Source organism: Parafrigoribacterium mesophilum (genome assembly GCF_039652555.1).
Classification (GTDB): Bacteria; Actinomycetota; Actinomycetes; order Actinomycetales; family Microbacteriaceae; genus Parafrigoribacterium; species Parafrigoribacterium mesophilum.
The window spans coordinates 609844-834572 of the sequence record NZ_JBDJAF010000001.1; the positions used below are offsets into that span (position 1 = coordinate 609844).

The 224729-nt window shown below is 66.8% G+C and carries 222 protein-coding genes, 4 tRNA genes and 1 pseudogene (1 of these 227 running past the window's edge); 77 read left to right on the top strand and 150 right to left on the bottom strand.

The window, feature by feature from the left end; all coding sequences use genetic code 11:
* Positions 1-211: 211 nt before the first annotated feature.
* The gene (locus tag ABFX56_RS02835) at positions 212-943 is read right to left on the bottom strand and encodes a hypothetical protein (RefSeq protein ID WP_346231766.1); all 732 of its coding nucleotides are present in this window, start codon (positions 941-943) and stop codon (positions 212-214) included.
* A 4-nt stretch (positions 944-947) separates the two neighbouring features.
* Positions 948-2225 carry an ATP-dependent Clp protease ATP-binding subunit ClpX gene (gene clpX / locus ABFX56_RS02840; RefSeq protein WP_346231767.1) on the bottom strand — a complete coding sequence of 426 codons (1278 nt, stop codon included), beginning with the start codon at positions 2223-2225 and terminating at the stop codon, positions 948-950.
* 170 nt (positions 2226-2395) lie between these two features.
* Here clpX and ABFX56_RS02845 point away from each other — a divergent pair, with 170 nt between their 5' ends.
* The 3 genes from ABFX56_RS02845 to ABFX56_RS02855 all read left to right on the top strand — a co-directional run bounded on the left by ABFX56_RS02845 (position 2396) and on the right by ABFX56_RS02855 (position 4398).
* A complete protein-coding gene (locus ABFX56_RS02845) occupies positions 2396-3010 on the top strand; it encodes a hypothetical protein (protein ID WP_346231768.1) in 615 nt (204 codons plus the stop codon).
* 84 nt (positions 3011-3094) lie between these two features.
* Entirely contained in the window at positions 3095-3796 is a 702-nt protein-coding gene (locus ABFX56_RS02850) for a YcnI family copper-binding membrane protein (protein WP_346231769.1), read from the top strand.
* Complete coding sequence (locus tag ABFX56_RS02855) at positions 3793-4398, top strand: copper resistance CopC family protein (RefSeq protein ID WP_346231770.1); 606 nt, start codon at positions 3793-3795, stop codon at positions 4396-4398. Before ABFX56_RS02850 ends, ABFX56_RS02855 begins: the two co-directional genes overlap by 4 nt.
* A 189-nt stretch (positions 4399-4587) precedes the next feature.
* Here ABFX56_RS02855 and ABFX56_RS02860 read toward each other — a convergent pair whose 3' ends face one another.
* The 5 genes from ABFX56_RS02860 to ABFX56_RS02880 form a co-directional block, all read right to left on the bottom strand.
* Entirely contained in the window at positions 4588-5247 is a 660-nt protein-coding gene (locus tag ABFX56_RS02860) for an ATP-dependent Clp protease proteolytic subunit (RefSeq protein ID WP_346233127.1), read from the bottom strand.
* A gap of 42 nt (positions 5248-5289) precedes the next feature.
* The gene (locus ABFX56_RS02865) at positions 5290-5889 is read right to left on the bottom strand and encodes an ATP-dependent Clp protease proteolytic subunit (RefSeq protein ID WP_346231771.1); all 600 of its coding nucleotides are present in this window, start codon (positions 5887-5889) and stop codon (positions 5290-5292) included.
* A 106-nt stretch (positions 5890-5995) separates the two neighbouring features.
* Complete coding sequence (locus ABFX56_RS02870) at positions 5996-7198, bottom strand: trans-sulfuration enzyme family protein (protein ID WP_346231772.1); 1203 nt, start codon at positions 7196-7198, stop codon at positions 5996-5998.
* An 86-nt stretch (positions 7199-7284) separates the two neighbouring features.
* On the bottom strand, positions 7285-8685 hold the full coding sequence (gene tig, locus ABFX56_RS02875; RefSeq protein WP_346231773.1) for a trigger factor: 1401 nt from the start codon (positions 8683-8685) through the stop codon (positions 7285-7287).
* A 52-nt stretch (positions 8686-8737) separates the two neighbouring features.
* A tRNA-Pro gene (locus tag ABFX56_RS02880) sits at positions 8738-8811 on the bottom strand.
* A 212-nt stretch (positions 8812-9023) separates the two neighbouring features.
* Between ABFX56_RS02880 and ABFX56_RS02885 the strand changes: the two genes are divergently transcribed.
* Positions 9024-11069: an Ig-like domain-containing protein gene (locus ABFX56_RS02885; protein WP_346231774.1), complete on the top strand. Its 2046-nt coding sequence runs from the start codon at positions 9024-9026 to the stop codon at positions 11067-11069.
* The gene (locus ABFX56_RS02890; RefSeq protein WP_346231775.1) at positions 11066-12481 is read left to right on the top strand and encodes an FAD-binding oxidoreductase; all 1416 of its coding nucleotides are present in this window, start codon (positions 11066-11068) and stop codon (positions 12479-12481) included. The genes ABFX56_RS02885 and ABFX56_RS02890 overlap by 4 nt, the downstream gene beginning before the upstream one ends.
* Positions 12482-12500: 19 nt before the next feature.
* On the opposite strand, the gene ABFX56_RS02895 is transcribed toward ABFX56_RS02890, so the two are convergent.
* A complete protein-coding gene (locus ABFX56_RS02895) occupies positions 12501-13571 on the bottom strand; it encodes a response regulator transcription factor (RefSeq protein ID WP_346231776.1) in 1071 nt (356 codons plus the stop codon).
* A 172-nt stretch (positions 13572-13743) separates the two neighbouring features.
* Here ABFX56_RS02895 and ABFX56_RS02900 point away from each other — a divergent pair.
* The 6 genes from ABFX56_RS02900 to ABFX56_RS02925 all read left to right on the top strand — a co-directional run bounded on the left by ABFX56_RS02900 (position 13744) and on the right by ABFX56_RS02925 (position 21496).
* Positions 13744-13817: transfer RNA gene (locus tag ABFX56_RS02900), tRNA-Gly, on the top strand.
* Between the two features lie 99 nt (positions 13818-13916).
* Complete coding sequence (locus tag ABFX56_RS02905) at positions 13917-14666, top strand: DUF2510 domain-containing protein (RefSeq protein WP_346231777.1); 750 nt, start codon at positions 13917-13919, stop codon at positions 14664-14666.
* 91 nt (positions 14667-14757) lie between these two features.
* The gene (locus ABFX56_RS02910; RefSeq protein WP_346231778.1) at positions 14758-15441 is read left to right on the top strand and encodes a hypothetical protein; all 684 of its coding nucleotides are present in this window, start codon (positions 14758-14760) and stop codon (positions 15439-15441) included.
* 73 nt (positions 15442-15514) lie between these two features.
* A complete protein-coding gene (locus tag ABFX56_RS02915; RefSeq protein ID WP_346231779.1) occupies positions 15515-17152 on the top strand; it encodes an acyl-CoA dehydrogenase family protein in 1638 nt (545 codons plus the stop codon).
* Between the two features lie 96 nt (positions 17153-17248).
* Complete coding sequence (locus ABFX56_RS02920; protein ID WP_346231780.1) at positions 17249-21181, top strand: SCO7613 C-terminal domain-containing membrane protein; 3933 nt, start codon at positions 17249-17251, stop codon at positions 21179-21181.
* Positions 21182-21319: 138 nt separating this feature from the next.
* Positions 21320-21496 (top strand): DUF2510 domain-containing protein, encoded by a 177-nt coding sequence (locus ABFX56_RS02925; RefSeq protein WP_346231781.1) that lies wholly within the window; start codon positions 21320-21322, stop codon positions 21494-21496.
* 156 nt (positions 21497-21652) lie between these two features.
* On the opposite strand, the gene ABFX56_RS02930 is transcribed toward ABFX56_RS02925, so the two are convergent.
* Positions 21653-22309: a response regulator transcription factor gene (locus tag ABFX56_RS02930; RefSeq protein WP_428834388.1), complete on the bottom strand. Its 657-nt coding sequence runs from the start codon at positions 22307-22309 to the stop codon at positions 21653-21655.
* A 164-nt stretch (positions 22310-22473) separates the two neighbouring features.
* Here ABFX56_RS02930 and ABFX56_RS02935 point away from each other — a divergent pair, with 164 nt between their 5' ends.
* Positions 22474-22845, top strand: a complete 372-nt coding sequence (locus tag ABFX56_RS02935) for an RNA-binding S4 domain-containing protein (protein ID WP_346231782.1) — start codon at positions 22474-22476, stop codon at positions 22843-22845.
* 170 nt (positions 22846-23015) lie between these two features.
* Here ABFX56_RS02935 and ABFX56_RS02940 read toward each other — a convergent pair whose 3' ends face one another.
* From ABFX56_RS02940 to ABFX56_RS02955, 4 genes are all read right to left on the bottom strand, one after another.
* Positions 23016-24425: a sensor histidine kinase gene (locus ABFX56_RS02940; protein WP_346231783.1), complete on the bottom strand. Its 1410-nt coding sequence runs from the start codon at positions 24423-24425 to the stop codon at positions 23016-23018.
* On the bottom strand, positions 24412-26007 hold the full coding sequence (locus ABFX56_RS02945; RefSeq protein WP_346231784.1) for a multicopper oxidase family protein: 1596 nt from the start codon (positions 26005-26007) through the stop codon (positions 24412-24414). Before ABFX56_RS02945 ends, ABFX56_RS02940 begins: the two co-directional genes overlap by 14 nt.
* Positions 26008-26395: 388 nt before the next feature.
* On the bottom strand, positions 26396-27286 hold the full coding sequence (locus tag ABFX56_RS02950) for an oxygenase MpaB family protein (RefSeq protein ID WP_346231785.1): 891 nt from the start codon (positions 27284-27286) through the stop codon (positions 26396-26398).
* Positions 27287-27512: 226 nt separating this feature from the next.
* Complete coding sequence (locus tag ABFX56_RS02955) at positions 27513-28112, bottom strand: amidohydrolase family protein (RefSeq protein WP_346231786.1); 600 nt, start codon at positions 28110-28112, stop codon at positions 27513-27515.
* 261 nt (positions 28113-28373) lie between these two features.
* On the opposite strand from ABFX56_RS02955, the gene ABFX56_RS02960 reads away from it, so the two are divergent.
* Positions 28374-29480, top strand: coding sequence for an IS110 family RNA-guided transposase (locus tag ABFX56_RS02960; protein WP_346231787.1), 1107 nt, complete (start codon positions 28374-28376; stop codon positions 29478-29480).
* Here the strand turns inward: ABFX56_RS02960 and ABFX56_RS02965 are convergent.
* The 7 genes from ABFX56_RS02965 to ABFX56_RS02995 all read right to left on the bottom strand — a co-directional run bounded on the left by ABFX56_RS02965 (position 29421) and on the right by ABFX56_RS02995 (position 36904).
* Complete coding sequence (locus tag ABFX56_RS02965) at positions 29421-30089, bottom strand: amidohydrolase family protein (protein ID WP_346233129.1); 669 nt, start codon at positions 30087-30089, stop codon at positions 29421-29423. The two genes, ABFX56_RS02960 and ABFX56_RS02965, sit on opposite strands and share 60 nt — an antisense overlap.
* Positions 29975-30388: an amidohydrolase family protein gene (locus ABFX56_RS02970; protein ID WP_346231788.1), complete on the bottom strand. Its 414-nt coding sequence runs from the start codon at positions 30386-30388 to the stop codon at positions 29975-29977. Before ABFX56_RS02970 ends, ABFX56_RS02965 begins: the two co-directional genes overlap by 115 nt.
* 252 nt (positions 30389-30640) lie before the next feature.
* The gene (locus tag ABFX56_RS02975) at positions 30641-34132 is read right to left on the bottom strand and encodes a proline dehydrogenase family protein (RefSeq protein WP_346231789.1); all 3492 of its coding nucleotides are present in this window, start codon (positions 34130-34132) and stop codon (positions 30641-30643) included.
* A gap of 47 nt (positions 34133-34179) precedes the next feature.
* Positions 34180-34824, bottom strand: coding sequence for a TetR/AcrR family transcriptional regulator (locus tag ABFX56_RS02980; protein ID WP_346233130.1), 645 nt, complete (start codon positions 34822-34824; stop codon positions 34180-34182).
* Positions 34812-35726: an Fpg/Nei family DNA glycosylase gene (locus ABFX56_RS02985; RefSeq protein WP_346231790.1), complete on the bottom strand. Its 915-nt coding sequence runs from the start codon at positions 35724-35726 to the stop codon at positions 34812-34814. Before ABFX56_RS02985 ends, ABFX56_RS02980 begins: the two co-directional genes overlap by 13 nt.
* Before the next feature lie 2 nt (positions 35727-35728).
* Positions 35729-36214, bottom strand: a complete 486-nt coding sequence (locus tag ABFX56_RS02990) for a ribose-5-phosphate isomerase (RefSeq protein WP_346231791.1) — start codon at positions 36212-36214, stop codon at positions 35729-35731.
* 36 nt (positions 36215-36250) lie between these two features.
* Positions 36251-36904 carry a mycothiol-dependent nitroreductase Rv2466c family protein gene (locus ABFX56_RS02995; RefSeq protein WP_428834389.1) on the bottom strand — a complete coding sequence of 218 codons (654 nt, stop codon included), beginning with the start codon at positions 36902-36904 and terminating at the stop codon, positions 36251-36253.
* Between the two features lie 140 nt (positions 36905-37044).
* On the opposite strand from ABFX56_RS02995, the gene ABFX56_RS03000 reads away from it, so the two are divergent.
* Positions 37045-37737, top strand: coding sequence for a hypothetical protein (locus tag ABFX56_RS03000; protein WP_346231792.1), 693 nt, complete (start codon positions 37045-37047; stop codon positions 37735-37737).
* 136 nt (positions 37738-37873) lie between these two features.
* The gene (gene pepN, locus ABFX56_RS03005; protein ID WP_346231793.1) at positions 37874-40417 is read left to right on the top strand and encodes an aminopeptidase N; all 2544 of its coding nucleotides are present in this window, start codon (positions 37874-37876) and stop codon (positions 40415-40417) included.
* A 98-nt stretch (positions 40418-40515) separates the two neighbouring features.
* Here the strand turns inward: pepN and ABFX56_RS03010 are convergent, their stop codons facing one another.
* The gene (locus tag ABFX56_RS03010; RefSeq protein WP_346231794.1) at positions 40516-41043 is read right to left on the bottom strand and encodes an adenine phosphoribosyltransferase; all 528 of its coding nucleotides are present in this window, start codon (positions 41041-41043) and stop codon (positions 40516-40518) included.
* Positions 41044-41188: 145 nt separating this feature from the next.
* Here ABFX56_RS03010 and ABFX56_RS03015 point away from each other — a divergent pair, with 145 nt between their 5' ends.
* Both ABFX56_RS03015 and ABFX56_RS03020 read left to right on the top strand, forming a co-directional pair.
* The gene (locus tag ABFX56_RS03015; RefSeq protein ID WP_346231795.1) at positions 41189-42175 is read left to right on the top strand and encodes a mechanosensitive ion channel family protein; all 987 of its coding nucleotides are present in this window, start codon (positions 41189-41191) and stop codon (positions 42173-42175) included.
* Complete coding sequence (locus ABFX56_RS03020) at positions 42175-42618, top strand: globin (RefSeq protein ID WP_428834421.1); 444 nt, start codon at positions 42175-42177, stop codon at positions 42616-42618. Before ABFX56_RS03015 ends, ABFX56_RS03020 begins: the two co-directional genes overlap by 1 nt.
* A 17-nt stretch (positions 42619-42635) precedes the next feature.
* Here ABFX56_RS03020 and ABFX56_RS03025 read toward each other — a convergent pair whose 3' ends face one another.
* Complete coding sequence (locus ABFX56_RS03025; protein ID WP_346231797.1) at positions 42636-43811, bottom strand: MarP family serine protease; 1176 nt, start codon at positions 43809-43811, stop codon at positions 42636-42638.
* A 91-nt stretch (positions 43812-43902) separates the two neighbouring features.
* On the opposite strand from ABFX56_RS03025, the gene ABFX56_RS03030 reads away from it, so the two are divergent.
* Positions 43903-45048: a threonine synthase gene (locus ABFX56_RS03030; protein WP_346231798.1), complete on the top strand. Its 1146-nt coding sequence runs from the start codon at positions 43903-43905 to the stop codon at positions 45046-45048.
* Between the two features lie 6 nt (positions 45049-45054).
* On the opposite strand, the gene ABFX56_RS03035 is transcribed toward ABFX56_RS03030, so the two are convergent.
* The 6 genes from ABFX56_RS03035 to hutH form a co-directional block, all read right to left on the bottom strand.
* Positions 45055-45924 (bottom strand): SDR family oxidoreductase, encoded by an 870-nt coding sequence (locus tag ABFX56_RS03035; protein ID WP_346231799.1) that lies wholly within the window; start codon positions 45922-45924, stop codon positions 45055-45057.
* 106 nt (positions 45925-46030) lie between these two features.
* A complete protein-coding gene (gene hutI / locus ABFX56_RS03040; RefSeq protein ID WP_346231800.1) occupies positions 46031-47176 on the bottom strand; it encodes an imidazolonepropionase in 1146 nt (381 codons plus the stop codon).
* A complete protein-coding gene (locus tag ABFX56_RS03045; RefSeq protein WP_346231801.1) occupies positions 47173-48555 on the bottom strand; it encodes a formimidoylglutamate deiminase in 1383 nt (460 codons plus the stop codon). The genes hutI and ABFX56_RS03045 overlap by 4 nt, the downstream gene beginning before the upstream one ends.
* A complete protein-coding gene (locus ABFX56_RS03050; protein ID WP_346231802.1) occupies positions 48552-49772 on the bottom strand; it encodes an allantoate amidohydrolase in 1221 nt (406 codons plus the stop codon). The genes ABFX56_RS03045 and ABFX56_RS03050 overlap by 4 nt, the downstream gene beginning before the upstream one ends.
* Positions 49769-51448: a urocanate hydratase gene (gene hutU, locus ABFX56_RS03055; protein ID WP_346231803.1), complete on the bottom strand. Its 1680-nt coding sequence runs from the start codon at positions 51446-51448 to the stop codon at positions 49769-49771. The genes ABFX56_RS03050 and hutU overlap by 4 nt, the downstream gene beginning before the upstream one ends.
* The gene (gene hutH, locus ABFX56_RS03060) at positions 51445-53007 is read right to left on the bottom strand and encodes a histidine ammonia-lyase (protein WP_346231804.1); all 1563 of its coding nucleotides are present in this window, start codon (positions 53005-53007) and stop codon (positions 51445-51447) included. Before hutH ends, hutU begins: the two co-directional genes overlap by 4 nt.
* A gap of 93 nt (positions 53008-53100) precedes the next feature.
* Between hutH and ABFX56_RS03065 the strand changes: the two genes are divergently transcribed.
* From ABFX56_RS03065 to ABFX56_RS03075, 3 genes are all read left to right on the top strand, one after another.
* Entirely contained in the window at positions 53101-53859 is a 759-nt protein-coding gene (locus ABFX56_RS03065; RefSeq protein ID WP_346233132.1) for an IclR family transcriptional regulator, read from the top strand.
* A 217-nt stretch (positions 53860-54076) separates the two neighbouring features.
* A complete protein-coding gene (locus ABFX56_RS03070) occupies positions 54077-54574 on the top strand; it encodes a CarD family transcriptional regulator (RefSeq protein WP_346231805.1) in 498 nt (165 codons plus the stop codon).
* Between the two features lie 627 nt (positions 54575-55201).
* A complete protein-coding gene (locus ABFX56_RS03075; protein WP_346231806.1) occupies positions 55202-55495 on the top strand; it encodes a GIY-YIG nuclease family protein in 294 nt (97 codons plus the stop codon).
* Positions 55496-55658: 163 nt separating this feature from the next.
* Here the strand turns inward: ABFX56_RS03075 and ABFX56_RS03080 are convergent, their stop codons facing one another.
* From ABFX56_RS03080 to ABFX56_RS03105, 6 genes are read right to left on the bottom strand one after another with little or no spacing between them, the layout of a single operon-like run.
* Complete coding sequence (locus ABFX56_RS03080) at positions 55659-56486, bottom strand: HpcH/HpaI aldolase/citrate lyase family protein (RefSeq protein WP_346231807.1); 828 nt, start codon at positions 56484-56486, stop codon at positions 55659-55661.
* Positions 56483-56992 (bottom strand): MaoC family dehydratase, encoded by a 510-nt coding sequence (locus tag ABFX56_RS03085; protein WP_346231808.1) that lies wholly within the window; start codon positions 56990-56992, stop codon positions 56483-56485. The genes ABFX56_RS03080 and ABFX56_RS03085 overlap by 4 nt, the downstream gene beginning before the upstream one ends.
* Positions 56989-57639 carry a CoA transferase subunit B gene (locus ABFX56_RS03090; protein ID WP_346231809.1) on the bottom strand — a complete coding sequence of 217 codons (651 nt, stop codon included), beginning with the start codon at positions 57637-57639 and terminating at the stop codon, positions 56989-56991. Before ABFX56_RS03090 ends, ABFX56_RS03085 begins: the two co-directional genes overlap by 4 nt.
* Positions 57636-58400, bottom strand: a complete 765-nt coding sequence (locus tag ABFX56_RS03095) for a CoA transferase subunit A (RefSeq protein ID WP_346231810.1) — start codon at positions 58398-58400, stop codon at positions 57636-57638. Before ABFX56_RS03095 ends, ABFX56_RS03090 begins: the two co-directional genes overlap by 4 nt.
* Positions 58401-58451: 51 nt before the next feature.
* Positions 58452-60509: an acetyl/propionyl/methylcrotonyl-CoA carboxylase subunit alpha gene (locus tag ABFX56_RS03100; RefSeq protein WP_346231811.1), complete on the bottom strand. Its 2058-nt coding sequence runs from the start codon at positions 60507-60509 to the stop codon at positions 58452-58454.
* A gap of 5 nt (positions 60510-60514) precedes the next feature.
* Complete coding sequence (locus ABFX56_RS03105) at positions 60515-62122, bottom strand: carboxyl transferase domain-containing protein (protein WP_346231812.1); 1608 nt, start codon at positions 62120-62122, stop codon at positions 60515-60517.
* A 191-nt stretch (positions 62123-62313) separates the two neighbouring features.
* Between ABFX56_RS03105 and ABFX56_RS03110 the strand changes: the two genes are divergently transcribed.
* Positions 62314-62913, top strand: a complete 600-nt coding sequence (locus tag ABFX56_RS03110; RefSeq protein WP_346231813.1) for an SACE_7040 family transcriptional regulator — start codon at positions 62314-62316, stop codon at positions 62911-62913.
* Positions 62914-62961: 48 nt separating this feature from the next.
* Here the strand turns inward: ABFX56_RS03110 and ABFX56_RS03115 are convergent, their stop codons facing one another.
* The 5 genes from ABFX56_RS03115 to pdhA all read right to left on the bottom strand — a co-directional run bounded on the left by ABFX56_RS03115 (position 62962) and on the right by pdhA (position 67972).
* Positions 62962-63795 carry an MBL fold metallo-hydrolase gene (locus ABFX56_RS03115; protein ID WP_346231814.1) on the bottom strand — a complete coding sequence of 278 codons (834 nt, stop codon included), beginning with the start codon at positions 63793-63795 and terminating at the stop codon, positions 62962-62964.
* Positions 63796-63805: 10 nt separating this feature from the next.
* Positions 63806-64462, bottom strand: a complete 657-nt coding sequence (locus tag ABFX56_RS03120; protein ID WP_346231815.1) for a VOC family protein — start codon at positions 64460-64462, stop codon at positions 63806-63808.
* 65 nt (positions 64463-64527) lie between these two features.
* Positions 64528-65841, bottom strand: coding sequence for a dihydrolipoamide acetyltransferase family protein (locus ABFX56_RS03125; protein WP_346233133.1), 1314 nt, complete (start codon positions 65839-65841; stop codon positions 64528-64530).
* Positions 65838-66845 (bottom strand): alpha-ketoacid dehydrogenase subunit beta, encoded by a 1008-nt coding sequence (locus ABFX56_RS03130; RefSeq protein ID WP_346231816.1) that lies wholly within the window; start codon positions 66843-66845, stop codon positions 65838-65840. The genes ABFX56_RS03125 and ABFX56_RS03130 overlap by 4 nt, the downstream gene beginning before the upstream one ends.
* On the bottom strand, positions 66845-67972 hold the full coding sequence (gene pdhA, locus ABFX56_RS03135; RefSeq protein ID WP_346231817.1) for a pyruvate dehydrogenase (acetyl-transferring) E1 component subunit alpha: 1128 nt from the start codon (positions 67970-67972) through the stop codon (positions 66845-66847). The genes ABFX56_RS03130 and pdhA overlap by 1 nt, the downstream gene beginning before the upstream one ends.
* A gap of 206 nt (positions 67973-68178) precedes the next feature.
* On the opposite strand from pdhA, the gene ABFX56_RS03140 reads away from it, so the two are divergent.
* Both ABFX56_RS03140 and ABFX56_RS03145 read left to right on the top strand, forming a co-directional pair.
* The gene (locus ABFX56_RS03140) at positions 68179-68655 is read left to right on the top strand and encodes an Lrp/AsnC family transcriptional regulator (protein ID WP_346231818.1); all 477 of its coding nucleotides are present in this window, start codon (positions 68179-68181) and stop codon (positions 68653-68655) included.
* A gap of 78 nt (positions 68656-68733) precedes the next feature.
* Positions 68734-70386, top strand: coding sequence for an FAD-binding dehydrogenase (locus ABFX56_RS03145; RefSeq protein ID WP_346231819.1), 1653 nt, complete (start codon positions 68734-68736; stop codon positions 70384-70386).
* On the opposite strand, the gene ABFX56_RS03150 is transcribed toward ABFX56_RS03145, so the two are convergent.
* Entirely contained in the window at positions 70376-71053 is a 678-nt protein-coding gene (locus ABFX56_RS03150) for a DUF8185 domain-containing protein (protein WP_346231820.1), read from the bottom strand. The genes ABFX56_RS03145 and ABFX56_RS03150 overlap by 11 nt on opposite strands.
* Before the next feature lie 56 nt (positions 71054-71109).
* Here ABFX56_RS03150 and ABFX56_RS03155 point away from each other — a divergent pair, with 56 nt between their 5' ends.
* Complete coding sequence (locus ABFX56_RS03155) at positions 71110-71991, top strand: acyl-CoA thioesterase (RefSeq protein WP_346231821.1); 882 nt, start codon at positions 71110-71112, stop codon at positions 71989-71991.
* On the opposite strand, the gene ABFX56_RS03160 is transcribed toward ABFX56_RS03155, so the two are convergent.
* From ABFX56_RS03160 to ABFX56_RS03195, 8 genes are all read right to left on the bottom strand, one after another.
* Entirely contained in the window at positions 71966-72835 is an 870-nt protein-coding gene (locus ABFX56_RS03160; protein ID WP_346231822.1) for a DUF3097 domain-containing protein, read from the bottom strand. The two genes, ABFX56_RS03155 and ABFX56_RS03160, sit on opposite strands and share 26 nt — an antisense overlap.
* Before the next feature lie 65 nt (positions 72836-72900).
* Positions 72901-73599: an anti-sigma factor family protein gene (locus ABFX56_RS03165; protein WP_346231823.1), complete on the bottom strand. Its 699-nt coding sequence runs from the start codon at positions 73597-73599 to the stop codon at positions 72901-72903.
* Positions 73596-74102, bottom strand: a complete 507-nt coding sequence (locus tag ABFX56_RS03170) for a sigma-70 family RNA polymerase sigma factor (RefSeq protein ID WP_346231824.1) — start codon at positions 74100-74102, stop codon at positions 73596-73598. Before ABFX56_RS03170 ends, ABFX56_RS03165 begins: the two co-directional genes overlap by 4 nt.
* Before the next feature lie 84 nt (positions 74103-74186).
* The gene (locus ABFX56_RS03175; protein WP_346231825.1) at positions 74187-74654 is read right to left on the bottom strand and encodes an acyl-CoA thioesterase; all 468 of its coding nucleotides are present in this window, start codon (positions 74652-74654) and stop codon (positions 74187-74189) included.
* Between the two features lie 4 nt (positions 74655-74658).
* On the bottom strand, positions 74659-76341 hold the full coding sequence (ettA, locus tag ABFX56_RS03180; RefSeq protein WP_346231826.1) for an energy-dependent translational throttle protein EttA: 1683 nt from the start codon (positions 76339-76341) through the stop codon (positions 74659-74661).
* A 15-nt stretch (positions 76342-76356) separates the two neighbouring features.
* Positions 76357-76839, bottom strand: a complete 483-nt coding sequence (locus ABFX56_RS03185; protein WP_346231827.1) for a DUF6993 domain-containing protein — start codon at positions 76837-76839, stop codon at positions 76357-76359.
* A 132-nt stretch (positions 76840-76971) separates the two neighbouring features.
* Complete coding sequence (locus tag ABFX56_RS03190) at positions 76972-77472, bottom strand: single-stranded DNA-binding protein (RefSeq protein ID WP_346231828.1); 501 nt, start codon at positions 77470-77472, stop codon at positions 76972-76974.
* Between the two features lie 126 nt (positions 77473-77598).
* The gene (locus ABFX56_RS03195; protein ID WP_346231829.1) at positions 77599-77823 is read right to left on the bottom strand and encodes a methyltransferase; all 225 of its coding nucleotides are present in this window, start codon (positions 77821-77823) and stop codon (positions 77599-77601) included.
* A gap of 103 nt (positions 77824-77926) precedes the next feature.
* Between ABFX56_RS03195 and ABFX56_RS03200 the strand changes: the two genes are divergently transcribed.
* The 3 genes from ABFX56_RS03200 to ABFX56_RS03210 all read left to right on the top strand — a co-directional run bounded on the left by ABFX56_RS03200 (position 77927) and on the right by ABFX56_RS03210 (position 80288).
* Complete coding sequence (locus tag ABFX56_RS03200; RefSeq protein ID WP_346231830.1) at positions 77927-78934, top strand: aldo/keto reductase; 1008 nt, start codon at positions 77927-77929, stop codon at positions 78932-78934.
* Positions 78935-79035: 101 nt separating this feature from the next.
* The gene (locus tag ABFX56_RS03205) at positions 79036-79293 is read left to right on the top strand and encodes a hypothetical protein (RefSeq protein WP_346231831.1); all 258 of its coding nucleotides are present in this window, start codon (positions 79036-79038) and stop codon (positions 79291-79293) included.
* Between the two features lie 98 nt (positions 79294-79391).
* Positions 79392-80288: a hypothetical protein gene (locus tag ABFX56_RS03210; RefSeq protein ID WP_346231832.1), complete on the top strand. Its 897-nt coding sequence runs from the start codon at positions 79392-79394 to the stop codon at positions 80286-80288.
* Positions 80289-80362: 74 nt separating this feature from the next.
* Here ABFX56_RS03210 and ABFX56_RS03215 read toward each other — a convergent pair whose 3' ends face one another.
* From ABFX56_RS03215 to ABFX56_RS03245, 7 genes are all read right to left on the bottom strand, one after another.
* Positions 80363-81907: a glyceraldehyde-3-phosphate dehydrogenase gene (locus ABFX56_RS03215; RefSeq protein ID WP_346231833.1), complete on the bottom strand. Its 1545-nt coding sequence runs from the start codon at positions 81905-81907 to the stop codon at positions 80363-80365.
* A 75-nt stretch (positions 81908-81982) separates the two neighbouring features.
* On the bottom strand, positions 81983-82594 hold the full coding sequence (locus ABFX56_RS03220; RefSeq protein WP_346231834.1) for a DNA-3-methyladenine glycosylase I: 612 nt from the start codon (positions 82592-82594) through the stop codon (positions 81983-81985).
* A gap of 28 nt (positions 82595-82622) precedes the next feature.
* Complete coding sequence (locus ABFX56_RS03225; protein WP_346231835.1) at positions 82623-83546, bottom strand: J domain-containing protein; 924 nt, start codon at positions 83544-83546, stop codon at positions 82623-82625.
* A gap of 88 nt (positions 83547-83634) precedes the next feature.
* Positions 83635-84024 carry a VOC family protein gene (locus ABFX56_RS03230; protein WP_346231836.1) on the bottom strand — a complete coding sequence of 130 codons (390 nt, stop codon included), beginning with the start codon at positions 84022-84024 and terminating at the stop codon, positions 83635-83637.
* A gap of 129 nt (positions 84025-84153) precedes the next feature.
* A tRNA-Arg gene (locus tag ABFX56_RS03235) sits at positions 84154-84226 on the bottom strand.
* A gap of 30 nt (positions 84227-84256) precedes the next feature.
* Positions 84257-84517, bottom strand: coding sequence for a thioredoxin family protein (locus ABFX56_RS03240; RefSeq protein WP_346231837.1), 261 nt, complete (start codon positions 84515-84517; stop codon positions 84257-84259).
* Positions 84517-84795, bottom strand: coding sequence for an oligoribonuclease (locus ABFX56_RS03245; protein ID WP_346231838.1), 279 nt, complete (start codon positions 84793-84795; stop codon positions 84517-84519). Before ABFX56_RS03245 ends, ABFX56_RS03240 begins: the two co-directional genes overlap by 1 nt.
* A 99-nt stretch (positions 84796-84894) precedes the next feature.
* Between ABFX56_RS03245 and ABFX56_RS03250 the strand changes: the two genes are divergently transcribed.
* The 7 genes from ABFX56_RS03250 (at position 84895) to ABFX56_RS03280 (ending at position 88548) form a co-directional block, all read left to right on the top strand.
* A complete protein-coding gene (locus tag ABFX56_RS03250; protein ID WP_346231839.1) occupies positions 84895-85332 on the top strand; it encodes a MarR family winged helix-turn-helix transcriptional regulator in 438 nt (145 codons plus the stop codon).
* Positions 85332-86564, top strand: coding sequence for an MFS transporter (locus ABFX56_RS03255; protein ID WP_346231840.1), 1233 nt, complete (start codon positions 85332-85334; stop codon positions 86562-86564). The genes ABFX56_RS03250 and ABFX56_RS03255 overlap by 1 nt, the downstream gene beginning before the upstream one ends.
* 36 nt (positions 86565-86600) lie before the next feature.
* On the top strand, positions 86601-87221 hold the full coding sequence (orn, locus tag ABFX56_RS03260; RefSeq protein ID WP_346231841.1) for an oligoribonuclease: 621 nt from the start codon (positions 86601-86603) through the stop codon (positions 87219-87221).
* Between the two features lie 67 nt (positions 87222-87288).
* Positions 87289-87364 (top strand) — tRNA-His (locus ABFX56_RS03265).
* A 39-nt stretch (positions 87365-87403) separates the two neighbouring features.
* Positions 87404-87688: an ATP-dependent Clp protease adapter ClpS gene (gene clpS / locus ABFX56_RS03270; RefSeq protein WP_346231842.1), complete on the top strand. Its 285-nt coding sequence runs from the start codon at positions 87404-87406 to the stop codon at positions 87686-87688.
* Positions 87685-88176: a DUF2017 domain-containing protein gene (locus ABFX56_RS03275; RefSeq protein WP_346231843.1), complete on the top strand. Its 492-nt coding sequence runs from the start codon at positions 87685-87687 to the stop codon at positions 88174-88176. The genes clpS and ABFX56_RS03275 overlap by 4 nt, the downstream gene beginning before the upstream one ends.
* A gap of 21 nt (positions 88177-88197) precedes the next feature.
* Positions 88198-88548, top strand: a complete 351-nt coding sequence (locus ABFX56_RS03280) for a metallopeptidase family protein (RefSeq protein ID WP_346231844.1) — start codon at positions 88198-88200, stop codon at positions 88546-88548.
* 157 nt (positions 88549-88705) lie between these two features.
* Here the strand turns inward: ABFX56_RS03280 and ABFX56_RS03285 are convergent, their stop codons facing one another.
* The 6 genes from ABFX56_RS03285 to ABFX56_RS03310 all read right to left on the bottom strand — a co-directional run bounded on the left by ABFX56_RS03285 (position 88706) and on the right by ABFX56_RS03310 (position 95067).
* Positions 88706-89260, bottom strand: a complete 555-nt coding sequence (locus tag ABFX56_RS03285) for a zeta toxin family protein (RefSeq protein ID WP_346231845.1) — start codon at positions 89258-89260, stop codon at positions 88706-88708.
* Positions 89260-90036 (bottom strand): energy-coupling factor transporter transmembrane component T family protein, encoded by a 777-nt coding sequence (locus ABFX56_RS03290; RefSeq protein WP_346233134.1) that lies wholly within the window; start codon positions 90034-90036, stop codon positions 89260-89262. The genes ABFX56_RS03285 and ABFX56_RS03290 overlap by 1 nt, the downstream gene beginning before the upstream one ends.
* 5 nt (positions 90037-90041) lie before the next feature.
* On the bottom strand, positions 90042-91523 hold the full coding sequence (locus ABFX56_RS03295; RefSeq protein WP_346231846.1) for an ABC transporter ATP-binding protein: 1482 nt from the start codon (positions 91521-91523) through the stop codon (positions 90042-90044).
* A 4-nt stretch (positions 91524-91527) separates the two neighbouring features.
* Positions 91528-92139: an ECF transporter S component gene (locus ABFX56_RS03300; RefSeq protein WP_346231847.1), complete on the bottom strand. Its 612-nt coding sequence runs from the start codon at positions 92137-92139 to the stop codon at positions 91528-91530.
* A gap of 212 nt (positions 92140-92351) precedes the next feature.
* Complete coding sequence (locus ABFX56_RS03305) at positions 92352-92672, bottom strand: hypothetical protein (protein ID WP_346231848.1); 321 nt, start codon at positions 92670-92672, stop codon at positions 92352-92354.
* A gap of 10 nt (positions 92673-92682) precedes the next feature.
* Entirely contained in the window at positions 92683-95067 is a 2385-nt protein-coding gene (locus tag ABFX56_RS03310; RefSeq protein ID WP_346231849.1) for a phosphoketolase family protein, read from the bottom strand.
* A gap of 87 nt (positions 95068-95154) precedes the next feature.
* Here ABFX56_RS03310 and ABFX56_RS03315 point away from each other — a divergent pair, with 87 nt between their 5' ends.
* Complete coding sequence (locus ABFX56_RS03315; protein WP_346231850.1) at positions 95155-97086, top strand: heavy metal translocating P-type ATPase; 1932 nt, start codon at positions 95155-95157, stop codon at positions 97084-97086.
* Between the two features lie 15 nt (positions 97087-97101).
* Here the strand turns inward: ABFX56_RS03315 and ABFX56_RS03320 are convergent, their stop codons facing one another.
* The 3 genes from ABFX56_RS03320 to ABFX56_RS03330 form a co-directional block, all read right to left on the bottom strand.
* Complete coding sequence (locus ABFX56_RS03320) at positions 97102-97557, bottom strand: nitroreductase family deazaflavin-dependent oxidoreductase (protein ID WP_346231851.1); 456 nt, start codon at positions 97555-97557, stop codon at positions 97102-97104.
* 10 nt (positions 97558-97567) lie between these two features.
* Positions 97568-98851, bottom strand: coding sequence for a DNA polymerase IV (gene dinB / locus ABFX56_RS03325; protein WP_346231852.1), 1284 nt, complete (start codon positions 98849-98851; stop codon positions 97568-97570).
* A 157-nt stretch (positions 98852-99008) separates the two neighbouring features.
* On the bottom strand, positions 99009-99686 hold the full coding sequence (locus tag ABFX56_RS03330) for a M23 family metallopeptidase (RefSeq protein WP_346231853.1): 678 nt from the start codon (positions 99684-99686) through the stop codon (positions 99009-99011).
* Positions 99687-99996: 310 nt separating this feature from the next.
* On the opposite strand from ABFX56_RS03330, the gene ABFX56_RS03335 reads away from it, so the two are divergent.
* Positions 99997-101001 (top strand): aldo/keto reductase family protein, encoded by a 1005-nt coding sequence (locus tag ABFX56_RS03335; protein WP_346231854.1) that lies wholly within the window; start codon positions 99997-99999, stop codon positions 100999-101001.
* 12 nt (positions 101002-101013) lie between these two features.
* On the opposite strand, the gene ABFX56_RS03340 is transcribed toward ABFX56_RS03335, so the two are convergent.
* Positions 101014-101535: a PaaI family thioesterase gene (locus tag ABFX56_RS03340; RefSeq protein WP_346231855.1), complete on the bottom strand. Its 522-nt coding sequence runs from the start codon at positions 101533-101535 to the stop codon at positions 101014-101016.
* Positions 101536-101547: 12 nt separating this feature from the next.
* Entirely contained in the window at positions 101548-101937 is a 390-nt protein-coding gene (locus ABFX56_RS03345; RefSeq protein WP_346231856.1) for a DUF3054 domain-containing protein, read from the bottom strand.
* A 71-nt stretch (positions 101938-102008) separates the two neighbouring features.
* On the opposite strand from ABFX56_RS03345, the gene ABFX56_RS03350 reads away from it, so the two are divergent.
* Positions 102009-102659, top strand: a complete 651-nt coding sequence (locus ABFX56_RS03350; RefSeq protein ID WP_346233135.1) for a DUF1345 domain-containing protein — start codon at positions 102009-102011, stop codon at positions 102657-102659.
* A 12-nt stretch (positions 102660-102671) separates the two neighbouring features.
* Here ABFX56_RS03350 and ABFX56_RS03355 read toward each other — a convergent pair whose 3' ends face one another.
* Positions 102672-102965 carry a hypothetical protein gene (locus ABFX56_RS03355; RefSeq protein WP_346231857.1) on the bottom strand — a complete coding sequence of 98 codons (294 nt, stop codon included), beginning with the start codon at positions 102963-102965 and terminating at the stop codon, positions 102672-102674.
* Positions 102966-103012: 47 nt separating this feature from the next.
* Here ABFX56_RS03355 and ABFX56_RS03360 point away from each other — a divergent pair, with 47 nt between their 5' ends.
* The gene (locus ABFX56_RS03360) at positions 103013-103990 is read left to right on the top strand and encodes an aldo/keto reductase (protein ID WP_346231858.1); all 978 of its coding nucleotides are present in this window, start codon (positions 103013-103015) and stop codon (positions 103988-103990) included.
* On the opposite strand, the gene ABFX56_RS03365 is transcribed toward ABFX56_RS03360, so the two are convergent.
* Together ABFX56_RS03365 and acs are read right to left on the bottom strand one after the other, a co-directional pair.
* On the bottom strand, positions 103987-104121 hold the full coding sequence (locus tag ABFX56_RS03365) for a hypothetical protein (RefSeq protein WP_346231859.1): 135 nt from the start codon (positions 104119-104121) through the stop codon (positions 103987-103989). The genes ABFX56_RS03360 and ABFX56_RS03365 overlap by 4 nt on opposite strands.
* Positions 104122-104416: 295 nt before the next feature.
* The gene (gene acs, locus ABFX56_RS03370) at positions 104417-106417 is read right to left on the bottom strand and encodes an acetate--CoA ligase (protein ID WP_428834390.1); all 2001 of its coding nucleotides are present in this window, start codon (positions 106415-106417) and stop codon (positions 104417-104419) included.
* Positions 106418-106611: 194 nt separating this feature from the next.
* On the opposite strand from acs, the gene ABFX56_RS03375 reads away from it, so the two are divergent.
* From ABFX56_RS03375 to ABFX56_RS03385, 3 genes are all read left to right on the top strand, one after another.
* Complete coding sequence (locus tag ABFX56_RS03375; RefSeq protein ID WP_346231861.1) at positions 106612-106905, top strand: GNAT family N-acetyltransferase; 294 nt, start codon at positions 106612-106614, stop codon at positions 106903-106905.
* Between the two features lie 75 nt (positions 106906-106980).
* Complete coding sequence (locus ABFX56_RS03380) at positions 106981-107625, top strand: TetR/AcrR family transcriptional regulator (RefSeq protein WP_346231862.1); 645 nt, start codon at positions 106981-106983, stop codon at positions 107623-107625.
* Between the two features lie 62 nt (positions 107626-107687).
* Positions 107688-107951 carry a hypothetical protein gene (locus tag ABFX56_RS03385; RefSeq protein WP_346231863.1) on the top strand — a complete coding sequence of 88 codons (264 nt, stop codon included), beginning with the start codon at positions 107688-107690 and terminating at the stop codon, positions 107949-107951.
* Between the two features lie 65 nt (positions 107952-108016).
* Here the strand turns inward: ABFX56_RS03385 and ABFX56_RS03390 are convergent, their stop codons facing one another.
* Together ABFX56_RS03390 and ABFX56_RS03395 are read right to left on the bottom strand one after the other, a co-directional pair.
* Positions 108017-108199, bottom strand: a complete 183-nt coding sequence (locus tag ABFX56_RS03390) for a PspC domain-containing protein (RefSeq protein WP_346231864.1) — start codon at positions 108197-108199, stop codon at positions 108017-108019.
* Positions 108200-108255: 56 nt separating this feature from the next.
* Positions 108256-108924: an HAD family hydrolase gene (locus ABFX56_RS03395; RefSeq protein WP_346231865.1), complete on the bottom strand. Its 669-nt coding sequence runs from the start codon at positions 108922-108924 to the stop codon at positions 108256-108258.
* Between the two features lie 243 nt (positions 108925-109167).
* Between ABFX56_RS03395 and ABFX56_RS03400 the strand changes: the two genes are divergently transcribed.
* The 3 genes from ABFX56_RS03400 to ABFX56_RS03410 all read left to right on the top strand — a co-directional run bounded on the left by ABFX56_RS03400 (position 109168) and on the right by ABFX56_RS03410 (position 111716).
* Complete coding sequence (locus ABFX56_RS03400) at positions 109168-110652, top strand: MDR family MFS transporter (protein ID WP_346231866.1); 1485 nt, start codon at positions 109168-109170, stop codon at positions 110650-110652.
* A gap of 63 nt (positions 110653-110715) precedes the next feature.
* On the top strand, positions 110716-111198 hold the full coding sequence (locus ABFX56_RS03405) for a pyridoxamine 5'-phosphate oxidase family protein (protein WP_346231867.1): 483 nt from the start codon (positions 110716-110718) through the stop codon (positions 111196-111198).
* 38 nt (positions 111199-111236) lie between these two features.
* Positions 111237-111716, top strand: a complete 480-nt coding sequence (locus ABFX56_RS03410; RefSeq protein ID WP_346231868.1) for an NUDIX hydrolase — start codon at positions 111237-111239, stop codon at positions 111714-111716.
* Between the two features lie 28 nt (positions 111717-111744).
* On the opposite strand, the gene ABFX56_RS03415 is transcribed toward ABFX56_RS03410, so the two are convergent.
* Positions 111745-113136, bottom strand: coding sequence for an LLM class flavin-dependent oxidoreductase (locus ABFX56_RS03415; protein WP_346231869.1), 1392 nt, complete (start codon positions 113134-113136; stop codon positions 111745-111747).
* Between the two features lie 121 nt (positions 113137-113257).
* Here ABFX56_RS03415 and msuE point away from each other — a divergent pair, with 121 nt between their 5' ends.
* Positions 113258-113839, top strand: a complete 582-nt coding sequence (msuE, locus tag ABFX56_RS03420) for an FMN reductase (RefSeq protein WP_346231870.1) — start codon at positions 113258-113260, stop codon at positions 113837-113839.
* Here msuE and ABFX56_RS03425 read toward each other — a convergent pair whose 3' ends face one another.
* From ABFX56_RS03425 to ABFX56_RS03445, 5 genes are all read right to left on the bottom strand, one after another.
* The gene (locus ABFX56_RS03425; protein ID WP_346231871.1) at positions 113840-115768 is read right to left on the bottom strand and encodes a dipeptidyl-peptidase 5; all 1929 of its coding nucleotides are present in this window, start codon (positions 115766-115768) and stop codon (positions 113840-113842) included.
* A 68-nt stretch (positions 115769-115836) separates the two neighbouring features.
* On the bottom strand, positions 115837-116355 hold the full coding sequence (locus tag ABFX56_RS03430; RefSeq protein ID WP_346231872.1) for a S24/S26 family peptidase: 519 nt from the start codon (positions 116353-116355) through the stop codon (positions 115837-115839).
* Positions 116356-116446: 91 nt separating this feature from the next.
* A complete protein-coding gene (locus ABFX56_RS03435; protein WP_346231873.1) occupies positions 116447-117148 on the bottom strand; it encodes a hypothetical protein in 702 nt (233 codons plus the stop codon).
* Positions 117149-117468: 320 nt separating this feature from the next.
* Entirely contained in the window at positions 117469-118500 is a 1032-nt protein-coding gene (locus ABFX56_RS03440; RefSeq protein WP_346231874.1) for an NADPH:quinone reductase, read from the bottom strand.
* A gap of 207 nt (positions 118501-118707) precedes the next feature.
* Complete coding sequence (locus ABFX56_RS03445; protein ID WP_346231875.1) at positions 118708-119778, bottom strand: LLM class flavin-dependent oxidoreductase; 1071 nt, start codon at positions 119776-119778, stop codon at positions 118708-118710.
* Positions 119779-119961: 183 nt separating this feature from the next.
* On the opposite strand from ABFX56_RS03445, the gene ABFX56_RS03450 reads away from it, so the two are divergent.
* Complete coding sequence (locus tag ABFX56_RS03450; protein WP_346231876.1) at positions 119962-120237, top strand: hypothetical protein; 276 nt, start codon at positions 119962-119964, stop codon at positions 120235-120237.
* On the opposite strand, the gene ABFX56_RS03455 is transcribed toward ABFX56_RS03450, so the two are convergent.
* The 4 genes from ABFX56_RS03455 to ABFX56_RS03470 all read right to left on the bottom strand — a co-directional run bounded on the left by ABFX56_RS03455 (position 120234) and on the right by ABFX56_RS03470 (position 123278).
* Positions 120234-120767 carry a GNAT family N-acetyltransferase gene (locus ABFX56_RS03455; protein WP_346231877.1) on the bottom strand — a complete coding sequence of 178 codons (534 nt, stop codon included), beginning with the start codon at positions 120765-120767 and terminating at the stop codon, positions 120234-120236. The two genes, ABFX56_RS03450 and ABFX56_RS03455, sit on opposite strands and share 4 nt — an antisense overlap.
* A gap of 46 nt (positions 120768-120813) precedes the next feature.
* Positions 120814-122010, bottom strand: coding sequence for an MFS transporter (locus ABFX56_RS03460; RefSeq protein WP_346231878.1), 1197 nt, complete (start codon positions 122008-122010; stop codon positions 120814-120816).
* 76 nt (positions 122011-122086) lie between these two features.
* On the bottom strand, positions 122087-122437 hold the full coding sequence (locus ABFX56_RS03465) for a hypothetical protein (protein ID WP_346231879.1): 351 nt from the start codon (positions 122435-122437) through the stop codon (positions 122087-122089).
* Positions 122438-122492: 55 nt separating this feature from the next.
* A complete protein-coding gene (locus ABFX56_RS03470; protein WP_346231880.1) occupies positions 122493-123278 on the bottom strand; it encodes an alpha/beta fold hydrolase in 786 nt (261 codons plus the stop codon).
* Positions 123279-123366: 88 nt separating this feature from the next.
* Here ABFX56_RS03470 and ABFX56_RS03475 point away from each other — a divergent pair, with 88 nt between their 5' ends.
* The gene (locus tag ABFX56_RS03475) at positions 123367-124416 is read left to right on the top strand and encodes a zinc-binding dehydrogenase (protein ID WP_346231881.1); all 1050 of its coding nucleotides are present in this window, start codon (positions 123367-123369) and stop codon (positions 124414-124416) included.
* A 239-nt stretch (positions 124417-124655) separates the two neighbouring features.
* Here ABFX56_RS03475 and ABFX56_RS03480 read toward each other — a convergent pair whose 3' ends face one another.
* Complete coding sequence (locus tag ABFX56_RS03480) at positions 124656-124940, bottom strand: Fe-S cluster assembly protein HesB (RefSeq protein ID WP_346231882.1); 285 nt, start codon at positions 124938-124940, stop codon at positions 124656-124658.
* Between the two features lie 163 nt (positions 124941-125103).
* On the opposite strand from ABFX56_RS03480, the gene ABFX56_RS03485 reads away from it, so the two are divergent.
* Entirely contained in the window at positions 125104-125916 is an 813-nt protein-coding gene (locus ABFX56_RS03485; protein ID WP_346231883.1) for a DUF1206 domain-containing protein, read from the top strand.
* Between the two features lie 56 nt (positions 125917-125972).
* On the top strand, positions 125973-126704 hold the full coding sequence (locus tag ABFX56_RS03490; protein ID WP_346231884.1) for an alpha/beta fold hydrolase: 732 nt from the start codon (positions 125973-125975) through the stop codon (positions 126702-126704).
* A gap of 26 nt (positions 126705-126730) precedes the next feature.
* On the opposite strand, the gene ABFX56_RS03495 is transcribed toward ABFX56_RS03490, so the two are convergent.
* From ABFX56_RS03495 to ABFX56_RS03505, 3 genes are all read right to left on the bottom strand, one after another.
* Complete coding sequence (locus ABFX56_RS03495) at positions 126731-127153, bottom strand: pyridoxamine 5'-phosphate oxidase family protein (RefSeq protein WP_346231885.1); 423 nt, start codon at positions 127151-127153, stop codon at positions 126731-126733.
* 36 nt (positions 127154-127189) lie between these two features.
* Positions 127190-128230 (bottom strand): SDR family oxidoreductase, encoded by a 1041-nt coding sequence (locus ABFX56_RS03500; RefSeq protein WP_346231886.1) that lies wholly within the window; start codon positions 128228-128230, stop codon positions 127190-127192.
* A 117-nt stretch (positions 128231-128347) separates the two neighbouring features.
* Positions 128348-129112 (bottom strand): SDR family oxidoreductase, encoded by a 765-nt coding sequence (locus tag ABFX56_RS03505; protein ID WP_346231887.1) that lies wholly within the window; start codon positions 129110-129112, stop codon positions 128348-128350.
* Between the two features lie 189 nt (positions 129113-129301).
* Here ABFX56_RS03505 and ABFX56_RS03510 point away from each other — a divergent pair, with 189 nt between their 5' ends.
* From ABFX56_RS03510 to ABFX56_RS03535, 7 genes and pseudogenes are all read left to right on the top strand, one after another.
* A complete protein-coding gene (locus ABFX56_RS03510) occupies positions 129302-130198 on the top strand; it encodes a transposase (RefSeq protein ID WP_346231888.1) in 897 nt (298 codons plus the stop codon).
* Between the two features lie 36 nt (positions 130199-130234).
* Complete coding sequence (locus ABFX56_RS03515) at positions 130235-131008, top strand: NAD(P)H-hydrate epimerase (protein WP_346231889.1); 774 nt, start codon at positions 130235-130237, stop codon at positions 131006-131008.
* The gene (locus ABFX56_RS03520; protein WP_346231890.1) at positions 131001-131996 is read left to right on the top strand and encodes an NYN domain-containing protein; all 996 of its coding nucleotides are present in this window, start codon (positions 131001-131003) and stop codon (positions 131994-131996) included. Before ABFX56_RS03515 ends, ABFX56_RS03520 begins: the two co-directional genes overlap by 8 nt.
* Positions 131997-132113: 117 nt before the next feature.
* Entirely contained in the window at positions 132114-133619 is a 1506-nt protein-coding gene (locus tag ABFX56_RS03525) for an HNH endonuclease signature motif containing protein (RefSeq protein WP_346231891.1), read from the top strand.
* A gap of 286 nt (positions 133620-133905) precedes the next feature.
* Positions 133906-134460: pseudogene (locus ABFX56_RS16275) on the top strand (MFS transporter); the annotation flags it as partial.
* Positions 134461-134608: 148 nt separating this feature from the next.
* Entirely contained in the window at positions 134609-135196 is a 588-nt protein-coding gene (locus ABFX56_RS16280; RefSeq protein WP_428834391.1) for an MFS transporter, read from the top strand.
* A 99-nt stretch (positions 135197-135295) separates the two neighbouring features.
* Positions 135296-135517, top strand: a complete 222-nt coding sequence (locus ABFX56_RS03535) for a hypothetical protein (RefSeq protein WP_346231892.1) — start codon at positions 135296-135298, stop codon at positions 135515-135517.
* A gap of 18 nt (positions 135518-135535) precedes the next feature.
* Here the strand turns inward: ABFX56_RS03535 and gatB are convergent, their stop codons facing one another.
* The 7 genes from gatB to ABFX56_RS03570 form a co-directional block, all read right to left on the bottom strand.
* Entirely contained in the window at positions 135536-137035 is a 1500-nt protein-coding gene (gene gatB, locus ABFX56_RS03540; RefSeq protein WP_346231893.1) for an Asp-tRNA(Asn)/Glu-tRNA(Gln) amidotransferase subunit GatB, read from the bottom strand.
* On the bottom strand, positions 137035-138552 hold the full coding sequence (gatA, locus tag ABFX56_RS03545) for an Asp-tRNA(Asn)/Glu-tRNA(Gln) amidotransferase subunit GatA (protein WP_346231894.1): 1518 nt from the start codon (positions 138550-138552) through the stop codon (positions 137035-137037). Before gatA ends, gatB begins: the two co-directional genes overlap by 1 nt.
* Positions 138552-138875 carry an Asp-tRNA(Asn)/Glu-tRNA(Gln) amidotransferase subunit GatC gene (gene gatC / locus ABFX56_RS03550; protein ID WP_346231895.1) on the bottom strand — a complete coding sequence of 108 codons (324 nt, stop codon included), beginning with the start codon at positions 138873-138875 and terminating at the stop codon, positions 138552-138554. The genes gatA and gatC overlap by 1 nt, the downstream gene beginning before the upstream one ends.
* Positions 138876-138964: 89 nt before the next feature.
* A complete protein-coding gene (locus ABFX56_RS03555; protein ID WP_346231896.1) occupies positions 138965-140293 on the bottom strand; it encodes an alpha/beta hydrolase in 1329 nt (442 codons plus the stop codon).
* Between the two features lie 130 nt (positions 140294-140423).
* Positions 140424-142724: an NAD-dependent DNA ligase LigA gene (gene ligA / locus ABFX56_RS03560; RefSeq protein WP_428834392.1), complete on the bottom strand. Its 2301-nt coding sequence runs from the start codon at positions 142722-142724 to the stop codon at positions 140424-140426.
* 8 nt (positions 142725-142732) lie between these two features.
* Positions 142733-143836: a tRNA 2-thiouridine(34) synthase MnmA gene (gene mnmA / locus ABFX56_RS03565; RefSeq protein WP_346231898.1), complete on the bottom strand. Its 1104-nt coding sequence runs from the start codon at positions 143834-143836 to the stop codon at positions 142733-142735.
* A gap of 206 nt (positions 143837-144042) precedes the next feature.
* Positions 144043-145233, bottom strand: coding sequence for a cysteine desulfurase family protein (locus ABFX56_RS03570; RefSeq protein WP_346231899.1), 1191 nt, complete (start codon positions 145231-145233; stop codon positions 144043-144045).
* Between the two features lie 55 nt (positions 145234-145288).
* Between ABFX56_RS03570 and glgX the strand changes: the two genes are divergently transcribed.
* Genes glgX through ABFX56_RS03585 form a run of 3 tightly spaced genes read left to right on the top strand, consistent with a single transcriptional unit; the run spans position 145289 to position 148247 of the window.
* Entirely contained in the window at positions 145289-147328 is a 2040-nt protein-coding gene (gene glgX / locus ABFX56_RS03575) for a glycogen debranching protein GlgX (RefSeq protein ID WP_346231900.1), read from the top strand.
* Complete coding sequence (ybaK, locus tag ABFX56_RS03580; protein WP_346231901.1) at positions 147329-147805, top strand: Cys-tRNA(Pro) deacylase; 477 nt, start codon at positions 147329-147331, stop codon at positions 147803-147805.
* Positions 147806-147815: 10 nt separating this feature from the next.
* On the top strand, positions 147816-148247 hold the full coding sequence (locus ABFX56_RS03585) for a bleomycin resistance protein (protein ID WP_346231902.1): 432 nt from the start codon (positions 147816-147818) through the stop codon (positions 148245-148247).
* A gap of 90 nt (positions 148248-148337) precedes the next feature.
* Here ABFX56_RS03585 and ABFX56_RS03590 read toward each other — a convergent pair whose 3' ends face one another.
* From ABFX56_RS03590 to ABFX56_RS03615, 6 genes are all read right to left on the bottom strand, one after another.
* Positions 148338-148784, bottom strand: a complete 447-nt coding sequence (locus ABFX56_RS03590; RefSeq protein ID WP_346231903.1) for a VOC family protein — start codon at positions 148782-148784, stop codon at positions 148338-148340.
* 39 nt (positions 148785-148823) lie between these two features.
* Entirely contained in the window at positions 148824-151385 is a 2562-nt protein-coding gene (glgP, locus tag ABFX56_RS03595; RefSeq protein ID WP_346231904.1) for an alpha-glucan family phosphorylase, read from the bottom strand.
* Positions 151386-151428: 43 nt separating this feature from the next.
* Positions 151429-152043, bottom strand: coding sequence for a signal peptidase I (locus ABFX56_RS03600; protein WP_346231905.1), 615 nt, complete (start codon positions 152041-152043; stop codon positions 151429-151431).
* Positions 152040-153281: a hypothetical protein gene (locus tag ABFX56_RS03605; RefSeq protein WP_346231906.1), complete on the bottom strand. Its 1242-nt coding sequence runs from the start codon at positions 153279-153281 to the stop codon at positions 152040-152042. The genes ABFX56_RS03600 and ABFX56_RS03605 overlap by 4 nt, the downstream gene beginning before the upstream one ends.
* The gene (locus ABFX56_RS03610; protein WP_346231907.1) at positions 153278-153988 is read right to left on the bottom strand and encodes a hypothetical protein; all 711 of its coding nucleotides are present in this window, start codon (positions 153986-153988) and stop codon (positions 153278-153280) included. The genes ABFX56_RS03605 and ABFX56_RS03610 overlap by 4 nt, the downstream gene beginning before the upstream one ends.
* Before the next feature lie 105 nt (positions 153989-154093).
* Positions 154094-154630, bottom strand: coding sequence for an alternate-type signal peptide domain-containing protein (locus ABFX56_RS03615; RefSeq protein ID WP_346231908.1), 537 nt, complete (start codon positions 154628-154630; stop codon positions 154094-154096).
* A gap of 278 nt (positions 154631-154908) precedes the next feature.
* On the opposite strand from ABFX56_RS03615, the gene ABFX56_RS03620 reads away from it, so the two are divergent.
* Together ABFX56_RS03620 and glgB are read left to right on the top strand one after the other, a co-directional pair.
* A complete protein-coding gene (locus tag ABFX56_RS03620; RefSeq protein ID WP_428834393.1) occupies positions 154909-156954 on the top strand; it encodes an alpha-1,4-glucan--maltose-1-phosphate maltosyltransferase in 2046 nt (681 codons plus the stop codon).
* On the top strand, positions 156951-159131 hold the full coding sequence (gene glgB, locus ABFX56_RS03625) for a 1,4-alpha-glucan branching protein GlgB (RefSeq protein ID WP_346231909.1): 2181 nt from the start codon (positions 156951-156953) through the stop codon (positions 159129-159131). The genes ABFX56_RS03620 and glgB overlap by 4 nt, the downstream gene beginning before the upstream one ends.
* A 55-nt stretch (positions 159132-159186) precedes the next feature.
* On the opposite strand, the gene ABFX56_RS03630 is transcribed toward glgB, so the two are convergent.
* Positions 159187-160110: a co-chaperone YbbN gene (locus ABFX56_RS03630; protein WP_346231910.1), complete on the bottom strand. Its 924-nt coding sequence runs from the start codon at positions 160108-160110 to the stop codon at positions 159187-159189.
* Positions 160107-161870 carry a DUF8094 domain-containing protein gene (locus ABFX56_RS03635; protein WP_346231911.1) on the bottom strand — a complete coding sequence of 588 codons (1764 nt, stop codon included), beginning with the start codon at positions 161868-161870 and terminating at the stop codon, positions 160107-160109. The genes ABFX56_RS03630 and ABFX56_RS03635 overlap by 4 nt, the downstream gene beginning before the upstream one ends.
* 290 nt (positions 161871-162160) lie before the next feature.
* Between ABFX56_RS03635 and ABFX56_RS03640 the strand changes: the two genes are divergently transcribed.
* Positions 162161-163747, top strand: coding sequence for a hypothetical protein (locus ABFX56_RS03640; RefSeq protein ID WP_346231912.1), 1587 nt, complete (start codon positions 162161-162163; stop codon positions 163745-163747).
* A gap of 27 nt (positions 163748-163774) precedes the next feature.
* Entirely contained in the window at positions 163775-164818 is a 1044-nt protein-coding gene (locus tag ABFX56_RS03645) for an AI-2E family transporter (RefSeq protein WP_346231913.1), read from the top strand.
* A gap of 15 nt (positions 164819-164833) precedes the next feature.
* Here ABFX56_RS03645 and ABFX56_RS03650 read toward each other — a convergent pair whose 3' ends face one another.
* From ABFX56_RS03650 to rpsB, 9 genes are all read right to left on the bottom strand, one after another.
* On the bottom strand, positions 164834-165553 hold the full coding sequence (locus ABFX56_RS03650) for an alpha/beta hydrolase (protein ID WP_346231914.1): 720 nt from the start codon (positions 165551-165553) through the stop codon (positions 164834-164836).
* 6 nt (positions 165554-165559) lie between these two features.
* On the bottom strand, positions 165560-165859 hold the full coding sequence (locus tag ABFX56_RS03655; RefSeq protein ID WP_346231915.1) for a hypothetical protein: 300 nt from the start codon (positions 165857-165859) through the stop codon (positions 165560-165562).
* 205 nt (positions 165860-166064) lie between these two features.
* Entirely contained in the window at positions 166065-166712 is a 648-nt protein-coding gene (locus ABFX56_RS03660; protein WP_346231916.1) for an aggregation-promoting factor C-terminal-like domain-containing protein, read from the bottom strand.
* Between the two features lie 47 nt (positions 166713-166759).
* The gene (locus ABFX56_RS03665) at positions 166760-167311 is read right to left on the bottom strand and encodes a DivIVA domain-containing protein (RefSeq protein WP_346231917.1); all 552 of its coding nucleotides are present in this window, start codon (positions 167309-167311) and stop codon (positions 166760-166762) included.
* 44 nt (positions 167312-167355) lie between these two features.
* Complete coding sequence (locus ABFX56_RS03670) at positions 167356-168342, bottom strand: phosphatidate cytidylyltransferase (RefSeq protein WP_346231918.1); 987 nt, start codon at positions 168340-168342, stop codon at positions 167356-167358.
* Positions 168343-168897, bottom strand: coding sequence for a ribosome recycling factor (gene frr, locus ABFX56_RS03675; protein WP_346231919.1), 555 nt, complete (start codon positions 168895-168897; stop codon positions 168343-168345). It lies immediately after the preceding gene.
* Positions 168898-168937: 40 nt separating this feature from the next.
* Positions 168938-169651 carry a UMP kinase gene (gene pyrH / locus ABFX56_RS03680; RefSeq protein ID WP_346231920.1) on the bottom strand — a complete coding sequence of 238 codons (714 nt, stop codon included), beginning with the start codon at positions 169649-169651 and terminating at the stop codon, positions 168938-168940.
* A 30-nt stretch (positions 169652-169681) separates the two neighbouring features.
* Positions 169682-170512: a translation elongation factor Ts gene (gene tsf / locus ABFX56_RS03685; protein WP_346231921.1), complete on the bottom strand. Its 831-nt coding sequence runs from the start codon at positions 170510-170512 to the stop codon at positions 169682-169684.
* Positions 170512-171528, bottom strand: a complete 1017-nt coding sequence (rpsB, locus tag ABFX56_RS03690; RefSeq protein WP_346231922.1) for a 30S ribosomal protein S2 — start codon at positions 171526-171528, stop codon at positions 170512-170514. The genes tsf and rpsB overlap by 1 nt, the downstream gene beginning before the upstream one ends.
* A 382-nt stretch (positions 171529-171910) precedes the next feature.
* Between rpsB and ABFX56_RS03695 the strand changes: the two genes are divergently transcribed.
* Positions 171911-172447 carry a M23 family metallopeptidase gene (locus ABFX56_RS03695; protein WP_346231923.1) on the top strand — a complete coding sequence of 179 codons (537 nt, stop codon included), beginning with the start codon at positions 171911-171913 and terminating at the stop codon, positions 172445-172447.
* Between the two features lie 430 nt (positions 172448-172877).
* Here the strand turns inward: ABFX56_RS03695 and ABFX56_RS03700 are convergent, their stop codons facing one another.
* From ABFX56_RS03700 to ABFX56_RS03740, 9 genes are all read right to left on the bottom strand, one after another.
* Positions 172878-173849 (bottom strand): tyrosine recombinase XerC, encoded by a 972-nt coding sequence (locus tag ABFX56_RS03700; RefSeq protein WP_428834394.1) that lies wholly within the window; start codon positions 173847-173849, stop codon positions 172878-172880.
* Positions 173850-173871: 22 nt separating this feature from the next.
* A complete protein-coding gene (gene dprA / locus ABFX56_RS03705) occupies positions 173872-175110 on the bottom strand; it encodes a DNA-processing protein DprA (protein ID WP_346231924.1) in 1239 nt (412 codons plus the stop codon).
* Positions 175107-176642 (bottom strand): YifB family Mg chelatase-like AAA ATPase, encoded by a 1536-nt coding sequence (locus ABFX56_RS03710; protein WP_346231925.1) that lies wholly within the window; start codon positions 176640-176642, stop codon positions 175107-175109. The genes dprA and ABFX56_RS03710 overlap by 4 nt, the downstream gene beginning before the upstream one ends.
* The gene (locus tag ABFX56_RS03715) at positions 176642-176998 is read right to left on the bottom strand and encodes a YraN family protein (protein WP_346233138.1); all 357 of its coding nucleotides are present in this window, start codon (positions 176996-176998) and stop codon (positions 176642-176644) included. Before ABFX56_RS03715 ends, ABFX56_RS03710 begins: the two co-directional genes overlap by 1 nt.
* A 114-nt stretch (positions 176999-177112) precedes the next feature.
* Positions 177113-177436 carry a DUF2469 family protein gene (locus ABFX56_RS03720; RefSeq protein ID WP_346231926.1) on the bottom strand — a complete coding sequence of 108 codons (324 nt, stop codon included), beginning with the start codon at positions 177434-177436 and terminating at the stop codon, positions 177113-177115.
* A gap of 67 nt (positions 177437-177503) precedes the next feature.
* Positions 177504-178169 carry a ribonuclease HII gene (locus ABFX56_RS03725; RefSeq protein WP_346231927.1) on the bottom strand — a complete coding sequence of 222 codons (666 nt, stop codon included), beginning with the start codon at positions 178167-178169 and terminating at the stop codon, positions 177504-177506.
* The gene (gene lepB / locus ABFX56_RS03730; RefSeq protein WP_346231928.1) at positions 178170-178904 is read right to left on the bottom strand and encodes a signal peptidase I; all 735 of its coding nucleotides are present in this window, start codon (positions 178902-178904) and stop codon (positions 178170-178172) included.
* A 139-nt stretch (positions 178905-179043) separates the two neighbouring features.
* Positions 179044-179394, bottom strand: a complete 351-nt coding sequence (rplS, locus tag ABFX56_RS03735) for a 50S ribosomal protein L19 (protein WP_346231929.1) — start codon at positions 179392-179394, stop codon at positions 179044-179046.
* Between the two features lie 179 nt (positions 179395-179573).
* A complete protein-coding gene (locus tag ABFX56_RS03740; protein WP_346231930.1) occupies positions 179574-180071 on the bottom strand; it encodes an MFS transporter in 498 nt (165 codons plus the stop codon).
* Positions 180072-180123: 52 nt separating this feature from the next.
* Between ABFX56_RS03740 and map the strand changes: the two genes are divergently transcribed.
* Entirely contained in the window at positions 180124-180891 is a 768-nt protein-coding gene (gene map, locus ABFX56_RS03745) for a type I methionyl aminopeptidase (protein WP_346231931.1), read from the top strand.
* Between the two features lie 144 nt (positions 180892-181035).
* Here map and trmD read toward each other — a convergent pair whose 3' ends face one another.
* The 8 genes from trmD to ffh all read right to left on the bottom strand — a co-directional run bounded on the left by trmD (position 181036) and on the right by ffh (position 187516).
* Entirely contained in the window at positions 181036-181734 is a 699-nt protein-coding gene (gene trmD / locus ABFX56_RS03750; protein WP_346231932.1) for a tRNA (guanosine(37)-N1)-methyltransferase TrmD, read from the bottom strand.
* 6 nt (positions 181735-181740) lie between these two features.
* Positions 181741-182331 (bottom strand): ribosome maturation factor RimM, encoded by a 591-nt coding sequence (gene rimM, locus ABFX56_RS03755; RefSeq protein ID WP_428834395.1) that lies wholly within the window; start codon positions 182329-182331, stop codon positions 181741-181743.
* A gap of 22 nt (positions 182332-182353) precedes the next feature.
* Complete coding sequence (locus ABFX56_RS03760) at positions 182354-182590, bottom strand: RNA-binding protein (protein ID WP_346231934.1); 237 nt, start codon at positions 182588-182590, stop codon at positions 182354-182356.
* Positions 182591-182594: 4 nt separating this feature from the next.
* Positions 182595-183068 (bottom strand): 30S ribosomal protein S16, encoded by a 474-nt coding sequence (gene rpsP, locus ABFX56_RS03765; RefSeq protein ID WP_346231935.1) that lies wholly within the window; start codon positions 183066-183068, stop codon positions 182595-182597.
* Positions 183069-183194: 126 nt separating this feature from the next.
* Entirely contained in the window at positions 183195-184130 is a 936-nt protein-coding gene (locus ABFX56_RS03770) for a DMT family transporter (protein ID WP_346231936.1), read from the bottom strand.
* 31 nt (positions 184131-184161) lie between these two features.
* Positions 184162-184962, bottom strand: a complete 801-nt coding sequence (locus ABFX56_RS03775; protein WP_346231937.1) for an LLM class F420-dependent oxidoreductase — start codon at positions 184960-184962, stop codon at positions 184162-184164.
* 9 nt (positions 184963-184971) lie between these two features.
* Positions 184972-185880 carry an META domain-containing protein gene (locus ABFX56_RS03780; RefSeq protein WP_346231938.1) on the bottom strand — a complete coding sequence of 303 codons (909 nt, stop codon included), beginning with the start codon at positions 185878-185880 and terminating at the stop codon, positions 184972-184974.
* Positions 185881-185941: 61 nt separating this feature from the next.
* Positions 185942-187516, bottom strand: coding sequence for a signal recognition particle protein (gene ffh / locus ABFX56_RS03785; protein WP_346231939.1), 1575 nt, complete (start codon positions 187514-187516; stop codon positions 185942-185944).
* Between the two features lie 84 nt (positions 187517-187600).
* On the opposite strand from ffh, the gene ABFX56_RS03790 reads away from it, so the two are divergent.
* A complete protein-coding gene (locus tag ABFX56_RS03790; protein WP_346231940.1) occupies positions 187601-188482 on the top strand; it encodes an LLM class flavin-dependent oxidoreductase in 882 nt (293 codons plus the stop codon).
* A 9-nt stretch (positions 188483-188491) separates the two neighbouring features.
* Positions 188492-189025, top strand: coding sequence for a gamma carbonic anhydrase family protein (locus ABFX56_RS03795; protein ID WP_346231941.1), 534 nt, complete (start codon positions 188492-188494; stop codon positions 189023-189025).
* A gap of 94 nt (positions 189026-189119) precedes the next feature.
* Here ABFX56_RS03795 and ABFX56_RS03800 read toward each other — a convergent pair whose 3' ends face one another.
* The 3 genes from ABFX56_RS03800 to ftsY are packed head-to-tail and all read right to left on the bottom strand — an operon-like array spanning position 189120 to position 191798.
* Positions 189120-190214 carry a Gfo/Idh/MocA family protein gene (locus ABFX56_RS03800; protein WP_346231942.1) on the bottom strand — a complete coding sequence of 365 codons (1095 nt, stop codon included), beginning with the start codon at positions 190212-190214 and terminating at the stop codon, positions 189120-189122.
* Positions 190211-190912, bottom strand: coding sequence for a histidine phosphatase family protein (locus ABFX56_RS03805; protein ID WP_346231943.1), 702 nt, complete (start codon positions 190910-190912; stop codon positions 190211-190213). Before ABFX56_RS03805 ends, ABFX56_RS03800 begins: the two co-directional genes overlap by 4 nt.
* A 10-nt stretch (positions 190913-190922) precedes the next feature.
* Positions 190923-191798, bottom strand: a complete 876-nt coding sequence (gene ftsY / locus ABFX56_RS03810; protein ID WP_346231944.1) for a signal recognition particle-docking protein FtsY — start codon at positions 191796-191798, stop codon at positions 190923-190925.
* A gap of 99 nt (positions 191799-191897) precedes the next feature.
* Between ftsY and ABFX56_RS03815 the strand changes: the two genes are divergently transcribed.
* Together ABFX56_RS03815 and ABFX56_RS03820 are read left to right on the top strand one after the other, a co-directional pair.
* Complete coding sequence (locus ABFX56_RS03815) at positions 191898-192875, top strand: TIGR03885 family FMN-dependent LLM class oxidoreductase (RefSeq protein ID WP_346231945.1); 978 nt, start codon at positions 191898-191900, stop codon at positions 192873-192875.
* The gene (locus tag ABFX56_RS03820) at positions 192872-194536 is read left to right on the top strand and encodes an alpha-amylase family protein (protein ID WP_346231946.1); all 1665 of its coding nucleotides are present in this window, start codon (positions 192872-192874) and stop codon (positions 194534-194536) included. Before ABFX56_RS03815 ends, ABFX56_RS03820 begins: the two co-directional genes overlap by 4 nt.
* Here ABFX56_RS03820 and ABFX56_RS03825 read toward each other — a convergent pair.
* The gene (locus ABFX56_RS03825) at positions 194488-195750 is read right to left on the bottom strand and encodes an MFS transporter (protein ID WP_346231947.1); all 1263 of its coding nucleotides are present in this window, start codon (positions 195748-195750) and stop codon (positions 194488-194490) included. The genes ABFX56_RS03820 and ABFX56_RS03825 overlap by 49 nt on opposite strands.
* Positions 195751-195784: 34 nt before the next feature.
* Positions 195785-199381, bottom strand: a complete 3597-nt coding sequence (gene smc / locus ABFX56_RS03830; protein WP_346231948.1) for a chromosome segregation protein SMC — start codon at positions 199379-199381, stop codon at positions 195785-195787.
* Positions 199382-199571: 190 nt separating this feature from the next.
* On the opposite strand from smc, the gene ABFX56_RS03835 reads away from it, so the two are divergent.
* Positions 199572-200690 (top strand): GNAT family N-acetyltransferase, encoded by a 1119-nt coding sequence (locus ABFX56_RS03835; RefSeq protein ID WP_346231949.1) that lies wholly within the window; start codon positions 199572-199574, stop codon positions 200688-200690.
* Here the strand turns inward: ABFX56_RS03835 and mutM are convergent.
* The 4 genes from mutM to ABFX56_RS03855 form a co-directional block, all read right to left on the bottom strand.
* Positions 200654-201526, bottom strand: coding sequence for a bifunctional DNA-formamidopyrimidine glycosylase/DNA-(apurinic or apyrimidinic site) lyase (mutM, locus tag ABFX56_RS03840; RefSeq protein WP_346231950.1), 873 nt, complete (start codon positions 201524-201526; stop codon positions 200654-200656). The genes ABFX56_RS03835 and mutM overlap by 37 nt on opposite strands.
* A gap of 2 nt (positions 201527-201528) precedes the next feature.
* Positions 201529-202218 carry a ribonuclease III gene (gene rnc, locus ABFX56_RS03845; RefSeq protein ID WP_346233139.1) on the bottom strand — a complete coding sequence of 230 codons (690 nt, stop codon included), beginning with the start codon at positions 202216-202218 and terminating at the stop codon, positions 201529-201531.
* A 92-nt stretch (positions 202219-202310) separates the two neighbouring features.
* On the bottom strand, positions 202311-202514 hold the full coding sequence (gene rpmF / locus ABFX56_RS03850; protein WP_346231951.1) for a 50S ribosomal protein L32: 204 nt from the start codon (positions 202512-202514) through the stop codon (positions 202311-202313).
* Positions 202514-203080 carry a YceD family protein gene (locus ABFX56_RS03855; protein WP_346231952.1) on the bottom strand — a complete coding sequence of 189 codons (567 nt, stop codon included), beginning with the start codon at positions 203078-203080 and terminating at the stop codon, positions 202514-202516. The genes rpmF and ABFX56_RS03855 overlap by 1 nt, the downstream gene beginning before the upstream one ends.
* A gap of 248 nt (positions 203081-203328) precedes the next feature.
* Here ABFX56_RS03855 and ABFX56_RS03860 point away from each other — a divergent pair, with 248 nt between their 5' ends.
* Genes ABFX56_RS03860 through ABFX56_RS03870 form a run of 3 tightly spaced genes read left to right on the top strand, consistent with a single transcriptional unit; the run spans position 203329 to position 206241 of the window.
* Complete coding sequence (locus ABFX56_RS03860; protein ID WP_346231953.1) at positions 203329-204354, top strand: putative F420-0 ABC transporter substrate-binding protein; 1026 nt, start codon at positions 203329-203331, stop codon at positions 204352-204354.
* Positions 204351-205451 carry a putative F420-0 ABC transporter permease subunit gene (locus tag ABFX56_RS03865; protein WP_346231954.1) on the top strand — a complete coding sequence of 367 codons (1101 nt, stop codon included), beginning with the start codon at positions 204351-204353 and terminating at the stop codon, positions 205449-205451. The genes ABFX56_RS03860 and ABFX56_RS03865 overlap by 4 nt, the downstream gene beginning before the upstream one ends.
* A 10-nt stretch (positions 205452-205461) precedes the next feature.
* A complete protein-coding gene (locus tag ABFX56_RS03870; protein ID WP_346231955.1) occupies positions 205462-206241 on the top strand; it encodes an ATP-binding cassette domain-containing protein in 780 nt (259 codons plus the stop codon).
* Here the strand turns inward: ABFX56_RS03870 and ABFX56_RS03875 are convergent.
* The 9 genes from ABFX56_RS03875 to ABFX56_RS03915 all read right to left on the bottom strand — a co-directional run bounded on the left by ABFX56_RS03875 (position 206225) and on the right by ABFX56_RS03915 (position 217060).
* Entirely contained in the window at positions 206225-208507 is a 2283-nt protein-coding gene (locus tag ABFX56_RS03875; protein WP_346231956.1) for a transglutaminase TgpA family protein, read from the bottom strand. The genes ABFX56_RS03870 and ABFX56_RS03875 overlap by 17 nt on opposite strands.
* Complete coding sequence (locus tag ABFX56_RS03880) at positions 208467-209699, bottom strand: DUF58 domain-containing protein (RefSeq protein ID WP_346231957.1); 1233 nt, start codon at positions 209697-209699, stop codon at positions 208467-208469. The genes ABFX56_RS03875 and ABFX56_RS03880 overlap by 41 nt, the downstream gene beginning before the upstream one ends.
* A 46-nt stretch (positions 209700-209745) precedes the next feature.
* Positions 209746-210759, bottom strand: coding sequence for an AAA family ATPase (locus ABFX56_RS03885; protein WP_428834396.1), 1014 nt, complete (start codon positions 210757-210759; stop codon positions 209746-209748).
* Between the two features lie 64 nt (positions 210760-210823).
* On the bottom strand, positions 210824-211615 hold the full coding sequence (gene cofE / locus ABFX56_RS03890; protein WP_346233141.1) for a coenzyme F420-0:L-glutamate ligase: 792 nt from the start codon (positions 211613-211615) through the stop codon (positions 210824-210826).
* 2 nt (positions 211616-211617) lie between these two features.
* Positions 211618-212613, bottom strand: a complete 996-nt coding sequence (locus ABFX56_RS03895; RefSeq protein WP_346231958.1) for a TIGR03557 family F420-dependent LLM class oxidoreductase — start codon at positions 212611-212613, stop codon at positions 211618-211620.
* A 9-nt stretch (positions 212614-212622) separates the two neighbouring features.
* Entirely contained in the window at positions 212623-213207 is a 585-nt protein-coding gene (locus tag ABFX56_RS03900) for a mismatch-specific DNA-glycosylase (RefSeq protein ID WP_346231959.1), read from the bottom strand.
* A 61-nt stretch (positions 213208-213268) separates the two neighbouring features.
* Entirely contained in the window at positions 213269-214297 is a 1029-nt protein-coding gene (fgd, locus tag ABFX56_RS03905; protein WP_346231960.1) for a glucose-6-phosphate dehydrogenase (coenzyme-F420), read from the bottom strand.
* A gap of 54 nt (positions 214298-214351) precedes the next feature.
* Positions 214352-214834 (bottom strand): pantetheine-phosphate adenylyltransferase, encoded by a 483-nt coding sequence (gene coaD, locus ABFX56_RS03910; RefSeq protein WP_346231961.1) that lies wholly within the window; start codon positions 214832-214834, stop codon positions 214352-214354.
* Positions 214835-214888: 54 nt separating this feature from the next.
* On the bottom strand, positions 214889-217060 hold the full coding sequence (locus tag ABFX56_RS03915) for an ATP-dependent DNA helicase RecG (protein WP_346231962.1): 2172 nt from the start codon (positions 217058-217060) through the stop codon (positions 214889-214891).
* Positions 217061-217356: 296 nt separating this feature from the next.
* Between ABFX56_RS03915 and rsmD the strand changes: the two genes are divergently transcribed.
* Positions 217357-218004 (top strand): 16S rRNA (guanine(966)-N(2))-methyltransferase RsmD, encoded by a 648-nt coding sequence (rsmD, locus tag ABFX56_RS03920; RefSeq protein WP_346231963.1) that lies wholly within the window; start codon positions 217357-217359, stop codon positions 218002-218004.
* Positions 218005-218073: 69 nt separating this feature from the next.
* Here the strand turns inward: rsmD and thiL are convergent, their stop codons facing one another.
* Complete coding sequence (thiL, locus tag ABFX56_RS03925) at positions 218074-219072, bottom strand: thiamine-phosphate kinase (protein ID WP_346231964.1); 999 nt, start codon at positions 219070-219072, stop codon at positions 218074-218076.
* A gap of 23 nt (positions 219073-219095) precedes the next feature.
* Here thiL and ABFX56_RS03930 point away from each other — a divergent pair, with 23 nt between their 5' ends.
* Both ABFX56_RS03930 and ABFX56_RS03935 read left to right on the top strand, forming a co-directional pair.
* Positions 219096-219593, top strand: coding sequence for a DUF3515 family protein (locus ABFX56_RS03930; RefSeq protein ID WP_346231965.1), 498 nt, complete (start codon positions 219096-219098; stop codon positions 219591-219593).
* Between the two features lie 52 nt (positions 219594-219645).
* Positions 219646-220269 (top strand): GNAT family N-acetyltransferase, encoded by a 624-nt coding sequence (locus ABFX56_RS03935; protein ID WP_346231966.1) that lies wholly within the window; start codon positions 219646-219648, stop codon positions 220267-220269.
* 12 nt (positions 220270-220281) lie between these two features.
* Here the strand turns inward: ABFX56_RS03935 and ABFX56_RS03940 are convergent, their stop codons facing one another.
* The 5 genes in view from ABFX56_RS03940 to leuC are tightly spaced (at most 59 nt apart) and all read right to left on the bottom strand, a layout consistent with a single transcriptional unit that may run on beyond the window.
* A complete protein-coding gene (locus ABFX56_RS03940) occupies positions 220282-221313 on the bottom strand; it encodes an NAD(P)H-dependent glycerol-3-phosphate dehydrogenase (RefSeq protein WP_346231967.1) in 1032 nt (343 codons plus the stop codon).
* A 4-nt stretch (positions 221314-221317) separates the two neighbouring features.
* Entirely contained in the window at positions 221318-222091 is a 774-nt protein-coding gene (locus ABFX56_RS03945) for a lysophospholipid acyltransferase family protein (protein WP_346231968.1), read from the bottom strand.
* A gap of 2 nt (positions 222092-222093) precedes the next feature.
* Positions 222094-223416: a UDP-N-acetylglucosamine 1-carboxyvinyltransferase gene (murA, locus tag ABFX56_RS03950; RefSeq protein WP_346233142.1), complete on the bottom strand. Its 1323-nt coding sequence runs from the start codon at positions 223414-223416 to the stop codon at positions 222094-222096.
* A 59-nt stretch (positions 223417-223475) separates the two neighbouring features.
* Complete coding sequence (gene leuD / locus ABFX56_RS03955; protein ID WP_346231969.1) at positions 223476-224090, bottom strand: 3-isopropylmalate dehydratase small subunit; 615 nt, start codon at positions 224088-224090, stop codon at positions 223476-223478.
* Positions 224090-224729, bottom strand: the end of a protein-coding gene (gene leuC, locus ABFX56_RS03960; protein WP_346231970.1) for a 3-isopropylmalate dehydratase large subunit. The gene runs 866 nt beyond the window's last position; only the last 640 of its 1506 coding nucleotides appear in the window; the start codon falls outside the window, past its right edge — the gene reads right to left on this strand; the stop codon is at positions 224090-224092. The genes leuD and leuC overlap by 1 nt, the downstream gene beginning before the upstream one ends.

The following is a 224729-nucleotide window of genomic DNA, read 5'->3' on the forward strand; positions in this document are numbered from 1 at the left end:
ATCGAAACCGCGGGCAAACCAAGGCTTCGATACGCGGCCTCGTCCCTCGCACCCCCGCGGGTTGAGTAGGCGAGCGTTAGCGCGAGCCGTATCGAAACCGCGGGCAAACCAAGGCTTCGATACGCGGCCTCGTCCCTCGCACCCCCGCGGGTTGAGTAGGCGAGCGTTAGCGCGAGCCGTATCGAAACCCCTGCCCAACGGCCTCGTAAGCCTACCGGTGGGTACCGGCGAGGTCTTCCAAGATCTTGATCACGAAAGCATCCGTGGGCATTGCACGTTCGGCGGCGAGGGTTCCCAACCGTCCGCTCAAGTCGGCCGGCAACGCGACCACCAATCCAGCGTGGGAGCTCGGGCTGCTCTCGTCGCGCAGGAATCTGCTGATCACCGGCACAACGATGGTGCCCAGTACATCGAGGATCGCAACCGTGCCCAGCACCCGCGCGTAAATCTCGGTGCCGATGTCGCCGTCCGTCGCGATGAGGGCGATGATCATCCCGGCCAGGACGGTGATCAAGCCGACGGTGATCCACAGAGTCGTGCGAACGACCGGGCGGCGGCGCTCTCCGAGCAGCAGCAGTAGATTGGCGTGTGCCAGGCTGGCGGCCAGCACGGTGGCAACACCGAAGGACTTCCAGAACGCCTCGCTCGGTTCCGCATCCGACCAGACCAGGTACAGCCCCATCACCAGGCCGACGCTGCCCGCGAGGATGCCGACGTATCCGCACCATTCGAAGCGGCGACCGGCCACCGCGAGATCTGCCAATGCCAGCACGCCGAAGGTTCCAATGACTAGCGTCGTCAGCATTATCCGACCCTGCACGTCGCCGAAATTCCCGCCGAGCAGAGTCGCGATGCCGATCAGCGCCGTGACCGACAACGACACGATGATGCAGATGACGGCGACGCGACGAATCGCACGCAGCCGTTCGCCGGCGATGCCCAACGCGCTAGGCGGACTTCTCGTGCCGGACTTGCTTGCGCGGCACGATCGTCGGCGCTGCGTTCTCGAGCACTGCCTTCTTGGTCACGATGACTCTGGCGACATCCTTGGTAGACGGCACCTCGAACATGATCGGCCCGAGCACCTCTTCCATGATGGCCCGGAGGCCGCGGGCGCCGGTCTGGCGCAGCACCGCGAGATCGGCGATGGCTTCCAGTGCCGCGTTCTCGAACTCGAGCGCCACACCATCGATGTCGAACATCCGCTGATATTGGCGCACCAGGGCGTTCTTTGGCTTGGTGAGGATGTCCATCAACGCCGCCTGGTCCAGCGGGGTCACGGTGGCCACCACCGGCAGGCGACCGATGAACTCGGGGATGAGACCGAACTTGTGCAGGTCTTCTGGCAGCACCTCACCGAACAGGTTGATGTCGTCGCCCTTGCTGTGCAGCGGCGCCCCGAAGCCGATGCCCTTCTTGCCGGCACGCTGCGAGATGATCTCCTCAAGACCGGCGAAGGCGCCCGCGACGATGAACAACACATTCGTCGTGTCGATCTGGATGAACTCCTGATGCGGATGCTTGCGTCCGCCCTGCGGCGGCACCGACGCGACGGTGCCCTCGAGGATCTTCAGCAGCGCCTGCTGCACACCCTCCCCCGACACATCCCGGGTGATCGATGGGTTCTCGGCCTTGCGGGCGATCTTGTCGATCTCGTCGATGTAGATGATGCCGGTTTCGGCCTTCTTCACATCAAAGTCCGCGGCCTGGATGAGTTTCAACAGGATGTTCTCGACATCCTCGCCGACGTAGCCGGCCTCGGTGAGGGCCGTGGCATCCGCCACCGCGAACGGCACATTGAGACGCTTGGCGAGGGTTTGGGCGAGGTAGGTCTTGCCGCATCCGGTCGGCCCGATGAGGAGGATGTTGGACTTGGCGATCTCGACGTCGTCGATGACGGCGTCCGCCGAGGTGATGGTGTTGCGGGCGCGGATGCGCTTGTAGTGGTTGTAGACGGCCACCGACAGGGCGCGCTTGGCGGGCTCCTGCCCGATCACGTACTCCTCGAGGAAGGCGAAAATCTCCTTCGGCTTGGGCAGTTCGAACTCGCCGGAGGCCTCTTCGCCGGCCTCCGCCAGGCGCTCTTCGATGATCTCGTTGCACAGCTCGACGCACTCATCGCAAATGTAGACGCCGGGGCCGGCGATGAGCTGCTGCACCTGCTTCTGACTTTTGCCACAGAAAGAGCATTTGAGCAGATCGGCGCTCTCACCTATACGAGCCATGCCCGCCTCCTCCTGGGTTGGTCGTTCCGCACATCTTTGTAGTGTCGAGCCTAACCTGATGCGGTGACACTGCGATGCACGCGGTCCAAATGAGACGCGGCGCGCCGCAAGCGGCAACCTAGACTTGACGGGAATCACAACGACAGGGCAACTCGGACACGGGAGCGCGGATGGGTACGAGGTGGGCGAGATTCGCCCGCGGATGGCTCGCGGCCGTGGTTTCCACCGCCGTCGCCGCGGCCTCGCATACCTTCGCCGGCGGCCCGCCGAGCTGGCTCGCGATCGTGCTGTCACTGGTCTTTGCCGGAATGCTCTGTGTCGGACTCGCCGGAAAGCGGCTGTCACCGTTACGCCTGGCGGCCTCCGTTGTCGGCAGTCAACTGCTCTTCCACCAGTTGTTCGCCTCAATCGGCGGCTCCGGATGGGCTCCGGCCGCCCATGTTCACGGCGCCGAAATCACCGGTGCCCTGGGCCTGACCGTGCCGACAGGATCGTCACAGCTGGTCTCGGCAGCTGATGCGACGTGGATGCTCGCAGCGCACGCCGCGGCTGCCGCGGTGACGTTCCTGCTGCTGTGCTACGGCGAGCGTTCGTTCTGGTCGGTGACAGCCGGTGCCCGCGCACTGCTGCGTGTCCTGTTCCCGCGCGAACTGCAGCCGGTGCCGCTCGATGCCGCTCGACCGCCGAAGAACCTTTCCCGCGTTCTGGTCCTCTCGCCCAAGGCGAAGCTGTCGGTGCTGCGGTATCGCGGGCCGCCGGCCGGGTCTGCGCGCGCGTTCGCTTAGCTCCTACGAGCTGGACCGGCGGGCGCCGGCGCCTGAACACTTTCTTTTCCGCCGATGTCGGCACAACTTTTACGAAAGAACTCTATGCACACGCACCATAAGACCAAAGCCTCTCTCGCCCTCGCTGCGGGTATCCTGCTCGCCCTGGGCGCTCCGCTCGCTGCAAGCGCCCACGTGACCGTCTCGCCCGGTTCGGCAACCGCCGGCTCGTACGCCCTGCTCACGGTGAAGGTTCCGAACGAGTCCGCGACCGCGGCCACCAGCAAGATCGAACTCTCCCTCCCCGAAGACACACCCTTTGCCAGCGTCAGCTACGTTCCGGTGCCCGGCTGGTCGGCCAAACTGGTCCGCAGCACGCTGCCCGCCCCGGCGACGGTGAACGGAGCGCAGATCACCGAAGCGGTGACGAGCGTGACCTGGACAGCGGAACCCGGCCACGAGATCACCGCCGGCCAATTGCAGACGTTCCAACTCTCGGTAGGCCCGGTGCCCGACACCGACGTCATCGCCCTTCCAGTCGTGCAGACCTACACCGATGGGACCGTGGTGAACTGGAGCGACTCGGGTTCCGGGGCGGAGCATCCCGCGCCGGCGCTCACCGTGGGCAACGCGCCCGCCGCATCCGGAACCAGTTCGTCGGCCGCCCCGGTCGTGGCGGTCTCCGCCGACGACACCGGCAGCGGTTCGTCGGACGTGCTGGCCAGAGGCCTGGGCCTCGGCGGACTCGTCCTCGGCGCGATCGCACTGGTTCTCGCCATCGCACGGCGTAGAACGTCGCAATCATGAGCCGGTTGTTCAGAGCCGTGGCGCTCGGTGCCCTGGTGGTGGCGGCCGGTGTGTTCGCCGTCGCCGCCCCGGTCCAGGCACACAACTACGTCGTGTCCACGATCCCCACCTCCGGCGAGGTGCTCACGCAGCTGCCCGAGCAGTTCTCTGTCACGACGAACGATAACCTGCTCAACCTGGGTGGGAAGGGCAACGGCTTCGTACTGCAGATTCGCGACGCGGGCGGCGTCTACTACGGGGACGGCTGCGTATCGGTGCAGGGGGCAACCATGTCCGCGAATGCTGCGCTGGGCGAACCGGGCAACTACACCATCGCGTGGCAGCTGATTTCCACCGACGGTCACACGGTGTCCGACACGATTCCGTTCACCTGGCAGCCGGATGCGACTCAGGCGGCACCGAGCGCAGGCTCGGCGACTCCTCCCGACTGTCACGGCACCCACTCGGCCGCCACGAGCACGTCGAAGCAGCAGCCCAGCGCGCCGCCGCGGGACTCAGCGGTGCCGCTGGGAAACGTGCTCTGGATCGGCGGGGCGATTCTTCTGGTCGGCCTCGCTGCGGGCGTCACCCTGCTGGTGGTGACCCGCCGCAGGAAGGTCTGAGCTGGACTCCCTTCGAGCCCTTCGAGACGCTCGCAGAGCTCGCTCCTCAGGGACCAACGGTCGCCACAGCGACCTCCTCAGGGACCAACGGTCGCCAGAGCGACCTCCCCAGGGAACGTTCCCTGAGTAAGGCGCGCCAGCGCCGCATCGAAGGGAGTGCGAGGAACGAGCCCGCGTCTCGAAGGGGCCTTACTTGACGAGCGCCGGCAGGTTCTTCCGGCTGGTCAGCACCTGGTCGATCAGGCCGTACTCGAGCGCCTCGGCGGCGTCCAGAATGTTGTCCCGGTCGATGTCCTTGTTGACCTGCTCGACACTGCGGTTCGAGTGATGCGAGATCGTCTCCTCGAGCCAGGTGCGCATCCGGAGGATCTCGCGGGCCTGGATCTCGATGTCCGACGCCTGGCCGCGGCCCGAGTCGCCGGTGGCCGGCTGATGGATCAGGATGCGCGCGTTCGGCAGTGCGAGCCGCTTGCCCGGGGAGCCTGCGGCAAGCAGCACGGCGGCCGCCGACGCGGCTTGCCCGAGGCAGACCGTCTGGATCTGCGGACGGATGTACTGCATCGTGTCGTAGATCGCCGTCATCGCGGTGAACGAGCCACCGGGCGAGTTGATGTACATCACGATGTCGCGGTCCGGGTCCTGGCTTTCCAGCACGAGCAGCTGGGCCATGACGTCATCCGCTGACGCGTCGTCGATCTGCACGCCGAGGAAGACGATGCGGTCCTCGAACAGCTTCGCGTACGGGTCCTGCCGCTTGTATCCGTAGGCGGTGCGCTCTTCGAAGCTCGGCAGGATGTAACGGGACTCCGCCGATGGGGCGGCGAGACCGGACGGCTGCCCGGTGAACATCGACGCTTGGGGGGTGGTGAATTCCATGATGAGTGCCTGTCCCTACTTCTTTGCCGTGTCGTCGTCGGTTCCGCCGCCACCGATGACATCCGTGGCGAACTCCCGGAGATGGTCGACGAAACCGTACTCCAGCGCTTCCTGCGCGGTGAACCAGTTGTCCCGGTCGCCGTCCTTGATGATCTGATCGACGCTCTTGCCGGTCTGCGCCGCCGTGAGCTCCGCCATCCGCTTTTTCATGTCGAGGATGAGTTTCGCCTGGGTCTGGATGTCCGCCGACGTGCCGCCGAATCCGCCGGACGGCTGGTGCAGCAGCACGCGCGCGTTCGGGGTGATGTAGCGCTTGCCCTTCGTGCCGGAAGACAACAGGAATTGTCCCATCGAGGCGGCCATGCCGATGCCGACGGTGACGATGTCGTTCGGGACGAACTTCATGGTGTCGTAGATGGCCATGCCCGCGGTGATCGAACCGCCGGGCGAGTTGATGTACAGGTAGATGTCGCGGTCCGAGTCCTCGGCAGCCAGAAGCAGAATCTTGGCGCAAATCTCGTTGGCGTTGTCATCGCGCACCTCTGACCCCAGCCAGATGATGCGGTCCTTGAGGAGTTGGTCGAAGATACTGCTGACCAATGCCGGTTGGGCCATGTGTCGCGCTCCATTTCAGTTGTCGCTTACGCAAACGAATCTATAGGAGGTAACGCGCCCGATTGGCTCTGTTCGCCGTGGGCAGAGTGCCGAGCAGGAGCGGCGGTCAGGCGAAGGTCGCGTCCAGGGCTGCGCTCAGGTCTTCGATCAGGTCGTCGACGTCCTCCAGGCCCACCGAGAACCGCAGGTGACCCCACTTCTTGAACTCATCCGGGTACGCGGCGACCCGTGGCCCGGTGGTGCCGACGTGCACGATGAGCGACTCGTCGTGACCGAGGGAGACAGCGGAGGTGATCACGCGCAGGTTCGCGACGAACCGGTTGTGCGCATCCGAGTCGCCCTTGATCGCGAACGCCATCATCCCGCCGAAGCCGTGCGGCATGGTCCGCACCGCCAACTCGTGCTGCGGATGCGACGCCAGGCCGGGGTAGGCCACGAACGCGACCCGCGGGTCGGCCTCGAGGAACTCGGCGATCGTCTGCGCGCTCGCGCAGTGCTGACGCATTCGCAGCGGCAGGGTGATGGCACCCCGGTTGATCAGCCACGCGTTGAACGGACTGATCACCCCGCCGACGTCCACCATGGCGTCGTTCTTGATCCGCCGGATCAGCTCGGCCGAGCCGACCACCCCGCCGCCCATCGCGTCGCCGTGCCCGTTGATGTACTTGGTCAGCGAGTGCACGACGAGGTCGACGCCCAGCTCCAACGGCCGGATCAGCAGCGGCGTCGCGAAGGTCGTATCCACCGAAACGAGCGCGCCGACCTCGTGGGCCAGGGCGGCGACGGCCTCAAGGTCGGTGATCCGGGTGGTCGGATTCGCGGGGGTCTCGGTGTGCAGGATGCGCGTGGTGGGCCGCAGCGCCGCCTTCACGGCAACCAAGTCGCTGGTGTCCACGAACGTGACCTCGACGCCGTACCGCTCGGGCAGCAGTTCGGTGAACAGCCGGAACACCGCCTCATAGCTCACGTCCGAGATGACGACGTGGTCGCCGGCGCGCAGGAACGTGAAAAACACCGAGTGCAACGCGGCCACGCCGCTGGCCAAGGCGACGGCGGCCTCGCCGTGTTCGAGCACGGCGAGTTTCTCCTCGAGGGCGAGCTGGTTCACGCCGCTGTTGCGGGTGTACAGCGGGATCTCGGTGCCCGACCAGCTGATCTCGCTGGGGTCGTCCGGCAGCGCGTACGAGTTGGCGAACACCAGCGGGGTGCGCACCGCCTTGGTTCCGGGGTCGATCGAGTTGCCGGCGTGCACCGCCTGGGTCAGCAGCCGGAGATGATTCGGGTCGTGTTTGTCTGGGCGCGCGCTCATGCATCCCAAACTAGAACCGGATGCGCCGGGGGGCTCTCAGGTTACGGCTTGTGTTACGCGCCTGACGCGTGTCGAGTGACTCGGGACTACTTCTCGTCCGGCTCCGCGGCATCCGTGTCAGCGCCATCCGTGCCTTCGGTCTCGTCCTGGGCGGTAGTGGCGGTGTCCAGCGGCACGTCGATGTACTCGGTGCCACCAGTGCTCGACGGCTCGCTGGATGCGGTAAAAGCCGACAGGTCGACGGGGTTGCCCTCGGTGTCCACCACCGTCGCCTTGCCCAGCACCGTGGCCAGTGCCTTGCCGCGGGCCACTTCGCCGACCATTCCGGGGATCTGCCCGTTCTCGTCGAGTACCTTGATGAATTCGCCGGGCTCCATGTTGTACTGAGCGGCGCCCTGCACGAGGTACTGGGTGAGTTCTTCCTGGCTGACCTTGACCTGCTCCGATTCGACGATCGCATCCAGCAGAATCTGGCTGCGGAACGTCTTCTCGCTGGCGATGGCGACCTCGGCGCGGTGCTCGTCGTCGTCAAGACGCTGCTCGTTCTCAAGGTGACGGTGCACCTCGTCTTCGACCAGCTGCTGCGGAACCGGGATCTCGACCGATTCGAGCAGCTTGTCCACGATCTGGTCGCGCGCCTGCGCGCCCTGTCCGAACACCTTGGAGCGGGTGATCTGGTCGCGGATGTCCGCCTTCAGCTCCTCGATCGTGTCGAACTGGCTGGCGATCTGTGCGAAGTCGTCATTGGCCTCTGGCAGCTCGCGCTCCTTCACCGCCAGCATCTTCACCGTGATCTGGGCGGTTTCGCCCTCGTTCTCACCGCCGAGCAGCTTGGATTCGAACACGGCGCTCTCGCCGGCGCTCAGTGAGTCCAGTGCCTCGTCGATGCCCTCGATGAGCTCCCCTGAGCCGATCTCGTAGGAGATCGCGTTGGCGGTGTCGACTTCGCGGTCGTCGATGGTCGCGACAAGGTCGATTTGAGCGAAGTCGCCGGTCTTCGCCGGGCGATCCACGGTAATCAGTGTGCCGAAGCGGGACTGCAGATTCTTCAGTTCGGCCTCGACGTCTTCGTCGGTGACCTCGATGCTGTCCACGGTGAGCTGCAGACCGTCCAGCGGCGGCATGGTGAACTCGGGGCGCACGTCGACCTCCACGGTGACCGTGAGGTCGCCGCTGAAGTCTTTGATGCTCGGCAACTCCGTGATGTCCGCCTCGGGGCGACCGAGCGGGCGGATGCTGTTCTCATCGACCGCCTGGCGGTAGAACTTGTCGAGTCCGTCGCTCACCGCGTGGTTGAGCACCTCGGCCCGGCCGACGCGCTGGTCGACAATGGGCGGCGGTACCTTGCCTTTGCGGAAACCGGGGACGTTGATCGACTCGGCGATATGCCCGTAGGCGTGGTCGATGCTGGGCTTCAGCTCTTCCGGCGTCACGGCGATGGTCAGTTTGACGCGGGTCGGGCTGAGCTTGTCGACGGTGGTCTTCACGATCTCGTTCTCCTGTTTTTCAGCGTTTGCAACTTACAATTTCGGGGTCTTGTCGGGGCGACAGGATTTGAACCTGCGGCCTCCCGCTCCCAAAGCGGGCGCTCTACCAAGCTGAGCTACGCCCCGGATTTCCTGCGGACAGCCTCCCAACGGACGGCGTCCGGAGCCTGTAGAAATTGGCCCCGGCAAGTCTAGCCGAGTTGATCCGGTCTCATCGCGCGCCGTCCCACCGCCCTACCCCCTCAATCGGGGGTATCCGGCGCGGTAAATCCCCCTGTGCGAGGGATGGAGTCTGCTGCGGCTGACCTGGACACTTTGGTGAGACAGAAGGAGCGCCAATGCGCATCCGGGCACCCGAAGCCATGATCGCCACTGCGATGGTTCTTCTGTTGTCCCTGTTTGCGGCGCCTCAGGCAGTCGCAACCGAGTCGGCAGCAACGACCGCGGACATCGCCCCAGCAGTCATTTCACCGGCGCCCGCCGCGTATACGAACGATTCCACACCCGCATTCGTCGGCGTCGGCACCGGCGTGTTGGCCCGGGTGAGTGCCGCGGAAGTGAGTCGGCCGCTGTGCGTCACACGGGTATCCAAGTCCCGATTCAGTTGCGTGAGCATCGCCTTGAAGGATGGGTCGTACTCGGTTGCGGTGACCGTCGAACCAGGCCCGCCACACCACTCGGTGGTCCAAACGCTCACCATCGACACGGTCGCCCCCGCTGCCCCACGGATCACCTCGCCAGGTTCACCGGGCGGGAACGGGATCAACGAGGCCACCTCGAGCGACCCGCGGCCGAGGATTTCCGGTTCCGGAGAGCCAGACGCAGTGGTCACGCTGTTCGACGGCACGCACGCTATCACCGGCGCGCACGGGCCCACCGTGTCGCCGTCCGGCACCTGGTCCTTCACTCCGACCGGCCCGTTGTCCCCCGGCGTGCACACGATCAGCAGCATTCAGACCGACCGGGCAGGCAACGTCTCTGCCGGCGGGCCGGCCACCCCGCAGTTGCGGCTCACGATCGGGACGGTCCCGCCGGCGGTCGTCCCGCCAGCCACGGCACCGTCACAGAATCAGCCGGCCACCGCCTCGCCGCACGTGGCGCCCGCGGTCACGACAACGCGTCCCGCCGCCAACCACGATGTCTCAGGACTGATCTTCCACGCGGGTCCTCCGATCAGCGCGGCACCGTTGCCGCAGTTGCCCACCCTGGCCTTGCCTGAAGTGCAAGACCGTCAGATCAGCACCCGGAACACACCGCGATCGGCACCTCCGGCACCATCGACTCCGTCGACACCCGGCCAGAGCGCCGTGGTGAACCGGGACGATTTCGGAGCTCCGTCGGCGTTGACGAATGCGCTGCGGACGCTGCAGCAGGTGTTGAGCAGTCCGGCTGTCCTCGTGACCGCTGCGGGGTCGGGCGCGGCACTGCTGCTGTTCGTGGCGTTCCCGGCGGAGTTGCTGAACGCGACGCTGGCCACGCAATACGAGCGGCTCTTCGGACGGTTGCGCACGCTCAGACTGCGCTGGCTGCAACGATTGCGAACCAAATTGGCCAACACGCCGTTCGTCAGTGGCGCGGCGATGATCGCCTTCTCGGCGCTTGCCTTCGGATTCGTCGATCCGAATTTCGGATTCGACATCACGTCCTTGCGGTTGGTGTTGGCCCTGGGCATCGCCTTGTTCATCGTCGGTTATCTGTCCAATGCGATAACGAGCTGGATCGTCCGCGAGAAGTGGCACATCGGGGCGTCGTTGGATGCAAAGCCACTCGCGCTCATCTTGACCGTCATCGGGGTGCTGCTGTCCCGTCTGATGGGGTTCTCGCCTGGATTCCTGATCGGGCTGATCCTCGGCATCTCCCTCACCAGTGCCGCGAGCGCGGTGCAGCGCTCGCGCATGGTGATGCTGCACACCGGCATCATCCTGACACTCGGCATCACCTCGTGGGTGGGTTACAGCGTCCTCATCGCCGGCACCGACGGCCAGCCAGACAGCTTCCTTCGCGCCCTGGCAATCGACACTCTGGCCGCGGTGACCGCTGAGGGAGTCACCGCGCTGCTGGTCGGACTGTTGCCCTTCCGATTTCTGGAGGGGGAGGAACTGTTCGCGACTTCGAAGCCCCGGTGGGCAGCGACCTATCTAGTGGTCCTGGTCGTGTTCTGCCTGATCGTCCTCCCCGATGCGGCGAACTGGGAGAAGTTGGGCGCGTCGCTGTGGACGTGGCTCGCCGTCCTGGTCGGCTTCACCCTGGTGTCCCTCACGATCTACCTGTACTTCCGCTATCGCACGTCTCGGGACGCATCCGAACATCCGAGCGCAGAACGCACCCCACAAGTCCCGATTGCACAAACCACGTCAACCGAAGCAGGAGACCAATCCGCATGAGCATTTCCGAGGCACCCGCCGCCGACAGCGTCGACGACCTGGCAAAATACCTGGCCAAGCGCGTCGCGGGACGCATTGCAACGCCCGCCGACAGCGACTGGGACAAGGTACGCGCGGCGTGGAACCTGTCGGTCGACCAGCGCCCCGCAATGGTGGCACTGCCGGAGAGCAGCACCGATGTGGCCGCCGTCCTCGACTTCGCCAGCGGTGCCGGACTGCGCGTCGCACCCCAGGGCACCGGCCATAACGCGTCCCCGCTCGGTGACCTTTCGACAACAATCCTGCTGCGCACCGACCGGATGCGGGAGCTGACCGTCGACCCTGTCGCCCGCTCGGTCAGGGTGGGAGCGGGCGTGTCCTGGTCGGAGGTCACCGAAGCACTCGCCCGGCACGGACTTGTCGGCCGCGCCGGATCCTCCGGCAGTGTCGGCGTCGCCGGATACAGTCTCGGCGGCGGGTACAGCTGGCTGGCTCGTCGACACGGCCTGGCCGTGAATTCGGTCACGGCCGTGGACCTGGTTACCGGCGACGGAGTTCTCCACCGCACCGATGCGCTCACCGAGCCCGAGTTGTTTTGGGCGGTGCGCGGCGGCGGTGCCAACGTCGGCATCGTCTGTGCGCTGGAGTTCACAGCCCTCGCTGTGACTCAGGTGTACGGAGGTGCGCTGCTGTTCCCGATCGAACGCGCCGCCGAGGTGCTCGCCGCATACGCAGAGTGGACCAGGGAGCTGGACGAGTCGGCAACGACGTGCGTGCGCCTGTTACGCCTTCCCCCGATGCCCGAGCTGCCCGAGCCGTTACGCGGCAAGTCGTTCGTCGCGATCGACGGGGCGATCGAGGCGGGCGCAGAGCCTGCGGGCTTGACGGATTGGGCCGAGCGACTGCTCGCACCACTGCGCGCCCTCGGGCCGGTGATGGACACTTTCGCCGTGATGCCCGCCGCCGCCCTCGGGCAGATCCACATGGACCCGCCGGATCCCACCCCGGCACGCGGCGACGGAATGATCCTCGAGGACCTGACCCCCGACGCGATCGCGGTGCTCCTGGCGCTCGTCGGCCCTGGAGTCGACTCCCCGCTTCTGGCGGTGGACTTGCGCCACCTCGGTGGCTCCGTCGGCCGGCCCGACCCCACCGGGGGCGCGGTGAACCACTTGCCCGGTCGATTCCTCCTCTACGCCGTCGGCATCACTCCCACAGCTGACTCGATCCACGGCGTCGAGGAGCACGTCGCGGCCCTCCGCGACGCGTTAGCCCCCTGGCAGGCGGATCGCGACTATCTCAACTTCCGCGACACCGCGGCGCCCGCGCATCGGTTCTACGACCAGCGGACCATCCGGCAGCTGCTTGAGGTGCGGAACCATCACGACCCGGACGGTCTGATCCGCAGCAATCACCCGGTGGAGGCAGTCTGAGGTTCCGGCCGCCGGCTGACTACCGGTATTGCCCGGTGAAAAGCCGGGCCACAAGCTCACCGCGACTGGCTACGCCGACCTTGGTGAAGAGGGACTTGATGTGGTCGCGCACGGTGAAGACCGACAGGCTCAACTCCGCGGCGATGCCGGAGGTCGAGATGCCGCGGGCAAGCAGGCGGCTCACCTCCTGCTCCCGCCGGGACAGGCCGTAAGCCGACACAACGATCGATTCCATCTCTGCGGACGTGGCGCCCGCGATGACCACGACCGTGGTGGCCTGCGCGACGTCGGCGGCCCGGAGGGTGCTCGCATCCACCACTGCCCACTGGCCGGAACGCAACCGCACCCGCAATCGTGCGGGCCCGCGTTGGTAGCCTCGGGCGACGGCGTGAGAGTACGCCAGTACGGCACGCACCGGGCTGGGAAGCGACTCGGGACCGCCTGGCACGTTGGGCATCTCCCGCAGCCAGCTCGCGGCGGCGTCATTAGACGATTCCAAGGTGCTGTCTGCGGTAAAAACCAGTACGCCGGGAGTGGCTGGGGCCGGCGTCGCCCCGCTCGGAGCATTCATCACCCTGGCTCGCAACAAGGTGGCGAGCGGCTCCAGTAGATTGGCGACGAAGTCCACCTCGGCATCGGAGAAGGGATTCTCGTCCCTGCCGCGCACTAACTCGATCAGGCCCCATGCGGTTCCCGAGGCTCGCATCACGGCTCGGAGCTCATCGCCATAGCCAAGGCTTGCAATAGCTTCTCGGAATCGTGAACTGCGGGCCAACAGGCCGGCGGTCTCCCCGTGCAAGGTCCCCACCGGCCGCTCCCGGGTAGCCAAATCGCGGAAGAGCAGCCGGTCCTCCACCGAGAACTCGCGCTCCCAATATCCCACGCCCTGATTGAAATCGACGTTGACGAGATGGATCGGCCAGGTCGGAAGAATGATCCCGGGGTCGGTTACCGACCAGCCGCTGGCGGCACTCGGAACAAAACGCGACACCGCGGCGCTGAGGGCGATCAGCATGGTGGAGGCATCCGTCGACCGCTCGGCGGCCGCGATCACGCCAGCGTGATGCCGACGCAATGCGCTAGCAGTCATTTCTGCGAGTCGGGGCGGATGAATCACACTTGAATGATGTCACTGGAGTCGCTTCGATGGTTACGCGGGAGCAGATTCTGCTGCGGATGCTGACGCACCGACGGCCGCCAGTCAGGTACAGTATTCATCGGCAGTCAGTCACCGGTCCGCGAGGGCAGAGCTGACGACGTCCGGGGATGTAGCTCAGTGGTAGAGCCTCAGTCTTCCAAACTGATTACGCGAGTTCGATTCTCGTCATCCCCTCCACCGCACAGCCCCATCCGGTTGACCCGTGTTCTGGGGAGGGACACAGCGAATATTCAGGATCTATAGTGCGGTCGTGCACTGGGAGACTGGGGAATCCGCATGTGTGACGCACCGACAAATCTTGCACCCGCCGGTTGGTACGCCGACACGAGCGACGCCGGGCAGGAGCGATGGTGGGACGGGAGCAGATGGACCGACCGCGTGCGACCGACGCCGCTCACGCCCGAGACCGCGACTGACACCTCGGATGCCGCCCTTCCGACGGACAACGGCACCCCGGTACAGCGCTACCGGCTCACCTACACGCCGCCGGACGACTCTCCCCGGACGAACACCCCGGCCACGCTCAGCCTCATCTTCGGCATCATCTCTCTGATCGTGAACCCCCTCCTCTTGGTCGGGATCGCGGCGCTCATCCTGGGCATCGTCGGCCTGCGCCGCGCCGGGAACTTCATCCCGCCGGTCGGCCACGGCAAAGCCATGGCAGGCGTCGTACTCTCCATCATCGGCACCCTGGTCAACGTGATCCTGATCATCGTTGTCGTCAGCGCGCTCATCGGCTCGGGCGCCTTCCAGTCCGGCCACCGCAACAGCTCGAGCGCGGTCTGGCAGGACCAGGGTGAAGTCCAGCAGCTAATTTCAACCGGAATCCACGAGCAGACCGGCGCGAAAGTCGACGCAGTCCAGTGCGCCGTGCCTGCTGCTCCCACTGCCGGCACCTCCTTCGACTGCATCGCCAGGATTGCCGACGCCCCGGACCTGCGTATCCTCGTTCGAGTCCAAGACAACGAAGGCCGTTTCGTCTGGCAGGTCACGGGGAAGGAACCCGAAGCCTCAGCCGGCGCCTAGACCGACCGCCCAATTGAGGGATGCGCCGCGCATCGCGCGTCGGTTTGCGTACGCCCTATGCACCTGGCTCACCCGGGCGCACACTGGCGTCATGCCCGAGGAGGCGCGAATCCCGCCTCGCAACGTCGACGAGGTTCCGGTCGGCGTGCGTGCGCAATTGCTCGCCACGGAGCACTGGAGTCTGCTCGCCTCCCGAAGCACTACGCAAGGCGAGGTGCTCACCCGCATCAGCATGTTCCTCACCCTCACCTCGGCCGGACTGGTGAGCCTGGCCCTGGTCGGTCAGGCCACCGATTTCAGCGGCGCATTCCCGACGTTCGCCATCGCGGTGCTGGGCATTGTGCTGCTGGTCGGTTTCCTCACTCAGCTGCGAGTGGCGAACGTGTCCATGGAGGATCTCGCCTACGTTCTGGCCATGAACCGTCTTCGAGCGGCCTACGCGGAACTCGACCCGGGAATTGCGCCATACCTGATGACCTCGCGATATGACGACTTCTCCGGGTCACGGCAGACCTACTATTTTCTGGGACCCAGCGGCGTGAGCCACCTGGCGGGTAGCAGCATGGTCTTCAGCATGGCGGTCAATGCCGCTTTGTTGGGTGTTCTGTGCGCCGGAATCAGCAGCAACCTCGCGGCACCCACGTTGGTCGCCATCGGCATCGGCGGCGTCTGCGGCATCGTCTATTTTGCGATCTCGCTGTGGTACGGCGCGCGGAGGTACTTCCGGTTCTGGAAGACCTACAGTCCGCAGTTCCCGACGCCGCAAGCCTCTTAGCAGCGAATCACCCGCATCCGCCTTCGAACGACGAGGATGGAAGCGCAGGCAGTTCAAGCCGTGGAGGTTTCCCATGCTGACGCACACCGTCGTGAATCAGGCGCCCCGCCGGGTGGAGGTCAACGAATTCTCCACCAACATTCCGCTCGTGGAAGCGGTGCGCCACTACGACGCGGGCTGGGCCCTCGGCAACCTCGAACAGATCGGCGCCCAGGTCGGCACCGAGGACTTCCAGGCCTGCGCCGAAACCGCGAACACCAACGTGCCGACCCTGGCCACTCACGACCGGTACGGGAACCGCATCGACGAGGTGCACTACGACGACGCCTACCACCGGATCATCGCCCAGGCCGTGGCGCACGGCGTGCACACCAGCGCGTGGGCCGACCCGAAACCCGGCGCGAACGTGGCCAGGGCCGCCGGATTCATGCTGTTCGCCCAGATTGAGCCGGGCCACGCCTGCCCGATCTCGATGACGCACTCCGCGGTGCCGGTGTTGCGGCTGCAGCCGGAACTCACCGAAGCCTGGCTGCCGCGGCTCTACTCCCGCGACTATGACGGCGAACTGCGACCAGACAAGCCCGGCGCCCTGATCGGCATGGCGATGACCGAGAAGCAGGGCGGCTCGGATGTGCGTGCCAACACCACCCGCGCGGTGCGCCGGTCGGGCGACGACTTTCTGCTCACCGGGCACAAGTGGTTCTGCTCCGCCCCGATGTCCGACGCGTTCCTGGTGCTGGCGCAGGTCGCGACAGCCGCGGGCGAGAACGCGCTGTCCTGCTTTCTGGTGCCGCGCGTGCTGCCAGACGGCATCCGGAACGTGTTCCGCATCCAACGACTCAAGAACAAACTCGGCAACCGGTCCAACGCGTCGTGCGAGGTCGAATTCGCCGACACCGTCGGGCACCTCATCGGCGACGTGGGCGCGGGCGTGCGCACCATCATCGAGATGGTCGCCCGCACCCGGCTCGACTGCGTCTACGGCTCGGCCGCCGGGATGCGGCAGGGGGTCGCCGAGGCCCTCTGGCACGCCCGGCACCGCAGTGCCTTCGGCGCGCGACTGGTGGACCAGCCGGCGATGACCGCGGTGTTGGCCGACCTGGCCCTGGAATCGGAGGCCGCCACGGCCACGGCGATGCGCCTCGCTCGTGCGCACGACGACGACGCTCCAGGGCAGGAGAAGAGCTTCCGTCGCCTCGCCACGGCCGTGGCCAAATACTGGATCTGCAAACGCGGGCCCCAACACGCCTACGAATCGATGGAGTGCCTGGGCGGCAACGGCTTCATCGAAGACTTCCCCCTGGCCCGCCGCTACCGGGAGCAACCGGTGATGGCGATCTGGGAAGGATCGGGCAACGTCATCGCACTGGACGTGCTGCGGGCGATGCGCCGCGAACCTGACAGTGTGCAGGCGTTCTTCCACGAGGTCTCATTGGCCGCCGGCGCGCACCCGCTGCTCGACGCGCACATCGCCGCAACGTCGAAGCTCGCCAGCGACATCGGCCAGACGGATGCGGCAGCGGCGCAGTCGAACGCCCGGCGGCTCGTGGAGTCGATGGCGCTGGCGCTGGAAGCGTCGCTGCTGGCGCGTCAGGCTCCGACCGCGGTGTCGGAGGCATTTGTTGCCGCCCGGCTGGGCGACGACCGCCGCCACGAGTACGGGTCGCTGCTGGCGGGCACCGACACCGCCGCCATCCTGGCACGGCACTAAGCGCCGGGAACCGCCGCGTGGGGTGTGCACAAATCACCCACGCCGTGCCCGACCGCCGCTAACCTGAACTGACAATCGTTCAGGGAGTGCCGTTGAATGGATGATCAGGGATCCGAGCCGGACTTTGCCGCGCATGCCGGCCTGGTGGCGTTCCCGCGCGACATCGCCGAATTGACCGACACGACGCTGTGCCCGGCCTGCTTCACGCCACTGTCTGGAACCATCTGCGCGGCTTGTGGCCTCGACCTGAGTCACCCCGCCGCGTTCCAACTGCTGCGCTACTCGCAGGATGCCGCACGACTGCTGCAGGCCCGGGTGAGCACCATCGGCCGGATGCGCTTCGACCAGGCCAAGACACCCGCTCGCACTGAGGTGCCGGCCGCCGTCGAGGTGCCAGTTAGGCCGACACACTGGCAACCCGTATTCCCCACCGCGACGGGTGGTCAGAACCCCAACGCACCTTCGGCGGAGCAGCCACCAGCCCGCCCGACGAAGCGACCCACGGCCAGCGCGACGCCGCCCGGCCCGCGGCGCTCCAGCGTCCAGGTGCTGTTGCTGCTCGTCGGGGTGTCGCTGCTGTCGATCGCCGCCATCTTCTTCCTGGTGTACGCGCTCATCACGTACGGCCTGGTCACCCGCTCGATCATCATCGGCGCGATCACCGTCGCCGCCTTCGTGGTCGCAGGCCTGCTACGGCGCCGAGGACTGACCGCGACGGCCGAAGGGATCGGCACCTTCTCCGTCGTACTGATCTACCTGGATGCGTTCGCCGTGCGCGCGAACGACCTGCTGGGCCTGACCTCGGTGCCGGCGCAAACCTACTGGGGCGTTACCCTCGTTGTGTCAGGGGTGGCGTTCATCGTCTGGCACCGCCGCACCGGTCCGCGATCGGCCAGCATCGCCGGGTTCGCGACCTTCGCGCCGGGCGTTGGGCTCGTTGTCGCCGGGGCGGCCCGCGGCCTCGACGACACGACCGGCGTGTTCCTCTCGTTTGCCGCGGTCGCCGCGGCGGGCGTCATCCATCGGGCCACCCGGGCCGGCGGCTTTGCCGAGCGCATCATCATTCTGTCGACGACCTCGCTGGCGCTCCTGTTCGGATTCCTTGCGGCGCTGATGCTGGACCACGACTGGGATTGGGCGCCCGCGTTCGGACTCGCCCTCCTCGCGGTGATCGGGCTGGCCCACGCCGGGGTCCTTGCCACCGACCGGCCCGACTCCGCTGCGGACACCGTTGTCGAGGGGCGCGCCGTCCGCCTGTACGGCGCCGCGTTCGCCGGGTTCGGCGGCGCGGCATCCGCTCTCGCCATGGTCGCGGTCGCGATCCGGGTGGGTGACCCATCGTTCGGCAGCTTCGCGCCGCCCGTGATCGGCGCACTGCTGGCCCTGCTGCTCGAGTTCGGCTCGCGTACGCTCAGAAGTCTCCGGATGCGCGCCCACGCCCTCGTCGGCGCGCGCGCCGCCGGGGTGGTCGCCATTATCGCGCTTCTCCTTCCGGCGTACCTGGCCGTGCAGAACACGGTGGCCGTCCTGACGACCAGCCTGTCCAGGCCATGGACCCTGACGCCGATGGACGTTGTCGATCCGAGTGTCGCGGGTGCCGGCTGGGCGGTCGCCGCTCTCGCCGTGGTTGGCGGGCTCGCCGGTGCGATCTGGCGGGCGGCGAAGCTCTCCGGCAGGCTGCGGCTCGTTCGCTGGTTTGAGGTGGGCACCATCCTCGTCGCGGTGCCGCTGCTCGGCGTGCTCTGGCTGGTGCTGGTGGGTTATCTGCTGCTCGCGGCGCTGACCCTGACCCTCGCGTTGCGCCGGGCGTCCGCCGAGGGCTACCGGGGACTGCTCCTGGGACTGTTGTCGGGGGCGCTGGCTCTGGGCTACCTGATCGGTTGGTCCAGCCAGTCAACGTGGTTGGCCGGCAGCCTGGGTCTGATCGCCGCGCTGCTCATCAGCCGGAGGGTGTGCCGCACGTCGTTCGACGCGGCATCCGTTCTAGGCGTGGCGGTGATCGCCGCCCTCATCGCAGCGGCGGCTGCCGCGCATCAACTGGCGCCGGACGCTGTCGCGGGGGCCTCGGCGGTGAATGTGGCGCGCTTCGTTGGGATCCTTGCCACGGTGTTCCTGCTCGGATCGTTGCTGTTGCGGTCGTTACTGCCGCGGTCGGCTGTGGCCGGGTGGCCGACCGTTCGTGGTCGGGCCGGTGTCTCGGTGCCCGATCGCCGCTCGGTGTTCTGGCTTTCCGCGGCAGCGGCCGGCGCCTGCGCTGTGATCGGCCATCAGGAACTCGGCGACCTGGCGGCGAGCGAGCGGGCGACACTCCTCCTGCCCGAATTCGGCACCAGCCTGGCGGTGAACGCCGCGCTGGTCGTGGTGCTCGCGCTGTGGGTGCTGGTACCGTCGCCGGAGTTACCGGCGCCTGGACCATCGTCGCCCGGGCCATCGTCGCCGGCGACACCCGACGAACGCGGTGCGTTGCGGATCGAACGCATCGCCGCGGGGTTGCTGGTGACGCCGGCGCTCTACCTGGTCGTTGACGCGCTCGCGCTCACGCTGCAACTCGATTCCTCGGCACGATCAGCGACTCCGGTCGCCGCGGCGCTGCTGGCCAGCGGCGGAGCCCTCGCCATCACGCTGCGCCGTCCCTCGGTGTCGCCTCGGTGGGCCCGGGAGGTCGGCATCGCGTTGGTCGGTGTTCCGGCCGTCGCCGTGACGTTCGTCGAGCCCAACCCGGCGAGCTGGCTCGTGCTGGTGCTCGGCGGGCTCACCGCACTGATCCTCGCCATCGACACCGACGGGTTGTTATCGTCCGTCTCGCCGCGTAAGCACCTCGGTTGGGTCGCACTGGCCCTGGCCACAGCGGGCTTCTGGCGCCGACTGGCCGGCGACAACGTGCACAACCTCGAGGCGTACGTGCTACCACTGGCCGGGGTGCTGCTGGTCATCGCCGTACTCAGTGTGGTCTCCGCGCGGCGCCGGGGCGCGGGAGATCCGATCGCCGCACCGCTGCTGGTGCTCGGCGGGTTGCTCATCGCGGTACTGCCGCTTTCGGTGGATGCGGCCTCCGGAGCGCCGATGCCGGCGCTCGTCATCGGCGCGGCGTGTGCCGTGCTGCTTCTGGTCGGAGGCTTCCTGCCGCGACCGGCTCGCACCTACCTGGACGCAGCGACGTTGGCCGGTGCCATCGGGGTTCTCGTCGTGGCCACCGGCCGGGCGTCGTTCCTCCTGATCTCGGGCACGGCCGGGCCGCTGCCGGATGCCTGGCTCGGCGGAGGCTTCCTGCTGCTGCTCATCACCGCCTTCGGCATCGCCCGGCTGCCCGTCGACAGGTGGCGTCGGCAGCGGATGCTCGCCAGCGAGGTGCTGGGCGTCGTGGCGATGGGTGCGGTGCTGGTCGTGGTGCTTGGTCTGGTGCTCGGTCTGGCGCTGGACGGCGCGCCGGTCGGTCGGCTCGGCCCGGTGCGGATCATCGCGTTGGCGTTCGCGTTTTCGGCGGTACACGTGCTGGCACTCACGCTGCGTACGCCTCCATTCACCCCTCGGGTGGGCACCGCCGCCATCGTCTTTGCCGGCGTCGCGGTGCTGGCGGGCTCACGCATCCTGGAGCCGATCGAGTGGGGCACGGTGCCGATCGCGTTCGCGCTGCTCAGCACCGGATTCGCGCATCTGAACGACACGCCGACGGCGCGAAGCTGGCGGTGGATCGGGCCGGGGTTTGCGGTGCTGCTGATTCCGTCGCTGGTCGCCGCGATCGGCGAACGTCCGCTGTGGCGGCTGGTGGCCATCGGCGTGGTCGGTGTTGCGGTTATTGTGCTCGGCGCGGTACGGAGGCTCCAGGCGCCCCTCCTGATCGGAATCGCGGTTGTTCTGATCCACGGCATCGCCACATTCGCGCCGCAGATCCGTGCGGTCTACGAGCTCGCGAACTGGTGGGTGTGGGCCGGCATCGGCGGGGTGCTGCTGATCGTGCTGGCGGCCCAGTACGAGAAACGGATCCAAAATTTCAAGAGCGTTGCGATGCGGATCAGTGCGCTTCGATAAAACTCCGAAATTGTCCCCCCTTCACGGTGCAAATGTACCCCGTTTCGCATTGTTGAGTCCCCCTAATGGCCGACTACACTGGCACTACCGCACCCGAAGTGCCCAGGCGGTAGGGCCCCTCACCCGCAGGAGTTACCCATGTCGACCGAAGTGAATTACGAGTTGGCCCCCGCCGGTTGGTACCCGGATCCGCTTGGTATGGATCAGGTGCGCTGGTGGAACGGTTTCGGTTGGAGCAACAACATCGAGCAGCGTTGCCCGGAGCTGTCGATTTCCGACGCTTACAAGGTTCGCCTGGTCGGTTCCCCCGCCTGAGCGATTCCTGGTCTGGCGGTTCCTGGTCTGGCTAACCCGCCTGATTCGTCCGCTTACCCACCGTGCGGTCGGCTGTGTTCCCGTGCAGTCGCATCCGTCCTGCGCAGCCCCGTTACCCGAGCGGGGCTGCGCAACACTCTGGTGGATGAGTGTTGACTAGCGTTGCAGCCACGACAGCACCGCGAGCACTCGACGATGATCGGTGCCCGAGTCATCCAAGCCCAGCTTCTGGAAGATCGACGTTACATTCTTCTCGACCGCGCCGACGCCGATCACGAGTTCTGCGGCGATCGCCGAGTTCGTGCGCCCGTTGGCCATCCGGGTCAGCACCTCGCGCTCGCGCGGTGTGAGAGTCTCCAAGGGATCGTGGCGTCGGCCAATGAGCTGAGCGACGACCTCGGGATCGAGCACCGTACCTCCGGCCGCGATGCGGGCGATCGCATCCTGCAATTCATCCAGGGACGCGACGCGGTCCTTGAGCAGATAGCCGATGCCGCCGTTGCCGGAGGACAGCAGTTCCTGCGCGTAGACGACCTCGACGTACTGCGAGAGCAGCAGGATGGCCAGTGTCGGCATCAGCGTTCGCGCTCGGATGGCGGTCCTGACGCCCTCATCGCGGAAGGTCGGCGGCATCCGCACGTCGAGCACGGCGAGGTCTGGGCGGAGTGTCGGCAGATCGGCCAGCAGACTGTCGCCGTCCCCGTAGGAACCGACCACCTCGAGGCCGGCCTCGACGAGCACTCGCACCAGACCCTCCCGCAGCAACAGCGAATCGTCGGCCACGACCACGCGCAGTCCTGGGGTGTCGGTCACTCGACCAGCCTAGGCCGGGACCACCGGCAGCGCGGTCGCGGACCGGGCACCGGGACCACCGGCAGCATGATCGCGCACTGGACACCGGGACCACCGGCAGCGCGGTCGCCAGCCGGTTTTACCTGCCGGCACCGCAGTCGGGGCCGAGACTCTAGAGTCGGATCATGGCATCCGCTACCGTGCGCGTGGACAGCTGGACCTGGGCGGTCCGGGTCTTCAAGACCCGGTCGGCGGCGACCGCCGCGTGCCGCGCCGGACATGTGCGGGTGAACGGCGACCGGGCGAAGGCGGCGCAGCCGGTGCGCATCGGCGACGAAGTGCGCGTTCGCGCGGCCGGCACCGAACGCATCCTCGTGGTGGCGCGTCTGGTGGTCAAACGCGTGGGTGCTGCTGTGGCCGCCGAGTGTTTCACCGACCTCACACCGCCGCCACCGCCGCGAGCGTCGATTCCAGCGGCGCCGGCCGTTCGGGACCGCGGCGCCGGCCGACCCACCAAACGCGAGCGTCGCGATCTGGACAAGCTGCGCGGCCGCTGACCCGTCGCATCCCATCCGATCCCATCCCATCCCGTCCCACCCCATCCCATCCCGTTTCACGGAGTTTTTGACTCCGGATGCCTGTGCCATAGGGATCCAGGCGGGTCGGAGACAGAAACTCCGTGAAACGGGAGCTGTCCGGTGAGTGGGAGGTGAACCGAGGCAGGAGGTCAGTAGGTGACCGGCAGGTGCGCGGTGACCGTGGTGGGGCCGCCGGCCGGGCTGTGCACCTGAAGCATGCCGCCGAGTCCGCGCATCCGTTCGTCCAACCCGGCAAGACCGTGTCCCGGCAACGTTTGGGCGCCGCCGGTGCCGTCGTCGGTGACCGACAGATCCAACCAGGTATCGTCCGGCCCGGGAATGCGACGCAGCGCCAGACGCAGCTCGACCCCGGATGCGCCGGAGTGCTTCGTGGCGTTTGTCAGCAACTCGGTGGCCACGAAGTAGGCGTTGCGCTCGATCTCCTGCGGAAGCGAGATTTCCGAGGCGAGTTCGTTGACGAACCGCACCGGAATGGGACTGCGCACCGTGAGCGACTCCAGCGCCGCCACCAGTCCCCGGTCCAGCAGGATCGGCGGTGCGAACCCGCGGGACAACGCCCGCAACTCCTCCAACGCCTCCCGCGACTGCGCCATGGCGCCGTCGATGAGGTTCCGTGCCGCATCCGGATCCGTGTCCAGTTGGCGGCCAGCGGCCGCGAGGTCCATTTGCAAGCGCACCAGTCGCTGCTGCGGGCCATCATGGATGTCGCGCTCAAGCCGGCGCAGCGCGGTGCCTTCGGCCGAAACGGCCGCGGTGCGGGAGGCGGAGAGGTCGACCACCCGAGCCTGCAGGTCGTCCGAGCGGAAACGCGCCAGCATGACGCGGGCGACGCCGTAGTGCACAAGCGTGAGGCCGCGGGTGATGAACGGCAGGGTGGCCAGGAATAGCAGGCCGAGCGCCAGTTGAAGGATGCTGTCGAGCGTGTCGAAGTCCAGGCCGCCGGCGCCGTCGCCGTCGCCGAACGTGTCGAACAGCCACCGGGACAGGAACCATGGGTTGTCGGATACGGGCAGGTACCGCCCCCAGATCCAGTAGGTGCTGCCGCCGAGCGCGATCGCCAACCAGGTCACGGTGATGACCCAGGTGATGAGGGACACCACGTAACCCACGATCATGGTGTGCAGCGCGTAGAGCCAGTAGTGACCGTTGCCGAGCACCGAGCGCAGCCAGTTCCAGAACCCCTTTTCTGAGTGCCATCGAGGCCGCTCGATGGCCGGCATCCGCGCCCAATCGAGCCGAATCAGTTCCAGGGTGCCGAACCCGCGCGCGAGGTACAGCATTCCGATCAGCAGGAACACACCGAGGAAGAAGGTGACGAGGGTGCCCACCCCGGCCGAGAACAGCGCCGTAGATGCTGCGAAGCCGGCGACGCCGATCGGCAGGCCCAGCAGGAGGAATCCGAGTTCGCGCGGAACGCCGCGCCAGAGCGCGAGGTATCCGTGGGAATCCCGAGGCGCGTTCACGGACTCTAGCGTGGCAGAGTTCGGGGCGAACCCGGCGGTGGTGGCGCTGGCGGTCTCGCGGTCAGTGGTGGTCATGGCCTTGTCCTTCACGGTCGGTGGAGCTGTTCTGGTCGTGCTTGGTGGGTGGTGTGCCTGCCGATTGTCCCGGCTTCACGACGACGAACTGGCCCATCATGCCGCGGTCCTCGTGCCAGAGCAGGTGGCAGTGGTACATGTAGGGGAAGTCCGAGTCGGTGTAGTCGGTGAAGCGCATCAGCAACCGGTATTCGGTGTCGGGCCTGAGGTAGATGGTGTCCTTCCAGCCGGCGAGTTCGGGGCTCGGCGGCCGACCGCCCACGCTCGCAACCTGGAACTGCACGTCGTGTACGTGGAAGCCGTGCGGCATGCTCATGCCGTTGGTCACGGACCAGAGCTCGGTGTCTCCCACCGTGACAACCTCGTCAATGCGGTCCATGCGCATCGGTTCGTTGTTGATCACGAAGCCCTCCAGCCGGAACTCCCGGCGCACACTCGCATCCGACTGCGCGATGCGGTCCATCGGAACCAGCCGGGCGGGGATGGTGCCGACGGAGGCGAGCGCGGCGGATGCCCGCAGCTCGAGTACGTCGAAGCTGTCGTTCCCGGCGTTGCGGCCGGCGATCGCGTCGGGGAGGCCGAGGTCGGGCCCAGTCGAGCGCAGCGTCACCGTCTCCCCCGGCGTCATCCGCACGAGCACCTCGGCGCGTTCCCCAGGCGAGAGCTGGATCTGTTCGGTCTCATAGGGCTGCTCGGTCAGCCCGCCGTCGGTGCCGATCAGGGCGAGGTCGTGCCCGTCACTCAGTCTGAAATTGAAGATACGGCCGGCCGAGGCGTTCAGCAGGCGCAGCCGAACGACATCCGTGGTCACATCCAGGTAGGGCCCCAGGGTGCCGTTGACCAGCAGTTGGTCTCCGATCGGGCCGATGAAGCCCCGGGTGTCGGTGGTAAGAGCGCCGTCCTCACCGAAGCGCGCATCCTGCACGATCAGCGGGACGTCATCGACGCCGTAATCGCGCGGGAGGGGCAGGGCGGCCTCGATCCGGTCATCGATGATGAACATACCGGCGAGCCCCATCGTTACGTGTTTTTCGGTCGCGCCGTGCGGATGCGGGTGGTACCACAGCGTCGCGGCGGGCTGGTCGATGGTCCAGCTCGGCGACCAATCGGCGCCGGGCTCAATCATCTGGTGCGGGCCGCCGTCCATCCTGGCCGGCAGGTGCATGCCGTGCCAGTGCACGGTGGTCTCCTCTGGAAGCCGGTTGTGCACGTTGACAACGACGTCCTCGCCGCGGGCGGCCCGCAATGTCGGGCCGAGGTACGACTGGTCAGCATCTTCGGAGGCAAATCGCCACGTGGTGGTGTCCTTTCCTGGCAGGAAGTGGCTCACTGCCTGGTGCGCCGTGAGGTCGAACACGCGGCGCCCGGAGGTGTCGATGGTCGAGGCGGCGAGCGGCGGGATGGCCAGTGGGGTGTCGAACTCGACGTTGCCGATCGTGTTGATGGGGCCCGCTCCCGGCAGGAGCCGCGGAATCGCGCCGCAACCGCTGAGCGCGGTCAGCGCGGCGGCCGTCACTGCCGTGACTGCCACGGTCATTGCCGTTGCGCGCGGGCGGCGGAATCGGGAGGAGAACTGGGCCATGCATCCAGCCTCGCGATTCCGGCAGAGTGGCGGCATCCGGCGGGCATCCCAACCGCCTCGGGGGTTATCCCCCGCCGCTCCACGGCGGGCATCCGCCGTAGCGCCCGCGCCGCCCTCGCACCCGCGCCGCCCTCGCGCCCGCGCCGCCCGAGCACGCGCGCCGCCGCCGCCCGAGCACGCGCGCCGCCGCCGCCCGAGCACGCGCGCCGCCGCCGCCCGAGCACGCGCGCCGTCCTCGCGCCAGCTCTAGACCCGTTTCACGGAGTTTTTGTCCTGGACCGGCCTACTCCCCGGCCGGCAGGACGCCGAAGGTCAAAATCTCCGTGAAACGGGTCCCGCGATTGCGACTGCGGGAGGCCCGCAAGGATGCCCGGGCTGCATCTCCGTGTCAGATTCCCAGCCGGGCTATCCGCTTGCGAGCGGCAACCTCGCTGCCGGACGCGCCATGCAGCACCTGCCCAATGCCCCACAGTGTCAGTCGCGTCGCCGTGATGGCCGGCCACCACGCACGTTTCAAGCCCAGCAGTTTGCGGTACTCGGGCCGAATAGACGCGACGGCTCCGGCGAACAGGATGCGGTAGGCCGGCATCATCGACCGCTTGAGTCCAGGCGAGCGGAGGAACCGCACCGCTTCGGATACCCGGTCATCGGACTTGAGCACGCCGGACTGTCTGAACCTGTCGAGCTGAGATTGCAACTCAGCCGCCGACCGCGGTGGGGACTGCACACCGACGAGTTCGCCCGCCTTAGCCCATTCGCACACGTACTGGTCGGCTCCTCCTGGAACGGCACCGCCCCAGATCTGATGGCAGGCGAGAAAGGAGTCGGTGAAGACGTCGTGCACCCAGGTGAGCAGCTCCGTGTCCAGGGCGCTGTACGGCCGGGCCGTGCCACTGGTATCCGTGTACTTCCCCACCACGCGTTCATGGAGCCGGTCGATGCGGCTCGACTCGCGCACGGCCATCGCGGTATCGGAGAACGTGACGACGACAATCCAACGCACCGTCCGCGACAGTCGCCCCAGCGGATCGTCCTGGTATAACGACCAGTCGTGCACACCAGCCATCGCACCAGGATGCAGGGTCTGCAGGAGCAAGGCCCGAATACCCGCGACAAAGGTCGGCAAAGCACCGTGCACCGACCAGGCCGCGGAATTTGGGCCGAAGAAGCCGGCATCATCGCCGAGCTCGAGGTCACGCACCCACTCCGGGCGGCCGTCCGGCGACCCGGTCAGCGCGGACAGCACCCGCTCACGGGATCGATCAGCGAGCCTGCCCACACCGCTACGCTAACCCGTCACCCTGAGCGTCTGCACGGCCCGCAGACACCAAATCTCCGGCGTATTGGCTGACGGTTAATCCCGTTTCACGGAGTTTCTGTCCGGGACGGGCCTACATCCCAGTGCGCAAGCATCCGGAAGTCAAATTCTCCGTGAAACGGGTCAGGCCGCGGGGTCGGGCGGGCCGAGTGAGGGTGGGCGGGGTCAGGTGCGGGTCGGGGCCAGATCAGAGTGAGCGGTGGGTCCAACGACCGGCCAACAGGGTGCCCGCCACCGGCATACTGCGGAGCCGCTCGCCCGATTCGACGAGCGGGTCGCGATCCACGATGGCAAGGTCCGCCGAAGAGCCGACGGCTACCGTGTTCCCGTTCGTCGAGGCGGCCAGCGCCTCCTCGACCGCGATGCGCTGCTCCGGATGCCACGGCTCGCGCCCATCCCGGCTGCGACTGACCGCCGCTGCGATGGCAAACCACGGATCCAGGCCGGCAACCGGCGCATCCGAACCGAACAGCAGGCTGGCACCGGAATCCAGCAGCGTACGCAGCGCGAAGGCGTGCCCGGTACGGCCGGCCCAGTATCGGTCCGCGACGTCGCGGTCATCCATGGCATGTTCCGGTTGCACGCTGGCGACGATGCCCAGGCGGCCGAAGCGGGCGAAGTCGGCCTGCCGAATCAGTTGGGCGTGCTCGATCCGGCCGGCACATCCGACCGACTCGAAGGCATCCAGCGCGACCCGGTTCGCTTCATCGCCGATGGCATGCACGGCGGGGATGATGCCGGCGGCGGATGCGCGGCGCATCAGCCGGGTGAGGTTGTCGGCGCTCACCGTGAGAAGTCCGTTGGCGCCCCGTTACTTTGTTCGTGGACCCAAACAGTGTGAACTGGGAGGGTGTTGGCCTGTCAGGTCCGGCATGATTGTTGCCCCCAGTCGTTGATGATCCGGGGGGTGTTGTCACTGGACCTGATTGGCGTCGGGTGATCGCTAATAGGGGCTCGATCGAGATGCTTTCTCTGGTCGTTCGTAACGTGGATGCCGAGACTTGACGCCGTGACTCAGGCCATTTGAGATCGAGCGGACGGAGCAGTCATGATCGAAAACTACGATGGCGTCAACGTATTCGTCGGTGTCGACGTCGGCAAAGGCGAGCACCACGCGGTGGCCCTGAACCGGGCCGGCACGGTGGTATTCGACCATGTGTTACCCAACGACGAAGCGAAGATGCGGGCGGTGTTGCGCAAGCTCAAGCAGCACGGCACCGTCCTGGTTGTCGTCGATCAGCCGGCCACGATCGGCGCCTTGCCGATCGCCGTATCGATCGCGGAAGGGGTCCTGGTGGGCTACCTGCCGGGGCTAGCGATGCGGCGCATCGCGGACTTGCACGCCGGGGAGGCCAAGACCGACGCCCGGGACGCGGCCATCATCGCTCAAGCCGCACGGACCCTGCCGCACGCCTTGCGGTCGATCCAGCTGGCCGACGAATCCGTCCACCCGGCGTTGGAGCGGGTTGTCGGCCCGCACCTGGACCATCCCGCGATGCTCGACCTGCTGCAGCACTACCCGTCGCCGGCGGCGATGACGGCAGCCGGCACCACCCGGATAGCAACCCGGCTGCTCAAGCTCGCCCCACGCATGGGGCGCCGTTGGGCCGAACAGATCACCCAGGCGTTGAGCCAGCAGACCGTCGTGGTCGTCGGCACGAACGCCGCCGCGACCGTGTTGCCACGCCTGGCCGAGCAGCTCGCGGGCCTGCGCCGGCAGCGCCGCGAGATTGCTGTCGTCGTCGAAAAGCTGGTCGAAGACCACCCTCTTTCCCCGGTCCTAACCAGCATGCCCGGAGTCGGGGTCAGGACCGCGGCGCGACTCCTCACCGAGGTTGCCGGCAAGCACTTCGAGTCCTCCGGCCACCTTGCCGCCTACGCCGGACTGGCACCCGTGACCCGCAGATCAGGCTCCTCAATCAGGGGCGAGCATCCATCTCGACGGGGCAACAAGATCCTCAAACGGACCCTGTTCCTGTCCGCCTTCGCGGCGCTGCGCGACCCGGTCTCGCGAACCTACTATGACCGCAAGATCGCCCAAGGCAAACGCCACAACCAGGCCCTCATCGCCCTCGCCCGGCGCCGATGCGACGTCCTATTCGCGATGCTCCGCGACGGCACACTTTATAAAACCGAACATCGACTCGCTGCTTGACAAACCACATAGGGGCACCCCCCCCCCGCTCATTCCCTGATACTTCTCGACGCACCAGGCGGTGCGGGTGTTGAGTGAACCGTCAATGATGATCTTGAACGGACCGACGCTCAGCAGTCCGCCTGTGCCGTCAATGATGATCTTGAACGGACCGACGCTCAGCAGTCCGCCTGTGCCGTCGATGATGTCGCCGGTGCGCGCCCCGGCGGCGATCGCCTCGTCGAGGAATGCGGTGTAGATGCCCGCGGCGATCCGGAGCTTGTCGAAGCCGTTCGCGAATCGGCGCGGCCACACCACGAGGTTCTTGACCATCTCGAAGTCGACGACGCCGACGACTCCGCGGGCGGCGGCCGCTGCCGCGGCATCCGTCACCCAACGGTCGAGGACTACGTCCGGCACGTCCTGCAGGTGTGTCGTCACCGCGAAACAGTCGTCTTCGCACAGGAGCCCGGTGGGGTGGTCAGGAAAGCCGAAGCGTGCGAGTGCCGCTGAGTTCAGCCAGCAGCTGTGCAGGTCCGCGCTGAGGACGACGATGGGGACACTTCCCGACCCGGCGTCCAGCAGTGCCCGGGACGGCGCATCCGGCCAGAGTCCGTCGTGGAAGCCGATTCCAACGATCGGGCCGCATTGGCGGCGTTGGCGGCAGTGGCGGCTTCCGCCATGATGCCCGCGACCTGGGCGGCGGAGGATGCGGCGGAGACGTCCAGGCGCTGGGCGGCCAAAGCGTGCTGCGTGAAATGTACGTGGTTGTCCCAGAGTCCGGGCAGAACGAACCGGCCGTCGAGGTCGACCACTTCGGACGACTCGAACGGCAGCGAGGGACCGATGGCCGCAATTGTGCCGTCCACGACCCGAAGGTCAGTGCGGCGACCGCCCAGCATCCGGGCATTGTGGAGCAACAGGCTCATGACCCGACTCCCGACGTACGCTCACGGATACTCCGCATGGCCACAGTCTTCCACTCAGCCGGCTGACTACGGGCGCGGCGGCGCAGCATCCAGCCCCATCCGGCCCGTCAGTCCCGTCTGGCCCGTCGGTCCAGTCCGGCCCATCCGGCCCCGTCCATCCACAACCCGTCTCACGGAGTTTCTGTCTCCAGTAGCCCTACTTCCCCGGGCACGAGTACCTCGAAGTCAAAATCTCCTTGAAACGGGGTGGGACTAGATGACTGCGGCACTCCAGTCGTCGGGATTGCCGAACCGATGCGCCGTGATGCTGACCGCCTGCTCACGCAGGAACGGCAACAACTCGATCCGCCCGGAGGAGGTCACCGGATCGGCGTAGATCGCCAGGTCCGGGTCACCCTTCACTGCTGCGGACAACTCGTAGGCGTCCCCACCGATCAGCCGCACCCGGCTGGTGAGGATTCCACCTTGCACGGCACGCTCGAGCCAGCGCCGGTCCGGTTCGACGGCCACGGATGCGACGTGCCGCTGCAACACCGCGAGCAGCTTCGGTGAGGGCTGCAGCGACGTACTGACGTGCACCGGTGCCCCGGCACGCAGTCCGGCCGCCACCATCCTCACCAAATCAACCAGGTCGGCTCCGTCGGCCAACCGCACCGTCACGCCGATCGGCAGGTAACGGAACAGGTTGCGTTCCAGGCCGAGCCCGGAGACATCCTTCGCCGTGCCGAACTCGCGCTCCCACTCTGACTGATCCGAGGCCGCGGCGCGGCGCACCCGCTCCAGCTCGGCGGGCTGGAGGTCGCCCTCAGCCGCCGCGAGCAGCTCGGAGATCCGAGGCGTCAACGGCGCGGCCACCGAGACGGCCGACAGCTCCGCCGGCTCCCAAGACCCGAGGTGCACCAGATAGTTGGGTCCGCCGGCCTTCGTGCCCGCCCCCACCGAGGACCGCTTCCAACCGCCGAACGGTTGACGGCGCACGATCGCGCCAGTGATGCCGCGGTTCACGTACAGGTTTCCCGCCTCCACGCCGTTCAGCCAGGTACGCAGCTCCTCCGCGTCGAGCGAGTGCAATCCCGCGGTGAGGCCGTACGCGCTCGCGTTCTGCAACCGGATCGCCTCGTCCAGCGTCGCGGCGCGCATCACCCCGAGCACCGGCCCGAAGAACTCGGTGAGATGGAAGTAGCTGCCGTCGGCAACGCCGGTGCGGATGCCAGGGCTCCAGAGCCGCCCGCTGTCGTCCAGCTGCTTCGGCTGCAGCAGCCACCGCTCACCGCTGTCCAAGGTGGTGAGCGCATCCTTGAGCTTGCCCTTCGCCGGCTCGATGATCGGCCCCATCTGCGTCGTCGGGTCGGACGGGTAGCCGACCCGCATCGACGTCACCGCGTCGACGAGTTGCCGCTCGAAGCGCTGCGACCGCGCGGCGGAGCCGACCAGAATAACCAGGCTGGCCGCGGAGCATTTCTGTCCGGCATGCCCGAACGCCGACTTCACCACGTCCGAAACCGCGAGGTCGATGTCGGCGCTCGGGGTGACGATGATGGCGTTCTTGCCGCTGGTCTCGGCGAGCAGCGGCAGCTCCGGCCGCCAGGAGCGGAACATCTGCGCCGTTTCGTAACCGCCGGTGAGGATGACCCGCTCGACCCGCGGGTCGGAGATCAGCCTCTGGCCGAGGTCGCGGTCTCGCAGGTCGACCAGCTGCAGCACGTCGCGTGGCACCCCAGCACGCCACAGCGCGTCGATCATGACGGCGCCGGAACGCTGCGACAGTTTCGCCGGCTTGATGATGACCGGGCTACCGGCGGCCAGGGCCGCCAGGGTGGAGCCAGCGGGGATCGCCACTGGGAAGTTCCACGGCGGAGTGACCACCGTCAGCGCGGACGGGGTGTACCTGGCGCCGTCGACGGCGTCCAGCTCCGGTGCCAACGATGCGTAGTAGCCGGCGAAGTCGATCGCCTCGGTGACCTCGGGGTCGCCCTCCGCGATGGTCTTGCCGGTCTCGTTTGCCATGACCTCGATCAGCTTGGCGCGGCTGGATTCGAGTTCGACCGCGGCGCGACGCAGGATCTGCGCGCGGCCGGCGCCGCCCAGCGCCGCCCAGGACTTCCCCGCCTCACGGGCGGTCGTGATCACCGTGTCGAGCTGGTCCGGGCTGTCGATTCCGGCGGCGGCGATGATGTCCACGCCGAGTGCGGAAGCGGCGGAGGCCTCGATGGCGCTCCGACCCCAGGCGCGGTTGGCGGGCAGCGCCGGATCGGTGTCCGAGGTGTTGTGGAACCCTTCGACAGGCTCAGGGCGGCGCCCTACTTCGACGGGCTCAAGGACCGAACTGGAAAACTCGGACGCCGCTGCCGTCCGGTTCTGGGTACGGTTGGAAGCCGGCACCGTCCCGTCAAGCTGGGCCAGGGAGGCGAGGAACCGGCTCTTCTCGCGATCCATCAACCGCTGGTTGTGGGCCAACTCGAACACTGCCGACATGAAATTGTCCTGGCTGGCGTTCTCCTCCAGCCGGCGCACCAGGTAACTGATCGCGACGTCGAACTCCTGCGGTCGCACTACGGGCGTGTAGAGAAGCAGTCCACCGACGGCCTTGCGCACCGCATCCGCCTGGCCCTCGGCCATACCGAGCAGCATTTCGAACTCGACGTCGGATGCGACACCGCGCTGCTGCGAGAGCAGGTGCGCGAACGCGATATCGAACAGGTTGTGTCCGGCGATTCCGACGCGCACGGCGGCGGTGTGCTCCGGCCGCATCGCCCAGTCCAGCACCCGCAGGTAGTTGGTGTCGGTGTCTTGTTTGCTCGGGTAGGTGGCCAGCGGCCAGCCGTGCACCGCGGCGTCCACGTGTTCCATAGCGAGGTTGGCGCCCTTCACCACGCGCACCTTGATCGGTGCGCCGCCGCGAGCGACGCGCTGCGTCGACCACTGTGTGAGCGCTTGGAAGGCGCCCAGCGCATCCGGCAGGTAGGCCTGGAGCACGATGCCCGCCTCGAGGTTCAGCAGCTGCGGCTGGTCCAGGATGCCGCGGAACACCGCCATGGTGAGGTCGAGGTCGCGATATTCCTCCATGTCGAGGTTGATGAACTTGGGGCTGGCCGAGGCTGCCGCCAACTCGTAGAGCGGCGTCAGCCGGGTGACCACGCGCTGAACGGTCTCGTCGAAGGCCCACATCGACAGTTGGCTGACGATCGAGGACACCTTGATGGACACGTAATCGACATCGGGGCGGGCCAGCATGGCCCGAGTGCCCTCCAGCCGGCGGGCTGCCTCGGCCTCGCCGAGCACCGCCTCGCCGAGCAGGTTCAGGTTGAGCCGGATGCCCGGCTTCTTGAGTTTGGCGATGGCCGCACCGAGCTGGTCGGGACGGGCGTCCACGATCAGGTGACCGACCATGCCGCGCAGCACCCGCCGGGCCACCGGCACGACAGCCCATGGCACCGTCGGGGCAATCGCCCCGCCGACGCGGACGGCGATGCGCATGTACCAGGGCAGGAACGCCGGGGTGTTGCGGGCCAGCAGGGACAGGTTTCTGGCCGCCACGGTGAGGTCCTCCGGGCGCACCACGCGGTCGACGAAGCCGACGGTGAAGTCGAGCCCGTGCTGGTCTTTCAGCGCCTTGGCCAGCAGTTTCGCCGAGCGGGAACCGTGGTCGTCTGCACCCAGTTTCGCCCAGGTGGAGGCCAAGTCGATCGCCTCGTCGGCGAGGCCGGCAGGAATGACCGGTGCAGTGCTGAGATCGTTCGTCATATCTCGACAATAGGCCTTTTTCGGACCGAATACTTGCCGACTGGCAACTATTCCTTTTTCAGCTTTTCGAGCTCGTCCAAACCGACGGTGAGGAGGCCCTCGAAGACGCTGCGGATGATCTCTGCGACCTTCACCGAGTCTCGTTCGTAGAGCCACTGCAGCTGCAATCCGTCGACCAAGGCGAGCAGCACGCGGGAGGCGACTTCCGGGCTGATCCCGGGCTTCAGCATCCCGTGCCGCTCCGCGACCTCGAGGTACGTCGTCATGGACCGGACCAGCGAACGGTAGAACTGGGCGTAGTACTCGTGCCCCGGATGGTCAGTGGCGGTCGCCTCCGCCGCCGCGGCGCTGAACAACTCGATGTGACCGGGCGCGGAGGCGTTGTATTCGGCGAGCGCGATCAACTCGCCGACGGCCATCCCGGTTGGATCGTCGAAGTGCCGGCGCAACCGCTCGTCACGACGGTGCAGCACGGCGATGAGCAATTCCTGCTTGCTCGGAAAGTAGTGCATCAGCGACTGGTGGGACACGCCGCACTTTCGGGCGATTTCCCGCAGCGTCGAGCCTTGGAACCCGACCTGACTGAAGACCTCGAGCGCCGCATCCAAGATCGCCTCGCGCTTGATCACGCCCTTGGCGTAGCGGCCCTGCGGCGGCGGGGTCAGCAGTTCGTCCTCGCTCAGGCCTGACATCGTGGGCACCAGTAGAGTTTGCGGGCGGCGGCCAGCTCCATGACGATGTTGGTCCCGCACACCCGGCACGGCAGTCCCTCGCGGTGGTACACCCAGTGCCGGTCCTCGCGGGAGGCGACCGCCTGCCGTTGCGCCGCCTCGGACAAGCCCTCCATCGTGAGCATGAGCCCGGTCTGCACGCCGACGGTGAGCAAGTGCGTCCAGTCCCGCCACAACTGCCGGACGATCTCCGGAGCGAGCAGCTTACCCGGCGTGTGCGGGTTCAGCTTCGCGCGGAACAGCAACTCGGCCCGATAGACGTTGCCGATGCCGCTGACCACCGACTGATCCATCAGCAGCAGTCCGATCGGCGTCTGCCTGCGCCGAACGGCGGTGACGAAACGCTCCTCGCCGGTCTTCGGATCGTCCACCAGCGGGTCCGGCCCCAGTGCGCCCATGCTGTGCGCGACCTGCTCGGCGGTGAGAACCTCGCACGCGGTCGGGCCGCGGAGGTCGGCGACGGTGGCCTCCGTCAGCAGTCGTACCCGCACCTGCCCGATCGGCTCGGGCGGAAACTGCTCGATCTCATCCACGACGCGTTCCTGCTCGGCCATCCGCAGCCGTGCCCGGCGCGGCGCACCCATGCTGCGGCCGAGCGCCTGCTCGGCGGTCGCATCCGCGGTGATGTCGCCCGCGAAATCCCAGGCGCCGTAGATTCCGAGGTGCACCCGCAGCCACAGACCATGGTCGAACTCCAGGAAGGTCTGCTTGCCGACCGCCGTGGACTGCACCATGGAGTGGCCGGTGAGTTGCTCGGCCCCCTGCGCGAAACGGCCCTGCGGGGAGGATGCTGCCACCTCGCGCCCCACGAAGTGCAGGTCGAACTGGCGGGCGATGCGGTGGACGGAGTGGCCTTCCGGCATGGTCAGCCGACCACCTTCCCGGCGATGGCGCCGGTGGTTTCGTACTCCGCCAGCTGGGCGATGCGACGGGCATGTCGCTCGTCGCCGCTGAACGCTGTGGCGATGAACGTGTCGATGAAGAGTTCCGCCTCGGCGAGCGTGTGCTGCCTGGCGCCGATGGAGATCAGGTTCGCGTCGTTGTGCTGCCTGGCCAGCTGGGCGGTGGGAACGCTCCAAACCAGGGCGGCCCTGGCCCCGCGCACTTTGTTCGCCGCCATCTGCTCGCCGTTGCCCGACCCGCCGAAGATCACCCCGAGCGCCTCGACGCCCGCGGCCTGATCGGCGACCACCGCGATCGCCGCATTGATACAGAACGAGGGGTAGTCATCCAGGGCGTCGTAACCGTCCGGCCCGTGGTCGACGACGTCATGACCGGCGGCGCGCAGGTGCTCCTGCAGTTCCTTGCTCAGATCGAGTCCGGCGTGGTCGGTCGCAACGTGGATACGCATGCTTCCAGCTTACGGTTCACCGGTTTCGGCTCGGTTTCAGTCGAAGATCGGCTTACGGGTGCGGGAACGCTTGAGCTCGAAGAATCCGTCGTAGTTCGCCGCGGCGACCACGCCATCCCAGAGCGCCAGTGCCTGCTCTCCCTGGGGCGCCGGGGAGATCACCGGGCCGAAGAAGGCGACGCCGTTGACGGAGATCACCGGGGTGCCGACGTCCTGACCGACCCGGCCGATGCCATCGAAGTGCGACGCCCGCATCGGTTCGTCGAACTCGTCGGAGTCGGCGTACCTGGCGAAATCGGACGGCAGCCCCACCTCGGGCAGCGCCCCGGCGAGCACCGCCTCGACATCGGTGCTGCCGCCGACGTGGATGCGCGTCCCCAAGGCGTCGTACAGCGGCTTGACGATCTGCTGGCCGTACAGTTCCTTCGCCGCCGCGACCAGGCGGGTGTAGCGCAGTGCCCGCGGCAGGAAGGCGCGGTAGTCATCGCTGACGTCTTTGTCCTCGTTGAGCACGGAGAGGCTCATCACGTGCCAGGTGACCTCCAGGTTGCGATGCCGTGCCACCTCGTCCACCCATCTGCTGGTCATCCAGGCCCACGGGCACGACGGATCGAACCAGAAATCGACGATGGTCGCGGCGGATGCGGCGGGGTCGGTCGCGGCGGCATCGGCTTCAGTTGCAGTGGTCATGGTGGCGTTGGTCATATCAGGGGCAACCAGGCTTGCCGGAGGAGAATTCCCCACCTGAGCGCAGGGTGCGAGACTCTGGTCTTTCCCGTCCGGTCAGCGCAGAATAGATACATTGGTCCCCGATGGACGTGAGGCGCCTCATGAAGAACATGAAAAGCGACCTGCCGGATCTGATGCCGGTCCTGTCGCGTGGAAAACATCGCACTCCCCGTAGCGGCGGATGCTTCATGGAGTTCGCCTCGTACCTGGCGGGCGAATCCTGGAGCGATCACCCGAACTGCACGCATCCGTTGCTCGCCTCCTTGGCCAGGATGGTCAACGATTGCAGCTCCGACTACGCCCGATCACGGCTCGTGCCGTTGATCCCCGACGTGATCGGACTGACAAGCGACGACCCGCGCAAGGGCATCATGGTGGCACTGCGCGCTGCCGCGTGCGCGCTGCCCGTGGTCGCCGCCGAGCGTCAACGCGCCCTGGCGGTGGGCATCCTGGCCTGCGAGCGGGCGCTGTCCGAACTGGACGGCGAGGTTCAGCCGTTCGCCAGCGAACTCATGGCCGGTGCGTTCCGCGGGGCGCCGGACACCGAACGCTGGGCACGCGAGTTCGTCTCGTCGATCGGATCGTGGGCTCGCACCGGGTTCACCAACCGCACGGCCGACGCGATCGTGTTACTGGCGGTGCAGGGCATCGCACGGGCCTGTGTCTCGGATGCCGACGAGCGGCTGCACGACCTATTGGTCGCGGCGATCCACGACTTCTCCTCCGACCAGACGCTGCCGATCACCACGACGGCCACGACGACGGTGAGGACACCGGCTCCGGCCAACGCCTGAGGAAGTGCGGGCTTACGAAGCAAGTCCGGGCTTTTAAGTCTGGGCTTCGCGTGGGGGTGTCCCCTGGCGGGTTCGCCGGATTGCGTCCAACTAGACTTTCGAGTTGGACACAATCCGTCAGCGAAGGAGCACACCCGTGCCAGGACAGAACCTCACCAGGACCGAAGCCGTCGAGCGCAAGCGCCACATCGAGGTGCAGGGCTACGACGTCGCCCTCGATCTGACCACCGGCGAGGAGACGTTCGGCAGCACGACGACGGTGCGGTTCACCGCTGAGCCTGGTTCCTCCACCTTCATCGATGCATTCACACGCACGGTGCACTCGGTCACGCTCAACGGTGAAGCCCTCGACCCGGCCACCGTCAGCGACGGGGTGCGTATCCAGTTGCCGCACCTGGCGGCCCAGAACGTGCTCACCGTGGTGGCGGATGCCGAATACACCAACACCGGCGAGGGACTGCACCGGTTCGTCGACCCGGTCGACGGCGAGGTCTACCTCTACTCGCAGTTCGAGGTTCCGGACTCCCGCCGCGTCTTCGCCGTGTTCGAGCAGCCCGACCTCAAGGCATCCTTCAGCTTCACGATCACCGCACCATCCCGCTGGCAGATCATCAGCAACTCCCCCACCCCGAAGCCCGAGGCGGTCGAGGGGACGAGCAACGCCATCTGGAGCTTCGAGCCCACCCCGGTGCTGGCCAGCTACGTCACGGCAATCATCGCCGGGCCGTACTCGGTGACCCGCAGTTCGCTCACCAGCAGCGACGGGCGCGAGATCCAGCTGGGCATCTTTGCGAGAAAATCGCTCACCGAATTCCTCGACGCCGACTACATCTTCGACATCACCCGCCGCGGCTTCGCCTATTACGAGGAGAAGTTCGACTACCCATACCCGTTTGAGAAGTACGACCAGCTGTTCGTGCCCGAGTTCAACGCCGGGGCGATGGAGAACGCCGGCGCGATCACCTTCACCGAGACCTACGTGTTCCGCTCCAAGGTGACGGACGCGATCAAGGAACGCCGCGTGGTCACGATCCTGCACGAGCTGGCGCACATGTGGTTCGGCGATCTGGTCACGATGAAGTGGTGGAACGACCTGTGGCTGAACGAGTCGTTCGCCGAATGGGCCTCGACGATCTCCTCCGCGGAGGCGACAGAGTGGACCCAAGCCTGGACCACGTTCCAGGCGATGGAGAAGAGCTGGGCCTACCGGCAGGATCAACTGCCCTCCACGCATCCGGTGGTCGCCACCATCAACGACCTGGAGGACGTGCAGGTCAACTTCGACGGCATCACCTACGCCAAGGGCGGATCGGTGATCAAGCAACTGGTCGCCTGGGTGGGCCGCGACGCGTTCTTCAGCGGTGTCGCCGCCTACTTCAAGAAGAACGCCTACGGCAACACTGAGCTGGCCGACCTGCTCTCTGAGTTGGAGACCACGAGTGGCCGCGACCTCACCAACTGGTCCAAGCTGTGGCTCGAGACCGCAGGAGTGAACACGCTGCGGCCGCAGCTGGACACGGATGCGACGGGAGCGATCACCTCGTTCGCGGTGCTGCAGGAGGCAGCCGAGGATTACCCCACCATCCGCCCGCACCGGCTCGGGATCGGCTTCTACAAGCTCACGGACGGGAAGCTGCAGCGTGACCACCGCGTCGAGATCGACGTCGACGGTACCCGCACCGAGGTCCCGGAGCTGGTGGGCATGACCCAGCCGGACCTCGTGCTGCTCAACGACGACGACCTCGCCTACGCGAAGATCCGGTTCGACGATGCGTCGCTGAAGATCGCGCTGGCCCATCTGAAAGACATCGAAAGTCCGCTGGCGCGGGCTCTGGTCTGGGGTTCGGTGTGGGATTCCACCCGGGACGGCGAGACCCCGGCCGGCGACTACGTGTCGCTCGTGCTGGACAACATCGCCTCCGAGACCGAGAGCACCACACTGCGCACCACCCTCAACCAACTGGTGCTCACCACCAAGCAGTATGTGGCCCCCGCGCGGCGAGGCGAGACATTGACCAGGGTCGGCGACGCGCTGTGGGCGCTGGCCGAAACCGCCAAAGCCGGATCCGACGCGCAATTCCAGTTCGTGAAGTTCTTCGCTCACCTGGCGAGCACCGAGGAGCACTTCACCCGGCTGCAGGGACTGCGGGACGGTTCCCTCGCCCTGCCGCAGCTCGTGATTGACACCGACCTGCGCTGGGAGATCCTCGAGGGGCTTGCGCTGGGGAACAAGATCACCGACGCGGACATCGATGCCGCGTTGGCCGAGGACAACACCGCCAACGGCCAGCAGGCGGCAGCGCGGGCGCGGGCGACGTTCCCGACCGAGGCCGCGAAGCAGGCCGCGTTCTCCTCGGTGGTGGATTCGGATGCGCTGCCCAACGCGATCGTGCGCGCTGCGACCATCGGATACCAGCACACCAACGATCCGTCGTCGCTTCAGCCGCTCGTCGAGCGATACTTCAGCAGCCTCACCGACCTGTGGGAGAGCCGCAGCTACCACATCGCCGCGACGCTCATCGTGGGCCTGTACCCGGCGCCCCTCGCATCCGCGCAACTGCGCGACGTCACCCGGGCCTGGCTCGACGCGAATCCTGAGCCGGTCGCACTGCACCGCCTCGTGCTGGAGAACCTCGCCGGCGTGGAACGCGCCCTGATGGTGCAGGCGCGCGACGAGTAGCCCCGCGCTCGATACGCAACCGAGGGGATTCGGGCTACACGCCGTTCTCGGCGCCACGACACGCCGGCGACCGCCAGAATCGCCTCGGTTACGTGCCGCTACAGGCGCAGGATCGAGTGCACCTGGTGACCGGAAAGTTGCGCGCGACCGCCCAGTTCGGTCAGCTCCAGCACCACACCGATCCCGCTGACGGTGTAACCGGCGCGCTCGATCAGGCGCGCCGCCGCGGTGAGCGTGCCGCCTGTGGCGACCAGGTCGTCGAGGATGAGCACGCGTGATGCCGGTGAATGACGTCGGGGCGCAAGCTCCAGCGCATCCGTGCCGTACTCCAGGTCATAGTGCTCGGTGAGCACGTCACCGGGGAGTTTTCCGGACTTTCGCACCACCAGCAGCGAGGTGCCGGAGGCGTACGCGGCGGCCGCCGCCAGCAGGAAACCGCGGGCTTCAACCCCGGCGACCGCGTCGAAGGTGCCGCGGAAATGGTCCACCAGGTCGTCGACGACCGCCCGGAACGCGGGCGCATCCGCGAAGACCGGGGTGAGGTCGCGGAACAGGATGCCGGGGCGCGGGAAATCCGGGATGCTGGCCAACAGAGCACCGACCAGATCACGCGGAGACGACGGCATCCTCCCAGACTACGGGCAGGTCACCGATCGCCGCGGAGCCTCGCAGGCGCTGCGCTGCTGCCGGCTCGGCGGCGCCGCGTGGGCCACCGGATGTTCAGGGCAGCCCTAATACACTGGACTGCGGCGGGCAACGAAGGGTGTAGCGGTGACGGCGTTCTGGACGTGGATTGAACAGCACTACCTGTCGATCCCGTTGACGATCGTCGCGATCATCGTCGGCGCGATCCTGGTCCGCTGGGTGCTGCTCATTCTCATCCGCCGGGTCGTCGATCAAGTCGTCACCGGCGTCAAGAAGAAACAGAACGTTCAGGACACGCAGGCATTGACCGCCTCCCCACTCACCGCGGTGCGGGTCGTGCAGCGCACCCGCACCCTGGGTTCGGTACTGGGCAACATCGTCAACGTCACTATCGTCGTGGTGACGATCATTGTGGTGGTCAACGCCGTCTCCCCCACGGTGATCGGCTCCCTGGCCCTGCTCACCGCGGCCCTCGGCGCCGGTCTCGGCTTCGGCGCCCAGAAGATCGTCATGGACATTCTCAATGGACTGTTCATGGTGATCGAGGACCAGCTCGGCGTCGGCGACATCGTCGACCTTGGACCGGCGACAGGAATGGTCGAGTCGGTCGGCATCCGCATCACCAAGGTGCGCGACGTCAACGGCACACTGTGGTTCGTGCGCAACGGCGAGATCGTGCGCGTCGGAAACATGTCCCAGGGCTGGGCCAGGGTCATCATCGACCTGGCCGTGCCGTACGACACCGACATCGAGGCGGTGCAGGAGCGGATTCTCGCCACTGCCGAGGAACTCGCCCAGATCCCGAAGTGGCGTGCACACGTGCTGGAGAAACCGGAGCTGTGGGGTTTGGAGTCGGTGTCCGACAATGCCCTGGTCATCCGCTTGGTGATGAAGACACGCTCGTCCACCAAGGACGACGTGGCCCGCGAACTGCGGATGCGCCTGAAACGATCGCTGGACGAGGCCGGCGTCACACTGCCGTCGCTGGCCAGTGTCGTGCTCACCGGCTTCGAGAGCGCCGCCTCGGTGCGCGGCGCCCGGCCGCCGCGCACAAAGCCGCTGCCGTCCACCCCGTCCCGACCCGCCGCACCCAGGGCCCCGAAGCGAAAATGATGTCAGAACCGACCAGGCGACCGATCCCGGTCACCGTGCGCCTCGGGGCGCACGGCGAGTCGGCGACCGGCAACTTCTTCGACGAAGTCGGCGGTCAGCAGACCTTCGACCGGCTGGTGCGCAGTTTTTATGAGCGGGTCAGAGAAGACCCGGTGCTCTGGCCGATGTATCCGCAGGACGACTATGAGGGCGCCATCCACCGGCTCAGCACCTTTTTGCAGCAGTTCTGGGGCGGACCGCGTACCTACATCGAGGAGCGCGGGCATCCGCGGCTGATCAAGCGCCACGCCGCCTTCAAGGTCAACCCGGACGCACGCGACCGCTGGCTCGGCCACATGCGGGCGGCGCTGGACGAACTTGCGTTGCCGCCTCTTCAGGATGCGACGCTGTGGGGCAACCTCGACAGCGAGGCCCACGCGCTGGTCAACACGTTCTCGCAGTAGCGAGCCATCCGTCCGCGCTACTTGCGGGTGCAGTGCCCTGCCGCGACAGGCTGGCTGAGGCCGGCGGCCTTGGCCACCACGGGGGCCAGTTCCTGGTTGGTCAGCGCGAACCCTTGACCGGATCCGTTCGCCGCCTTCGCGAACACGACCCCGGCGACGCGTCCGTCCGCACTCACCAGCGGCCCGCCGGAGTTGCCCTCCTGCACGTTGGCGGCCAGCGAGTAGAGCTCAAGCGGCGACGGGTTCTGACCGTAGATGTCGGGCACGCCCACGGTGGACACGGCCTGCACCTTCGCGGGGTTTGAGCGGAACGGCCCGCCGAGCGGATATCCGTCGAACACCGCGTTGTCGCCGGCCGCCAGGTCGTCGGCCAGCCGCAACGCGGGCGTGGACAATCCGGATACCTGGATCACCGCGAGGTCGCGTACCGGGTCGAAGTACACGACTTTGCCGGACAGCGCCGCGCCGCCGCGTACTTCCACAACCGGGCTTCCCACACCGGCCACTACGTGAGCGTTGGTCACCACACGGTTGGTGGCCACCACGAAACCGGAGCCGGACTGATTCTGCCCGCACTGATAGGCGGTGCCGGTGATCTTCACGACGGATCCGGCGGCCGCCTGCTGCTGCGCGGTCGGGGCGACCGCATCCGGAGCGGTCAGCGTACTCCCGGGCGCCAGCGAGTCGATGATCCGCACGCCGCCCTGAGCCACCAGGGCGCGCAGCTGCGCCTCGGCAGCTTCCACCGGCTCGGGCGTCAGCGTGTCGATCGTGGCGAGAACCCTGGATGAGGCGATCGTCTGGGAGAGGAACGGCACGCCGAGGGAACCGACGCTGAACGCCAGCATCGACAGCAGCGCCGAGGAGACCACCAGACTGATGGCCGCTCCGAGAATCCGGTCGACGATCCGCAGCGGCGACCGTTTGAAACTGCGCCGGACGACTCTGCCCAGGGCCGTCCCCAGACTCTGGCCCAGTACGACCAGTACCAGCACCGACAGCAGGATGGCCGGTACTCGCCATCCGCTGTCCGCCACCCACGTACTCACCAGCGGGATCGCGAAGAAGGCGGCGATGGCACCGGCGACCACGCCCAGGATGCCGCCAAGGCTGACGATGAGTCCGACCCGGTAGCCGTAGATCAGATAGGACAGCAACAACAGCAGCAATGCGAGGTCGAGGAGCCAGGGCACGGCATCCTCCTCATCCGGGCGTTGCGATGTAGCCTGCCCGCTGGCCTGCCATGATCGAGATTAGCCGTTCCCGCGAAATTCAGGAGGTTCCGTGCCGTCCTATCTGTTCGACCGATCCGGTTCCCGGTATCCGATCGACGAGCCGAGGTGGCGTGGCGACGACGGCTCGCCGCTCATGGTCGGCCCGCTGCCGGGGATCTCCGCCGAGCAGATCGACACCGGTGAGCGCTCGCACTGGCGCTACCGGGCCGCCCTGCCGCTGCCGACCGAGCGGATCTCGCTGGGTGAAGGATGCACGCCGCTGGTCTCCAGCACCGTGTTCGGGGCCGAGGTGCTCGTCAAGCCGGAATGGTTCAATCCCACCGGCAGTTTCAAAGACCGCGGAACCAGCGTCATGGTGTCGCTGCTCGCCGATCAGGGCATCGGCGCGATCCTCGAGGACAGTTCGGGCAACGGCGGAGCCTCGGTGGCCGCCTACTGCGCGGCCGCGGGCATTGAGGCCAGGATCCTGGCGCCGGCCACTACGTCGCCGGCGAAGCTGCAGCAAGCGCGCGCCCACGGTGCCGAGGTGCAGCTGGTGCCCGGATCCCGCGCCGACACGTCGCGGGAAGCCATCCGTCAGTCGCAGCAGCGGTTCTACGCGAGCCACAACTGGCATCCGTTCTTCCTGCAGGGCGTCAAACTGCTCGCCTACGAGCTGTGGGAGCAGCTCGGCTTCCGCGCACCGGACAACGTCGTGATCCCGGCCGGTGCCGGCAGCCTGGTGCTCGGCTGCGACCTCGGGTTTACCGAACTGCTCGCGGCCGGTCAGATCGACGCGCTGCCGAGGCTGCTGGTCGCGCAGCCGTCGAACTGTGCGCCCCTGGTGCGGGCGTTCGAGCGCGGTGACGACGCTGTCGGAACCGGTGCTGAGGCCCCAACGTGGTCGCTGACGATCGCCGAGGGCACGGCGATCGCCAGTCCGGTGCGCGACCGCGAGGTGCTCGCGGCCATCCGCCGGTCCGGTGGGGCGATGGCGGCGATCGGTGAGGAGGCGATCGCCGGCGCCACTCGGGAGCTCGCCTCCCGCGGCTGGTATGCGGAGCCGACCAGTGCGATGGCGGCCGCTGGCCTGAGGATGTTCCGGCAGCGGCAGGTCGACGGGCGCCCGCTGATCGGGCCGGATCAGACGACGGTGCTGGTTCTCACCGGGTCCGGGCTCAAGGCCGCGGGGGCGATGGCGGCGGTTTTCGGCTGACCGGGCTCAGGCCTGCGCCGGCACCAGAGCCTCGGCGAGTCCGTCGCGCAACGGAGTGGTGGCCCGGCCGATAAGTGCGCTCAACTGACCGCTGGTTCCGGCCAACAAACCGTCCCGCGTGTTGCCGTCGAGGGCGACCACGAAGTCGGCCTGAGCCGGTGGCACGCCAGCGTCGGTGAGGATCGTGCGGTGCTCCTGGGGCGTCACACGGTGGTAGACGACCTCGCGGCCGATCAGGTCGCCGATGGTGTCGGCGAGTTCGGCGTAGTCCCAGGAGGTGTCGCCGGACAGCTCATAGACCTTGCCGGCGTGGCCGTCGCCGGTGAGTACGACCGCCGCCGCCTCGGCGTAGTCTTTGCGGCTGGCGCTGGCCACGCGTCCGTCGGCCACACTCGAGATGATGAGTCCGGTGAGCCTGGCCTGCTCCAGCACCTGGGAGTAGTTCTCGGTGTACCAGCCGTTGCGCAGGAACGCGAACGGGATGCCGCATTCGCGGATGAGTTTCTCGGTGGCTTTGTGCTCCGGTGCGAGCACCAAGTCGGAGGTGTCGGCCGCCGGAGCGCTGGTGTAGGCGATGAAGCCGATGCCGGCATCCTTCGCCGCAGTCACCACGTTGCTGTGCTGGGCGATCCGCTGGCCCACCTCGCTGCCGGAGACGAACAGCAGACGATCGACGCCGCGGAAGGCCGTGGCCAGTGTGTCCGGCTGGGTGTAGTCGGCGACGCGCACCTGTACGCCGCGCTCCTCCACGTCGGCGAGCTTCTCTGCCGACCGGCCGACGGCCACGATGTCCTCCGGTGCGATGCCACGCTCCAGCATGGCGTCGATGGCGAGGCCTCCGAAATGGCCAGTGGCTCCGGTGACGGCAAAGATCATGACAGTCCTTTCGATGGGAGTGCGAACATCAACCCCAACAGAACATGCATCCGCAGGTATTCCCGGCGCGGCGGGCGTCGCATGATTCGTGAGTTGCGTCGAGGTGCTAGAGCACCCGGTGGATGAGCGGGACTCCCGGGCGGTAGGCCAGGTGCACATAACTGGGCGCGTCCAGGATGACCAGATCGGCCCGCTGGCCGACCGCCACGATCCCGACATCCTGCCGCCAGAGTGCCTTCGCTCCCCCGGCGGTGGCCGCCCAGAGCGCCTCGGCCGGCGACATCCGCAGTTCCCGAACCGCCAGGGCGATGCAGAACGGCATCGAGGAGGTGAAACTCGATCCCGGGTTGCAGTCGGTGGCGATCGCGACGGTGACGCCCGCCTCAAGCAGTCTGCGGGCATCCGGGTACGGCTGCCGGGTGGAGAATTCCACGCCGGGAAGCAGCGTGGCGACGGTGTCTCCCGCGGCCAGAGCGTCGACGTCTGCGGCCTCCAGAAAGGTGCAGTGGTCGACGCTGGCGGCGCCGAGCTCCACGGCGAGTCGCACTGCGCCGGAGGGGGCGAGTTGCGCGGCATGCATCCGTGCCCCCAGACCGCGTGCCTGCCCTGCCGTGAGCACCACGCGTGCCACGTCCACGTCGAACGCGCCCTGGTCGCAAAACACGTCGATCCACTTCGCGTGCGGGGCGCAGGCGTCGAGCATCGGTCCGATGACCAGGTCGACATAACCGGCCGGGTCGTTCGAGTATTCGACGGGCACCACGTGCGCGCCGAGATAGGTGGTGTCCGAGGTGAGGTCGGCGGCGAGGCGCAGGCAGCGGGCTTCGTCGGCGGTGGTGAGACCGTAGCCGCTTTTGATTTCGACGCTGGTGGTTCCCTGCGCCCTCATTTCGGCGACCAGTCGCGTCGCGCCAGCGAGCAGATCCGCGTCGGTGGCCGCACGGGTTGCCGACACCGTCCCACGTATACCGCCAGCGGCATACGGATGTCCGGTCATGCGGTGTTCGAATTCGGCGGCGCGATCGCCGGCGAAGAAGAGGTGGCTGTGGCTGTCGACGAAGCCGGGGATCACGCAGCGGCCCTCCGCGTCCACCCGGTCGTCGGCATCCGGTGCGGCGCCGGCGTCACCGACCCACCGGATGCGACCATTTTCGGTCACGACGGCGGCATTCGTACGCTCGGCGGTGAGGGGCCCCACGGCCGGGTCGTTGGTGACCAGCAGGCCGATATTGTCGATCACCGTGCTGGTCATGCCACGCCCACCTTCTCCAACGCCGCCGCCAGCAGCGATCCCACCTCGCCGAGCCGATGGCGCCCGCCGGCCACCACGGTGGATCCGCCGACCACCACGGTGCTGACATCCTCGGCCCCCGCGGCGAACCACAGTTGGTCGAGAGCCGCTCCCGCCGTGCGTCGACTGGTTGTCGCCGTCGCGACGAGGTCGCAGACCTCGCCGACTTCGACCGCGCCACCGGTCCAGCCGAGTGCCGCGTAGCCGTTCGCTGTCGCCGCCCTCAGCAGCGCACCGGGACTGAACACGCCGCGCGTGCCACCGGCAAGCCGTTGGTCCAGTTCCAAGCCGCGCAGTTCCTGGTACGGGTCGATGACCGCGTTCTGGTCGGTGCCCAGACACAGCCGCACTCCAGCGCGGTGCAGTTCGAGAGCGGGTCCGATGCCGTCACCGAGGTCGCGCTCGGTGGACGGGCAGAAGCACACCGTGCTGCCGCTCGACCCCAGCAGCACAATGTCGTCGCCCGTGAGGTGCGTGCCGTGCACCGCCGTGAATCGCGGACCGAGCAATCCCGCATCGGCGAACACCCGGGTCGGTGTTCGTCCGTCGGCGGCGTGCACCTGGTCATTTTCGGAAGGTTGCTCGGACACGTGCGCGTGGAGTGGTCCGGAGGAGACGAGGTCGGCGAAGGCAGGCATCAGTGCGGCATCGACGGCCCGCAGCGAGTGGATCGCCGCGCCGATGCGGGCCGTGGCGCTGCCTGCGGTACGTGCCGCCAGAGCATCGTGGCGGCGCTGCCAACCCTCCAGCGACCCGTCGCCGAAGCGGGCCTGCCGAGGCGACAGCGGCAGCGGCCGGCCGGAGCCATCCAGCCCGCCGCGCAGGTACAGGGTGTCGAGCAGGGTGATCCGGATGCCGGCACGACCAGCCGCCGACAGCACGGCATCCGCCATCGCATTGGCGTTGTCGTATCGTGAGCCGTCCGGCCGGTGATGCACGTAGTGGAACTCGCCCACGACGGTGATGCCGGCCGAGACCATGTCAGCGAACACGGCAGTGGCGAGTTCGTAGTAGTTGTCCGGGTCGAGGAGCGCGGCGACCCGGTACATCTGCTCGCGCCAGTTCCAGAACGATCCGCCGTCGGCGTGGGTGCGGCCGCGCAGAGCCCGGTGGAAGGCGTGCGAGTGGGCGTTGGCGAACCCGGGGGTGACCAGTCCGGCGAGACGCTCGTCCCGTTCACCGGCGGGAACGTCGGTGGTGACCGCGGTGATCAGGCCGCCGCTGTGCTGGATGCGCACGCCATGTCCGATACGCACGCCGTCGATACCCGGGCCCTCGATACGCGCACCGTCGGCGGCCGGCAACACCGCGTGCTCGCACCAGAACGCGTCGCCGTTCATGTCCGGCCGGCCCGGGCGGTGATCACGGCAGCCAGCGCGGCCACGCCGGCCTCGCAATCGGCGGCTTCGGCGAACTCCTCGGGAGCGTGGGAGATGCCCGTCGGATTGCGCACCAGGATCATCGCCGAAGGCACCCCGGCCAGCGCCAGCACTCCGGCGTCGTGCCCGGCTCCGGACGGGAGCCTCGGCAGGTCCTGCCCGGTCGCGGCGCGGAGCTGGTGGGCCAGCTCGCGAACCAGAGCGGTGTCGAACCGCGTCGCTGCCGTCCAGGATTCTTCGACTGTCGCCCGTGCGGTGCGCGCCGTCACGCCCGCGACGACGCGCCGCACCGCCTGGTCCTCGGCGGCGCGCGCGTCGATCCACGCGGATGCGCGGCCGGGGATCGCGTTGACGGCGCCGGGGTGCACCGCGACCTTGCCGACGGTGGCGAGCGCCCCCGCGGTCTCGGCGGCTTCCCGCACTGCGAGGATCACCTGCGCGAGGCCGATCATCGGATCGTCGCGGCCGGGCAGCGGTGTCGTGCCGGCGTGGTTTTGCTGACCGGTGATGTCCACCCGCCAGCGGCCGTGCGGCCAGATGCCGGTGGCGAGGCCGAGCGGCGACCCGGCTCCAGCGAGTCCGTCTGCTCCCGTGTCGGTGGGCAGGTGGCCTTGCTCGATGTGTAGCTCGATGTATTCGCCGATCCGGGCGAGCCGCTCGGGGTCGCGGCCGAGGTGGGCGGCGTCGGATCCGGCAGCGGTCATGGCCTCGGACAGACTGATTCCGTCGGCGTCGATCAGCCCTCGCGCCAACTCGGCGTGCAGGGCGCCGGTCATCAGGCGCGACCCGGTGCAGGCCACACCGAAACGGGCGCCTTCCTCGTCGGCGAACGCGACGATGGCAACGGGACGGGTGAGAACGATCCCGTCCCGCTGCAGGGTATCGATCGCCGCAAAAGCGGAGGCGATTCCCAGTGGTCCGTCGAAGGCGCCGCCGCTCGGCACACTGTCCAGGTGGGAGCCGACCACCAAGGCGGTGCCGGAGACCTCGGCGTGCCACCAGGCCCAGAGGTTGCCATTACGGTCGAGTTCGACATCCAGCCCCAGTGCATCCGCCTGTTGCCGGAACCAGGCGCGGCAGTCGGCGTCCGCGCGGGTCCAGGCGAACCGGTCGTAGCCGCCCGAGGCCGGGTTGCGTCCGACGGCCGCCAGCTGATCGAGCAGTGCCACGGTCGTCACGACTCCCGCATGGGAACCCGTACGTGCATCCCGTCGGCCACATCGACGGCCTCATCGTAGCCGGCGTCCACGTGGCGGATGACGCCCATCGCCGGGTCGTTGCTGAGCACCCTGGCGAGCTTTTCGGCGGCCAGTGGGGTGCCGTCGGCTACGGTGACCTGGCCGGCGTGGATGGAGCGGCCGATGCCGACTCCGCCGCCGTGGTGGATGGACACCCAGGTGGCCCCGGAGGCGGTGTTCACCAGCGCGTTGAGCAGCGGCCAGTCTGCGATGGCATCCGAACCGTCCTTCATGGCCTCGGTCTCCCGGTACGGGGAGGCCACCGAGCCGGAGTCGAGGTGATCGCGGCCGATCACGATCGGCGCGGAAATCTCCCCAGAGGCGACCATGTCGTTGAACTTGAGTCCGGCGCGGTCGCGCTCGCCGTAACCCAGCCAGCAGATCCGCGCCGGCAGGCCTTGGAAGTGCACGCGCTCCCCCGCGAGTCGGATCCACTTCGCCAGCGACCGGTTCTCGGGGAACAGCTCCAACACCGCCCGGTCGGTGGCGGCAATGTCTTTCGGGTCTCCGCTGAGCGCCGCCCAGCGGAACGGGCCCTTGCCTTGGGAGAACAGCGGGCGGATGTAGGCGGGGACGAACCCGGGGAACGCGAACGCGTCGGAGAAGCCGGCCGTTTTGGCCTCGGTGCGGATGTTGTTGCCGTAGTCGAACACCTCGGCGCCGGTCTTCTGAAAACCGACCATGGCCTCGACATGGATCGCCATCGAGTGACGGGCAGCGTCGGCGAACCCGGTCGGGTCTTTGGTGCGGGCGGCGTCCCACTGATCGAAGGAGTACTCCAGCGGCAGGTACGCGAGCGGGTCGTGCGCGCTGGTCTGGTCGGTGACGATGTCGATCTCGGCGCCCAGGGCGAGCATCCGCGGCACAACGTCGGCGGTGTTCCCGAGCAGGCCGATCGACAGCGCCTTCTTCTGGTCCCGGGCCGCGTAAGCCAGTTCGAGGGCGTGCTCGATGGAGCGCGCCTCGACGTCCAGGTAGCCGTGCTCCAGCCGGCGGGCGATCCGGCTCGGGTCCACCTCCACACAGATCACCACGCCGTCATTCATGGTCACCGCGAGCGGTTGCGCGCCGCCCATCCCGCCCAGGCCGCCGGTGAGGGTGATCGTGCCGGCCAGGCTCCCGCCGAACCGTTTGGCTGCGATCGCCGCGAACGTCTCGTAGGTGCCCTGCAGGATGCCCTGGGTGCCTATGTAGATCCAGGATCCGGCGGTCATCTGCCCGTACATGATCAGGCCGAGCTTCTCCAGGCGCCGGAACTCGTCCCAGTTCGCCCAATCCCCGACGAGATTCGAGTTGGCCAGCAGCACACGCGGCGCCCACTCGTGGGTTTGCAGCACCCCGACCGGCTTGCCGGACTGCACGAGCATGGTCTCATCGTTCTTCAGGGTCGTGAGGGTGCGCACGATCGCGTCGAAACTCGCCCAGTCGCGCACAGCCTTGCCGCTGCCACCGTAGACGATCAGCTTGTCCGGATGCTCGGCCACCTCCGGGTCGAGGTTGTTCATGAGCATCCGCAGCGCGGCCTCCTGCGGCCAGCCCAGGGTGTGCAGCTGGTTGCCCCGGTAGGCGCGCACCGGTCGCGGCCCGGCCTGCCGGGGGTGGGTGATGACGCTCATCGAAGTTCTCCTCCTGCTTGTGAGATGACGGATGCGGCGGCTGCGACCAGCGACCCGTCCAGCACCATGTCGTGGGCAGCGGCGATTTCCGGCGCGAGATACCGGTCGGTGCCCGGCCCCGGCACGCGTTCGCGCAGCTTGGCGACGACCGCCCGGCTCACCGGGGACGCCTGCACCGGGGCTCGCATGTCGATCGCCCGCGCCGCGGTGAGCAGCTCGATCGCGAGCACGCGAGACACTCCGTCGATCGAGCGGCGCAGCTTGCGGGCGGCACTCCACCCCATCGAGACGTGGTCTTCCTGCATGGCCGAGGACGGGATCGAGTCCACGGAGGCCGGTGCCGCGAGGCGTTTGAGCTCGCTGACGATGCCCGCCTGGGTGTACTGCGCGATCATGTGGCCGGAGTCCACGCCGGGGTCGTCGGCGAGAAACGCGTTAAGGCCGTGGCTGCGGGAGGCATCCAGGAACCGGTCGGTGCGTCGTTCGCTCATGCTGGCGAGATCCGCGGCGACGATGGCGAGGAAGTCCAGCACGTACGCGACGGGGGCCCCGTGGAAGTTTCCGTTGGACTCCACTCGGCCATCCAGCGTCACGACGGGGTTGTCGATGGCGGAGGCCAGCTCTCGAGAGGCGACCGTGGTGGCGTACCCGATCGTGTCGCGCACGGCGCCGTGCACCTGTGGGGCGCAGCGCAGCGAGTAGGCATCCTGCACCCTGGTGAACCCGGTGGGCTTGCCGATCATCGGTGAATCCGCCAGTACGGCGCGCAGGTTGGCGGCGGAGTCGCGTTGCCCCGGATGGGGGCGCAGCGCCTGCAGGTCGGCGGCGAACACCGCGTCGGTGCCGGTGAGTCCCTCGACGCTCATCGCGGCGGCGAGGTCGGCGGTGGTGACCAGGGCGCGCAGGTCGGTGATGGCGAGCACGAGCATCCCGAGCATGCCGTCGGTGCCGTTGACCAGCGAAAGGCCCTCCTTCTCCCGCAGTTCGATCGGCTCGATGCCGGCGGCGGTGAGCGCCTCTGCGGCCGGCATTAGTGTGCCGACGGCGTCACGCACCTCCCCCTCGCCGAGCAGCGCGAGCGCGCAGTGCGCGAGCGGCGCCAGGTCGCCGGAGCAACCGAGGCTGCCGTATTCGCCGACGACGGGGGTGATCCCGGCGTTGAGCACGGCGGCGTAGGTCTGCGCGACGAGCGGACGCACGCCGGTGCGCCCGGTCGCGAGCGTGGACAGGCGCAACAGCATCGTGGCCCGCACCACCTCGCGTTCCACCTCGGGTCCGCTGCTGGCGGCGTGGCTGCGCACCAGCGAGCGTTGCAGTTGGGCCCGTCGTTCCAGCGGGATCTGCTTGGTGGCCAGTGCTCCGAAACCGGTGGACACTCCGTAGTGCGGCTGGGTGTCGGAGGCGAGCGCCTCGATCACCGCTCGGCTGGCGGCCATGGCGCTTAGCGCATCCGGATTCAGTTCGACGACCCCATGGCCGCGAGCCACCGCAATGAGATCGGCGAAGCTGACAGCCCCGGTACCGAGTGACACCGTCGACTCGTCGGTGAGTGTATCCATGACTCTCATTAGAGTCGCAACCGGGGCGCGGCGGGGCGGTTTGCGCGATAAGGTGTCTGGGATCCCAGACAGGAGGAGCGGCGGTTGAGTTCTGTGCCGGCGGCGCGCGACACGCTGCGCATCATCAAGTACCTGGCCGGGCACGGTGGTCCGGTTCGCGCCTCCACGGTGAGCCGGGATCTGAACCTGCCCCGCTCCACCACCTACCATCTGATGAGCGTGATGCAGCAGGAGGGCTTTCTGCTGCACTCCCCCGAGAACCAGGCGTATGCCCTCAGCCCGCTGCTGGCCGACATCGGATCGGCGGTGCTCGCCGCAGGCGCACTGGGCCGAATGGCGAAGCCGATTCTCGAACGCCTGGTCGCCGAGACGAAGCTACCGATCGTGGCGCATCTCGGCGTGCTCCACCACTCGGATGTGGTCTACGCCTCGAAGGTGTCCGCGCCGCACGCGCCGTCGGTCGTCACGAGTATTGGGGTACGGCTGCCGGCGCATCTCACCGCGACGGGCCGGGCGATGCTCGCCGAGCTCGGTCGAGACCAGGTGCGCGCCATCTATCCGTCCGCCCAGTCGCTGGTCACCCGCTCCGGACCGGGGCCGACGACGATCGGGCAACTGAATGCCCTGCTGCAGGAGACCCGCGACCGTGGGTGGGCGGTGGAAGACGGCGATATCACCCTCGAATACGCCTCCGTCGCCGCTGCCGTGCTCGACCACAGCCGCTATCCGGCTGCGGCGGTGGGGCTCACGTTCCGAAGCAGTGCGGTCGACCCGCGCCAGTGGGACGGACTGGGACGGGCCACCCGCAGTGCTGCCGAGACGTTGAGCCAGCGGATCGGGGGACACGGCTGACCCGCCTGTCGCAGGTGGCGGTCAGTGTACCGGGGTACACTCGTCTGAGGGAATACTTCGGCCTGTTTCTGGGTTTTAACTGATGCCGCGGTACCCGCGAGATGCCCTGGGACTCTCCCATGGTGCACGGATGAATGCCGCGAGTGGAAAGCGTCGGCGCAATCGAAGTACGACAGAACTGCGCACGAACGCGTCTTGATGAAAGGGAACATTCCAGATGGTTATTGAAGTCGGCGAAACAGTCGTTTACCCACACCACGGGGCGGCCACGATCACCAAAATGACCACCCGAACTATCAAGGGCGTCGACACCAAGTACGTGAAGTTGAAGATGCACGAGGGTGACCTCGTCGTAGAGCTGCCGATCAGCAATCTTGAAGAAGTGGGTGTGCGCGACGTGATCGGTCTGTCCGATGTCGAAGCCGTGTACAACGTGCTGCGTTCCGACACCGTCGAAGAGCCGGGCAACTGGTCCAGGCGCTTCAAGGCCAACACCGAGAAGATGGGCAGCGGCGATGTGCTGCGCATCAGCGAGGTCGTCCGTGACCTCTGGCGCCGTGACAAGGAACGCGGCGTCTCCGCCGGCGAGAAGGCGATGCTCGCCAAGGCCCGCCGCAATCTGATCTCCGAGCTTCTGCTCGCCCTGCACTTGACCGCGGAGGAGACCGAGGTCGTCCTCGACGAGGTTCTCGAGTCCGCTCTGGTCAGCGCCTAAAGTACAGTCTGCGTATCGAAACCGCGTCAGCGGGTTGAGTGCGAGCGCCCGCGCGAGCCGTATCGAAACCGCGTCAGCGGGTTGAGTAGGCGAGCGTCAGCGCGAGCCGTATCGAAACCGCGTCAGCGGGTTGAGTGCGAGCGTCCGCGCGAGCCGTATCGAAACCGCGCCAGCGGGTGAGTAGGCGAGCGTCAGCGCGAGCCGTATCGAAACCCGGCCCGAAGGTTTCGATACGCCGTCCTCGTTCCTCGGGCGCCTACTCAACCCCCTGCTGTCAGCGGGTTGAGTAGGCGAGCGCCCGCGCGAGCCGTATCGAAACCGCGTCAGCGGGTTGAGTGCGAGCGTCAGCGCGAGCCGCACCGAAACCGCGTCAGCGGGTTGAGTAGGCGAGCGTCAGCGCGAGCCGTATCGAAACCCGGCCCGAAGGTTTCGATACGCCGTCCTCGTTCCTCGGGCGGCAACTCAACCCCCTGCTGTCAGCGGGTTGAGTAGGCGAGCGTCAGCGCGAGCCGTATCGAAACCGCGTCAGCGGGTTGAGTAGGCGAGCGTCAGCGCGAGCCGTATCGAAACCCCCGCCCCTGTGGACAACGCAAGCGCCCATCGGTACCCAGGCGCCATACTCACGCAATGCCTTTCACTTACATCCTGAAATGCGCCGACGACAGCTACTACATCGGAAGCACCCGCGACCTCGAACACCGAGTGTGGCAGCACTCCACCGGGCACGGGAGCGCCTACACCAGCCGCCGTTTGCCCGTGACACTCGTCTTCGCGCAGGAGTTTGACCGCATCGATGACGCGTACGCCTTAGAAAAGCGGATGCAGGGTTGGTCCAGGCGGAAACGTGAGGCCGTCATCGAGGGCAGGTTCAAGGACCTGCCAGGGCTCAGCAAGAAGGTGTTTCCGCCGAAGGGCGAGTGAGGGGCGCGGGGGTTTCGATACGGCTCGCGCTGGAGCGCTCGCCTACTCAACCCGCTGACGCGGTTTCGATACGGCTCGCACTCAACCCGCTGACGCGGTTTCGATACGGCTCGCACTCAACCCGCTGACGCGGTTTCGATACGGCTCGCACTGGAGCGCTCGCCTACTCAACCCGCTGAATGGGCTGGAGGCCGGCGCGACGGAGGGTGTGCTCGGCGTGCCGCAGCACCGGGCTGTCCACCATGTGCCCGCGGAACCGGAACACCCCGTTGGTGCCGACCGCGGCGGCGAGAACGTCCCGCGCATAGGCGACCTCAGCATCCGTTGGCGCATAGGCCGCTCGAATCGTCTCAACCTGTCCCGGGTGGATGCACGCGGTCGCGGCAAACCCGACGGCCGCGGCGTCCCGCGCTTCTGCGCCAAGTCCGTCGAGGTCAGCGATATCCAAATGAACGGTGTCGACGGCCGCTTTGCCATGAGCGGCCGCGGCCAACAAGACGGCCGACCGCGCGTGCCGTGCCACGTCACGGTAGGTTCCGTCGCCGAAGCGGCTCGAGGTACCGCCGAGCGAGGCGACCAGGTCTTCGGCTCCCCACATCAGCGCGACCACGCCGGGGTACGCCGCGAGTTCCGCCGCCGCGAGCACCCCCGCCGCCGTTTCGCACAGCGCGACCACCTCGAAACTTTCAAGCATCCTGAGCTGGTCCGAAGCTGCGGCCTTCGGCAGCATGACCATCCGGTACGGGGTCCTCGCCAGTGCCACCAAGTCCTCAGCGAAATCCGCTGAGCCGGCTTCGTTCACGCGCACCATGGTGGTGGACGGATCCAGCGGATGCTCGATTATCGCGGAGCGGGCGGCCGGCCGATCGGCGGGCGCCACGGCATCCTCGAGGTCCAGGACGACGGCATCCGCACGATCGGCGGCTTTGCCGTACCACTCGGGCCGGTCAGCCGGACAAAACAGCAGCGCCGGCCCGAGGTCGAACGTCATTGCCTGGCACGTCCCTCTGCCGCAGCGTGTGCGTCCTTGCACCACACCATCACCGACCGCACGGCAAGCGCCACGATATCTCCGTGTTGATTGAGCGCGGTGTGCGACAGCGTGATGATGCCCTGACCGGGCCGGGACACGGACAGGCGCTTGTCGTCCACAATGGTTTCCGAATACATCGTGTCGCCGTGGTAAAGCGGGTGCGGGAACCGTACTTCGGTGAAGCCCAGGTTCGCGACGATGGTGCCCTGGGTCAGTTGCGCGACCGAGCTGCCCACCATGGTGGCCAGGGTGAACATCGAGTTCACCAACCGCTCGCCGAACGGCTGAGTGGCGGACCAGGCCGCATCCAGATGCAAGGACTGCATGTTCATCGTCATCGTGGTGAAGAGCACATTGTCCGTCTCGGTGACGGTGCGGCCGGGGCGATGCAGGTACCGCGCATCCAGTTCGAATTCTTCGTAATACAGCCCGCGCTGTTCGATGGTCTTGCGGTCATCCGTCATTTGGTGGTCTCGAATTCTTCGATGTTGAGTGGTGCTCCTGTGGCGTTCACCACCTCGTCGACAGTGACGCCCGGTGCCAGCTCGCGAAGCACCAACCCGTCTGCGGTGACGTCGATAACGGCAAGGTTGGTGATGATTCGGTCCACGCATCCTTTGCCCGTGAGCGGCAGACTACACCGCTCGAGGATTTTCGGGCTACCGCTCCGGTCGACGTGATCCATCATGATGATGAGCCGCTTGGCGCCGAAGACCAGGTCCATTGCGCCACCCATGCCCTTGACCATTTTGCCTGGAATCATCCAGCTCGCGAGGTCACCGTTGGCGGCGACTTCCATCGCTCCGAGGACCGCGACGTCGACGTGGCCGCCGCGGACCATCCCGAACGACGTGGCGGAGTCGAAGAAGGCTGCACCGTCGTTGACGGTCACGGTCTCTTTGCCGGCATTGATGAGGTCGGCATCGAGGTTCTCTTCGGTGGGATAGGGACCGACTCCGAGGATGCCGTTCTCCGAATGCAGCACCACCTCCACCCCGTCCGGGATGTAGTTCGGGATCAACGTGGGCATTCCTATGCCCAAATTGACATATTGGCCGTCTTCGAGTTCTTCGGCGACCCGGGCCGCCAACTCATTCCGTGTCAGGCTCATGCGCCTGCCTCACTCATCGCCAGCGTCCGTTTCTCGATCCGCTTCTCACCATCCGCGGCGAGAACCACCCGCTGCACGAAGATGCCGGGCGTGTGAATCTGCCCCGGCTCCAGCTCACCGGGTTCGACGATCTCTTCAACCTCCGCAATGGTGATCCGACCGGACATCGCAGCCAGCGGATTGAAGTTCATCGCGGTGGCATGGTAGACGAGGTTGCCGTAGCGGTCGCCCTTGGCCGCGTGCACGAGGGCATAGTCGGCAACGATGGCGCGCTCAAGCACGTAATCCACGCCATCGAAGTCGCGGACCTCCTTGGGTTCGCTGGCCACCGCGATGCTGCCATCCGGCGAGTAGCGGCGAGGCAAGCCGCCCTCGCTCACCTGTGTGCCCACGCCGGCCGGAGTGTAGAAGGCGGGTACCCCGGCGCCGCCGGCGCGCATCCGCTCCGCCAGTGTGCCCTGCGGAGTCAGTTCCACTTCAAGTTCGCCGGCCAGGAACTGGCGGGCGAATTCCTTGTTCTCTCCCACATAGGAACTGATCGTGCGACGGATACGGTGGTCCGAGAGCAGGATGCCAAGCCCCCAGTCATCGACGCCGCAATTGTTGCTGATCGTCTCCAGTCGATCTGTGCCCTGGGCATGCAGCGCGTCGATCAGCGCCACCGGAATACCGCATAGACCAAAACCACCGACGGCAACAGATGCCCCTTGAGGAATATCTGCCACGGCCTCAGCGGCACTGGCCACCACTTTGTTGATCATCCTCGATCTCCTTCTCGTGTCTTAGCGTAATCGATCGCCTTGTTCCGGGATTCACGCGGTGGCAGCTACTTCGACCGGTTCCTCGCGAGGGGCAATCGTGGCCACGATCTGATCGAGCCCGACCACGTCTCCTGGGACGACGTTGATGCTGACGGTGCCCGAGACAGTGGCGGTGAGCTGGTGCTCCATCTTCATCGCTTCGACGATGAGCAGGGTCTGCCCCTGCTCCACCTGCTCACCCGCTACGACGTTGACCGCGATGACCGTGCCCGGCATGGGTGAGCGGATGTCCGGAGCCGCCGGACCATTCTCCCGGATGATGCCGGCGAGCTGGTCGGCGAGCCGGTCGGCGCGGCTGCGCAGCACGAGTTCGACACTGTGCCCGGCCGCCCCGACCCACAGCCTCGCCCCCTGGCGCGCCATCCGCAGTCGGTCGATCCGACCGTCAATCTCCACGCTGTAGCGGCCCTGGCCCGAGCGGATCAGTCCGGCGCTCATGGGCTCGGCGCCGTCGATGCTAATCGTCGACCGTTCGGCGGTTCCGGCGACCAGCACGTCGACGGTCTCGGTGGCGCTCACCGCGAGGCTGTAGCGGCTCGGAACCGCCTGCCCGCCGATGCGCCAGCCGTCCGGCTGCTGCCAGATCCCCTGGGCGGCCTCGGCACGTTCGGCATGCAGCACCAGCGCGGCCGCCGCGAGCAGACGCCCGTCCGGACCGTGGAACGACAGCCCTGGCAGCACCCGCTCGATCAGTGACGTGTCGAGATTGCCGGCTCGGACATCCGGGTCGGCGAGCAGGCCGCGCAAGAATTCGATGTTCGTGGAGACGCCGAGCACAACGGTGTCGGCCAACGCGGCATCCAGCCGGGCGAGGGCTTCCTCGCGGGTGCGCGCCCAGGCGATGACCTTGGCGAGCATCGGGTCGTAGTTGCCGGAGACCTCCAGTCCCTCGGTCAGCGAGCTGTCTACCCGGATGCCAGTGGCGCTGGCCTCGCTCAGCGCGAGAATCGTTCCGGTGGACGGCAGGAATCCGCGCTCGGGGTTTTCGGCGTACACGCGCGCCTCGATGGCGTGACCCTTGGTGCGCACCTCGTCTTGGGCGACGGTGAGCACTTCCCCGGCGGCGATTCGCACCTGCCATTCGACCAGGTCCATCCCGGTGACCATTTCGGTGACCGGGTGTTCCACCTGCAGCCGAGTGTTCATCTCCATGAAGAAGAAGTCGTCTGGTGCGTCTGCTGAGACCAGGAACTCGACGGTGCCTGCGCCGCTGTAGTCGACGCTGCGCGCCGCTTGGCAGGCCGCCTCACCGATCCTGGCGCGGGTGGCCGCATCCAGCAGGGGCGAAGGGGCTTCCTCGATGACCTTCTGATGCCGGCGCTGCAGCGAGCACTCCCGCTCGCCGAGGTGGATGACGTTGCCGTGGTTGTCGGCGAGAACCTGCACCTCGATGTGGCGCGGGTTGTGCACCAGGCGCTCAAGGAACAGCGTGTCGTCGCCGAACGCGGATGCCGCCACGCGGCGGGCCGTGCTGAGTGCGTCCTGGAGACGGTCTGGCCCGATGACTTCCTGCATCCCCTTGCCGCCGCCGCCCGCCGACGGCTTGATCAGGATCGGGTAGCCGATGTCGTCCGCCGCAGCGAACAACTGCTCGTCGGTGAGGCCGGGCTCGGCGATCCCGGGGATGACCGGGACCGAGTGGGAGCTGACGTGGTTCTTGGCCCGGATCTTGTCGCCCATGACATCCAGGGCGTGCACGCCCGGGCCGATGAAGACCAGTCCGGCGTCGGCGCAGGCCTGCGCGAACGCGACGCTCTCGGAGAGGAACCCGTAGCCGGGATGCACCGCCTGGGCGCCGCTGGCGAGCGCCGCGGCGATGATCGCCTGCACGTTGAGATAGCTGGCCAGCGGCGCGGCCGGCCCGATGCGCACCGCGGCATCGGCCTGGAGCACGTGTTTGGCGCCCCGATCCGCGTCGCTGTACACCGCGACCGAGCGGATGCCCATCGCGGCCAGGGTCTGGATTACCCGACACGCGATCTCGCCGCGGTTGGCGACGAGCACCGTGTCGAACATCGTGCGGGATGTGGTGGGTTCAGTCGACGTCATGACTCTCACATCCGGAACAGGCCGAAGGAGGTCTCCGGCAGAGGGGTTCTCGAGCAGACGTCGAGAGCGAGGCCGAGCACCGTACGGGTGTCGGCCGGGTCGATGATCCCGTCGTCCCACAGCCGGGCCGTGGAGTAGTAGGGGCTGCCCTGGTCTTCGTACTGCTGTGCAATCGGCGCCTTGAACTCGGCCTCTTCTGCCGCCGACCAGTCCTCGCCGCGCCGCTCGTGCTGCTCGCGCTTGACCGTGGCCAGCACCGAGGAGGCTTGCGCACCGCCCATGACGGAGATCCGGCTGGCCGGCCACATCCAGAGGAAACGCGGCGAATAGGCTCTGCCGCACATCGAGTAGTTGCCGGCGCCGAAAGAGCCGCCGATGATGACGGTGAGTTTGGGGACCCGGGTGCTGGCGACGGCGGTGACCATCTTGGCGCCGTCCTTGGCGATGCCGCCCGCTTCGGCGTCGCGGCCGACCATGAAGCCGGAAATGTTCTGCAGGAAGATCAGCGGGATGCCGCGCTGATCGCACAGCTCGATGAAGTGGGCCCCCTTGAGCGCGGACTCCCGGAATAGGATGCCGTTGTTGGCGACGATGCCCACCGGATGCCCGTGCAGCCTCGCGAAGCCGGTGACGAGGGTCGTGCCGTATTCCTTCTTGAACTCGTGGAATTCAGACGCGTCGACCAGGCGGGCGATCACTTCGCGCACGTCGTAGGCTCCCTGCACGTCGGCGGGGACTGCCCCATAGAGGTCGGCGGCGTCGGCCAGCGGTTCGCGGCTCTCGATCACGTCCCAGACCGGGGCATCCGGTGCTGGCAGAGTCGCGACAATGTCGCGCACGATCGCCAGTGCGTGGGCGTCGTTTTCCGCCAGGTGGTCGGTGACGCCGGACACGCGCGAGTGCAGCTCTCCTCCGCCGAGCTCCTCCGCGGTGGTGATCTCACCGATGGCCGCTTTCACCAGCGGCGGCCCGCCAAGGAAAATGGTGCCCTGGCCCCGCACGATGACCGTCTCATCGCTCATTGCCGGCACGTACGCGCCGCCCGCGGTGCAGGACCCCATCACCGAGGCGATCTGCGGGATTTTGGCCGCCGACATCCGCGCCTGGTTGTAAAAGATGCGGCCGAAGTGCTCCTTGTCGGGGAACACCTCGTCTTGCTTGGGGAGGAACGCTCCGCCGGAGTCGACGAGGTAGATGCACGGTAGGTGGTTTTCCAGGGCGATTTCCTGAGCCCGGAGGTGCTTCTTCACCGTCATCGGGTAGTAGGTGCCGCCCTTCACGGTGGCGTCGTTGGAGATGATGAGCACCTGCCGGCCGCGCACCATGCCGATGCCTGCGATGACTCCGGCTCCGGGACAGGCGCCGCCGTACAACCCTTCCGCGGCCAGTGGCGCGATCTCCAGAAACGGGCTGCCCTCGTCGAGCAGTGTGTCCACCCGGTCGCGCGGCAGCAATTTGCCACGGGCCAGGTGACGTTCGCGGGACCGCTCCGGTCCGCCGAGCGCTGCGGCGGCCAGGCGCTGCCGGAGTTCGTCGACCAGGGCACGCTGTGCTGCGGCGTTGGCAGCGAAGGATTCGCTGGACCGGTCCACGCGGCTGATGATGGTCTGCATAGACAACTTCCCGGGGGGATCTGGCGCGCAAAGGCAATTCGGGTTAGTGTTCACTAACTGGGATTAGGTTAGTTCCTATTAACTGACTTGTCCAGGGACGGTCTACCGCGAGTGATACCTTTTCGGACGAGCGTAGCCGCCGCGGCGGCATTTCTGGTCCGAAAAACTATCGCTGGCGGAAGGGAGCAGGGATGAGCGAGACCCCGACCCTGCGCAGCCAGGCAAAGGCGAACCGGCGTGAAGCGCTGCTGTCGGCTGCCGCGCGTCTATTCGCCGAACGCGGGTTCAACGGCGTGTCCCTCGAGGAGCTCGGGGCGGCAGCCGGCGTGAGCGGACCGGCGGTCTACCGGCATTTCGAGGGCAAGCAGGCACTGCTGGGAGCGCTCCTGGTCGGGGTGAGCCAGCACCTGTCCGACAGAGGCCGAAGCGTGGTGGAGGCGGCCAGGGACGACAACGACGCACTGCGCGCGCTGGTACGGTTCCACGTGGACTTTGCACTGAGCAATCCCGACGTGATCCGCGTGCAGGGGCAGGATCTCGGCAACCTGTCGGATGACGACCGCCATGCCGTGCGGGCGCTGCAGCGCACCTACGTGGAGTTGTGGGTACAGGTGCTCGGGCGCATCCACCCCCAGGTCGACACGGCCTCGTTGCGGATTCGCGCGCACGCCGCCTTCGGGCTGATCAACTCCACCCCGCACAGCGTCCGGACCGCCGACACCCGCGCCATCCTCGAGCAGATGGCACTGGCCGGTTTGGCGTCTGCGGGTGCGCACGCCCCGGCATCCTAAGTCGCGGCACCGTCGCAGCCGTCAGGGTCGATCAATAGTCGGGGTCGATCAATAGTCGTCGACGTCGCCGCGGATCCACGTGATGTACCGCTCCAGCGAGGTCTCGACCACCTCCCGTGCATCCACCTCCACGACCTGCCCGAATGAGCCGTAGAGCCGGTCGTAATCGTGCGGTTCCATGGCGTCCAGAATTTGCCGGATGGCGCGCTCGGGAAGCGGGATGAGGTTCGGGTAAGAGCGCATGGCACTGACCGTCCACCGGCTCGGGCCGACGAAGATGGTGTCCCCGGTCAGATAAACGCCGCGGCCATCCGCTCCGGCGGCCCAGTGCGCCATGCTGCTGCCGGGAAAATGCCCGCCGCACTGCACGAAGGCCACTCCGGGCAGAGGCCGCTCGATCCCACTCCAGAGCCTGATCGCGTCATCCGGCCTGGTGATCCAGGCTTGGTCCGCCTCGGCGGCGTACACCGGTGCGTGATCGAAGGCCTCGCTCCAGCTGATCGAAGCGCCGGTGAGATGCGGATGGCTCGAGGAGATGACCGCGACGCCGCCAAGGGCGCGTACCGCCGCCACCGTGGCGTCGTCGATGAACCCGGGCGGCTCCCACAGCAGGTTACCCGCCGCCGTCTGCACGAGCAGCGATTGCTGCCCGATGCCCACCCGTGGGCTCACGGTCATCCGGTACAGGCCCGGTTCGAGGAACTCGACATCGGCAGCGGTGCCCTTCAGTGCCAGAGACTCGGACGTGGTCCACTTCTGCCCGGCCAACGGCACATACTGCCGCTCATCGGTGCAGATCAGGCATTCCGCGGGAGGGCGGTCGGTACGCGGATACTCGACGCCGCAGGTTTGACAGATCCAGCCGCCGGTGAGCCCGGTCACGCCTTCGCGCCTAACGCTCGGAGGTGCAAATGCACAGTTCGTTGCCCTCCACGTCGGCGAGCACCCACCAGTCCGGTGCGTGTTCCGCAGTCATCAAGTCGCCTCCGGCCTGGATAACATCGTCGACTCGGCTCTGCGCGTCCTCCGTCGGCACATACACATCCAAGTGGATGCGATTGCGGTCGGTACGCGGCGGATCCATGTGCTGGAACCAAATCGTCGGCCCGATGCCGCGCGGGTCGACCAGTTGGGTCTCTCCGCCGTCGTCGCGCTCCTCGTAGCCGAGCGCGACCCGCCAGAAGTCACGGATGCCGTCGGCATCGACACAGTCGATCGCCATTTCGTAGCGAGTCGGCTGTACTTCACGTCCCTTGGCCCCCAGCGTGTCGGCCAGTTTCTGGATTTCGGCGGCCAGTTTCACATCCCGGCTGGTCACCCCGCCGGCGTCGTGCGAGCTGAGTTGGAACGACACCTTTCCCCAGCCCAGACTGATCTCCGGATGATGGTTCATCACATCCGCTGCCCGCGCCACCTGGGCGACGAGTTCGCTCGCGCTGGCGAAGTCGCCGGTGGTGAAGGTGGCGTACAGGGTGCCGTCGAGGTGAACGAAGCTGCTGCCCGCGAGTGGCTCGGCGGTGTCGGTCGGAGTGAGCAGATCAGAACTCATGACTCCACTGTCCCCTTCGAGATGGCGGGGGTCAAGACCAGACCGGGCGACAAGTGCTCCGAAGGTCACACCATTGTGAGAATCATGCCAGGTTCAGCGAGAATCGCGCCGATGTCGGCCAGGAACCGTGAGCCTTGTTCGCCGTCGACCAACCGGTGGTCGAAGGACAGGCTCAGCGTCAGCACCTGACGCAGTGCCACCTCGCCGCGATACTCCCATGGCATCGTGCGAACCGCGCCCAGCGCCAGAATGACCGCCTCGCCCGCGTTGAGGATGGGCGTGCCGGCGTCGATGCCGAAGACTCCGATGTTGGTGATCGAGATCGTGCCGCCGGTCAGTTGCGCCGGAGTAGTCGTTCCCGCCCGCGCGCTCGAGGTCAGTTCGGCCAACGCGGTGGACAGCTCGGTGAGACTGAGCCGATCGGCGTCCTTGATGTTGGGCACGATCAGCCCACGCGAGGTTGCCGCGGCGATTCCGAGGTTGACGTAGTGGTACTGGATGATTTCGGCATTCGCCTCGTCCCAACGGGCATTGACCGAGGGGTTACGGCGCACCGCGACGAGCAGCGCCTTGGCCACCACCGTGAGCAGGTTGATGCGGTAATCGGCGAAGGCCCGATTCGTCTTCAGCGAGGCGATCAGGTCCATCGTCGGGGTGACGTCGATGGTGAGGAACTCACTCACGTGCGGCGCAGTGAACGCGCTGGCCACCATGGCGGCGGCGGTGTGTTTGCGCACCCCTTTGATCGGCGTGCGGCTCTCGCGTTCACCGGATGCGCGCGCATCCGGCTCGGCGACCGTGGTGGGGGCGGATGCCGCCGCGCGTACGTCCTCCCGGGTGATCAACCCGTCGTCGCCGGTTCCGGTGACCTGGGTGAGGTCCACGCCGAGGTCGCGAGCGAGCTTACGCACCGGCGGGGTGGAGCGGGGACGCTCCGTTACCGCGGTGTCGACGGCCGGTGCCGCCGACGCTGGCGCCGACTCGACGACGTCCGGCGCTGCCGGCGGTTCGGCCGGTGTTTGCCCGGTCGCCGCGCGTCCGCGGGCCCTCCGCGTGGGGCGGCTGTCGCTTTCAACGGGTGCTCCGTAGCCCACGAGCACCGGATTGCGCTCGATCGGTGCGGCACCGTCCTCAACTTCGAAGGACATCAGGGGTGCGCCGACCTGTACCGTCGCACCGGCTTCTTCGTAGAGCTTGGCGACGACTCCGGCGAACGGCGAGGGCAGCTGCACGATGGCCTTGGCCGTCTCGACCTCGGCCACCACCTGGTTGAGGTCGACCGTGTCGCCCACGGCGACGTGCCAGGACACCAGCTCCGACTCGGTGAGTCCCTCGCCGAGGTCCGGCAGGGTGAATTGCTTGACCGATGACATCCTTATTCGCTCCAACCGGTGAGCGAGTTCTGCTTGCCCAGCACGCGGTCCACGGCGTCGAGCATCCGATCCAGGTTCGGCAGGAAGTGGTCCTCCAGCTTCGCGGGCGGGTACGGCACATCGAATCCGGTGACGCGGGCGGGCGCCGCCTCCAGGTAGTTGAAGCAGCGTTCGGTGATGCTCGCCGCGATTTCGGCGCCCAGGCCGCCGAACTGTTGCGCTTCGTGGCTGATCACCAGCCGCCCGGTCTTGCGGACCGACGCCTCGACGGTGCGGAAGTCGATGGGAGACAGCGAACGCAGGTCTATGACTTCGACGGAGACGCCGTCGTCTTCGGCGGCCAGCGCGGCGTCGCGGGCGGTGGTCACCAACGGGCCGTAGGCGACCAGGGTGACATCCTTGCCTGGCACCACCACGCGCGCTGATTCCATGGACACGGTGGTGGCGTCGAGGTCTTCGTCAACCTCGCCCTTGGCCCAGTACCGGCGCTTCGGCTCGAAAAACAGCACCGGGTCATCCGAGGCAATGGCCTGCCGGATCATGGTGTGGGCGTCCTGCGGGTTCGAGCAACTGACCACGCGCAGTCCGGAGGTGTGGGTGAAGTACGCCTCCGGGGACTCGGAGTGGTGCTCGACCGCACCGATGCCGCCGCCGAACGGCACCCGGATGGTGAGGGGCATTTTCACGCTGCCTCGAGTGCGGTAGTGCAGCTTGGCGACCTGGGCGACGATCTGGTCGAATCCCGGATAGATGAAGCCGTCGAATTGGATTTCGCACACCGGACGATAGCCGCGGAATGCCAGACCGACGGCCGTGCCGATGATGCCTGCCTCGGCGAGCGGCGTGTCCATCACCCGGTCCTTGCCGAAGTCCTTCTGCAGTCCGTCGGTGACGCGGAATACGCCGCCGAGTGTGCCAATGTCTTCCCCCATCAGCACGACCTTGGGGTCTTCTTCGAGGGCGCGGCGCAGCCCGGAGTTGATCGCCTTCGACATGGTCATTTCAGTCATCAGTTGCCCGCTTCAAAGCTCGCGAGGTAGGCGGCGTACTGGCTCTTCTGCCGCTGGAGCCAGGAGCTCGGAGTGCTCAGGACGTTGTCGAAGACGCTGAGCGGATAGGGGTCGGCCAGGGACAGGCATCCGGACCTCAGTCGCTCGGCCGCGTCGTTCGCTTTCGCGGTGACCTTCGCGGTGAATTCCTCGGTGACGAGTCCCCTGCCCTGCAGCAGCGCACCAAGACGCTCGATGGGATCTTTCGCGGCCCAATCCTCCCTGGCGACGCGGTCCTCGTAACGGCTCGGGTCGTCCGAGGTCGTGTGCGGGCCCATTCGGTAGGTGACCGCTTCGATAAAGGTCGGTCCTCCGCCGGTGCGGGCGCGCTGCAAGGCGCAGCGGGTGACGGCCATCACGGCGAGGATGTCGTTGCCGTCGACGCGCACGCTCGGGATGCCGAACCCGGGGGCCCGGTCGGCGATCGCGCGGCGGGCTTGCAGGCCGACCGGCTCGGAGATCGCCCACTGGTTGTTCTGGCAGAAGAACACCACAGGAGCCTGGAAGCTGGCGGAGAAGACCATGGCCTCGTTGACGTCACCCTGGCTGGTTGCGCCATCGCCGAAGTAGGCGATCGCGACCGAATCGACGCCGTCCTTCTTGCAGCCCATGGCGTAGCCGGTGGCGTGCAGGGTCTGCGCACCGATGATCACATTGGGGGTGGCCATGCCGACGTCGTAGGGGTTCCAGCCGGAAAAGGATGTGCCGCGCCAGACGCGCACGAGGTCGGTGAAGTCGACGCCACGGCAGTATGCGACGGCGTTCTCGCGGTAACTGGTGAAGGCGAAGTCGTCAGCGCGCAACGCGCGGGCGGAACCGACCTGCGCCGCCTCCTGGCCCAGCAGCGGAGCCCACAGCCCTAGCTGCCCCTGCCGTTGGAGGGCTGTCGCCTCGGTGTCGATCCGGCGGACCACCACGAGGTCTTCGTACAGAGCGGCGAGCTGTTCGCCGGTGACGTCGGCGACCCACGGGTCCCAGGTGGGGTCGGCGACCCGCTCCCCGGCGGGAGTGACGAGCTGGACCAGGTCGTCTTGCCTGCCCAGCAGCTCAGCCTCGTTGAACTCATTGGATACGGCTGTGTGCAACATATCTCTCCTGATCCGCTCCGATTTCGGTGGGTACACCGCTCTCGGCACGATCTCTGCCGCCTCGGCTCGTAGCCTTCAGCGGCTCCAGCATCCTTGCCAGAGTCATCACGACCATACGCCAGCCGACCAGGCAGCACAATCAATCGACCGGCCGGTGAGCAGAGTGCATTGTCGGTTCCGACTTCACCCTGCTACCGTTGTGCATTATGCGCCACTTGGATGAAACCGACGCTCGACTCCTGCTTGCACTCACCGAAGACCCGCGCGGCACCGTCGTGGCGCTGGCGGAGCGGCTCGAACTGTCCCGCAACACGGTGCAGGCGAGACTGGCCCAGCTGGAGGGAGCCAACGCGCTGTTGCCGCTGGATCGACGGGTCAACCCGGTGCCGCTCGGCTACCCGTTGACCGCGTTCATCTCCATTCATCTCCAGCAGCAGAAGCTGGCCGCGGTGGTGCGGGAACTGGCCGAAATCCCCGAGATCATCCAGGCGCACGGCCTTAGTGGCCCGGCCGATCTGCTGCTCACCGTGGTCTGCGTCGACGCGGCGGACCTGTTCCGCGTCAATGGGGAGGTGCTGGCTTGCGATGGCATCGAACGTGCGGAGACCTCGCTGTCCATGGGTGAACTCATCCCGTTCCGGATGCGGCCGCTGCTGGAGCGCGGCCCGGTCGCCCCAGCCTGACTGCCCGCATAGGCCGCTTGTGACGATGTCTCGCGCCGCTCACTAGCCACCGATGGCATCTCGCGAGAAGATGCAGAGATGACCACCATCATCGTTGGGGCAGGGCTGGCCGGATTGGTCGCCGCATCCGAGCTCATTGCCGCGGGCAAGCACGTCACGATCGTGGATCAGGAGCCGGAGACCGGTTTCGGCGGCCAGGCCTGGTGGTCGTTCGGCGGCCTGTTCCTGATCGACTCGCCAGAACAACGCGCGATGGGGGTGAAGGACAGCCTCGAACTCGCCCAACAGGATTGGGCGGGCAGTGCCGGATTCGACCGGGACGAGGATGCCTGGCCGAAGCGTTGGGCGCAGGCCTACCTCCGGTTCGCCGCGGAGGAAAAACGCCGCTGGCTGCGCGGGCTCGGTGTGAAATTCTTCCCGGTGGTGGGCTGGGCCGAACGCGGCGGCTACACGGCGACTGGACACGGCAACTCGGTGCCGCGCTTCCACATCGTCTGGGGTACCGGGCCGGGGCTGCTCGAACCGTTCGAAAACGCCGTTCGGGCCGCGGTGGGCAGCGGGGACGCGGTGCTGAAGTTCCGTCACCGAGTCGACGAACTCATCGTCGAATCCGGTGCGGTGGTCGGCGTGCGCGGCAGCGTGCTGCGCGCCGACGACGCCGCTCGCGGTGTGGCGAGCAACCGGGAGGTGGTTGACCAGTTCGAACTGCGGGGCAGCGCGGTGATCGTGGCTAGCGGCGGCATCGGCGGCAACCACGACCTGGTACGCGAATACTGGCCGGCCCGGATGGGCACACCGCCTGTCCACATGCTCTCCGGTGTACCGGCCCACGTCGATGGACGGATGCTCGCGATCAGCGAGCGTGCGGGAGCGCGCGTGATCAACCGCGACCGGATGTGGCACTACGTGGAGGGCATCGAGAACTTCGCCCCGGTGTGGGCCCAGCACGGCATCCGCGTTCTGCCTGGGCCGTCCAGCGTCTGGCTCGACGCGACCGGGCGGCGCTTGCCGGTCCCGTTGTTCCCGGGATTCGACACGCTAGGCACGCTGGAGCACATCATGACGACCGGCTTTGACTACAGCTGGTTCGTGCTCACCCAGAAAATCATCGAGAAGGAGTTCGCGCTGTCCGGCAGCGAGCAGAACCCCGACCTCACCGACAAGGACATCAAGCTCTTGATGCAGCGCGTGAAGAAGGGCGCGCCGGGACCGGTCGAAGCGTTCAAGAAGCACGGCGCCGACTTCATCGTCGCGGACAGCCTGGACGAACTCCTCACCGGGATGCAGCGTCTCTCCCCCGAGGTGACCATCGACGCGGCCCGGGTGCGCGCGGAGATCGAAGCGCGCGACCGGGAATTGGAGAACCGGTTCGGCAAGGATGCCCAGATCAACGCCCTGCGGCAGGCCAGGCACTACCGGGGCGACAAACTCATCCGGGTGGCCAGCCCGCACCGCATCCTGGACCCCAAGGCGGGCCCGCTGATCGCCGTGAAGCTGCACATCCTTACCCGAAAGAGCCTGGGCGGCATAGAGACCGACCTGTCCGGCCGGGCACTCGACGCCGCCGGCGTGCCCATCCCAGGACTCTACGCAGCCGGAGAAGCCAGCGGATTCGGCGGCGGCGGCATGCACGGCTACCGCAGCCTGGAGGGCACCTTCCTCGGCGGCTGCCTGTTCAGCGGCCGAGTCGTGGGGCGCGCGATTGCCACCGCGTCACCCGCTACGCCTTGAGACTCCACGATTTGCGCCGCACCAACACGTGCCCGCGGTGGGTGGTGAGCCTGGTCCACGGGCCGGTCTCACGCACCCTGGCCACGTCTTCCGAGGCGAGGAACCCGAGCGTGTACGCGGCGAACGCGGCACCGGCCGGCAGATATTCCAGCCCCGGGATCGGCCTGCTCCACACTTCGGAGCGCACCCGGCGCAGCAGCCGCTCCATGATGCCATCGGTGCTCGAGGCGGCGATCTCCTCGATGCCGGACTGTGCCGTTGTTTCCAGGATGCTCGCATCCACGGGGTCGAGTTCCCGCCAGCCGCCGCGCGGCGGAGAAATCTGGGTCCAGGTGACCGTGTTGACCTCGATCGGCAACGACACCACTACGGGGCTGGACGACTGATCGACCGTCGACTGGAGCCGTGCGATGCGATCCAACAGGGAGCGCACCGGCACCACAACATCGAACGACTCATCGCCGGTGAGAGCGAAGGTGCGAAGCCCCAACACCGTGGGGGTCTCATCCCTCAGCCCTACCGGATAGAAGACGGCCACGTACGCGGCGAGTACCCCCGAGTCGGCGATGAGCCGCACGGAGCCCTCTTCCACCTTGGCGGCGCGGCTGAGGTAGACGTGCAGATCGCCGAGCGCGAGCGAATCAACGAGAGAAAATGTACCGGTCATCTGCAATCTAAACTACCGTCAAGCTTCCAGTGAAAAGAAAGTATGCGGAGAAATGCATGAATGACCCCCTTGCCGGCCTGGTGACCGCGCTCGATCTGACGAATACCGGAGCGCGCACCAGTGAAGACATCTTCACCGGGGTCAGCCAGTGGATGCCGCTCGGCCGGGTGTTCGGCGGTCAGGTGCTGGCACAGTCCCTCGTCGCCGCGATGCGCACGCTCGACGCGGACCGCGTGGTCCATTCCATGCACGGCTATTTCCTCCGCCCCGGAGACGTATCGCTGCCGATCACCTTCTCGGTGGACCGGGTGCACGACGGCCGCTCCTTCTCAACCCGACGCACCCAGGCGTACCAAGACGGGGCACCCATCCTGTCGATGATTGCGTCATTCCAGACCGTGGACGTCGGATTCGATCATCAACTGGACATGCCGGAAGGCCTCCCGGAGCCGGAGTCCCTGCCGCCGGACGAGGTCGCGCTGAAACGCGTTGACCACCCGGTGGCGCAGCACTGGGCCACCGGCCGCCCGTTCGACATGCGGCACATCTCCTCCCCGATCTACTTCACCGTCGCCGGGGAGCGGGTCGCCCACCAGGCGATCTGGATGAAGGCCACCGGCACCCTTCCGGATGACCCGAACCTGCACCGCGCTGCACTGGCGTACGCCAGCGACTATTCGCTGTTGGAGCCGATCTTCCGTCGGCACGGCGTCACCTGGGGTTTGCCGGGACTGAAGGTCGCCAGCCTCGACCACGCCATGTGGTGGCACCGGTTCGGCCGGGTCGATGAGTGGCTGCTGTACGTGCAGGAATCACCGAACGCGATTGGCGGCCGCGGGCTCGCACTGGGACGGATCTACCGTCGCGATGGCGCCCTCATCGCGAGCGTGGCACAAGAAGGAATGGTGCGGGTCAAGCGCGAGAATCATCGACCGTGACGAAGTCGATCAGCTGCTCCACCCGGCCCAGCAGCACCGGTTCCAGGTCGGCATAGGTTTTCACACCGGAGAGGATGCGTTGCCAGGCATTGGCGATGTCGGCCTGGTCCTCGTGCGGCCAGCCGAGCGCCTCGCAGATTCCGTGCTTCCATTCGATCGACCGCGGTATGTCCGGCCAGCGCTGAAGGCCGACCCTGGAGGGCTTCACCGCCTGCCAGATGTCGATGAACGGATGCCCGACCACGAGTACGTCCGCACCGAACGGACCACGCTGCACCGCATCGGCAATGCGACTCTCCTTCGACCGCGCCACGAGATGATCGACGAGCACGCCGACCCGGCGGCCGGGTGTCGGCCGGAACCGGTCCAGGAGCGCTTCCAGGTTGTCGACGCCCTCCAGGTACTCGACCACCACGCCTTCAACGCGGAGGTCGGCGCCCCACACCCGTTCCACCAGTTCCGCGTCGTGCCGCCCCTCGACGAAGATGCGGCTCGCCCTGGCCACCCGAGCCGGCACATCCGCCACCGCGCGGGAACCGGACGCCGTGTAGGCGCGCCCGGTTCGCCGGGCCGGAGCCACAACCTCCACGGGTTCGCCCTCAAGCAACAGGCCCCGCCCGAACGGGAACACGCGCACCGCGAGGTGGCGGTCCTCCAATTCGATGCCGATCCGGTCGACGTTCACAACGGCGCCGCAGAAGCCGGTGGCGGTATCTTCCAGCACAAGTCCGTGCGTCGCCTCGACGACGCGCAGCTTGCGTGGGGCGGCACGCCGGGAGAACCCGGCGAGCGCGTCAGCACCATAACGGTCGGCTCCGAAATGAGCAGGGAAGTCGCGTGACACCCGTCGAGATTAACCGATGAGCACGCCGACCGGCGGTTGACTGGCCGAGGACGGCGCACACCGGCTCACTGGGGCGACACCCCCTCGGGGAGCACCGTTTTCAGAAGCACCCGTCCGCTGCTCACCGATCGCACGTCGACGCTCCCAATCGCATCCGTCTTCAGGCTCGTCGCCCCTGACAGCGTGACGGTGCTGCCCGGCGCCGCTGCCCAGGTCGCCACCTGGGCCGAGTTGCCGCCGCGGTCCGTGACGTACATTGCATAGTCGCGGGCCGGGGCCTGGGAGGCGGCCGGGCTTGCCGCGGTGTACCGGCAGGTCATCTCAATCGTGGTGCCCCAGTCGAGTGCGATCAGCCGGATGTTCGCACTCAGCGGGCTCGGCACCACCTGGCTGAGCGTGGCCTGCTCGGCCACCGGCGGCGCGGCAGCCGGTCCAGCCAAGGGGATGACGATGGCCAGGACGGCCGCCGCCGCCGCCGCGGCAACGGCGGTGCCAACGGCCAGCAGTCGGGAGCGGACCCGACGGCGGCGCGTTGCCCGTGCCAACTGCGGCAGCAGGTCAGGAGCCGGCGGTGGCACCGCGTCGATGTCGTTTTCAGACACCTTGGCCAGCAGACCGGGAAGGCCAGCCAGGTCCGCTACGGCCGCGGAGCACTCCGCGCAGGTCGCCAAGTGGCGCTCAAACTCGAGGCGCTCCTTCACGCTGAGTGCACCCAGCACGTAGGCGGCATCCCACTGAAGGTACGAGTCGGTCGCGCCGGTCATCGCGTCACTCCCCTTTCCTGCAGCACCAGCCGCAGCGCCCGCAGCGCGTAGTGCAGTCGGGACTTCACGGTGCCCTCCGGAATCTGCAGGTCCCCGGCGATCTCGGCGGTGGATTGCCCGCGGTAGTAGGCGTGCACGATGACCCGCCGGTGCTCCTCGGTGAGTTCCGCCAGCGCGTCGGAGATCAGCCAGGTATCCAGTAGTGCATCGGTTCCGTCCGAGCTCGCCCGCTCGGGCAGGGTGTCGGTGCCGAATTCGTGCCGCGATCTGGCGCTGCGGTGTTCGTCCACGACCAGGTTCCTCGCGACGGTGAACAACCAGGCTCGAGCTGACCCGCCGGACTGATCGAGGACGTTCGGACGTCGCCAGGCGCGCAGCAGCGTCTCCTGCACGATGTCTTCGGCCAACTGCCGATCCCCCGTCAGCCAGACGACGTAACGCCACAGAGCGGGCCCGTGCTCGTCGTGCAGCACACGCAGCAACTCCGCCTGCTCATCGGGCATGCGGCACCTCCAGCGTTAACAACGTACGCCGCGCCGGATTGGTTCACCGAGGCAGTCCAGGGATATTTCGTAGACCGCCGTCCGCTACCCGCGGCGGGTGAAGACCACCGGATCCTCGACGTAGGGCGCCCAGGCGGCACGTTCGAGTTCGTTGATGCGGCGGGGGCGTCCGGTCGAGGCGTTGACGATGACCATCGTGGTCGCCGCGCGCGCGTACAGAACCGCCGGCTCGCCGGCGTAGACCTCGTAGCTGACCTTCACGCTGGCGCCGCCGAGACCGCCGATCCACACCTGCACGTCGACCGGCTGGCGCTGATAGGACAGCGGCTTCAGGTACTCGATCTCGTGGTGCGCAATGAGGCTGTGCGTGTCTGCGCCGGCGTGGGCACCGGCATCCAGCACCGCCGTCGGCAGCTGTTCGTCGCCGCTCCCGGGCACCCAGAACATCCGCACCCTGGCTTCCTCCAACAGCCGCAGCATCTCCACGTTGTTGAGGTGGTTGTAGGCGTCGAGGTCGGCCCACCGCAGATGGATGGGAATATGAACGCGCATCGGGCTAACCGCGGGTGAGTTTGCGGTACACGGACCGGTGCGGCTTGGCAGCATCCGGTCCCAGGCGCACCACCTTGTCCTCCTCGTACGCGTCGAAGTTGCCCTCGAACCAGTGCCAGTGCGCCGGGTCGTCGTCGGTGCCCTCGTAGGCGAGGATGTGCGTGGCGATGCGGTCGAGGAACCACCGGTCGTGGGTGATCACCACGGCACAACCGGGGAACTCGATGAGGGCGTTCTCCAGGCTGGAGAGCGTTTCGATGTCCAGGTCATTGGTGGGCTCGTCGAGCAGCAGCAGGTTGCCGCCCTGTTTGAGGGTGAGGGCCAGGTTCAGCCGGTTGCGCTCGCCACCGGAAAGCACCCCGGCCTTCTTCTGCTGGTCCGGGCCCTTGAACCCGAACTGGGACACGTACGCCCGGGACGGGATCTCGGTCTTGCCCACCGTGATGTAGTCGTGCCCATCGGAGACGACCTCCCAGAGTGTCTTCTGCGGGTCGATTCCACTTCGAGTCTGGTCGACGTAGGAGATCTGTACGGTGTCGCCGATTTTCAGTTCGCCGCCGTCGAGCGGCTCGAGGCCGACGACCGTCTTGAATAGGGTGGTCTTTCCCACCCCGTTGGGGCCGATGATCCCGACGATGCCGTTACGCGGCAGGGTGAAGCTCAAGCCGTCGATGAGCACCCGGTCGCCGAAGCCCTTGACGAGCTTTTTCGCGTCCAGTACCTGGGATCCGAGCCTCGGGCCGACCGGGATCACGATTTCCTCGAAGTCGAGCTTCCTGGTCTTCTCCGCCTCTTCGACCATTTCCTCGTAGCGGGCCAGCCGGGCCTTGGACTTGGTCTGCCGGCCCTTGGCGTTGCTGCGCACCCATTCGAGTTCGCTGCTGAGCCGTTTCGCCAGCTTCTGGTCTTTCTTGCCCTGAATGTTGAGGCGCTCGGCCTTCTTCTCCAGGTAGGTCGAATAGTTCCCCTCGTAGGGGTAGAGGTGACCGCGGTCGACCTCGGCGATCCATTCGGCAACGTGATCGAGGAAGTATCGATCGTGGGTGACGGCAAGCACTGCACCGGGGTATTTCGCCAGGTGCTGCTCCAGCCACAGCACACTCTCGGCGTCCAGGTGGTTGGTCGGTTCGTCCAGCAGCAGCAGGTCCGGTTTTTGCAGCAGCAGCCGGGTGAGGGCCACTCGACGTTTTTCGCCACCGGACAGGTTCGCCACCTCGGCGTCTCCCGGAGGGGTGCGTAGCGCATCCATGGCTTGTTCCAGTTGGGAGTCCAGGTCCCAGGCGTCGGCCGCGTCGATCTCCTCCTGAAGCGTGCCCATCTCCGCCAGGAGCGCGTCGAAGTCCGCATCCGGCTCGGCCATCGCCAGGCCGATCGCGGCATGGCGGTCGACCTTCGCTTTGATTTCGCCGACGCCTTCCTGCACGTTCTCCAGCACTGTCTTGGATTCGTCGAGCTCAGGCTCCTGCATGAGAATCCCGACGCTGTAGCCGGGGCTGAGTCTGGCCTCGCCATTGCTCGGGGTGTCCAGACCCGCCATGATTTTCAGGATCGTGGATTTTCCGGCGCCGTTCGGGCCGACCACGCCGATCTTGGCTCCCGGCAGGAACGACATCGTGACGTCGTCGAGGATGAGTTTGTCCCCGACCGCCTTGCGGGCGCGGACCATCGAGTAAATATATTCGGCCATGCGTACCAGTCTGCCTTACCAGTCGATCGGTCGCGTCTTGCCGACCAGGCATCCGCCGGTGGCCAGCGCCGGCCCGACGACGCTGGTGTACTCCCCGCTCCCGCTTTGACCGATCAGGCAGTCGGCGCCCAGCTGCACCGAGAACTGGATCGAATCCGTGTTCTTGCCAGTGGGCGTGGTGTCGGGGGTGACTTGCATCGCGCTCTTGTCGAATCCGGCGGCCACGAGGCTATCGATGATGGTTCGGCCCGTCGCCTGCGGTTGATCCGTGAACAGGGCCTTATTGACCACATCGAAGTACGCGTGGTTGTCCTCGGCCGTGCCGCCCTGAACCAGGTGCGGAGCTGCCGGCGGGGTGGTCGTGGGCGTCGGCGCGGCGGACTCGACCGGTGCCGAGGTCGCGGTGGGTGCAACAGCCTGGGGGGATTCGCATCCGGTGAGGCCGATGACGGTGACCAGCACCGCGAACACGGCGAACGTGCCGCGGGGTCTGCCCATCGAGTCGCTCCTCAGAAGTCGCCACGGTCACGCGTGCGGCTGCAGCCGCCGACTTCGAGTCTACGGGCGCCGATGGTGAGCGGAATCACCGCGTTCACGGTGGTTCAGAACGTTTGGTGCGAAACGTGTGGCTCAGAACGGGGCCGCCACGTCGTCGGTGTTTTCGGTAGCGCCGGCGGGAAGCAGCTCTGACGGCGCCGCGGCCGATCCTGCAGACGCGTCGGTGGCGGTCTCGGCGCCGGGATCTTCTGCCCAGTCGGACTTGGTCGCGGGGCTTGCTGCGACCGGCGAGTAGGAGGTGCGTCCAAAGCTCAAGTCGTGCCCGATGGCGTTCGCGTTCACCTCGATGTTCGTGCCGGAGCGCCCCGACGCCTCCCAGTCACGGATGCGCACGCGTCCCGTTACGATCAGGCGATCCCCCTTTTCCACCGACTTCAGCACGTTGGTCGCCAGTTGGCGGAACGCGCTGATCGTGTAGAAATTGGGGTCGTCATCGATCCAGGCATCTTTCGCGCGATCGAAGTGGCCTTGGAAAGAGACCAGCCGGAAGGAAATCACCGGGAGGTTCCCGCTCGTTCCTTGTTGACGGGGTGCTGTGGCCACGAGGCCAGCCAGCGTAATGGTGTCGTTCATGTGGACAGTGTCGTCGCCTGGCGCACCAAATCGTGCTCGAGCCGTGCCATCGGTGCAGTACCTGGTTAGTCCCCTCCCCTGTGGAGGAGAAGCGCACAGGGTCCCTGCGCACGTTGCCAGGCCGCGCTAGTGTTCGCGGAACTGCGGCCGTTCCGAACCGGGTGCCAGGCTCGCGAACAGGGCGCCCTTGGCCGCCTCCAACGTGGGATATACGCCGCGGAAGTCGTCGTCGGTCAGCAGCTTGAACGTGAAGCCGTTCGCGACACGGTGCACCGAGCCGATCGCCCCTGACGGGCCGGACGCCACCCAGGTCTGTCCGGTCAACTCGTTTCGCGTTTCATCGGTTGTCATGAGAACTCCCACTCTCACTCGGGCAGTCGGACGCCGTGACGCGCGTCCCAGGATGATGCGTTACGCATTCGAGGCTACGCGCACGATCATAAACTTGGGTCTTATGACGTATGTTGCCGCTGCCGACCGATATCAGTCAATGGATTACCGCAGAACGGGACGCAGCGGCCTGAAGCTGCCAGCGATTTCGCTCGGCCTATGGAACAACTTCGGCTCCGACCGCCCGATCGACACGCAGCGCGCCATCCTGCGTCGGGCGTTTGACCGCGGTGTCACTCACTTCGACCTCGCGAACAACTACGGCTCCGAGGCCGGATCGGCCGAAACGAACTTCGGCAACATCTTCGCGCGCGATTTCCGCGGGTACCGGGATGAGTTGGTGATTTCGAGCAAGGCCGGCTACTACATGTGGGACGGCCCGTACGGCGAATGGGGCTCCCGCAAGAACCTCCTCGCCTCGCTCGACGCGAGTTTGCGCAGAATGGGGCTGGACTACGTCGATATCTTCTATTCGCACCGGCCGGATCCCGAAACGCCGATCGAGGAGACGATGGGCGCACTGGCCACCGCCGTACAGCAGGGCAAGGCGCTCTACGCCGGAATCTCCAACTACAGCCCGCAGCAGACCCGCGCCGCCCACGCGGCGCTGGCGGAGCACTCCATCCCGGTGCTGATTCACCAGCCCAGTTACAGCATGTTCGACCGCCACGTGGAGCAGGAGGGCCTGTTCCACGTGCTCGAGGAGTTCGGCATGGGCTGCATCGTCTACTCGCCGCTGGCGCAGGGACTGCTTACCGATCGTTATCTGAGCGGCATCCCGGCCGACTCCCGCGCGGCCAAGGGCCGATGGATGACCGCCGACGACATCGACGCCACTTACCTCGAGCGCACTAGAGCCCTTAACGAGATCGCGAAGCAGCGCGGTCAATCCCTGGCCCAATTGGCTCTGACCTGGGTGCTGCGCCAGCCCAGAGTGACCTCGGCCCTGGTCGGGGCGAGCAGCGTCGCCCAACTCGATGACAACCTGGACGCGCTCACCGGTTCGCCGTTGAGCGCCGAGGAGTTGGCGGCGATCGAACCGCTCGCGGTGCACGGTACCGGATCGCACTGATCCCGGCCCCGCGATCTTCCTCCACTGACCGATGTCAGTGGCCGACCCTAACCTGATGCTGTCCACAACCCACGGGGCCGGCCGCAGAACAGGAGAAGATCGTGACAACTCTCACCATCGTTGAATCCGCCGCGCACGCATCCACGACAGTGGTGTACCCAGGAGTCGCCCTCGCCAGACTCCGGGGCGACCTGTGGCGGGTCACCCGGCCCGTCGGAGATGTGCTCGGCTACGTGGAACGCTTTCCCACGCCGACCGGTGAACGATACCGGGCCAAGCGCCTTATCGCCCGCCAAGGTCGATTCGTGGTCGACGGCGAATTCTGGAGCATGGCCGACGCCATTGAGTGTCTGCGCTGATTGACTGTCGGCGCTGATTGAGTGTCTGCGCTGATTGAGTGTCGGCGCTGATTGAGTGTCGGCGCTGATTCGGGCAACCCCTGAGGTAATCTGCTCGCATGCAATGGTGGAACGATTTCGTAGACTGGCTCTTTTCCGATGACGGATGGCGGTTCCTCTCAACCGTCATACTCCCGTTCGTCGCCATCCTGGTCGCCGGCCTCATTGCGGCGGCGATCGGCCGAGGTTCGACCAAACGAGTGTTGTCCCTCAACGAGCGGCAGCAACGCGCGGCCGCCGTCACGGCGATGATCGGGTCGGCCCGCCGTGCTGCGGTGTGGAACACCCTGTCGGACTCCGAGCAACGGCACGCTGATTATTCTGCCCTGGAGGCCGACGTGCGGCTGCGCCTGCTCTCCGTCACCGGCGCGAACCTGGCCACCGACTGGTGCGCTCACGAAATCACCATGATGAAGAAGAACGCCGTCAGCTTCAGTTTCCAGGCCGAGCAGTCCCTTCTGGAATTCAGAAATCGCCTGATCGAGTGGCATGAGCGGCCGTCCCGCGCGAAGAAACTGTTCAAGAATGACCTCGACAGTTGGGCCTACGACACCTCAGTGGCTGATCAAGAACTTGTGTCGCAGCAGCAGGCCTGGGCGGCGCAGCAATCAGCGGTTCAGCCCGAGCCGGCCTCCCGGCGTGACCTTCACTCCGCCGATGCGACGGCCGACGCGCCGGCGCCCGCGGCACCGACGGCACCGGCGGTCGTGCGGCAGCCCTTCGCTCCGGCGTCGCGGCCGGTGGTACCCCCGGCGACCGCCCCCGCGACCGCCCCGGTGCCCGCTGGCGCGCAAGGGCCGACCGCCGCCCACGATGATGACGGCTCGCGGAACTCGGGCGCATCCGAGGTTGATGAGGACACCGATTCCGGTGAGGCGGAATTTCCTCCGGTGTCGGTAAGCCATGTGCGTGAACGGATCAGCCCGACTCCGGTGGCTAACGACGAACTGCGCTGATCTCGCCTTGCACTGGCTAGAATCGGTGGCATGACTGAGAGAGCGCCGAACGGGCCCCGCGGGATGGTTGTCCTCTACTCCTGGCTCGTTGTGGCCATCGCGGTCGTGGCTGCGGCCGGGTTCGTGTTCACGGTCTGGTTCAAGTAGCGGTCAGGGTCCTCCTGTCCGGCAGTGATGCGGGCGGGGAAGACGCGAGGATGGCTTGACGCCATCTCTTCGAGCACCCGGACCACTTGGCTGCTGTAGCCGAATTCGTTGTCGTACCAGATGTACAGCACGAGGTTCGACCCGGTGCTGATCGTTGCCAGGCCGTCCACGATGCCGGCGCGGTGAGATCCGATGAAGTCTGAGGACACTACCTCGGGTGAATCGATGAAATCGATCTGCTGCTGCAGCGTGGAGTCGAGCGACAGCCGTCGCAGGTAGGCGTTGACCTCCTCCTTGGTGGTCTCGGCGCGCAGATTCAGGTTGAGGATCGCCATCGACACGTTCGGGGTGGGCACCCGGATGGCGTTGCCGGTGAGCTTGCCGGTCAAAGACGGCAGTGCCTTCGCGGCGGCCGTCGCCGCTCCGGTCTGGGTCAGCACCATGTTCAGCACGGCCGACCGGCCGCGACGGTTGCCCTTGTGCATGTTGTCGATGAGGTTCTGGTCGTTCGTATAGGAGTGCACCGTCTCCACGTGGCCGTGCACAATGCCGTACGCGTCGTCCACCGCCTTAAGCACCGGCACAATCGCGTTCGTCGTGCACGATGCCGCCGACAAGATCGCGTCATCCGGGCCGATCGTGTCGTGATTGATCCCGTACACAATGTTCTTGATGTCGCCCTTGCCGGGTGCCGTCAGCAGCACGCGCGCTACGCCGCGGCTCGCAAGGTGTTGGGACAACCCCTCGGCATCCCGCCACCGGCCCGTGTTGTCGACCACTATCGCATCGTGGATGCCGTACTTCGGGTAGTCGACGGTCGCGGGGTCGTCCGAATAGATGACCTGGATGAGGGTGCCGTTCGCGAGGATCGTGTTGGCCTCTTCGTCCACGGTGATGGTGCCTTCGAACGGTCCGTGCACGGAGTCCCGACGCAGCAGGCTGGCCCGTTTCACCAGATCGTTGGCGGCGCCCTTGCGCACGACGATGGCCCGCAGTCGCAGGCCCTGGTCGTCACCCGCATGGGCGATGAGGATGCGGGCCAGCAGCCTGCCAATCCGGCCGAACCCGTAGAGCACGACATCGACGGAGCCCGTCGAGGCGGTGTCCGCGGCTCCGACCACCGGTGCGAGTTCCTCCCGGAGGAATTCGGTCAGCTCCCGGCCGTGACCCTTGGCCTTGTAACGGGCGAGCAGCTTCGCGAGGTCGACGGATGCGGCACCGAGCTGCAGCTCGACCAGAGCGACCAGTACGGGCAGGGTCTGCTCGATCGGCAGTTCGAGTTCGTCCACCTGGCGGGCGAATCGGTGTGCCTTGAGGATCTCCACGGCGGACTGGTTGATCAGCCGACGCCCGTAGATGGAGGTGACCACACCATGGTCGCGATACAGCGTGCCGATCAGGGGGATCATCGACTCCGCAATCGCCTGTCTACCGTTCCACCGTCGGAACTCCACATCGGACTGCGAGCCCATGTCTTCCTTTCACGCGCGCCGAAGAGAAGGAGGACTCGGCGGTAGCCCCAATTCTACCGGGGCGCCTTGCCCGGGTTAGCCGACCGGCCACACGCCTGAGCTGCCGCGCCGATGGCTCGCCACCAGGTGCGTGTCCACGATTCCCACGGCTTCCATCAGCGCGAACATGGTGGTCGGCCCGACGAAGGCGAAGCCTCTGCCCCGCAACGCCTTCGACAGCGCTTCGGATTCAGGCGACCGGGTGGGGATTTCTGCCAACGTACGCGGCGCCGGTGTGGTGGCCGGCCGGAATGCCCACACGAAAGCGGCGAGGCCACCCTGATCCCGCAACGCGATCGTGGCTTGCGCGTTGGTGATCGTTGCCTGGATCTTCCGGCGGTTGCGCACGATGGATGCATCCGCGAGCAGGCGTGCCTCATCGGCCTCGGTGAACGCCGCGACGGCATCCGGGTCGAAATTGCGGAATGCGGCGCGGAAGGCGGGTCGTTTGCGCAGAATGGTCGCCCAGGACAGGCCGGATTGGAACGCCTCGAGGCTGATCCGCTCGTAGAGTCCCTGCTCGTCGCGAATCGGCATGCCCCACTCGGTGTCGTAGTAGTCACGCAGTAACGGATCCACCGCCGCCCACACCGGTCGGGCCTTCCCGTCGTCGCCGATCACCACGGTGGCCGATTCCCGATCATCCATCCCCACAGTCTCCCAGGCCCGGAACTCATCAACTCACGAAGCGGATGCGGCTCTGCAGCCGTGAGCGTACGTCGAACACTTCGCCGATGCTGGTCCGCGGTCCGCCCGACAGTCCGTCGCGCAGAAGCTGCGGCAGCACCGAACGCCGGATCACGAGGAGGTTCGCGCGGCGCCCGCGGCCGGCCGCGATCATCGGCTCGGCGAGAGCGTCGTCGGGCACGACCATGAGTACTGCGGTGAATCGCACACCGAGCTCTCTGCCCAGCGACCGGGTGGCATGACTCAGTGAGCGCACCGGCTCCGTGCCGGCGGGCACCGCCTCGCCGAGGAGCTCGCCGCGCACCACGCGCACCTCGCTCCCCCAGTCCTGCGATTCCAGTGCGAACAGTCCAGCCGGTCCCAGCACCACATGGTCGACCTTGCCGTGGTGAGTGGCGACGTCGTTCCAGATGGTGAACCCGATGCCGAGCGCCGAAACCGTGCGGGCGGTCTCCTCCTCTGCGAGCGCTTTGGCCAGGGCATGGCGGATCTCCCTCGGCGCTGAGCGAACCAACGCCGGGTCATACGGGTCGGCAGGAGGTGTGCCACGACCGGCCCACTCACGCACCATGGCGAGAAAACGCTCCCGCGAGCGTCCGCCCGGATGCCCGTGGGATCGGGCGCGCAGCGCGGACCCTTCCGGCCGCGGCCTGGCCGGCGGCGCCGGCCGGGCGGAACTGGAACCCGGTTCTCGCACGCGAGAGCGGCCCTGGTCGTACGCCGCCCTCTCTGCGGGGTCGCCGATTCGCTCCCACGCCAGTTGCACGGCCGTGAAGCGGGCCGCGCTGCCGCCGGTATCCGGATGCGAAGCCCGAAGACAGCGACGATACGCCCGGCGGAGTTCGGCATAGCTGGCGGATGCCGGCACGCCGAGCACTTCGTACGGCGTCGGCGAAGCCGGGCTTTCGGGCATCCTGGTCGGTGTCTTTCTCGTGGGCACTCATGGGCGCAGTGGCCCAGCATCGACGATACCTACCTCTGCCCGGCATCGGCGACCGTGCTCACCCGGCGAGGACCGACAGCACGTTGCCTGCCGGGTCTTTGAACCAGGCGATGTCGGGGCCCATGTTCTGGGCGCGGCCGTGCAGAATGCCCTTCTCGTCGGTGGGCAGGTTCGGGTCGTCGTAGATCTTCGTCTGCACGCCCAGGCTGTTGAGTTCGTCGACCGCCGCATCCACATCGTCGACGACGAAGTTGAGGATGGTGAACGTCGCCGGCTCGTGGTCTTCCTTCGGATAGATGATCACCTGCGGTCCGGTGGGAAGGGCGAGTTGCAGCATTCCCATTTCGCCATCGCTGATCTGCAATCCCAGGGTGTCGCCGTAAAACTTCCTGGCCGCCTCGATGTCATTGACGCTGAATCCGCTGAACGCGTGCACCGGTGCAAACATGGTGTGCTCCTTTGCTGGGCCTGGTTGACGCGGTCAACGATGGCACATCGGGTGTCGGCCGTCCAGCGTTTTGCCGACCCGACGGCAATGAGCGGGCGCTGCAGCAGCTCCGGCCCGGGAGTGAGCCGGTGCCCCTGGGGAGAATCGAACTCCCGACAAGCGGATTAGAAGGCCGCTGCTCTATCCACTGAGCTACAGAGGCGTGAATTGTCGTTCCACGATACCTCAGCGCTCACAGTGCCCGCGCGAGCGCCACCAGCACCTGGTTCACGGTAGGAACGCCCTCGGCGCGGAACACCTCGTCACCGTTATCCGCCAGCACGATGGTGGTCGGCGTGGAACGGATGGACTGACGTTCCGCCTCGGCATTGTCGCGCACGACGTCACGTTCGAGGATGTCCGCAGCCGGGAGGATCTCGGACACCTGCTTGAGAACGGACCTGGTGCGGATACACGGTTCACAAAAAGAGGACGTGAACAACAGAACGTGCACTACTGGCGCCCACCGCGATCTTCGGGCGCTTCGACTTGTTCGCTGTCCACCGGATCGAATACGTAGGTGACTTGGTACTCGCCGCCCACTTCCCGCCAGGTGGAGGCGTCATAGTCGATTTGGGCCTCTTTGCCATCCACCGCGGCGGTGACGGTGATCGAGTCATCCCAGCCGCCATCGGTGCTGATGCGACGGTCGGTGCGACCGTCGTTGGGCCCTCCGCGGTAGAACACCACGTACTGGGTTCCGCGTGCGAGCGCGGGTCGGTCATCCGTCATGCTCTCTTATTACCACTCCGGCGTATCCAGTGCGACGGATGAGGCTACCTCCGACGTCTTACATAACCTAGCTATATAGTCCGGTTATATACTTGTGGGATGACCACCCCGCTCGATTCCCTCTGCGCAAGCCTTCTCGTCACCGCACACCGGCTCACCCGGATCGCGGCTCAGACGACAGGATCCACCACCCCGTCCGCGGTGTGGAACACACTGTCAATCCTCTCAACGTCCGAGCCGCTGCGAGTCGGCGACCTCGCCAACACCGCCCGAGTGACCCAACCGTCGATGACGAAGCTGGTACATCAGCTCAGTGACGACGGGCTCGTGCTGAAGATCGCCGACAGGAACGACTCGCGCGCCTGGCTCGTCACCATCACCGACCGCGGCCGGAACGCCCTGGAGGAATGGCGCCAAACCCTCGGACGCGCACTCGGCCCGATGTTCGCCGACCTGGAGGACTCCGACATCCAGACGCTCACCCGCGCCGTCGAACTGCTGCGCTCCCGCACCAGCATCAACCGGACGGCGGCGTGATGGCCGGCGCACCGAACGACACCAGAAGCATCCTGAAGCAGCCCAAGCAGGTCTGGGCGGTCAGCTTCGCCTGCGTGGTCGCCTTCATGGGCATCGGGCTCGTTGACCCGATCCTCCCGGCGATCGCCGAAGGGATGAAGGCCACCCCGACCGAGACCGAACTGCTGTTCACCAGCTACTTGCTGATCACCGGGCTGGCCATGCTGGTCACCAGTTGGATCGCCAGCCGGATCGGTGCCAAGCGCACCCTGCTCATCGGACTTGGGCTCATCGTCGCGTTCGCGTTGCTGGCGGGTCTCAGCGGCAATGTGGAATCCATCATCGCCTTCCGCGCCGGTTGGGGCCTCGGCAATGCGCTGTTCATCTCGACCGCGTTGGCGACAATCGTGGGCGCGGCCAGCGGCGGGGCATCTTCGGCCATCATCCTGTACGAGGCGGCCCTGGGCCTCGGGATCGCTGTAGGCCCGCTGCTCGGCGGATTGCTGGGTACCCTGCACTGGAGCGGACCGTTCTTCGGCACCTCGGCGCTGATGGCGATCGCCTTCATCGCAATCGTCGTGTTGTTCGACAAGGAAGACGTCGAGCGGCGGATGCCGACGAAGCTCTCGGCACCGCTGCGGGCCCTGGGCAATCCGGTGATCTTGGTGCTGGCCACCGCGGCGTTGTTCTACAACATCGGCTTCTTCATCTTGCTGGCCTACAGCCCGTTCCCGCTCGGGATGAACGCCATCGGCCTGGGGCTGGTCTTCTTCGGCTGGGGTGTCGCTGTGGCTATCACCTCGGTGTGGGTGGCCCCGCTGTTCACCGCCCGGATGCGTCGCACCACTGTGCTGGCCACCGTGCTTCCGCTGCTCGCGCTGGACCTTGTCGCCGCCGGAATCTTCGTCTCCTCGCAACTGGGCCTGGTGCTGGCTGTGATCGTCGGGGGCATGCTGCTCGGCGTGCTCAACACGGTGTTCACCGAGTCGGTGATGGAAGGCACGGATTTGCCACGCTCGGTGGCCTCGTCGTCCTACTCCGCTGTGCGGTTTCTCGGCGGCGCCGCGGCCCCGCCGCTTGCCACCCTGCTCGCCGAATTCTTCGTGCCTGCGACGCCGTACTTCGTCGGCGCGGCATCCGTGCTTATCGCGATGGTGATCGTCATCGCTGGTGCCGGCCGGCTCGGCGCGGTTAACCACCGGCCGACTCCCGACCTGGTCGAGGCGGAGGCGATCGGCATCGGCGACGCCTGAAGTCGGGACGTCACAGCCCGGCGATAGACTCGAGCAATGGCAAATGGCTCTGATCGACTCGTCTGGATCGACTGCGAAATGACGGGTCTCGACCTGAGCATCGATGAACTGGTCGAGGTTGCGGTGGTCGTCACCGACTTCGAACTGAAGGTGCTCGATCCCGGATTCGACGTCGTGATCAAGCCCAGCCAAGCGGCGTTCGACAACATGAACGACTTCGTGGTGAACATGCACACCGAATCTGCCCTCATCGAGGCGATCCCTCTGGGGGTGAGCCTGGCCGAGGCCGAAACCGCCGTGCTCGCCTACATCAGGCAGTTCGTTCCGGTGGCCGGTCAGGCGCCGCTGGCGGGCAACACCATCGGAACCGACCGCGCCTTTCTCGCCAAGTACATGCCCAAGGTGGACCACCATCTGCACTACCGCAACGTGGACGTGTCGTCGATCAAGGAGCTGTCCCGCCGCTGGTTCCCACGCGTCTATTTCAACGCGCCAACGAAGAACGGCGGACACCGGGCGCTCGCGGACATCCTCGAGTCCATCCGCGAACTCGTCTACTATCGCAAGGCCGTGTTCGTTTCAGAACCCGGGCCGACTACCGAGCAACTCCAGGCGATTTCCTCGGCGGTGGTTGACGAGTTCGGCGTGCGACTGTAGTTCCCTCCGGGATGTATTAGGATCATGGAGTCGACCGAACGTGCGTGAGCACGTGCTGGGACACATGGTGGTCGTAGCTCAGTTGGTAGAGCGCTGGCTTGTGGAGCCGGATGTCGCGGGTTCGAGCCCCGTCGATCACCCCAAGGAAGTCGGCGCCAGCGTCGGCGTGTCAGGCTGAAAGTATGCCCCAGACCCTAGAACACACTGACACACATCGCCTTGTCACCCCCGATGTGCCGTGGGTCACGCTGGTGTGGAACGACCCGGTCAACCTGATGTCCTACGTGTCCTACGTCTTTCGAACCTACTTCGGTTACCAGAAGGCGGAAGCCGACCGGCTCATGCTGCAAGTGCACAACAACGGTCGCGCGGTCGTCGCTACCGGGCCGCGGGAAGAGATGGAACGCCACGTCGAGGCCATGCACGACTACGGACTCTGGGCCACCGTGACCAAGGCGGACTCGTGAAAGCGTTCCGCCGCGATCGCGACGGAACGCTCAGCGCGCGGTTCAGCGCTCAGGAGCGCGCGGTGCTCCTGTCGCTTGCAGGCCAGGTAGCCGGGTTGCTCAGCGACCGCCACACAGCAGGAGGAGACCCGGCACTGAGCCGGCTGCTTCCCGATGCGTACCGCGGCGACCCGGACGCCGCCGCCGAGTTCCGCCGATTCACCGAGGATTCCCTGGCGGACCGCAAGATCCAGAACGCCATGGTTGTGGCAGACTCGCTGGAGGCGGCGACCTCGTCTGCCGTTCCGGTGGACGTGACGCTGGATGCATCTATGGTTCAGTCCTGGCTGCGCTGCCTCACCGACATCCGGCTCACCGTTGCGGCTCGTCTGGGAATCGACGCCGACGGCGACGAGGGCGGAGACGACGACGAGAGCCTGATGCTGAGGGACGTCTACGACTGGCTGGGATTCGTTCAAGGCTCACTCATCGAGGCGCTGGAGTCCTGAGCGCTATGCCAAGCTGGTCCGATGGAGGACATGACCGCCGAGGAGTTCGAGAAACTCGTCATCGACGAACTCGACCTGCTGCCTGACGACATGGTCGAGGGTCTCGAGAACGTGGTGTTCGTCACCGAGGACCGGCCGGAGGACGGCACGCTGGACACTCTGGGACTTTACGACGGCGTCGCTCTGACCGAGCGCGGTGAGTACGGCTTCGGGGAATTGCCAGACCGCATCGTGCTGTATCGGGAGTCGCTGCTCGCGTTCTGCGAGAACCTGGACGAACTCAAGCACGAGATCCATGTGACTCTGGTGCACGAGATCGCCCACTTCTACGGCATCGACGACCGGGAACTGCACGCCCTCGGCTGGGGTTGACCTCAACCCGTTTCACGGAGTTTCTGTCACGGAGGGCCAGACTCCCCGATGTCCGGGCCCGGGATTGACAGTTTTTCCTTGAAACGGGATTAAGGACGGGGACGGGGACGGGACGGGACGGGAGCCGAGATAGGCGAGGGACGGAGGGCGAGGGGGGTCAAGCGGTGCGGACCACACGGTCGGCCAGAGTCTGTGGATGCTCCCGGGCGATGAAGGCGGCCTCCTGCGCGGCCCAGCGGTCCCAGTACGGTGCGTAAGCGTCGCCGTCCCTGGCCAAGGCCCGCTGCTTGCGGGTCGCCGCATCCAACTCCACCCAGATGCCGACATCGGCCAGTGCCCGATTGGCGCGACTGAGCGCACCGCAGCCCTCGATGATGAGCGGCCGCGTCGGATCCACGTCGTGCCACTCGGACGGTGCGTCGGCACTCCAGTCCCAGCGTTGCCAGCGGGCGCTGCGGCCGGCGGTCAACGGTTCGAGCACATGGTCGTGGATGTGACGGCTTGCGGCGTCGAGGCCGTCCCACCCCGGATAGATGTCGTCGAGCCGGATGAGGGTGATTCCGGGAGTGCTCTCGGCGAGGTGGCGCGCCAGTTCGGTTTTGCCGGAGCCGGACCGTCCGTCGATGAGCGTGACCGTCGGCCGGCCCCGTCGCGATGGTGCGCTCGCCTGGTCCCGAGTCGCCCGGTCCGGAATCGCCTGGTCCGGAGTCATCAGCTATCGAGCACGAAGTGCCAGTTGCCGGTGGACACGGCCGCGAACACCGCGACCGCGGCGATCGTGGTGCCGATGCCGATGAGCGCCCACTCGCGCCGCCCGAACGTGGATGCCCTGGCCCAGGTGCGCGGCAGCTCCGACCCGAACCCCTTCGCCTCCATGGCGGTCGCCAGCTTGCTGCCACGACGAATCGAAATCACCAGGAGCGCGAACGCCTGGCTGAGCAGCCGTGACAGAGCGCTGCGGTCGCCCACTCCCCTGGCGCGCCTGGCGAGGGCGAGGGCGCGCCAGTCCTCGATGAACAGTCCGACCAGGCGCAGGCCGGCTAGCCCGCCCAGCACGAACCGGGCGGGAAGCCGCGCCACCTGGCTGAGCCCGTCGGCCAGGTCGGTCGGGTCGGTCGTGGCGAACAAGACGATGCCCGGCAGTCCGATGCACAGGATCCGCAGCACGATCGCCGCCCCCAAGGCGGCCGACCCTTCGGTGACCGACACGAACCCGAACTGCCACAGGGTGGCGCCGCTGTCCGCGCCGTAGAGCACCGTGGTGATCCCCGCGAAGGGCGCGGCGAGCCACAGTGGGATGGTGCGTATCCAAAACTGTCGGGGGCTGATGCCGCTGAAGAACAGCAGCACACTTTCCAGCAGCAGCGCCACCGAGGCGGACACGACGTCAATCGACAGCAGCAGCACGGCGCTGAGGATGAGGGCGACCGCGAGTTTGGCGACCGGGTTGATGCTCGCGACAGCCGACGGCCGAATGTCCGGGGTCATCAAGCTCACGCGGAGATCACCGCCTGAGTCGTCAGGTGCAGTTCGTCCGCGGTCAGCACGCGGGCGAGGTCCGGGTCGTGGCTGACCGCGACCATCGCCGTGCCAGAGTCGATCAGTTCCGCCAGCAGGTCGACAAGCTCCTGCCAGGTGCGGGCATCCTGCCCGAACATCGGCTCGTCGAGCACCAGGATCTGCGGCCGCGTAGCCAGCGCCGTGGCCACCGAGAGTCGGCGCTTCTCGCCGCCGGACAGCGTGAACGGATTGGCCGCGGCCAGGTGATCCAGACGCAACCGCTGCAGCAGTTCATCGACGCGAGCGTTCACCTCATCGGCGGTCAACTTCAGCGCGCGCGGGCCAATGGCCAGTTCCTCACGCACGTTGGAGGCCAGGAACTGGTGCTCGGGATCCTGGAAGACGACTCCGATGCGGGTGAGCAGATCGCGGGATCTCCAGCTGATCGGCCGGAGACCCGCGCCCCGGTCCAGTGCAGGCTGGGCGGCCAGGTCGCCGCCGATGGGGGGTATGAGCCCGGCGATCGTGAGGGCGAGGGTCGACTTGCCGCTGCCGTTGGCCCCGGTGACCACGACCGCGTCTCCGGCGGCTACTGCGAGATCGATGTCGCGGTTGACGGTCACCGGAAGGCGTTGGCCGAACACGGACCGGCCGATGTCCACGCCGGTGGCCGAGAGCAGCGGTGTCACCGACGGCCGCGCGGATGCCCGTTCGGGCACCCGCGGCGAGAATCCGGCCCACACTCCCGCGGCCGCCAGCTGGTCACTGTGGGCGGCTAGTACCGTCTCAGGTGCCCCGTCGGCCAGGACGCCGCCTGCCGCGTCGAGGATGATCACCCGGTCGATCAGGTCGCGCCAGACGGCGACCCGGTGTTCCACCACCACCAGGGTGGCTCCGGTCGCCTGCAGAGTGCGGGCGACCGCGTCGCGCACCTCGAGCACCGCCTGCGGGTCAAGGTTCGCCGTCGGTTCGTCCAGCAGCAGCAGTCGCGGCCGCATGGCCAGGGCCCCGGCGAGCGCCAGCCGCTGCTTCTGCCCGCCGGAGAGCATCGACGTCGGATGGCTGCGTGGCAGGTCGAGCCCCACCGCATCCAGTGCCGCATCGACCCTGTGCCAGATCTCCTCCCGCGGAACGCCCAGATTCTCGCATCCGAAGGCCACGTCGTCGCCGACCCTGGCGAGCACCACCTGCGAGTCCGGGTCCTGCAGCACCAGTCCCACACTGCCGCGCGCCTCGGCCGCCGGTCGTCCGTCGATGAGCAACTCGCCATGCTGCTCGCCCTCGTCCGGGCCCCCGAGCACGCCGGCCAGCGCCTGCAGCACGGTGGACTTGCCGGCTCCGGATGCGCCGAGCAGCAGCACGCGCTCGCCCGGCCGGATCTGAAAGCTCAGCTCCCGCGCCCCGAAGGAGGCTCTGGTGGCGTAGCGCCATCCCCATCCGCTGGCCCGGATGCCGACACCGGCCGACGACGTCACGGTGTCATGCCTGCACGGAGGCTTGCCTGCCGGAGGCGAACCGGCCCAGCGCTCCGGTGCCGGCCAGAGCGCGCACGGCCAGCCAGGACAGCAGCCCGGCCACGACGATCCCGGATACTACGGCGGCGCTGAAGTAGATCGCTTTCGCCGAGAACGCCAGCGCCGCGTAGCTGGTGAAGTTGGTGTCGAGCAGTCCGACCGCGACGCCGGCGCCGACGCCGGCGAGCAGGGCGGCACCCAGGCGCCAGTTGGTGTAGAGGAACAGCGCGAACACCAGTTCCGCACCGAGTCCCTCGATCACACCCCAGACCAGGGTGAGGAATGCCCATTGGGTGCCGATCAGCATGGAGACGACGGCCGCCATGATCTCGGTGTAGAGCGCGGCTCCGGGCTTCTGGATGACGAGCCCGCCCAGCACGCCGGCGAACAGCCAGCCGCCGGCGAGGATGCCCTCCAGCCCGGGAGTAAAGGAGAGCAGGGCGCTCAGCGGCGTCCAGGCCAGGCCCCAGGCCCAGAAGATGACACCGGATGCCACGCCGATCACGCTGGCGACGACGATGTCGACGACCCGCCACCGGTAGTTGCGGCGGATGGTGCTTGTTGTAGTACTGGTCACTTGTCGTGCCCTTTCGGTAGGGGCACGGGTTTCGAGATGTCTGCTCCCTGCGCTGGCATGATCCAGATCAGGTTCGACGGTCGAAGCTTGGATCAGCTTCCTCTCAGCCCGGCTCACCGGACTCCCGTGTTCGGTCCGATTCTACCCGCGAAATACCCGTTGTGACCGTCCTAAACTGGCGCACCGGGAAGGGGTGCTATTCCGCGGGCAGGTCAGCGGCGGGCGGCCTTGACGATCAGGGCGATCGAGCGTCCGAGCGCCCACAGCACCGGTGTCATCACGCCGATGAGAGCCACCGGATTCGGGTGGAACCGAGTGCTCGCGCCTCGCGTCACGTACACGCCCAGCGGAATGGCGAGCCCGCCCCCGCCCCCTCCGCCGTTGTTGTTGACGTCGCTGCCGCCACCGAACCCGTAGGTCACCAACGCGATCGGCACCATTGTGGCGTCACCGGCTTCGAACGGCTCACCATAGGCCAGCTCCACTCCGCGGGAGCGAACGGTCTCGGCCAGGGTCTGCGCAACGTTGCTCATCCGAAGGATGTTACGCCTGACCCGCAGCGAACGGCAGACCCTGCCAGCCGGCCACGTCCGGCGGGTCCTCGCCGTGCTCACGGGTGTATTCGCGGTGCAGGAGCCGCTCGTCGTCCATCCGTTGACTCAGCGTGGCGTAACGGTCGGTCAGCGCAGGCACCCTGCGGATGACGTCCATGACGAGCCGGAACCGGTCCAGGTCGTTCATCATCAGCATGTCGAACGGCGTCGTCGTGGTGCCTCGCTCTCGGAAACCGCGCACGTGGATGTTGTCGTGGTTGGTGCGCCGGTAGGTGAGACGGTGGATCAGCGTCGGATAGCCATGGAACGCGAAGATCACCGGGCGATCCGTGGTGAAAATCGCATCGAACGACGCGTCGTCCAGTCCGTGCGGATGCTCGGTGCTGTCTTGGAGTCGCATCAGGTCGACCACGTTGACGAACCGCACCCTGAGCTCTGGGATGTGCTGCTTCAGAAGTTGCACAGCAGCCATCGCCTCGATGGTGGGCACGTCTCCGGCAGCGGCGAGGACGACATCCGGTGGGACGCCCGGGACCTCTGTTCCCGCCCAGTCCCAGATGCTGACCCCTCGCCGGCCATGCGCCCTCGCCTCGGCCAGGCTCAGCAGGGTCGCCGTGGGCTGCTTGCCTGCGACGATGACGTTGACGTAGTCGTGGGAGCGCAGGCAATGCTCGGCGGTCACCAGTAGCGTGTTCGCATCCGGGGGCAAGTAGACGCGAACCAGCGACGCGCGTTTGTTCACGACCAGGTCGAGGAACCCGGGATCCTGGTGGGAGAAGCCGTTGTGGTCCTGGCGCCACACGTGCGAGGAGAGCAGGTAGTTGAAGGATGCGATGGGGCGCCGCCACGGCACCTCCGACGCGGATTCGAGCCATTTGGCGTGCTGGTTGAACATCGAATCGACCACGTGGATGAATGCTTCGTATGAGGTGAACACGCCGTGGCGTCCGGTGAGCAGGTATCCCTCGAGGAGTCCCTGCATGAGATTCTCGTTGAGCAGTTCGATGACCTGCCCGCGGCGGGCGAGGTGCTCGTCGGTGGGAAGGATCTGGCCCTGCCACTGTTTCGCGGTGACCTGGTACACGGCGTCCAGCCGGTTGGAGGCGGTCTCGTCAGGTCCGAAGATGCGGAAATTGTCCTGATTGTGGGAGAGCACGTCCCGCAGCCAGCGACCCAGCACCCTGGTGGGTTCTGCCACGGTGCCTCGTCCATCGGCAATCGACACTTCGTGCGGCGTCAGCCGCGGCAGCGAAAGCTCTTTGCGCAGGATGCCGCCGTTCGCGTTGGGATTCGCGCTCATCCGCCGGTCGCCGGCCGGACGATTCGTCTCGAGCGCAGGGGACGGCGCGCCGTTGCGGTCGAAGAGTTCTGCCGGCCGGTAGCTGCGCAGCCAGTCCTGCAGTTGCGCCAAATGCTCCGGCTTCTCACGCACCGCCGGCAGCGGCACCTGATGTGCTCGCCAGGTGCCCTCCACCGGTTGCCCGTCAACGGTTTTCGGTCCGGTCCATCCCTTGGGGGTGCGCAGCAGAAGCACCGGCCAGGCCGACTCAGGTGCGGTGCCGCCGACGCGGGCGTCCCGTTGGAGGTCGGCGATGTCATCCAGCGCGCGGCCGAGTTCCGCGGCGAATCGGGCGTGGACCAGCATCGGATCCTCGCCATCGAAGCCGCCGGACACCAGCCGGGGAGAGTAACCGTGGCCTCGGAACAACTCAAGCAACTGGCTCTCGGGGATGCGCGCCAGCACCGAGGGATTGGCGATCTTGTATCCGTTGAGGTTGACGATGGGCAGCACGGCGCCGTCGTCGGCCGGATTGAGAAACCGGTGCAGTTGCCAGCTCGCCGAAAGTGTGGAGGTTTCCGCCTCACCGTCGCCGATGACGCACGCCACGACCAGCTTCGGGTTGTCCAGCGCGGCGCCGTAGGCATGCACCAGGCTGTAGCCCAGTTCGCCACCCTCGTGGATCGAGCCCGGTGTCTCTGGCGCGGCGTGCGAGGGCACTCCGCCGGGGAAAGAGAACTGCCGGAACAGGGCGCGCAGGCCTGCGGCATCCGCCGTGATGTCCTGGTACAGCTGCGAGTATGTGCCGTCCAGCCAGGCGTTGGCCACCATGCCAGGGCCGCCGTGGCCCGGGCCTGCGATGTAGATCACGTCGAGGTCGCGCTGAACGATGGCGTGGTTGAGGTGCGCGTAGACGAAGTTCAGCGCGGGGGTGGTGCCCCAGTGCCCCAGCAGACGCGGCTTGATATCGGTGGCGCGAAGCGGCCTGACCAGAAGCGGGTTGTCCAGAAGGTAGATCTGCCCGACGGACAGGTAGTTCGCCGCCCGCCACCAGCAGTCCACCACCGCAAGGTAGTCGTCATTCGAAGAGGACATCGCCAGTCCAATCTCAGTGTCGTGATTCTACCTTTGGGCAGCCTTCCCTTGCTGGTGAGCGTCTGCGCAAGGAGGTAGGAATGAGACATGGGACGGGTGTGGATGACGCGCGCGAACCGGGCGGTGCGACGCTACCCGGTCGTCGCGGTCACCGTGCTGGTGGCCGTGCTGGGAGGCGCGGCCGCGCTGTCCGGGCACACCGCATGGGCCGCGTGGGGAATCAGCATTTTCGCACTGCTGATCGCGGTACTCCAGTTGCGCGACATGGTGCGGGACCTGATGCACGGTCGCTGGGGCATCGACGTGCTCGCGATCATGGCAATCATCGCCACGGTGCTCGTCGGCGAGTATTGGGCCAGTCTGGTGATCGTCCTGATGTTGTCCGGCGGCGAGGCGCTGGAGGACTACGCGGCCGGTCGGGCGAAGCGCGAACTCACCTCCCTTCTCGCGCGGGCTCCGCAGCAGGCCCACCGCTACGAAGGTTCCACCGAGCACGTGCAGGATGTCCCGGTCGGTGAGGTCGGCATCGGCGACACCCTCTTGGTGAAGCCGTCCGAGATCGTCCCGGTCGATGGCATACTGCTGTCGGAGGAAGCGACCCTCGACGAGTCCTCGCTCACTGGTGAAAGCATTCCCGTCGAGCGCAATACCGGCGAGCCGCTGCTCAGTGGCTCGCTCAACGGTGAACGCGCATTCACGATGCGCGTCAGCGCACGATCGGCGGACAGCCAGTACCAGCGCATCGTCGCGTTGGTGGCAGCGGCATCCGAGTCCCGGGCGCCCGTCGTGCGCCTTGCTGACCGCTACGCTGTGCCGTTCACCGCGGTATCGCTTCTTATCGCCGGGATCGCCTGGCTGCTGTCCGGCGATCCGCTGCGGTTCGCCGAGGTGCTCGTGGTGGCCACACCGTGTCCGCTGCTGATCGCCGCACCCGTCGCGTTCATGGGTGGCATGAGCCGCGCGGCCCGCGGCGGTGTGATCGTGAAGAATGCCGGCACCCTTGAGCTCCTGGCGGGTGCCCGAACGGTGGCCTTCGACAAGACCGGCACCCTCACCCACGGAGAACCTGCGGTCGCCGCGGTGCAGCCGACCAGCGCCATTAGCACGGACGAGCTGTTCAGCCTGGTCGCTTCGGCTGAGCAGTATTCCTCCCACGTGCTGGCCCGATCATTGGTCGCCAGCGCCCGTGAGGCCGGCGTGAGCCTCACTTCCGCCGATGATGCTCGGGAAGTCGCCACCAACGGAGTCACCGCCACCATCGGCGGGCGGAGGGTCGTCGTCGGCAAGATTTCCTTCGTCGCCGAACACGCTGCCGGCGTGGTCGAGGCGCCGTTGGCCGACGGACAGCTTGCCGTCTACGTTGCGGTAGACGGGGTGTTCGCTGGAACGGTCATCCTCAGCGATCGCATCCGTTCGAACGCCGTGGCCACCCTCGCCGGGCTGGCAGCGTTGGGCATCCACCACCGGCTGATGCTCACCGGTGACGCCGCGGCGACGGCGGGGCACGTGGCATCCCAGTTGGGGATCGACGACGTGCGCGCCGACCTGCTGCCCGCCGACAAGGTGCTGGCCATCCGCGGCATCAGCGTCCGGCCGGTGATCATGGTAGGCGACGGGGTCAATGACGCGCCCGTGCTCGCCGCAGCGGATGTCGGCATTGCGATGGGCGCCAAGGGGTCCACTGCCGCCAGCGAGTCGGCGGACGTCGTCATCATGCTCGACGATCTGTCCCGCGTCACGCACGCCGTCGGCGTCGCGCGGCGCACCATGCATGTTGCCATTCAAAGCATCTGGCTCGGGATCGGGATGAGCGTCGGGCTGATGCTTCTCGGCGCGTTCGGTTTCTTGCCGGCGATCGTGGGCGCGGCACTGCAGGAGGTCGTCGACCTCGCCACCATTCTCAACGCGCTACGGGCCCTCGGCGCCGGGCGACGCCCCACCAGCGCGGTGGATGCCGCGGCTCGCCGCGCCCCCAGCAGGTTCGCCGCACCCAACACTTCGGGCGCAGCGAACCGGTGACGGTGTAGGCGCAGGCTAGTCGGCGACGGGGTCGAGGACCACGACAGGGATGTCGCGGTCCGTCTTGGCCGTGTACACGTTGTAGTCGGGCCAGATCGAGGCCATCAACGACCACAGTGCCGGCTTCTCCCCCGCGGTGGCGGTGCGTGCTGTCGCTGCGAAGATGCGGTCGTACACCTGCACCCGTACCTCGGGGTTGGCCACGAGGTTCAGGTACCAGGAAGGGTGCGCCGGCGCGCCGCCCTTGGATGCCACGATGATGAACTTCCCGTCCCGCTCACCGAAGATGAGGGCCGTGCGCCGCCACTTTCCCGATTTGCGGCCCTGCGTGGTCAGTAGGAGCAGCGGTGCACCGCGTTGCGTGGATCCCTCGCGGCCGTCGGTGGCGACGTACTTGGCAATCTGCTTGGCAACCCACCCGGTGGGGCTGTCGATGGGGTGGCGCGGATCGGAACCAGGCTGTTCAGTCATGGTTCTTACGTTATCCCGACGAATTCGACTCCTCTTGGGCCCATTTCTCAGTGCGAGGGCGTCGCTTCGATGGACCCACTGATTCGGAGCGCTGCAACAAGGACGCTGGTCCGAGCAGGCCCTGTCCGAAGCGTTCGCTCACGCCGTCGATCGCCAGCTCCGCTTCCCGCCAGCCATCGTCGGTGTCCCACAGTCCGGGCTGCGTATCGCCGCTGGGCGAGAGTTGCTCCGCGCGAACCCCGATCAGCCGCACCGGCTCATGGGCGCCCACGCCGTCGTAGGCGGCGCGCGCCTCGTCATACAGGCGACGGCCCAGGTCGGTTGGCTCGGCGAGCGTTCGCGATCGGGTGATGGTGGTGAAGTCCGCATATCGCAGCTTGAGCACCACGGTTCGGCTGACCAGCCCGTCGGCGCGAAGTCTGGCCGCCACCTGCGCGGCCAGCCGCAGCAGTTCACGTCGCAGCACCTGAGCATCCGAGACATCGACGTCGAAGGTGATCTCGTGGCCGATGCTCTTGCCTTCGCTGTCGGGCGTGACCTGCCGGGGATCGATTCCCCTCGACAGATCGTGCAGCTTGGCTCCCACGGCCTTTCCCACGGCCCGTTGCAACTGCGCCAGCGGTGTGACGGCGATGTCACCGATCGTACGTAAGCCCCTGGAGGTGAGGGCCTGTTCGGTCGCGGAACCCACTCCCCAGAGGGCGCCGACCGGCAGGGGATGCAGGAAGCTCAGCGTGTCATCGGCCGGTACCACGAGCATCCCATCGGGTTTCGACCGCCCCGACGCCAGCTTCGCCACGAACTTGGTGGATGCCGCCCCGACGGAGCACGCCAGTCGGGTCTCGGCACGCACCCGGCGACGGATTAACTCCCCGATTTCCGCCGGCGTGCCGATCAGGTTGCGCGCACCGGCGACATCGAGGAACGCCTCGTCGATGCCGAGCCGCTCCACCAGTGGCGTCATCTCGTCGAAGATCGCCATGACCTGTTTTGAGTAGTGTCGGTATTTCTCGAAGTGCGGTTCGAGCACCACCGCATGGGGGCATAGTTGCAGTGCCCGCGACAACGGGATGGCCGAGCGCACGCCGTATTTGCGCGCCGGGTAGTTGGCCGCGGTGACCACCGACCGCGCCGACCGGCCGGCGACGACGACCGGTTGGCGTGCCAGTTCCGGGCGGTCGAGTAATTCCACCGAGGCGAAGAACGCGTCGAGGTCGACGTGCAAGATCGTTGCGGTGGTGCTGTCGACGGATGCTGCGCTCACCTGCCGTGAACTGCCGTCTTGCTTGCTCACCCGACCAGGCTACCTGCGGAACCGGCCGTCCAGCCCCGGTGGTCGAGCTTGTCGAGACCCGGGTCACGGGGAGGGGATCTCGACAAGCTCGATCACCGGAAACCCGATCACCGGAAACCCGATCACCGGAACCCGCTCACCGGAGGTGGACGGATGCTCAGCCGAGCCGGGCGTGCATCCAGGCCAGCGGGTCAACGTGCGTCGTTCCGACCCGGATTTCGAAGTGCAAGTGAGGTGCGGTGCTGGCTCCGGTGTCACCGACGCGGCCGACTACCTGGCCACCGGCCACCGAACTGCCGACGCGGAGATTCATCGAGCCAACCTGCATGTGCGCGTACCCGCTCACCACGACCTGCCCGCCGATGACATGCCGGATTGCCAGGTAGACGCCGTACCCGCCAGAATCCGTGCTGTTCGCCTCAACGACGACCCCGTCGGCGATGGCGCGCACCGGGGCACCTCGTCCCGCGCTGAAGTCGACCCCCAAGTGCATGGACGAGCATCCGGAACACGGCGAGCTTCGCGCCCCGAACCGGCTTCCCACCGGCGTGCCGGCGGGGACCGGCCACTGCAGCGCCGCGACGTGCTTGACCGCGGCTACCTGCACCGGCGCCGGGGGCGGCGGCGGCGGCAATGTCACCGTGTAACCGTCGCGAACAATCGTCTCATCAACCACTGCAGCCGGGATCGCCACCGACTGCGGCACGGCGACCGCGGCCGAGGCACCGAAGCCCCCGTTTTGCCCTGCCGCCAGGTTCAACGACTCGGAGTGCAGCGCGGCCGGCTGCAACTGCGCCGCCGAGGCGGGAGCATCAGCACTGATGGTCTGCGTCACGATGAACAGCCCCACGGCGAGCGCGGAGGTCAACTGAAGCGAAAGGGCGCGAGAACGGGTAAGGCGGAACGGCAAATCGGCTAGGTCTCTGTATCTGGGCGCACGGCGCGCCTGTCGATCGGGAAGGAGCAGGCAGAATGACGTGCGACGTTTCGGAGACGCCACTCCTGGACCGAACCTCGCGGAGCGGTCTGCGACCAAGCCTGCCGGTTGCACCTCCGTGTTTCCTGGCAACGCTCCTGCGGTTGATCCGGCGTCGGCACACCGGCCGGCAGCATGGCTCGTTCGGTTCCCGGACTAGCGTGGCCTTATGGAATTCAGATATCTCGGCAATAGCGGACTCAAAGTCTCGGAAATCACCTACGGCAATTGGCTGACTCACGCGTCGCAAATTGAACACGACACGGCGATCGCCTGCGTGCGGGCGGCGCTGGATGCCGGTATCACCAGTTTCGACACGGCGGATGCCTATGCCAACACCGGGGCGGAAAAGGTGCTCGGCGAAGCGCTGGCCGGGCAGCGGCGGGAGTCGCTCGAGATCTTCACGAAGGTGTACTGGCCGACCGGACCCAAGGGACACAACGACACGGGGCTATCGCGCAAGCACATCCTCGAGTCGATCAACGGCTCGCTGAAGCGGCTGGGCACAGATTACGTTGACCTGTACCAAGCGCACCGGTACGACATCGAAACGCCGCTCGAGGAGACCATGCAGGCGTTCGCGGATGTGGTGCGCGCCGGCAAGGCCGTCTATATCGGGGTGTCGGAGTGGAACGCGCAGCAGTTGCGGGCCGGTCACAAGCTGGCCAAGGAACTGGGCGTGCAACTCGTTTCGAACCAGCCGCAGTACTCAATGCTGTGGCGAGTCATCGAAGCGGAGGTCGTCCCGGCATCCAAGGAGCTGGGTATTTCGCAAATCGTCTGGTCACCCCTGGCGCAGGGCGTGCTCACCGGCAAGTACCAGCCCGGTGTGCCGCTGCCGCAGGGCACCCGCGCCACGGATCCGAAAGTGGGCGAGAGCCTGGACAAGCACTTCCTCGCAGAACCGGTGCTGACCGCGGTGCAGAAGCTGAAGCCGGTTGCCGATGAGGTTGGTCTCACCATGGCCCAGTTGGCGATCGCCTGGGTGCTGTCCAACCCCAACCTCGCGTCCGCCATCATGGGGGCGTCCCGGCCGGAACAGGTGACTTCCAATGTCGCCGCCGCGGGGGTGCACTTGTCTCAGGATGTGCTCGCGACGATCGACGAGATCCTCGGTGACATTCCGGTGCGGGACCCACGACGCACTCAGTTGCCGGCCAAGCGTCCCGCCTGATCGACGGACGCGTCAGGGGGCGGGGACCGGTGCTGGGATGGGGAAGATCAGCAGGGTGCTGCTGGCGGTGGCGATGACGCGCCCAGTGGCATCCGTCACGACGGCCTCGGCGAACGCCGCCCGGGAACCCGGTTTGACCACGGTGCCGACAGCGGTGAGAACGCCTGACCGAGTGGTGAGCGGCCTCAGATAGTTGACTTTGATCTCCAAGGACGTATAGCCCTGCCCCTTGGGCAGTGTCGTCTGCACGGCGCAACCGGCGACCGAATCGAGCACCGTGCAAACGAACCCGCCGTGCACCGTGCCGATCGGGTTGTAGTGGGACTCGTTCGGCTCGCAGGTGAAGGTGGCTGTGCCCACCTCGACGGCGGTGAGCTGCATGTTCATCAAGCTGATGATCGGCGGCGGCGGCACAGCGCCGGTGAGCAACGCCTGCATGTATTCCAGTCCCGACATGGTGGGTATCAGGGAAGCCCCGATCATCGGGTCTTCCCAGCTGATGGTGCGAGTGCGGTCGACGTCGGTGTCTGTCATGAGCTCAGCTTGTCACGAACGCAGCCTGGCATTTCGGAACAGCAGGTGGGCCAGGGCACGCCATCCGAGCAGCAGCACCCCGAGGACCACTGCGGCGACGATGATGAAGCTGACCGCAGTGCCGAAGCCGGCCACGAAGCGCAGCATCATGGCCGCCGCGACGGTGACGATCCAGATGCCGACTCCCGGCCGCACTACCGGCCACGGGTTCCGCCACGCTCGTGTGACCAGCCAGCCAACCGCCAACCCCGCGACGAACGGCCATGCCGTGATCACCATCGATCCAAAGCTCACGCCCTCCTCATGAAAGCCACGCCCCAGCCCGACAAAAACCAGCACCAGGATCAGGTCGATTGCCGCGGGCAGCACGAACCGGCGCAGGCCGGACGCACGGGTGATCACCAGCCAAGTCTAGGTGTGGCCCGCCTGGCGCAACGATCCGTTGGCCGGCTGCGGCTAGCATCAACACTGTGATGGCCACAGATTCCGGGGCGCGCTCTCAGCGCGCCGGCCTGCGACTGGCCATCATGCTGGTAGCGGGTGTGGCGGCCAGCATTGGTGTCGCCCCGTTGACCTCGTGGATCATCGCGCCGGTGGTCGGCTGGGCCGTTGCCGCGCTCGTCTACAGCGGCTGGGTGTGGCTGATCATCGGGCGGATGGATGCCGAAGCAACCGCCAGCCACGCTACGGAGGAGGACCCGTCCAGGGCAACCACGGATCTGCTGATTATCGGTGCCAGCCTCGCGAGCCTCGCCGCCGTGGCCGTCATCCTGATCGCCGGTCATGAGACGTCAGCCGCGCCGCAGGTATTGCTGGCCACGTTGGCGGTGGTCAGCGTTGCGCTGTCGTGGCTCCTCGTGCATACCCTCTTCACGTTGCGCTACGCGCGACTCTATTACCGCGGGGACGTGGGCGGGATCAACTTCAATCAGGCGCAGCCGCCTCAGTACAGCGACTTCGCCTACCTGGCGTTCACCCTGGGGATGACGTTCCAGGTCTCCGACACGAACATCGAGACCCATGCGATCCGTTCGACGGCGCTGCGGCATGCCCTGTTGTCGTTCGTGTTCGGCTCGGTCATCCTCGCGACGGTCATCAATCTCGTCGCCGGGCTTTCCGCCTGACCGGTCTGACCGCTATTGAACGGGCGCCAGCTCGAGCAGCCGCTCGGGAACCTTGGCGGAGGAGTGCGGGCCGCTGCCGTCCAATCCGGTGAACGGCTGCTCGAACTCGACGATCCAGGACGGGTCGTCCGCGGTCGGGGGCGCGTACGGTGTCTCGCCCAGCGTTCGACCAGGTGCGATGATGACTCCGACTGGATCTTCCTGCAGAAAACCGCGACCGTCGGTGCGGTCGAGGTGCACGATCACCTGCGCCCCCACGCCGAAAGCCGACGGCGACCGTTGCGCCGGTGTTCGCCGCTGATTCATCCGACCAGACTAGTGGCCGCGTCCGTGAGTCGTTGTAGCGTTGACGAATGGAATACACGCGCCTGGGCTTGAGCGGACTGCAAGTGTCATCGGTGGTCGTCGGCTGCATGAGTTTCGGCGACCCGGCCAGAGGCACGCATCCTTGGAGCTTGCCCCTGGCGGAAAGCCGTGTGGTCATTGCCCGGGCGCTGGAGCTGGGGATCACCACGTTCGATACGGCGAACGTTTACTCCGCCGGCTCGAGCGAGGAGATCGTCGGTCAGGTGCTGGGCGAACTCGCAAAACGCGAGGAGGTCGTGATCGCGACGAAGGTGCACGGGCGGATGCGGCCTGGTCCGGGTGGCGCAGGACTCTCGCGCGGGGCGATCCTGCACGAGATCGATCAGAGCCTACGTCGCCTGCGCACCGATTACGTGGATCTGTACCAGATCCACCGGTTCGACCCACTCGTGCCGATCGAGGAGACGATGGAAGCGTTGCACGACGTGGTGAAAGCCGGGAAGGCGCGTTACATCGGCGCGTCGTCGATGTTCGCCTGGCAGTTCGCGCAGATGCAGCACGCCGCCGCGATGAACGGCTGGACCCAGTTCGTCTCGATGCAGGACCAGTACAACCTGATCAGCCGGGAGGAGGAGCGGGAAATGCATCCGTTCTGCCTCGACCAGGGAGTGGGGGTGCTCCCCTGGAGTCCGTTGGCCCGCGGCAAGCTGACCAGGCCGTGGGACGCGGCGACCAGGCGCAGCGCCTCGGACGAGTTCGGCAAGACGCTGTATCGGCAAACCGAGGAATCGGACAGCCATGTTGCGGAAGCGGTTGCCCAGGTGGCCGCGGCGCGGCACGTGTCCCGCGCCCAAGTCGCCCTGGCCTGGGTGGCACAACAGTCGGCCGTGACTGCGCCGATCGTTGGCGCAACAAGGCCACAGCACCTTGAGGATGCTGTGGCCGCTGTCCAGTTGCAACTGAGTGACGAAGAACTCGACCGGCTAGAGCAGCACTACGTGCCGCACGCCATCGAGGGGTTTTAGCGCTTCTTCACCGCGTCGGAGGCGTCGGCGCTGCTCTTCGCCGCGCTCTTCGCGTGCTTGTCTGCGCGCTTCTCCTTGATCGACTTGCCCGCGGTCTTCGCGGACGACTTCTTCGGTGATTTATCTCCCATGGTGGTCTCCCTCGTATGGGAGCCATGATGGCTCCATGTCCCTGACAGTACGCCACAGGAATGTAAAAGTCCCTACTCGTCGCTGCGTGTGCGATCCCCCAGATATTCCAGCAGCTCTGGGTCGTCCGAGACCAGCCGGTCGACTTCCTGATCTCCTGTGCAGGTCATCAGTGATATCTCGACTGAGCCGGGGGTGCGAGACAGAAGACGCCACACGGCGCCGCCGCGCTCCCACCGCCGCAAAACCTCGACGGCGGGAGTGCCGGTGGACTCCGCTTCTTCGCTCAGGGGACCTTCAGCTCTCCTCTGGTGTGGTGCTGGTCTGCATCAGTTCGGCGATCATGTCCACGACGCCGGAGTCGGCCAGCGTGGTCACGTCGCCCAGCGGACGGCTCTCGGCGACATCCAGCAGCAGGCGCCGCATGATCTTCCCGGATCTGGTCTTCGGCAGCTCGGGGGTGAGCAGGATCTGCCGCGGCTTGGCGATCTTGCCGATCTTGTGCGCCACCTGCTCACGCAGGGTCGCAACCAGGTCGATCCCAGCCTGACCGTCGGTGTCGAACGAGGACTTGATCGTCACGAAGGCGACGATCGCCTTGCCCGTGATCGGGTCGCTGGCGCCGACCACTGCCGCCTCGGCGACCGCGTCGTGGGACACCAGGGCGTGCTCCACCTCGGTGGTGGAGATCCGGTGACCGGACACGTTCATCACGTCGTCCACCCGGCCGAGCACCCAGATGTCGCCGTCGTCGTCCTTCTTGGCGCCGTCGCCGCTGAAGTACACGCCGGGGAACCGCGACCAGTAGGTCTTCGTGAACCGTTCGTCGTCGCCCCAGATGGTGCGCAGCATCCCGGGCCAGGGTTCGGTGACCACAAGGAAGCCGGCTTCGCCGTTGCCCACCGGCGTGCCGTCGTTGTGCACGACGTCGGCGGAGATTCCGGGGAACGGTGTCATCGCGGCGCCCGGCTTGGTGCTGGTGATCCCGGGCAGCGGCGTGATCAGGATGCCGCCGTTCTCGGTCTGCCACCAGGTGTCCACTACGGCGGCCTTGTCACCGCCGATGTGCTTGTGGTACCAGGCCCAGGCGGCCGGATTGATCGGCTCCCCCACCGAGCCGATGATCTTCAGGCTGGACAGGTCATGGGCCGCCGGGTATTCCTCGCCCCACTTCATGAACGTGCGGATGGTCGTGGGCGCCGTGTAGAGGATGGTGACCTTGTGCTGCTCGATGATCTTCCACCAGCGGTCCTTGCCACCGGCATCCGGAGCGCCCTCGTACATGATCGAGGTCACCCCGTTGGCCAACGGCCCGTACACGATGTAGCTGTGCCCGGTCACCCAGCCGATGTCCGCCGCGGTCCAGAACACGTCGGTCTCCGGCTTCATGTCGAAAATGTACCGGGAGGTCGAGGACACGTGGGTCAGGTACCCGCCGGTGGTGTGCAGCACACCCTTGGGCTTGCCGGTCGTCCCGGAGGTGTACATGATGTACAGCGGATGCTCGGAGTCGAACGCCTCCGGCGTGTGCTCCGGGCTCGCCGAATCCACCACATCGTGCCACCACACATCGCGACCCTCGGTCCAGCCGACATCCTGGCCGGTGCGCTTGACCACCAGCACGTTGCGCACCCCTGGGCAGGTCTTCAGTGCCTCGTCCACCGCCGGCTTCAACGCGTTCTGGGCGCCCTTGCGCCAGGCGCCGTCCGCGGTGATCACGATCTGCGCATCGCAGTCGATGATCCGCGTGGACAGCGCCTCCGAGGAATACCCGGCGAAGACGACCATGTGCGGAGCGCCCAGGCGCGCGCAGGCCAGCATCGCGAACACCGTCTCCGGGATCATCGGCATGTAGATGGCGACCCGGTCGCCCTTCTTCACCCCGAGCGCGATCAACGCGTTCGCGGCCTTGCTGACCTCATCCTTGAGCTGGCGATAGGTGATGTCGCGGGTGTCGCCCTCCGGCTCACCGATCCAGTGGATCGCCACCCGGTCGCCGTGGCCGGCATCCACGTGACGGTCCACACAGTTCACCGACGCGTTCAGGGTGCCGCCGACGAACCACTTCGCGTGGGGCAGATCCCACTGCAGCACCTCGTCCCACTTCTTGTCCCAGGTCAAGAATTCGGCCTGCTCTGCCCAGAAGCCGAGCCGGTCCGCCTTAGCCTTGTCGTAAATCTCCGGCTGGGCATTGGCGGTTGATGCCAAGTCAGCCGGCGGGTCGAACCGCGACGTCTCGTGCAACAACACCGATAACTCTGCCGACTCGGTCACAATGAATCTCCTTTGGTTCAACATGCAATGGGTGGGTCACACGTCGATCAGGCTCGTGGCCAAGTCGGCATCACGGTAACTGAAGGTGGCGTCGCTCACTCCTGCGGACGATGCATCCCACGCTAGCAGCGCGGCCATCATCCGGCGACGAACCTGAGCCTGCTGGCTCCGAACCTCGCAATTTCCCTTGCCCGAAATTGGGGCGGATGATGGGAGGTATGAGCGAAGTCGTCGTCGAGCGTGTCGATGCCATCCACCACTACGAACTTCGAAGCGGCACCGAGGTGCTCGGGTTCACCAACTACCGTGATGACGGTCAGTGGCGCGTCTTCATTAATACGCAGGTGAGCGATGACCTTGCCGACGCGCTCATCGTTGGCGCTTTGAGCGACGTGAAGGCCTCGGGTAAGCGGATCGTTTCACTGTGCCCGACCATCACCGAATGGGTGATGACCAACAAACAGTTCGAGAACTTTGTCGACGGTCCGCCGGTTCTGGAGAAAGGCCGCTAAACCTGCCTGCGCACTCGCCGGCATGTGTACGCTGTCAACAATGACAGTCGGGAACCAGCGATTCGGGAGGCGTCCATGGCGGGCATCCGGGAAGCTCCGGTACGCGGCAGCTACCGCCACGGGGAGCTGCGCAAAGCGCTGATCGAGGCGGGACTGTCGATGGCGGCTGCCGGAGGAGGACCGAAGGCAGTCGTGTTGCGCGAGGCGACCAGGCGCGCGGGTGTCTCCCCGAACGCCGCGTATCGGCACTTCACCGACCGGCAGGCGCTGCTGGTGGCGGTGTCCGCTGCCGCGCAGGCGAAGGTTGCCGATCGCATCCAGCAAGAACTCGACCGAACCGACTCGGTCGATGATGCCACGGCGACGGCGCGCAACCGGCTGCGTGCCATCGGGCTCGGCTATCTCGCCTTTGCCCGCGAACAGCCCGGCCTCTTCCGGGTCGCGTTCACCGTTCCCGACGACATGAGCCGGGCTACCGATCCCTCGAAGGCAGGAACGGCGGGCTTCACCCCATTCCAGTTGCTTGCCGATGCCTTGGACGGGCTCGTGGCTGCGGGTGCGCTACCGACCGAGCGTCGGGCGAACGCCGAATTCCTAGCCTGGTCCGCAGTGCACGGGCTCGCCATGCTCGTGATCGACGGTCCGCTGCGGGGGCTCGATGACTCCCTGGCCGATGCGACGACGCAGCGCCTGTTGACCATGGTCGACCGCGGTCTCTGACGCATCCGGCCGGATGCGACGGGCCCTCGACGCTGTCCGGCGTGCGGCGTATCCTCTGCCGCATGGCTGACGATAACCACACTGACGATAACCACGCCGACGACAATCACACCGAGGATGTGGACCCGGACGACCCGGACACCGCATATAGCCCGGCCAGCGAGCGGGAGACGGAATCCCGCCAGGAACACCCGCGCAAGAGCCCTGCCACGCGCGACCCGGACATCGACGACGCCGCTGTCAAAGTGCTGCCGGGCACGGGTGGACCCGACGACCCTGGGGATGTCGACATCGACGACGACGATTTCGCTCCGCCAAGGGAATGACCCGGGCTGGAGGGATGACCGGGCCGACGCAATGACCGGGCGGCACGGCGCCCGTGCGGGTTCCGTTACGCGACGTCGTTCGGGATGAGGATCCAGAGTACGAGGTAGATGGCCACCTGCGGCCCCGGCAACAGGATGCTCAAAACCGAGAGAATGCGCACTGTTCGCACTCGCCATCCGAAGCGGCGCGCAAGGGCTGCGCACACGCCTGCGATCACTCGGTCGTGTCGTGGTCTGCTGAGATTCATGCTTCCAGCTTGCGCGGGTGGTACCCCGAGTGGCAATCGGGGAAACCCCCCAATCATCAGTCAGTTGCGGCCAGCGGACCGGCGTCGAGGTGTGCCAGCAGATCGGCCACGTCGTCGTACACCGCGACCGCGCCGGCCTCTCGCAACTCCAATGCGCCGGTGCCTCCCGAACACACGGCGACGCAGGGCACTCCCGCTCGTGCGGCGGCTTCGATGTCCCAGACGGCGTCGCCGACCATGATCGCCGCGGATGCCGGTGTTCGCGCTTTGGCAAGAGCGGCTTCGATGATGTCCGGTTCCGGCTTCGCCGCCTCCACATCGGACGCGGAGGTGACCTCGGCCACCGCATCCTGGACCTGCAACACCTGTGTCAGCACGTCCAATTCCTTCTCGGGCGCGGAGGTGGCCAACACGATCCGCAGACCGCGTGCACTCAGAGTTTGGATCAGGTCCCGTGCTCCGGCGAACGCCCGCAGTTGCGACGCGGCGTCGAGAAAGTACTGCTGATGAAGCTCCTTGGCGCGATCGCCCAGCTCGACGGCGTGTTCGTGCAGCAGCGCGTCGAGGAGCTTGGCGGAATCCATCCCGATGGCACGGTGGATGCGCCAGGAATCCACCGGCTCGCCCAGCTGTGCCAACGCCTTGCTCCACGCGGCAATGTGCGAGTAGTTGGAGTCGACCAAAGTCCCGTCTATGTCGAATAAAACGGCGGAGAGTGTGCTCACGGCCACGACGATAGGCGCCCGCGGCATCCGGCGCCACGCCGCGGTTCGTCTCGGCATTGCAATTGATGTGGACGCCGTATACATTGGTGCGATGTAGTTTTGACTCCGCGCGCTTCGGAATAACGCAGCCCGCGCGAACGCTGACCTGATGTGTCGCCTTGACCGGATCACGCCCGCCCGGCGATCGGCGGCATCAGAGCCCACACAATCTCTCCACAGTTCACCCATCCCGACGGGAATCCCATGCCAGAAACTGCCCAGTCGCCGGCGCTGCGCCGCGACGCCGTCGCGCCAGAATCCGAAACTCTGCACGCCCGCAACAAGCTCGTCATCACGCTGCTGCTGGTCTCCGCGTTCGTGGTCATCCTCAACGAAACACTCATGAGCGTGGCCCTGCCGCACCTCATGCGCGACCTGAACATCACCGCAAGCGCGGCACAGTGGCTCACCACTGCGTTCATGCTCACCATGGCCGTGGTGATCCCGATCACCGGCTACTTGCTGCAGCGATTCAATACTCGTCCGGTCTTCATTGCCGCGATGACGTTGTTCAGCACCGGCACGCTCATCGCCGCGCTGGCGCCCGGCTTCGAAGTACTGCTGTTCGCCCGGGTGGTGCAAGCTAGCGGAACCGCCATCATGATGCCGCTGCTGATGACCACGGTGATGACGCTGGTTCCGCCGGCATCTCGCGGCCGCACGATGGGCAACATCTCGATCGTGATCTCGGTGGCACCGGCCATCGGTCCGACGATCTCTGGGGTGATCCTCAGCGTGCTCGATTGGCGCTGGATGTTCCTGCTCATCCTCCCCATCGCCCTCGGTGCGCTGGCGCTGGGCGCAACGCGCATCACGAATGTGACGACGCCGCGCAAGAACCACTTCGATGTGCCGTCGGTGATCCTGTCAGCGTTCGGCTTCGGTGGAATCGTGTTCGGTCTCAGCAACATCGGCGCCGCCGCCTCGGGCGGAAACTCGCTCTCCGGATGGATTCCCCTCGGCGTCGGTGCGGTCGCGCTGACCGTGTTCGTGCTACGCCAATTGCGGCTGCAACGCCGTGACGATGCCCTCCTCGACTTGCGCACCTTCACCTCGAGCACGTTCACGTTCGCCATCTCCATGCTCGCCATCAGCATGGTCGTCCTGTTCGGGGTGATCATCCTGCTGCCGATCTACATGCAGAACGTGATGGGTCTGGACGTGCTGACCACGGGCATGCTGCTCCTGCCCGGCGGACTCACCATGGGTCTGCTTGCGCCGACTGCCGGCCGCATCTACGACCGCATCGGCCCCACAGCGCTGCTGACCACCGGATCGGTGATCGTCAGCAGCGTGCTCTGGTTCATGACGATGTTCACGCAGACCACGCCGGTCTGGTGGGTGCTCGGCGCCCACATCGCCCTGAGCCTCGGCTTGGCGCTGCTGTTCACGCCGCTGTTCACCGCCGGCCTCGGCTCGTTGAAACCGGAACTGTACTCGCACGGCAGTGCGATCGTCGGTACCGTGCAGCAGCTGGCCGGAGCGGCCGGGACTGCCCTGTTTGTCACGGTGATGTCCGCGCAGGCCGCAACACTGGCCTCCGGTGGCGCGTCCGAGGTCTCGTCGCTGGCGTCCGGCATCCGGCTCGCGTTCCTGGTCGGCGCGATCATCTCACTGCTGGCGATTCCCGTCGCGTTCCTGGTGCGCACCCCGAAGCCAGACTTGGCGCCTGCCTTGCACCCGGAATAATCCCGATCAACGACTGCGACTGCCACCTGGTAGCGCAGCGACGTGCCGGGTACCGTCTGCGGTATGGACGCGAACGACGAATTTGACACGATCCGCACGATCATTTCACGCTCGAAAGTGGCGCTGCTGACCACCGAAACCGCCTCCGGCGAACTGCACTGCCGGCCGCTGGCGGTGCTCGACCACGACTTTGACGGCTCGCTGTGGTTCTTCACACAGGATCCGAGCCCCAAGGTGAACGACGTCGCCGCCAACCCCAAGGTGAATGTCGCTTACACGGACGGCAAAGGGTATCTGTCGATTGCCGGGACAGCGACTGTTGAACACAATTCGACGCGCATCGACGAACTGTGGAACCCCATGGTGGAGGCGTGGTTTGAAAACGGAAAGGACGACCCGAGCGTCGCCCTGCTGCGGGTGGATGCGCGCAGTGCCGAGTACTGGGCCAGCGACAAACCGGCCGTCGCGCGGGCGTTCGAGATAGCCAAGGCGATGGTGACCAAGTCCAGACCCGATGTCGGGGAGAACCGCAGCGTCGAATTGTGACGACAGCCCCCTCCCCCGCAGGGTGCGAGGATCGAAGGGTGACCACACTTCGAAGCGCCGGGATTCTGCTGTACCGGTTCACGCCATCACTCGAGGTGTGGCTCGCCCACATGGGCGGCCCGTTCTGGGCGAGGAAGGATGACGGAGCCTGGTCGATCCCGAAGGGACTGTACGAGGCGGACGAAGGCCCGCTGACGGCCGCCCTGCGAGAGTTCGAGGAAGAGCTGGGCGCTCCGGCGCCAGCGGTCGAATATTGGCTTCTCGGCGAGTTCCGGCAGTCCTCCGGGAAGATCATCACGACCTATGCGGCCGAAACAGACTTCCAGGTCGACACGGTGGTGAGCAACACGTTCCCGCTGGAGTGGCCGAAGGGATCCGGGCGAATCCGGGATTTTCCGGAGATCGACGACGCCCGCTGGTTCCCGCTGAACCTGGCGCGGTCGAAGGCAGTGAAGGGTCAGCTGCTGCTACTGGATGCTCTGGAGAAGGTGCTGGAGCGCCAAACACCCGCGACCTGAACGCGGTTCGTGACCAGCGGGGTGCTGGCTACCGCGGCGAGGTGGAGGCCAGGGCGCCCACCCGGTAGCCCGCTCCCCTGTGCTCCTCTGGCAACCGGTCGCCGCGGCCAGTGAGCTTGTTGCGGAGACTGCCGGGGGCGTAGGCCTCCGGGTAAACGCCACGCTGTCGCAACACGGGAATGACGAACTCGACGATGTCCTCGAAGGTGCCGGGCGTGATGGCGTAGGCGAGGTTGAAGCCGTCCACGTCGGTCTCGGCGACCCATTCCTGCAGCTGGTCGGCGATCTGCTCGCCGGAGCCGACGATGAACGGGCCGAGGCCGCCGATGGCCCCCAGCCGGGCGATGTCGCGCACCCTCCACTCACCGCCGTCCTCGTTTGCCTCCTGGTAGTTGGCCACCACCGATTGGATCGCGTTGCTCTTCACATTGCCGATCGGCTCGTCGAGGTCGTACTGGGACAGGTCGATGCCCATCCAGCCGGACATGAACACCAGGGCGCCTTCCGCGCTGGCATAGGAGAGGTAGTCCTGGTATTTGGCCTGCGCCTTCTCGGGCGTCGCGTCGGTGATGACGGTGAGCAGTGTGTAGATCTTCGCCGCGTACCGATCACGGCCGGCCGCCTGAAGGGCGTCACGAATCTTGGTGACGGTCGCCTTCAGCCCGGCCTTGGTCGATGCCGCGACGAAGATCGCCTCCGCGTTGCCGGCGGCGAAGGCGATGCCGCGAGGGGAGGCGCCGGCCTGGTAGATCACTGGGGTGCGCTGGATCGACGGTTCGGACAGATGGATGCCGGGAACGGTGAAATGGGTGCCATAGTGGCCGATCTCGTGGACCTTGCTCGGGTCGGTGAACACGCCCGATTCGCGGTCGCGGATGACGGCGTCATCCTCCCAGGAGCCCTCCCACAGCTTGTAGAGCACCTCGAGGTATTCGTCCGCGACGTCGTAGCGCTGGTCGTGTTCGAGCTGGTCGTCGTTGCCCATGTTGCGGGCGGCCGAGGGCAGGTATCCGGTAACCACGTTCCAGCCGACCCGGCCGTTCGTGAGGTGGTCGAGGGTGGACATGCGGCGGGCGAACGGATACGGATGCTCGTACGCGGTGCCGGCGGTGACTCCGAACCCGAGGTTCTCGGTGACCAGCGCCATCGCGGAGATCAGCAGCACCGGATCGTTGACCGGCACCTGCGCGCCGTGGCGGATGGCGGCCTCGTTGGAGCCGCCGTACACGTCGTAGGTGCCGAGCACGTCGGCGATGAAGATGCCGTCGAAGGTGCCGCGCTCGAGCAGTTTGGCCAATTCGGTCCAGTAGGTGAGGTCCTTGTATCGCCAGGACTGGTCATCCGGGTGCCGCCACAGCCCGGAGGACTGGTGGGCGACGCAGTTCATGTCAAAGGCGTTGAAGCGAATTTGTCTGGGCATGTAGAACATGGTGCAACCGGTGCACCGCCGATCGCATCCGGCGGCGCAACACGGCGTCACAGTCTTACGCCGTGTTTCGTTGCGGCTCGCATTCGATGGCGCATCACCCTACCGTCGAACCATGTCCGAACCGCTGCCCGCCACTCCATTGCAGGTCGTCGCCGTGTCCGGAAGTCTGCACGCTCCGTCGAAGACAACGGCTCTCGTGAACGAGATTCTCGCGGCGTTGAGCCGAGAGCTGCCGATCAGCGCTCACTTGATCGAGGTGAACGACATCGACCCGCGGTTTGCCGGAACGCTGTGCCGCGACGAACTTCCGGCATCCGTGGAGGCCGAGTTGCTGCGGATTGAAAGCGCCGATGTGCTGGTCGTGGCCAGCCCGGTGTACCGGGCGTCGTTCACCGGCCTTTTCAAGCATCTGTTCGATTTCGTCGGCCAGTACGCGCTAGTCGACAGACCGGTGCTGCTGGCGGCGACCGGCGGTAGCGACCGCCACGCACTCATCATCGAGCACCAATTCCGGCCTCTGTTCGGCTTCTTCCAGGCCCTCACGCTGCCGCTCGGGGTTTACGCGAACGACTCGGACTTCACGAATAATCGGGTGTCGAGCCTGGAGCTGCACGAACGGATCGATCTGTCGGTGGCCCGTGCGTTGCCGCTGATCCGGGCCGGCGTCGTGGAAACCCAGTCGATCGCAGGTTAGCTACGAGAGTTCGAGCCGCGGAACGTCCACCGGCTCGAATCCCATGATCTGCCCATAGAACGATAGTTCTGCCTCGGTGGCACTCACGATCGTCTCGGCACGGCGGAAGCCGTGGGACTCCCCCTCATAGGCGATGTAGGCGTGCCGGATGCCCTTGGCCGCCAGCGCGTCGCGGAACAGCTCGGCCTGGGCCGGCGGCACGATCGGGTCATCCAGGCCCTGCAATAGCAGCACCGGCGTCGACAGCCGGTGCACGTTGTTCAGCGGCGCCCGGGTGTCGTACAGCTCCTCGGCGCCCGGAAGCGGCCCGATCAGCCCGTCCAGGTAGCGGGACTCGAAGTCGTGCGTGTCCTGGGCGAACTGCTTGAGCTCGGCAACCCCGAAGTAGGAGGTGCCGGCGGCGAAGACGTCGGAGGAAGTGAGGGAGGCGAGCACGGTCCAGCCGCCAGCCGAACCGCCGCGGATGCCGAGCCTGCCGCGGTCGGCCAGTCCCGCATCCGCGAGCCCGAGCACCGCGGCGATGGTGTCCTCGACATCGACGATGCCCCATTGGCCGCGTAGCCGCTCCCGGTAGGCGCGGCCGTAGCCGGTTGAGCCGCCGTAGTTCACGTCGACCACGCCGATCCCGCGGCTGGTGAAGTAGGCGATCGTGGGGTTAGCCGCTGCCGAGACCCGCGATGTCGGCCCGCCGTGCACGAAGGCGATGTAGGGTGGCCGTTCGCGCTCCGGTGCCGTGAAGTCGGGGTTGCGCGGTGCGTAGACGAACGTGTGCACCTCCCGCGGATTCAGGGCGGTGCCCGCGAAGGTCTTCGCCTCGGCGACCGGCAGGTAGGCGGCATCCGGCAGCGCGTCGACGGCCAGCCGCACGTCGTCGAGGGTTCCAGTGGTGAGGTTCAGCACGCGCAGTCCCGTGGCCAGGGTGGAGCTGCCGCCAGTGAGCAGCATCCGGTCGCCGTTGCGCGGGCCGAGAGCGATGGTGGTCAGCGGCGTCGCGAGCGGTTCGCCGTGCCCGCTGTGCGGGTCAAGCGTGACCAGGCTGTCGGCTCCGAAACTGCGCACGGCGAGCAGCCGACCGTCGTCGAGCACGTCGTACCAGCGGGTGCCGAGCGTCCACAGCGGTCCGCCGTATTCGGCCTCTTCCGGATGCAACGCGGTGACCGTTCCATCGACTGCGACGCGAACGAGATTCCACCAGCCGCCGCGGTCGCTGATCGCGGTGAGGCTGGCGTTGTCGGTCCACTCCGGCTGCAACACGGACTCGGTTTGCGAGCCGGCGAGCGTTCGCCAGGCGTCAACGATACCGCCGTGCAGGTCGCCGACGCGCAGCTCTGTGCCGTCCCACGGCATCTGCGGATGCTCCCAGGCGATCCACGCGAGCTTTGTTCCCTCCGGCGAGAACCGCGGGTAGGCCAGAAAGTGCGATCCCGAGACGATGGAGCGGATCGCCGTCTCGTCTTCTGCTGCGGCGCCGTCCGTCGGCACGGCGACGATGTCGCGGGTGACGTTGCCGCCGTCGTGAGTCTCGCGCACGGCGATGATCTCGTCGTCTCGGATGCTGAGTTCGGCGAAGCGGAAGCCGCCGCGTGCCGGGGTGAGCGGCGTCGGTGTGCTGCTGCCGGCATCCAGTCGATAGAGGCGCTGGTCGCTGAACTCGGCAAAGACCAGCGTCTGGTCGGCCGTCACCGTCCAGGCTCCACCGCCGTATTCGTGCACTCTGGTGCGTGCGTTCCACGGCGCCGGCAGGATGTCGACCGGCTCGCCGTCACTGTGGGTTCGCACCGCGTAGCGGCCCGCCTCCCCCGGTCGAGCTTCGAGCCACCAGATGTCCTCGCCGACCCAGGCGCCGCCGCTGATCGGATGCCCGCTCTCGGCGAGGTCGCGGGCGGAGATCGGCGAGCGCCAGGAGCCGTAGGGAGCGATGGTGGTCATGGAGACCATCCTGCCCCGCGCGCTGGACTTCCGGGAGGTTCGGGGCGCTGACTGGTGCGCAGAGCGAACTACCACGCAGTGGCGCGGAATCGGCCCGCGCCGCGTCTGTGCTGGTATCTATGGCCGGTGGAGTTCCGATCGCTCTTTCCTGCAATCGACCATATTTGCCAACACGCAAGAACGATGAAAAGCATCGATGCGAGCCCGGCAGGGTTCTTGAAAAAGGTTATCCAGTAGCCCAGTTCGGCAGGTGCGGCCACGACCCCACCGATTATTGCGCTGGTGTCGACGTGCCAAGGGTCAACCGTAGCGTTGGCGTCGCCTTTGGTATCGATGGTGCCGTCAGGACTGATGCCAACCAGTCGATGAGTGACCACGCCGCCATTCAGATAGAACGAGATCGGCTCGCCGATCTGATACTGGTTTTCTTGCACCACAACCGCACTTCTGGAGGGGATCGTCGGCATCATCGATCCCGTATGCACGACATAGACCTTGTAGGGAACCACCCCCGTGCCGACGAGGGCAAACATTGTGAGCGCCAAAAGCGGCAGAAGTAGGACGAGGCAAACTTTGAAGCCCTTCATGTCGCCTTTCCTTCATCGAGAAGTGCAGGGGTGTCGTGCCACTTAGTAGCGGCACGACACCCCAGACTGGGTGGCTATTGCACGTACGCAGTTACGGCTTAGTAACTCCAGCCGGTATGCCTACCTGAGTCGCCACGATCTGGTACGGGAGACCTGCACCGCTTCCATCAGCGGAGTTGATGTAATACTGGTCGTCCTTATTTTTCGCCGGGTCATTCTGGAATGACAGTAGCGAGTTCGGATACGTGTTGAAGGTCGCCGGGGGCGTGACCGTCTTCGCCGCAAGTGCGAACGAGAACGAGACAGAACCAGACGCACCGGGTGCGACTGCGCTCGCGACGCGGTACTGCTTAGTCAGCGGCCAGCAGCCATCCGATGCGAATGGACCACAGGTCTCCACCCGATCATTGAGGTTCGTCGAGGCGAAGATTTCCTTATCGTTGGCTGCCAGGTGAACTTCGCCATAGGTGCCCATGCTGTTGAGGGCGCTCAAGGCTGTGGCATTCGGGAAGACGATCCAAACATCCTCAGGGCTGTTGCCGGTGTTCTTGTACTTCACCGTGGCCGTCTGCGCCTCACCCGGCAACAACCTATCGAACGAGAAATCAATGCCATTGTCTCCCCCACCACCGTATGGACTTATCTGGATGGAGCCAACCGTCCCTGTAATGGTTCCGCTGTGGGTGTCGCTGAAGTACGCACCGGTAGTGCCGGCGGCGATCCAGACGGTACCGCCAAGTAAGGCAAGGGTGGCAACAAAGGCTACGCCCCTCGCTTTAGGGATTCCGAACATTCTTGACCTTCTTCGTTGAGGCGAAATACCGCTCCATAGAGGCATCCGCATAGTGGATTTGATCGCGCAGAATGCCATCGGGCGTGCGAGTACAACCGAATAGGGTCGCTCTTGCGTGGACAGATTCGGAAAGAGGCGGGTAGCGACGAATCAGTCCCACTGATGATGGGTCTCTGCCGGGGATCGGCCGTGGGGGTTTGAGGTTCGGAAATCGGGTAATCGACGAACCTCTCTTGTATTATTCGCCCCATTCCGAGAAAAGCGCAATAGTGCACGGCAAGCAATTTTGGTGTGCTGCCCGGAGAACCATCGACGGCCGATTAGAACTCGCCGACGCGGATGAGCACCTTGCCGACCGCGCCGTCTTCGACCGCAGCGTGGGCATCCGCGGTATGGGCGAGGTCAAACCAGTGCAGCGGCAGCCCCGCCTGCTCTCCCACTGACAGTGCGCCGTCGCGAACGGCGGAGGTGACATCCTCCGCGGCAGCATCAAGCGCATCCTGACCGACGGTGTAGAGCAGCAGGAACTGGTATCGCACGTTGCGAGAGAAGTGTTGACGCACGTCAAGGGTGAACGTGTCACCGCCGTTGTTGGCGTAGACGGCGATCGATCCGCGGTTACGGATGACTTCGAGATCCAGTGCGGCGTTCTGTGCCGGTGCGACCTCCACGATGAGGTCGACGCCCTCGGGAGCAAGACGCCGGATACTCGTAGCCGCGTCAGATTCGCGGTAGTTGACGACGTGATGCGCTCCCGCCGCCGTGGCGAGCGCAGCCTTCTCCGAGTTGCTCACGGTCGTGATCACGGTTGCGCCCGCCCAGCGCGCGAGTTGGATGGCGGCGTGACCGACCGCGCCGGCACCCCCGGCGATGAGTACAACCTTGCCGGCCAGCGCGCCCGGGGCCAGCCGGGAAGGTCCATCCTCGCTGACCGTCAACGCCCGGTGAGCGGTGACGGCGGGGACACCCAAACTCGCGCCGAGTTCGAAGCTTGCCGTATCCGGCAGCGGATGCACTCGGTCGGCCGGCAGAACGGTGAATTCCTGCGCGGTGCCGCCGCTGGGCAACTGGTGTGCGGCGAGGGCGAGCCACACGCGGTCTCCCACCTGGAATTGATCGACACCATGGCCAACGGCATCGACGATTCCGGCGCCGTCCTGGTTCGGAACCACCTCGTCGAAGGGCAGCGATTCGCCGGGCCGCGAGCCGCGCCGGGACTTCCAGTCCGTGGGGTTCACGCCCGAGACGACAATTCGTACGCGAACCTCTCCTGCACCGGGTTCTGTCCGTTCACGATCGACGAGATTGAGTACGGAGGGGTCACCGGTGTGGTGATAGAGAATTGCCTTCATGTTTCGGCCAACGCGCTGCGCCGTCGAATCCTTCCCTCGCGCGTTCACCGCCCCCAGTGGTCGAGCTCGTCGAGAGTTCGCAGGGTACCTCGCCGGATTTCGACGGGGCTCAATCACCGGGGAACAGGCCAAGCACCGGGGAACAGGTCAATCACCGGGGAACAGGTCAATCACCGGGGAAAAGGTCAATCTCCCAGGGGACGGGGCTCACTCGGCGGAGGCGGCGAGTTGCTCGCGCACCATGGGCGCAACCTCGCTCCCATACAGCCGGATGCTCTCCAGCAGTTGTTCGTGCGACATCGTGCCGTTGGAGTACTTGAGATCGAATCGGGACAAGCCGAGCCCCCTGGCGACCTTCACAATCTTGGTGGCGACTGTTTCGGGAGCGCCCACGAACAGGGCGCCATCCGGTCCCGCCTCGCGGTCGAACTGCTCGCGGGTCATCGGCGGCCAGCCGCGCTCGGCGCCGATGCGCTGCTGCATGACGGAGTATGGCGGCCACAGTTCGTCGCGAGCCTGGGCATCCGTCGCGGCGATGTGCCCTGGCGAGTGGGCGCCGACCGGCAGCAGGGCACGCTCGAACTGGGCCAATGCACGCTTGAAGAGGTCAACGTACGGTGCAAAGCGCAATGGCTCCCCGCCGATGATCGCGAGCAGCAGCGGGAACCCATAGCGGGCGGCACGGACGACGGATTCCGGGCTGCCGCCGACACCGACCCAGGTGGTCAGCGACCCGGATTCGGTCGGCGGATACACCGGCTGGGCGGTGAGTGCGGCGCGGGTGCGTCCGGACCAGGTGACCGGCTGCTCTTTGACCAGCTCGGCAAACAGGGCGATCTTCTCCTCAAAGAGCAGCTCATAGTCGGCGAGGTCGTAACCGAACAGTGGGAAGGATTCGGTGAACGAGCCGCGGCCCAGGATGATGTCGGCTCGTCCTTGCGATAGTGCGTCGAGGGTGGCAAAGCGTTCGTACACGCGCACCGGGTCGTCGGAGCTCAGTACAGTGACGGCCGAACCGAGCCGGATGCGCGACGTGCGGCCGGCGATCGCGGCCAGTACGACTTCTGGGGCGGCGACCGCGAAGTCGGCGCGGTGATGCTCTCCGACCGCGAAGATATCCAGGCCAAGCTCGTCGGCGAGCACTGCCTGCTCGACGACATTGCGAATGGACTTGGCGTGCGTGATCGGTGTGCCACTGGCATCCACGGTGATATCGCCGAAGGTGTCGAGGCCGAGCTGTAGCCGGTGCTCGGGGTGAGTCTCGCTAATGTCGCTCATATCGGCGTGCCCTTTCACGTTGTCGGACTATGCGTTTGCATCAACCTCATTCAACTGCAACGCGCTGCGCATCATTCCCTCCCGACGTACGCGGAGGCAAGTTATGCCCAACCTGATGGATGGCTGACCAGGACATCGTTAACGCCTCTCGAGTGATGTCGATTGCTGAGCGACAATGGGATGGTGATCACCGTGACGGAGCCGCAGGTCTGGGTGCTTATCGGTGTGTTTTCGGCTGCCATGTTTGGCATGATCGGCATCGTCACCACGAGTTTCAATCGCCCCCTCACGTCCGCGATCGGCGGTTTGCAAGACACGATGAACGCGAGGTTCGAGGCGGTCGACGTGAAGTTCGCAGCGGTCGACGCAAAATTCGAGACGCTCACCGTCAAACTCGAGGTTATGGATCGCGACATTCAAGCACTCACCCGACACATCTTCGGTGGGGAATCCCGCTAAACGGGTTTCGGGTCGCGCGGCAGTTGGTCGAGGTCGAACTTCCAGTCGTTGCAGCGCATCATGTGACCCGGTGGATACTCGAAGTCGCACTCCGACAGCAACATGAAGCCGACGCTGCGACACAAGGCGTTGGATGGCGCATTCTCGATAGAGGGGAACGCGTGCAGATACCGGCGGGATCCGACCTGTGCCGCATACTCGAGGGCTGCGGTAACGGCACGACGAGCGATGCCCCTGCCCTGGAATTCGGGCTGGATGCTCCAGCCGGCTTCGTAGACCAGCGTGTCGCGCCAGGTCTTGTCCCAGTAGCCGACCGCGCCGACGCCTTGCGGAACCCCAGGGATCACCACCCGAAACATCCGCGCAGTTCCGAGGCGCCAGTACTCCAGATACCGGGCATGTCGAGCGACCAGCTGCTCCTCGGTCTCCGGGCCGCCGAGGTAGGTCATCATTTCTGGCACATTGTTTCGCCGCAACAAGTCGAGGTCGAAGTCTGACCACGGCTCAAGCCGCACTTCTGGGTGATCCACCACGCGTCTCCTCTGCTGTGCCCGAGCGTAGTCGACCCGAGGCCGACTACAACGCGACGGAAGACGACTGGCGGTCCCGCGGCATCCGCAGCGCGTAGACGGACGCCAACAGCATGAGCACGACCGCCGAGCCGAATGCGACCTGGTAAGACACCGCGTCGAGCAGGGCGCCGGCGACGAGCGGTCCGACGATCGCGCCGAGGTCGGAGAACGCCGAGAAGATCGCGACCGGCTGACCACTGCGCGCTCCGGCGGCGTCGCCGACCGCGGCGGCCGGCGCAGTGCCCATGAAGGCCGCCGCGATGCCGTACACGCAGAGCAGTGCCGTAAGCATCCAGATGTCGCCGGCGAACGGGATCGCGACCATCACGGCGGCGGCGAGCGCGTACGCCCCGATGATGGCCGGCCGACGTCCGACGGTGTCGACAAACTTGCCGGCCGGCCCCAACGCCAGGGTCTGCGCGACCGCGGCAATGGCGAAGGCGATCCCGGTCCACAGCTCGGTGCGATGCAGCACCTCGACCACTAAGACGGGAACCAGCGCGCTGCGCACTCCGAGCGACGCCCAGCCGGAGGCGAAGTTCGCCAGACATGCCGCCCGGAACCGCGGGTCGGCGAGCACCTGTCGGAAGGGAATGATCGGGGCCGGCTCTGTCGCATCCACCACCCGCCCCGAGCGAGGTCGCAAGAAGGCCAGCCCCACGACGCCGGCGACGACGAGCGTGCCCGCGTAAAAGAAAAACGGGGCACGCAACGAAATGATGGCAAGAAGCCCGCCGAGCGCGGGACCCGCCATCCCGCCGATGAGGAACCCGCCCTGGTAGAACCCAACGGCGCGACCGCGCATCGACCGGTCCGTCGTTCCCAGCAGCAGCGTCATGGCCGAGATGGAGAACATCGCCGAGCCGATACCACCCGCCCCTCGTAGCAGTAGCACTTCGAGATAGCTCTGCGCGATTCCGACCATTGCGCTGGACACCGCGACGATTCCGATCCCGATCGCCAGGATGGTTCGTTCGCCACCCCAGTCGATGAGCTTGCCGCAAAACGGGCTGGCGACCAGGCGCATCAGTGCGAACGCGGAGATCACCGCGCCGACCTCGGTGTAACCGACGTGGAAGCTGCGCACGAACACCGGCAGGACGGGGATGACGACGCCGAAGCCGACCATGACGAAGAAGGCGATGAGGCCGAGCACGATAACCTCGCGGGAGAGCCGCGGTTTCACCCCTGGGTTCGACACCCCATCAGGCTACGGCCTCGGCGCCACGGCCAGCTCAAGATCGTGCCGGGAACGTCGTCGCGAGTCAGCCGCGGACTCACTCCGCGCGCATGGCCTCGGTGAACGGCAACATTTCGACGTGGTGAGGTGCGACCCTTCGCCTGCCCAGCGCGAATCCAACCCAACCCGACAACAGAGCAATGCCCACCGCAATGGAGATCTGGCCACTCAAGCTGAGTTGCCGAACCTGATGCGACAGGCCTCCACCGTCCTGTCCAATCCGCAAAGTGGGCGCGCCGGGCGCCAGCGCCGTTCCAGCCGCCAAGTCGTACACCGTCCACGACGCGGTAAGCGTCGACTGGGTCAGAAACACCACGAGCCCGAAGCACAGCGCGATGACGCCGAGTATCGGGATACACCAGCGCCGCAGGAAACGAGAGAGAGCCATCCGTCGAAAGTACTGTATTCCCGCCCCGGAAAGGCCGAGGCGCGCGTCTGCGAAACTAGGCCGCGCCGATGGTCCGCAGGGCGCCGAAGAATTCGATCAGGATTGGGGCCACCGCATCGTTCGCGGCCCGGTGATCCTGACCCTCCACAGTGCGCCGCACAGCACCGGGGACGGATGCGACAATCGCCTCGGCCGCCAAACCAGCCCAGCTCGGACTGGCGCCGCCTACCAGCAGCAGCGTGGGCGTGTCCACCGCCGCGAACCGCCCGGTGGGAATGGACCCGTCGTGGACCAGAGCCAGGTCGTACGGCAGGGTCGGCGCCAATTCCACCAAGCTCGACCAGAACGGGGACTGCTTCATTGCGTCGAGGCTGCCTGGCATCGCGTTTCCGATGAACAGCGCGAGCGCTTCTTCCGGTCGGCCCTCCTCCACCGCCCTGGAAACCAGGCCGTTGAAGTCGTCGTCTGGTTCGCCCGCAACCATGTACGGCGGTTCGTACGCTGCCAATCCCGCCAAGGGCAAACCCTGTTGCGCGGCTTCGAGGGCCAGCGCTCCCCCCGACGAATGCCCGTACACGAAACAGGGTTGGCCCGCCGCGACGACGAGGGCGGCGAGGTCTTCGATCTCGCGCTGAACCGAGTGGGGCCTCGTGTCACCGCTGTCTCCGCGGCCACGCCGGTCCCAGGTATAGACCGTGAAGTCGGGTGCCAGCAACTCCGCGAGGCCGGATGCTCCCTGTCGGGTGCTCAATGCACCACCGATCAAAATCACCGCCGGGCCGGTGCCGTTTCGCTCGAACGCAATGTTGGTGCCATCGGCTGATTGCACGGTCTCGACCATGAAACTCCTCTGCAGTGCGGGCGGCATCCCCCTCGCCAATGTAAGTCCTGCCTCCGGGACGCGTCAACGCATCCTTAGACTTTGTCCTATGCGAGCAACAGTGATCCACGGCGAACGAGACATCCGAACCGACGAGGTTGCGGATCCGGTACTGATGACGGTCACCGACGCGGTCGTCCGCGTGGTTGCCGCGTGCGTGTGCGGGTCCGACCTCTGGCCGTATCGCGGGACGATACCCACGCTCAGCCCGCACCGCATCGGACACGAATTCGTCGGCATCGTCGAGGCGATCGGCTCGGAGGTGCACAAGCTGCGGGTCGGCGACTTCGTCATCGCGCCGTTCTACTACTGCGACAACACGTGCATCAACTGCCGAAACGGCGTCACATCCTCGTGCCTGCACGGCGGATGGTGGGGCGCGGATGACCGCAACGGACGGTTCGTGGACGGTGCCCAAGGCGAGCGTGTGCGGGTGCCACTGGCCGACGGCACGCTGGTGGTGACCCCCTCGGTACCGGACGACGGCTTCATCCCGAGTCTGCTGACGCTGGCGGATGTCTGCGGCACCGGCCATCATGCCGCCCTGTCCGCAGGAGTGTCGGCCGGCAGTTCGGTGGTCGTGGTCGGCGACGGTGCGGTGGGGCTCTGCGGCATTCTGGCGGCCAAGCGCCTCGGCGCCGCGCGCATCGTGGCCATGTCACGCCACGCCGATCGACAGGCGATCGCCCGCGAGTTCGGCGCGACCGACGTGATCGAGGAACGCGGCGATGCCGGCGTCGACCGGGTCAAAGCCCTCTTCAACGGAATCGGCGCGGACTGCGTCTTGGAGTGCGTCGGTACGAAGGCGTCGATGGATCAGGCGATCCGTTGCACCCGCCCCGGCGGAACTGTGGGCTACGTGGGCTCCCCCAACGGTGGATCGGAACTGCCGGTGCGGCCGCTGTTCGACGACAACATCGGGGTGAACGGCGGAGTGGCGCCGGTGCGCGGTTACATCGAGGAACTGCTCCCGGACGTACTCTCCGGAGCCATCAACCCGGGCCGGGTCTTCGACCTGGAGCTGCCGTTGACCCAGGCCGCGGCGGCCTACGCGGCGATGGATGAGCGCCGCGCCACCAAGGTGCTGTTACGCCCCTGAATCCGAACGCTGCGCCTGCGGACGCTGTCGTCAGGACGCAGCCTCCCGGTGATCGAGCCCGTCGAAATCGGGCGACGGGTCTCGACAAGCTCGACCACCGGGGCTCGACCACCGGGGGATGCGATTGCGGCCACCCTCCCGGTGATTGAGCCCTCCCGGTGATTGAGCCCGCCCGGTGATTGAGCCTGTCGAAATCGGGCGACGGGTGCCTGCATTGCCATCGTCTTGCGGGTCGACAGTTATCCGCGCTCTGCCACGGCGAACCGCACGGAACCATCGCCGTCGAGTTGCGCGTCAAGCACCTTGTCGCTGAGCGCGGCAGCGGCCCGCTCCTCGAGAAAGACGCGAGCTCCGGAATCCTCCACGAGCTGATCGCTGGGCTCTGGGGTGGGTGTCAGTTCGACCTTGAGGCTGCCGGTTGTGTCATCCGCGGCGCTGATCCGAAGTCCGGCGTCGCCCGCAACAGCCGTCTGGTCGGTGAGGTTCTTGATGGCGGCGCTGGCGTTTTCGGTGAGAGTGAGCATGGGGTCTCCTTCAGGTTCTCGAATAGGAAGTGTTCGACTTTTCTCCTGATCGCGGTCAGATTCAAGCGCAATAGGCATTTTCTGCGGGAGTTCCCACGCCGGGTACCGGCATCTGTCAGGGTCGAGCACAAGGAGCCGGTGGTATCAAGGGCATGTGGGCAGCATGGCAAGCGGGCGCGCGAAACGGAAGCAGGTCGAGGCTGCCGCCCGCGACGCCACCAACAGCAGACCGGCCCGTGTGCTGGCCCGCGGCGGCTTCATCGCCAGTGGCGTCGTCCACATCCTGATCGGCGCTCTGGCGATCAGCGTGGCCCGCGGTTTGCGACGGCACGCCGACCAGTCTGGGGCGCTGGATGCTGTCGCGGATGCGCCGGGGGGAATCATCGTGTTGTGGATCGCGGTGGTCGCGCTGCTGGGGCTTGCGGTGTGGCAGTGGACCGGGCCGATGTCGCCCCGGCCGGAACGGGCGCTGCCGAGGAAGGTGCGGGACCGATTCAAAGCCATCGGATTCCTCGCCGTTGCGCTGGCTGCGCTGGTGTTCGCCTCGGGAGGTCACTCGAACACCGCCAAGTCGACTCACAGCTTGAGCTCCTGGCTCATCGGCCTTCCCGGTGGGGTCTTCGTGCTCATGGCGGTGGGAATGGCCGTCGGCTCGGTCGGTGTGACCTTCGCGTTTCGGGGCCTCTCCCGTCACTTCCGTGAGGACATCGACCCGCCGACCGGACCCGCCGGTGTGGCGGTGGTGGCGCTGGGTGTTGTTGGCTACACCGCTAAAGGCATCGCGCTCGTGATTATCGGGTTGCTTTTTGCTGGCGGCGCGCTGTTCGGCGATGCGAGCTGGACAACAGGACTCGATGGGGCGTTCCGGTTCCTCACCACGCTTCCCACCGGCGTGTGGCCGCTGTTCTTCATCGCCGGTGGATTCATCGCCTACGGCATCTACCAGGCGTGTCGGGCCCGGTACCTGCGCCGCTAGTGATGGCGTCCGCGACATTCGTCGTGTTCCAAGGATGCCGGATTAGCATCAAGCGCATGCCCGCCGCTGTAGTGTTCGTGCACGGATTGCGGACATCCGCGACTATGTGGCGACATCAGGTCGCGGCGTGCGAATCCCACGGCATTCCGGCCGTCGCCATCGACCTGCCGGGCCACGGCCGCCGCATGGGTGAGCGGTTCACGCTGAAGGGTGCCCGGCGGGCGATCGGCGACGGGATTGCCGCGGCGTCGGAGTCGGGCGCGAAGCCGTACCTGTGCGGATTCTCGCTGGGTGGCTATCTGGCGATCGAGTGGGCCGGAGCCCACCCTGACGCGATCTCCGGGTTGCTCGCGGCCAGCTGCGGAACCGAGCCGAACCGTCTGCTGCTGGGCGGTTGGCGGATGCTCGCCCGCGGCATCCACGCACTCCCCGACCACGGCAGGGCGCTGAACGACTTCATGCTGAGGCTGCTCGTTCCTCCGCCCGGTGCGCTTGACGTGCTCGCCGGCGGGGTGGCCCTGGAGGTGATGGACGACGTCTTGCGCGAGTTGCGGCCGGTGACACCGGCGCCGAGCCTCTCCCGGATCGACGTGCCGGTGACGTTCGTCAATGGCCAACTCGATCATTTCCGGATCCACGCCAGCCGTTATCTTGCAGCCACCCCGCACGGTCGCCTGGTGACCTTGCCGCGCGCCACGCACATGGTGAGCGTGGTGCGGCCGGAGGAATTCACCGGCATCCTGTTGGAGGCGCACGCCGAAGCCACGGCCCGGTCGGCCGCCGCCTGAGTTCCGGTGCAGTCACCCCGGTGTGGTCAGCGCCGAAAACGTATCCCGGTGATCGCGTCGACGGTAATGCGCACGTAATTCCACTTGTCGGTTGGATGCGTGGCATCCAGTTCGAGCACGCCGGACTGCTCGATGTCGCCGTCCAGCATCAATCGGTGCGCGCTGCCGTGCACGACGACGCTCCAGTTGAAGCCTCCGGTCTGACCGTCCGCCTCGAACGCGACCCTGTCGTTGGCGGTGATGTCCATGAGCTTGGCGCCGGGGCCGGTGCGGAAGAAGATCGCCCCCTCATGGACGAGGAAGTTGACCGGGAACACGTCGAGAAAAAGTTCGCCCGTCGCGGGATCGGCCACCGCCGTGGCGAGCCGGCCGAGCGGTGCCGCCGCGAGCAGCTTCCAGCACTCGTCAGCAGAGAGATCCTCCACGCGGCGCTCGGAGTGAGTGGTCATTTCTCTTCCGTTCTGGCTGCAGCCGCACGTCCCGGGTTATCGGGTCGTGGCCTGTACCAGGTTGAGGTCGATCAAACTCGTGGCGGTGGCGACGAGGGAGTCCTCGGGCGACCGCGGCTTCCAGTCGAGTACGCGCCGGGCTTTTTCGTTCGACGCGTTCATGCTGTGGCCCAGTCGGTGGGCGACGTCACTGAGCGACGGATCGAACCGGGCCGCGAGCCGCACCAGCCAGTTGGGCAGCACCCGGGTCGGCACGCGGTCGGCCGCGGCCCCCAGTCGGGACTTCAGCACCCTGGCCATCTCAGGCAGCTTCATGAAATCCCCGGCGACCGCGAGGAACCGTTCACCGCGAGCGGCCGGGGCGGTCATGGCCAGCAGGTGAAGGTCCGCGACATCGCGTACGTCGACCAGCCCGAACGATGTCTTGGGCAATCCCGGCATACCTCCCGACAGCAGCCGCCGGACCAGCTCGATCGAGGTGGACAGGTCCGGTCCCAGCACCGGACCGAGGATGCCGACCGGGTTGACTACCGCCAACTCCACGCCGCCGCCCTCGCGCTCGATGAAGTCCCAGGCGGCGCGCTCGGCGAGGGTTTTCGATTTCGCGTACGCGCTGACCTGCCCGTTGGGGTCCGTCCAGTCGGCCTCGGTGTATGCCGCGTCTTTGGCCGGGGCGCCGTATCCGATCGCCGCAAAGGAGGAGGTCAGCACGACACGCCGCACGCCGGCGTCCCTGGCCGCCCGCAGAACGCGCAGGGCGCCTTCCCGGGCGGGGACGATGAGCTCGTTCTCGTCTTTGGGCTGTCGCCCCGGGAACGGTGACGCCACGTGAAGCACGAACTCGCATCCGGTCACCGCCTGCCGCCAGCCGGCGTCGGAGGTAAGGTCCGCGGCGACGAACGACAGCGCGTCGCCGGGTTCGCAGCCGGCGGCGGCGAGCATCGCGCGCACCTCCGCTTCCCGCGCGAGCAACCGCACCGTGGTACGCACGCGGTACCCGGCATCCACGAGCGCGAGGATGCAGTGGGCGCCGACGAAACCGGATCCACCGGTCACCAGCACCAGTTCGCCGCTCATGCGTGCCTCCTGAGGTTTCGTGTGATCAACCTAGTTCATCACGGTGGTCACGCGGCCAGTATCGTCGCCTTAAACTCGACCGCTCGACCAGGATCCACGCGCGTGCGGGGTTGCAGGTCAGGCCAGACGGCCTCCGCCGTCGACGCCGATGATCTGCCCGGTGATGTACGAGGCCCGTGCGGACAGCAGAAACGCGACCACGTCGCCAAGCTCCCGTGGTCGGCCATAGCGTCCCAGCGGAATCGCGGCCGTGGCCGCGGCGCGCACCTCGTCGACCGAGCCGCCGGTACGGACCGCGGCTTTCGCATCCAGGTCTTCAAGCCGCGCCGTGCTCAGGCGCCCGGGCGCCACGCCGTTGATCCGGATCTGCGGGGCCAGTTCAACCGCGAGGGTGCGCACCAGTCCGGCCAGCCCCGGCCGGAGAACGTTCGAGGTGGCGAGGCCGCGGATCGGCCGGTGCACCGAGGACGACAGGATCACCGCAATCGACGGCGCGACCCCGGACCTCAACTCGATTATTGCGTGTTGCACGAGCCGGATGGTGCTGAGCAGCGTGCCGTCGATCGCGGCCTGCCAGGTCGCATCGTCAAGGTCCGCGAAACCGCCGGCCGCGGGGCCACCCGAATTGACCAGAACGCCATCGAGTCCACCCAGAGCCGCGGATGCCTGCTCAACGGCGCGCTGCGGGCCTGCGGGATCGGACAGGTCGGCCGGCACGGCCACGGCGCCCAGCCTTGCGGAGGCCTCCGCGAGTCGCGGTGTGTCTCGGGCGTTCAGCGCTACGCGCGCCCCCTCGGCCGCTAACGCCTCCGCGACAGCGAAACCGAGGCCTGAGCTGCCGCCGGTGACCAAGATGCGCTTGCCTGCTAGTCCCAGATCCATCGTGTCCCTTCGCCGTCGCCGTACGAGTCTGCTCCGACTTTATCTCCGCCAACCAACCGGCCTTGTCTCCCAACCAACCGGCCTTGTCTCCGCCAACGTACCGGCCTTATTCCCCGCCAACCCACCGGCCGGCGCCAAGACAGGGCACCATGTTGCTATGCACTCCAGCGCATTTGACGGGGCCCGTTGATGGCCGACCTGGCCGAGATCGCCCGTGAGCTCTACAGGCTCACTCCCGACGCGTTCACCGCGACCCGCAACAAGCGCGCCGCCGAGGCCCGCGCGGACGGCGACAAAGAGCTGGCAGCCAGCATCCGTTCACTGCAGAAGCCGTCGACGGCGGCGTGGGCGATCAACCTTTTCGTGCGCGAGCGCTCCGAGGAGATCGGGCAGGTGATCCAGCTGGGCCGGACACTTCGCGCGGCGCAGGCCGACCTCGACAGTGACGCGCTCCGAACTCTGAGCCAGCAGCGTCGGCAGCTGGTGGCAGCCCTGGGCAAGCAGGCGGCTGCGCTGGCGAAATCGTCGAGTCACCAGATCAGCGAAGCGGCAGTGACCGAGATCGAGCAGACCCTCAACGCGGCCATGGCGGATGCGCGCGCTGCCGCCGCCCTGAAAACGGCGCGTCTGACGCGGTCACTAGATTCGGTCGGGCTCGAACCGGTCGACCTCGTCGGCGCCGTGGCTGCCGCCGACGATGACGTGATCGAGGCGGCGGCCGAGGATGCGGTGGTGGTGGAAAAGGAGGCGCGGCCGCCGGCGCGGATCGGTCCGTCGAAGCGCCAGTTGGCCGACGCGCGGCAGAAAGCGGCGGATGCCACCGATCGCGCCGGGGATGCGACGGCGACGGTGGCGGCGGTGGCCCGCCGTATCGCCGTAGCCACCCGCCGGCGGGACGAGTTCGCGACGGAACTCGAGGAACTGAAGGCGGAGGTAGCGGCACTGGAAACCAGAGTGTTGGCCGCCGACCGCGAATTGCAACAGCTCGACCGGGAACACGATCAAGCCAGCCGGACTGCCGAAGCCGCCCAGAGTGCGGCGAGGCGGGCGCGGGATCGGCTGGACCGGCTCCAGGGCACGGAGTAGCCCGCCAGCGTCAGTCACGCGAGCAGAATGGGTGCCATGATCAACGGCTACACGGCGGAACAGGTGCGGGCGGCAGAGGCTCCACTGCTCGCCGCGGGGGTTCCTTTGATGGCACGTGCGGCCGCCGGCCTTGCCCGCGAGATTCGCACGCTGTTGCCGGATGCCGGCAGCACCGTTCTCGTGCTCGCGGGCTCCGGCGATAACGGCGGCGACGCCCTGTTCGCCGCTGCCGAAATGGCGGCCGACGGCTCGGACGTCGCCATCATCGCCACCGGCAGCCGCATCCACGAACCAGCCCTGGCTGCCGCCCTCGCGGCCGGCGCGCACGTTGAGGACCCCGCGGATGCAGTCCGGCTGGCTGCCGGGGTGGATGTGATCGTCGACGGCATCCTCGGCACCGGGACCAGCCCGAACCCGGCGCTGCGCGGTGGTGCGCGAGATGTCGTGCAGGCGATTCTGCCGGTATTGGGTGCGCCGCGGCATCCGCTCGTCGTTGCGGTGGACATCCCGAGCGGCATCAATCCCAATCCTCCGGATGCCGCAGAAGTCGCCGCCGGGGCCGCGGCTGACCCAGAATCCGCGGCCATCCTGCCGGCCGATGTCACCGTCACCTTCGGCGGATACAAGGCCGGATTGCTCATCCCGCCCGCCTCCGAGTTCGCCGGACGCGTGGTCCTCATCGACATCGGGCTCGGACCGGAGCTAGCGAAGCTCGAGCCGGTCATCCGCATGCCTGACGCACCGACGCGCGAGGGCCACACTGGTAAAAGCCGAACTTCCGTCGAACTGAGAAGAGTGTTGGATGCCTGAATCCAAAGAAGACCGTGTCGCCGTCTACATCGACTTCGACAACATCGTGATCTCCCGCTACGACCAGATCCACGGGCGCGGGCGCTTCCTCCGCGATCGCGTTCGCGCCGCCACCGCTGACTCGGTGCGGGCCAACACCGATCTGGCGACCCGCTTGGGCGATGCAACGGTGGACATCGGGGCCGTGCTCGACTTCGCGTCATCGTTCGGGTCCATCGTGATCAGCCGGGCTTACGCGGACTGGTCCATCGAGGTGAACGCCAGCTACAAGAATCAACTCACCGAGCGTGCCGTCGACCTGGTGCAGTTGTTCCCGACCGTGCGGTCGATGAAAAACGGCGCGGACATCCGCCTTGCCGTCGACGTCGTCGAGGACCTGTTCCGCCTTCCCGACCTCACCCACGTGGTCATTGTGGCGGGCGACTCCGACTACATCGCACTGGCGCAACGCAGCAAGCGGCTCGGCCGCTACGTCGTCGGTATCGGCGTGGCAGGCTCCACCAGCACCGCACTCGCCGCCGCTTGCGACGAATTCGCCGACTACGATGCGTTGCCCGGCATTTCCGATGCCGAGGAGGAACAACAAGCCGCAGCGGAACCAGATGCCGTGGCGACGCTGGAGCAACCGGATGCCGACGAGCCGGCAGCGACGTCACCCGCGACGACGAAGAAACAGTCTCCGCAACGCCCGTCCGGCGGGGGTCAAGGTAGGAAGGCGAAGCAGTCGGCCCAGCAGGCGGCGTCTCAGCTTCTCATTCGCGCGCTGCGCTTGCTGCACGCCAAAGACGACTCGGACTGGGTAGGAAGTTCAAATGTGAAGAACCAGATGCTGCGGATGGACCCGTCGTTTCAAGAATCCGCCCTCGGCTACAAGAACTTCAGCGACTTCGTGAAATCACGGGGCAACATTGCCGAGTTGCGTGAGGAAGGCGTGCAGCGCAAGCTGCGGCTGCGGCCGACTCAGGCGGCTCAGGCGGCTCAGAAGTAGACAAGCTCAGAAGTAGACAAAGGCCATCGCGGCTCGAGGTTCGTCCGCCTGTGTGAACCTCCGCAAAAGATTTTAGAAAATGCTTGCGAACTATCTTCGAATGTGTAAACTATGTTTGTGTCCAGTTCCGAGACTATCTTCGACTCATCGCTCAGTGCGGTGCTTTCCGCCATGGAGGCGTTGCCGACCGACCTGGCTCTCGTCAAACAGCTGGACGACCCGGCGTTGTTGGCGCAACAACGCCGGGTGGCCGAAGCGAGCAAGAAGCTCAACGCGTGTGCCTCGCTGATCGCCGGGGAGATCGGCCACCGCTCGCGGCGCGACCTCGGCTACTCCGGACTTGCTCAGCGGGAGGGTTTCCGCACCCCTGAAGCGCTCGTGCAATTCACGACCGGCTCCACGGCACGGGAAGCCACCACGCTCGTCCAGATCGGCACAATGGTCTACGACTCCATCATCGATGCAGCCACCGACACGACGGCGCCGGATGCTCCGGTGCACGAACCATGGTTGAGGGCGGTCGGGGCCGCCGTCAGCAGCGGCACTCTCTCCCTGGAGGCAGCTCGCGCGATCCGAGCGGGACTGGGCAACGCCACCGTCGACGCCAACAGCGGGGGTGTCACGGCAGTGCAGCTGGCCGAGGCGGCCAGCGCACTGTTGGAAGAGGCGGCGGAACTCAACGCCGATCAGCTGTACAAACGAGCTCGGGCTCTGCGCGACGATCTGGATGCCGCCGGAATCGCGAACCGTGAGAGAGCCATTTACCAGGAGCGGTCCTTCCGACGGGTAAAGCGCCCCAACGGACTGAGCCGGTTCATTCTCGACCCCGACCTGGAGACATCCGCCTACCTCGACGACGTCTACGACAAACTCACCTCACCGCGCCGTGGCGGCCCGCGCTTCATCGACGAAGCAGACAAGGCATGGGCTGAGACCGTCGCGAACGACGACCGCACGCTGGACCAGTACCTGCACGACGCCTTCACGGCGCTGCTGCGGCTCGGCGTCGGCTCCGATCAGTCCGATGCCCACCTCATCACCGGCTCCCGCACCCCCGCGGTACGCGTGCTCGTGACCGGCGAAACGCTCAGAGCACGCAGCGGGCACGGTCGCATCGAAGGCATCGACATTCCGGTGTCGATCGAGACGGTGGAGCGGAACATCTGCACTTCGGGGACCGTGGAAATCGAGTTCGGCACAAACGGACAGCCCCTGGACCTCGGCCGTGAGGTGCGCCTCTTCAACAATCGGCAGAAGATCGCCCTCGCCGTGCGCGACGGTGGATGCATGTGGCCGGGATGCGACCGGCCGCCCACCTGGACGGAGGCGCATCACACCAAGCAATGGGTACGAGACCATGGCGGCACCGATGTGGCGGATGGACTGTGTCTGTGTCGCCATCACCACATGCTCTTGCACGACAATCACTGGGAGATCATCCGCAAGGGCGCACAGTTCTGGCTCATTCCGCCGCCAGACATCGACTCCGCCCAGACGCCTCGCCCACTGGAATCCAAGAGTGCCATTCTGAAAGATCTGCAACGAGAGGCCACGAGACAGGGCGCATCACCGGGCAGCACCCGACAACGCAGCGACTTCTCACTCGCGGGACCACCGACTTAGCCGGGCCAGGCACCGCCGGCGTTCGGGCCGCGCCAGGAGCCCGCCGGCGTTCGGGCCGCGCCGGCGACCAATTGCAGCAGTTGCAGCAGTTGCCCACCGTGGCGACAGCGGACGCTTTGCGTGTCGCGGGCGGGCGACGTAGTCTCCCAAGGTGCCCCACAACTCCGGCAACGCCGCTGCCGACCCCGCCCCTGGACTGTTCAGCCGCGACTTCCTGTGGGCCACGATCGGCACCGTTTCGCTGTGCTTTCTGGCGGCGTTCGAGTCGCTGGCGGTCACGACGATTATGCCCGTCGTCAGTGCCGAACTGCACGGAGCGAGCCTCTACGCGCTGGCCTTCTCCGCGCCTCTGGCCACCGGCATCGTCGGCATGGTGGTCGGCGGCAATTGGGCCGACCGCATCGGGCCGACCGTGCCGCTCTACACGTCCGTCGCCACGTTCATCGCGGGTCTTCTGATCGCGGGAACCGCCTCCAGCATGGTCACACTCGTGGCCGGTCGCCTCGTGCAAGGCTTCGGCACGGGTGCCATGATCGTCGCCCTGTATGTGGTTGTCGCGCGCGCGTTTCCGGCACGACTGCATCCGTCGATCTTTGCCGGCTTCGCCGCCGCCTGGGTCATCCCCTCGCTGATCGGGCCGGTGGCCGCCGGTGCCGTCACCGAAGTGTGGAGCTGGCATTGGGTGTTCCTCGGCGTGGTCGGACTCGTGCTGATCGCCATGGCGATGGTCGTTCCGGCCATGCACAGCCTGTCCGGCCCGGCCCGATTCGGGGACGAGGCCGCGGCGGCCGACGCCACCGCGGTGCCGTGGTCGTTCGCTCGGATGCTGTGGGCCATTCTGGCTGCGCTGTCCGTGCTCGGTCTCGGCCTGCTCTCCTCGGTTCCGACGGTCGGCGGTGTGCTCGCCGCAGTGGCGGTGGTCGTGGCGATCGTGGCAGTGCGATCCCTGGTGCCGCGCGGCACACTCACGGCCCGACGGGCTGCCCACCGTGATCCTCACCCGCGGCATCATCGCGGCGGCGTTCTTCGGCGCCGAGGTCTACCTGCCGTACCTGCTTATCGACCATTACACGTTTTCGGCCACTGTTGCCGGTGCAGCGCTCACGCTCGCCGCGTTGGCGTGGGCGAGCGCATCCTGGCTGCAAGGCCGCCTGGCGAATACTCTCACGCACACTGGAAGCATCCGGATCGGCAGTTGTGTGCTTCTCACGGCGATCGCGTTCACCTTCGCAACGGCACTGTGGGGGCTGCCTCCGGTCGTCGCGATCATCGGTTGGGGAGCCGGTGGCGCCGGCATGGGACTGATGTACCCGCGCACGAGCGTGATGACGCTGGCCCTGTCCACCAGCGAGAACCAGGGCTTCAACTCGTCCGCGCTGTCGATTTCCGACTCGCTGGGCGCTTCGCTCGCGTTGGCCACCACGGGGATCGTGTTCGCCGGGTTCTCCTTTGCCGGCGTCTTCGCCTTCGCGGGTGGAATTGCCGTCATCGCCATTGTCCTGAGTTGGCGGATCGCACCGGCGCCCACTGCTCACCTTCGTGCGACTGCCGCCGAACCACGGGCCACACAAGCATGACACCGATGCGCCACGCACCATAAGGGATATCCCCCATGTGGGCCGGCGTCGTGCCGAGGACAGTGAACGGATCAGACCCGCTTCACGAAAGGCACGATCATGGTCTCGACTCACACCCGGTGGGCTGGCATGGCACTAGCCGCCATGCTTCTCGCTGTATCCACACCCGCGTTCGCCAGCCAGGACCCAGGAATCGCCAGCGGTCCTCAGCCGGCCAACGGCTCGACCTGCCCGCTCACACGTACCGGCACGCAGTTCATGCACTGCGACAACCTCACCGGCAACGGCGTGGCGGCACCGCCCTGGGTCCCGGAACGCTGACTCCTCCAGTGCGCCGCGTTACTGTCCTGCGCGCTCGAGCACCAGTTCGCGCACCCGGGCGGCATCCGCTTGACCGCGCATGGCCTTCATGACCGCGCCGATCACGGCACCCGCCGCCTGTACCTTGCCGTCGCGGATCTTCGCGAGCACATCGGGTTGCGCGGCCAATGCGGTGTCGATCGCGGCGATCAGCGGACCGTCGTCGGAGACCACCTTGAGCCCGCGCCCCTCGACCACCTCGGCCGGGGTTCCTTCCCCGGCGATCACACCCTCGAGCACCTGGCGTGCCAGCCGGTCGGTCAGCGTTCCGGCCTCGACGAGCACGATGAGTTCCGCGACGTGCTTCGGCGAGACCAGCGACGACGCATCCACGCCCTGCGCGTTGGCGGTGCGGGCGATCTCGCCCGTCCACCACTTGCGCGCCTTCGCGGGCGTCGCGCCCGCCGCGACGGTCTCTTCCAATTCGACCAGCAGACCGGAGTTGACGACGTCCCGGAACTCGAGGTCGGAGAAGCCCCACGCCTCCTGGAGCCTGCGGCGGCGGACGTTCGGCTTTTCTGGCAGTGCGGCACGTAACTGTTCGATAAGTTCCGCGGACGGCTGCACCGGCAGCAGGTCCGGCTCAGGGAAGTACCGGTAGTCATCGGCGTCGCTCTTCGGCCGGCCGGCGGCGGTGGTCCCGGTGTCTTCGTGCCAGTGCCGGGTCTCCTGGGTGATGCTGCCACCGGCCGCGAGGATCGCCGCCTGCCGCTGGATCTCATAGCGGATGGCGCGTTCCACGCTGCGCAGCGAGTTCACGTTCTTCGTCTCGGTGCGCGTGCCAAGGATGCCGGATCCGCGAGCGGAGAGGGAGATGTTCGCGTCGCAACGGAGGTTTCCGCGTTCCATTTTGGCTTCCGAGATCCCAAGCGAGATCACCATGTCGCGGATGGTCGAGACATACGCTTTGGCCAACTCCGGAGCCTCCGCTTCGGCGCCGTAGATGATCTTGGTGACGATCTCGACCAGCGGCACACCGGCCCGGTTGTAGTCAACGAGGGAGTATTCGGCGCCCTGGATGCGACCGGTGGCGCCGCCGATGTGGGTCAGCTTGCCGGCATCCTCCTCCATGTGCGCGCGCTCGATCGGGACCTGGAACAGCCGGCCGTCGGCCAGCTCGACCTCCACCTCGCCGTCGAAGGCGATCGGCTCATCGTATTGGCTGATCTGGTAGTTCTTCGCCAGGTCGGGGTAGAAGTAGTTCTTACGGGCGAAGCGGCTGGACGGCGCGATCGAGCAGCCGAGCGCCAGGCCGAGGCTGATCGAGTACTTGACCGCCTGCTCGTTGACCACCGGGAGGGAGCCGGGCAGCCCCAGGCACACCGGGGTGACGTTCGTGTTGGGGTCGCCGCCGAAGAAGTTCGGGGCGTCGGAGAACATCTTGGTGGCCGTGTTCAGCTCGACGTGCACCTCGAACCCGAGGACCGGCTCGAACAGTTCGATCGCCTTGTCGTAGTCCATCAGTTCTGCGCGGGCCATTAGCGGGTGCTCCTTTCGAGCTCCGGAGCTTCGGTGAGCAGGGCGTGACCCCACTTCGCTTCCAGCAGCGCCTCCAGCGTGGCACCCACCGTGTACAGGCGGGCGTCCATTCTCGCCGGAGCCATCAACTGGATGCCGGTGGGCAGTCCGTCTTCCGGCGCGAGCCCCATCGGTAGTCCCATGCCGGGAATGCCGGCCAGGTTCGCCGGGATCGTGGTGACGTCGTTGAGGTACATCGCCAGCGGGTCCTCGAGCTTCTCGCCGAGCTTGAACGCGGTGGTCGGCGCGGCCGGGCTGATCAGCACGTCCGCTTTCTCGAACGCGGCGGCGAAATCACGCTGGATCAGCGTGCGCACCTTCTGCGCGCTGCCGTAGTAGGCGTCGTAGTAACCGGCCGACAGGGCGTAGGTGCCCAGAATGATGCGGCGCTTCACCTCGGCGCCGAACCCGGCCTCCCGGGTGGCGGACATGACGTTTTCGACGGTGCCGCCGCCATCCGGGTTGACCCGCAGACCGAACCGCACCGAGTCGAACTTGGCCAGATTACTCGACGCTTCAGCCGGGAGGATCAGGTAGTACGCGGCGATCGCATAACTGAACGAGGGGGCCGAGACTTCGACGATCTCGGCGCCGGCGGCCGACAGCAGGTCGAGGGTCTCCGCGAAACGCTGACTCACCCCGGCCTGGAAGCCCTCGCCGCCGAGTTCCTTGACCACGCCGACGCGCACGCCGGCCAGCGATCCGGATGCGGCGCCCTCGCGGGCGGCCGCGGCGAACGACGGCCAGACATCCGGCAACGAGGTGGAGTCACGGGGGTCGTGGCCGCCGATGACGTCGTGGAGCAGGGCAGCATCGAGCACACTGCGAGTTACCGGGCCGACCTGGTCCAGCGACGAGGCAAGCGCGATCGCGCCGTAGCGGGACACGCCGCCGTAGGTGGGTTTCACGCCGACGGAACCGGTGACGGCCGCCGGTTGGCGGATCGATCCACCGGTGTCGCTGCCCAGGGCCAGCGGAGCCTCGAACGCCGCGACGGCGGCGGCCGATCCCCCGCCGGAGCCGCCGGGGATGCGGTCGAGGTCCCACGGGTTGTGCGTGGGTCCGAATGCGGAGTGCTCCGTGGAGGAGCCCATGGCAAATTCGTCCATGTTGGTCTTGCCGAGCGGGACGAGATCGGCCTCGCGGAGTTTGCGCACGACCGTCGCGTCGTAGGGCGGCACCCAGCCCTGCAGCATTTTCGAGCCTGCTGTGGAGGGCATGTCGATGGTGCAGAGCACGTCTTTGATGGCGATGGGGACACCGGCCAGCGGGCCGAGCTTCTCACCGGCGGCCCGCTTCGCGTCGACGGCGGCCGCGGTGTCCAGGGCGGCGGCGGACACGTGCAGGAAGGCGTGGATGTCGCCGTCCACTTCGGCGATGCGGTCCAGGTGTGCCTGGGTGGCCTCCACCGAGCTGACCTCGCCGGAGCGCAGTTTGTCGGCGAGGGCGGATGCGGTGAGTCGGGTGAGCGCCTCCATCACTGTTCCTCCCCAAGGATCGCGGACACTTTGAATCGGTTGCCGTCCCGGTCCGGTGCCCCGCTCAGCGCCTGTTCGACGCTCAGGGTCGGGCCCACCACATCCGGACGGAACACGTTGGCCATCGGGATCGGGTGCGATGTGGCTGGGACGTCCGCGGTGGCAACCTCAGACACCTTGGCGATGGATTCGATAATGACACCGAGCTCGCCGGTCAGCTTCTCGATCTCCTCGGCGGTCAGCGCGATGCGCGCCAGGTTCGCGAGATGGGAAACCTGGTGCGTGGTGATCGCGTGAGGAGATTCAGCGGGACTGGCAGACATGCAACTCCGAAGTTTGTTGACGCAGGGGGGACATGCCAATTCTATTCGAGCCGGGATCCGGCCCCGCTGGGTGCCGGCCGGGGCGGGAGTCAGGAGACGAAGGCGCCCTTGTCGATACCGATCAGCGCCAGGTTGCGCAACGACTCGCTGCCGACATCGAAATATTCGTTGTGTCCGTAGGAAGCGCCCAGTGGGCGGTGCGTAATCGGATCGGTTCCGCCGTCGACGCTCATCGGATGCGCACCGTACGAGGGCGCCCCGGGATCGCTGCCGTAGAAGGCGGTGTTCACCACCGGGTCCCAGGCGGCCTCGCCGACGTACATGTTGCCGTCGCGGACGTCGAGCTCGGACACCGACTGGGCGGCACTGCCCGGAGAGCCGACTACGGCGAACGCGTCGATCTGGAACGCGCGCCGCTGCAGAGCGATCATGGCAGCGGTTGACCCGTAGGAGTGTCCGATCACCGACACGAACGGCTCGTTGCCGCGGCGCAGCGACTGCAGGGCTTCAATGTCCTCGGTGAGGTATTCGGCGCCCTGATAGGCCAGGTCGAGGGAGCCGACGGTCAGCAGGTGCGGGGTCTCGTAGCCGATCCACGCGACCGTCGCCACGGTCTTGCCCTGAAGGGAGGCATCCGTGGCCGCGAAACGCTTCAGCCAGGCGACCTGTTCGCGATAGAGGTCGGTTGCGGTGTCGGCCCAGTCGCCGACCTGCCCGTCGATGGTGAAGAACATCCCGGGAACCATGTAGCTGACGTAATCGGCTGTGGCCACGTCGCCGATGACAATGGCGGCGCGAGGCGGTGAACCGGTATCGAGGGCGACCAGCGTTCGGTGCGGCTGCCCCGGTGCCACCGTGACCGCCTTGCTGATTTCATCCAGGGTGTGCAGATGTCCTCGAACTCCGGCACTGGCGGCGCGGCCGGGTCGTGCCGCCAGCTCGTGCTTCAGCTTCACCAGCGACTGTCTCAGGTATTGCCGATTGGCGGCGTCGCGCACCTCGAACGGGACACCACCGAGGTTGCCAACCACGTGAGGCGCCGAACTGAGCATCGTCTCTTGTCCGATGGTGGAAAGCCCGTTCCACCACGCCGTGACCTGCTTGGCCGGTATGGGGTTCTGCAGTAGCTGATTCAGGGTCGCGGGATGCGTGGAGACGAACGCGGCCAACGAGTCGGCATCGATAAGGCTGAGTTGGTCAAGAAGCGCGCGGCCGCCCAGCTGCGGCAGCAGTGTCGGGTCCACCCTCGACTGCGGCGCCGGCACTGAGAACTGCGGCGCATCCGGAACGGTGGTCGGCGAGATATCGACCTGCTGCACGTGGGAGATCACTTGTGCGTTGATTTCGTGCACCCCGAAGGCTTCGCTGACCCCGGTCAGGGACACCGAAGCGGCAAAAGCTGCGACGTCGAGCAACATCTAGGGCGGATCCAATCGCGACGGCGAGACCGAGGTTTCGCCATCGTCACGCGAAGTGATTGTGCCCCCCATCCTAGGGGCGCCGGATGCCAACATTCAAGAAAGTATCACGAAAACGCGGAAAGTACAGCTATTGCCCTAATCCCGCGGGCCCACGAGCCAGCAGTGTGGCAAATTGTGCGGCGTCGATGATCCGCACGCCGAGCGCTTCAGCCTTGCCTAATTTTGACCCGGCGCCCGGTCCGGCGGCCACATAATCCGTTTTCTTCGACACGCTGGAGGCCGATTTGCCGCCCGCGGCGATGATCGCCTCTTCCGCGCTCTCCCGGCTGAAACCTTCCAGGGCTCCGGTGACCACGACGGTCAGTCCGGCGAGGGTGCCGCCCCCGGCCGAGGCCGCTCCGGGGCCGGGATGCCCGGGGGTGGCCAATTGCACACCGGCGGCGTCCCACCGCTCGATGATGTCGGCGTGCCACGGCACCGAGAACCAGTCGATCAGGGCGTCGGCGATGATGCCGCCGACACCGTCCACGGCGGCCAACTCCTCTCTGGATGCGGAGCGGATGGCCTGGATCGAGCCGAAGTAGTCGGCGAGGGCGCGGGCGGCGACGGGACCGACATGGCGGATGCTGAGCGCAACCAGGATGCGCCACAGCGGCTTGGTCTTCGCCTTCTCGAGTTCGGCGACCAGCTTCTTGGCGGCGGAGGACGGACGCACGACGCGGATCTTCTTGAAACCCGCCTTGCGCCGGGCCGCGGCATCCAGTCCGGCTGCTTCTGGCGGGTACACCATGTCCACTTTCTGAAACGGACTTCTCCGCTTCAGGGTGCCGTCGTCCTCGAGCTTCAGCAAACCGGTCTCGGCGTCGCGCACCACCACCTCAATCGGCAGCAGGTCTTCAACAGTGAGGTCGAACAACCCGGCCTCGGTGACGAGCGGCGGCGTCTCCGGAAAGCTCGGCTGGGTTAGCGCTGCCGCGGCCACCTCGCCGAGCACCTCGATGTCCAGTGCGCTGCGGCTGCCGATGTGCTCCACGCGGCCGCGTACCTGTGCCGGGCAGCTGCGCGCGTTCGGGCAGCGCAGGTCCACGTCGCCCTCCTTCGCCGGCGCGAGCGCGGTGCCGCATTCCGGACAGTGCGTCGGCATCACGAACTCACGCTCGGTCCCGTCGCGCAGTTCGACGACCGGGCCGAGCACTTCGGGGATCACGTCTCCGGCCTTGCGCAGCACCACGGTGTCGCCGATCAACACCGCTTTCGCCTTGACGACATCCTGGTTGTGCAGCGTCGCCTGGCGCACTTCGCTGCCGGCCACCCGCACCTTCTCCATGACGGCGAACGGGGTGACTCGGCCGGTGCGGCCGACGCTGACGACAATGTCGAGGAGCTTGGTGTTGACCTGTTCCGGTGGGTATTTGTAGGCGATCGCCCAACGCGGGGCACGGCTGGTGCTGCCCAGTTCGCGGTGCAGTGCCAGTTCGTCGACCTTGATGACGATGCCGTCGAGTTCGTGCTCGACGCTGGAGCGGTTCTCGCCGAAATACTGGATGAACCCGGCGACGTCGTTCATCGAGGGGACCACTTTGTAGTGCGAACTGGTCGGCAATCCCCAGCCGGCCAGCAGCTCGTAGGTTTGCGACTGGCTGGCGACCGGCGGGTTGTCCCAGGCGCCGAGGCCATGCACGAGCATCTGCAAACCGCCCAATCGGGCGCGCATCAGCTGCACTTGCGCCGGCGTCTTGCCCTCGGTCTTCTGCCGCAGTGATCCGCTGGCGGCATTGCGCGCGTTGGCAAAGATGCGGTCACCCGCTTCGGCCTGCCGCGCGTTGAGCGATTCGAAGGCGGCGACCGGGAAAAACACCTCGCCGCGCACCTCGACCAGTGGCGGATGGCCGCTGCCGCGCAGTCGACGCGGGATGCTGGGGATGAACGCGATGTTCTCGGTCACGTCCTCACCAACGACCCCGTCTCCGCGGGTGGCGGCGGTGACCAGTCTGCCGTTCTCGTAGCGCAGGTTGATCGCCAGGCCATCGATCTTGAGCTCGCACAGATAGTCGACGCGGCGGCCAGCGGACTTCTCGACCCGAGCCGCCCAGGCGAGGAACTCCCCGATCGAGAAGACGTTGTCGAGGCTCAGCATCCGTTCAGCGTGTGTGACCGGGTCGAAGAGAGTGGTCTGCGCGCGACCGCCGACGGTCTGGGTGGGGCTGTCCTGCCCCTGCAGTTCCGGGAACATCCGCTCGAGTTCTTCGAGCCGGCGCATCATCGCGTCGTATTCCGCGTCGCTGGCGAGCAGTTCGTCGCGTTCGTAGTAGGCGTCGCGCAACTCGAGGATGCGCGTGGTCAACTCGTCGGCCTCGGTCTTTGCCGTGCCGAGCTCATCGTTGTCTACCACTCCACAAGTGTAGGCAGCGACGGCGACCCTGGCCATGCCGTCGGTCAGGCGACGGGGACCGCGGAAACCGTCCTATCGATGGTGCACTGGCCCAACACTCGGGTGCCGAGGTAGACCACCGCGGTCTGTCCCGTCGAGACGCCGTTCAGCGGCGTGCCCGGGGTGATCACCAGCTCACCGCCGCGCACCACCGCGACCGCGGGCACCGGATCGGCGTGCGCGCGGATCTGCACTTCGCAGTCGAACGGAATGCTCGCATCCACAGGCGGCTGGCCCGCCCAGCTGAAGCGGGCGCCGGCGATCTCCGCCAGGTCCAGCGCCTCGCGTGGGCCGACGACGACCTCGTTGGTGGCCGGTCGCACCTCCACCACGAAGCGGGGTCTGCCGTCGGCCGATGGTGTGGCCAGGGACAGTCCCTTGCGTTGCCCGACCGTGAACGCCGTAGCTCCCTGGTGCGTGCCGACCGGCGTCCCGTCGCGCTCGAGGATGCTGCCGGGGACGGCGCCGACGTGCTCCTTCAGCCAACCGCGGGTGTCGCCGTCCGGGATGAAGCAGATGTCGTGGGAGTCCGGTTTGGTGGCGACGCTGAAGCCGCGGGCGGCGGCCTCGGCGCGCACCTCGGCCTTCGACGGGGTAGCGCCGAGCGGGAACATCGCGTGGTCGAGTTGCTGGGCGGTGAGCACGCCGAGCACGTAGGACTGGTCTTTCGCCCAGGCGGCCGCGCGGTGCAGTTCGCGGTGCCCGTCGGCATCCGTGCGGATGTCGGCGTAGTGCCCCGTGGCGACGGCGTCGAAGCCGAGATCCAGCGCCTTCTCGAGCAGGGCGGCGAATTTGATCCGTTCATTGCAGCGCATGCACGGGTTCGGGGTGCGGCCGGCGGAGTATTCGGCGATGAAGTCGTCGATGACGTCGAGTTTGAAGCGTTGCGAGAAGTCCCACACGTAGTACGGGATGCCGATGATGTTGGCGGCGCGTTGCGCATCCATCGAGTCCTCGACGGTGCAGCACCCGCGACTGCCGGTGCGCAGGGTGCCCGGCATGCGGCTGAGCGCCAGGTGTACGCCGACGACCTCGTGGCCGGCGTCGACGGCGCGGGCCGCGGCGACCGCGGAGTCCACACCCCCGCTCATTGCTGCCAGAACTTTCACGCGTACCAGCATAGGTGTCCCGCCCTGCCGGTTTCCCTTCCTCCTGCCCCCTCCCTCCGTCCCGTACCACGTCCCGTACCGCTTCCCCTCCCGCTTCCCACCTTCCGCACCTTGAACCCGTTTCACGGAGTTTCTGCACTTCCGGGCCCCGGATGCCGGGAAGTAGGGCTGTCCCAGGCAAAAAGTCCTTGAGACGGGATCACCGGCTAGTGGCCGAGAGTGACCTCGCGGTCGGCATAGCCGGCGGAGGCGGCGCGCGCGTAGGCGGACGGAAGTGCCGCCAGCAGGGCGTCGACGTCGGCGTCGGTGGACGTGTGCCCCAGGGTGAAGCGCAGGGCGCCGCGAGCGTCGGCATCCGTGAGTCCCATGCCCAGCAGCACGTGGGATGCTTCGGGGATGCCCGCTTGGCACGCCGAGCCGGTGCTGACCGAGATGCCGGCCGCATCCAGCAGAAAGAGCAGCGAGTCACCCTCGCACCCGGGGAAGGTGAAGTGCGCGTTGCCTGGGAGGCGGTCGACCGGGTCGCCGCGTAGTTCTGCGTTGGGAACCGCCGCGCGCACACCGGCGATGAGCCGGTCACGCAGCCGTTTCAGGCGGGCGGCTTCAGCGTCCTGGTTGGCCAGCACCGCGGCGGCTGCGACGGCGAACGATACTGCGGCCGGGGCATCCTGGGTTCCGGAGCGCACCTGCCGTTGCTGGCCGCCGCCGTGGATGAGCGGCACCACGGTGGCGGACCGGGCCAGGGCCAGGGCGCCGATGCCGACGGGGCCGCCGATCTTGTGGGCGGACACCGACAGTGCCGCCAGGCCGGATGCGCCGAAATCGATGGGCAGCTGCCCGTACGCGCAGACGGCGTCCGCGTGCACCGGGATGCCGTACTCAGCAGCGAGCGCCACCACGTCGGCCACCGGCTGTACCGTGCCCACCTCGTTGTTGGCCCAGAGCAGCGTGATCAGGGCGATGTCATCGTGGGAGTGCAGCGACTCCCGAAGGGCCGGCATTTCGATGCGTCCGCGCGCATCGATCGGCAGCCAGTGCACGATGGCGTCTTCGCTGTGCTCGAGCCACTCCACGGTGTCCACGGTGGCGTGGTGTTCGCCGCGCGGCACCAGGATGCGGCGGCGGGGGCGATCTACGGAAGCGTTACGCGCCCAGTACAAACCCTTGACGGCCAAATTGATCGCCTCGGTCCCGCCGGAGGTGAACACCACCTCCACCGGATCGCAGCCCAGCGACACTGCGACCTTCTCGCGAGCCTCCTCCAGCATCCGTTTCGCGTTCTGTCCGTGGCTGTGGATGGACGACGGGTTGCCGACCAGCCGCAGGGCGCCGGTGAATGCCTCGATGGCCTCTGGCAGCATCGGCGTGGTGGCCGCGTGATCCAGGTAGACGACCATGGGCTCCTCGGCGGATCGTACGTACGGTTGAGCGTGCAGTCATTACTCTAGAATGATGCCCTCCGTCGATCCGCTTCGCGACCTCGGAGTGCGTTCGACCGCGGAAGGCGGCACCATTCGGGTCGCGTCGAACACCGCGTCCTCGATCGAGTTGTGCCTGTTCGACCCGAAGGACCTCACCTGGGTGACCGACCGCATCCCGCTGTCCCGCGACGGTGACGGTGTGTGGACGGCCTCGTCGCCGAAGCTGCTTCCGGATGCCCGCTACACGCTGCGCGCGGACGGCCCGGCTGCTCCCGCCAACCGGTTCGACCCGGCACTGCACCTCCTGGACCCGTACGCGCGTGGCCTGTCCCGCACGGCTACCGGGCAGTGGCGCTCCTGCGTGGTGGATGGTTCTTTCGACTGGGGCGGGGTGGTCAAGCCGGCGACGCCACTGGATAAGACCGTCATCTACGAAACGCATCCGAAGGGCCTGACCAAGCTGAACCCGGCGGTGCCCGAGGAGTTCCGCGGCACGTATGCCGGCCTGGCCCACGACACCGCCATCCGGTACCTGAAGGATCTCGGCGTCACCGCCGTCGAGTTGCTGCCGGTGCACCAGTTCGTGACCGAACCGCGACTGGCCAAACAGGGCCTGGTGAACTACTGGGGTTACAACACGCTGGCGTTTTTCAGCCCGCACGGCGCCTACGCCTCCAACACCGCCCAGGCCGCGGGTCCGGCCCAGGTGTTGCGCGAGTTCAAAGGCATGGTCCGACTGCTGCACGAAGCCGGGTTGGAAGTGATCCTTGACGTGGTGTACAACCACACCGCTGAATTGGGTGTCGACGGGCCCACCACGAGTTTGCGCGGTCTGGACAATGCGACGTATTACCGGCACAGCGCCGACGGGCGGTACATCGACGTCACCGGATGCGGTAACACCGTCAACTTCGCCCTCGACATACCGCAACGGCTCCTGTTGGATTCGTTGCGGTACTGGGCCAACGACGTGCAGATCGATGGATTCCGGTTCGACCTCGCCGCCGCGCTCGGCCGCGACGAGAACGTCAACTATCGCCGCGACCATCCGCTGCTGGAATCCATCGTGAACGATCCGGAATTGGCCGCAGTGAAGATGATCGCGGAACCCTGGGATGTCGGGGCCGGCGGATGGCAGGTGGGCAACTTTCCGCCGAAGTTCAGCGAGTGGAACGACGACTACCGCGACCGGGTGCGCGATTTCTGGCTCACCGACATTGCCGCGGCCCGCCAATCAGGCTCGGCACCGAACGGCTCCGGAGCGTTTGCGACGAAACTGTCCGGATCATCGAACGTGTTCGACGCCGAACGCGGGCCGCTGGCCTCGGTGAATTTCATCACCGCCCACGACGGCTTCACCGCGTTCGACCTCACCGCGTACAACCAGAAGCACAACCTCGGCAACGGGGAGAACAACCGAGACGGCACGGACAACAACCACTCGTTCAATCACGGCGTCGAGGGCCACACGGATGACCCTGCGATCAGCGCGGTGCGCCGCAAGGCGCTGCGCAACCTGCTCGGCACCTTGCTGCTGTCCGCCGGCGTTCCGATGCTCACCGCAGGAGACGAGGTCGGCCGCAGCCAGAAAGGGAACAACAACGCGTACTGCCACGACAACCCGCTCACCTGGTTGCCCTGGGAGCTGGAGGACTGGCAGAGCGACCTGTGGCGCGTGGTGCAGGAGCTGCTGCGGCTGCGACGGGAAAACCCGGCACTACGCCCGGCCCGCTATGCGGTACGAGGCGAAAACGTGGCATCGGCCAGTCGTATGGAATGGTTCAACGCCGCGGGCGAGTCGATGTCCATCGACGACTGGAATTCCTCGTCGGAGCGCACCCTGCAGTACTTCGCCGAATCGACGCCGGAGTCGGAAGGGCTCAATCGCATCCTGCTCATCGTGCACGGCCTGGAGACTCCGGAAACGGTCACCCTGCCGTCGCCGGAGGGGATCGGGCAGTACACGCTGCTGTGGAACAGCGCTCTGGACGACGTCGAGGTGATGGACCACCCGCCGGGCGTGACAGTGAACGTCGCCGGAACATCGCTGCAATTGTTCCGGGCGCACTAGGTGGGCACCGGCACCCCGGCCACGGTGGCGTTGACTGCCTCAGGCATCCGTTTCACCGCGCACTCCTATCGGCACGACCCCGCGAATCGGCACTTCGGTCTCGAGGCGGTCACCGAGCTCGGCCTCGACGCTGCGCGGGTCTTCAAGACCCTTCTGGTGGATGTCGACGGGCGGTTGGTCGTCGCCGTCGTGCCGGTGACCGGCTCGCTCGACCTCGGTGCCCTGGCCCGTGCCGCGAACGGCAAACACGCGAGCATGGCGGATCCCGCAGTGGCGCAGCGGAAAACCGGCTACGTGCTCGGCGGCATCAGCCCGATCGGGCAGAAGGTGCGGCACCAGACGGTGATCGACGAGACCGCCGAGCTCTACGACACCGTGTTCGTCTCGGGCGGTCGGCGGGGTCTCGACATAGAACTGGCACCGGCCGATCTGGTCGCCATCACCGCCGCGACGACCGCCGCTATCGCGCGGGAGTGAGAGCGGCAGGATGGCAACAGACGGTGTGCCCGGTCAAGGTCCAGGCCTGGTGCCGGAACTGCTTGTCGAGGATCTCAAGAACAGTCGCGACTTCTGGTGCGACCTTTGCGGATTTGAGGTGCTGTACGACCGCCCGGAAGAGGGGTTCGCCTACCTCGTCAGCGGTACGGCGCACGTCATGATCGAGCAGGCGGGCGTCGGCCGAAACTGGACCCCAGCGCCATTGCAGCGACCCTACGGCCGCGGCGTGAACTTCCAAGTTTCCGTCGCATCGATTGAACCGCTTGTCACTGCGCTGCGGTCTGCACACTGGAGCCTCTTCATGGAGCCAGAAACCAGGTGGTATCGCACCCGCAACGGTGAGGTCGGCGTCATGCAGTTTCTCGTTCAAGACCCGGATGGTTACCTCCTCAGGTTCCAACAATCATTGGGTTCGAGGTAAACACTGGGTTCGAGGTAAACACTAGGTTCGAGGTAAACACTGGGTTCGAGGTAAACACTGGGTTCGAGGTAAAACGGGCGCAATGCGTGGTCATCCGTGCGGGTTCGGCACCGTGGCCTGAAGGATCAAGCCGTTACCGTCCGGATCGTCGAACTGAACGAAGCGACCCCACGGAGCCTCCTCGATCCCATTCGCGGGACGCACACCGTGCTCGGCCAGACGTGCCAGGTCGCCGTCGAGGTCATCAGTCTCGAGCACTAGGCCCTTGAGAGTGCCGGCCGGCATGGTGGGGAACCAGGTGACCAGCGTGATCGCGGTTTCGGCACCGGGCGGGGCGACCATGACCCAGCGCATATCGGGCCCCATCATGGTGTCCATGACCAGCGAAAAGCCGAGCGTGTCGACATAGAACGCGCGGGCGCGGTCCTGGTCACTGACGGGTATTGACAGCAGCTGCACTTTGGAGATTGTCATCTCCTCATGATCGTCGGCGATGATCGACATGTCGAGGAAGCTCGGCGGTCGCTGCCGAGCCACGCTCAAGCAGGCTCACCGTCGAGCCCTTCCGGATCCCCGCTATTGTGCGAACGCGACCAGGCCCATCTCCGCCACCGAGGCCAGCATCGGATGCTGCGGCACCACTCTCACGTTGTAGCCGAAACTTCCCGCCCTGGTCAGCGGCAGGGTGCCAGTGAACTCCACCGTGTCACCCTGCGGGTCCCCTGCCGGGTCGAGGTCGATGCTCTGGGTGTCCAGCAGCACGTCGGTCTCATGGGTTCGTCCGTACACGACCTGAACTCGCACGTCGGACGGGACCAGGGCGCCCAGTTGCACGGGTACGCGCACGTGCAACTCGTCGCCGACCTCGGGAACGGCGTCGACCCCTCCCGATTCGACGTGGCCCACCGTCACCTGTGACCAGTTCGACGTGATGTGATCCTTCCACGCGGCGAACGCGTGTGCGGCGGCGTAGGAATCGGCGATGAGCAGGCGACGCGCCCCGGTTGCCGGGATGTACAGCCTCTCGACGTACTCGCGCACCATCCGGTCGGCTGACAACGCCGGAGACAGGGTGGTGAGGGTGTGCCGGATTGACTCCACCCACCGATGCGGCACCCCGTCCTCGGTGCGGTCGTCATAGAACCGTGGGGCGACCTGGTGCTCGATGAGGTCGTACAGAGCGCCCGCCTCGAGCTCGTCACGCTCATCGGCATCGCCTGCGGCATCCGCGGTGGGGATCGCCCAGCCGTTCTCCTCGTCGTAGAACTCCGCCCACCAGCCGTCGAGGATGGACAGGTTCAGCGAACCGTTCAAGGCCGCCTTCATGCCGGACGTGCCGCACGCCTCGAGCGGGCGCAGCGGATTGTTCAGCCAGACATCCGTTCCGGGGTAGAGCAGCCTGGCCATCGCGATGTCGTAATTGGGCAGGAACACCATGCGCGTGCGCAGTTCCGGGGCGGAGGTGAACTCGATGAGCTGCTGAATCAGCCGCTTGCCGCCGTCGTCGGCCGGATGCGACTTACCGGCCACCACGATCTGTACCGGATGTGTGGCGGAGAGCAGAATCGAGCGCAACCGGTCGGGATCCTGCAACATCAGCGTGAGCCGCTTGTAAGTGGGCACGCGCCTGGCGAAGCCGATCGTGAGCACGTCCGGATCCAGCAGGTCCCCGTACCACGCGGGCGGTCGCACCCGCGGGTAGCGCCGACGCCAGGCCGCGGTCACCCTGCGGCGGGCGTCGTCCACGAGCTGGGCGCGCAATTCGTTGCGCATCCGCCACAGGTCGGCGTCGGAGACGGCATCCGAACTCCAGTCGCACGCGGTGGTGTCGGCTTGCCCGAGTTTGTCCGCCGCGAGCGCCACCACCGCCGGATCGGTCCAGGTGGGGGCGTGGACACCGTTGGTGACCGAGGTGATCGGCACTTCGACGTTGTCGAATCCGGGCCAGAGCGCCCCGAACATGTCGCGGCTGACTTCGCCGTGCAATTTCGACACCCCGTTGGCCCGTTGTCCAAGCCGCAGTCCCATGACTGCCATGTTGAAGGTGTCGTGGGATCCGCCCTCGTAGTTCTCCGAGCCGAGCGCGAGCACCTGGTCGGCACTCACGCCGAGCAGCAGGTCGGTGGAGAAATACAGTTCGATCAGCGCGGCGTCGAACCTGTCAATTCCCGCGGGAACCGGTGTGTGGGTGGTGAACACGGTTCCGGACCGCACCACCTGAAGTGCCTCCTCGAAGGTGAGACCATCGCCAATCAGCCCGCTGATCCGCTCCACTCCCAGGAATCCGGCATGGCCTTCGTTGGAGTGATACACCTCAGGCAGCGCTGCGCCGGTCAACTCGGAGAAGAGTTTGATGGCACGGACGCCGCCGATGCCAAGGAGGATTTCCTGCAGCAGGCGGTGTTCGCCGCCACCGCCGTAGAGTCGATCGGTGACCGACCGCAGCGACTCTTCGTTGTCGGGGATGTCGGTATCGAGCAGAAGCAGAGTGATCCGCCCCACTTCGACCCGCCAAATCCTGGCGTAGAGCGCCCGGTTGCCCGGTAGCGCGAGGGTGATGCGCGCCGCCGTCCCATCCGGATGCCGCAGCACGTTGAGCGGCAGACCGTCCGGGTCGAGCACCGGATAGGACTCTTCCTGCCATCCATCCGGGGAGATCGACTGGGCGAAGTATCCGGACCGGTAGAACAGGCCGACCCCGATGATCGGAACGCCCAGGTCGGACGCGCTTTTCAGATGATCGCCGGCCAGGATGCCCAGGCCCCCGGAATACTGTGGCAGCGTGGAGGCGATCCCGAATTCCGGCGAGAAGTACCCGATCGCTGCGGGCGCGTCATCGGACAGAGATTGGTACCACCGCGGTTGCTGCAGGTAGGCGTGCAAATCGTCCCGCAACGCGTTGGCTCGGCTGACGAAACTCTCGTCGCGGGAGAGCTCTTCCAGCCTGGCTGGTTCGATGGATGCGAGGAGTTCGATCGGGTCGGTGCCCAACTTGCCCCAGATCACCGGCGAGATGTCGGCGAAGAACCGACGGGTGGGAATATGCCACGACCACCGGAGATTGGTCGCGAGTTCCTCAAGGGCCGACAGCGATGCCGGAATCGCTGTTTGGACTGTCAACCGTCTTATTGCTTTCACGACAGTACAGCCTAGGCGAGTGAACCTGGCAACTACTATGCCGTCAATCGGCCGGGACAGTCCTGCTTCGACCCCGCGCGGTGCCGGCCGTCACCCGACGTTTATGCCAGAGCGACAGCGTCGCTCCGAGAATCATGTACCCGGCGTAGAGGAACAACCCGCTGGCCACGCACGGCACCACCCAACTGCGGCCGGGCCCGTTGACGGCGTTGTTGACGTAGCCCAACAGGGGAACGCTGTACCAGACCGTGCCCTTGATCTGCGCCGCCGTGACCGGCTGGGCGTCGGGAGAGTCGTTGTTGTCGCCCTTGGCGATGAAGGTGATGACGCCGTTGGAACTCGCCGACCGGGAGAGCACCCGGTGGCTGACCACGGCGGGATCGCCGGACCGGACCTGGTAGGTCACCACGTTGCCGACGTGGATGTCTTTCACCGGGGTCGGCGTGACCACGATGAGAGTTCCCGGGGGCAGGGTGGGTTCCATCGAACTGGTCAGCACGGTCAACGGGACACCGCCGGCCAGAGCCGGGATGACGATCACGGCCGCCGCCAGGGCGACCATGAGTGCGAGCAGACCGGCGCTGAGGCCCACCCCGACATAGTGCATCAGGCCGCGCTGTGCGGGATCGCCTTGGCGTGCTGGGGTGGACTGCATCATGGCACCTCCGTCAGGGTGAACAGTTGCGTGCTGCTGGTCCCGCACGGTTGTTGCACCAGCAGCGAGACCGGGAGCGCGACGGTGACCGTGAGACACTGTCCGCTGGTCGCGGACACGAAGTGGTAGTTCCCCGCGGCGCCGACCGGATCGACGATCCAGCCCGGGCCGGGTGCGTTCTGGCGGAACACCGTGGCGAAATCGCTGCCATTGACCTTCCAGTTCAAGTTCTGACCCTGCACCGGCTGCACGGTGAACGCGCCGTCACCGTTGGGAATGAACAGCCATGCCTGGTTCTTCTTCGTCACAGGCAGATCGCACGGCGAGACCGCCAGCGCGGCACCGTCCGTCAGGATCGGCGCGCCGACGCACAGCATGCCGTCGGCGTAGCGCACCTGGTAGCCGGTCAGCTGGTCGGTCGTGGCGGTCAGCGCGGCGGAGAGGGCCGAGACGTTCCCGGCCGCATCCCGTGCCATCACCGTGTAGCGGTACGGGATCTTTGCGATGGTGGTGTTATCGGTGTAACTGGCGGAGCTCACCGAGGCGATCAGGACACCGTCCCGGAACACGTCGTACCCGCTGACAGCGACGTCATCGCGGGACCCGGCCCAGATCAGTGAGATCGAACCCTGGGTGGTTGACACTGCGACCGGGGTGCCGGGGACGGTGGGCGGCACGGTGTCGCCGACGGTGAGCGTGGCAGTGTCTACCGCGGTGGCCGCCCAGGATCCGAGCCCACTGGTGACGGTGAGCGTGGCGCTGGCGGCGGAGTTCGAGTTGGCCGTCAGTGAGACCGGGTTCAGGCCGGCGCGCAGGCAATAGGTGGCGGAATTTCCGGGGGCCAGGGACCCGGTCAGTGCCGGCATGGCGGCCAGGGTGCCGCTGGTCGCGCCCGGCGCCGGTATGGTGCAGTCATCCCCCGCGGATTTCGGCCACGCGTCGACGACGATGGCGGGAGCGAGGGCGGAACTGTCGGCCGTGAGCCGGGCCGTGTACGGTGCGTTGAAGTCTCCGGAATTGGTGACGGCGACCTGTCCGGTTGCGGTCGGCGCGGCCTGGGAGAAGGTGTGCCCCAACGAGGGGAACCCGCTCTGGGTCACAGCGATCCGACCGGCGGTCACCGTCCAGGAGCTGGTGGCCTTCGCGCTGAACAACGCGAGGCTCGTGCCGGTGCCGGCGAGCACAAGGAATAGCGCGAGGCCGAGCGCGATCGCCGCGCGGTGTCGGATCGGCCGTGTCATGAGCGGGGCACCTGCCCGGCGTCGATGGTGATGGTGAACGAGGCGGTGCCGCCCTGCACGGTGGCCGGCGCGGCGGCGGCCAGGGCGAGACCGAGACAGACGTGGGCGCTGGCACCGGCCGGGATCGTCCCCAGCTGGGTGCTGAAGCCGACCAGCGGTGCGGCCGCGGGCGCGACCAGCCCTGCACCGCAGGTCTCACCGTTCGCCAGGGGTCCGAGCGTCAAAGTCAGGTTGTCGGCGAGCGCACCGGTTTGGGTGTACGCGGTGGTGGTCGCCGTCACGATCACCGGTGCGGTGCCGGTGTTGGCGAGCAGGATCGGGGCGAACACCGGATTCTGCGGACCGACCGTGGCGCCCGCTGGCACCGTGTAGTCCTGGACTCCGTTGACGGTGAGGCTGGTGGAGCCGGCGCTGACGGTGCCGCCGTTCAGCGGGACAGTGCTGGTCCACAGCGCGTAGCTGGCGCCGGCGCCGGCCACCGCGATGGCCACGGATGCGCCGATCACGGTGACCGCCGACAGCAAGTGACGCGGGGCCTTGGCCAGGAGACCGTTCGGGTCGGTCTCCTGGCCTTCCGATGGCGCCGCACCTTGCGGCGCCATCGGCGGTGTGCGCCGGGCGTTGCCGGCTCTGGCGGCGAGCAACGCGAGTACGACCACGGTGCCGATGGCTGCGGCTTTCAGGCCGCACGTGGATGCTCTGGACACGGTGACCACCGCCTTCCGTGGTGATTCAGCATGGTCATGGCCGGGCTGATCGGCCCGGGCCGGCTTGCGCCCGCTGGGCGGCAGACGCAAGCCGGCGGCTGGTGGCTAGGCCTGCGAGAGCGTGACGTTCATGCCGCTCAACGACACCTGCCCGTCCTGCGAAGCGTTGTCGGCTCCGGTCGGGAAGGTGATGGTCACCGTCACGGTCACCGAGGTCGTTCCTGCCGGTACGACATAGCCGCCGTTTCCGTCGGAGGCAAGCCCGGTGGCGGTGAGCTCTGCGGAGTTACCGAGAGCGGCGGCCAAGGCGATGTCCGTGGCGCCCGCCGATGCCGGCGCGATCGATCCGTCGGTGAGCGACAGCGTGGCGGGCAGGCTGTGCCCGGATGCGGTGATGTCAAAGTCCTGCGTGAAGGTCAGCACATCGCCGGGTGTGATCCGGTAGGTGGACAGGTCGACGGCCCCGGTCGCATCCGACCAGGTTCCGGCGACGGCACCCGGCGCGATGGACAGGTTGCCCGCCGTGATGCCGGCGTTCGCCACTGCAGCCGACGCATTCCAGGTGGCGAAGGTTCCGGCGCCGCCGAGCAGCAGTGCGATCGCGGCGGCGGCGGCGACAGCGCCCTTGGTGAGCTTGTTCATGAGTTGTCTTTCTGTTCGGGTCAGAATCCCGGCAGGCAGCGCCGAGCAAGCGGCGGTTGACGTCGGGTCGAGTTGATTTCTACTTCCTCACGGGAATGAGGCGCGGCATCCATGCCAGGCAGAAGTAGTCCGGTAACACGATTGGGCATCGCGGCGGCTCTAGTGTGCTTCCCCCGATGAAGACTGTATGGTGTTGGCCATTAGGAGGACAAGACCTGTACCCCACCCAATACGGGGGTGGCCTTCGCAGAGGCCAATTCGGCGGCACCCAGGCGATTATGACCGATTGTCGCTACGGTCGAAGGGTGAGCCAGACGCAGGAATCCCCCGACTACCAGCCGCGAATCGGCCGGATCCCGATCCGCCTGCTCGCACCGCAACAGCCGGACAACCTGTGGCCGTCGAAGGCCTACGCGGGTGAAGTGGTGCCGTTCGCGGCCACCGTGTTCAAAGAGGGCCACGACCTTATCGGCGTGGAAACGGTGCTCACCTCGCCTGACGGGACGCGCACTACGCACCGGATGGTCGAGATCAACCCGGGCACGGATCGCTGGCACACCGAGGTGCTGCTCGAGACCACCGGCCTGTGGCAGTTCCAGGTGCAGGCCTGGGTGGACGAATGGGCGACCTGGCTGCACGACGCCACGCTGAAAATTCCAGCCGGAGTGGATGTCGCCCTCATGTTGACCTCCGGGTCGGAGTTGCTGGCCCGGGCGCTGCAGCGCGCTCCGGGCAACAAGACCTTGGCCGCCGCGGCGAAAACCTTCGCTACCCGCAGCCTCGCGCCCCAAGAGCGGCTGGCGGCGCTCACCCGGAGTGCCGTGACCGAGGAAATCGAGCGGAATCCTCTGGGCAACCTCCACACGATCAGCGCGCCGCTCCAACTTCGAGTGGAACGCACCCGCGCCGGGGTCGGAAGCTGGTACGAACTGTTCCCGCGCTCCGAGGGCGCAAAACAGCGGAAGAACGGCAGTTGGTCCAGCGGAACCTTTCGCACGGCATCCCGACGCCTGCCGGCACTGGCGAGGCTCGGGTTCGATGTGGTCTACCTGCCACCGATCCACCCGATCGGCACCAGCTTTCGGAAGGGAGCGAACAACTCGCTGACGGCCGGGGTGAACGAGCCAGGCTCGCCCTGGGCGATCGGGTCGCCGGAGGGCGGGCACGACGCCATCCACCCGGATCTGGGCACCGAGGCGGATTTCGTCGCCTTCGTCGACAGCGCCAAGAAGAACAAGATGGAGGTCGCCCTGGACCTGGCCCTCCAATGCTCGCCCGACCACCCCTGGGTCACCGAGCATCCGGAGTGGTTCACTCACCTGACCGACGGGAGCATCGCCTACGCCGAGAACCCGCCAAAAAAATATCAGGACATCTACCCGCTCAACTTCGACAACGACCCGGTCGGGCTGCGTGAGGAGGTATTGCGCATCGTGCGGCACTGGGTCGCACTCGGGGTGAGCATTTTCCGCGTCGACAATCCGCACACCAAGCCGCTGCCGTTCTGGGAGTGGCTGCTGCATAAAATCGCGCTCGAGCATCCGGATGTGGTGTTCCTCGCGGAGGCCTTCACCGCCCCTGCGATGATGCAGACCCTCGCCGGCGCCGGATTTCAGCAGTCCTATACCTATTTCACCTGGCGGAACACGAAGCTTGAGCTCGCCGACTACCTGACCGAGCTGTCCCAGGAGACCAGCGCATGGCTGCGCCCCAACCTGTTCGTCAACACCCCAGACATCCTTTCGGAGTATTTGCAGTTCGGCGGACCGCCGGCGTTCAAGATCAGGGCTGCCCTGGCAGCGACCGCGTCGCCGAGCTGGGGAGTCTATTCCGGATTCGAACTGTACGAGAGTGTGGCTCGCCCGGGGTCGGAAGAAGGCATCGACAACGAGAAGTACCAGTACCGTCCGCGCGACTTCGCCGCTGCCGAGCGCGAGGGTCGGTCACTGGCACCGTTCCTGAAGCTGTTGAATCGCATCCGGTCGGAGCATCCGGCGCTACGCCAATTGCGCAACTTGGACGTGCACTGGAGCGACGACGACTCCATCCTGGTGTACAGCAAATATCTCAACGGCCGGTTTGTGCACTCCGGCTTGAGCGACGCGATCATCGTCGTGGCGAACGTCGACCCGCATTCGGTGCGCGAGACGACGGTGCACCTGGATCCGACCAAGTTCGGATGCGTGTCAGACCGACCGTTCGAGGTTACTGACCTCATCACGAAACAGAAATTCACCTGGGGCACCGATAATTACGTTCGCCTTGACGCGTTCGTGGAGCCGGTGCATATTCTCAGCGTGGAGTTCTCCAGGGGTATCGCATGACTGCGGCACAGGCGCGGAGCACTCCCGACTTCCCGACGTTGGACGCAGAAGTGATCGCCGCCGCCGCTGCCGGGCGCTACGACCAGCCGCACAGCGTGCTCGGCGCCCACGAAACCGCCGGCGGCTGGGTGATCCGTGCGCTGCGCCCGCTGGCCCGCAGGGTGACCGCGGTGCGGTCCGACGGGTCCCGAGTGCGGCTGGGCCATCTCGCGGAGGGAATCTGGCAGGGCTTCGCCGCCGGCGCCGGGCAGTCGTACGCGGTGGAAACGGAGTACGACGACGGTGTGGTGTGGACCGCCGATGATCCGTACCGGTTTGTTCCCTCGGTCGGCGAAGTCGATCTGTACCTGTTCGGGCAGGGCCGCCACGAGCAGCTGTGGCAAGTGCTCGGCGCTCACTACCGCCCACACGAGGGCGTGGATGGCACCTCGTTCTCGGTGTGGGCGCCGCACGCGAGCGCGGCCAGGGTGATCGGCGACTTCAACGACTGGGATGGCGTGCGATCGGCTATGCGCCGCCTGGAAGGCAGCGGGATCTGGGAACTGTTCGTGCCCGGTCTGCCACCGGGCAGCGTCTACAAGTTCGAGTTGCGGACCGCCCAGGGCCGCTGGTTGCAACGGGCCGACCCGATGGCGCGGTACACCGAGGCGCCACCGGCCACCGCATCGGTCGTTGGGGTCTCGCAACACGAATGGCGTGACGCGGCGTGGTTGCGCGCGCGCAGCGCCCAGGACCCGCACGGCTCCCCTATGAGCGTCTACGAACTGCACGTCGGCTCCTGGCGCCCTGGACTGGGTTACCGCGAACTTGCCGGACAACTCGTGGACTACGTCCGGGAATTGGGCTTCACGCACGTGGAGTTCATGCCGTTGGCGGAGCATCCGTTCGGTGGCTCATGGGGTTATCAGGTCACCGGTTACTATGCGCCGACCAGCAGGTTCGGGCATCCCGACGATCTGAAATACCTCATTGACACCCTCCACGAGGCGGGCATCGGCGTGATCATGGACTGGGTGCCCGCTCACTTCCCCAAAGACGAATGGGCCCTGGCCAACTTTGATGGGCAGAGCCTGTATGAGCACTCCGACCCACGACGCGGAGAACAGCCGGACTGGGGCACCCTGGTGTTCAACTTCGGGGACTCGCAGGTGCGCAATTTCCTGGTCGCCAATGCCCTGTACTGGCTTGAGGAGTTTCACATCGACGGCCTTCGAGTTGATGCCGTCGCGAGCATGCTCTACCTCGACTACTCGCGTCAACCCGGCCAGTGGATCCCCAACAAGCTGGGCGGCCGAGAGAACCTGGAGGCGATCGCGTTCCTGCAGGAGGTCAACGCCACGGCATACAAACGCAACCCGGGAATCGTCATGATCGCGGAAGAATCCACGTCCTGGGGCGGAGTCACCGCGCCGACCAGCGCTGGCGGCCTCGGCTTCGGACTCAAGTGGAACATGGGCTGGATGCACGACTCGCTGCAGTATATGAGCCAAGACCCGATGTACCGCGCGCACCACCGTCACGACATCACCTTCTCGTTCCTGTACGCGTTCAGCGAGAACTTCCTGCTGCCGCTCAGCCACGACGAGGTGGTCCACGGTAAGGGGTCGCTGCTAAACAAGATGCCGGGCGACCAGTGGCAGAAACTGGCGAACCTGCGGGCTTATCTGGCGTTCATGTGGGCGCATCCCGGCAAGCAATTGCTGTTCATGGGGCAAGAGTTCGGCCAGCCGTCCGAGTGGAGCGAACAACGCGGCCTGGACTGGTGGATCCTGGACCAGCCGGTGCACCGGGCGCTGTCCCACCTGGTGAGCGACTTGAATCGCGTCTACCGGGCGGAGAAGGCGCTGTGGCAGCAGGATGACTCACCCTCCGGTTTCCACGAGCTCGAGTCGACGAATCCGGACGTGGTGTCATTCATGCGCTGGTCGGAATCCGGCGAGGCGATCGCGGTATTCGTGAATTTCTCCGGAATCCCGGTCGGGCCGTACCGCGTCGGATTGCCGGCGGCGGGGCGCTGGGAGGAGATCCTGAACACGGATGCCGAACAGTTCGGCGGGTCCGGTGTGGGAAACTTCGGCGGTGTCACCGCCATCGACGTGCCCTGGACACACCGGCCCGCGTCAGCCGAAATCACCCTGCCACCACTGGCGGCACTCTGGTTGAAGCTGCGCCGCTAACGGGCACAGCCGTTCAGCACAGCGGTCTACAAAACAGCGGTCAGTAAGGCAGCGGTCAGTAAAGCAGAGCGGTGAGCCTGCGCCGCGCCACTGCAACTCTGGGGTCCTCCGTGCCGGCGATTTCGAAGTAGTCCAGCAGGCGGGTTCGCACGAGGTCTTTGGCTGTCTGGTCCAGGCTGGGGAATACGCCCAGCAGACGGTCGAATGCGTCGTCCAGGTGCCCGCCGGCAACATCCAGGTCCGCTACGAGCAGCTGGGCGTTCACGTCGGCGGGCGCGGCTGCGGCGGCATCCCGCACGGACTGCGCGTCCACGCCGTCCAGCCGCTGCAGCAGTGAAACCTGCGCCAGTCCGGCTACCGCGAGCTCGTCGCGGGGGTTCTGTGCGATGGCCAGCTTGTACTCCGCGATCGCAGTGGCGTAGTCCTGCGCGGCGATCGCCTCGTAGGCCTCTTGATGGTGCGGTGGCAGCGGTTCTTCCACCGGTTCGGCAGCAGCCGCCGGCTCGGTGTCGTCAGACTGCGGCGCCACCGTGCCGGTCACGCCGTTCTGTTGAGCGAGCGCCGCCAGTTGGTCGAGCACCGCCCGCGTTTCGGAATCCGGGAGATCCCCCTCGTACAGCGCGATCGGACGTCCTCCGACCACGGCAGCCACCGTTGGCGTGTTCACCACGTTGAACGCGCGCGCCAATTGCGGGTTCGCCGAGGCGAGCACCGTGGTGAGCAGGAACCGGCCGGCGTACCCGCGCACCAAGTTCGTCAGGCCCGGGGACGGCGTGCCGGCGTGGAACTGCACGATCACCGGCACGGTGTTCGATAGCTCCAGGATGTTCGTGAAGTTCGTGTCAGTACCCTCCACGACGAGCGAAGGCACGCTCACGGCGGCGCTCTCGCTTCCGGCATCCGAAGCAGTGCGGTGCACCAGTGATGAAAGGTCGACGGCGCCACGCAAGTTCGCGGTGGGTGGTGGGGTGGTGGTCATGGCAACTCCTTCGCGGCAACCAGGCCGGTGTCCCAGCCCAGCAAGACGATTTTCTCATTGCTCCCGACGGCGGGCACCGAGAAGAGCAACTGATCGCCGTACGTCGCCGAGGTCCCCTTGGTTGTGCTCGTCACCTTTGAGAGTGACTTGACGGCCCCTTCGGCGTTGACGGACGCGCCGCCCTCGACGGGTTTTACAACCAGGTTCTCCTGCAGGTACACGGCGACGATCGCTCCCGAGCCGCTCGTGGCCAGCGCGACGGACTCGGCCGGCCCCTGGATGTTCGTGTACTCCATCTTCGCGCTGGCCGGCAGTTTGGCCTTCAGCGCGTTCCTGGATTCCAGTCCGATCTGCTTCAACAGCGGGTCGTCAGCCAGATTGAACTTGTCCGCGTAGCTGCTCTGATCTCCGGCGCTGAGGATGTCGCCGAATGCCAGGGCGAGTTCGCCTGGTTTCATCCCCAGCAGTGGGACGTCCTCCTGCAACCGCACTGCGCCGACGTTCGCTGGGGCGACCTTGGGCAACACGGCGCGAGCCTCGAGCTTGACGGCGTACTGCACCAGGTAGTTGGCTCGCGGATTCTCCTGCGTCAGCATCAGCGCGACCGGCTTCACCTCGGCGTCGTTCGCATCCTGAATCACAGTGAATACCGTCCGCGGCCAGGTCTTCGACTGCTGCGGGAGAGTGAGGGCAATCGGCTTGGCCGGAATCGGAGTCGGCGCCGCGTACGTACCATCCACACCGCGGATGGCATAGTTGGCCACCCGCAACTCGAGCGCGGGTCCGGCGAACCGGGTGGCAAGCAGGGTCGCGTCTCGGTCGGTGTCCGCCTTCGTGGCCACGGCACTGACGTCCGCGAGGATGTGTTCGACCTGGGGTACCGACACCACGGGAGGATCCAACTCGGCCGCGGCCGGGGTCGCGCTGACGGAGGGCGTCGCGCTCGGCTGGCCGATGTCCGTCGCATTGGGCCAGAAATCGGACGAGCATCCGCTGGTGGCGAGAGCCCCGATCAGGATCACCGGGAGTACGGCGACCATCCGTCCGATGGACCGGCGCCCCTTGGCCGCCACGATTACTCGTGGGCGGACTGCCTTATAGCTCTGGGGACGTGGCAGTTTGGGCATCTTCGGGGTCTTGGGTGGTTTTCTTCTCGGACCACGGGATCGACGCAACCCGATCAACGCCCAGAGGTAGAGGACGAGACCGACAAGCAGCAGGAAGGCGCCGCCGGCGATGAGTGGTCCGGACCACGGCGTCCGATTGTCCAGTGGCCAGGTGACGCTCACTGAACTGGGGGCGGGGGCCACACCGTCGGAGACAACGAGGAGGGAGATGCCGCGAGGAACGTTTCCGGTGAAGCTGAGGTCTCTTTTGCCGCTGTACTCACTGAGCCAGAGGTCTGAGCCGCTGGGGTCTGGGACCTCCTGTTCGCTGCCGGTGACGAGTTTGCTCGTGAGCGAGGTGGATTCCGCGTTGAAGGTGATCTTGTTATGACGCGCCTTACCAACCCAGGCCGCGACGTCTTCGGTGCGACCGTAGGCGGCGAACACCGCAGGCGCTCCGCCGATCTCGACCTTTTGCCTACCCGGCATCGCGGTCAACGCCGACCCGTCGATAATGGTCACCGGCGCTTTGGCGTCGACTTTCACGGAAGCAGTGACGTCGTCAGGGCCCCGAAGCACCGTTCGCTGTGCGATGCCGTAGCCAATCATCATGACCGCGATGACGAAACTGACGATGGCCGCGATGAACCGCAATACTTCTCCTTTCGTGTTGCCGGTTCCGACGGCAGGTCGACAACCCCGAGTGCCCTCCTGGGCAGCTGCGTTCCGTTAGTGACGTGGGACTTGAGGGCCCGGACACCTCTGGTCGGGAGTGGGCAACAGGCAAAGACAGTCAAGAATAGCGCGAACAGTCTGAAAGGTTCCTCACTGCACAGCATTGAGCGCGACTGGGCGGGCAAGGCCCTGCTTCGCGCTCGCGCTAAACTCTGATCGTTCGGACCGTGCTCTCGCTCTCGACGGTCGATTACTCATAGGGAGATCCCGTGTCTAGTGACGACGAATCATTCTCGACCGCAATGCGCGGTTATAACCGCGATGAAGTCGACAGTGCCGTCCAGGGGCTGCGGCGCGAACTGATCAAAGCCAACAGCGACAAGGTAGAAGCCACCAAAGAGGTCAAGCGTCTCAAGGCTACCGTCGAGGATCTGCAGGCGGAGATCGAGGAGACCGGGAGCCCTACTTATAGCGGGCTCGGCACGAAGCTGGAAAAGACACTCCGTGTGGCCGAGGAGCAGTCCACCCGTTTGATCAGTCAGGCGGACATCGACGCCGAACGGTTGCGCAGCAGTGTTCAGGGCGAGATCGAGGCGCTACGGCACGAGGCTGCCGATGCTGCCGAGCGCATCGTCGCGGACGCCAACGATGACGCGCAGACCATCCTCGAGCGCGCCACCACCGAGGCCGAGGAAATCCTCGCCCGCGCCCACGCCGAAGCAGAAACACTCACCAGCGACGCCCTCCGAGAAGCGGCCGCGATCCGGGGCGCCATCGCCACAGAAGCTGCCGAGGTGCGCACGAGTGCGAAACGTGAGGCGGCGGCGGTGCGTGCCGAGGGCGACCGCGAGGCAGCGGAGGTCAAGACCGTGGCCAGCCGTGAGGCAGCCGAGGCCAGGGAGCAGGCTGCCAAGCTTGCGCGTGAAACCGAACAAGCCAGGACGGAGTTCGTCAGCGAGAACGAGAAGCTCTGGGGTGACCTTGCCCGGGATACGGAACAGGCACGCACCGATGCCGAACGCGAGATTGCTGCGACACGGGCGGCGCTGGCGGCAGAGGCGGATCAGGCGCATGCCGACCTGGCCAGGGAACTCGACGAGGCGCGCACCGCACTGGAGCTTGAATCGGCCGCGACCCGCGCCCAACTCGAGCAGGAGCGGGCGGCGCAACGATCGGCTCTTTATCACGAGGCGGAACGCGCCCGGGCCGAATTGGAGCAGGAGATTACGCAGGCCAGGGACAGGTTTGAGGCCGAGATCGGCCAGGAGCGCTCCGAGTTGGTCCTGGACCTGGAGAAGCAGCGCACCGATCTCGCCAGGCAGATCGAGCAGGCCAAAGCGGATCTGACCCGCCAGAGCGAGAAGGTGCACGCCCAACTGACCTTCGAGGCCGACGAGGCGCGCACGAAACTGGCGCACGACGGGGAGCAAAGCCGGTTGGACCTCGAAATGGAACTCAAGGCCCGGCGTGACGAAGCCGAACAGGAATTCCTCAGCGGCCACCAAGAAGCCGTCGCACAGTCGCAGAAGTACCTTGATGAGGCGAACCGGCAGTTGACCGAGACGACGAAACGCGCCGCCGAGCAGCGACTGCAAGCCGACACGATCGCCGACCAGGCCCTGGCCGAGGCCAAGGAACTGCGCGCGAAGGCACAGGCCAGCGCAAAAGAGACGGTCAAGGCCGCCGAGGCTCGGGCGAAGGCGCTCGTCAAGGATGCGCAGAAACGTTCCGCATCGCTCGTGTCTGATGCCGAAGAACGCCTGGCCAAGATTAGGATTGAGCGCGAAGCTGTGGCCGGCTACTTCGAAAGCCTGCGTTCGGTGCTCACCGAGGCGGAGAAGATCACGGCGGATTAAGCGCGAGTCCGCGCCGAGAGGGGCTGTGTGAGAATCCAGAACGCATTCCGCTTCGGACTGCTGGGCGGACTCGGCGTTCTGGTCGCGCTCGGCATCGGCGCGGCGCTGGGTACGCTCACTACGATCCTGACCTATATCGGCGCGGCGCTCTTCCTCGCGCTCGGCCTTGACCCGGCGGTCTCCTGGCTTGAGCGGAAAAAATTTCCGCGCTGGTCGGCCATCCTCACCGTCATCGCCGGCGTGCTCGCCGTGTTCACCGGGTTGATCTTCGCCGTCGTGCCCGTCATCGTCGACCAGACCCAGAACCTGATCAAGGGCATCACACCACTGGTGGAATCCATCCAGGGCCAGAACTGGGTGGGAAACCTGCAAAAGAACTTGCCATCGTTCATCGATGTGCAGGCCGTGATCACCGGCGCGCTGGACTTCGTGCAGAACAACATTACGAAGATTGGCGGCGGCGTTCTCCAAGTGGGCATCGGCATCGCGAGTTTCGCGTTCGGGATCCTCATCGTGCTCATCCTCACGCTTTATTTCGTGGGGTCACTCAGCAGCATGAAGCGCGCGCTCTACCAACTGGTGCCGGCCTCGCGACGGGCGGGTTTCGAAGACATCGCCGAGCAGATCAGCACCGCGGTGGGCCGATACGTCGTCGGGCAAGCGACCATCGCGTTCATCAACGGAGTTGCCAGCTTCATCTACCTGTCGATCATCGGCGCCAAGTACGCCGCATTGTTCGCCTTCATCGCGTTTCTGTTCGCCCTGGTCCCGCTGGTCGGCACGCTGTCGGGCAGCATCCTGATCACACTCAGCTGTCTTCTTTTCGACGGTGTCCCGACCGCGATCGCCGCTGGAATCTTCTACCTCATTTACATGCAATTCGAGGCATACGTCTTGAACCCGAACATCATGAACCGCGCGGTGAAGGTACCGGGGGTGGTCGTGGTGATCGCGGCGCTGGCAGGCGGCACGCTGCTGGGCATCCTCGGCGCCCTGATCGCCATTCCGGTGGCCGCGGCGGTGCTGTTGATCGTGAACCAGGTGTTCATCCCCCGCCAAAACGAGTTGTAGTGCCGTGGCTGCCGATCAGGCGGCGTGATCGGGCCATTCTTCCGGCATGGGCAGGGCCGACGGGTTGACCCGCTTCAGGATCTCGGTCAGCACGCGGCGGGTCTGCTGCTCCCCGACCCAGAGGTGTTTACCTCCCTCAACTGCCACCACTTCGGCTTCTGGCACGACTGCGAAGCGTCTCGTGGCTTCTGCCGGGCGTAGGTACGAGTCGAACTCAGGGATCACGGCGACCAGGCGTTTTCCGCTGCCGGCCCACGCCGCCAGCTCTCCGTCACTGGTCCGCTTCAGCGGCGGCGACAGCAGGACCGCGCCGACAACCGGATAGCGCACACCGTACTGCAAGGCGATTTCTGTGCCGAACGACCAGCCGAGCAGCCACGGATTGGGAAGGTCGCGTTCGGCGACAAACGCCATCGCCGCCGCCAAGTCGTACTGCTCGTCGATCCCGTGCCCCCAGGTACCCTGCGAGGCGCCGCGCGGCGAACTCACACCGCGGAAGTTGAACCGCAGCACCGCCAGATCAGCGATTGCCGGCAGTCGGGCGGCGGCCTTGCGAATCACGTGCGAGTCCATGAACCCGCCTCCGGTGGGCAGCGGATGCAGCGTCACCAGTGTCGCCAGCGGTGACACGGTGAGCGGCGTGGCTAATTCCCCGACGAGCGTCAACCCGTCCGAGGTGCGCAGCTCGATGTCTTCCCGTCGCGCTGGAAGTTCCACCCCGCTTCTGATCTCCATCGGTTCCTACTTGATCTTCCAGCAGTGTGTGTGCCAGTGTCTCCTGGCCGCAATGTCGTCGGTTTCACCCATGATTCCGTCGGCGCGCCAGGCCACGATGTGCGCAGTCGCCGGGGGTATCTCGATTCCGCAGCCAGGGCAGGTGTAGTACTTCACAGCCGAGGTGGCGGCGAGCGATTGCACCGTCCAGAGGCCGTCCCGTTTGCTTTCGGTGCGCGGATGACCGAACAGGGCGCGGGTCAGGTCGACCTCGTCATCGTCGTCGCGGCTCGCCGCCGATCGGCGGGGACGATTGGACCTGGGCATACCTCCAGCCTATTCCGCCGCCCGTTTCAAGGAGTTTCTGTCCGCGCCAGCCCAGTTTTCCGGCATCCGGGCTGTCGGAGACAGAAAGTCCGTGAAACGGGACCCCCGCCGCAGGTCGGTTCGACCGGATGGGGATGCTAGGAGGGGTGGGGATGCTAGGAGACGAGTTGCGGAGTCATCGGAAGCGGCGGCGCCTGCAAGGTGCTCAGTACCAGCCCTTGGACTGCGACGATGCCCAGGCGCCGCAGGGTGTGCCGTAGCGGCCGCTGATATATCCGAGACCCCAAGTGATCTGGGTGGCGGGGTTCGTCTGCCAGTCAGCGCCGGCCGAGGCCATCTTGCTTCCCGGGAGCGCCTGCGGGATGCCATAGGCGCCGCTCGGGTTGTAGGCGTACACGTTCCAATGCGACTCGCGGTTCCAGAGCGCGACCAGACAGTTGAACTGGTCTTCGCCCCAGCCGCGGGCGAGCACCATCCCGTGCGCAATCGCCTGGGCTGATCCGGGGTTGGGCGTACCCGCGGCTGGCGCGCCCGACTTGCGTGTTGGCGCGGGCGGCGGCGGCGGCGGGACGACCTTCTTGGTGACGCCGTACGCGTCTCTGACCACCGTGGTAGCTTCTCCGCCGTCGGCGATCGCGAGGGTTTGGCCCTCGGAGGTACCCGCCTGGGCCCATTGAATGGCCGACGCCGCGTCGGCGGGATCCGGCACGATCATGTACACGAGGATGAAGACGAAGGCGATGGCGAAGGCGAAACCCGGCAGCGAGTACCTGCGGCGAAGTGGGGTCCTGAAACGGGTTACTGCCGCACCTGAGGGCGCCGACCGCACCACAACATCCGTATGCCTACCCACAATGTCCCGATATTAGCGCACGCCGGCTGCGAATTCACCACACTGGTTCATCGCACCGCCTGCATGACTTTGACCGCGCTGTCGAGCAGTAGGTCGACTTGAGCCTCTCGGTATCCGTGTTTTCGGGGGCGGAAGGCGACGGTGCGCACGTCATCGACGGTCATCACCAGCCGGTCCTCGAAGTACTTGAGCAGCCGGTTGGTGAACGCGTCGACTTCCTTGCGGTCATATCCGTCGGTCAGGATACCGGCCCGCTCGAACCGGTGCAGTGTCGGCCGGGAGAGACGGTCGACGATCTCTTGTGCGATCTGTCGTGCCTGGTCGTACCAGGCCTCTTCTCCCGCGGTAAGCAGCGCCTGCTCCCGCTCCCTGGTGGCAAAAGCGTCCTCGAGCCGCTCCAAGGCGGCATCCACGTGGCTCGGTGAATAACCGGCGCGCTGCAGGGAGAACGCCGTGCGCCGGATGCTCTCAGCGCTCACGGCGACGGGCTCACCTGGCGAGGTGGCGTAGGCGCGGCGGGCATCCTCGAGGAATTCCTCGACCTGTTCGATGTTGTAGCCACGCTGGGAACGGCGCGTGCGAGGGAAGGTTGTGCTCACCGGTCCATTCTGCCGCACGAGGTCAGCCTGGCCGGTGACAACGCTCACGCGAAGATCAAGAACAAGATGTAGGCGGCTAACGAACTGGGCAGAATGGAGTCCATCCGGTCAAGGAACCCACCGTGCCCCGGCAGCCAGGTGCTGATGTCCTTGACCCCCAGATCGCGTTTGATGAGCGACTCCATCAGGTCGCCAACCGTGGCGGTGAACAGCATCGTGGCGCCGAACACGAGGCCGAACCACGCCGGCATCCGCAACATGAACACCGAAAGCAGCACCGCCGCGATCAGTCCGACGGCCGCGGAGCCGGCGAAGCCTTCCCAGGTTTTCTTCGGGCTGATGCGCGGCGCCATTTTGTGTTTTCCGAACGACATGCCCGTCGCATAGGCTCCGGTGTCGACCGCCACCACCACGATGAGGAACGCCATCGTCCACCATTGGCCGGATGGTTTGGCGGTGAGCAGCACCGCGTAGCTGGCCAGGAACGGCACGTAGACCTGAACCAGGGTGCCGGCAGCGATGTCAGCCCATACTGCTCGCGCGCTGCCGCGATGGGCGGGGCGCATCAGGTCGGCCAGCCGCCACAGGGCCACGAACAGGATGCCGCCCAAGGTCACCAGCCACTTACCCTGATCGCCGAGATAGAACGCGGCGGGAACGGTCGCCAACGCAGCGATCACGGTGGCCCAAAGCGGAACTTCCCGCCCTGCGTGGCGGAGCGCCTTGGCCAGTTCGAACGCCGTGAAAACGACCAGAACTGCGGCCACGATCATGAACAGTGACTTGATCACCAGCAGGCTGACCAGCATGGAGCCGCCGAGCGCGAGGCCGATCAATATCGCCAGAGGAAGGTTCCGGCCTGTCCTGGCTTGGATCTTGACGTTGGCCTCGTCGAGCTGTGCCCTGGTCGCCTTCACTTGTGCGCGGATATCCGCAGTCGTGGCGTGGGCGCGCGCCTCGAGGTCGGCACGCCTCAGAAACCAGCGACGCTTCATCGGTCGAGACGGGCGGCCCTCCGGATCGTGCGCCATCTAAACCTCGAGGAGCTCCGCTTCCTTCTTGCGCAGCGCCTCGTCGATCGCATCGACCTGAGCCTTGGTGGTCGCCTCGAGCTCCTTCTCGGCGCGGGCCACTTCGTCATCTCCGACATCCGCTTTCAGCGCGTCAAGGTCATCCTTCGCTTTACGCCGGATGTTGCGAATCGCAACCTTGGCGTCCTCGCCCTTGCTGCGTACGATCTTCACGAATTCCTTGCGGCGGTCCTGCGTGAGCTCCGGCAAGGTCGCCCGCACGACGGTGCCGTCATTGCCGACGCTCGCACCCAGGTTCGTCGCCGCCACGATGGTCTTTTCGATCTCTTTGAGAGCGCCCTTGTCGTAGGGCGTGATCAGGAGCGTCCTCGCGTCGCTGTTGTGCAGGCCGGCGAGCTGGCTGAGCGGCGTGGGAGTGCCGTAATAGTCCACAAGCAACTTCTGGAACAGTGCCGGGTTGGCGCGTCCGGTGCGCACGCCACTGAAGTCGTCTTTGGCCACCTCCACGGCCTTGCGCATCTTTTCTTTGGCCTCGGCCAGTACATCGCTGATCACTGAGATCTCCTTAGGGGTCCGAGACGAGTTTAGCGGGAGGTCAGTTCGACACCAGGGTACCGATGCGCTCGCCGCGGATGGCCTTGGTCACGTTGCCGCTGGGCTCCATGCCGAACACCACCATGGGCATCTCGTTGTCCATGCACAGACTGAACGCGGTGGAGTCCACGACCTTCAGTCCCTGCACGAGTGCCTCCTGGTAGGTCACCTTCTCCAGCTTCGCGGCGTTCGAGTTGGTGCGTGGATCATCGTCATAGACGCCGTCGACACCGTTCTTCGCGACCAGTACCACTTCTGCGTCGATTTCCAGGGCACGCTGGGCGGCCACCGTGTCGGTGGAAAAGTATGGCAACCCGGCGCCGGCACCGAAGATCACGACGCGCCCTTTTTCCAGGTGCCGTTCCGCGCGACGGGGGATGTACGGCTCGGCGACCTGAGTCATCGAGATCGCCGATTGCACCCGGGTGGGCACTCCAGCCTTCTCGATGAAGTCCTGCAGCGCAAGCGCGTTCATCACGGTGCCGAGCATGCCCATGTAGTCCGCCCGGCCGCGGTCCATACCACGCTGGGAAAGCTCAGCCCCACGGAAGAAGTTGCCGCCGCCGACGACGATCGCCACCTCGACATCCACCGCTGCGGCCGCTATCTCCCGAGCGAGGGAGGCGATCACTTCCGGGTTGACGCCGAGAGCGCCCCCACCGAATGCCTCACCAGAGAGCTTGAGTAGAACCCGTCGCTTACGTTGTTCCGCCATGTCTGCTCCCTCGTCCGCGGCGTTTACAGGTTATTCGGCTCCCACCTTGAGACGGGCGAACCCTGTCACGGTGAGTCCCGCGTCGGTCAGCACTCGGCTCACGGACAGCTTGCTGTCCTTGGCATAGTCCTGATCGAGGAGCGCGATCTGCTTGAAGAACCCGGTCAACCGGCCTTCGACGATCTTGGGCAGCGCCGCTTCGGGCTTGCCTTCGTTCTTCGTCGTTTCGGTGATGATGGCGCGCTCGTGCGCAACGATGTCGGCAGGCACGTCGTCGCGGGTGAGGTACTGCGGGTCCGCGAAGGCAATGTGCTGGGCGATGCTGCGCGCGGTCTGCGCATCGTCGCCGGTGTAGGCAACCACGACGCCGACCTGTGGCGGCAGGTCCTTGCTCGTCTTGTGCAGGTAGATTTCGAACTTCTCGCCGGGCACCTTGGCAACCCGACGCAATTCGATCTTCTCTGCGAGCACCGAGGCGCCCTCGGTGACAACATCAGCCACCGTGGCGTCGTCCGCCTTGGCGGCGTTGCCTTCCTCGACGGTAGCGGCGCCTGCGGCCGCGACAGCGTCGAGAACTCGGTCGGCCAGTGTGATGAACTTCTCGTTCTTGGCGACGAAGTCGGTCTCGCTGGCAAGTTCGATCAGGGTCGCGTAACCGTCACTCGTCTTGCCGGTGACCAGGCCGTCCGAGGTGGTGCGGCCGCCGCGCTTGGCGACGCCCTTCAGTCCCTTGACCCTGATGAACTCGATGGCCTTCTCCACATCGCCGTCGGAGGCGACGAGTGCGTTCTTGCAATCGAGCATTCCGGCGCCGGTGCGATCACGCAGCGCTTTGACGTCAGCGGCGGAAAAATTCGCCATTACTTGACCTCTTCTGTTGCGGGGGTTTCGGACGAAGCGGGGGTTTCGGACGAAGCGGCGGCCTCGCCGGTGGCGGATGCCTCGGCAGCGTCAGCGGCCGGTGCGCTCGCTTCGGGGGTAGGAGCGGGAGTCTCCGCGGCAGGCGCGGCTTCTGCAGCCGGCGCGGCTTCTGCGGCAGGTGCGGCTTCTGCGGCCGGCGCTTCCTCGGTGGCGGCAGCCTCGGCAGCCGGCGCATCCGCCGCCGCGGCGGGTGCGGCCTCTCCGGCCAGAAGCTCAGCTTCCCAGGCGGCGAGCGGCTCGGATGGTGCGCCATCGTCCTCAGACTTCTGATGACGCTGGATCAGCCCTTCGGCCGCGGCATCCGCGATAATCCGAGTGAGCAGACCAACCGAGCGGATGGCGTCGTCGTTGCCCGGAATCGGATACTGCACCTCGTCGGGGTCGCAGTTGGTGTCGAGAATCGCAATGACCGGGATCCCGAGCTTGCGGGCCTCGTCGATGGCGAGGTGCTCCTTCTTGGTGTCAACGACCCAGAGCGCGGAGGGGGTCTTCGTGAGGTTGCGGATGCCGCCCAGGCTCTTGTGCAGCTTGTCGAGTTCGCGCTTCTTGATCAGAAGCTCTTTCTTCGTGAAGCCGGTGGTGGTGTCCTCAAAGTCGATTTCTTCGAGTTCCTTCATGCGGGCGAGGCGCTTGCTGACCGTCTGGAAGTTGGTGAGCAGCCCGCCGAGCCAACGCTGGTTGACGAATGGCTGGCCGACGCGCTGCGCCTGCTCCGCGATCGAACCCTGCGCCTGCTTCTTCGTACCGACGAAGAGCACCGTGCCTCCGTGGGCCACCGTCTCCTTGACGTAGTCGTAGGTCTTGTCGATGTAGGCGAGCGACTGCTGCAGGTCGATGATGTGGCTGCCGCTGCGCTCGGTGAGGATGAAGCGCTTCATCTTCGGGTTCCACCGGCGAGTCTGGTGACCGAAATGGACGCCGCTATCGAGCAGCTGGCGAATGGTGACAACGGCCATGAGCCGTCTCCTTCTCTGGGTACACACCGCTGAGCGGCGTGCATCCTGTTCTCAGTTGTTTATGGGCACCGGTCGGTGGCCATTCCTGGTGCCCGGCACGCTTCCGCCCCGATCATTCGCATGTGTCGGGGACTGGTGGAAGCTGTTGCCGCGTTGCAGAACGCACGCGGGCACGCGTAGTCACCCCGATCGCTCGGGATGCTTCGGAAACTATATCATCCGGTGCTGTGGTATCAGGGCTGTACCAATCGGGCGCTGTACCCCATCGGGCCTCACAATCGGTACTGGGTGCCTGTCCTCCACAGGCCCCGGCGCAGCCGGGCTTTCCCCGTTCGGCCGGTATCGCGCCTGCGCCCCGTTTCCAGCGTCGCAGAATGGGCGCATGCCGCTCCCGCGAACCCGACCGATCCGGTTTATCGGTTTGGCTGCCATGCTCGCGCTTGTGACGCCACTCCTGTGGTCTGCCACGCCGCCGGCCGCGGGAGCGGCACCCTCGGCCATCGGCTTCAATTGGCAGTGGCCGATCGATCCGCCATGGCTGGTCGTGAAGCCTTTCGTCGCGCCTGCAACGCCGTATGGGCCGGGACACCGCGGTATCGACCTCGCGGCGCCCGCGGGAGCCGCCGTGTACTCGCCGGCCGCCGGGGAAATCTATTTTGTCGGGACGGTCGTGAATCGGCCGGTGCTGTCGATCCGACATCCGGATGGGCTGCTGTCGAGCTTCGAACCGGTGACCTCACCGTTGACCGCCGGAGACGTTGTCCGACGCGGCGAGCGGGTGGGCACGCTGGAGCCGGGGCACTGCGCTGCCGTGTGCCTGCATTTCGGAGTGCGGCTGCACGGGCAGTACGTGTCGCCTCTGAAGTACCTCTCCGGCATCCCGCACTCGGTATTGCTGCCCGTGCGCCCCCTGTCCTAGTAGTCGCGCATCTACCGCACCCACCATTCCCCTCCCTGCAGACCGCCGGTGCCTTAACCCGTTTCACGGAGTTTCTGACATCCAGGCACATTTCCACAGGCATCCGAGGTCATCGGATACCGAATCTCCGTGAGATGGATCACACCGAGCCCGGTAAGCAAGCAGGCGAGTGTCGGTTCGTGGTGGCAGTAGCGACGCGGGCGGGTTAAAGGGCCTCGTCGAGTACGGGAAACCATCCGTGGCCACCTGTCGCTCCGGCCAGGTCCACAACCACCGGTCAGCCTCCCGCCCGCAGCCCGTTTCACGGAGATTCTGTCAAACATCCACCTGCATCCCAATCAGTCGGTGTGGGAATGACAGTTTTTCCTTGAAACGGGTTCAGGCAGCGGGCTGGGGGGGGTGGCGGTGGGGGCTGGGAAAAGGGGCGAGTTCAGGCGCGCGGATGCGCCAGCCGGTAGCTCTCTTTGAGCCGCTCCGTGGACACGTGGGTGTAGATCTGCGTAGTCCCGAGACTTGCGTGGCCAAGCATCTCCTGCACGGCCCTGAGGTTCGCGCCGCCGTCCAGCAGATGGGTCGCCGCGGTGTGCCGCAGCGTGTGCGGGCCGGACGGGCCACTGCCCGGGATGCCGACGAGCAGTCCCGACACGAGAGTGTAGACGGTGCGCACTCCGAGCCTGGCGCCGTGCTGACTGAGGAACAATGCGGGGCCCGGAGCGCTCGAATTCAGGGCAAGCACGGGCCGGCCGGAATCCAGGTAGGCGCCGACCGCACGGGAGGCCGGCACGCCGAATGGGACCACACGCTCCTTTGCCCCTTTGCCCAGAACGCGTACCGTCAATCGACCGAGGTCCAAGCTGTCCAGGTCGAGTCCGGTCACCTCGCTGACCCGCAGCGCCGAGGCGTAGAGCAGTTCAACGACGGCCAAATTTCGCAGCGACACCGGGTCGCCACCAGCTGCCCGGCTCATCAGTACGGAGAAGATAGATTCGACCTGCTCCGGAGTGAGCACCCTTGGCAGGTGGTGGCCGGCCTTTGGCGCCTTCAGTCGGACGGCGGCGTCTGTCTCTGTCTCCCCCCCGCGCGCCAGCCAGGAGGTCAACGCACGGGCTGCTGCCGAACGTCGGGCCAGCGTGGCAGAGGCGAGTGAAGCCTGGGAGCCCTGCCACAGCCAGTCCCGCAACAAGTCCAATGAAATTCCGTCGACGTCGTCGACACCGCACTCCTGGGCGAACGAGGCGAGAGCGACCAAGTCGGACCGGTAGGAGCGCACGGTGTGCTCGCTGAAACCCCGTTCCGCCCGCAGGTAGGTCGCGAAGTTCTCTATCGCCTGGGTCAACTGCACGTTCCCCATGGTCCCCCATCCAGGGTGGGAGATGCGGCGGAAGGTCAGCGCGCCGCGCATCCGGGGGTCGAATCCGCTGGCTTCACCGTCGTGCGCTCTGGTGCGAACCCTTCACCCAGCCCCTCTCCCGCTGCGCGATGATGCCGTCGATTTCTAGCGTCCCGAACACCGCTTTCACGGAGGCGACGGCCAGTCCGGCCCGACGGGCGACGTCGTCGACGTCCCGGGGCGAGCGGGCGCTCAGCGCATCCAGCACCCGGATTTCGTCCGTCGAGTATCCCGCGCCGACTGGCGTGGACGGCGACTCGTCGCTCACGGTGAAGTGCGGCATCAGCTCGGCCATTTCGTCAGAGTTCGTGACGCAGGTCGCACCGAAGTCACGGATCAACCTGTGGCAGCCAGCCGACATGGCGGAGGTGACCGGCCCTGGCACCGCCCCGAGCGGTCGGCCGAGTGTGGCGGCATGCCCAGCGGTGTTGAGAGAACCGCTGCGCCAGCCGGCTTCCATCACCACTGTTGCCTGACTGACGGCGGCAATGAGCCTGTTGCGTTGCAAAAATCTCCACTTAGTGGGCGCCGATCCGCACGGTAGTTCGGAGATCACCACCCCGGACTCGACGATTCTGGCGAGCAGCGCGTCGTGCCCGCTCGGGTAGAAACGGTCGACGCCGCCCGCGAGGATCGCCATCGTCTGTCCAGAACTGGCCAAGGCCGCGCGATGGGCCATCCCGTCGATCCCGTACGCTGCGCCGGACACGATGGCGATCCCGCGGTCCACCAGCCCCGCAGAGGCCTCCATGGTGATGCCCTCGCCATACCCGGTGGCCGCTCGTGCCCCGACCAAGGCGATCGAGTTGGAGACTGCGGCGAACGTGGAATGGTTCCCGCGCACCCACAGCGCCATCGGCGCGTACACGCCGAGGTCCGCAAGCCCCTCGGGCCAACCGGGATCTCCGGGGATGGCCAGCCGCGCACCGATTCTGGCCGCGAGCCGCAGAGCCGAGATGGTGGGGCCGGACACCAGCCTCGGCTGCCAGCGGGCCAGCGCCGTGGCGACCTCCTCGCCGTTCTCGTCGTCGCCGCCAGCGTCGGTGATGGCGGTGCGCACCCGATCAACGCTCCAACGCTCGATCACGGCCTTCAGAGCGTTGGCGGCACCGACGGCACCGACGAACACACCCGCCAGGCGGTCGCCGGGTTCGACGATGCCGGTCCAGGATGCGCGAGCGAACCGTTCGTCAACGTCTCCGGATGCGTCGTCGGACGTCACCGCCGCCATGAGCGGGGTGACCACTGTTTCTTCCAGCCCGAACATGGTCATGCGACCATCGCCTTTCTGAGATAGAGCGCCTGACCGACATGGTCGGCGCCAGGCCGGGCCGCGCCGTCGAGATCGGCGATGGTCCAGCTCACGCGCAACACCCGGTCGTACCCGCGCATGGTGATCCCGCCTCGCTCCAGCGCACGGTCGATCGCCGCCGTGTCAGCGGCGGAAAGCCGCATCCGGTGGCCGCGAAGCCAGGAGCCCGGGACCTCGGAGTTCAGCGACCAGGGAGTGCCGGCCAACCGTTGCGCCGCAGCGGCCCGAGCGGCCACCACCCGGCTCCTGGCGGCCTGCGAGCTGAGCCTCGGCGTTTCGTCGGCCAGTCTGAGCTGCGTAGTGGTGATCCGACGCACCCGGAACTGAATGTCGATGCGGTCGAGCAGCGGCCCGGAAAGTCTGGCCAGGTACCGCCGCCGGGCGATGGGGGCACAGGTGCAGTCGGAATCGCGACCCCCGTACTGCCCGCACGGGCACGGGTTGGCTGCCATCACGAGTTGAAAACGGGCCGGGAAGTGGGCGACCGCATTGGCCCGGTGGATGCTGATCGTGCCGGATTCCAACGGTTGCCGCAGTGCATCCAGCACGGTCGTGGCGAACTCCGGTGCCTCGTCGAGGAACAGCACGCCGTGGTTGGCGCGCACCGCGGCGCCGGGCCGAATCTGCCGGCTGCCGCCACCCACGAGCGCGGCGGCGGTCGCGGTGTGGTGCGGGCTCTCCAGCGGTGGCCGCGTCGCCAGAGAACGGCCGACCGGCAATCCGGACAGCGATCGGATCGAACTGACCTCCAGCGCCGCCGGCGGATCCAGGTCCGGCAGCACGCCCGGCAACCGGGCCGCCAGCATGGTCTTGCCAGCACCTGGTGGACCGACGAGAAAGACATGATGCCCGCCCGCCGCGGCGACGAGCATGGCTTCGACGGCGTCCTCGTTGCCGATGATCTCCGACAGGTCGCTGGTGTCCTGAACCGGCTCGGCGACTGCAGGACGGCGCAGCGGTTCGACGGGAACCGGTTGGAATGCTGCCCCGTGCCAGATCGCGGCATCGCGCAGCGACGCCACACCGACCACGCGCACCTCGGGCACCAGGGCAGCCTCATCCGCGTTGCCGGTCGGGACCATCACCGTGTCGAAACCCGCCCGCGCGGCCGCCAGCACGGCTGGCAGGATGCCATCGACCGGCCGGAGTCGTCCGTCCAGTCCGAGCTCGCCCAGATGCACGACTCGATCGACCGAATTCGCGTCGACGACCCGGTCGGCGGCCAGCGCAGCCAGGGCGATGCCCAGATCGAAGGCGGAGCCGTGTTTGGGCAACGCCGCCGGAGAGAGATTGACGGTGAGTTTTCGGCTCGGAAAGTCGCACCCGGAATTCGCGACCGCAGCACGCACCCGGTCTTTCGCCTCGCTGAGCGAGGTGTCCGGCAGGCCGATGATGACGAAACCGGGCAGTTGGCTGGAGATATCCGCTTCGATCTCGACGAGCGCACCGTGCAATCCGAGCAAGGCAACAGAATGTGTGCGCGCCAGTGCCATCAGAACACACCCTGCAGGTGGTCGAGTCGCGGCAGACCACCGGGAGGCGCGATGACCGCGATCGCGTCGATGCGGATCCGCCATGCATTTCCCGGGTGCGCCTCGCACCAGGCTCCCGCCAGCCGGCGCAGCCTGGCGAGCTTCGCTACGGTGATCGCTTCCAGCGGATGCCCGAAAGCCGTTCCGGAGCGCGTCTTGACCTCGACGAAAACGGTCTCATCGCCGTCGCGAGCGACGATGTCGATCTCACCAGCCGGACAGCGCCAATTGCGCTCGAGGATGACGTAGCCGCGCTGCACGAGGTGCTCGGTGGCGAGCTGTTCGCCCCGTGCCCCGAGGATGTCTTTCGCAGCCATGGCCACCTCCACGACGAGGATGACGCAACGGCGCACGAGCAAGACCGGATGATGCCCGAACGGGGCAGATCGACAACATCACCGTCCTGTGGAGGACAGGACGGGACAGTGGGTCTACTCGTCCAGCGCGAGTTCCTTGGGCAGTTCCAGCTCCTTGGAGGACAGCTCCTCCACGTTCACGTCTTTGAAGGTCAGCACGCGCACCGCCTTCACGAACCGGTCGGAACGGTACACGTCCCATACCCATACGTCGTGCATGGTCAACTCGAAGTAGAAATCGTGCTCGGTGTCCTGCCGCACGAGTTCGACCTCGTTGGCCAGGTAGAACCGGCGCTCAGTCTCCACCACGTACCGAAACTGCGACACGACGTCGCGATACTCGCGGAACAGTGCCAGTTCCACTTCCCGGTCGTAATCTTCGAACTCGTCCTCGTCCATTGAAGCCATCCTACGAGGGTTGCCGCCGGTCTGCTGATCGTCGGCGGCTGGGCGACATCCGCTGGTTTTACAGAAGAGCGGCCTGCAGCAGCTCTGGCTGCCTCAGCCAGCTGCGGCGGTGGAAATCGGTCGCGCCGAGCTGCTCGATCGCCGCGAAATGAGCGGCGCTGCCGTAGCCCTTGTTCTCGCTCCACAGATAGCCCGGCGTCATCGCATCCGCATCGATCATCAGATGGTCGCGATGCACCTTGGCGATCACGGATGCCGCCGCGACCGATGCGCACTCCTGGTCGGCCTTCACCCGGGTCTCCAGCCTCACCCTGGTGGCCAGCACCGGGTTCAGGTAATCGTACGAACCGTCCAGCAGCACGACACTTTCCTCGAGCACGACCCCGGCGCCCACCAGCGCCGCCAAGGCACGCTTGCCGGCCAGACCGAGAGCGATCGACAGCCCCAGTCGGTCGATTTCGCGTGGCGTGGCCAGCCCGACCGCCGAGTGCAGCGCCCACTTCCTGCTTTGCGGCGCCAAGAGCTCGCGATGCTTCTCACTGAGCATTTTGGAGTCCCGCAACCCCTTCGGGAAGCTCCGGATGCGACCGGCCACCACACACAGGCCGACGGCGACCGGTCCGGCGATGGCCCCCCGGCCGACCTCGTCACATCCGATCACGTACGTCACGCCGTCGCGGTGAAGTGCTCGTTCGTGTTTCAAGGTTGGGTCGACGACGACCATTCAGTTCCCCTTGTCCTCCACGCCGACAAAGACGGTGGGGTAATTGTCAAGCCAGGTCCAGTGGCTTGCCGGCCAGCTGACCAGGAACGCGCGACCCACCAGGTGGTCTATCGGCACAAAGCCCTTGCCCGGCTGATCGGTGTTGTACCGCGAGTCCTTCGAATCGTAACGATTGTCGCCCATCACCCACAGGGACTTGGGCGGCACGGTCACGGAGAAATCGTCGGCGGACACCTTGGTGACTCCCGCCGGTAGTTTCAGGTAGGGCTCGTCGAGCGATACGCCGTTGACCGTCATCTGTCCGAATGCGTTGCAACAGGCGACCTTGTCCCCCGGCAATCCGATGACGCGCTTGATCAGGTGGTCGTTGCTGTCCGGGGCGCTGAGGCCGACGACCGAGAGGAACCAGTCCAACCCGGCGGTAATCGGGTTCTGTACCACCGCCGGTTGGTGGGTGAGCCATCCGCCCGGGTCCTTGAACACCACGACATCGCCGTGCTCCAGGGGCACAACGTTCGGAACCAGCTCGTTGACGATGATGCGGTCGTCGACCTGCAAGGTGTTCTCCATCGACCCAGACGGAATGTAGAACGACCGGATCAGGAACGTCTTGATTCCCACGGAAATCAGGATGGCAGCAAGAAAGATGACGACGATGTCGCGGATGAACAGCTTCACACCTCTGGTGCGTCGCCGCTTGTCCTGCGACGCGCGTTCAACACGTGTCGGCGGCATTTCTACTGTCATGGGGCCCCCGGGTTCCTCACCATTTTAGATGCGACGTCACAGCGTGAGGCATCCGAGTTCGCTCCCGCTGGAGCGAAACCGACCAGTGGCGCCAGCCCGAGCTGTACGCCCGAGTGGGAGGTGGGCTCTAGTGGGAGGTGCGCTTTTCTTTGATCTTGGCCTTCTTGCCGTGGAGGCCGCGCAGGTAGTACAGCTTCGCGCGGCGCACGTCGCCGCGGGTAACGACCTCAATGTGGTCGATCACCGGCGAGTGCACCGGGAAGGTGCGCTCGACGCCGACTTGGAAGCTGACCTTGCGGACGGTAAAAGTTTCACGCAGGCCGTCACCGGAGCGGCCGATGACGACCCCCTGGAAGACCTGGACCCGGGAGCGAGTGCCCTCGACGATGTTGACGTGCACCTTGACGGTGTCGCCGGCGCGGAAGTCGGGGATATCGGAACGCAGCGATGCTGCGTCGACTGAATCGAGGATGTTCATGGTAGTTCGCTCTCTGTGACCGCCACAGGTCGATGACGGGGTCGGTGATGCACACGTGGATTGTGCCTAGAAAGGTGAAGCGACTCCCCTGTGGCAGAGTCATGCAACAGGCACAAGGGATAATTCTGCCATATCCGAGGGGCGGCTCGCGACAGCGGGGTCCGTCCGGGCCGGCGGGGTCAGCTCTTGGGATCGATTCTGATCACCGGGCCGCGTCCGGCGCCGTCGATCCTGCTCCCCGGCGCAGCCTGCCGTGTGGCCTGGTATTCGCCGGCCGGCACCGCGGTCAGCCCGGCGAAAGCCTGTTGCACTCGGCGTCTGGTCTCGACGTACAACTGCCAGATCGCCGCCCAGAACACGGCGACGGCGAGCATCACCACCAACACCGCCATCACCGGGTGCTGGGCAAATCCGGCCGCGATGATCGCCAGATACCAGGCGCTGAGAAGACCGACATCCAACCAGGACACCGCATGGCTGCGGCGCACGCTGCGGCGCGCCACCGTGAGGCCGACCACGATGAGCATCGCGACGGCCAGAATGGGGCTCACGAACAGCAGCAGCACGAACTCCCACCCGGTGCCGTCGATCACGATGCCGCGACCGATCAGCAGCCACAGTGGCAGAATCGGAACCGCCCCGAACTGCGCGTAGTACAAAGCTCGCCTTGCCACCATGGGGCCAGGGTACCCGGCGGTGCGTGAAGAATGGCTGGAAGAACGGAGATCGATGATCGAGCTGAGGACACCCGCCGAGATCGACGCTATGCGGCCGGCCGGCAGGTTCGTCGCCGACACCCTCGCGAAGCTGGCCCAAGCATCCGCCGTTGGTGTGAGCCTGCGGACCTTGGATGCTATGGCTGCGGAATTGATCCGCAAACGTGGCGCCACCAGCTGTTACGTCGATTATCACCCCTCCTTCGGCGCGATGCCCTTCGGCAAGGTGCTGTGCACCTCGGTCAACGATGCCGCCCTGCACGGCCTGCCGCACGACTACCGACTGCGGGACGGTGACTTGCTCAGCCTCGACTTCGCGGTCTCCGTGGACGGCTGGGTCGCCGATTCCGCACTGTCCGTCATCGTGGGGACGCCGCGCGAGGAGGATCTGCGACTGATCGCCACGGTGAACAGCGCTTTGACCGCCGGCATCGCCGCGGCGCAGCCGGGCAAACGGATGGGCGATGTCTCAGCGGCGATCGGAGCGGTGGCCAGGGCGGCCGGCTACGGGATCAACACCGATTTCGGCGGGCACGGTGTCGGCCACACCATGCACGGCGACCCGCACGTGCCCAACGACGGGCGCCCCGGCCGCGGCTTCCCACTGCAACCGGGGCTGGTCTTCGCGATCGAACCGTGGTTCATGCAAGGCACCGACCGGATCTTCACCGACCCGGACGGCTGGACCCTGCGCAGCATCGACGGTTCCAGGGCCGCACACGCCGAGCACACCATCGCGATCACCGACAGCGGTCCGGTCGTCCTCACCGCCCGCAGCTGACCTCCGCTTTCATCATTCAGGAGGTGGTGGTGCAGGAGTGCAGTCACGGGACGGATGTACTGCCCAGCAACCCCACTGGACACGGCAGTCACACACCCTCCTGAATGATGAAAGTCCGGGGAGCGGGGAGGGTGACGGGCAGGTTTACGGCAACAGGTCGGGCCGGATGGCGTGCGTGCGCTCGAGTTGCTGCTCGTGGCGCCACGCGGCGATGAGGCCGTGGTTGCCGCTGAGCAGCACCGGCGGAACCTCGAACCCGCGCCACTGCGCCGGTTTGGTGTAGCTGGGGTACTCCAGCAGCCCGCCGACGTGCGATTCCTCGACCAGGCTTTCCGGATTGCCCACCACGCCGGGGATCAGTCGCCCGATGGCCTCGATCATCGCCATGGCTGCCACCTCGCCGCCGTTGAGCACGTAGTCACCGAGGCTGACGGTGCGAACCCTGGCGCGGGTGGCGGCGTAGTCGATGACGCGTTGGTCGATGCCCTCGTAGCGGCCGCAGCCGAACACCAGCTGATGTTCGCCGGCCAGCTCAGCGGCAAGCGACTGCGTGAACAGCTCCCCAGCCGGGGATGGGAAGACGATCACCGGTGGTGTTTCGTTCTGCGCCTCGGACGCGTACAGGATGCTGTCGAGCACTTCACCCCACGGCTCCGGCTTCATCACCATGCCGGCTCCGCCGCCGTATGGCGTGTCGTCCACGGTGCGGTGCCGATCGAACGTGTAGTCGCGCAGGTCGTGCACTGCGAGGTCAATGAGACCGTTTTCGCGCGCCTTGCCCAGCAGCGAGACATCCAGCACCGAGAAGAACTCCGGGAAAATGGTGACGATGTCGATGCGCACGGCGGCCTACTCGGTGCTGTCCGGTTCGGGGCTGTCCGGTTCGGTGCTGTCCGGTTCGATGCTGTCCGGTTCGATGCTCGCGGGTCCTTCGGGGACTTCCTCGAAGAGGCCAGGCGGCGGGGTCACGGTGAGGGTACCGGCCTCGATGTCGACTGTCGGGACGATGGCGCTGACGAAGGGCACCAGCACGTCGCCGGTTCCGGTGGTGACCGTGAGCAGGTCCTGGGCCGGCAGGTGATCGATGGCGCTGATCGTGCCGATCGGGGCGCCGTCGCGCAGCACCGACAGGCCGATCAGTTGGTGGTCGTACCAGGCGTTCTCGGTGGAAGGTTCCGCGGGGTCGTGGTCGACCCACAAGATGGCTTTGACCAGCGTCTCGGCCACGGTGCGGTCGGGGACGTCTTTGAAGAACGCGACCGGATGCCCGTTGTACCACTTGAGCTCGTCGAGTTCGATGGTCTTGCCGTGCCAGGGTGAGCCGGTGGGCACCTGGAGCGTGAACACCGCCCCGGGGACGAAGCGCCGCTCGGGTTCGTCGGTGTACAGCTCGAGCTTGATGGCACCCTTCAGCCCGTGCGCCTTGGTGAGGCGCCCCACGCGCAGCTGAGTTTCTGCTGCCTTAGAAATCGGTGTCCACCACGTCCACGCGAACCTTGCGACCATCGGCCAAGGCCGTGATCAGACTGCGTAACGCCTTCGCGGTACGACCGGCGCGACCGATCACGCGGCCGAGGTCCTCGGGGTGCACCCGCACCTCGAGGACCTCGCCGCGCGCTGACTCCTTGGCGACAACATGCACGTCGTCGGGGTTGTCGACGATCCCCTTGACGAGGTGTTCCAAGGCAGCAGACAACATTGATTTAGGCCTTGTCGGCGTCGGTCGCGGCCACCTCAGCGGCAGCGGCGTCGGTCGCCGCGGCATCCGCCTGCGCAGGAGTGTCCGACTTGCCGGACTTCGTCGATGCGGCCGGCTCGTCGTCCTTCGACGCCTTGGGCTTCAGCACCGCCTTCTTCTTCTCGTCGGCGACGAACGCAACCTTCGCTTCCTTGAGCTTCACCGTGTTCTTCGGGTTCTTCTCACCCTTGAAGGTGCCCCAATCGCCGGTGAGCTTCAGCAGTGCCTCGACCTGCGGAGTCGGCTGCGCGCCGACTCCGAGCCAGTACAGCGCACGCTCCGAGTCGATCTCAATCAGCGACGGCTCTTCTGTGGGGTGGTACTTGCCGATTTCCTCGATGACCCGCCCATCGCGCTTGGTGTGCGCGTCGGCGACAACGACTCGGTAGAACGGCGCGCGGACCTTGCCCAGGCGCTTCAAACGAATTTTTACAGCCACAATTCTCCTGAATTTTCTTTGCGTGGTTGAACAGGTGGCCGTGAGCGTGGGGTGCACACTCGGCTCGAGCTCGAAAGGATCCGGTGTCGTCTGATGAGAGGGTCGGACGAGCACGGACTCGACTCACTATTCTGCCAGATTTTGTCGGGAGGCGTGACCACGGGGTGTGGCGTCACGTCGCCGGGAGACCGCGACGCCGACCAGGCAGATCGCACCTCCCACGATGGCCAGCACGGTGGGAATCTCGCTGAAGGCGAGAAACGCCATCACGATGACCATGGCCGGCACGACGTAAGTCGTGACGCCCAACTGCCCGGCGGGCATCCTGGTCAACGCGTAGGCCCACGTGCTGTACGCGAGCGCGGTGGGAAAAATGCCGAGGTAGACCATGCCGGCGATGCTGGAAACCGGTGCCGCCTGAACCTCATGGATGAGGTCTCCGATGAACGGGAGGCAGAAGATCCCGCCGATCACGCAGCCGAGCCAGGTGACCTGCTGCGACGGCAGGCCGCCCAGCACCGGTTTCTGGAACAACACCCCCGCAGCGAAGGTGAAGGCGGCCAGCAAGCACCACAAGATCCCGACACCATTGCCAACGCCCGTCGCGCCCGTGCTGACGCCAATCAGTACCACGCCGAGGAACGCGATTCCCCCACCGATAATGAGCCATTTCGCGATCCGCTCCTTCAAGAAGAACGCGGCGGCCGCAGCGATCAGAATGGGTGCGATGTTCACCACCATGGCGGCGGTGCCGGCCTCCAGGGTCTGCTCGCCAATGTTCAAGGCGACGTTGTACCCGCCAAACCAGCAGACACCGAATCCCGTGATGAGCAGCCATTGCCGTCGGGTCGGTGCGACCCATCTCCGGCCGATGAGCACGAGGCCCAGCGCCAACGAACCCACGATCAGCCTGCCCAGCGCCAGCGCTCCGCCGGAGAAATGGGGCGATACCCAGCGGATGACGACGAACGCGCTCGCCCACACGATGACGGTGACGATGATCGCCACCAAGACCCGCGGAGGCAACGTCGGGCGGGCGATGGCCGTTCTCGGAAGAGTCACGGTCTCACGGTAGCAACGAACGCCGCGCAGGTCAGCCGGCATTGTGGATGTCGCGCCAGGCGAGCCACTTGTGCACCGGCGCAAGATCGTAGGCGGGACCGGAGATGCCCACGGTGAACAGCGACGCACCGAGTTCGACCAGTTCGTCGGCTTCGGCGGCAGAGCGTCGGCGGATCTCGGTGGACACTTCGATCTCGTCCGTGTCGCGCCCGACGTCCCTGCCATGCTGGGCGAGGATGCTCAGCTTGCGCTGAAGCGTGGCCGCGTCGCTGAAGCTGTGCCAGATGTCGGCATGCCGGGCGACGATGCGCAGCGTCTTCTTTTCGCCGCCGCCGCCGATCAGCACCGGGATCTTCCTCGTTGGCGGCGGGTTGAGCTTCGCCCACCGCGCCTCGACCACCGGGAGGCTGGCGGCCAGGGCGTTCAGCCGGGTGCCCGGGGTGCCGAAATCGTAGCCATACTCGTCGTAGTCGTGACGGAACCAGCCGGCACCAACCCCGAAGATGAAGCGGCCGACGCCATCCGGACCCGCACTGATGTGGTCGATGGTTCTGGCCATGTCAGCCTGGAGGTTGGCATTCCGGTAGCTGTTGCAGCTGACCAGCGCGCCGAGTTGCACCCGGCTGGTCTGCTCGGCCATGGCGGCGAGCATGGTCCAGGACTCGAAGTGCAACCCGGCGGGGTCGCCGCTCAGCGGGAAGAAGTGGTCCCAGTTGAACACGATGTCGACACCGAGTTCCTCCAGCCGGGCCACGGTGTCACGGATTGCCTGGTAATCCGAGTGCTGTTGCGCGACTTGCACGCCGATCCTGATCGGCCGGGACTTTCTCATCCGGTAAGACTAGAACGAGCCGCGCTTCAGCCGGCCGATTTCATTGCCGTCCCGGTCGAACAGGAGCAGCCGGGCCGCATCGGATCCGGCGCGGTCGAAGCCGGCCGCGGTGGCCTGGGCGACCCAGGCAGGCACCGGTGCGCCCTCGCAGCCGATCAGGGTGGACGGGCCGGATGTCGTGAGCAACTCGCCGTCTCGACCCACCACCCAGCGGCCCTGTGCACCGTTGCAGCCGTCGGACCCGGTCCACCGGCCGTTGTCGGTGAACGTGACGTGCGGGTTGGTTTTCACCGCGTAGGCCACAGGCACCCAGGTGCCCAGCAGCGTCTGGACCGTCGCCGGCGTGAGCTGCGCGGCGAGTTTCGATGGCGTGCGCAACGCCTTCTGCAGCTCGGGGGTGATCCTGGGCGGTTTCGTATAGAACTCGGCTGCGGCGGGAATCGGTTGCGGCGCGCCGTCACCGGTGAGGGAGGCGAGAACTCGTCCCGCGGAATCGCTCAGTTTGAAGCCGCCGGCGGTGGCCGCGTATCCGGTGACGTCCTCGAGCCATGGCACGAAGGGCAAGCTTCCGGTCGCGCAGTCCCCCATCGCGCCCCACGCGGCGGCGAGGAAGAGTCCAGAGGACGCCTTCCACGAGCCGGTGATCATGCCGCAGTCCCGCCACAGTTGGAACTCCTGGGCGTCCAGGCGTAACCAGGTGTCGGCGGCCTCTCCCTCGGCGCCGGACACGCGCCACAGGTTCACCAGTCCGATGGCCGGTGATACTCCGCCCGGTCCTGGCCCGGCGACCGGCGGCGCTGCGGGGTTGTGGGGCGGCTCACCTCCGGGCGGGGTTTCACCACTGCGTGCGGACGCGCATCCGGCCAGCAACGGCACGCACATCAGCGCGGCAAAGATCGTGCCAACGAGGCGCTTCATGCCACCACGGTAGTGAGAACGCGGCCGCGGCATCACCCAACGTTTGGTGCGGCCCGGGCGTCTAGCGGCCGAGGAGCTTCTGGAATGTCGCGAGTTCTTCTTCGGTCGGTGTGCCGCCACGCCCCGCGCCGAGGCCGAAGCTCGACCCGCCGGCTGAGGTGGACGGTTTGACCCCCGCGGCCAGGGCCGCGTTCTCCGCCGCGCGCTTGGCCGGGTTCCCCGACCTCGACCCCTTCTTCTTGCTCTGCTGTTTGCCGCGCCCGCCGCCAAACGACCCGCCGGGCATCGGCCCCATGCCCGGGACCTGCGGCATCCCGCCCTTAGCCACCGTCTTCATCATTTTGGCGGCCTGCTCGAACCGGTTCACCAGGGAGTTGACGTCGGTGACCGAGGTGCCGGAGCCGCGCGCGATGCGCACCCGGCGGGACCCGTTGAGCAGCTTGGGTGTGCGCCGCTCGGCCGGGGTCATCGAGTAGATGATCGCCTCGGTGCGGGTGATCTCGCTCTCGTCGAAGTTGTCGAGTTGCTGGCGCATCCCCTTCATGCCGGGCAGCATCCCGAGCATGTTCTTGATCGAGCCCATGTTCTTCAGCTGCTGCATCTGGCCGAGGAAGTCTTCGAGCGTGAAGGTGTCGGTGGCGAACTTCTCCGCGACCTTCTTCGCCTCCTCCTCGTCGAAGTTCTTCTGCGCCTGCTCGATGAGGGTGAGGATGTCGCCGAGGTCCAGGATGCGGCTGGCCATGCGATCCGGGTGGAACGGCTCAAACTCATCCAACGACTCGCCGGTGGAGGCGAACATGATCGGCCGGCCGGTGATGGAGGCGACCGACAGCGCCGCGCCGCCCCGGGCGTCACCGTCGAGTTTGGTGAGCACGACGCCGGTGAAGTCGACGCCGTCCTGGAACGCCTTGGCGGTGGTGACAGCGTCCTGCCCGATCATCGCATCAATGACGAACAGCACCTCGTCCGGCTCGACGGCCTTGCGGATGTTGGCGGCCTGCTTCATCAGTTCGGCGTCAACGCCGAGGCGGCCGGCGGTGTCCACGATGACTACGTCGTACTGCTTGTCGCGGGCAAACTTCAGGGACTCTTTGGCGACCTTGACCGGGTTGCCGACGCCGTTGCCCGGCTCGGGCGCGAAAACGTGCGCGCCGGCCTGTTCGCCGACCACCTGCAACTGGGTGACGGCGTTCGGGCGTTGCAAGTCCGCCGCGACCAACAGCGGGGTGTGCCCTTCGCTGGCGAGCCACTTGGCCAACTTGCCGGCCAGCGTCGTCTTTCCGGCGCCCTGCAGGCCCGCGAGCATGATCACCGTCGGCGGATTCTTCGCGAACCGGATGCGGCGGGGCTGCCCCTCATTGAGTTGACCACCCAGGATCGCAGTCAACTCGTCGTTGACGATCTGCACGACCTGCTGCGCGGGGTTCAGCGCCTTGTTGACCTCGTCACCGAGCGCACGTTCGCGCACCTTGCCGGTGAAGTCCTTGACCACTTCGAGGGCGACGTCGGCATCGAGCAGTGCGCGGCGAATCTCACGAACGGTGCCGTCGACATCCGCGGGACTCAGTTTTCCTTTGCCGCGCAGGTTCTTGAAGGTCTCCGCAAGGCGGTCGGTGAGGTTTCCGAAGGTGGCCATAGTGCCACCAGTTTAACCGGACCGGCGGGGCGTCGCCTCTATCGGCGAAAGCATGGTGTCTACGCTCACCCCTAGAGTGACGGAATGAGACACGGCATCGTCATCCTTCCGCAACAACAATGGGCGGATGCCCGTCGCACCTGGCGGCAGGCCGAAGAACTCGGATTCGACCACGCCTGGACCTACGACCACTTGTCCTGGAGGACGCTGGCCGACCAGAGGTGGCACGCAACCATCCCGACGCTCACCGCGGCGGCATCGGTCACCTCGACCATCCGGCTCGGAACCTTCGTCGCGTCGCCCAATTTCCGGCATCCGGTGCCGTTCGCCAAGGACTTGGCAACGCTCGACGACGTGGCCGCTGGACGGTTCATCCTCGGCGTCGGCAGCGGTGGCACCGGATTCGACGCGCATGTTCTGGGACAACCGGAGCTCACACCGCGTCAGCGTCACGACCGCTTCGTCGAGTTCGTGCGCGGACTGGACCGGCTCCTGCGGTTCGAGGTGCCGGGCATCGGCGGAGTAAGTTTCCGTGGCGACTGGTTCAGCGCGGAAGCGGCCAGGATGGTGGGAACGCCGGCGCAATCCCCCAGGCTGCCGTTCGTCATCGCGGCCGACGGCCCCAAGGGCCTGCGGCTTGTCGCCGAGCTCGGCGACGGCTGGGTCACGCTTGGCCGGGAATCAGACACGCTCGATGAGTGGTGGCGGACGGTTGCGCAGCTCTCCTCACGGCTCGACGACACCTTGGCCGCCGCCGGACGGGCACCCGACAGCATCGAACGCCACCTCAGCCTGGATGCCGCACCACGGTTCGCGCTATCGAGCGTGGACACCTGGGAGGATGCCGTCGGCCGCGCCGCCGAGCTCGGCTTCACCGACGTGGTCACCCACTGGCCCCGAGCCGACGGCGTTTATGCGGGCAGCGAAGACGTTCTGTTCGAGGTCGCCTCCCGCTTCGCGCGCTAACTTTGGTGCATGACCAGTCTTATCGTGCCCTTCGACGGCAACCTCCCCGCGATCCACGACAGCGCCTGGATCGCACCGAACGCCACACTCGTCGGACGGGTGGCGCTCGGTGAGGCGGCCAGTGTCTTCTTCGGGGCGGTGCTGCGCGGCGATGTGGATCGCATCAGCATCGGCGCGCGCAGCAACGTGCAGGACAACGTCAGTGTGCACTGCGACTCGGGCATCCCCACCACGGTCGGCGCGGGAGTGAGTGTCGGGCATTCTGCGGTGTTGCACGGCTGCACGGTGGAAGACGATTGCCTCATCGGGATGAGCGCCACGGTGCTCAACCACGCGGTGATCGGCGCGGGCTCGCTGGTCGCGGCCGGCTCTGTCGTGCTGGAGGGCACCGTCGTCCCGCCGAACTCCCTGGTGGCCGGGGTGCCGGCTAAGGTGCGGCGGGAGCTCACCGAGGACGAGCACGCGAAACTGTTGTGGAACGCCGAACACTACGTGCAACTCAGCCGCGCCTACCGGAAACAGGGTTCTGCCGCCGCCGAGTGATGGCTCTCCGGACGAAATCGCCCGCCGCGGCGGGCTGTCTGGTCCGGAAAGGTATCGGTGGGGCCAGGACTCGACTATCGGTTGGGGCTGAGGCTCAGTCGTGCAGCCTGACCACGGCACCCGACCGGCTGGACTCGTACACCGCGCGCACCAGTTCCACGGCCGCACGGCCCGCCGCGGCCGCCACCGTCGGCGGCCGGTGCTGCTCGATGGCCGCCACGAAGTCCTCATACTGCGCTCGATGCCCCTCGGCGCTGGCCGGCAGCGGCACGGCCGCGCCGCCGCCATGCAGCATTTCGGCGCCGCGCAGCATTTCGGTGCCGTGCCGGGTGCCGGTACCGTACTGCGAATCGTCCCCGAGCGAGGCGAAGCGGGCATCCTCCGGCGCGCTGTGGTCGAACTGCCACAGCACCGGCGCGTCATCGACGAGGGTGACCGAACCGTGTTCACCGCGGATGTCGATGCGTCTGGCGCTGCCGGGATAGCTCGCCGTGCTGGCCTGGATGGTACCCAGCGCGCCGCTGTCGAATTCGAGCCAGGCGGTGAGGTTGTCCTCGACCTCGATGTCGTGGATGCGGGTCTGCGCCCTGGCGGACACCTCCCGCACGCCTCCGGCCAGCCACAGCAGCAGATCGACCGCGTGGATGCCCTGGTTCATCAGCGCGCCGCCGCCATCCAGTTCCCAGGTGCCGCGCCACTGCGAGCGCGCGTAGTACTCCGGGTCGCGCCACCAGAGCACCTGCGCCGAACACTGGGTGAGCCGGCCAAACCGGCCACGCTCGATCGCGGTCTTGAGGGCCAGCGCGCCCGGCGCGAACCGACCCTGGAAGATGGCACCGAGGCACACCTGCTGCTCATTGCAGGCCGCGATGAGCGCATCGATGCGTTCCACCGTGATGTCCAGCGGCTTTTCGCACAACACGTGCTTGCCATGCCGCGCCGCGGCGATCCCGATCTGCGCGTGAGTGCCCGAGGGGGAGGTAATCGCGATGGCGTCGCAGTCGCCCCTGGCCAGCAGGTCATCCAGGGACTCGGTGTACACGCAGCCGTGGTCGGCGGCGAACCGCGCTCCGGCGCGGACGTTGCGGGTATGGCATGCGACCAGCTGGGCGCCGGCGCAGTCTTCGATCGCCCGTGCGTGGATTTCCGCGATGCCGCCAACGCCGACGATGCCGAACCGAACGCTCACCAGTCGATCCCGCTCAGGTGGGCGACGGTGTTGTACTCCGCAACGCTCCAGCCATCCGCGGTGCGGATCAGCCTCGACACGGAAGCGTTTCGCAACGGGGAGGTCTTTTCAAGGGCCAGCACCTCGGCCTCGCTGAGCCCCTGGCAGGCGTAGCGGATCACAACGATGGGCGTGTCGTGGGAGACGATCAACACACGCCTGGCGCCGGCGCGGTCCAGGTCCGCGAGGAAGAAACGCACCCGCAGCGCGACATCCGCCCACGATTCGCCGCCGGGCGGGCGGTAGTAGAACTTGCCCAGACGACGTCGCCGCTCCGATTCCTGGGACCAGAGTCCCTGGATCTCGCCGCCGGTGGCACCGTCGGTGACTCCGGCTTCCCGGTCGCGCAACCGTTCGTCCAGGCGCGCCGGACCGGAGAGGCCCGCGGCCGTCATGGCGATTCGCGTCGTCTCGGCCGCACGGCGGTACGGCGACGACCACACCGCTTCCGGCGCCGCACCCGCCGGAAGCGTCGCCAGCCAACGGCCCACGGCGGCCGATTGCCGCTCACCGAGTTCGGTCAAGGCCACGTCGGGGTCGCGCACCGACCGGCGCGTGGAGGACGGCTTGGACGCCTGGGACGCATCCGCCGCATCGGCCGCATCGACGTTGGCGGTGCTCTGCCCGTGCCGCACCAGCACCAGCTCGCTCACCGACACCGCGGCGCCGCTATCCGACCAGGTTCTGCGCGAACACGTGCGGGGTGAAGCCGGTGAGGTCGCCGATCCCCTCACCCTGGCCGACGAGTTTGATCGGGATGCCGGTCTTCTCCTGGACGGCCAGCACGAATCCGCCCTTGGCCGAACCGTCGAGTTTGGTGAGCACCAGTCCGGTGACTCCGGCGTGCTCAATGAACGCTTCGGCCTGGGCGAGCCCGTTCTGACCGGTGGTGGCGTCGAGCACGAGCAGCACCTCGGCGATCTCGGCCTGCTTCTCGATCACCCTGCGGATCTTCGACAGCTCGTCCATCAGGCCGCTCTTGGTCTGCAGCCGGCCGGCAGTGTCGATCAACACGATCTCGATGCCCTCACGGGTGGCCTTCTCGACGGTCTGGAAGGCGACGGATGCCGGATCCTGCCGCTCCTGCTGCGGGCGCACGATCTGCGCACCACCACGTTGCGCCCAGGTGGCCAGTTGCTCGACGGCGGCGGCCCGGAACGTGTCGGCGGCGCCGACGACCACGCTGCGGCCGTGGTTCGCCAAGAACTTGGCGAACTTGCCGATCGTCGTGGTCTTGCCCACCCCGTTCACCCCGACCACGAGCACGACGGCGGGCCGGGCGGTGAGTTTCAGGGTGGGATCGAGCCTGGCCAGACGCTCCTCGAGGATCTCGCGCAGCATCCGCTTGAGGTCCACCGGGTCCGTCGTGTTGTACTTCTTCACCATGGCGCGCAGTTGCCCGATCACCCCGTCGGTGGTCTCCGACCCGAAGTCCGCGCCGATCAGGGCATCCTCGAGGTCCTCCCAGGTGTTCTCGTCGATCGTCGGCTTCGCGAACATGCCGCGCAGAGCGCCGGAGAGGGACCAGGGGGTGCGTTCTGCCATGAGAACAGGCTAGAGCAGGTGCGCCTCCCCCCGTTCGGGTGACATTCCCAGACTCGGGTGACATTCTCGGACGAAATGTCGAAAAACGGGAGCTGCCAGATGACCGTCGTCGGATTCCACGCCTCGCACGAGCAGATGCATCCTGCGGCGCTGCTGAGCGCAGTGCAGGAGGCGGAGCAGGCCGGATTCACCGCCGCGATGTGCAGCGACCATTTCGCCCCGTGGAGCACCCGGCAGGGGCATTCCGGATTCGCGTGGGCCTGGCTCGGGGCGGCATTGCAGTCCACGTCTCTGCCGTTCGGGGTCGTGAACGCCCCCGGGCAGCGCTATCACCCCGCGATCATCGCCCAGGCGACGGCGACCCTGTCGGCCATGTATCCCGGGAGGTTCTGGGTGGCGCTCGGCAGCGGCGAGGCGGTGAACGAGCACATCACCGGCGACCGATGGCCGGACAAGGAGCTCCGCAACCGGCGCCTGCTGGAATCCGCCTCGAGCATGCGCCGCCTGCTTGCCGGTGAGGAGGTCACCGTCCGCGGCGAGGTCACCTTGGACCGGGCGAAACTGTGGAGCCTGCCGGATGCCCCACCGCCGCTGCTGGCCGCCGCAGTCAGCCCTACGACGGCCGCGTGGGCCGCGGGCTGGGCGGACGGGCTGATCACCGTCGCGCAACCGGAGCCGGTGTTGCGGCGCGTGATCGAGGCGTACCGCGCAGGAGGCGGCCGGGGCCCGCTGGTGCTCCAGGTGCACTTGAGCTTCGCCGCGAGCGATGCGGAAGCGCTCGCAATCGCGCACAACCAGTGGCGCACCAACGTGTTCCCGCCGCCGCTGTGCTGGGATCTGGACTCCCCGGAATCCTTCGACCTCGCCGCCACGCACGTACCGCCGGAGGCGATGCCGAACACGGTCCAGGTCTCCGCCGACCTGGGCCGGCACGCGGACTGGCTGAGCGAGGCCATCGCACTCGGCTTCGACGAGCTGTACCTGCACCACGTCGGTCAAGAACAGTCCGCGTTCATCGACGCCTTCGGCGAGCGCGTGCTGCCCCAATTGACCGTCACGAGGAAGGACCCGGTATGAGGATCACCGACACCAGCGACCTGTGGTGGAAGAACGCCGTCGTGTACTGCCTGGACGTCGAAACGTTCATGGACTGGAACGGCGACGGACACGGCGACTTCGAGGGACTGGCGAACCGGCTGGACTACCTGTCCGATCTCGGCATCACCTGCCTGTGGCTGATGCCGTTCTTCCCCACCCCCGACCGGGACGACGGCTACGACATCACCGACTTTTACAACGTGGACGACCGGCTCGGGCACCTGGGTGACGTGGTCGAATTGGTCCGCAGCGCCACCGATCGAGGCATCCGCGTCATCGCCGATCTCGTCGTCAACCACACCTCCGACAAACATCCCTGGTTCCTCGCCGCCCGCTCGAGCAGAACCTCACCGTTCCGCGACTACTACGTGTGGCGCGACGAACCGCCGAAACACGCTGCGGCTTCGGTGTTCCCCGGGGAGGAGAGCGGCGTCTGGGCGTTCGAGAAGAAGACCAAGCAGTACTACCTGCACCGGTTCTACCGGCACCAACCCGACCTCAACGTCGCCAATCCACGGGTCCGCGAGGAGATCGGGAAGGTGCTCGGGTTCTGGCTCGAACTGGGGATCTCCGGTTTCCGGGTGGATGCCGTGCCGTTCTTCCTCGAGGACGACGCCGGGAGCAAGGACTTCGGCGACGGACACGACTACCTGCGGGAGCTGATGGAACTGGTCAGCCGGAGGCGTGGGGACGCCATCCTGCTCGGCGAAGTGAACCTGCCCTTCGCACAGCAGCTGACCTATTTCGGCGGCACGGACGGCGACGAGCTGACCATGCAGTTCGACTTCGAGTCCATGCAACGCCTATACCTGTCCCTGGTGCGCGGCGATGCCAGGCCGTTGGCACGGATGCTGGCGAAGCGGCCGAAGCTTGCCGTCCGATCGCAGTGGGCGAACTTCGTGCGGAACCACGACGAGTTGACCCTCGACAAACTCAGCGACGCCGAACGCCAGGAGGTGTTCGCCGCGTTCGGCCCGGAGGAGCGGATGCGGGTGTACAACCGGGGCATCGTGCGACGCCTGCCGCCGATGCTCGACGGCGATCCGCGGCGCATCCGCATGGTGTACAGCCTGCTGTTCTCGCTGCCGGGTACGCCCGTGCTGTTCTACGGCGAGGAGCTGGGCATGGGCGAGAACTTGGACGCCGGCGGCCGCTCGGCCGTGCGCACCCCGATGCAGTGGACGGACGGGGAACACGGCGGATTCTCCTCGGCACAGGCGTCGGACCTGCCGAACCCGGTGACCGTCGGCCCGTTCGGACCGGATCACATCAACGCCAACGCAGCGCGACACGACCCGGATTCGCTTCTGCACTTCATGCAGAAGCTGATCAGCCGGTACCGGGCCTCGGCGGAAATCGGCTGGGGCGAGCTCACGATCCTCAGCCAACCGCACACCGGCGTGCTCGCGCACCGGGTGACCGGCTCGTTCGGCAGCATGGTGGCGCTGCACAACTTCACCCCGGATGCGCTCACGGTGCCGCTGAAACTCGACGGCACAAACGGCGACACGAGACTGGTCGACCTGCTGCACGACCAGGTGACCACCGTGTCGGACACGGGTGAGGCGGACCTGACCCTCGACGGATACGGCTACCGCTGGCTGCGGGTGCTGGACCCGGGCAGTAGGCGGCTGTCCTGAGCGCGGCCCGCGAGGATCCGCTGCACCGTCCACGCCGAGACCACCGCGACGAGCAGCATGCAGGCGATGCCCAGCCCCGAGTAGCCGACCAGGGTGAGCACCGGGCCGGCCAGGGCGCCTCCGGTAGCGGCGGTGGCGTTCATCAGAAGGTCGGAGACACCCTGCACGCCGGGACGGTCGTCGACCGGCACGGACTCGGTCACCAGGGTGGATGCGGCGATCGTCGCCGCGGACCAGCCAAGACCGAGCAGGATGAGGCTGAGCCCGACCAGCGCATCTGATGCACTGCCCAGCCAGGCCACCACGAGAGAGGCGAACAGCAAACCCTGTCCGATGAGGATCACCTCGAGGCGGCCGAACCGGTCGGCCAGGGCGCCGAACACCGGTGACAGCGCGTACATACCGGCGATGTGCAGGCTGATCGTGAATCCGACGATGGCCAGCGTCGCGCCGTGCCCGTAGAGGTGCACCGGAGTCATGGACATCATTGCCACCATGGTGGCGTGGCTGAGCGCCACCGCCACCACGGAATACCTGGCCAGCGAATTGACCCGGAGGGTTGCCAGCCCCTTCCGCGGCGGGATGCCGGTGGGGGCCGGTCCATTCCCGGTCGCGGTGAGCAGCGGGTCGGGACGAAGCCCCAGAAAGTACACGGCCATGGCGGCCAGTTGCGCGGCGACGGTGAACAGGAACGGACCGGTGAGGGTGGGCAGGCCGATCAGTGAGCCGATCGCCTCGCCAGGCTCGATGAGGTTGGGGCCCAGTACCGCGCCGGCGGTGGTGGACCAGACGACGACCGACAGGTCCCGCGCCCGGTGGCTGGGCTGCGCCAGGTCGGTGGCCGCGAACCTGGCCTGCAGGTTGGTCGCGGAGGACGCTCCGGCCAGCGCAAGAGCCACCAGCAGCAACGGGAAGGATCCGATCGACGCGGCCCCGGTGGCGGCAGTGGCGCCGATCGCACCCAGCAGCGCCCCGCCAGCCAGGGCGATCCGGCGACCGCGAGCGGCGGCCGCCCGTGCCAGCGGCACCGCGAGCAGCGCCGCTCCGAGCGTACTCATGGTCGCCGCCATCCCCGACCAGGCCGGCGATCCTGACACGTCCGCGGCCAGTAGCGCGCCGACCGAGACGGTGGCGCCAAGGCCGATTCCGCCAAGAATCTGAGCCACGATGAGCATGCGGATAACCCGGTGCTGGAGGGTGGCGGTTTCACTCATCGCGCAAGTCTAGGGTGTGGCTGGCGCCGAGCCGCTAACCGGCTTTCTGTTCCGGGGTGGCCACGCGCTGCCCGACCACCGCGGAGATGCCGTCCTGGCGCATCGAGACCCCGTACAGGGCATCCGCGATTTCCATGGTGCGCTTCTGGTGGGTGATCACGATGAGCTGGGAGGACTCGCGCAGGTCCTCAAAAATCGTCAGCAGACGCCCTAGGTTCGCGTCGTCGAGCGCCGCCTCCACCTCGTCGAGCACGTAGAACGGACTGGGGCGCGACTTGAAGATGGCGATGAGGAACGCGGCGGCGGCCAGGGACCGTTCCCCGCCGCTGAGCAGGGAGAGCCGCTCGATCTTCTTGCCCACCGGCTTCACCGACACCTCGATGCCGGTGGTGAGCAGTTCCTCCGGGTCGGTGAGGTGGATGCTGCCGGTACCGCCGGGGAACAGCACGGGGAACACCTCGGCGAATGCCGCCCTGGTGTCCTCGAAGGCGGACTGGAAGATGCCGCGCATCTTGTCGTCGATCTCGCCGATGATCTGGGCCAGGTCCTTGCGGGTGCTGGTGAGGTCGGTGAGCTGCTCTGTGAGGAATTTGTGCCGCTGTTCCAGGGCGGCGAACTCCTCGAGGGCCAGCGGGTTGACCCTGCCCAGCTGCGCTAGTTTGCGTTCGGCGCGGGCCAGGCGGGCCTGCTGTTCGGCTCGGTCGAACCGGATGCCGCCGGGTGCCTCTGGCTCTGCACCGTCCGCGTTCGGCGGCAGGGCGGCATCCGCCGCGGCATCCGCCTCTGCATCCGTTTCGGGTGCGACGTCGGGCGGGACGAGCACGTCCGGTCCGTATTCTGCGACCAGCACGTCTTCGACCAGACCGAGGTCCTGCCCGGCCCGCTCGAGCAGTGTCGACAGTTGCAGTTTCTTCTCGTAGATCTGCATCTCGAGCCCGTGCACGTCGTCGCCGATGGCGGAGAGTTCCTCGCGCAGCACCGACTCTTCGCGGCGCAGTTCGGCCAGTTCCGCGCTGTGCTCCGAGCGTTCGGCCTCCCGCGCGGCCAGTTCGACTCTGGCTTCGGACAGGGAGCGGTCGACCGCGTCCAACACCGGCGGCAGCGATTCGACGACCGATTGCGCGGCCCGGGCCTGGGCACGGCGAATGACTGCCCGGCGTGCCGCTTCCTCGGCCGCGACCCGGTCCCGCTCCCGCTGACGCTCAAGACTCTCAGCCCGCAGCTGCTCGACCCGCACGCGTTCCTTGGCGGTCTCCACCCGTAGCCGGGCCTGAACCTCCCGCTCCCTGGCGGCGTCCAGTCCGGCCGCGACGCCGTCGCGGGACGACACGTCGAGGATAGGACGCGGCCGCGAACGCGCGGCGTCCAGTTCCGCGGTGGCCCGCTCGGAGTCGGCCAGCGCATCGCTCACGCTCTGGGTGATGGTGGCGTGCGCCCGCTCCAAGCGCTGCACCTCGGCGGCGGCGGATTCGGCCTGCACGCGGGCCAGTCCCAGTTTCTCGGTGTGCGCAGCGCGTTGCGCATCGAATTCGCGCAGCGCGGTCATCGCGGATGCCGCCCGGTCCTTGGCGTCCTTCAGCTCCGCGCGTTGCTGCGCCAGGGCGTTTCTGGAGGTTTCGATGAGTTCGGTCACCCGAGCGAGCGCGGTGTCCGCTGCATCCCGGTCCGCGACCAGTTCCAGCCGTGAGCGGCCCGCGCCAATGCCGCCGCGCACCACGAAGCGGCTGAGAACGTCACCTGCCTTGGTGATCACAGTGGGCGCCGTGCTGCCGTCGTCCCCGAGGCCTCGCCATACCGCGCGCGCGGCGTCGAGATCATCGACGATGAACACGTGCGCGAGCAGCCCGAGCACACCGTCCGGCGCGGTGATGACACTGCCGGCGGGCACCGCACCCTCGGGCAGCCGGCGCGTGGTCTCAGTGCGGGCACCGGCATCCGCCAGCAGCAGTTCCACACGGCCCAGCTCCTCGGCGTTGACCCGGTCGATGGCGTCGATGGCAGCGCCGCGGTTCTCGGCCAGGACGGCGTCGGCGAGTGTACCGAGGGCGGCGGCGATCGCGGCTTCGAAACCGGGCTGCACCTTCACGTGCTCGGCGACCAGTCCGCGGATGCCCGGCAGCTTGGACGCCACGAGGGCCGAGGAGCCGTCTTTCTGGTCGAGGGCCGACGACAGGGCGCTGGTCCGGGCGGCGAGCGCGTCGCGTTCGCGTTCCCGGATGTGCAGTTCCTCGCGCAGCGACTCGATGTCCGCCTCACGGCTGGTCACTTCAGCCCTGAGGGCCTCGTAGGCGGCGTCCAGGTCGGTACCGCCGTCGTCGTCGGCGGCGACGTCGGTGTGCAATTCGCCCAGCCGGGTGTCGGCATCCGATTTCCGCAGCAGTGCGGCGTCCAGCGCGCGTTGCTGCCGCAGCAACTCGCCGCGCACCGCCGCAAGCCGGGATGCCGCGGCGTCGGAGCGGCCGGCCAGCTGGGAGACCTCAAGGTCGTGCCGGGAGACGAGGGCGCTCTGGGACGCGATCTGCTCGTCCAGGCCGTCCAGGTCGGCCCTGGCGGCGACGGTGGCGGCGTGCGCCTCCTGCCAGAGTTGTTCCTCGGCGCCGACCGACTCGGCGAGCCGTTCCGCCTCCGCCGCGGCCTCCTCGACCATCGCGGCGGTCACCCCTGGGCCGGTCGCGGCGTCGTCCGTCTGCCCGCCCAACAGGGCAAGCCGTTGGTTGGCCAGCGTGTACAGGCCCCGCAGCCGCTCCTGCACCGACTCGAGGCCGAATGCGGTGCGGCGGGCCAGATCAACGGCGTCGCCGACCTGGCTCTGTTCGATGTGCTGGGCGCGGAGCCGGTTCTGGTCCAGTTGCTCCTGCAGCACGATGCGGTGCGTCTTCCGCTCCGATTCGCTGCGGGTGCTGATGGCCAGCGACGCGCGCAGCGTGACCACCTCATCGGCAAGGAGTCTCGCGCGCGCATCGCGAACCGCGGCGGCGATCGACTGGGCCTCCTTGGCGATTTCAGCCTGGCGACCCAACGGCTTCAACTGGCGTCGGATTTCGCCGGCGAGGTCGCTGAGGCGGGTGAGGTTCACCTGCATCGCATCGAGTTTGCGCAGTGTCTTCTCTTTACGGCGGCGATGTTTGAGGATGCCCGCGGCCTCCTCGATGAAGCCGCGACGTTCCTCGGGACTGGCGCGCAGCACGGCGTCGAGTTGACCCTGTCCGACGATGACATGCATTTCGCGGCCGAGCCCAGAGTCGCTGAGCAGTTCTTGGACATCCAGCAGCCGACAGTTGCTGCCGTTGATGGCGTAGTCGCTGGCGCCGTTGCGGAACAGGGTGCGGCTGATGGTGACCTCGGCGTACTCGATGGGCAGGGCGCCATCGGTGTTGTCGATCGTGAGGATCACCTCGGCCCGGCCGAGCGGTCCCTTCGCAGCGGTGCCCGCGAAGATGACATCCTCCATCTTGCCGCCGCGCAGCGTCTTGGCGCCCTGCTCGCCCATCACCCAGGCCAGTGCATCCACGACGTTGGATTTGCCCGACCCGTTCGGGCCGACTACACAGGTCACGCCAGGCTCGAAGGCGAAGGTCGTCGGGCGGGCGAAGGACTTGAACCCCTTGAGCGTGAGGCTCTTCAAGTACACCGCATCGCCCCTTCTACTCTCGCCGCACGATTCCAGCAACTACGGTACCGGACGCTGCGCCGCAGCCCGGGATGCTCGCGGGGGAACCGCAACTGCAGCAGCCGGTGGTCGAGCACCTGACTCCACTGAACTTGTCGAAGTGCCGAGGCCCCCGGCACTGTACTGTGGGTCGCGACACCCGGAGCCACGCATGAACGAGTTCACCATCGAGGACTTGACCGTCCCGGCGACGGCCGGCGCAGCGGATGCTGGTGACTTCGCTGCGATGACCCGCCTGCGAAACGAGATTGTGGCGCTTGCGCTAGGCACCGGGGAGTTGGCCTACGAGCCGGCGGAGTTGCTGCCGGAGTTCCATGACCCGTACCAGCCGCGGCGGATGCTGATCGCCCGCCTCGACGGGGCTGTGGTCGGCTGCGGCGGGTACGAGGCACCCCTGGAAGGTGGCCCCAACCAGGACGGCCCCGCCGAGGCGTGGCTGAGCGTCGAGGTGCTCCCACCGTTTCGGCGTCGCGGCGTCGGCGCGGCTCTGTATGAGCGCCTCGCCGAGCTCGCGGTGGACGACGCCCGTACCACGCTGCAGGCCGAACTTCTGCACACCGAGGTCCCGGGCGAGCGCATCGGCGCGCCGACCGGGTTCGGCTCGGTGCCGCGCGACAGCCCGGAATCACGGTTCTTGCGCTCGCGCGGCTTCCGGTTGGAGCAGGTGGAGCGGGTCAGCCGCCTGGCCCTCCCGGTGCCGGCCGATGCGCTCGCGGCCCACCTGGCGGCGGCTCAGGCGGCCGCCGGTGCCGATTACCGCACGGTGGTGTGGGAGGGCGACGGCGATGGCCGCTGGCTGAACGACCTGGCGCAATTGCACGCCGGTATGAGCACCGACGCACCGAGCGCGGGATTGGACTTCCCCGCCGAAACCTGGGACGCCCAGCGGGTGCGAACGGTCGACGAACTGAACCGTTCCAGCCCACGCCGAATGCTCCACGCGGTCGTCCAGCATGTCCCGACCGAGCGGCTGGTCGCGTTCAACGAACTGTCGGTCCCACCGGATCGGCATCGCAGCGTCGAGCAGCAGGACACGCTGGTGGTCAGCGAGCATCGCGGACGCCGACTGGGAATGCTGGTGAAGGTGGCGAACCTGCTCCACCTCGAGGCGACGCATCCCGGGCGTCCCAGTGTCACCACGTTCAACGCTGAAGAGAACCGGCACATGCTGGCCGTGAACGAGGCCATCGGATTCGTTCCGATCGGATACGCGGGAGGGTGGAAAAAGTCCGCTCAGGGACGCAACCGCTGGCAGAACGGGCAGAAGTGACTGCCGCGGTTCATGAACTTCTCGCGGACCACGGGGTGACCGCATCGGGGGCACGGCTCGCCCTGCTGCCCGTAGACGTTGAGGGACTGGGCGAAGTAACCAGACACGCCGTTGACGTTGACGTATTGGGTGTCGAAGCTGGTGCCTCCATCCTCCAGCGCGTGCGCGAGCACCAGCCGCAGCTGAGACAGCAGCGTTGTGGCGCGCGCCCGGCTGAGGCTGGCGGCGGGTTGGTCGTAGTGGATGCGCGCCGCCCATAACGCCTCATCCGCGTAGATGTTGCCGATGCCGCTGATCAGGTTCTGATCGAGGATGGCGCGTTTCACGGCGCTGTTACGGCGGGCCAACGCGGCGAGAAACCGGCGGTCATCGAAGTTCGGGTCCAACGGGTCACGAGCGATGTGCGACACGCTGGCCGGTATCCGCTGCCCGGGAAGGTCCAGCACCGGCACCAACTCGTCGATGGCCATGGACCCGAAGATGCGCTGGTCGGCAAAGTTCAACCGCAGCGCACCGTGCTGCGGATGTTCCAGATCGATGCGGATGCGGGTGCGCGGGTCGTCGGTGCCCGGGTCTCGCAACAGGACCTGCCCGCTCATCCCCAAGTGCACGACCAGTGCCTCATCCCCGCAGTCCAGCGGCAGCCAGAGGAACTTGCCGCGTCGGGAGGCATGCTGCAGAATGCGGCCGGTGAGCCGGTCGATGAAGTCCTCGGCCGGTCCGCGGTGGCGCCGCAACGACCGTTCGTCGTAGACGCTGACGGCGGTCACCGTTGCTCCGGCGACGGCGGGGGCCAGCCCCAGGCGCACCACCTCGACTTCGGGCAGTTCCGGCAACGTTAGTTGGCGCCGGCTTGGAGGATCGCCCAGGCGTCCAGGGCTGCGGCCATTTCGGCGTGTTTCTTGCTCGAACCATGGCCGGAGGCGATGTGTTCGCCGGCGAGCACCACGTCGGCCTGGAATGACTTGGAGTGGTCGGGGCCGCTTTCGGTGACGACGTAGCTGGGGGCGCCTCTCCCGAGTTTCGCGGTGAGCTCCTGCAGGCTGGTCTTCGGGTCCATGGCGACGCCGAACCGGCCGGGGTCGGTGAGCAGTGGCGCGATCAGCCTCAACACGAGCGCCGTGGCCGCTTCGCCGCCGGCGTCGATGTACGCAGCGCCGATCACGGCCTCGACCGTGTCCGCGAGAATGGATGATTTGTCCCGACCGCCGGTGAGTTCTTCACCGTGGCCGAGTCTGATGTGCTTGCCGAGGCCGATCCCCCTGGCGATCTCCGCCAGAGCGACACTGCTCACGAGGCTGGCGCGTCGCTTGGCCAGTTCCCCCTCTGGCAGGTCCGGGTACTCGGTGTAAAGCATCACCGTGACCGCTTGGCCGAGGATCGAATCGCCAAGGAATTCCAGACGCTCGTTGTGCGCGATTCCGCCGTTCTCGTAGGCGAACGAACGGTGTGTCAGCGCAAGCTGAAGATGCTCGGGGCTGATCGCGACGAGCAGCTGCTCGGCCAGATCGCCCGCGGCGGGTGCCACGGCAGCGGCCTCGACACTGGCTGCGTCCGGCTGAGGCGCCGAGGACGGGTCACCGTCGGCCACGTGTCGCCCCCATCCGTTGCTGCAGCCGACTAAACGTCCGCGACCTTGCGCCCCTTGTACTCGAGGTACAGCGGGGTGCCTGTGGAGTCTTCGACGACCTTCGCGCGGTGCGGGAGGCTGTAGGTGACTTTGCCGCCCTCGATGGTCTTCACCAGGGTGGGTGGGGTCGCTTTCCACTGTGCCCGACGGGCGCGCGTGCTCGCGCGGGACATCTTGCGCTTCGGTACAGCCATTACTTATCTCTCTCTCTTTCGACATCCGCCGCTTCGGCGACATCGTGTGCATCGGGGGCAGAGCTTCCGGTGGTGTCGGTCATCCCCGCCAATGGCGACAGGGCGGCCCACCGCGGATCGACCTCGACCTCGTGTTTGTGACCGGGATCATCCAAGAGCCGCACCCCGCACTGCGGGCACAGACCAAGGCAATCCTCTTGGCAGATCGGTTGGAACGGCAGCGACAACACCACCGCATCCCGTATGACGGGTTCGAGGTCCAGCGTATCGTTGCGGATCGCGTACTCGAAAGCTTCGGTCTCAGCGTACGCGAAAAGCTCCCGAATCTCGACTTGGACCGGCAGTTCCATCTCAATGAGGCACCGGCCGCACTCCCCGACGGCCGTGGTGTCGACGTCGGCGCTGGCCAGAAGGCCGTCGTGCAGGGCCTCCAACCTGAGGTCCACCTGCACCGCACCGCCGGCAGGTACGCCGATCATGGCGTTGCCGAAGCGTTCCGGGGTGATGATCTCGAGATGGTACTCGCGCATCTCGCCCGGTCGATACATGAGATCGTCGACGGCCACCGTGAACGGCGTCTTCTGGGGATGGGCCACGATCGCCCAGTTTACCCATGGCGTCTGGACGTTCCGACACCACATCGCGTCCCGCCGGCCGGCATCGTAGGATGATGCCAGAACAGACCCCGCGCCGGATATCGCGCGGTGTGTCGGCCCCGGATTGAGGCGACTGGTCGTGTCCCCCGTGTCACCCCACAATGTCCGCCGCTCCGGCTGCGACGCCAGCGCCCGGAAGCCCCGCTCGAAGGTCCGTCATGCTCAGCAGCCATTCTCCACACCGTCCGTTGTCCCGCCGCAGCACCGCCTCCCGAGTCTGCGCCCTCGCGCTGACCGTTGTGGTGTCCGCCGCTCTGGCTGGTTGCAGCGCGGGCGCGGTGGCACCGGCGCATCCTGGCCCCACGTCGGCGTCCGCCGTCTCGGTGGATAATTGCGGAACCCCGGTGCGGTTCACCACGGCGCCGCACCGCGTGATCACCATCAAATCGACCTCCACCGAGATGCTCCTGGCCCTCGGCCTCGGCGATCGCATCGTCGGCACCGCGTTCCAGGACGGCCCGGTGCCGCAGCGCTGGGCCGACGCCGCGGCCAAGCTTCCCGTGCTCGCCGAGCGGGTGCCCTCCCAGGAGGTGGTGCTCAACGCCAGTCCCGACCTGGTGTACGCCGGATGGGAATCCAACTTCTCCGCCGATGGCGCCGGCGCGCGCGCCGACCTCGCCGCGCTGGGGGTGGCCAGCTACGTGTCGCCGTCGGCCTGCCAGGAGCCGGCCTACAAACCCGCGAAGCTGGGCTTCGACGACATCTTCGCCGAGATCGGCGAGGTCGCGAAGATCTTCCGCACCGATGACGCCGCGCTGCTGCAGGAGCAACGCCGCGAACTGGCCGCGGTGGTGCCCGATTCCCGCGGACTGACTGCGCTGTGGTACTCGTCAGGCTCCGACACCCCGTACGTCGGCGCGGGGATCGGCGCCCCGGAGCTGTTGCTGAAGACGGTGGGCCTGAAGAACATCGCCGGCGCGGTCGCCGACACCTGGACATCGTTCAACTGGGAAGCGGTGATCGATGCGAACCCCGACGTGATCGTGCTGGTGGACGCATCGTGGAACACCGTCGCCCACAAGATTCAAGTGCTGGAGAGCAATCCGGCGACGGCGAATCTGGACGCCGTCAAGCACCACCGCTACCTGACGGTCCCGTTCGCCGCCAGCGAGGCCGGGGTTCGCACGGTTTCCGCGGCGACGGACCTGGCCAGGCAGCTGGCCCAGCTGAACCTGGACGAATGAGGGCCGACCAACTCGCCGCTTCCCACACCGGCTCACCGCTCCCGAAGTCTGCGGTGCCGGGAATCGGCATCGGGCGCGGCGACCGGGCCGGCGGCGGGCGCGGCGCTCTGTGGGGCATCGTGCTCAGTGTCGTGCTCCTGGCGTCGGTGACCCTCGCCATCACGATCGGCCCGGCGCAGATCACGCCGCTGGATGTCTGGGGCAGCGTGCTGCACCACCTCGGGGTCGGACACCAGCCGTTGAGCCTGCTGCGCGATGGCATCGTGTGGGAGTTGCGGCTGCCGCGGGTGCTCACCGCCGCGGCGGTCGGCGCGGGTCTGGCGGTGAGCGGCGCCGTGATGCAGGCGCTCACGCGCAACCCACTGGCGGACCCGTACCTGCTGGGCCTGTCCTCCGGCGCGTCGCTCGGCGCGGTGGCGGTGCTACTGCTCGGCGCGGCGTTGCTGCTGCCGCTCGCCGCGTTCCTGGGCGCGATGCTCGCCCTGGGCATGACGCTGCTGCTGGCGAACTCGCTCGGCCGGATCACCCCCAGCCGCACGGTACTGGCCGGACTGGCGGTGTCCGCCCTCGCCTCGGCCGCCACAAGCCTGATCATCTTCTGGAGCGTGACGGGCGACTCCTACCGGGAGATCCTCGGCTGGTTGCTCGGTTCCCTGGCCGGCGCGCGCTGGCCCGCGGTGGCGATCGGCTTCGCGGCGGTGGTGGTCGCCGGGATCCCGATCCTGCTCAGCGGGCGCATCCTCGACGCCTTCGCATTCGGAGACACCTCGGCGGCGACCCTTGGCGTCAACGTGCAGGGTGTGCGGTGGTCGCTGCTCGGCGCGACGGCGCTGCTCACCGGCGCGATGGTGTCGGTCAGCGGGTCGATCGGCTTCGTCGGACTGATCCTGCCGCACGCCGTGCGTCTGGTAGCCGGGGTGCGTCACCGCACGCTGCTGCCGCTGGTCGCCCTGGTCGGTGCGATCTTCCTGATCTGGGCGGACACCGCGGCACGTTCGCTCTTCGATCCTCGGGAACTGCCGGTCGGGATCATCACCGCGCTGATCGGCGCGCCGGTCTTCGCGGTGCTGCTGGCCCGGCGGAAGAGCCAGACATGAGAACCGCAACATGACCGGACTGGCGGTGTCCCGAGTCGACGTGCGCATCGACGGGACCCTGCTCCTGGACGGGGTGGACTGCACGGCTCCCGCCGGCTCGTTCAGCGCGCTCATCGGCCCCAACGGTGCCGGCAAGAGCACCCTGTTGCGCGCCATCGCCGCTGCGCAGAAAACCAGCGCCGGCACCATCGATTTCGATGGCGACGACCTGCTGGGACTACCGCGGCGACGGCGCGCGCAAATCGTCAGTCTCGTGGAACAGGATGCCGCCACCGAGCTGGCGCTGAGCGTGCGGGAGGTGGTGACCCTGGGCCGCACACCGTACCAGTCGCTGTGGGGCGACGACAGCCTGGGCGATCGCGACATCGTTGAGCAAAGCCTGGCCGCCGCCCAGATGAACGCGTTCGCGGACCGCGACTTCACCACGCTGTCGGGAGGGGAACGCCAACGCGTCCTGCTGGCCAAGGCGCTGGCCCAACAGCCCCGGCTGCTGCTGCTGGACGAACCGACGAATCACCTCGACATCAGCGCCCAACTGGCGACGCTGCGCCTGCTGAGCTCGCTTGCCGGCACCGGGGTCAGCGTCCTGGCGGCGCTGCACGACCTCGGACTCGCCGCCGCGGCCAGCGACCACCTCATCGTGCTGAAACGCGGCAGGGTGATCCTCGCCGGGCCGACAGCAACGATCCTCACTCCCGAGCTCATCCTCGACGTGTACGGGGTGCACGCGATCGTCATTCAGCACCCGAACACCGGCCGGCCGGTGATCGCATTCAGCCCGCTCGGTTGAACGGCGCGAGCATCCGGTCCCAAATCGAGCGCGGCAGCAGTGCCGCACGGAGGCGGGTGCGGACGTCCGAATGGGTGCGCAATTGCAGGAGTGCCCGGACTACGTCCCCGATGCCGACCACGCCCCTGGTGAGCGTGGTTCCCCCTGGCCTGGCGTAGGACTGCATCTCGACGCCGTGCACCAGCTGAGCCAGGCCGCCCTCCAGGTCGATGCGCGCCGCCGCCGCGAGACTTTTGGCGACCTCCCGCGGCGTCTGGGCGCCGGGGAGTTGCAGTTGAAGATCCTGCGCGCTGCGCAGCACCTCGTTCCACGCGTCGGTGGCCGTGCCCGGTCCGCGCCACAGCCGCAACAAACACCAAATACGTTGCCCCGCCCGCGTCATGGCCGGGATCAGCACGAGGAACAGAACGAGCAGCACACCGCCGAGCGCCGCCCGCCAGACGCCGGTGCTGTCGACGGCGACCGGATCGGTGGTCGATGCGCTCGGGTCATCCGGTGTCACCGCACCCGGGTCTTCCAAGTCGCGCGGGGCGGTACTCGGCGGCGCCGGGTCTGTGGCGGCGGGCGGCGGCGGTACCGGCACACCGGCCAAGCCCTGCACCGCGTAATCGGGCACTTCGCCGCGGCTCACCGTGGGTTCGAATCGTACCCAGCCGACGCCCTCGAAGTACAGTTCTGGCCACGTGTGCAGCTCGTGAGTGGTCACCCGGAAGATGGTTCGTCCCTCGGTGCGGTTCGTGGTGGCGATGCCGGGCAGGAATCCGACGGCCATGCGCGCGGGGATGCCCAGGCTGCGGGCCATCACCGTCATCGCGGAGGCGAAGTGGATGCAGTAACCCTGTTTGACCTCGAGGAACTTGGCGATGACCTGCATGCCTGAGCCGTCGTAGTCTTGCGCCACGGGCGCGCTTTCCGAGTACTCGAAGTCACCGTGCCGGAAGAACTCTTGCAGCGCCAGCGCCTTCTCATAGTTGGAGGCCGCACTGGAGGCGACACGCCTGGCCGTCGAGGAGATGACCTCGGGCATGCCTTCGGGCAACTGGAGGTAGCGGTTAAATTCGGTGGGCACAGTGGTTCCGGCCGTCGTGAGCTGCTCGGGTGTTGGCTCCAACACCAGACTGTCCACGGTGTAGTCCTCGCCCCAGCTCGAACGGTCCGGGCTGGCGACGGTGAGCGCGTCCTTGTCCCAGAACCAGTCGCCGTCGAGGCCGGTGATCGTGACGCTCGGGTAGGGCACCGGCAGCCACGGGCTGTCCAGCTGCTCCACTGTGACATGGGTGCGGTCCACGGTGGAGTCCACGTCCCCGGACAACCCGGGTGGCGGGGCGAACTTCCGGGGGGTGTTCTTCTTGTCGATGGCGACCTTGTCAGGGGTCCAGCCGTCGCCGCTGAAGTTCTGCAGACTCACCAGGCGCAAGTAGTTGCCCTGCCCGGAGTCGGTCGTGTAGGTCAGCGCGGTCTGAATGGCACCGCGCCGCAAGTCGTCGCCCAGGTTCACCACCGGATTGATCCCCGAACTGAAGCCGCCACCGCGGCCGCCGATCGACGGCGACTCCGCGACGGCCGGGAGGAGCACCGGCAGCGCGAGCGTCGCCGCCAGCATCCCGGCGCCGAGCGCCAGCGAGAATCTGACCTGATGCATCCGGCCGCGCCGCTGCAGAAGCCAGAGGTACATCGCAGCGGCCAGGAGGAAAATGACCACGTCGGTGAGCCCGGATGCCGTGATCGCCGGAACCGCGAGCACGACCAGCAGCGGCACCCCGGCCAGTGCGGGGCGACCCAGAGTGATCGCGAGCACATCCGCCAGCACCGCCACAGCACCGACGCCGGCACAGATCAGGAACACGATGGCCGTATTCGGGTCGGCCGGCACGGACTGGCGGTTGACCGAATTCACCGCCTCGCCGATCAGCGCGCCGAAGCGCCCGAAACTTTCCCAGGTCGGGATGATCGCGAGAAACCCGGTGCCCGGGGCGAAGAACGCGGTGAGCACCATCAGCAGCGCTCCGATGGCCGCGAGCGGGGGCGCACCGCGCCAGGAGACGAACGCCCGCAGAGCCGCCGCGGTGCCGAGCACCACGGTGACGACGGCACCGACCACCAACCACCAGGCCAGGTCGGTCAGGAGCACGTGCAGGCCGAGGGTGGCGATCCAGAACGCGAGCAACAGGATCAGGCTGGTGTGCGACCGGGTGTCCTCACCCTCGGCCTCTCGGACCGCCGCGTTACGCTCCTGCACGTTGCGCCTCCCGTGCTCTGGCAGCATCCAGCCACACCGCATCCAGACCGTCCCGTTCGTTGACGGACACGCAAACCCATCCCGCGGCACGCAGCGTCGAGGCAAGTGACGCATTGCGTCGGCTCACGAGGAACGCGATCGCGGTGTCGAACGCCGGCGTGGCGCGCACGAGACGCTCGACAACCTCGTCCTCAGCGTCGGACAGCACGGCGAACATCGACCCCAGCGACCGCGAGACACCCGGCGAAAACGACAGCGCATCATCGGCGATCGGCTGATCGGACAGGCTGACCTCGGCCAGGGAGGCGAGGAATTCCTGCGCCTGGTCCAACGTGGCGACCTGGCGGGGGCAGGTCTCCACGATGTGCACGGCGAACCCCCGCCGCCTCAGATGCAGCCCCAGGGACGCCGTGAACCGCACCGCCCATTCCAGCGAGTCGCTCTCGGGTTCGAAGTCGGCCGTTGCGTCGCGGTGTCCGGCCCTACGGGTGTCGAGCAGGATCCGCGCCTCGGCGTGGGAGCGCTGTTCCTCCTGTCGCACCATCAGGTCGCCGCGGTGCGCGGAGGCCCGCCAGTGTACCCGCCGCAGCGCGTCGCCGATCCGGTACTCCCGGGCCATCAGGTCGTCGACACCACTGGCGGTTTGGCGTTGTAGCGTGCGGCCGGACCCGTCATCCGCGGCGATCATGTGCACCGTGTCGGGCAGCGGGACCACGTCGGGCACGACGAGAACGGTGTGCTTCTCCCCTACCTCGGTCTCCCTCAGGGCGAGTCCGAACGGATCTTCGCCGGTGAGCCGCAGTGGACCGATGTCGAAGACGCCGCGGCGCGGTGGTGTTACCTGATAGCGCAGCACGTGGCCCCGGTGGGCGAACAACCGACCGCTGGGAGGGATCGGCGACAGGATCCCCGAGGGTGCCTCCGTCGAATACCACGGCCACCCGTCCCGCCAGGCGACCGCGGCGCTCCAGTAACGCGCCAGATTGTGCACCTCGACCGTGACAGTGGCGGCCTGCCCCGCGGTGAGCACGGCGGGGCTGAATCGGCGGTCGACACCGAAACTGACCGCGCGCACCCGGAGGAACACCAGAGCGCCCACCGGCAGCAAGATCAGCAGGCTGCCCAGATACACCAGCTCGGTGCGCCCGATCATGTAGGCCCCGAGGATCGAAATCACCCCGAGCACCAGCATCCACAGGCCGCGCCGGGTGAGCCTCATCGTCCTCATCGAGCGCCGGGCGCGCCGCCACAGCGACATGGCGGGATCAGCTCGGGCCGGAGCCGACCGGCACGGTGGTCGAGGCGACGATGCGCTGCACGATTCCTCCCACGGTCTCCCCCGGCCCACTCAGCGCGCGACGCACGGGGATCAGCCGGTGACTGAGTACGGCGACCGCCAGCACGTCGATGTCATCAGGCAACACGAAATCACGCCCGGCCAGGGCCGCAGTGGCCTTGGCCGCCCGCACGAGATGCAAGGTGGCGCGCGGACTCGCGCCCAGGCGCAGGTCGGGATCGTGGCGGGTGGCCTGCACGATCGAGACCGCGTACTGTTCGATGGCCGACGACACGTACACATTGCGCACGGTGTGCACCATCGACAGCAGTTGCGCGGTGTTCACCAGCGGGACGACGTTGTCGAGAGGGCTGACCAGCTCCCGCGACCGCAGCATCGCCATCTCGGATTGTTGGTCGGGATAACCCATCGAGATCCGGGCCATGAATCGGTCGCGCTGCGCTTCGGGCAGCGGATAGGTACCCTCCATTTCGGCCGGATTCTGGGTCGCGACGACGGCGAACGGCCTGGCCAACGGATAAGTGACTCCGTCGACGCTGACCTGGTTCTCCTCCATGCTCTCCAGCAGGGCGGACTGCGTCTTCGGGGAGGCACGGTTGATTTCGTCGCCGATGACGATGTTCGCGAAGACCGGTCCCGGTTTGAATTCGAACTGACGCTTCTCCTGGTTGTAGACGGAAACCCCGGTGATGTCCGACGGCAGCAGGTCGGGGGTGAATTGGATGCGATTGACCGTGCAATCGACCGACCGTGCGAGTGCGCGCGCGAGCATCGTTTTGCCGACACCGGGAACATCCTCGATCAGCAGGTGCCCCTCGGCCAGCAGCACGGTCAGCGCGGTGGTCGCCACCTCGCGCTTCCCGTCGATCACCGTTTCGATCGTGTCGACGATCCGGCGGCTCACGGCAGCGAAGTCCGCCAGCGGCATCCCTGTCACCGGTCGCGCCGCTGACGAATCGATCCTCGGGGCAATACTGTTCATGGTCGGCTCCGACTAAAAACGTAACAGGGTGTGAGTGGAGTCTGCCATTGTGGACGCCGGGAATCTACCTGGCATCCGTGGCGTCTGCCCGAGCGGCGGCTTGCGCGAGCCCGGCGGCGAAGCCTTCGGCCCGTGCCTCGGCGCTGCCCTGACGGAACATGTCGTGGTCGGCGTCGCGGATGATGGAGCGGGCACCGGGTGCGTCGAGACCGACGACGAGGTCACCGAGGCCCCGGACCAGCGCCACGGGCAGATTCGCCGATTTTCCCTTCACGAGGTCCGCGGCGGCGGCGATTTCGTCCCCGACGGCCCGGACGGTGACCTCGAGGGAGCGTCCATTGGCGTCGCGGCCCCCGCGCAGGTCGTCGAGCACGCGGATGCCGGCGGCACCGATCGCGGCATCCGTCTGGCCGACACGCCACGGCCGGCCCAGAGTGTCGGTGATGATCACTCCGACGGTCGCCTCGAAGCGGTCCCGGAATGCCCGTGCCAGGGCCAGTGCCGTCGCATCCGGATCCTTCGGCAGCATCAGTACGGTGCCGTTCGGCGTGTTGCTGGAGTCGACTCCGGCGGCGGCCATCACCAGCCCCAATCGGTTTTCCACGATCCGGGTCAGCCCGCCGGGGTATGCGCGGGTGGCCACGACGCGCACCGTCTCCGCGGTGATGGCGTCCTCGCGGGCCGGGGCGCGAACGGTGCGGCCCTCGGCCTTGGAGACGATCTTCGAGGTGATGGCGAGGATGTCGCCGTCCTGCAGCTGGATTTTGCTGCTCTTCAGCGCGCCGCCGATGATCGCGGCCAGGTCGTCTCCCGCGACGATCTCGGGGATGCCCACAATGGCCGACACACTGAACATGTTCACCTCACCAACTTAGGCAGCACGTCCCGGCCGAACACGTCGATCCAGTCGCGCTGGTTGGGGCCGACGTTGTGCAGGTAGACGCGGTCGAAGCCGAGGTCCAGGTAGCGCTGGATGTTCGCCCGGTGCTCTTCCGGATCTTCGGAGACCAGCATCCGGCCCTGAAAGTCCTCCGCCCGCACCAGCCGAGCCAGTTGCTCGAATTCGAATGGGGACCGGATGTCCGAACGCGGGAACCGCAGCCCGCCGTTCGGCCAGTCGGTGATCGCGTTCGCCGCGGCCTCCTGGGCGGTCGCGGCCCAGCTCAGGTGCAGCCGCAACACCTTGGTGCCCGGACCGCGGCCGGCGTCGCGGGCGCCCTGGTCGAAGCGGGCGAACAGGTCGGGGATCTTCTCGATCGGCGCGCCGTCGATGATGAGCCCGTCCACCGTGCGGCCGGCGCGTTTGGCAGTGACCGGACCCGAGGTGGCCACCAGCACCGTCGGCGCGGTTTGCGGCATGGTCCACAGCCGGCTCGATTCCAGCGTGAAGTATCGGCCGGAGTGCTTGGTGTCGCGCCCGGCACGGGAGGCGGCGAACAGTTTCTGAATCACCTCGATGGCCTCGAACATCCGGTTGATCCGCTCGGCGGTCTCCGGCCAATAGCCGCCGGCGGCGTGTTCGTCGATCGCCTCGCCGGAGCCGATGCCGAGCCAGTGCCGTCCCGGGTACATGGCCGCGAGCGTCGCGCTGGCCTGGGCGACCATGGCCGGATGCCAGCGGTAACCGGGCACGGTCATGCCGGTGCCGAGGTCTCCCGCGGTGGTGGTGCCCAGCGCGCCCAGCACGGTCCAGGCGAAGCTGGCCTGGCCCTGCCGCGGCACCCAGGGTTGGAATCGGTCGGCCGCCATGACCCCGCCGAAGCCGTGTTGCTCGGCGTAGGCGCACAGCTCCAGCACCTCGGTGGGCCGGAACTGGTCCAGCGCGGCAGCGTAGCCGACCCGCAAAGCTGTCATGAGTCGATGCTAGTTGGGGTCGGGCCGCGCAAAGACGTCCAGCCCCGCGGCGACGGCGACCTCCCGATAGGCGGCGCTGAGGTCGCCGAGACTCGAGTGGGCGTTCAGGCCGCTCGGGTTCGGCACCACCCACAGCTGTGCACTCGCGAGCCGCTGGGGTTGCCGGCCGACGACCGCCCTCTGGCGCTGGAACGCTGTGCGGTAGGCGGTGATGCCGAGCATGGCCACCACTGCCGGTTGCAGGACAGCCACCCGCGCGCTGAGGTTCTCGGCCCCGGCGCGCAGCTGTCCCGCGTCCAGCTCATCGGCCCGCCTGGTCGCCCCCGGCACCAGACTGGCGATACCGACGCCTCTGGCGATGAGATGCAACCGGTCATCAGGATGCATTCCACCGGAGGCGTCAATCACGCGGTCGGTGATCCCGGCCTGGAACAGCGCCTTGTAGAACCGGCCGCGCCGGCTGAAATGAGCCTGCATCGCCGCCGATTGCAGGCCAGGGTTGATGCCCACGATGAGCAGACGCAGCCCGTCACCGGTGAGGTCGGGCAGGCTCACGCCGCGGTATGCGTCCAGTTCGTCGCGAGTGAAAGCCACCTTCGCACTCTAAGACACCGGAGCGAAGACACCGCAGAGAAGAATCTGTGTGCGCGGGATGTCAGTGCGGGGCGAGGGCGCGCAGGCGCGGAGCCAGGTCGCGCTCGAACAGGTGCTGGAAGCGGTGTTGATCGGCGCCGGGTGCATGGAAGACAAGGTGGTTCAGTCCGGCATCGACATACTGCTTGACCTGTGCCACCACGTCGGCCGGGTCGTTTCCGACGATCCAGCGGGAGGCGATTTGTTCGATCGGCAGTGCGTCGGCCGCCTGTTCCATCTCGATGGGGTCGTGGATGTCGTGCTTCTGCTGGGTGCTCAGGGCCAGCGGTGCCCAGAACCGGGTGTTCTCCAGTGCGGTGTCGTAGGAGGTGTCGTAGGAGAGCTTGATCTCGATCATCCGGTCGATCGACTCGGCGTCGCGTCCTACGGCATCCGCACCCTCCCGCACGGCCGGCAGGAGCTTGTCGGTGTAGAGCTCCATGCCCTTGCCGGAGGTGCAGATGAAGCCGTCGCCGGCACGGCCGGCGTAGCGGGCCACCACCGGGCCGCCGGCCGCGATGTAGATCGGGATCGGCGTCTGCGGGCGGTCGTAGATGGAGGCACCGTGGGTGGAGTAGTACTCGCCGTCGAAGTCGACACGGTCCTCGGTCCACAGCTGTCGCATCAGGCGCACCGCCTCACGCAGGCGGGCAAAGCGCTCTTTGAATTCCGGCCAGGTCTGGTCGCCGGCGCCGCGGAATCCTGTGGCGACCTCGTTGAGCGCCTCACCCGTGCCGACGCCGAGCAGGATGCGCCCGGGGTACAGGCAGCTCAGCGTCGCGAATGCCTGTGCGACCACGGCGGGGTTGTACCGGAACGTGGGTGTCATCACCGAGGTGCCGATCTGCACCGTGCTGGTCCGTTCGCCGACCGCCGCCATCCAGGCCAGCGAGAACGGGGCGTGGCCGCCCTGATGGCGCCACGGCTGGAAGTGATCGCTGACGGTCACGCTCTGAAAACCGTGGCCTTCCGCCGCAACGGCGAATTCCACGAGTTCGCGCGGGCCGAATTGCTCCGCGGATGCCTTGTAGCCGAGCTTCAGGGGTAGCATGCCGTCCTTTCGTGCAGGATCAACGCTACTTCGGTGTGCTGCCGGAGCGGGGTGCTAGGGGGTCTGCAGGAATTCCGCGACGGCCCGGGGGACGTACGGCGACACGTCGCCGCCCAGCGAGGCGACCTGGCGGACCAGGCTGCTGGAGACGTGGGCATGCGCGGGATCCGGCAGCAGGAACACCGTCTCCACCCCGGCGAGGTTGCGGTTCACAATCGCCATCGGGGTTTCGTAGGCGACGTCGAGTTGGGAACGCACCCCCTTCACCAGCACGCTGGCGCCGACGTCCGTGCAGTAGTCGACGAGCAGGCCGACGCTCCACGAGGTCACGGTGATGTTGGAGGGTAGGTTCGCCTCTGAAATCGACCGTGCGATGAGCGAGACGCGCTGCGCCACCGGCAGCAGTGCCGCCTTGTCCGGGTTGTGCACGACCAATACATGCAGTTCATCGAATATAGCGGCGGCACGCTGGATGACATCGAGATGTCCCAGAGTGACCGGGTCGAATGAGCCGGGGACGACGGCGATCCTGTGCATCTCTTCAGAGTAGCGGTCGATCCGGCCTGTCCGCGGCGGACCTGCCGCGGATCGCTAGTTCTTCGCGAGGAAGTCCCTGGATTGGTCATCGAGGCGGCGAGCCAAGGCGTCGCGGAGCGCGGTGTGCGCGCTCAGCGGTGGATCGGCATCCAGTATCGCCTGGGCGATGGCGCGGGCGTCGCTGATCAGGGTCCCGTCCTTGGCCACGCGGAGCAGCTTGAGCGAGGAGTGTCCGCCGGACTGTGCGCTGCCGAGCACATCACCTTCTTGCCGCAACTCGAGGTCGGCTTGGGCGAGTTCGAAGCCGTCGAGCGTCGCTGCCACGGCCTCGACACGCTCCCGTCCCAACATTCCCGTTTCGGCATGCGTCACCATCAGGCAGAGTCCCGGCACGGCGCCGCGGCCGACGCGACCGCGCAGCTGATGGAGTTGCGAGACGCCGAACCGGTCGGCGTCGAGGATGACCATGGTGGAGGCGTTGGGCACGTCCACGCCGACCTCGATCACGGTGGTGGCCACCAGCACATCGATCTCGCCCGCGGCGAAGGCGCGCATGATTTCGTCTTTGGTTTCACCGGGAAGCCGTCCGTGCAGCGCCTCGATCCGCATCGACGCCAGCAGCGGATGCTGCCGGAGTTCGTCGAGCGTTCCAGTGACGCTGGCGCGGGGCAGCGGGATGCGGGCGCCGTCGCCCATCAAGTCCAGCGGCTCCTGCGCATCTTCTTCGACCAGCGCCGCGTCGATAGCGGGGCAGACCACGAACACCTGGCGGCCCTGGGCAACTTCCTCGGCCACCCTGGCCCAGATGCGCCCCGACCAGCCCGGCTTCTCGGCCAGCGGCACGACATGGGTGACGATAGGGACGCGCCCGGAGGGCAGTTCGGCGATGGTGGAGATGTCGAGATCGCCGAACACCGTCATGGCGACGGTGCGCGGGATCGGTGTGGCGGTGAGCACCAGGGTGTGCGGCGGCGTGCTGCCCTTGCGGCGCAGGGCCTCGCGCTGCTCCACCCCGAAGCGGTGTTGTTCGTCGACCACGATGAGCCCGAGGTCGTAGAAGCCCACCGACTCGCTCAGCAGTGCGTGGGTGCCCACGACAATGTGCGACTGCCCGGAGATCGCCGACAGCAGAGCCTTCTTGCGCACGGCCTGGGGCAATTGTCCGGTGATGAGCGTCGGCCGCAGTTCGGCGGCGAGATCCGGCCCTAGGACCTGAACGATCGAGCGCAGGTGCTGCGCGGCGAGCACTTCGGTCGGTGCGAGGAGGGCCGATTGTCCCCCAGAATCCGCCACTGCCAGCATCCCGCGTAGTGCGACGAGGGTCTTGCCGGAGCCGACCTCGCCCTGCAAGAGGCGGTTCATCGGCACCGCGGAGGCCAGATCGGAGGCTAGCTCGGCGCCGACGGTGTGCTGGTCCCCGGTCAAGGCGAATGGCAGCCTTTCATCGAACCGCTCGAGGAATCCGCCGGGTTCCGGCAGCCGGGGTTCCGCGGGTTGGGCGCGCAGCAGGGCGCGTTGCTGCAGTAGCGCCGCCTGGAGCAGGAACGCCTCCCGGAACCGCAGGGCCTTCCTCGCGGCGCCCCAGTCCGAGTTCTGCTGCGGGCGGTGGATGAGCTCGAGCGCCCGCCGGAACTTGATCAGGCCGCGTTCGGATCGCACCTCGTCGGGGATCGGGTCAGGTAGGTCCCCGAGGGTGTCGAGCACGACGCCGATGGACCGGTGCAGCTGCCAGCTCGTGACGGAGGATGTCGCCGGGTACAGCGGGATCGGCTGCTGCGCGTACTTCAACCCGGCGTCGTCGTCCATCTGGGCATCCGGTTCGAACAGTTCATAGTTCGGATGCGCGAGTTGCTGTTCGTGGTGGTAGGTGCCGATTTTTCCGGCAAAGATTCCGCGGACCCCCGGGCGCAGTTCCTTCGCGCGCCAGGTTTGGTTGAAGAAGGTGAGGGTGAGAAGTCCGCTGCCGTCGCTGATGCGCGCCTCCAGGATGGAGCCGCGCTTCGACCGCATCTTGCGCTCGCTGACCGCGACCACCTCGGCCACGATCGTGACGTTTTCGTCGAGTTCCAACTCGGACAGCGCGGTCAGTTCGCCGCGTCTGGCGTACCGGCGCGGGTAGTGGCCGAGCAGGTCGGCGACCGTGCTCAGCCCAAAGGCCTTGAACAGGGCGGCCGCGGTGCGACCGCCCAGCACAGTGCTGAGCTTGGCATCCAGTGCAGAGTCCACGTTCCGAGATTACTGTCGACCGCCGACCTCCGCCCGCCCCACCCACCGGGCCCGCCCCGCCCGACCCGGCCCCGCACCGCCGGTCTCCCCAAGCCGTGGTGGGTCCCGTTTCAAGGAGTTTCTGTGCTTCGGGTACCTGGCCGCGGGCATCCAGGGTCCTGGACTACAGAAACTCCGTGAAACGGGATCCTCCGGACCGGATCTCGGGGGGGGGCCGGATGTCGGGGGCGGGATGTCTGCGGGGCCGGATGCCGGCAGGGCGGACCGGGGCACGCGGCGCCGGGTAGCGTGGTGGGGTGACACGCATCATCGCCGGGTTCGCCGGATCGCTCGCCTTGAAGGTGCCCGGACGCGGCACTCGCCCGACCAGCGACCGGGTGCGGGAGGCAATCTTTTCAGCGCTCGACGCGCGCGGAGTCATCGCCGGAGCCCGGGTGCTCGACCTGTACGCCGGCTCGGGAGCCCTCGGACTGGAGGCGGCCAGCCGAGGGGCGAGGGCCGTGACCCTCGTCGAGCGGGCACCTGCCGCCGCGGCCGCGTGCCGCGCCAATGCCGCCACTCTCCGACGGAACGCGCCTGAACACTCCATCCCCGGCATCGAAGTCATCGCGCAGAGTGTGCAGAGCTTTCTGGCGAGCGCGTCCAGCACCTGGGACATCGTGTTCCTGGACCCCCCGTACGACCTGCCGCAGACTGAGTTGGCCGCCGCCCTGACGGCGCTGGCCGGGCGGCTCGCTCCGGATGCGACGCTGATGCTGGAGCGCAGTTCCCGATCGAGTGAACCGGTGTGGCCTGAGGGAATCACTGGCGTACGGCGCAAGAACTACGGCGACACGACGCTGTGGTGGGCGCGCGCGGACGGGCAACCTGAAGCGAATAACCCCGAAGCGATGACCCCCGAAGCGAATAGCTCTGCAGCAAAATCCCCCGAAGCGGAAGGCTAGAAGCAGCCCTACCGGCATTGGCCGGAGTCACAGCAGGCCCAGGCGCTGTAGCAGAGCCCGCCGCGATCCTTACCCTGCGGCGTTGTCCCAGCCGGAGAACGGGTCCCAGCCGCCGCCGGAGTACGGCTGCCCGTCGACGGTCAGTCCGTCGCCTTCGCGGATGCGGCCGATTGCGCGGAAACCCGAGGGCAGCACCGTGGCGGCAGGAAACGTTGCCAGCAGGGAGTGGTCCTCCCCGCCGGCCAGTGCGGCTCGCACATCCGGTCCGAGGGCCGCGGAGCGCACGTCGACGCAGACGCCGCTGGCGGCGGCCAGCCGGCGGGCGTCCAGGGCGAGGCCGTCGCTCAGGTCCAGCATGGCGGTGGCACCGCCGAGCGCCGCCGCCTTCCCATCGGCGATCGGTGGGCTTGGCGTGAACTGGGCGGCCATCAGCTCTGGCTCCTCGGCGCGCAGCGCCGCCGCCAGTGCGGCATCCGGATGCCCCGCCGCATCCAGTGCGTGTTCGAACAGCATCCGGATGCCCTCGCCTGCGGCCCCGAGAGCTCCCGACACCGCCACTATGTCGCCGGGCCGGGCACCCGAGCGCAACACCGGCGCCCGTCCCTCCAGGTCACCGAACGCGGTCACCGCGAGCGTGAGCGTCGGAGACACCGACAGGTCGCCGCCGACAACACCGCAGCCCGGAGCCAGTGCCGCACAGGCGAGCCGGAAACCATCGGCGATGCCCTCCAGCAGACTGATCGGGGAGGTCGATGGCGCCGCGATGGCCACCACCAGCGCCGAGGGCACCGCCCCCATGGCCGCAACGTCGGCGAGGTTGGATGCGGCGGCCTTCCAGCCCAGATCGTGCGGACTCGACCACGCCATCCTGAAGTCCGGGCCATGGATCATCATGTCCGTCGTGACGACGAAGCGGCCATCCGGAGCGGCGATCACCGCGGCATCGTCCCCCGGCCCGAGCAACGCAGCGGCAGCGTGCGGCAACCGCGGAAAAATACGGCCCAACACCGCGGCCTCGCCCAGTTCGCCAAGAGTGTCGTCGGAGCGGGCCTCGTGGCTTACTGTCATGCTCAAACGGTAGCCTGAAACCGATGAGACCACAGCACAGACCCGGCTCGCTGGCAGCGCTTCTCGCCCTCGCGCTCGCCGTCCTCACGGCGTGCGCGCCGATCGTCGCGCTCGACCCGGCACCGGATGCGACCAACCCGGACTGCGCCGCCGTGTCGGTACGACTGCCGAAGTCAGTCTCCGGCGAGCCGATGCGTGAAACTAACGCTCAGGCCACCGCCGCCTGGGGAAATCCGGCCTCGATCCTGCTGCATTGCGGCGTCACCGTGCCCGGTCCCTCCACGCTGGTGTGCGTCACCGTGCGCGGCATCGATTGGCTCTACGATCCCAGCGGCGCACCGAACTACGCCTTCACCACCTTTGGCAGGGATCCGGCGACCCAGGTGATCGTCAACGGCGACCAGGCGTCGGGCACGAACGCGCTGGTGGACCTGGCTGCAGCGATCGGAACCATCCCCACCACGCGGCAGTGCACCAATCCCGACGATGTGCTCGAGGAATCCCCCACACCCTCCCCCTGATCCTTTTCGGCGGGTAGCTTCGCGATCATCCGACAAGAGTTAAGGAAGCGCGATGTCCGATACAGCGATTTCCCACGATGAAACACCCCACGGCCTCACAGGTCTCCCGTTCTCGGCCATCGCGATCACCACACGGCGGCTCTGCCTGCGGCCGCTGCGCCGATCCGACCTCGACCTGTATGCCTACCAGAAGCGGGGGGACGTGGTGCGTTACCTGAACTGGGAGGTGCGTGACCATGACCAGTCCGCGGAGTACCTGGAACGGCGGCGGGCGATGACGCGCCTAACCCGGGACGGCGACGGCCTGATCTACGCGGCCGAACTGCCGGACCCGGCCGGCGGACACTCCAGGGTGATCGGCGACATGAGTGTGTGCCTCAAGAGCGCGGCGGATGCGCAGCTGGAGGTGGGCTGGGTGTTCCATCCGGCGGCGCACGGCCAGGGGTTCGCCACCGAAGCGGCCATGGCGATCTTCGATCTCTGCTTCGGCGCGCTGGGCGCGCACCGGGTGTTCGCGGAACTGGACCCGCGCAATGAGGTTTCCGCACGCCTCTGTTCCCGGCTCGGGATGCGGCAGGAGGCGCACCTGCGCGGAAACCAGACCTTCAAGGGCGAATGGGCCGACACCGCGTGCTACGCCATCCTCGACTCGGAGTGGGGCGCCCTCAACCGGTGACCGTGCCGCCGGTCAGCTCTCCGGCTGTGGCTCGTCCGTGCTCGAGGTGAGGTGTGGGGCGATGTCCCGGGGATCCATCGTGCCGGCGAGCACCTCAGCCACCTGCGAGACGATCGGCATGTCGACCCCGGCCGCCAGAGCGAGTTCGAGGATCGGCGCGACCGATGAGAGTCCTTCCGCCGTCTGCTTCATCTGCGCGATGACATCCATGTAGCTGTAGCCCTGGCCGAGCAGCCGGCCCGCCGTGTTGTTGCGCGAAAGCGGCGACTCGCAGGTGGCGATGAGGTCGCCGAGGCCGGCCAGACCAGCGAGCGTTCTCGGTCGGGCGCCGTAGCTGACGGCGAAGTCGGTCATCTCGACCAACCCCCGGGTGATGATGGATGCCTTCGTGTTTTCGCCGTAGCCGACGCCGTCGACGATGCCGATGGCCAAGGCGATCAGATTTTTCAGCACCCCACCGAACTCGGTGCCGATGACATCCGTGTTCACGAAGGATCGGAAGTAGGTGTTGGTCGCCGCCATCGCGACGATCCGCGCGGTCTCGATGCTCTCCGACGAGACCACGGCGGCGGTGGGCTGCTCTTTGGCGATTTCCAGGGCCAGGTTGGGTCCCGAGATCACGGCGACTTGGGCGGGGTCGATGCGTAATTCCTGGCCGAGCACCTCACTCATCCGCGACCGAGTGCCCATTTCGATGCCCTTCATCAGGCTGGTGACGATGGTGTCCGGTGCCAGCAGCTCCCGCACCTGTGCCATGTTCTCGCGCAGCGACTGGCTGGGTACCGAAACGAAGACGATCTCGGCGCCCTCCAGCACCTCGGGCAGGTTGGAACTCGACCACAGGTTGTGGGGCAGGTTGACGCCGGGCAGGTATCCGCTGTTGCGCTTGCTCTGGCAGATCTCCCTGGCGACTTCCGGGCGCCTGGCCCACAGTGCGACGTCGGATCCCCCGTCCACCAGGATTTTCGAGAACGTGGTGCCCCAGCTGCCGGCTCCCAGAACAGCCACCCGACGGGATCCTGGTGCGAACACTCGCACGGGCATCGTGTTACTCAAATCGTCCGGTCTCCCTCTGGTCGTGCTGGCTGGGATCCCACCGCTGTGCCGGCGCTTTTTCGCCGCGCAGGTCCGCCACCAGGGCGGTGATGTCGTCCATGAGTTTCGTGGTCGCATCGGCGAGCGCTGCGGCATCCAGGTTGCGTCCTCGGAAGGTGGACAGGTCGACCGGATCGCCGTATCGGATCACCACGTTCTTGCGGGGAAAGAGACTGATCCGTTTTGCGTAGCGCGGCAGGATCTGCTGGGCACCCCAGCTGGCCGCTGGAATGAGCGGCACCCCTGCTTCCAGGGCCATCCGCACCGCCCCGGTCTTCCCGCGCATCGGCCACAGGTCCGGGTCGCGAGTCAACGACCCCTCTGGATAGATGATTACGCCCAGGCCCCGCTCGGCGAGCCGTTCCGCCGTGTCGAGCGGCCCGCTGCCGCGCGCTGCGGTGCCCCGTTCCACCGGCACCTGCTCGGTCTTGCGCAGAAACCAGCCGAGCACCGGCACCGTGAACAGGGAGGCCTTGGTGAGGTACCGCGGCATCCGACCGAGCTTCCACATGGCCACGCCGATCACGAGCGGGTCGATCTCGCTGTAGTGGTTGGGCGCGAGCACGAACGGGCCGGAGCTGGGCAGTTTGTCGCCGTCCTGGATGTGGTAGCGCCCGAGGAGGTACATCGGGGGCAACACCAGCGACGCCAGAAGGCGGAAGATCCAGGTCCGCTCGGATCGCGGCGTGCCCGAGGTCTGCGCCGCGGGCGTTGTTGCATCCGGCACGATCAGCCCTCGTAGACGAAGTCTGCCCCCAGCGCGGCCAGCTTCTCGATGAAGTGCTCGTAGCCGCGGCTGATGATTCCCACGTTGCTGATGGTGGACTTTCCTTCGGCGGTCAGACCGGCGATGAGGTGGCTGAAGCCGCCGCGAAGATCCGGCACGCGGATGTCGGCACCGTGCAATTTCGTGGGGCCGGTGATGACGGCTGCCTGCTCGAAGTCGCGTCGGGCGACGCGGCGCGGGAAGTCCACCAGTCCGTCGGAGTGCACGACGATGTTGGCGCCCATCTTGTTGAGCGCCTCGGTGAATCCGAACCGGTCCTCGTACACGGTCTCGTGCACGATGGAGATTCCGTCGGCCTTGGTCAGGGCGACGACCAGAGGCTGCTGCCAGTCGGTCATGAAGCCTGGATGCACGTCGGTCTCGATGGTCACCGGGTGCAGCACGCCCCCCGGGTGGTAGAAGCGGATGCCGTCTTCTTCGATGTCGAAAGCTCCGCCGACCTTGCGGAAGACGTTGAGGAAGGTCATCATCTCGCTCTGCCGGGCCCCGGCGACGAAGATGTCTCCCTCGGTGGCCAGGGCCGCGGAGGCCCAACTGGCCACCTCGTTGCGGTCGAACAGCGCCCGATGCTTGTACCCGGTGAGATGCTCGACGCCCTCGATCAGGATGACACGGTTTGGCTCCACCGAGATGATCGCGCCCATTTTCTGCAGGATGGCGATGAGGTCCATGATCTCGGGCTCGATCGCCGCGTTCTTCAACTCGGTGACGCCCTCGGCGCGCACGGCGGTGAGGAGCACCTGTTCGGTGGCACCGACGCTCGGGTATGGCAGGTTGATGTCGGCACCGACGAGCCCGTGGGGGGCGGTGAGGTGGATGCCGGCGCTCTGCTTGTCGACGATGGCGCCGAAGCTGCGCAGCGCATCCAGGTGGAAGTCAATGGGCCGGTCGCCGATGCGGCAGCCGCCCAGGTCGGGGATGAACGCCTCGCCGAGTCGGTGCAGGAGCGGCCCGCAGAACAGGATCGGGATGCGGCTGGATCCGGCGTGGGCGTCGATTTGCGCGAAGTGGGCGCTCTCGACGTCACTCGGGTCCAGCAGAAGCTCTCCGGGAGCGTCGCCTTCCGCCACGATGACTCCGTGCACCTGGAGCAGTCCACGCACGACGCTGACGTCGCTGATGTCGGGCACGCCGCGCAGCACGCTGGGCGATTCGCCCAGCAGGGCGGCGACCATCGCCTTGGTCACCAGATTCTTGGCGCCACGCACGTCGATCCTGCCGCGCAGCGGAGTCCCGCCGTTGATGACGATCTTGTCCGACTTCAGTCCGACGCGCTCTCCCGCCTTTTGCGCATCCTTCTGCTGGGCATCCGTTGTCAATGAATTCACTCAGTCACCGCTGCCTGTTGCGCGGGTTGTGTCCGCGGTCGCCAATGTTCTCTGCGGGACTCGAAACTCGTGATCTCGGCCTCGCTCTTCAGGGTCAAACCTATGTCATCCAGCCCTTCCAGTAGACGCCATCTGGTGTAGTCGTCGATTTGGAAGGGGACGGTGACCTCGCCGACGGTCGCCGTTTTGGCGACGAGGTCGACCGAGGCGCTGATGCCGGGGTTCGCCTCGATGAGCGCCCACAGGGTTTCGGTGTCCTCCGGGGTGATCTGCCCGGCGAGCAGCCCCTGCTTGCCGGAGTTGCCGCGGAAGATGTCGCCGAACCTCGGGCTGAGCACTGCCTGGAATCCGAAGTCGCGAAGCGCCCACACCGCGTGCTCGCGGCTGGACCCGGTACCGAAGTCGGCTCCGGCGATCAGCACGGTGGGGTTCTGGTAGGCGGGCTGGTTCAGGATGAATTCCGGATCCTTGCGCCAGGCGAAGAACAGGGCGTCGTCGAAGCCGGTCTTGGTGATCCGCTTGAGGAATTCAGCCGGGATGATCTGGTCGGTGTCGACGTTGTTGCGCCGGAACGGCACCGCGATTCCGGAGACGGTGGAAACCTTGTCCATCAGAACGTGCCCCCCTGCGCGGCAGTGCCGGAGGCGAACCGCCCGTCGCGGGGATGCAGGTCGAGGACTTCCGGTGGCGTGAGCGCGCTGGACGGGTCCCAGCCCTCGATGTCCCACGGGCTCGAGAGCGTGCCGCGCACCGCGGTGGCTCCGGCCACCAGGGGCGACACCAGGTGGCTGCGGCCACCCTTGCCCTGCCGGCCTTCGAAGTTGCGGTTGGAGGTGGAGGCGCACCGCTCTCCGGCTGCAAGCTGGTCGGGGTTCATGCCCAGGCACATCGAGCATCCGGCGAACCGCCATTCGGCGCCGAAGTCGAGGAACACCCGGTCCAGGCCCTCGGCCTCGGCCTGCAGTCGAACCTTGGCGGAGCCCGGGACGACCATGACCCGCACGTCCTCCGCCTTGTGGTGGCCCTTGACCACGGAGGCGAACGCGCGCAGATCCTCGATGCGGCTGTTCGTGCAGGAACCCATGAAGACCACGTCGACCTTGATCTCCTTCATCGGCGTGCCCGGCTTCAGGTCCATGTAGGTGAGGGCGCGCTCTGCGGAGGCGCGCAGGTTGGGGTCGGCGATGCTGGCGGGGTCGGGAACGCGGTCGCTGAGCAGCACGCCCTGGCCCGGGTTGGTGCCCCAGGTG

Coding starts and splice junctions, on each gene's coding strand:
- ABFX56_RS03490 (WP_346231884.1), top strand. CDS start 125,973: ATGCCCGCCGCTGTAGTGTTCGTGCACGGATTGCGGACATCCGCGACT.
- ABFX56_RS03200 (WP_346231830.1), top strand. CDS start 77,927: ATGACGTATGTTGCCGCTGCCGACCGATATCAGTCAATGGATTACCGC.
- ABFX56_RS03570 (WP_346231899.1), bottom strand. CDS start 145,233: ATGGTCGTCTACCTGGATCACGCGGCCACCACGCCGATGCTGCCAGAG.
- ABFX56_RS03195 (WP_346231829.1), bottom strand. CDS start 77,823: ATGACAACCGATGAAACGCGAAACGAGTTGACCGGACAGACCTGGGTG.
- hutH (WP_346231804.1), bottom strand. CDS start 53,007: ATGGATACACTCACCGACGAGTCGACGGTGTCACTCGGTACCGGGGCT.
- gatA (WP_346231894.1), bottom strand. CDS start 138,552: ATGGAGGCGCTCACCCGACTCACCGCATCCGCCCTCGCCGACAAACTG.
- ABFX56_RS03495 (WP_346231885.1), bottom strand. CDS start 127,153: ATGACCACTCACTCCGAGCGCCGCGTGGAGGATCTCTCTGCTGACGAG.
- pyrH (WP_346231920.1), bottom strand. CDS start 169,651: ATGGCGGAACAACGTAAGCGACGGGTTCTACTCAAGCTCTCTGGTGAG.
- ABFX56_RS02935 (WP_346231782.1), top strand. CDS start 22,474: ATGGCATCCGCTACCGTGCGCGTGGACAGCTGGACCTGGGCGGTCCGG.
- ABFX56_RS03895 (WP_346231958.1), bottom strand. CDS start 212,613: ATGACAGCTTTGCGGGTCGGCTACGCTGCCGCGCTGGACCAGTTCCGG.
- ABFX56_RS03110 (WP_346231813.1), top strand. CDS start 62,314: ATGAGCGAGACCCCGACCCTGCGCAGCCAGGCAAAGGCGAACCGGCGT.
- ABFX56_RS03105 (WP_346231812.1), bottom strand. CDS start 62,122: ATGCAGACCATCATCAGCCGCGTGGACCGGTCCAGCGAATCCTTCGCT.
- glgX (WP_346231900.1), top strand. CDS start 145,289: ATGCCCTCCGTCGATCCGCTTCGCGACCTCGGAGTGCGTTCGACCGCG.
- ABFX56_RS03470 (WP_346231880.1), bottom strand. CDS start 123,278: ATGGTCGAGACCGTGCAATCAGCCGATGGCACCAACATTGCGTTCGAG.
- ABFX56_RS02995 (WP_428834389.1), bottom strand. CDS start 36,904: ATGACCACTGCAACTGAAGCCGATGCCGCCGCGACCGACCCCGCCGCA.
- coaD (WP_346231961.1), bottom strand. CDS start 214,834: ATGCACAGGATCGCCGTCGTCCCCGGCTCATTCGACCCGGTCACTCTG.
- ABFX56_RS02905 (WP_346231777.1), top strand. CDS start 13,917: ATGTGTGACGCACCGACAAATCTTGCACCCGCCGGTTGGTACGCCGAC.
- ABFX56_RS03000 (WP_346231792.1), top strand. CDS start 37,045: ATGAAGAACATGAAAAGCGACCTGCCGGATCTGATGCCGGTCCTGTCG.
- ABFX56_RS03655 (WP_346231915.1), bottom strand. CDS start 165,859: ATGCCCAGGTCCAATCGTCCCCGCCGATCGGCGGCGAGCCGCGACGAC.
- clpS (WP_346231842.1), top strand. CDS start 87,404: ATGCCCCAGACCCTAGAACACACTGACACACATCGCCTTGTCACCCCC.
- ABFX56_RS03815 (WP_346231945.1), top strand. CDS start 191,898: ATGACCGTCGTCGGATTCCACGCCTCGCACGAGCAGATGCATCCTGCG.
- ligA (WP_428834392.1), bottom strand. CDS start 142,724: ATGGCCAGGGTCGCCGTCGCTGCCTACACTTGTGGAGTGGTAGACAAC.
- ABFX56_RS03930 (WP_346231965.1), top strand. CDS start 219,096: ATGAGACCACAGCACAGACCCGGCTCGCTGGCAGCGCTTCTCGCCCTC.
- ABFX56_RS03165 (WP_346231823.1), bottom strand. CDS start 73,599: ATGACCGGCGCGACCGACTCGTACCTTCAGTGGGATGCCGCCTACGTG.
- ABFX56_RS03385 (WP_346231863.1), top strand. CDS start 107,688: ATGGCTGACGATAACCACACTGACGATAACCACGCCGACGACAATCAC.
- ABFX56_RS03010 (WP_346231794.1), bottom strand. CDS start 41,043: ATGCCGTCGTCTCCGCGTGATCTGGTCGGTGCTCTGTTGGCCAGCATC.
- ABFX56_RS03245 (WP_346231838.1), bottom strand. CDS start 84,795: ATGACGGATGACCGACCCGCGCTCGCACGCGGAACCCAGTACGTGGTG.
- ABFX56_RS03605 (WP_346231906.1), bottom strand. CDS start 153,281: ATGACACGGCCGATCCGACACCGCGCGGCGATCGCGCTCGGCCTCGCG.
- acs (WP_428834390.1), bottom strand. CDS start 106,417: ATGTTGAACCAAAGGAGATTCATTGTGACCGAGTCGGCAGAGTTATCG.
- lepB (WP_346231928.1), bottom strand. CDS start 178,904: ATGCCGCCGACACGTGTTGAACGCGCGTCGCAGGACAAGCGGCGACGC.
- ABFX56_RS03780 (WP_346231938.1), bottom strand. CDS start 185,880: ATGAAGCGCCTCGTTGGCACGATCTTTGCCGCGCTGATGTGCGTGCCG.
- ABFX56_RS03790 (WP_346231940.1), top strand. CDS start 187,601: ATGAGACACGGCATCGTCATCCTTCCGCAACAACAATGGGCGGATGCC.
- ABFX56_RS03155 (WP_346231821.1), top strand. CDS start 71,110: ATGAATGACCCCCTTGCCGGCCTGGTGACCGCGCTCGATCTGACGAAT.
- fgd (WP_346231960.1), bottom strand. CDS start 214,297: ATGCTACCCCTGAAGCTCGGCTACAAGGCATCCGCGGAGCAATTCGGC.
- hutI (WP_346231800.1), bottom strand. CDS start 47,176: ATGACCAGCACGGTGATCGACAATATCGGCCTGCTGGTCACCAACGAC.
- ABFX56_RS03220 (WP_346231834.1), bottom strand. CDS start 82,594: ATGGATGATCGGGAATCGGCCACCGTGGTGATCGGCGACGACGGGAAG.
- ABFX56_RS03555 (WP_346231896.1), bottom strand. CDS start 140,293: ATGTTGCTCGACGTCGCAGCTTTTGCCGCTTCGGTGTCCCTGACCGGG.
- map (WP_346231931.1), top strand. CDS start 180,124: ATGATCGAGCTGAGGACACCCGCCGAGATCGACGCTATGCGGCCGGCC.
- ABFX56_RS03215 (WP_346231833.1), bottom strand. CDS start 81,907: ATGGGCTCGCAGTCCGATGTGGAGTTCCGACGGTGGAACGGTAGACAG.
- ABFX56_RS03340 (WP_346231855.1), bottom strand. CDS start 101,535: ATGACAGACACCGACGTCGACCGCACTCGCACCATCAGCTGGGAAGAC.
- leuD (WP_346231969.1), bottom strand. CDS start 224,090: ATGGACAAGGTTTCCACCGTCTCCGGAATCGCGGTGCCGTTCCGGCGC.
- ABFX56_RS02845 (WP_346231768.1), top strand. CDS start 2,396: ATGGGTACGAGGTGGGCGAGATTCGCCCGCGGATGGCTCGCGGCCGTG.
- dprA (WP_346231924.1), bottom strand. CDS start 175,110: ATGACCATGTTCGGGCTGGAAGAAACAGTGGTCACCCCGCTCATGGCG.
- ABFX56_RS03435 (WP_346231873.1), bottom strand. CDS start 117,148: ATGTTCGGAATCCCTAAAGCGAGGGGCGTAGCCTTTGTTGCCACCCTT.
- ABFX56_RS03650 (WP_346231914.1), bottom strand. CDS start 165,553: ATGGAGATCAGAAGCGGGGTGGAACTTCCAGCGCGACGGGAAGACATC.
- ftsY (WP_346231944.1), bottom strand. CDS start 191,798: ATGGCAGAACGCACCCCCTGGTCCCTCTCCGGCGCTCTGCGCGGCATG.
- ABFX56_RS03445 (WP_346231875.1), bottom strand. CDS start 119,778: ATGAGCGACATTAGCGAGACTCACCCCGAGCACCGGCTACAGCTCGGC.
- ABFX56_RS03085 (WP_346231808.1), bottom strand. CDS start 56,992: ATGACGGATGACCGCAAGACCATCGAACAGCGCGGGCTGTATTACGAA.
- ABFX56_RS02945 (WP_346231784.1), bottom strand. CDS start 26,007: ATGGCCCAGTTCTCCTCCCGATTCCGCCGCCCGCGCGCAACGGCAATG.
- ABFX56_RS03350 (WP_346233135.1), top strand. CDS start 102,009: ATGGCCACAGATTCCGGGGCGCGCTCTCAGCGCGCCGGCCTGCGACTG.
- ABFX56_RS03090 (WP_346231809.1), bottom strand. CDS start 57,639: ATGAGCCTGACACGGAATGAGTTGGCGGCCCGGGTCGCCGAAGAACTC.
- rpsB (WP_346231922.1), bottom strand. CDS start 171,528: ATGGCCGTTGTCACCATTCGCCAGCTGCTCGATAGCGGCGTCCATTTC.
- ABFX56_RS03740 (WP_346231930.1), bottom strand. CDS start 180,071: ATGGTGGCAAGGCGAGCTTTGTACTACGCGCAGTTCGGGGCGGTTCCG.
- ABFX56_RS03825 (WP_346231947.1), bottom strand. CDS start 195,750: ATGAGTGAAACCGCCACCCTCCAGCACCGGGTTATCCGCATGCTCATC.
- ABFX56_RS03315 (WP_346231850.1), top strand. CDS start 95,155: ATGGGACGGGTGTGGATGACGCGCGCGAACCGGGCGGTGCGACGCTAC.
- ABFX56_RS02960 (WP_346231787.1), top strand. CDS start 28,374: ATGATCGAAAACTACGATGGCGTCAACGTATTCGTCGGTGTCGACGTC.
- ABFX56_RS03250 (WP_346231839.1), top strand. CDS start 84,895: ATGACCACCCCGCTCGATTCCCTCTGCGCAAGCCTTCTCGTCACCGCA.
- ABFX56_RS02870 (WP_346231772.1), bottom strand. CDS start 7,198: ATGAGCGCGCGCCCAGACAAACACGACCCGAATCATCTCCGGCTGCTG.
- ABFX56_RS03670 (WP_346231918.1), bottom strand. CDS start 168,342: ATGGCGCACGATCCGGAGGGCCGCCCGTCTCGACCGATGAAGCGTCGC.
- ABFX56_RS03820 (WP_346231946.1), top strand. CDS start 192,872: ATGAGGATCACCGACACCAGCGACCTGTGGTGGAAGAACGCCGTCGTG.
- ABFX56_RS02890 (WP_346231775.1), top strand. CDS start 11,066: ATGAGCATTTCCGAGGCACCCGCCGCCGACAGCGTCGACGACCTGGCA.
- ABFX56_RS03430 (WP_346231872.1), bottom strand. CDS start 116,355: ATGAAGGGCTTCAAAGTTTGCCTCGTCCTACTTCTGCCGCTTTTGGCG.
- ABFX56_RS03075 (WP_346231806.1), top strand. CDS start 55,202: ATGCCTTTCACTTACATCCTGAAATGCGCCGACGACAGCTACTACATC.
- ABFX56_RS03020 (WP_428834421.1), top strand. CDS start 42,175: ATGTCAGAACCGACCAGGCGACCGATCCCGGTCACCGTGCGCCTCGGG.
- ABFX56_RS03285 (WP_346231845.1), bottom strand. CDS start 89,260: ATGACTCCGGACCAGGCGATTCCGGACCGGGCGACTCGGGACCAGGCG.
- glgB (WP_346231909.1), top strand. CDS start 156,951: ATGACTGCGGCACAGGCGCGGAGCACTCCCGACTTCCCGACGTTGGAC.
- rplS (WP_346231929.1), bottom strand. CDS start 179,394: ATGAACATCCTCGATTCAGTCGACGCAGCATCGCTGCGTTCCGATATC.
- ABFX56_RS02920 (WP_346231780.1), top strand. CDS start 17,249: ATGGATGATCAGGGATCCGAGCCGGACTTTGCCGCGCATGCCGGCCTG.
- ABFX56_RS03380 (WP_346231862.1), top strand. CDS start 106,981: ATGGCGGGCATCCGGGAAGCTCCGGTACGCGGCAGCTACCGCCACGGG.
- ABFX56_RS03255 (WP_346231840.1), top strand. CDS start 85,332: ATGGCCGGCGCACCGAACGACACCAGAAGCATCCTGAAGCAGCCCAAG.
- ABFX56_RS03310 (WP_346231849.1), bottom strand. CDS start 95,067: ATGTCCTCTTCGAATGACGACTACCTTGCGGTGGTGGACTGCTGGTGG.
- rpmF (WP_346231951.1), bottom strand. CDS start 202,514: ATGGCTGTACCGAAGCGCAAGATGTCCCGCGCGAGCACGCGCGCCCGT.
- ABFX56_RS03775 (WP_346231937.1), bottom strand. CDS start 184,962: ATGAGAAAGTCCCGGCCGATCAGGATCGGCGTGCAAGTCGCGCAACAG.
- ABFX56_RS03880 (WP_346231957.1), bottom strand. CDS start 209,699: ATGAGGCTCACCCGGCGCGGCCTGTGGATGCTGGTGCTCGGGGTGATT.
- ABFX56_RS03505 (WP_346231887.1), bottom strand. CDS start 129,112: ATGGATCTGGGACTAGCAGGCAAGCGCATCTTGGTCACCGGCGGCAGC.
- ABFX56_RS03305 (WP_346231848.1), bottom strand. CDS start 92,672: ATGAGCAACGTTGCGCAGACCCTGGCCGAGACCGTTCGCTCCCGCGGA.
- ABFX56_RS03795 (WP_346231941.1), top strand. CDS start 188,492: ATGACCAGTCTTATCGTGCCCTTCGACGGCAACCTCCCCGCGATCCAC.
- ABFX56_RS03425 (WP_346231871.1), bottom strand. CDS start 115,768: ATGACCACCATCGCTCCCTACGGCTCCTGGCGCTCGCCGATCTCCGCC.
- ABFX56_RS03620 (WP_428834393.1), top strand. CDS start 154,909: ATGACCGATTGTCGCTACGGTCGAAGGGTGAGCCAGACGCAGGAATCC.
- ABFX56_RS03175 (WP_346231825.1), bottom strand. CDS start 74,654: ATGCGCGTTCATATTCCCATCCATCTGCGGTGGGCCGACCTCGACGCC.
- gatB (WP_346231893.1), bottom strand. CDS start 137,035: ATGGCCCGCGCAGAACTGATGGACTACGACAAGGCGATCGAACTGTTC.
- ABFX56_RS03400 (WP_346231866.1), top strand. CDS start 109,168: ATGCCAGAAACTGCCCAGTCGCCGGCGCTGCGCCGCGACGCCGTCGCG.
- ABFX56_RS03935 (WP_346231966.1), top strand. CDS start 219,646: ATGTCCGATACAGCGATTTCCCACGATGAAACACCCCACGGCCTCACA.
- msuE (WP_346231870.1), top strand. CDS start 113,258: ATGTCCGAACCGCTGCCCGCCACTCCATTGCAGGTCGTCGCCGTGTCC.
- ABFX56_RS03130 (WP_346231816.1), bottom strand. CDS start 66,845: ATGACTGAAATGACCATGTCGAAGGCGATCAACTCCGGGCTGCGCCGC.
- ABFX56_RS03535 (WP_346231892.1), top strand. CDS start 135,296: ATGGTCTCGACTCACACCCGGTGGGCTGGCATGGCACTAGCCGCCATG.
- ABFX56_RS03080 (WP_346231807.1), bottom strand. CDS start 56,486: ATGACGTTCGACCTCGGGCCGGCGCTGCTGTTTTGTCCGGCTGACCGG.
- ABFX56_RS03355 (WP_346231857.1), bottom strand. CDS start 102,965: ATGAATCAGCGGCGAACACCGGCGCAACGGTCGCCGTCGGCTTTCGGC.
- ABFX56_RS03405 (WP_346231867.1), top strand. CDS start 110,716: ATGGACGCGAACGACGAATTTGACACGATCCGCACGATCATTTCACGC.
- hutU (WP_346231803.1), bottom strand. CDS start 51,448: ATGAGCGTCATCACCCACCCCCGGCAGGCCGGGCCGCGACCGGTGCGC.
- pdhA (WP_346231817.1), bottom strand. CDS start 67,972: ATGTTGCACACAGCCGTATCCAATGAGTTCAACGAGGCTGAGCTGCTG.
- ABFX56_RS03365 (WP_346231859.1), bottom strand. CDS start 104,121: ATGGGAGATAAATCACCGAAGAAGTCGTCCGCGAAGACCGCGGGCAAG.
- ABFX56_RS03170 (WP_346231824.1), bottom strand. CDS start 74,102: ATGCCCGATGAGCAGGCGGAGTTGCTGCGTGTGCTGCACGACGAGCAC.
- ABFX56_RS03860 (WP_346231953.1), top strand. CDS start 203,329: ATGCTCAGCAGCCATTCTCCACACCGTCCGTTGTCCCGCCGCAGCACC.
- ABFX56_RS03120 (WP_346231815.1), bottom strand. CDS start 64,462: ATGAGTTCTGATCTGCTCACTCCGACCGACACCGCCGAGCCACTCGCG.
- ABFX56_RS03865 (WP_346231954.1), top strand. CDS start 204,351: ATGAGGGCCGACCAACTCGCCGCTTCCCACACCGGCTCACCGCTCCCG.
- ABFX56_RS03940 (WP_346231967.1), bottom strand. CDS start 221,313: ATGCCCGTGCGAGTGTTCGCACCAGGATCCCGTCGGGTGGCTGTTCTG.
- ABFX56_RS03710 (WP_346231925.1), bottom strand. CDS start 176,642: ATGGCACTGGCGCGCACACATTCTGTTGCCTTGCTCGGATTGCACGGT.
- ABFX56_RS03520 (WP_346231890.1), top strand. CDS start 131,001: ATGCCTGAATCCAAAGAAGACCGTGTCGCCGTCTACATCGACTTCGAC.
- ABFX56_RS03480 (WP_346231882.1), bottom strand. CDS start 124,940: ATGCTCACTCTCACCGAAAACGCCAGCGCCGCCATCAAGAACCTCACC.
- ABFX56_RS02855 (WP_346231770.1), top strand. CDS start 3,793: ATGAGCCGGTTGTTCAGAGCCGTGGCGCTCGGTGCCCTGGTGGTGGCG.
- ABFX56_RS03360 (WP_346231858.1), top strand. CDS start 103,013: ATGGAATACACGCGCCTGGGCTTGAGCGGACTGCAAGTGTCATCGGTG.
- ABFX56_RS03875 (WP_346231956.1), bottom strand. CDS start 208,507: ATGCTGCCAGAGCACGGGAGGCGCAACGTGCAGGAGCGTAACGCGGCG.
- ABFX56_RS02970 (WP_346231788.1), bottom strand. CDS start 30,388: ATGAGCCTGTTGCTCCACAATGCCCGGATGCTGGGCGGTCGCCGCACT.
- ABFX56_RS03835 (WP_346231949.1), top strand. CDS start 199,572: ATGAACGAGTTCACCATCGAGGACTTGACCGTCCCGGCGACGGCCGGC.
- ABFX56_RS03500 (WP_346231886.1), bottom strand. CDS start 128,230: ATGAGCGGCGAACTGGTGCTGGTGACCGGTGGATCCGGTTTCGTCGGC.
- ABFX56_RS02925 (WP_346231781.1), top strand. CDS start 21,320: ATGTCGACCGAAGTGAATTACGAGTTGGCCCCCGCCGGTTGGTACCCG.
- ABFX56_RS03190 (WP_346231828.1), bottom strand. CDS start 77,472: ATGAACGACACCATTACGCTGGCTGGCCTCGTGGCCACAGCACCCCGT.
- ABFX56_RS03045 (WP_346231801.1), bottom strand. CDS start 48,555: ATGAACGGCGACGCGTTCTGGTGCGAGCACGCGGTGTTGCCGGCCGCC.
- ABFX56_RS02895 (WP_346231776.1), bottom strand. CDS start 13,571: ATGACTGCTAGCGCATTGCGTCGGCATCACGCTGGCGTGATCGCGGCC.
- ABFX56_RS03335 (WP_346231854.1), top strand. CDS start 99,997: ATGGAATTCAGATATCTCGGCAATAGCGGACTCAAAGTCTCGGAAATC.
- ffh (WP_346231939.1), bottom strand. CDS start 187,516: ATGGCCACCTTCGGAAACCTCACCGACCGCCTTGCGGAGACCTTCAAG.
- gatC (WP_346231895.1), bottom strand. CDS start 138,875: ATGTCTGCCAGTCCCGCTGAATCTCCTCACGCGATCACCACGCACCAG.
- ABFX56_RS03290 (WP_346233134.1), bottom strand. CDS start 90,036: ATGACCCCGGACATTCGGCCGTCGGCTGTCGCGAGCATCAACCCGGTC.
- ABFX56_RS02940 (WP_346231783.1), bottom strand. CDS start 24,425: ATGACCACCACTGACCGCGAGACCGCCAGCGCCACCACCGCCGGGTTC.
- ABFX56_RS03140 (WP_346231818.1), top strand. CDS start 68,179: ATGCGCCACTTGGATGAAACCGACGCTCGACTCCTGCTTGCACTCACC.
- ABFX56_RS03715 (WP_346233138.1), bottom strand. CDS start 176,998: ATGGCTGCGAAAGACATCCTCGGGGCACGGGGCGAACAGCTCGCCACC.
- ABFX56_RS03700 (WP_428834394.1), bottom strand. CDS start 173,849: ATGCGCGGCGCGCTGACCTTCCGCCGCATCTCCCACCCTGGATGGGGG.
- ABFX56_RS03760 (WP_346231934.1), bottom strand. CDS start 182,590: ATGTTGTCTGCTGCCTTGGAACACCTCGTCAAGGGGATCGTCGACAAC.
- ABFX56_RS03615 (WP_346231908.1), bottom strand. CDS start 154,630: ATGAACAAGCTCACCAAGGGCGCTGTCGCCGCCGCCGCCGCGATCGCA.
- ABFX56_RS03035 (WP_346231799.1), bottom strand. CDS start 45,924: ATGATCTTTGCCGTCACCGGAGCCACTGGCCATTTCGGAGGCCTCGCC.
- ABFX56_RS03870 (WP_346231955.1), top strand. CDS start 205,462: ATGACCGGACTGGCGGTGTCCCGAGTCGACGTGCGCATCGACGGGACC.
- ABFX56_RS02865 (WP_346231771.1), bottom strand. CDS start 5,889: ATGGCCCAACCGGCATTGGTCAGCAGTATCTTCGACCAACTCCTCAAG.
- ABFX56_RS03070 (WP_346231805.1), top strand. CDS start 54,077: ATGGTTATTGAAGTCGGCGAAACAGTCGTTTACCCACACCACGGGGCG.
- ABFX56_RS02850 (WP_346231769.1), top strand. CDS start 3,095: ATGCACACGCACCATAAGACCAAAGCCTCTCTCGCCCTCGCTGCGGGT.
- ABFX56_RS03145 (WP_346231819.1), top strand. CDS start 68,734: ATGACCACCATCATCGTTGGGGCAGGGCTGGCCGGATTGGTCGCCGCA.
- orn (WP_346231841.1), top strand. CDS start 86,601: ATGGCAAATGGCTCTGATCGACTCGTCTGGATCGACTGCGAAATGACG.
- ABFX56_RS03210 (WP_346231832.1), top strand. CDS start 79,392: ATGCAATGGTGGAACGATTTCGTAGACTGGCTCTTTTCCGATGACGGA.
- ABFX56_RS03415 (WP_346231869.1), bottom strand. CDS start 113,136: ATGCCCAGACAAATTCGCTTCAACGCCTTTGACATGAACTGCGTCGCC.
- ABFX56_RS03485 (WP_346231883.1), top strand. CDS start 125,104: ATGGCAAGCGGGCGCGCGAAACGGAAGCAGGTCGAGGCTGCCGCCCGC.
- ABFX56_RS02860 (WP_346233127.1), bottom strand. CDS start 5,247: ATGTTCACCGGGCAGCCGTCCGGTCTCGCCGCCCCATCGGCGGAGTCC.
- ABFX56_RS03885 (WP_428834396.1), bottom strand. CDS start 210,759: ATGAACAGTATTGCCCCGAGGATCGATTCGTCAGCGGCGCGACCGGTG.
- cofE (WP_346233141.1), bottom strand. CDS start 211,615: ATGTTCAGTGTGTCGGCCATTGTGGGCATCCCCGAGATCGTCGCGGGA.
- ABFX56_RS03095 (WP_346231810.1), bottom strand. CDS start 58,400: ATGATCAACAAAGTGGTGGCCAGTGCCGCTGAGGCCGTGGCAGATATT.
- ABFX56_RS03720 (WP_346231926.1), bottom strand. CDS start 177,436: ATGGACGAGGACGAGTTCGAAGATTACGACCGGGAAGTGGAACTGGCA.
- ABFX56_RS02910 (WP_346231778.1), top strand. CDS start 14,758: ATGCCCGAGGAGGCGCGAATCCCGCCTCGCAACGTCGACGAGGTTCCG.
- ABFX56_RS02990 (WP_346231791.1), bottom strand. CDS start 36,214: ATGCGTATCCACGTTGCGACCGACCACGCCGGACTCGATCTGAGCAAG.
- ABFX56_RS03440 (WP_346231874.1), bottom strand. CDS start 118,500: ATGAAGGCAATTCTCTATCACCACACCGGTGACCCCTCCGTACTCAAT.
- clpX (WP_346231767.1), bottom strand. CDS start 2,225: ATGGCTCGTATAGGTGAGAGCGCCGATCTGCTCAAATGCTCTTTCTGT.
- ABFX56_RS02885 (WP_346231774.1), top strand. CDS start 9,024: ATGCGCATCCGGGCACCCGAAGCCATGATCGCCACTGCGATGGTTCTT.
- ABFX56_RS03225 (WP_346231835.1), bottom strand. CDS start 83,546: ATGCCCGAAAGCCCGGCTTCGCCGACGCCGTACGAAGTGCTCGGCGTG.
- ABFX56_RS03630 (WP_346231910.1), bottom strand. CDS start 160,110: ATGACCACCACCCCACCACCCACCGCGAACTTGCGTGGCGCCGTCGAC.
- ABFX56_RS03515 (WP_346231889.1), top strand. CDS start 130,235: ATGATCAACGGCTACACGGCGGAACAGGTGCGGGCGGCAGAGGCTCCA.
- tsf (WP_346231921.1), bottom strand. CDS start 170,512: ATGGCGAATTTTTCCGCCGCTGACGTCAAAGCGCTGCGTGATCGCACC.
- ABFX56_RS03185 (WP_346231827.1), bottom strand. CDS start 76,839: ATGGGCAGACCCCGCGGCACGTTCGCCGTGTTCGCGGTGCTGGTCACC.
- ABFX56_RS02915 (WP_346231779.1), top strand. CDS start 15,515: ATGCTGACGCACACCGTCGTGAATCAGGCGCCCCGCCGGGTGGAGGTC.
- ABFX56_RS03320 (WP_346231851.1), bottom strand. CDS start 97,557: ATGACTGAACAGCCTGGTTCCGATCCGCGCCACCCCATCGACAGCCCC.
- ettA (WP_346231826.1), bottom strand. CDS start 76,341: ATGGCCGAATATATTTACTCGATGGTCCGCGCCCGCAAGGCGGTCGGG.
- ABFX56_RS03465 (WP_346231879.1), bottom strand. CDS start 122,437: ATGGCTCTCTCTCGTTTCCTGCGGCGCTGGTGTATCCCGATACTCGGC.
- ABFX56_RS03230 (WP_346231836.1), bottom strand. CDS start 84,024: ATGTTTGCACCGGTGCACGCGTTCAGCGGATTCAGCGTCAATGACATC.
- ABFX56_RS03585 (WP_346231902.1), top strand. CDS start 147,816: ATGGCAACAGACGGTGTGCCCGGTCAAGGTCCAGGCCTGGTGCCGGAA.
- ABFX56_RS03150 (WP_346231820.1), bottom strand. CDS start 71,053: ATGACCGGTACATTTTCTCTCGTTGATTCGCTCGCGCTCGGCGATCTG.
- ABFX56_RS03695 (WP_346231923.1), top strand. CDS start 171,911: ATGCCGCTCCCGCGAACCCGACCGATCCGGTTTATCGGTTTGGCTGCC.
- ABFX56_RS03475 (WP_346231881.1), top strand. CDS start 123,367: ATGCGAGCAACAGTGATCCACGGCGAACGAGACATCCGAACCGACGAG.
- ABFX56_RS03375 (WP_346231861.1), top strand. CDS start 106,612: ATGAGCGAAGTCGTCGTCGAGCGTGTCGATGCCATCCACCACTACGAA.
- ABFX56_RS03280 (WP_346231844.1), top strand. CDS start 88,198: ATGGAGGACATGACCGCCGAGGAGTTCGAGAAACTCGTCATCGACGAA.
- thiL (WP_346231964.1), bottom strand. CDS start 219,072: ATGACAGTAAGCCACGAGGCCCGCTCCGACGACACTCTTGGCGAACTG.
- ABFX56_RS02980 (WP_346233130.1), bottom strand. CDS start 34,824: ATGTCAGGCCTGAGCGAGGACGAACTGCTGACCCCGCCGCCGCAGGGC.
- ABFX56_RS03390 (WP_346231864.1), bottom strand. CDS start 108,199: ATGAATCTCAGCAGACCACGACACGACCGAGTGATCGCAGGCGTGTGC.
- ABFX56_RS03510 (WP_346231888.1), top strand. CDS start 129,302: ATGGCCGACCTGGCCGAGATCGCCCGTGAGCTCTACAGGCTCACTCCC.
- ABFX56_RS02975 (WP_346231789.1), bottom strand. CDS start 34,132: ATGACGAACGATCTCAGCACTGCACCGGTCATTCCTGCCGGCCTCGCC.
- ABFX56_RS03600 (WP_346231905.1), bottom strand. CDS start 152,043: ATGATGCAGTCCACCCCAGCACGCCAAGGCGATCCCGCACAGCGCGGC.
- ABFX56_RS02985 (WP_346231790.1), bottom strand. CDS start 35,726: ATGCCGGAAGGCCACTCCGTCCACCGCATCGCCCGCCAGTTCGACCTG.
- ABFX56_RS03100 (WP_346231811.1), bottom strand. CDS start 60,509: ATGACGTCGACTGAACCCACCACATCCCGCACGATGTTCGACACGGTG.
- ABFX56_RS03725 (WP_346231927.1), bottom strand. CDS start 178,169: ATGGTCGTCGTCGACCCAACCTTGAAACACGAACGAGCACTTCACCGC.